The sequence below is a fragment of the Streptomyces sp. NPDC090798 genome, assembly GCF_044768965.1.
Lineage (GTDB): Bacteria > Actinomycetota > Actinomycetes > Streptomycetales > Streptomycetaceae > Streptomyces.
Genome location: NZ_JBIVXA010000015.1, coordinates 1 through 225,004 on the forward strand (window position 1 = coordinate 1; position 225,004 = coordinate 225,004).

General features: G+C 69.1%; 194 protein-coding genes, 7 tRNA genes, 2 pseudogenes and 1 riboswitch. Of the genes and pseudogenes, 102 read left to right on the forward strand and 101 right to left on the reverse strand.

All coding sequences use genetic code 11. The features are described from left to right. The first annotated feature begins 517 nt into the window (after nucleotides 1-517). Nucleotides 518-808 (forward strand): hypothetical protein, encoded by a 291-nt coding sequence (locus tag ACIQTP_RS29285; RefSeq protein WP_403405181.1) that lies wholly within the window; start codon nucleotides 518-520, stop codon nucleotides 806-808. 41 nt (nucleotides 809-849) lie between these two features. Here ACIQTP_RS29285 and ACIQTP_RS29290 read toward each other — a convergent pair whose 3' ends face one another. After that, nucleotides 850-1,047 (reverse strand): hypothetical protein, encoded by a 198-nt coding sequence (locus ACIQTP_RS29290; protein WP_054235117.1) that lies wholly within the window; start codon nucleotides 1,045-1,047, stop codon nucleotides 850-852. Nucleotides 1,048-1,625: 578 nt separating this feature from the next. Here ACIQTP_RS29290 and ACIQTP_RS29295 point away from each other — a divergent pair. From ACIQTP_RS29295 to ACIQTP_RS29310, 4 genes are all read left to right on the forward strand, one after another. Then, a complete protein-coding gene (locus tag ACIQTP_RS29295; protein ID WP_403405185.1) occupies nucleotides 1,626-2,117 on the forward strand; it encodes a MarR family winged helix-turn-helix transcriptional regulator in 492 nt (163 codons plus the stop codon). A gap of 18 nt (nucleotides 2,118-2,135) precedes the next feature. Further along, nucleotides 2,136-4,676, forward strand: a complete 2,541-nt coding sequence (locus tag ACIQTP_RS29300) for an MFS transporter (RefSeq protein ID WP_403405188.1) — start codon at nucleotides 2,136-2,138, stop codon at nucleotides 4,674-4,676. A gap of 106 nt (nucleotides 4,677-4,782) precedes the next feature. Beyond that, complete coding sequence (locus ACIQTP_RS29305) at nucleotides 4,783-5,604, forward strand: YceI family protein (RefSeq protein WP_403405191.1); 822 nt, start codon at nucleotides 4,783-4,785, stop codon at nucleotides 5,602-5,604. 41 nt (nucleotides 5,605-5,645) lie between these two features. Further along, nucleotides 5,646-6,110: a PPOX class F420-dependent oxidoreductase gene (locus ACIQTP_RS29310; RefSeq protein WP_402038836.1), complete on the forward strand. Its 465-nt coding sequence runs from the start codon at nucleotides 5,646-5,648 to the stop codon at nucleotides 6,108-6,110. Here the strand turns inward: ACIQTP_RS29310 and ACIQTP_RS29315 are convergent. The 10 genes and pseudogenes from ACIQTP_RS29315 to ACIQTP_RS29360 all read right to left on the reverse strand — a co-directional run bounded on the left by ACIQTP_RS29315 (nucleotide 6,107) and on the right by ACIQTP_RS29360 (nucleotide 17,294). Next, on the reverse strand, nucleotides 6,107-6,880 hold the full coding sequence (locus tag ACIQTP_RS29315; RefSeq protein ID WP_101398925.1) for a TetR/AcrR family transcriptional regulator: 774 nt from the start codon (nucleotides 6,878-6,880) through the stop codon (nucleotides 6,107-6,109). The genes ACIQTP_RS29310 and ACIQTP_RS29315 overlap by 4 nt on opposite strands. 111 nt (nucleotides 6,881-6,991) lie before the next feature. Further along, nucleotides 6,992-7,822 (reverse strand): annotated as a pseudogene (locus tag ACIQTP_RS29320) (MFS transporter); the annotation flags it as partial. A 187-nt stretch (nucleotides 7,823-8,009) separates the two neighbouring features. Next, on the reverse strand, nucleotides 8,010-10,259 hold the full coding sequence (locus ACIQTP_RS29325) for an ArnT family glycosyltransferase (protein WP_403405196.1): 2,250 nt from the start codon (nucleotides 10,257-10,259) through the stop codon (nucleotides 8,010-8,012). After that, nucleotides 10,256-11,830: a glycosyltransferase gene (locus ACIQTP_RS29330; RefSeq protein WP_403405199.1), complete on the reverse strand. Its 1,575-nt coding sequence runs from the start codon at nucleotides 11,828-11,830 to the stop codon at nucleotides 10,256-10,258. The genes ACIQTP_RS29325 and ACIQTP_RS29330 overlap by 4 nt, the downstream gene beginning before the upstream one ends. Before the next feature lie 14 nt (nucleotides 11,831-11,844). Further along, nucleotides 11,845-13,485, reverse strand: coding sequence for a sensor histidine kinase (locus ACIQTP_RS29335; protein WP_403405202.1), 1,641 nt, complete (start codon nucleotides 13,483-13,485; stop codon nucleotides 11,845-11,847). Next, entirely contained in the window at nucleotides 13,482-14,222 is a 741-nt protein-coding gene (locus tag ACIQTP_RS29340; RefSeq protein ID WP_054235077.1) for a response regulator transcription factor, read from the reverse strand. Before ACIQTP_RS29340 ends, ACIQTP_RS29335 begins: the two co-directional genes overlap by 4 nt. Nucleotides 14,223-14,416: 194 nt before the next feature. After that, a complete protein-coding gene (locus tag ACIQTP_RS29345; RefSeq protein WP_403405205.1) occupies nucleotides 14,417-15,331 on the reverse strand; it encodes an amidohydrolase family protein in 915 nt (304 codons plus the stop codon). 50 nt (nucleotides 15,332-15,381) lie between these two features. After that, nucleotides 15,382-15,756: an antibiotic biosynthesis monooxygenase family protein gene (locus ACIQTP_RS29350; protein WP_403405207.1), complete on the reverse strand. Its 375-nt coding sequence runs from the start codon at nucleotides 15,754-15,756 to the stop codon at nucleotides 15,382-15,384. A 161-nt stretch (nucleotides 15,757-15,917) separates the two neighbouring features. After that, on the reverse strand, nucleotides 15,918-16,787 hold the full coding sequence (locus tag ACIQTP_RS29355) for a DUF2797 domain-containing protein (protein WP_403405210.1): 870 nt from the start codon (nucleotides 16,785-16,787) through the stop codon (nucleotides 15,918-15,920). A gap of 147 nt (nucleotides 16,788-16,934) precedes the next feature. Continuing rightward, nucleotides 16,935-17,294, reverse strand: a complete 360-nt coding sequence (locus ACIQTP_RS29360) for an HGxxPAAW family protein (protein WP_403405212.1) — start codon at nucleotides 17,292-17,294, stop codon at nucleotides 16,935-16,937. Between the two features lie 111 nt (nucleotides 17,295-17,405). On the opposite strand from ACIQTP_RS29360, the gene ACIQTP_RS29365 reads away from it, so the two are divergent. Both ACIQTP_RS29365 and ACIQTP_RS29370 read left to right on the forward strand, forming a co-directional pair. Continuing rightward, entirely contained in the window at nucleotides 17,406-17,885 is a 480-nt protein-coding gene (locus ACIQTP_RS29365; RefSeq protein ID WP_403405215.1) for a MarR family winged helix-turn-helix transcriptional regulator, read from the forward strand. 179 nt (nucleotides 17,886-18,064) lie between these two features. Then, a complete protein-coding gene (locus ACIQTP_RS29370) occupies nucleotides 18,065-18,727 on the forward strand; it encodes a hypothetical protein (RefSeq protein ID WP_403405218.1) in 663 nt (220 codons plus the stop codon). 74 nt (nucleotides 18,728-18,801) lie between these two features. Here the strand turns inward: ACIQTP_RS29370 and ACIQTP_RS29375 are convergent, their stop codons facing one another. The 3 genes from ACIQTP_RS29375 to ACIQTP_RS29385 all read right to left on the reverse strand — a co-directional run bounded on the left by ACIQTP_RS29375 (nucleotide 18,802) and on the right by ACIQTP_RS29385 (nucleotide 19,649). After that, nucleotides 18,802-19,173, reverse strand: a complete 372-nt coding sequence (locus ACIQTP_RS29375; RefSeq protein WP_403405220.1) for a VOC family protein — start codon at nucleotides 19,171-19,173, stop codon at nucleotides 18,802-18,804. A 118-nt stretch (nucleotides 19,174-19,291) separates the two neighbouring features. Further along, a tRNA-Arg gene (locus ACIQTP_RS29380) sits at nucleotides 19,292-19,364 on the reverse strand. Nucleotides 19,365-19,558: 194 nt separating this feature from the next. Beyond that, a tRNA-Ser gene (locus tag ACIQTP_RS29385) sits at nucleotides 19,559-19,649 on the reverse strand. A gap of 217 nt (nucleotides 19,650-19,866) precedes the next feature. Between ACIQTP_RS29385 and ACIQTP_RS29390 the strand changes: the two genes are divergently transcribed. Together ACIQTP_RS29390 and ACIQTP_RS29395 are read left to right on the forward strand one after the other, a co-directional pair. Beyond that, nucleotides 19,867-20,364 carry an SSI family serine proteinase inhibitor gene (locus ACIQTP_RS29390; RefSeq protein WP_403405222.1) on the forward strand — a complete coding sequence of 166 codons (498 nt, stop codon included), beginning with the start codon at nucleotides 19,867-19,869 and terminating at the stop codon, nucleotides 20,362-20,364. Nucleotides 20,365-20,566: 202 nt separating this feature from the next. Next, complete coding sequence (locus ACIQTP_RS29395; RefSeq protein WP_403405225.1) at nucleotides 20,567-24,670, forward strand: PAS domain-containing protein; 4,104 nt, start codon at nucleotides 20,567-20,569, stop codon at nucleotides 24,668-24,670. Nucleotides 24,671-24,771: 101 nt separating this feature from the next. On the opposite strand, the gene ACIQTP_RS29400 is transcribed toward ACIQTP_RS29395, so the two are convergent. The 8 genes from ACIQTP_RS29400 to ACIQTP_RS29435 form a co-directional block, all read right to left on the reverse strand. Further along, entirely contained in the window at nucleotides 24,772-26,448 is a 1,677-nt protein-coding gene (locus ACIQTP_RS29400) for a long-chain fatty acid--CoA ligase (RefSeq protein ID WP_403405228.1), read from the reverse strand. Nucleotides 26,449-26,596: 148 nt separating this feature from the next. Further along, nucleotides 26,597-27,142, reverse strand: coding sequence for a SigE family RNA polymerase sigma factor (locus tag ACIQTP_RS29405; RefSeq protein WP_403405229.1), 546 nt, complete (start codon nucleotides 27,140-27,142; stop codon nucleotides 26,597-26,599). Nucleotides 27,143-27,396: 254 nt separating this feature from the next. Beyond that, on the reverse strand, nucleotides 27,397-28,566 hold the full coding sequence (locus ACIQTP_RS29410) for a lipid-transfer protein (protein ID WP_403405232.1): 1,170 nt from the start codon (nucleotides 28,564-28,566) through the stop codon (nucleotides 27,397-27,399). Then, nucleotides 28,563-28,958: a MaoC family dehydratase gene (locus ACIQTP_RS29415; RefSeq protein WP_403405612.1), complete on the reverse strand. Its 396-nt coding sequence runs from the start codon at nucleotides 28,956-28,958 to the stop codon at nucleotides 28,563-28,565. Before ACIQTP_RS29415 ends, ACIQTP_RS29410 begins: the two co-directional genes overlap by 4 nt. A 116-nt stretch (nucleotides 28,959-29,074) precedes the next feature. Then, nucleotides 29,075-30,106 (reverse strand): acyl-CoA dehydrogenase family protein, encoded by a 1,032-nt coding sequence (locus ACIQTP_RS29420; protein ID WP_403405235.1) that lies wholly within the window; start codon nucleotides 30,104-30,106, stop codon nucleotides 29,075-29,077. Between the two features lies 1 nt (nucleotide 30,107). Beyond that, complete coding sequence (locus ACIQTP_RS29425) at nucleotides 30,108-31,016, reverse strand: bifunctional MaoC family dehydratase N-terminal/OB-fold nucleic acid binding domain-containing protein (RefSeq protein ID WP_403405237.1); 909 nt, start codon at nucleotides 31,014-31,016, stop codon at nucleotides 30,108-30,110. Next, a complete protein-coding gene (locus tag ACIQTP_RS29430) occupies nucleotides 31,013-32,176 on the reverse strand; it encodes an acyl-CoA dehydrogenase family protein (protein WP_403405240.1) in 1,164 nt (387 codons plus the stop codon). The genes ACIQTP_RS29425 and ACIQTP_RS29430 overlap by 4 nt, the downstream gene beginning before the upstream one ends. A 223-nt stretch (nucleotides 32,177-32,399) precedes the next feature. Continuing rightward, nucleotides 32,400-32,705, reverse strand: coding sequence for a hypothetical protein (locus ACIQTP_RS29435; RefSeq protein ID WP_403405242.1), 306 nt, complete (start codon nucleotides 32,703-32,705; stop codon nucleotides 32,400-32,402). A gap of 361 nt (nucleotides 32,706-33,066) precedes the next feature. On the opposite strand from ACIQTP_RS29435, the gene ACIQTP_RS29440 reads away from it, so the two are divergent. After that, nucleotides 33,067-33,987, forward strand: a complete 921-nt coding sequence (locus ACIQTP_RS29440) for a bifunctional DNA primase/polymerase (RefSeq protein WP_403405245.1) — start codon at nucleotides 33,067-33,069, stop codon at nucleotides 33,985-33,987. A 10-nt stretch (nucleotides 33,988-33,997) separates the two neighbouring features. Continuing rightward, nucleotides 33,998-34,429 carry a hypothetical protein gene (locus ACIQTP_RS29445; RefSeq protein WP_403405248.1) on the forward strand — a complete coding sequence of 144 codons (432 nt, stop codon included), beginning with the start codon at nucleotides 33,998-34,000 and terminating at the stop codon, nucleotides 34,427-34,429. 136 nt (nucleotides 34,430-34,565) lie between these two features. Here the strand turns inward: ACIQTP_RS29445 and ACIQTP_RS29450 are convergent. Then, a tRNA-Ser gene (locus ACIQTP_RS29450) sits at nucleotides 34,566-34,652 on the reverse strand. Nucleotides 34,653-34,790: 138 nt separating this feature from the next. Next, the gene (locus ACIQTP_RS29455; RefSeq protein WP_403405250.1) at nucleotides 34,791-35,981 is read right to left on the reverse strand and encodes a glycosyltransferase; all 1,191 of its coding nucleotides are present in this window, start codon (nucleotides 35,979-35,981) and stop codon (nucleotides 34,791-34,793) included. Nucleotides 35,982-36,102: 121 nt separating this feature from the next. Between ACIQTP_RS29455 and ACIQTP_RS29460 the strand changes: the two genes are divergently transcribed. Continuing rightward, the gene (locus tag ACIQTP_RS29460; protein WP_403405252.1) at nucleotides 36,103-37,599 is read left to right on the forward strand and encodes a glycosyltransferase family 39 protein; all 1,497 of its coding nucleotides are present in this window, start codon (nucleotides 36,103-36,105) and stop codon (nucleotides 37,597-37,599) included. A 565-nt stretch (nucleotides 37,600-38,164) separates the two neighbouring features. Here the strand turns inward: ACIQTP_RS29460 and ACIQTP_RS29465 are convergent. Beyond that, nucleotides 38,165-38,980, reverse strand: a complete 816-nt coding sequence (locus ACIQTP_RS29465; protein ID WP_403405255.1) for a hypothetical protein — start codon at nucleotides 38,978-38,980, stop codon at nucleotides 38,165-38,167. Nucleotides 38,981-39,535: 555 nt separating this feature from the next. On the opposite strand from ACIQTP_RS29465, the gene ACIQTP_RS29470 reads away from it, so the two are divergent. Continuing rightward, nucleotides 39,536-40,036, forward strand: a complete 501-nt coding sequence (locus ACIQTP_RS29470) for a hypothetical protein (RefSeq protein WP_403405258.1) — start codon at nucleotides 39,536-39,538, stop codon at nucleotides 40,034-40,036. 235 nt (nucleotides 40,037-40,271) lie between these two features. On the opposite strand, the gene ACIQTP_RS29475 is transcribed toward ACIQTP_RS29470, so the two are convergent. After that, complete coding sequence (locus ACIQTP_RS29475) at nucleotides 40,272-40,544, reverse strand: hypothetical protein (RefSeq protein WP_403405261.1); 273 nt, start codon at nucleotides 40,542-40,544, stop codon at nucleotides 40,272-40,274. Between the two features lie 1,785 nt (nucleotides 40,545-42,329). Between ACIQTP_RS29475 and ACIQTP_RS29480 the strand changes: the two genes are divergently transcribed. Together ACIQTP_RS29480 and rph are read left to right on the forward strand one after the other, a co-directional pair. Beyond that, nucleotides 42,330-43,073: a VOC family protein gene (locus tag ACIQTP_RS29480; RefSeq protein ID WP_403405263.1), complete on the forward strand. Its 744-nt coding sequence runs from the start codon at nucleotides 42,330-42,332 to the stop codon at nucleotides 43,071-43,073. Between the two features lie 829 nt (nucleotides 43,074-43,902). Further along, nucleotides 43,903-46,548, forward strand: coding sequence for a rifamycin-inactivating phosphotransferase (rph, locus tag ACIQTP_RS29485; protein WP_403405266.1), 2,646 nt, complete (start codon nucleotides 43,903-43,905; stop codon nucleotides 46,546-46,548). Between the two features lie 274 nt (nucleotides 46,549-46,822). On the opposite strand, the gene ACIQTP_RS29490 is transcribed toward rph, so the two are convergent. Continuing rightward, the gene (locus ACIQTP_RS29490) at nucleotides 46,823-47,533 is read right to left on the reverse strand and encodes a hypothetical protein (protein ID WP_403405269.1); all 711 of its coding nucleotides are present in this window, start codon (nucleotides 47,531-47,533) and stop codon (nucleotides 46,823-46,825) included. A gap of 357 nt (nucleotides 47,534-47,890) precedes the next feature. Next, complete coding sequence (locus tag ACIQTP_RS29495) at nucleotides 47,891-49,375, reverse strand: trypsin-like peptidase domain-containing protein (protein WP_403405272.1); 1,485 nt, start codon at nucleotides 49,373-49,375, stop codon at nucleotides 47,891-47,893. A 268-nt stretch (nucleotides 49,376-49,643) separates the two neighbouring features. Here ACIQTP_RS29495 and ACIQTP_RS29500 point away from each other — a divergent pair, with 268 nt between their 5' ends. From ACIQTP_RS29500 to ACIQTP_RS29510, 3 genes are all read left to right on the forward strand, one after another. Continuing rightward, nucleotides 49,644-50,453, forward strand: coding sequence for a glycerophosphodiester phosphodiesterase (locus ACIQTP_RS29500; RefSeq protein ID WP_403405273.1), 810 nt, complete (start codon nucleotides 49,644-49,646; stop codon nucleotides 50,451-50,453). A gap of 137 nt (nucleotides 50,454-50,590) precedes the next feature. Beyond that, the gene (locus ACIQTP_RS29505) at nucleotides 50,591-51,229 is read left to right on the forward strand and encodes an ATP-binding protein (RefSeq protein WP_403405276.1); all 639 of its coding nucleotides are present in this window, start codon (nucleotides 50,591-50,593) and stop codon (nucleotides 51,227-51,229) included. A gap of 175 nt (nucleotides 51,230-51,404) precedes the next feature. Beyond that, nucleotides 51,405-52,370, forward strand: a complete 966-nt coding sequence (locus tag ACIQTP_RS29510) for a DUF5926 family protein (protein WP_402038865.1) — start codon at nucleotides 51,405-51,407, stop codon at nucleotides 52,368-52,370. A 263-nt stretch (nucleotides 52,371-52,633) separates the two neighbouring features. On the opposite strand, the gene ACIQTP_RS29515 is transcribed toward ACIQTP_RS29510, so the two are convergent. Together ACIQTP_RS29515 and ACIQTP_RS29520 are read right to left on the reverse strand one after the other, a co-directional pair. Further along, complete coding sequence (locus tag ACIQTP_RS29515; protein WP_403405279.1) at nucleotides 52,634-53,293, reverse strand: hypothetical protein; 660 nt, start codon at nucleotides 53,291-53,293, stop codon at nucleotides 52,634-52,636. Between the two features lie 55 nt (nucleotides 53,294-53,348). Beyond that, a complete protein-coding gene (locus tag ACIQTP_RS29520) occupies nucleotides 53,349-54,014 on the reverse strand; it encodes a bifunctional DNA primase/polymerase (protein WP_075031436.1) in 666 nt (221 codons plus the stop codon). A gap of 481 nt (nucleotides 54,015-54,495) precedes the next feature. Here ACIQTP_RS29520 and ACIQTP_RS29525 point away from each other — a divergent pair, with 481 nt between their 5' ends. The 4 genes from ACIQTP_RS29525 (at nucleotide 54,496) to ACIQTP_RS29540 (ending at nucleotide 60,655) form a co-directional block, all read left to right on the forward strand. Then, nucleotides 54,496-56,019 (forward strand): PP2C family protein-serine/threonine phosphatase, encoded by a 1,524-nt coding sequence (locus ACIQTP_RS29525; protein ID WP_402039381.1) that lies wholly within the window; start codon nucleotides 54,496-54,498, stop codon nucleotides 56,017-56,019. 252 nt (nucleotides 56,020-56,271) lie between these two features. Beyond that, complete coding sequence (locus ACIQTP_RS29530) at nucleotides 56,272-57,738, forward strand: aminopeptidase P family protein (RefSeq protein WP_403405615.1); 1,467 nt, start codon at nucleotides 56,272-56,274, stop codon at nucleotides 57,736-57,738. A 105-nt stretch (nucleotides 57,739-57,843) separates the two neighbouring features. After that, entirely contained in the window at nucleotides 57,844-59,280 is a 1,437-nt protein-coding gene (locus tag ACIQTP_RS29535) for a PLP-dependent aminotransferase family protein (RefSeq protein ID WP_403405618.1), read from the forward strand. Between the two features lie 46 nt (nucleotides 59,281-59,326). Continuing rightward, the gene (locus ACIQTP_RS29540) at nucleotides 59,327-60,655 is read left to right on the forward strand and encodes an MFS transporter (RefSeq protein WP_403405282.1); all 1,329 of its coding nucleotides are present in this window, start codon (nucleotides 59,327-59,329) and stop codon (nucleotides 60,653-60,655) included. Here the strand turns inward: ACIQTP_RS29540 and ACIQTP_RS29545 are convergent. From ACIQTP_RS29545 to ACIQTP_RS29555, 3 genes are all read right to left on the reverse strand, one after another. Next, nucleotides 60,627-61,469, reverse strand: a complete 843-nt coding sequence (locus ACIQTP_RS29545; protein WP_403405285.1) for a triphosphoribosyl-dephospho-CoA synthase — start codon at nucleotides 61,467-61,469, stop codon at nucleotides 60,627-60,629. The two genes, ACIQTP_RS29540 and ACIQTP_RS29545, sit on opposite strands and share 29 nt — an antisense overlap. 9 nt (nucleotides 61,470-61,478) lie before the next feature. After that, nucleotides 61,479-62,435: an intradiol ring-cleavage dioxygenase gene (locus ACIQTP_RS29550; protein ID WP_403405287.1), complete on the reverse strand. Its 957-nt coding sequence runs from the start codon at nucleotides 62,433-62,435 to the stop codon at nucleotides 61,479-61,481. A 422-nt stretch (nucleotides 62,436-62,857) separates the two neighbouring features. Next, on the reverse strand, nucleotides 62,858-63,313 hold the full coding sequence (locus ACIQTP_RS29555) for an ATP-binding protein (RefSeq protein WP_403405290.1): 456 nt from the start codon (nucleotides 63,311-63,313) through the stop codon (nucleotides 62,858-62,860). 234 nt (nucleotides 63,314-63,547) lie between these two features. Between ACIQTP_RS29555 and ACIQTP_RS29560 the strand changes: the two genes are divergently transcribed. From ACIQTP_RS29560 to ACIQTP_RS29600, 9 genes are all read left to right on the forward strand, one after another. Continuing rightward, nucleotides 63,548-64,369, forward strand: coding sequence for a hypothetical protein (locus ACIQTP_RS29560; RefSeq protein ID WP_403405293.1), 822 nt, complete (start codon nucleotides 63,548-63,550; stop codon nucleotides 64,367-64,369). A gap of 152 nt (nucleotides 64,370-64,521) precedes the next feature. Then, entirely contained in the window at nucleotides 64,522-65,259 is a 738-nt protein-coding gene (locus ACIQTP_RS29565) for a YcnI family protein (RefSeq protein WP_403405296.1), read from the forward strand. Nucleotides 65,260-65,365: 106 nt separating this feature from the next. Further along, nucleotides 65,366-66,019, forward strand: coding sequence for an SCO family protein (locus ACIQTP_RS29570; protein WP_403405299.1), 654 nt, complete (start codon nucleotides 65,366-65,368; stop codon nucleotides 66,017-66,019). After that, nucleotides 66,016-66,501 carry a copper chaperone PCu(A)C gene (locus ACIQTP_RS29575; protein WP_403405302.1) on the forward strand — a complete coding sequence of 162 codons (486 nt, stop codon included), beginning with the start codon at nucleotides 66,016-66,018 and terminating at the stop codon, nucleotides 66,499-66,501. The genes ACIQTP_RS29570 and ACIQTP_RS29575 overlap by 4 nt, the downstream gene beginning before the upstream one ends. A 13-nt stretch (nucleotides 66,502-66,514) precedes the next feature. Continuing rightward, a complete protein-coding gene (locus ACIQTP_RS29580; RefSeq protein ID WP_403405305.1) occupies nucleotides 66,515-68,731 on the forward strand; it encodes a copper resistance CopC/CopD family protein in 2,217 nt (738 codons plus the stop codon). Nucleotides 68,732-68,739: 8 nt separating this feature from the next. After that, the gene (gene efeB, locus ACIQTP_RS29585; RefSeq protein WP_403405308.1) at nucleotides 68,740-70,038 is read left to right on the forward strand and encodes an iron uptake transporter deferrochelatase/peroxidase subunit; all 1,299 of its coding nucleotides are present in this window, start codon (nucleotides 68,740-68,742) and stop codon (nucleotides 70,036-70,038) included. 34 nt (nucleotides 70,039-70,072) lie between these two features. Next, the gene (gene pheA, locus ACIQTP_RS29590; RefSeq protein WP_403405311.1) at nucleotides 70,073-71,008 is read left to right on the forward strand and encodes a prephenate dehydratase; all 936 of its coding nucleotides are present in this window, start codon (nucleotides 70,073-70,075) and stop codon (nucleotides 71,006-71,008) included. Between the two features lie 661 nt (nucleotides 71,009-71,669). After that, nucleotides 71,670-72,947 carry a serine--tRNA ligase gene (gene serS, locus ACIQTP_RS29595; protein WP_402038878.1) on the forward strand — a complete coding sequence of 426 codons (1,278 nt, stop codon included), beginning with the start codon at nucleotides 71,670-71,672 and terminating at the stop codon, nucleotides 72,945-72,947. After that, the gene (locus tag ACIQTP_RS29600) at nucleotides 72,944-73,834 is read left to right on the forward strand and encodes an HAD family hydrolase (protein WP_403405314.1); all 891 of its coding nucleotides are present in this window, start codon (nucleotides 72,944-72,946) and stop codon (nucleotides 73,832-73,834) included. The genes serS and ACIQTP_RS29600 overlap by 4 nt, the downstream gene beginning before the upstream one ends. Before the next feature lie 39 nt (nucleotides 73,835-73,873). Here ACIQTP_RS29600 and ACIQTP_RS29605 read toward each other — a convergent pair. From ACIQTP_RS29605 to ACIQTP_RS29630, 6 genes are all read right to left on the reverse strand, one after another. Next, nucleotides 73,874-73,958 (reverse strand) — tRNA-Ser (locus tag ACIQTP_RS29605). A gap of 282 nt (nucleotides 73,959-74,240) precedes the next feature. After that, nucleotides 74,241-74,474: a hypothetical protein gene (locus tag ACIQTP_RS29610; RefSeq protein WP_403405317.1), complete on the reverse strand. Its 234-nt coding sequence runs from the start codon at nucleotides 74,472-74,474 to the stop codon at nucleotides 74,241-74,243. Nucleotides 74,475-74,605: 131 nt separating this feature from the next. Then, nucleotides 74,606-75,325 (reverse strand): ABC transporter permease, encoded by a 720-nt coding sequence (locus ACIQTP_RS29615; RefSeq protein WP_054236936.1) that lies wholly within the window; start codon nucleotides 75,323-75,325, stop codon nucleotides 74,606-74,608. 9 nt (nucleotides 75,326-75,334) lie between these two features. Next, nucleotides 75,335-76,246, reverse strand: a complete 912-nt coding sequence (locus ACIQTP_RS29620) for an ABC transporter ATP-binding protein (protein ID WP_402038880.1) — start codon at nucleotides 76,244-76,246, stop codon at nucleotides 75,335-75,337. After that, nucleotides 76,243-77,148: an ABC transporter permease subunit gene (locus tag ACIQTP_RS29625; RefSeq protein ID WP_403405321.1), complete on the reverse strand. Its 906-nt coding sequence runs from the start codon at nucleotides 77,146-77,148 to the stop codon at nucleotides 76,243-76,245. Before ACIQTP_RS29625 ends, ACIQTP_RS29620 begins: the two co-directional genes overlap by 4 nt. Further along, a complete protein-coding gene (locus ACIQTP_RS29630) occupies nucleotides 77,138-78,121 on the reverse strand; it encodes an ABC transporter ATP-binding protein (RefSeq protein ID WP_403405621.1) in 984 nt (327 codons plus the stop codon). Before ACIQTP_RS29630 ends, ACIQTP_RS29625 begins: the two co-directional genes overlap by 11 nt. A 258-nt stretch (nucleotides 78,122-78,379) precedes the next feature. Between ACIQTP_RS29630 and ACIQTP_RS29635 the strand changes: the two genes are divergently transcribed. The 5 genes from ACIQTP_RS29635 to ACIQTP_RS29655 all read left to right on the forward strand — a co-directional run bounded on the left by ACIQTP_RS29635 (nucleotide 78,380) and on the right by ACIQTP_RS29655 (nucleotide 84,006). Then, nucleotides 78,380-80,140 (forward strand): SDR family oxidoreductase, encoded by a 1,761-nt coding sequence (locus ACIQTP_RS29635; RefSeq protein ID WP_403405324.1) that lies wholly within the window; start codon nucleotides 78,380-78,382, stop codon nucleotides 80,138-80,140. A gap of 167 nt (nucleotides 80,141-80,307) precedes the next feature. Continuing rightward, a complete protein-coding gene (locus tag ACIQTP_RS29640; protein WP_403405327.1) occupies nucleotides 80,308-81,252 on the forward strand; it encodes a MerR family transcriptional regulator in 945 nt (314 codons plus the stop codon). A 134-nt stretch (nucleotides 81,253-81,386) separates the two neighbouring features. Then, nucleotides 81,387-81,935, forward strand: coding sequence for an RNA 2'-phosphotransferase (locus ACIQTP_RS29645; protein ID WP_403405330.1), 549 nt, complete (start codon nucleotides 81,387-81,389; stop codon nucleotides 81,933-81,935). An 88-nt stretch (nucleotides 81,936-82,023) separates the two neighbouring features. Continuing rightward, complete coding sequence (locus tag ACIQTP_RS29650; protein WP_403405333.1) at nucleotides 82,024-82,935, forward strand: LLM class flavin-dependent oxidoreductase; 912 nt, start codon at nucleotides 82,024-82,026, stop codon at nucleotides 82,933-82,935. Between the two features lie 183 nt (nucleotides 82,936-83,118). Further along, nucleotides 83,119-84,006, forward strand: a complete 888-nt coding sequence (locus ACIQTP_RS29655) for a Cof-type HAD-IIB family hydrolase (RefSeq protein ID WP_403405336.1) — start codon at nucleotides 83,119-83,121, stop codon at nucleotides 84,004-84,006. A gap of 69 nt (nucleotides 84,007-84,075) precedes the next feature. On the opposite strand, the gene ACIQTP_RS29660 is transcribed toward ACIQTP_RS29655, so the two are convergent. The 5 genes from ACIQTP_RS29660 to hisC all read right to left on the reverse strand — a co-directional run bounded on the left by ACIQTP_RS29660 (nucleotide 84,076) and on the right by hisC (nucleotide 93,315). Next, entirely contained in the window at nucleotides 84,076-85,749 is a 1,674-nt protein-coding gene (locus ACIQTP_RS29660; protein ID WP_403405338.1) for a GAF domain-containing sensor histidine kinase, read from the reverse strand. Between the two features lie 58 nt (nucleotides 85,750-85,807). After that, nucleotides 85,808-89,311, reverse strand: coding sequence for a thiol reductant ABC exporter subunit CydD (gene cydD / locus ACIQTP_RS29665; RefSeq protein WP_403405340.1), 3,504 nt, complete (start codon nucleotides 89,309-89,311; stop codon nucleotides 85,808-85,810). Nucleotides 89,312-89,408: 97 nt separating this feature from the next. Beyond that, on the reverse strand, nucleotides 89,409-90,416 hold the full coding sequence (gene cydB / locus ACIQTP_RS29670; RefSeq protein WP_403405343.1) for a cytochrome d ubiquinol oxidase subunit II: 1,008 nt from the start codon (nucleotides 90,414-90,416) through the stop codon (nucleotides 89,409-89,411). A gap of 20 nt (nucleotides 90,417-90,436) precedes the next feature. After that, entirely contained in the window at nucleotides 90,437-91,954 is a 1,518-nt protein-coding gene (locus ACIQTP_RS29675) for a cytochrome ubiquinol oxidase subunit I (protein WP_403405346.1), read from the reverse strand. Nucleotides 91,955-92,238: 284 nt separating this feature from the next. Continuing rightward, the gene (hisC, locus tag ACIQTP_RS29680) at nucleotides 92,239-93,315 is read right to left on the reverse strand and encodes a histidinol-phosphate transaminase (protein ID WP_403405349.1); all 1,077 of its coding nucleotides are present in this window, start codon (nucleotides 93,313-93,315) and stop codon (nucleotides 92,239-92,241) included. A 491-nt stretch (nucleotides 93,316-93,806) separates the two neighbouring features. Here hisC and ACIQTP_RS29685 point away from each other — a divergent pair, with 491 nt between their 5' ends. The 3 genes from ACIQTP_RS29685 to ACIQTP_RS29695 all read left to right on the forward strand — a co-directional run bounded on the left by ACIQTP_RS29685 (nucleotide 93,807) and on the right by ACIQTP_RS29695 (nucleotide 97,300). Then, entirely contained in the window at nucleotides 93,807-94,919 is a 1,113-nt protein-coding gene (locus ACIQTP_RS29685) for a LacI family DNA-binding transcriptional regulator (protein WP_067376804.1), read from the forward strand. Between the two features lie 259 nt (nucleotides 94,920-95,178). Beyond that, entirely contained in the window at nucleotides 95,179-96,249 is a 1,071-nt protein-coding gene (locus tag ACIQTP_RS29690) for a metallophosphoesterase (protein ID WP_403405352.1), read from the forward strand. Nucleotides 96,250-96,430: 181 nt separating this feature from the next. Continuing rightward, complete coding sequence (locus ACIQTP_RS29695; protein WP_403405355.1) at nucleotides 96,431-97,300, forward strand: hypothetical protein; 870 nt, start codon at nucleotides 96,431-96,433, stop codon at nucleotides 97,298-97,300. 133 nt (nucleotides 97,301-97,433) lie between these two features. Here the strand turns inward: ACIQTP_RS29695 and ACIQTP_RS29700 are convergent, their stop codons facing one another. Together ACIQTP_RS29700 and thiC are read right to left on the reverse strand one after the other, a co-directional pair. Then, entirely contained in the window at nucleotides 97,434-98,912 is a 1,479-nt protein-coding gene (locus ACIQTP_RS29700; protein ID WP_403405358.1) for a VWA domain-containing protein, read from the reverse strand. A gap of 94 nt (nucleotides 98,913-99,006) precedes the next feature. Continuing rightward, on the reverse strand, nucleotides 99,007-100,818 hold the full coding sequence (gene thiC / locus ACIQTP_RS29705) for a phosphomethylpyrimidine synthase ThiC (protein WP_403405360.1): 1,812 nt from the start codon (nucleotides 100,816-100,818) through the stop codon (nucleotides 99,007-99,009). Continuing rightward, nucleotides 100,811-100,988: riboswitch (TPP riboswitch) on the reverse strand. Its footprint overlaps the gene before it by 8 nt. Before the next feature lie 71 nt (nucleotides 100,989-101,059). On the opposite strand from thiC, the gene ACIQTP_RS29710 reads away from it, so the two are divergent. After that, entirely contained in the window at nucleotides 101,060-102,640 is a 1,581-nt protein-coding gene (locus ACIQTP_RS29710; protein WP_403405363.1) for a YibE/F family protein, read from the forward strand. A gap of 64 nt (nucleotides 102,641-102,704) precedes the next feature. Here the strand turns inward: ACIQTP_RS29710 and ACIQTP_RS29715 are convergent, their stop codons facing one another. The 4 genes from ACIQTP_RS29715 to ACIQTP_RS29730 all read right to left on the reverse strand — a co-directional run bounded on the left by ACIQTP_RS29715 (nucleotide 102,705) and on the right by ACIQTP_RS29730 (nucleotide 105,076). Beyond that, nucleotides 102,705-103,142 (reverse strand): SsgA family sporulation/cell division regulator, encoded by a 438-nt coding sequence (locus ACIQTP_RS29715; RefSeq protein ID WP_356798107.1) that lies wholly within the window; start codon nucleotides 103,140-103,142, stop codon nucleotides 102,705-102,707. Between the two features lie 99 nt (nucleotides 103,143-103,241). Continuing rightward, nucleotides 103,242-104,006, reverse strand: coding sequence for an IclR family transcriptional regulator (locus ACIQTP_RS29720; RefSeq protein ID WP_403405367.1), 765 nt, complete (start codon nucleotides 104,004-104,006; stop codon nucleotides 103,242-103,244). Nucleotides 104,007-104,380: 374 nt separating this feature from the next. After that, entirely contained in the window at nucleotides 104,381-104,593 is a 213-nt protein-coding gene (locus ACIQTP_RS29725; protein WP_403405369.1) for a DUF5326 family protein, read from the reverse strand. A gap of 165 nt (nucleotides 104,594-104,758) precedes the next feature. Then, nucleotides 104,759-105,076, reverse strand: coding sequence for a cupin domain-containing protein (locus tag ACIQTP_RS29730; protein ID WP_099942285.1), 318 nt, complete (start codon nucleotides 105,074-105,076; stop codon nucleotides 104,759-104,761). An 81-nt stretch (nucleotides 105,077-105,157) separates the two neighbouring features. On the opposite strand from ACIQTP_RS29730, the gene ACIQTP_RS29735 reads away from it, so the two are divergent. The 5 genes from ACIQTP_RS29735 to ACIQTP_RS29755 all read left to right on the forward strand — a co-directional run bounded on the left by ACIQTP_RS29735 (nucleotide 105,158) and on the right by ACIQTP_RS29755 (nucleotide 108,935). Continuing rightward, nucleotides 105,158-105,538, forward strand: coding sequence for a phage holin family protein (locus ACIQTP_RS29735; RefSeq protein WP_388141659.1), 381 nt, complete (start codon nucleotides 105,158-105,160; stop codon nucleotides 105,536-105,538). Between the two features lie 9 nt (nucleotides 105,539-105,547). Beyond that, nucleotides 105,548-106,039 carry a low molecular weight protein-tyrosine-phosphatase gene (locus tag ACIQTP_RS29740; RefSeq protein WP_403405372.1) on the forward strand — a complete coding sequence of 164 codons (492 nt, stop codon included), beginning with the start codon at nucleotides 105,548-105,550 and terminating at the stop codon, nucleotides 106,037-106,039. Then, complete coding sequence (locus ACIQTP_RS29745) at nucleotides 106,036-107,181, forward strand: cystathionine gamma-lyase (protein ID WP_403405375.1); 1,146 nt, start codon at nucleotides 106,036-106,038, stop codon at nucleotides 107,179-107,181. Before ACIQTP_RS29740 ends, ACIQTP_RS29745 begins: the two co-directional genes overlap by 4 nt. A gap of 249 nt (nucleotides 107,182-107,430) precedes the next feature. Then, nucleotides 107,431-108,336, forward strand: a complete 906-nt coding sequence (locus ACIQTP_RS29750) for a LysR family transcriptional regulator (RefSeq protein WP_403405378.1) — start codon at nucleotides 107,431-107,433, stop codon at nucleotides 108,334-108,336. A gap of 116 nt (nucleotides 108,337-108,452) precedes the next feature. Beyond that, nucleotides 108,453-108,935, forward strand: coding sequence for an NUDIX domain-containing protein (locus ACIQTP_RS29755; RefSeq protein ID WP_054236463.1), 483 nt, complete (start codon nucleotides 108,453-108,455; stop codon nucleotides 108,933-108,935). A gap of 46 nt (nucleotides 108,936-108,981) precedes the next feature. Here ACIQTP_RS29755 and ACIQTP_RS29760 read toward each other — a convergent pair whose 3' ends face one another. Together ACIQTP_RS29760 and ACIQTP_RS29765 are read right to left on the reverse strand one after the other, a co-directional pair. Continuing rightward, the gene (locus ACIQTP_RS29760) at nucleotides 108,982-110,805 is read right to left on the reverse strand and encodes a globin domain-containing protein (protein ID WP_403405381.1); all 1,824 of its coding nucleotides are present in this window, start codon (nucleotides 110,803-110,805) and stop codon (nucleotides 108,982-108,984) included. Nucleotides 110,806-111,202: 397 nt separating this feature from the next. Next, complete coding sequence (locus ACIQTP_RS29765; RefSeq protein WP_403405384.1) at nucleotides 111,203-111,835, reverse strand: HAD family hydrolase; 633 nt, start codon at nucleotides 111,833-111,835, stop codon at nucleotides 111,203-111,205. 178 nt (nucleotides 111,836-112,013) lie between these two features. On the opposite strand from ACIQTP_RS29765, the gene ACIQTP_RS29770 reads away from it, so the two are divergent. Beyond that, entirely contained in the window at nucleotides 112,014-112,880 is an 867-nt protein-coding gene (locus tag ACIQTP_RS29770; protein WP_403405387.1) for a GNAT family N-acetyltransferase, read from the forward strand. Between the two features lie 134 nt (nucleotides 112,881-113,014). Here the strand turns inward: ACIQTP_RS29770 and ACIQTP_RS29775 are convergent, their stop codons facing one another. After that, nucleotides 113,015-113,440: a heme-binding protein gene (locus ACIQTP_RS29775; protein WP_403405390.1), complete on the reverse strand. Its 426-nt coding sequence runs from the start codon at nucleotides 113,438-113,440 to the stop codon at nucleotides 113,015-113,017. A gap of 87 nt (nucleotides 113,441-113,527) precedes the next feature. Then, nucleotides 113,528-114,733 carry an MFS transporter gene (locus ACIQTP_RS29780; protein ID WP_403405393.1) on the reverse strand — a complete coding sequence of 402 codons (1,206 nt, stop codon included), beginning with the start codon at nucleotides 114,731-114,733 and terminating at the stop codon, nucleotides 113,528-113,530. Nucleotides 114,734-114,874: 141 nt separating this feature from the next. Between ACIQTP_RS29780 and ACIQTP_RS29785 the strand changes: the two genes are divergently transcribed. Then, entirely contained in the window at nucleotides 114,875-115,333 is a 459-nt protein-coding gene (locus tag ACIQTP_RS29785; RefSeq protein WP_403405396.1) for a MarR family winged helix-turn-helix transcriptional regulator, read from the forward strand. Nucleotides 115,334-115,402: 69 nt separating this feature from the next. Then, complete coding sequence (locus ACIQTP_RS29790; protein WP_402038908.1) at nucleotides 115,403-115,855, forward strand: GNAT family N-acetyltransferase; 453 nt, start codon at nucleotides 115,403-115,405, stop codon at nucleotides 115,853-115,855. Nucleotides 115,856-115,916: 61 nt separating this feature from the next. On the opposite strand, the gene ACIQTP_RS29795 is transcribed toward ACIQTP_RS29790, so the two are convergent. Both ACIQTP_RS29795 and dnaB read right to left on the reverse strand, forming a co-directional pair. Next, on the reverse strand, nucleotides 115,917-117,302 hold the full coding sequence (locus ACIQTP_RS29795; RefSeq protein WP_403405399.1) for a serine hydrolase domain-containing protein: 1,386 nt from the start codon (nucleotides 117,300-117,302) through the stop codon (nucleotides 115,917-115,919). A 91-nt stretch (nucleotides 117,303-117,393) separates the two neighbouring features. Continuing rightward, nucleotides 117,394-118,869, reverse strand: coding sequence for a replicative DNA helicase (gene dnaB / locus ACIQTP_RS29800; protein ID WP_403405402.1), 1,476 nt, complete (start codon nucleotides 118,867-118,869; stop codon nucleotides 117,394-117,396). A gap of 459 nt (nucleotides 118,870-119,328) precedes the next feature. Here dnaB and ACIQTP_RS29805 point away from each other — a divergent pair, with 459 nt between their 5' ends. Further along, on the forward strand, nucleotides 119,329-120,666 hold the full coding sequence (locus ACIQTP_RS29805; RefSeq protein ID WP_403405405.1) for an MATE family efflux transporter: 1,338 nt from the start codon (nucleotides 119,329-119,331) through the stop codon (nucleotides 120,664-120,666). Between the two features lie 265 nt (nucleotides 120,667-120,931). On the opposite strand, the gene rplI is transcribed toward ACIQTP_RS29805, so the two are convergent. The 4 genes from rplI to rpsF all read right to left on the reverse strand — a co-directional run bounded on the left by rplI (nucleotide 120,932) and on the right by rpsF (nucleotide 122,655). After that, a complete protein-coding gene (rplI, locus tag ACIQTP_RS29810) occupies nucleotides 120,932-121,378 on the reverse strand; it encodes a 50S ribosomal protein L9 (protein WP_054236454.1) in 447 nt (148 codons plus the stop codon). An 18-nt stretch (nucleotides 121,379-121,396) separates the two neighbouring features. Continuing rightward, nucleotides 121,397-121,633 (reverse strand): 30S ribosomal protein S18, encoded by a 237-nt coding sequence (gene rpsR / locus ACIQTP_RS29815; RefSeq protein WP_003949403.1) that lies wholly within the window; start codon nucleotides 121,631-121,633, stop codon nucleotides 121,397-121,399. A gap of 57 nt (nucleotides 121,634-121,690) precedes the next feature. Beyond that, nucleotides 121,691-122,287 carry a single-stranded DNA-binding protein gene (locus ACIQTP_RS29820; RefSeq protein ID WP_403405408.1) on the reverse strand — a complete coding sequence of 199 codons (597 nt, stop codon included), beginning with the start codon at nucleotides 122,285-122,287 and terminating at the stop codon, nucleotides 121,691-121,693. A gap of 77 nt (nucleotides 122,288-122,364) precedes the next feature. Further along, a complete protein-coding gene (gene rpsF / locus ACIQTP_RS29825; RefSeq protein WP_004950685.1) occupies nucleotides 122,365-122,655 on the reverse strand; it encodes a 30S ribosomal protein S6 in 291 nt (96 codons plus the stop codon). A 312-nt stretch (nucleotides 122,656-122,967) separates the two neighbouring features. Here rpsF and ACIQTP_RS29830 point away from each other — a divergent pair, with 312 nt between their 5' ends. From ACIQTP_RS29830 to ACIQTP_RS29840, 3 genes are all read left to right on the forward strand, one after another. Further along, complete coding sequence (locus ACIQTP_RS29830) at nucleotides 122,968-123,279, forward strand: hypothetical protein (protein WP_403405411.1); 312 nt, start codon at nucleotides 122,968-122,970, stop codon at nucleotides 123,277-123,279. 237 nt (nucleotides 123,280-123,516) lie between these two features. Then, on the forward strand, nucleotides 123,517-124,638 hold the full coding sequence (gene femX / locus ACIQTP_RS29835; RefSeq protein WP_060901662.1) for a peptidoglycan bridge formation glycyltransferase FemX: 1,122 nt from the start codon (nucleotides 123,517-123,519) through the stop codon (nucleotides 124,636-124,638). 148 nt (nucleotides 124,639-124,786) lie between these two features. Next, nucleotides 124,787-125,818: an alanine racemase gene (locus ACIQTP_RS29840; RefSeq protein ID WP_402038913.1), complete on the forward strand. Its 1,032-nt coding sequence runs from the start codon at nucleotides 124,787-124,789 to the stop codon at nucleotides 125,816-125,818. A 115-nt stretch (nucleotides 125,819-125,933) separates the two neighbouring features. Here ACIQTP_RS29840 and ACIQTP_RS29845 read toward each other — a convergent pair whose 3' ends face one another. Beyond that, on the reverse strand, nucleotides 125,934-127,445 hold the full coding sequence (locus ACIQTP_RS29845) for a glycosyltransferase family 87 protein (RefSeq protein ID WP_402038914.1): 1,512 nt from the start codon (nucleotides 127,443-127,445) through the stop codon (nucleotides 125,934-125,936). Between the two features lie 200 nt (nucleotides 127,446-127,645). Beyond that, a complete protein-coding gene (locus tag ACIQTP_RS29850; protein ID WP_403405415.1) occupies nucleotides 127,646-130,261 on the reverse strand; it encodes a transglycosylase domain-containing protein in 2,616 nt (871 codons plus the stop codon). Nucleotides 130,262-130,635: 374 nt separating this feature from the next. Between ACIQTP_RS29850 and ACIQTP_RS29855 the strand changes: the two genes are divergently transcribed. The 4 genes from ACIQTP_RS29855 to ACIQTP_RS29870 all read left to right on the forward strand — a co-directional run bounded on the left by ACIQTP_RS29855 (nucleotide 130,636) and on the right by ACIQTP_RS29870 (nucleotide 134,506). Beyond that, nucleotides 130,636-131,367 carry a helix-turn-helix transcriptional regulator gene (locus ACIQTP_RS29855; protein WP_403405418.1) on the forward strand — a complete coding sequence of 244 codons (732 nt, stop codon included), beginning with the start codon at nucleotides 130,636-130,638 and terminating at the stop codon, nucleotides 131,365-131,367. 44 nt (nucleotides 131,368-131,411) lie between these two features. Then, nucleotides 131,412-132,494 (forward strand): inositol-3-phosphate synthase, encoded by a 1,083-nt coding sequence (locus ACIQTP_RS29860; RefSeq protein ID WP_403405421.1) that lies wholly within the window; start codon nucleotides 131,412-131,414, stop codon nucleotides 132,492-132,494. A gap of 124 nt (nucleotides 132,495-132,618) precedes the next feature. Next, nucleotides 132,619-133,881: an MFS transporter gene (locus ACIQTP_RS29865; RefSeq protein ID WP_403405424.1), complete on the forward strand. Its 1,263-nt coding sequence runs from the start codon at nucleotides 132,619-132,621 to the stop codon at nucleotides 133,879-133,881. Between the two features lie 112 nt (nucleotides 133,882-133,993). Further along, the gene (locus ACIQTP_RS29870) at nucleotides 133,994-134,506 is read left to right on the forward strand and encodes a hypothetical protein (protein ID WP_403405427.1); all 513 of its coding nucleotides are present in this window, start codon (nucleotides 133,994-133,996) and stop codon (nucleotides 134,504-134,506) included. Between the two features lie 125 nt (nucleotides 134,507-134,631). On the opposite strand, the gene ACIQTP_RS29875 is transcribed toward ACIQTP_RS29870, so the two are convergent. After that, nucleotides 134,632-136,098: a CCA tRNA nucleotidyltransferase gene (locus ACIQTP_RS29875; protein ID WP_403405430.1), complete on the reverse strand. Its 1,467-nt coding sequence runs from the start codon at nucleotides 136,096-136,098 to the stop codon at nucleotides 134,632-134,634. A 222-nt stretch (nucleotides 136,099-136,320) separates the two neighbouring features. Between ACIQTP_RS29875 and ACIQTP_RS29880 the strand changes: the two genes are divergently transcribed. The 7 genes from ACIQTP_RS29880 to trxA all read left to right on the forward strand — a co-directional run bounded on the left by ACIQTP_RS29880 (nucleotide 136,321) and on the right by trxA (nucleotide 146,172). After that, the gene (locus tag ACIQTP_RS29880; protein ID WP_403405433.1) at nucleotides 136,321-138,765 is read left to right on the forward strand and encodes a DUF6049 family protein; all 2,445 of its coding nucleotides are present in this window, start codon (nucleotides 136,321-136,323) and stop codon (nucleotides 138,763-138,765) included. 46 nt (nucleotides 138,766-138,811) lie between these two features. Then, complete coding sequence (murJ, locus tag ACIQTP_RS29885; protein ID WP_403405436.1) at nucleotides 138,812-141,103, forward strand: murein biosynthesis integral membrane protein MurJ; 2,292 nt, start codon at nucleotides 138,812-138,814, stop codon at nucleotides 141,101-141,103. A 118-nt stretch (nucleotides 141,104-141,221) separates the two neighbouring features. Beyond that, nucleotides 141,222-142,937 carry a serine/threonine protein kinase gene (locus tag ACIQTP_RS29890; protein WP_403405439.1) on the forward strand — a complete coding sequence of 572 codons (1,716 nt, stop codon included), beginning with the start codon at nucleotides 141,222-141,224 and terminating at the stop codon, nucleotides 142,935-142,937. 28 nt (nucleotides 142,938-142,965) lie between these two features. Continuing rightward, entirely contained in the window at nucleotides 142,966-143,694 is a 729-nt protein-coding gene (sigM, locus tag ACIQTP_RS29895; RefSeq protein WP_403405442.1) for an RNA polymerase sigma factor SigM, read from the forward strand. Beyond that, nucleotides 143,691-144,632 (forward strand): hypothetical protein, encoded by a 942-nt coding sequence (locus ACIQTP_RS29900; RefSeq protein WP_403405445.1) that lies wholly within the window; start codon nucleotides 143,691-143,693, stop codon nucleotides 144,630-144,632. Before sigM ends, ACIQTP_RS29900 begins: the two co-directional genes overlap by 4 nt. Before the next feature lie 184 nt (nucleotides 144,633-144,816). Further along, complete coding sequence (gene trxB, locus ACIQTP_RS29905) at nucleotides 144,817-145,779, forward strand: thioredoxin-disulfide reductase (RefSeq protein WP_402038925.1); 963 nt, start codon at nucleotides 144,817-144,819, stop codon at nucleotides 145,777-145,779. A gap of 42 nt (nucleotides 145,780-145,821) precedes the next feature. After that, nucleotides 145,822-146,172, forward strand: a complete 351-nt coding sequence (gene trxA / locus ACIQTP_RS29910) for a thioredoxin (RefSeq protein WP_054236436.1) — start codon at nucleotides 145,822-145,824, stop codon at nucleotides 146,170-146,172. Between the two features lie 116 nt (nucleotides 146,173-146,288). Here the strand turns inward: trxA and ACIQTP_RS29915 are convergent, their stop codons facing one another. The 9 genes from ACIQTP_RS29915 to rpmH all read right to left on the reverse strand — a co-directional run bounded on the left by ACIQTP_RS29915 (nucleotide 146,289) and on the right by rpmH (nucleotide 153,313). Then, entirely contained in the window at nucleotides 146,289-146,906 is a 618-nt protein-coding gene (locus ACIQTP_RS29915; protein ID WP_054236435.1) for a GNAT family N-acetyltransferase, read from the reverse strand. Between the two features lie 326 nt (nucleotides 146,907-147,232). Then, nucleotides 147,233-148,327: a ParB/RepB/Spo0J family partition protein gene (locus ACIQTP_RS29920; RefSeq protein ID WP_403405450.1), complete on the reverse strand. Its 1,095-nt coding sequence runs from the start codon at nucleotides 148,325-148,327 to the stop codon at nucleotides 147,233-147,235. Continuing rightward, on the reverse strand, nucleotides 148,324-149,397 hold the full coding sequence (locus ACIQTP_RS29925; protein WP_075031515.1) for a ParA family protein: 1,074 nt from the start codon (nucleotides 149,395-149,397) through the stop codon (nucleotides 148,324-148,326). Before ACIQTP_RS29925 ends, ACIQTP_RS29920 begins: the two co-directional genes overlap by 4 nt. A gap of 339 nt (nucleotides 149,398-149,736) precedes the next feature. Beyond that, entirely contained in the window at nucleotides 149,737-150,453 is a 717-nt protein-coding gene (gene rsmG / locus ACIQTP_RS29930) for a 16S rRNA (guanine(527)-N(7))-methyltransferase RsmG (protein WP_402038927.1), read from the reverse strand. 147 nt (nucleotides 150,454-150,600) lie between these two features. Next, nucleotides 150,601-151,110, reverse strand: coding sequence for a R3H domain-containing nucleic acid-binding protein (locus tag ACIQTP_RS29935; RefSeq protein ID WP_060901646.1), 510 nt, complete (start codon nucleotides 151,108-151,110; stop codon nucleotides 150,601-150,603). A 15-nt stretch (nucleotides 151,111-151,125) separates the two neighbouring features. After that, on the reverse strand, nucleotides 151,126-152,418 hold the full coding sequence (gene yidC, locus ACIQTP_RS29940; protein WP_403405454.1) for a membrane protein insertase YidC: 1,293 nt from the start codon (nucleotides 152,416-152,418) through the stop codon (nucleotides 151,126-151,128). A 3-nt stretch (nucleotides 152,419-152,421) separates the two neighbouring features. Continuing rightward, nucleotides 152,422-152,787, reverse strand: a complete 366-nt coding sequence (yidD, locus tag ACIQTP_RS29945; protein WP_054236429.1) for a membrane protein insertion efficiency factor YidD — start codon at nucleotides 152,785-152,787, stop codon at nucleotides 152,422-152,424. Next, on the reverse strand, nucleotides 152,784-153,155 hold the full coding sequence (rnpA, locus tag ACIQTP_RS29950) for a ribonuclease P protein component (RefSeq protein WP_075031495.1): 372 nt from the start codon (nucleotides 153,153-153,155) through the stop codon (nucleotides 152,784-152,786). Before rnpA ends, yidD begins: the two co-directional genes overlap by 4 nt. Nucleotides 153,156-153,175: 20 nt before the next feature. Then, nucleotides 153,176-153,313: a 50S ribosomal protein L34 gene (rpmH, locus tag ACIQTP_RS29955; protein WP_006381191.1), complete on the reverse strand. Its 138-nt coding sequence runs from the start codon at nucleotides 153,311-153,313 to the stop codon at nucleotides 153,176-153,178. 398 nt (nucleotides 153,314-153,711) lie between these two features. On the opposite strand from rpmH, the gene dnaA reads away from it, so the two are divergent. The 9 genes from dnaA to ACIQTP_RS30000 all read left to right on the forward strand — a co-directional run bounded on the left by dnaA (nucleotide 153,712) and on the right by ACIQTP_RS30000 (nucleotide 166,894). Next, nucleotides 153,712-155,838: a chromosomal replication initiator protein DnaA gene (gene dnaA / locus ACIQTP_RS29960; RefSeq protein WP_403405458.1), complete on the forward strand. Its 2,127-nt coding sequence runs from the start codon at nucleotides 153,712-153,714 to the stop codon at nucleotides 155,836-155,838. Nucleotides 155,839-156,874: 1,036 nt separating this feature from the next. Beyond that, nucleotides 156,875-158,005, forward strand: a complete 1,131-nt coding sequence (dnaN, locus tag ACIQTP_RS29965; RefSeq protein WP_168509653.1) for a DNA polymerase III subunit beta — start codon at nucleotides 156,875-156,877, stop codon at nucleotides 158,003-158,005. Between the two features lie 188 nt (nucleotides 158,006-158,193). Beyond that, nucleotides 158,194-159,069: a phosphogluconate dehydrogenase (NAD(+)-dependent, decarboxylating) gene (gene gnd / locus ACIQTP_RS29970; protein ID WP_403405462.1), complete on the forward strand. Its 876-nt coding sequence runs from the start codon at nucleotides 158,194-158,196 to the stop codon at nucleotides 159,067-159,069. Between the two features lie 63 nt (nucleotides 159,070-159,132). Beyond that, complete coding sequence (recF, locus tag ACIQTP_RS29975) at nucleotides 159,133-160,254, forward strand: DNA replication/repair protein RecF (RefSeq protein WP_402038932.1); 1,122 nt, start codon at nucleotides 159,133-159,135, stop codon at nucleotides 160,252-160,254. Further along, nucleotides 160,251-160,832 carry a DUF721 domain-containing protein gene (locus tag ACIQTP_RS29980; RefSeq protein WP_403405465.1) on the forward strand — a complete coding sequence of 194 codons (582 nt, stop codon included), beginning with the start codon at nucleotides 160,251-160,253 and terminating at the stop codon, nucleotides 160,830-160,832. Before recF ends, ACIQTP_RS29980 begins: the two co-directional genes overlap by 4 nt. Before the next feature lie 341 nt (nucleotides 160,833-161,173). Next, a complete protein-coding gene (gyrB, locus tag ACIQTP_RS29985; protein ID WP_402038934.1) occupies nucleotides 161,174-163,258 on the forward strand; it encodes a DNA topoisomerase (ATP-hydrolyzing) subunit B in 2,085 nt (694 codons plus the stop codon). A gap of 42 nt (nucleotides 163,259-163,300) precedes the next feature. Further along, a complete protein-coding gene (gyrA, locus tag ACIQTP_RS29990) occupies nucleotides 163,301-165,895 on the forward strand; it encodes a DNA gyrase subunit A (RefSeq protein WP_402038935.1) in 2,595 nt (864 codons plus the stop codon). An 18-nt stretch (nucleotides 165,896-165,913) separates the two neighbouring features. Beyond that, nucleotides 165,914-166,705, forward strand: coding sequence for a DUF3566 domain-containing protein (locus ACIQTP_RS29995; protein ID WP_403405469.1), 792 nt, complete (start codon nucleotides 165,914-165,916; stop codon nucleotides 166,703-166,705). Nucleotides 166,706-166,817: 112 nt separating this feature from the next. Continuing rightward, nucleotides 166,818-166,894, forward strand: a tRNA-Ile gene (locus tag ACIQTP_RS30000). A gap of 166 nt (nucleotides 166,895-167,060) precedes the next feature. On the opposite strand, the gene ACIQTP_RS30005 is transcribed toward ACIQTP_RS30000, so the two are convergent. Both ACIQTP_RS30005 and ACIQTP_RS30010 read right to left on the reverse strand, forming a co-directional pair. Then, nucleotides 167,061-167,633 carry a hypothetical protein gene (locus ACIQTP_RS30005; RefSeq protein WP_403405472.1) on the reverse strand — a complete coding sequence of 191 codons (573 nt, stop codon included), beginning with the start codon at nucleotides 167,631-167,633 and terminating at the stop codon, nucleotides 167,061-167,063. A gap of 280 nt (nucleotides 167,634-167,913) precedes the next feature. Further along, nucleotides 167,914-168,267, reverse strand: a complete 354-nt coding sequence (locus ACIQTP_RS30010; RefSeq protein WP_403405475.1) for a DUF6344 domain-containing protein — start codon at nucleotides 168,265-168,267, stop codon at nucleotides 167,914-167,916. A gap of 349 nt (nucleotides 168,268-168,616) precedes the next feature. On the opposite strand from ACIQTP_RS30010, the gene ACIQTP_RS30015 reads away from it, so the two are divergent. Both ACIQTP_RS30015 and ACIQTP_RS30020 read left to right on the forward strand, forming a co-directional pair. Then, nucleotides 168,617-168,745 carry a DLW-39 family protein gene (locus tag ACIQTP_RS30015; RefSeq protein WP_003999697.1) on the forward strand — a complete coding sequence of 43 codons (129 nt, stop codon included), beginning with the start codon at nucleotides 168,617-168,619 and terminating at the stop codon, nucleotides 168,743-168,745. A gap of 248 nt (nucleotides 168,746-168,993) precedes the next feature. Next, nucleotides 168,994-170,337 carry a hypothetical protein gene (locus ACIQTP_RS30020; RefSeq protein WP_403405478.1) on the forward strand — a complete coding sequence of 448 codons (1,344 nt, stop codon included), beginning with the start codon at nucleotides 168,994-168,996 and terminating at the stop codon, nucleotides 170,335-170,337. A gap of 42 nt (nucleotides 170,338-170,379) precedes the next feature. Here ACIQTP_RS30020 and ACIQTP_RS30025 read toward each other — a convergent pair whose 3' ends face one another. Then, on the reverse strand, nucleotides 170,380-171,951 hold the full coding sequence (locus tag ACIQTP_RS30025) for a protein kinase (protein WP_403405481.1): 1,572 nt from the start codon (nucleotides 171,949-171,951) through the stop codon (nucleotides 170,380-170,382). Between the two features lie 132 nt (nucleotides 171,952-172,083). Next, nucleotides 172,084-172,632 carry a helix-turn-helix domain-containing protein gene (locus tag ACIQTP_RS30030; RefSeq protein ID WP_402038939.1) on the reverse strand — a complete coding sequence of 183 codons (549 nt, stop codon included), beginning with the start codon at nucleotides 172,630-172,632 and terminating at the stop codon, nucleotides 172,084-172,086. 182 nt (nucleotides 172,633-172,814) lie between these two features. Here ACIQTP_RS30030 and ACIQTP_RS30035 point away from each other — a divergent pair. Beyond that, nucleotides 172,815-172,887, forward strand: a tRNA-Ala gene (locus tag ACIQTP_RS30035). A gap of 456 nt (nucleotides 172,888-173,343) precedes the next feature. Here the strand turns inward: ACIQTP_RS30035 and ACIQTP_RS30040 are convergent. Then, nucleotides 173,344-174,039 carry a DUF5324 family protein gene (locus ACIQTP_RS30040; RefSeq protein WP_403405484.1) on the reverse strand — a complete coding sequence of 232 codons (696 nt, stop codon included), beginning with the start codon at nucleotides 174,037-174,039 and terminating at the stop codon, nucleotides 173,344-173,346. 310 nt (nucleotides 174,040-174,349) lie between these two features. Between ACIQTP_RS30040 and ACIQTP_RS30045 the strand changes: the two genes are divergently transcribed. Further along, on the forward strand, nucleotides 174,350-174,883 hold the full coding sequence (locus ACIQTP_RS30045) for a peptidylprolyl isomerase (RefSeq protein WP_403405487.1): 534 nt from the start codon (nucleotides 174,350-174,352) through the stop codon (nucleotides 174,881-174,883). A gap of 180 nt (nucleotides 174,884-175,063) precedes the next feature. Beyond that, a complete protein-coding gene (locus ACIQTP_RS30050; protein ID WP_403405490.1) occupies nucleotides 175,064-175,975 on the forward strand; it encodes a rhomboid family intramembrane serine protease in 912 nt (303 codons plus the stop codon). A gap of 264 nt (nucleotides 175,976-176,239) precedes the next feature. On the opposite strand, the gene crgA is transcribed toward ACIQTP_RS30050, so the two are convergent. Continuing rightward, nucleotides 176,240-176,494 carry a cell division protein CrgA gene (gene crgA / locus ACIQTP_RS30055; protein ID WP_054236413.1) on the reverse strand — a complete coding sequence of 85 codons (255 nt, stop codon included), beginning with the start codon at nucleotides 176,492-176,494 and terminating at the stop codon, nucleotides 176,240-176,242. Nucleotides 176,495-176,636: 142 nt separating this feature from the next. On the opposite strand from crgA, the gene ACIQTP_RS30060 reads away from it, so the two are divergent. From ACIQTP_RS30060 to ACIQTP_RS30085, 6 genes are all read left to right on the forward strand, one after another. After that, complete coding sequence (locus tag ACIQTP_RS30060) at nucleotides 176,637-177,416, forward strand: DUF881 domain-containing protein (protein ID WP_403405493.1); 780 nt, start codon at nucleotides 176,637-176,639, stop codon at nucleotides 177,414-177,416. A 35-nt stretch (nucleotides 177,417-177,451) separates the two neighbouring features. Continuing rightward, a complete protein-coding gene (locus ACIQTP_RS30065) occupies nucleotides 177,452-178,183 on the forward strand; it encodes a class E sortase (RefSeq protein WP_402039385.1) in 732 nt (243 codons plus the stop codon). A gap of 73 nt (nucleotides 178,184-178,256) precedes the next feature. After that, nucleotides 178,257-178,418, forward strand: coding sequence for a hypothetical protein (locus ACIQTP_RS30070; RefSeq protein ID WP_165854063.1), 162 nt, complete (start codon nucleotides 178,257-178,259; stop codon nucleotides 178,416-178,418). Beyond that, nucleotides 178,415-179,053 carry an aminodeoxychorismate/anthranilate synthase component II gene (locus ACIQTP_RS30075; protein WP_403405496.1) on the forward strand — a complete coding sequence of 213 codons (639 nt, stop codon included), beginning with the start codon at nucleotides 178,415-178,417 and terminating at the stop codon, nucleotides 179,051-179,053. The genes ACIQTP_RS30070 and ACIQTP_RS30075 overlap by 4 nt, the downstream gene beginning before the upstream one ends. Then, a complete protein-coding gene (locus tag ACIQTP_RS30080) occupies nucleotides 179,050-180,411 on the forward strand; it encodes a class E sortase (protein WP_403405499.1) in 1,362 nt (453 codons plus the stop codon). The genes ACIQTP_RS30075 and ACIQTP_RS30080 overlap by 4 nt, the downstream gene beginning before the upstream one ends. A 62-nt stretch (nucleotides 180,412-180,473) precedes the next feature. Then, nucleotides 180,474-181,226, forward strand: coding sequence for a class E sortase (locus tag ACIQTP_RS30085; RefSeq protein ID WP_403405502.1), 753 nt, complete (start codon nucleotides 180,474-180,476; stop codon nucleotides 181,224-181,226). 166 nt (nucleotides 181,227-181,392) lie between these two features. Here ACIQTP_RS30085 and pknB read toward each other — a convergent pair whose 3' ends face one another. The 7 genes from pknB to ACIQTP_RS30120 all read right to left on the reverse strand — a co-directional run bounded on the left by pknB (nucleotide 181,393) and on the right by ACIQTP_RS30120 (nucleotide 189,731). Continuing rightward, nucleotides 181,393-183,393 carry a Stk1 family PASTA domain-containing Ser/Thr kinase gene (gene pknB / locus ACIQTP_RS30090; RefSeq protein WP_403405506.1) on the reverse strand — a complete coding sequence of 667 codons (2,001 nt, stop codon included), beginning with the start codon at nucleotides 183,391-183,393 and terminating at the stop codon, nucleotides 181,393-181,395. A gap of 170 nt (nucleotides 183,394-183,563) precedes the next feature. Beyond that, the gene (locus ACIQTP_RS30095; protein ID WP_403405509.1) at nucleotides 183,564-185,048 is read right to left on the reverse strand and encodes a peptidoglycan D,D-transpeptidase FtsI family protein; all 1,485 of its coding nucleotides are present in this window, start codon (nucleotides 185,046-185,048) and stop codon (nucleotides 183,564-183,566) included. Continuing rightward, complete coding sequence (locus ACIQTP_RS30100) at nucleotides 185,045-186,493, reverse strand: FtsW/RodA/SpoVE family cell cycle protein (protein WP_403405512.1); 1,449 nt, start codon at nucleotides 186,491-186,493, stop codon at nucleotides 185,045-185,047. Before ACIQTP_RS30100 ends, ACIQTP_RS30095 begins: the two co-directional genes overlap by 4 nt. A 26-nt stretch (nucleotides 186,494-186,519) precedes the next feature. Beyond that, nucleotides 186,520-188,100 (reverse strand): Stp1/IreP family PP2C-type Ser/Thr phosphatase, encoded by a 1,581-nt coding sequence (locus ACIQTP_RS30105; RefSeq protein ID WP_403405625.1) that lies wholly within the window; start codon nucleotides 188,098-188,100, stop codon nucleotides 186,520-186,522. Nucleotides 188,101-188,198: 98 nt separating this feature from the next. Next, entirely contained in the window at nucleotides 188,199-188,732 is a 534-nt protein-coding gene (locus ACIQTP_RS30110; protein WP_403405515.1) for an FHA domain-containing protein, read from the reverse strand. A gap of 10 nt (nucleotides 188,733-188,742) precedes the next feature. Next, the gene (locus tag ACIQTP_RS30115) at nucleotides 188,743-189,600 is read right to left on the reverse strand and encodes an FhaA domain-containing protein (RefSeq protein ID WP_402038950.1); all 858 of its coding nucleotides are present in this window, start codon (nucleotides 189,598-189,600) and stop codon (nucleotides 188,743-188,745) included. Beyond that, nucleotides 189,588-189,731, reverse strand: coding sequence for a hypothetical protein (locus ACIQTP_RS30120; protein ID WP_165854062.1), 144 nt, complete (start codon nucleotides 189,729-189,731; stop codon nucleotides 189,588-189,590). Before ACIQTP_RS30120 ends, ACIQTP_RS30115 begins: the two co-directional genes overlap by 13 nt. 368 nt (nucleotides 189,732-190,099) lie before the next feature. Here ACIQTP_RS30120 and ACIQTP_RS30125 point away from each other — a divergent pair. After that, a tRNA-Leu gene (locus ACIQTP_RS30125) sits at nucleotides 190,100-190,186 on the forward strand. A gap of 805 nt (nucleotides 190,187-190,991) precedes the next feature. Here ACIQTP_RS30125 and ACIQTP_RS30130 read toward each other — a convergent pair. The 13 genes from ACIQTP_RS30130 to ACIQTP_RS30190 form a co-directional block, all read right to left on the reverse strand. Next, the gene (locus tag ACIQTP_RS30130; protein WP_403405520.1) at nucleotides 190,992-191,171 is read right to left on the reverse strand and encodes a hypothetical protein; all 180 of its coding nucleotides are present in this window, start codon (nucleotides 191,169-191,171) and stop codon (nucleotides 190,992-190,994) included. 77 nt (nucleotides 191,172-191,248) lie between these two features. Beyond that, nucleotides 191,249-191,743, reverse strand: coding sequence for a hypothetical protein (locus ACIQTP_RS30135; RefSeq protein WP_403405523.1), 495 nt, complete (start codon nucleotides 191,741-191,743; stop codon nucleotides 191,249-191,251). A gap of 761 nt (nucleotides 191,744-192,504) precedes the next feature. Beyond that, nucleotides 192,505-195,066, reverse strand: coding sequence for a serine/threonine protein kinase (locus ACIQTP_RS30140; RefSeq protein ID WP_403405526.1), 2,562 nt, complete (start codon nucleotides 195,064-195,066; stop codon nucleotides 192,505-192,507). Next, on the reverse strand, nucleotides 195,044-195,781 hold the full coding sequence (locus ACIQTP_RS30145; protein ID WP_403405529.1) for a hypothetical protein: 738 nt from the start codon (nucleotides 195,779-195,781) through the stop codon (nucleotides 195,044-195,046). The genes ACIQTP_RS30140 and ACIQTP_RS30145 overlap by 23 nt, the downstream gene beginning before the upstream one ends. Nucleotides 195,782-195,891: 110 nt before the next feature. Further along, nucleotides 195,892-196,341 (reverse strand): hypothetical protein, encoded by a 450-nt coding sequence (locus ACIQTP_RS30150; protein WP_403405532.1) that lies wholly within the window; start codon nucleotides 196,339-196,341, stop codon nucleotides 195,892-195,894. 332 nt (nucleotides 196,342-196,673) lie between these two features. Then, nucleotides 196,674-196,829: a hypothetical protein gene (locus ACIQTP_RS30155; protein ID WP_403405535.1), complete on the reverse strand. Its 156-nt coding sequence runs from the start codon at nucleotides 196,827-196,829 to the stop codon at nucleotides 196,674-196,676. A gap of 465 nt (nucleotides 196,830-197,294) precedes the next feature. After that, nucleotides 197,295-197,687, reverse strand: coding sequence for a hypothetical protein (locus ACIQTP_RS30160; protein WP_403405538.1), 393 nt, complete (start codon nucleotides 197,685-197,687; stop codon nucleotides 197,295-197,297). Between the two features lie 130 nt (nucleotides 197,688-197,817). Then, nucleotides 197,818-198,024, reverse strand: a complete 207-nt coding sequence (locus ACIQTP_RS30165; protein ID WP_403405541.1) for a hypothetical protein — start codon at nucleotides 198,022-198,024, stop codon at nucleotides 197,818-197,820. Between the two features lie 4 nt (nucleotides 198,025-198,028). Beyond that, on the reverse strand, nucleotides 198,029-199,270 hold the full coding sequence (locus tag ACIQTP_RS30170) for a hypothetical protein (RefSeq protein WP_403405544.1): 1,242 nt from the start codon (nucleotides 199,268-199,270) through the stop codon (nucleotides 198,029-198,031). A 2-nt stretch (nucleotides 199,271-199,272) separates the two neighbouring features. Beyond that, entirely contained in the window at nucleotides 199,273-199,710 is a 438-nt protein-coding gene (locus tag ACIQTP_RS30175) for a hypothetical protein (RefSeq protein WP_403405547.1), read from the reverse strand. Nucleotide 199,711: 1 nt separating this feature from the next. Next, nucleotides 199,712-201,010 (reverse strand): type VII secretion-associated serine protease mycosin, encoded by a 1,299-nt coding sequence (mycP, locus tag ACIQTP_RS30180; RefSeq protein WP_403405550.1) that lies wholly within the window; start codon nucleotides 201,008-201,010, stop codon nucleotides 199,712-199,714. Between the two features lie 2 nt (nucleotides 201,011-201,012). Beyond that, the gene (locus ACIQTP_RS30185) at nucleotides 201,013-202,698 is read right to left on the reverse strand and encodes a hypothetical protein (RefSeq protein WP_403405553.1); all 1,686 of its coding nucleotides are present in this window, start codon (nucleotides 202,696-202,698) and stop codon (nucleotides 201,013-201,015) included. A gap of 60 nt (nucleotides 202,699-202,758) precedes the next feature. Next, nucleotides 202,759-203,319, reverse strand: a complete 561-nt coding sequence (locus ACIQTP_RS30190; protein WP_403405556.1) for a hypothetical protein — start codon at nucleotides 203,317-203,319, stop codon at nucleotides 202,759-202,761. A gap of 492 nt (nucleotides 203,320-203,811) precedes the next feature. On the opposite strand from ACIQTP_RS30190, the gene ACIQTP_RS30195 reads away from it, so the two are divergent. From ACIQTP_RS30195 to ACIQTP_RS30260, 14 genes and pseudogenes are all read left to right on the forward strand, one after another. Next, a complete protein-coding gene (locus tag ACIQTP_RS30195) occupies nucleotides 203,812-204,273 on the forward strand; it encodes an amino acid ABC transporter permease (protein ID WP_403405559.1) in 462 nt (153 codons plus the stop codon). Beyond that, a complete protein-coding gene (locus ACIQTP_RS30200; RefSeq protein WP_403405562.1) occupies nucleotides 204,270-206,201 on the forward strand; it encodes an alpha/beta hydrolase in 1,932 nt (643 codons plus the stop codon). Before ACIQTP_RS30195 ends, ACIQTP_RS30200 begins: the two co-directional genes overlap by 4 nt. Nucleotides 206,202-206,314: 113 nt before the next feature. Beyond that, nucleotides 206,315-206,809: a hypothetical protein gene (locus ACIQTP_RS30205; protein WP_403405565.1), complete on the forward strand. Its 495-nt coding sequence runs from the start codon at nucleotides 206,315-206,317 to the stop codon at nucleotides 206,807-206,809. Nucleotides 206,810-207,403: 594 nt separating this feature from the next. Further along, nucleotides 207,404-208,260: pseudogene (locus ACIQTP_RS30210) on the forward strand (hypothetical protein). 94 nt (nucleotides 208,261-208,354) lie between these two features. After that, nucleotides 208,355-208,726 carry a malic enzyme-like NAD(P)-binding protein gene (locus tag ACIQTP_RS30215; RefSeq protein ID WP_403405568.1) on the forward strand — a complete coding sequence of 124 codons (372 nt, stop codon included), beginning with the start codon at nucleotides 208,355-208,357 and terminating at the stop codon, nucleotides 208,724-208,726. Between the two features lie 95 nt (nucleotides 208,727-208,821). Continuing rightward, nucleotides 208,822-209,433 (forward strand): TetR-like C-terminal domain-containing protein, encoded by a 612-nt coding sequence (locus tag ACIQTP_RS30220; protein ID WP_403405571.1) that lies wholly within the window; start codon nucleotides 208,822-208,824, stop codon nucleotides 209,431-209,433. A gap of 105 nt (nucleotides 209,434-209,538) precedes the next feature. Continuing rightward, nucleotides 209,539-211,038, forward strand: a complete 1,500-nt coding sequence (locus ACIQTP_RS30225; protein ID WP_403405574.1) for an MFS transporter — start codon at nucleotides 209,539-209,541, stop codon at nucleotides 211,036-211,038. A 52-nt stretch (nucleotides 211,039-211,090) separates the two neighbouring features. Beyond that, nucleotides 211,091-211,942 (forward strand): DUF2993 domain-containing protein, encoded by an 852-nt coding sequence (locus tag ACIQTP_RS30230; protein ID WP_403405577.1) that lies wholly within the window; start codon nucleotides 211,091-211,093, stop codon nucleotides 211,940-211,942. Nucleotides 211,943-211,974: 32 nt separating this feature from the next. After that, the gene (locus ACIQTP_RS30235) at nucleotides 211,975-212,580 is read left to right on the forward strand and encodes a carboxymuconolactone decarboxylase family protein (RefSeq protein ID WP_403405580.1); all 606 of its coding nucleotides are present in this window, start codon (nucleotides 211,975-211,977) and stop codon (nucleotides 212,578-212,580) included. A 27-nt stretch (nucleotides 212,581-212,607) separates the two neighbouring features. Next, the gene (locus ACIQTP_RS30240) at nucleotides 212,608-213,528 is read left to right on the forward strand and encodes a fumarylacetoacetate hydrolase family protein (RefSeq protein ID WP_403405583.1); all 921 of its coding nucleotides are present in this window, start codon (nucleotides 212,608-212,610) and stop codon (nucleotides 213,526-213,528) included. Next, nucleotides 213,525-214,775: a VOC family protein gene (locus ACIQTP_RS30245; RefSeq protein WP_403405586.1), complete on the forward strand. Its 1,251-nt coding sequence runs from the start codon at nucleotides 213,525-213,527 to the stop codon at nucleotides 214,773-214,775. The genes ACIQTP_RS30240 and ACIQTP_RS30245 overlap by 4 nt, the downstream gene beginning before the upstream one ends. A gap of 3 nt (nucleotides 214,776-214,778) precedes the next feature. Then, on the forward strand, nucleotides 214,779-216,374 hold the full coding sequence (locus ACIQTP_RS30250) for a bifunctional 3-(3-hydroxy-phenyl)propionate/3-hydroxycinnamic acid hydroxylase (RefSeq protein ID WP_403405588.1): 1,596 nt from the start codon (nucleotides 214,779-214,781) through the stop codon (nucleotides 216,372-216,374). A gap of 92 nt (nucleotides 216,375-216,466) precedes the next feature. Beyond that, nucleotides 216,467-216,895 carry an SRPBCC family protein gene (locus ACIQTP_RS30255; protein WP_403405590.1) on the forward strand — a complete coding sequence of 143 codons (429 nt, stop codon included), beginning with the start codon at nucleotides 216,467-216,469 and terminating at the stop codon, nucleotides 216,893-216,895. A gap of 215 nt (nucleotides 216,896-217,110) precedes the next feature. Beyond that, the gene (locus tag ACIQTP_RS30260; protein WP_403405593.1) at nucleotides 217,111-217,710 is read left to right on the forward strand and encodes a TetR-like C-terminal domain-containing protein; all 600 of its coding nucleotides are present in this window, start codon (nucleotides 217,111-217,113) and stop codon (nucleotides 217,708-217,710) included. A gap of 56 nt (nucleotides 217,711-217,766) precedes the next feature. Here the strand turns inward: ACIQTP_RS30260 and ACIQTP_RS30265 are convergent, their stop codons facing one another. Further along, nucleotides 217,767-218,954 (reverse strand): sensor histidine kinase, encoded by a 1,188-nt coding sequence (locus ACIQTP_RS30265; RefSeq protein WP_403405596.1) that lies wholly within the window; start codon nucleotides 218,952-218,954, stop codon nucleotides 217,767-217,769. A 310-nt stretch (nucleotides 218,955-219,264) separates the two neighbouring features. Here ACIQTP_RS30265 and ACIQTP_RS30270 point away from each other — a divergent pair, with 310 nt between their 5' ends. Next, on the forward strand, nucleotides 219,265-219,870 hold the full coding sequence (locus ACIQTP_RS30270; protein ID WP_403405599.1) for a TetR family transcriptional regulator: 606 nt from the start codon (nucleotides 219,265-219,267) through the stop codon (nucleotides 219,868-219,870). Between the two features lie 374 nt (nucleotides 219,871-220,244). Here ACIQTP_RS30270 and ACIQTP_RS30275 read toward each other — a convergent pair whose 3' ends face one another. Both ACIQTP_RS30275 and ACIQTP_RS30280 read right to left on the reverse strand, forming a co-directional pair. After that, the gene (locus ACIQTP_RS30275; protein WP_402038965.1) at nucleotides 220,245-220,865 is read right to left on the reverse strand and encodes a ScbR family autoregulator-binding transcription factor; all 621 of its coding nucleotides are present in this window, start codon (nucleotides 220,863-220,865) and stop codon (nucleotides 220,245-220,247) included. Nucleotides 220,866-221,064: 199 nt separating this feature from the next. Next, nucleotides 221,065-221,859: a response regulator transcription factor gene (locus ACIQTP_RS30280; protein WP_403405603.1), complete on the reverse strand. Its 795-nt coding sequence runs from the start codon at nucleotides 221,857-221,859 to the stop codon at nucleotides 221,065-221,067. Between the two features lie 474 nt (nucleotides 221,860-222,333). On the opposite strand from ACIQTP_RS30280, the gene ACIQTP_RS30285 reads away from it, so the two are divergent. From ACIQTP_RS30285 to ACIQTP_RS30295, 3 genes are all read left to right on the forward strand, one after another. Beyond that, a complete protein-coding gene (locus ACIQTP_RS30285; RefSeq protein WP_403405606.1) occupies nucleotides 222,334-223,416 on the forward strand; it encodes a ScbA/BarX family gamma-butyrolactone biosynthesis protein in 1,083 nt (360 codons plus the stop codon). A 56-nt stretch (nucleotides 223,417-223,472) separates the two neighbouring features. Beyond that, nucleotides 223,473-224,504 (forward strand): NAD-dependent epimerase/dehydratase family protein, encoded by a 1,032-nt coding sequence (locus ACIQTP_RS30290; RefSeq protein WP_403405609.1) that lies wholly within the window; start codon nucleotides 223,473-223,475, stop codon nucleotides 224,502-224,504. Between the two features lie 409 nt (nucleotides 224,505-224,913). Beyond that, the coding region (locus tag ACIQTP_RS30295; protein ID WP_308427085.1) for a biotin carboxylase N-terminal domain-containing protein at nucleotides 224,914-225,004 on the forward strand (91 nt) is incomplete at its 3' end.

Below are 225,004 nucleotides of genomic sequence, written 5' to 3' on the forward strand. Positions count from 1 at the left end.
GGTGCGGGTCAACCCCGCCCCCACCCCCCCCCCCCCTCCGATAGGGGCGGCGGGGCCGCCCCCCCCCGGGGGGGGGGGGGGGGGGGCCGCGGGGCCCGGGGGGGGGGGGGCCCCCGGGGGGGCCCCCCCCACGGCTGTTGTCTGCCTGGGTGCCGTACTGGCCGTGTGCGGGGACGGTGGCAGCGGCGGCGGATACGTGGCGGTGGGAGCCCCGGCCGACTCGGGACCCGTGGTGGCCCCGACCGGGAACGTCTCGCTGGCACCGCTGCCCGCGTCCACGCCACCCGCGGAAGCCGCCAAGGGAGCCCCTCGGCAGGGCAGTTCACGCCCGCAGTCCCCACCTTCCGCACCGCCCGGCGCGGCGACGGACCGCGGCGACGACAACTCCTCCCGTACGAGCGCCGGTTCGGGCACCGCGTCGGCGTCCCCCGCTCGGCCGACCCCGGGTTCCACGGCAAGTAGCGGTCCCCCCGGTACCCCCAGTCCTCCGGGTCCCGTCGGCCCCGCCGTTCTCGACGTGAGCGAGCCCACGCGGGAGGCAACCGACAAGCGCTGGTGCGAGAAGGTGACCGTCTCCTTCCACAACACCGGTGGCAGCGCCGTGCGTTCGGGCACGGTGACCCTCGGGACGCACATCATCGGGGCGCTCGGCATCGACTGGGCGACGATCGACTCGACGCGGGATCTGCCGGCGCCGATCGCGGCCGGAGCGGGCAGCACGAAGACCTGGACGGTGTGCGTCGACGACTGGCGCGTGCCGCTCGGCATGCACATCGAGACGCGGGACGTGTCCGTCCAGTGGAAGTGACCCGCCTCCACCGGTCCTACCGGCGGAGCGGGCGGGTTGCCTTACGCCAGCGCGAGCCAGGCCACGGCGGCCACGACCGCCACGGCGACGACGATGCCGATGATCAGGCCGATACGGGGGCCCGCCGGGGCGGCCGCCTGCTGCTGCCGGGCCTGGGGGCCCTCGTCGACGAAAGCGCGGAACATCTGGGTGCTACCCGCGGGGTCGTAGTTGCCCTCGGGGCCCTGGGTGTTTGCCATGGCCCAGGACCCTAGCGAATACCCGCCCCCTACCCAAGTGCCGGGTTCCCGTTCCTCGGTTCTGGACGGCATGGACGGCGAGCTGGATGACGCACACCCACCGGCAGCGCGCCCCGCCAGGGGCACAAGGAACCACGCGCCCAGCCCCACGGGAGGGCGGTGGCTCAACCCCGCAAGGATCGGACGCGCAACCCCGCAGATGACCGGAGCTCCGCCCCCATCAAGATGCGGAGGCGCAACCCCGGCCGCCGGCAAGGTGCAACCTGCGCGGCCACGGGGCGGCCACCGCCCCGGCCCACCCCACTGCGGCCGGAGTGCAGCACCTGGGCTCCGCCCCGGCCGTGACCCGGCCGTAACCCGGCCCTGGCCCGGCCCTGGCCCGGCCCTGGCCCCGCCTCGCGAACGGCGGGCTCGGGCGGTCCACAGCGGATTCAAAGCCATACGCGCCACCCACCAGCAGGTTTACATTCGCCAATACTTGCCTTTGCCATCTTTTTAGCCCAGCGGCAGCGATATCGTTTGCCTGCAGCAACCAACTGGATTTATGGTTGCCCCAAGCAACGAATACAGGAGGTGTGATGGCCGAGCAGGCGCAGTACGAGGAATTGGCTCGTCAGCTCAGTGCCATCGGCGCCGTGAAGCGGGAGCTCGGGCGGATCCTGCCGCACGACTGCCCCGCGGGCTCCGCCGCCGTACTGACCCTCCTCGGCCGGCACGGCGACATGCGGATGAGCAAGCTCGCCGAGCTGCTCGCCGTGGACATGTCGGTGACCAGCCGCCACGTCGCCCACGTCGCCGACCGGGGCTGGATCGAACGCCTCCCCGACCCCGCCGACAAACGCTCCCGCATCCTGCGTCTCACCGACGCGGGACGCGAGCAGCTCACCGAGCTCTCCCGCCGCTCCTCGCGGCTGTTCGCCGACCGGCTGAGCGACTGGTCCGACCACGAGGTCGGCCTGCTCATCCACCTGATGGACCGGCTGCGCGAGAGCTTCGGCGACTGCCGTGCCGTACCCCGGCCGCCCTACGTGCCGGAAGCAACCGAACTGACCACCCGTACACCCGCGTAAGACAAGAAAAGGAAGCCCATGGCAACGACCACACCAGCCGGTGTGCGGGCTCACGCCAAGCACGGAGGTGGACCCTCCGACGGCGCACCGATGACGCACCGACAGATCATGGAAGCCCTCTCCGGCCTGCTGCTCGGCATGTTCGTCGCGATCCTGTCGTCGACGATCGTCACCAACGCACTCCCCGAGATCATCGGCGACCTGGGCGGCGGCCAGTCCGCCTACACCTGGGTCGTCACGGCCTCGCTGCTGGCCATGACCGCGACCACGCCTCTGTGGGGCAAGCTCTCCGACCTGTACAGCAAGAAGGCGCTCGTACAGATAGCCCTCGTCATCTACGTGCTGGGTTCGGCCGCCGCCGGTCTGTCCCAGAACCCCGGCATGCTCATCGCGTGCCGCGTGGTCCAGGGCGTCGGCGTCGGCGGTCTGTCCGCCCTCGCCCAGATCGTCATGGCGGCGATGATCTCCCCGCGTGAGCGCGGGCGTTACTCCGGCTACCTCGGCGCGACCTTCGCTGTGGCAACCGTCGGCGGCCCGCTGCTCGGCGGTGTCATCACCGACACCTCGTGGCTCGGCTGGCGCTGGTGCTTCTACGTCGGCGTGCCGTTCGCGGTCATCGCGCTGATCGTGCTGCAGAAGACCCTCCACCTGCCCACCGTGAAGCGGGACGTGAAGGTCGACTGGGGCGGCGCGTTCTTCATATCCGCCGCGGTCTCGCTGCTGCTGGTCTGGGTCACCTTCGCCGGTGACAAGTACGACTGGGTGTCGGGGCAGACGTACGCGATGGTGGGCGGCGCGATCGTCCTCGGGCTGCTGTTCGTGCTCGTCGAGTCCAAGGCGAGCGAGCCGATCATCCCGCTGCGGCTGTTCCGCAACCGCACCATCACCCTCTCCTCCCTCGCCTCGCTCTTCGTGGGCGTCGCGATGTTCACCGGCACCGTCTTCTTCAGCCAGTACTTCCAGCTGGCCCGCGACAAGTCCCCGACGATGTCGGGCGTCATGACCATCCCGATGATCGGCGGCCTGTTCATCGCCTCCACGGTCTCCGGCCAGGTCATCACCAAGACCGGCCGGTGGAAGTACTGGCTGGTCAGCGGTACCGTCCTGATCACCGCGGGCCTGGGCCTGCTGGGCACCATCCGCTACGACACGACCTACTGGCACGTCGCGATCTTCATGGCGCTGCTCGGTCTCGGCGTCGGCATGACGATGCAGAACCTGGTGCTGTCCACGCAGAACCAGGTCGCCCCGTCCGACCTCGGCTCGGCCAGCTCCACGGTGACGTTCTTCCGTTCCCTCGGTGGTGCGATCGGCGTCTCCGCGCTGGGCGCGATCATGTCCACCCGGATCACCGACTACGTCAAGGACGGCCTGGCCGGCATCGACCCCAAGTACGCGGCCGCCGCCTCCGGCTCCGGTTCCGGCACCATCCCGAACATGGACGCGGTGCCCGCCCCGCTGCGCACCGTCCTGGAGAGCGCCTACGGTCACGGCATCGCGGACGTCTTCATGATCGGCTCCGCCCTGGCGCTACTCGCCTTCTTCATCGTCCTGTTCATCAAGGAGGTCCCGCTGCGGACCTCGGGCGCGCTGGCCCAGGCCGCGGAGGCGAAGGCGGAGGCCACCGCGGCGGAGGCCTCGGAAACCGCCGAGGTACCCGCCGCGGCGCCCGCCGAGGAGAGGATCCCGAGCTGGGCGGCCGTCGCCGAGACGAGCCTCGCGGCCGGACCCGAGGGCACGCAGCGGCTCGCCGCCGTCGCCACCGCCACACGGGAGAGCGCCCCGCTGCCCGCCTCCGGCGGCGTCCCGGTCCGCGGTCACGTCCGCGGCGCCGAGAGCGCCCCCGTCCCGCAGGCCGCGGTCACGCTGATCTCGCTCGCGGGACGGCAGCTGGGCCGGTCGGTCGCGCAGACCGACGGCTCCTACGCGGTGGACGCGCCCGGCGCGGGCTCGTACGTCCTGATCGCCTCCGCCGACGGTTTCCAGCCGCAGGCCTCGACGATCATCGTGAACGACGAGCCGGTGGCGTACGACATCGTGCTGAGCGGCACGAGCGGGCTGAGCGGATTCGTCCGGGCCGCCGGGACCGGCACCCCGGTCAAGGACGCCATGGTCATCGTGACCGACGTCCGCGGCGACGTGCTGGCCACCGGGACCACCGGTGAGCAGGGCCAGTTCACCTTCGCCGAACTGGTCCCGGGTCCGGTGACCATCGCGGTGAACGCGGCCGGCCACCGCCCGCAGGCCCTCACCGTCGAGGTCGGCGGCGCCGGGGTCACCCGGGTCGAGGTCGAGCTCAGCGCGGGCGCCCAGCTCCAGGGCGTCGTACGGGCCCCCGGCGGCCCCCTGGGCGACGCCCGGGTCACGCTGGTCGACGCGGCCGGCAACGTGATCGGCACCGCCAGGACCGGCATGGACGGCGCGTACGCCTTCACCGACCTGGACGGTGGCGAGTACACCGTCATCGCGACGGGCTACCCCCCGGTGGCGACGGCTCTCACGGTCTCCGGCCGTGGCGTCGACGACCACGACATCACCCTCGCCCACCCCGGCGAGTAGTTGATACGCCGGCCCGTGGGGACGCGCGCGCTCTGAGCGGAGGTGCGCCCCCCACGGGCCGGTCTCATCGCGACCGATTTTTAGTGCTTTGCAGGGAGAAAACGGGATGGGACTGACCGCACGGATTCGCACGCGGGACGGATGGGCCGTGTCGCACGCGGTCGTCACGGTGACCGACATGACCGGGACGCAGGTGCTGCGCGCCGAGGCGGACACCGAAGGAGCCGTGCACGACCCGACCGCCCTCACGCCGGGCGCGTACACCGTGATCGTGACCGCGGTCGGGTACGCGCCCGCCGCCTCCAGCGCGATCGTCACGGCGAGCGGCCGGGCCGAGATCGGCAACGTGACCCTCGCCCGCCAGGGCGGCACCGAACTGCCGCCGCCCGGCCCCTGGACGGTCGACCCGGCGCACTCCTCCGTCGGCGCCGCCGCCCAGCACCTGGGCATCTCCAGCGTGCACGGCCGTTTCACGGAGTTCCGGGCGACGATCGAGATCGCCCCGGACGACGTGTCCAAGTCCCGCGTCGAGGCCGTGATCTCCGCCGCGTCGATCGACACCGGCAACGGCATGCGCGACGGCCATCTGAAGTCCCCCGACTTCCTCGACGTCGAGACGTACCCGCAGATCACCTACCGCTCGACCGGCCTGACCCCGGCCGGCTCCGACCGCTGGACCGTGCACGGCGAACTCACCATGCGCGGCATCGCCCGCCCGGTCGACCTGAACCTCGCCTACCTGGGCACCGGCGCGGACCCCTGGGGCGGTACACGGGCCGCCTTCCGGGCGACGGCCGACCTCCACCGCGAGGACTTCGCCATGAACTACAACCAGGTCATCCAGGCCGGCATCTCAGCGATCGGTACGACACTGAAGGTGGAACTGGACGTCCAGGCGGTACAGGGTGAGTCCCTCCCACAGGCGTAAGGCGAGCGCACCTTCCCGGCGGGCGGCCTAGGCTGGCTCACATGGCACCGAACATCGCTACGAACACCGCCGTGTCCCTGGACGAACTGCTCGACTTCGTACGCCCCCGCCACCGCGCCATCCTCCTCACCCGCCGTACCGACGGCAGCCCCCAGGGCTCTCCCCTGACCTGCGGGGTCGACGACGCCGGGCGGATCGTCGTCTCGACCTACCCCGAACGCGCGAAGACCCGTAACGCCAAGCGCGACGACCGTGTCAGCCTGATCGTGCTGAGCGACGAGTGGAACGGACCCTGGGTCCAGATCGACGGCACGGCCGAGGTCGTCGACTCCCCCGAATCCGTCGAGCCGCTCGTCGAGTACTACCGGAACATCGCGGGCGAACACCCGGACTGGGACGAGTACCGGGAGGCCATGCTCAAGCAGGGCAAGTCGATCATCCGGGTCACACCGGTGAAGTGGGGCCCGGTCGCGACGGGCGGCTTCCCGGCCCGGCTCGCGCCCTAGGCCCTCGCGACCATCGTCTCGATCCCCGCGATCAGCGTCTCCAGCGCGAACGTGAAGTCCCGCTCGCGCATCTCCTCGACCGTGTCACCGCCGCGGGCCTCCATGAGGTCCGCGGCGTTCTCGAAATTGGCGGAGAACTGCGGCTGTTCGCCGATCGTGCTCATGGCCTGACGGAAGTACTCGTCCTGGGTCATCCCCGCCGAGGCGCAGCGCTGCACGAAGTGGCCCTCGATGGTGCCGAACCCGTACACGAACTGGAAGACCGCCGAGAGCGCGCCCATCTGGCCGTGCCGGGGCAGGCCGGTGTTGCGGATCACCTGCTGGACGCAGAGCGAGAAGGCCATGGAGTGCGGGCCGATGTTCAGGAAGGTCCCGATCAGCGGGGACACCCAGGGGTGGCGGACCAGCAGCGCGCGGTAGCCGGTGGCGAGGGAGCGGAGCTGGTCGCGCCAGTCCTCGCCCGACTCCGCGTCGGGCAGCTCCAGTTCGCCGAAGACCGCGTCGAGGGCGAGCTCGAGCAGGTCGTCCTTGGTGTCGACGTACCAGTACACGGACATCGCGGTGACGTTCAGCTCGGCGGCCAGCCGGCGCATGGAGAACCTCGCCATGCCCTCGGCATCCAGCAGCCGCACCGTGACCTCGGTGATCCGGTCCCGGTCGAGCCCCGACGGCTGTCCGCCCCCGCGCGCCGCGGCGCCCCGGGGAGCCTTGCCCTCCAGCCAGACACTGGTCCGCGCCGGACGCTCGGCACGGTCGGCTGCCCTCACCATGGCGCACCTCCTCGGAACTCGGAACCCAGCGCTCGGCGCTCGGTCGGCAATCGGTACTCGGCAATCGAAAGCGGCGGCAGCGGGTCCGCCCTCCCTGATGCTAAGCGGGCGCTACGCCGATACCGCCACCGCGGAGTCTGCCCTCTCCGCACGTCGTAGCAACGCCGCGGCCAGCGGTCCACCGAGAAGGACGGCCACCGCGCCCACCAGTTGGCTGGTCTCCAGTCCCTACGAGAACGCGTCCGTGATCCGCCCGCGCTCCTCGTCCGAGCCCGCCGAGGCCAGCGCCTACGGGAGCGAGGCCGCCGCCACCGGAATCAGCGCCGCGAACCGGGAGTTGAGGATCGCCCCGAGCACCACCACGCCCAGGCCGTTGCCGAACTCGGCGAGCGAGCGTGCCGTTGATGCCCGCGCCCACGCCCGCCTTCTCGGGCGGAATCGCGCTCATGATGGCGTGTGCCACGGCCGGGTTGGCCACGGCGGCGCCCGCGCCGATCAGCGACAGCCCGAGCAGTGTGCCGCCGTACCCGTGCGCGGCGACGCCGGTGTGCCGAGTCGCGCCGTCCACTTCGCCGAGAGGCCGGAGAAGTTCAGCGCCACGACCGCGAGCGCGAGCGACGCCGTACGCAGCCCGGCTTCCAGGGCGCCGTATCCCAGGACGAATTGGAGGCGCTGGGTGAGGAGGAAGAGGGCCCCGCCCATGCCGAGGGCGATGAGGACGGCTCCCGCGACGGCTCCGGTGAAGCGCCGGTCGCGGAAGAAGTGCGGGTCGAGCACGGTGTACGGGATCCGGCTCTCCCCGTACACGAAGGCGGCCAGCACCAGCACGGCGACCGCGTCCGTGGCCAGCACCCGGCCCGACGTCCAGCCGTGCTGGGGGCCGGAGATGATCGCGTACACGAGCGCGGTCATGCCGATCGTGGAAAGCAGCGCTCCCAGGAGGCAGTCGGCGAGTCCGGCCACCACCGAGCCGAACAGTTCCCATACAGCGTACAACGTGGTTCTCCGGGCGCACGAAAAGGACGTACGGAAGGACGCACGTAAAGGGCGCACGTAAAGGGCGCACGTAAAGGGCGGTGGCCCGGAGCTGGATCGCTCCGGGCCACCGCCCCGCGTACAAGACCTGCCGTCAGCTGCTGGTCGGCTGTGTCAGGTCGTAGAAGGTGGCCGAACCGACCGTCACCTTCTTGAAGTTGGCCGTGACCCACGAGCTGATCTGGGAGGAGGTGGAGGTGGTGGAGGAGTTGCCGCCGCCCATGCCACCGCCCATGCCGCCGCCCGAGATGAAGTAGTGGATCTTGCCGTCCGTCACGTACTTCTTGAACTGGGCCAGCGTCGGGGACGGGTCGGTGCCGTTGAAGCCGCCGATCGCCATCACCGGCTTGCCGGTGGAGAGCTGGTAGCTCGCGGAGTTCTGGGAACCGATGGCCGCGGCCGCCCAGGTGTAGTCGCCCGCATTCGTCTCCAGCAGCTTCTTGGCCGCGGAGCTGACGGTCGCGCCGTTGAGCAGACCGCCCACGCCGCCACCGCCCATGCCGCCCTCGCCCACCGCGCCGCCGCCGGGCATGCCGCCCTGCTGGTTCTGGCCCTGAGTGTTGCCGTTGCCCTGCTGGTTCTGGCCGGGGAAACCACCGGTGCCGCCCGTCGGGGGCTGGCCCATGCCGCCGCCCTGCTGGGTGGTGCCGTTACCGCCCTGCTGGTTCTGGCCCTGGGAGTTGCCGCCACGGGGGAAGCCGCCCCGCATGCCACCGCCGCCGGGACCACCCCGGCCGCCCATCACGCTGGCGCCCGCCGGACCGGCCGTGACGATCGAACCGGTGTGCCCGGTGTTCACCGTGGACAGGGTGTACGCCGTCGGGCCCGCTACCGAGGCCATGAAGCTCAGCCCGACCGCCGCGAGGGCCAGTTGACGGCCCAGCCTGGCCGCGAAGACCAGGCCGAGCGCGCCGGCCAGACCGCCGATGAGGACCAGCCACTTCAGCCACGGCAGGTAGGTGGGGGTGCGATTGAGGAGGACGTATCCCCAGGCGGCGCTCGCGGTGACCACGCCGGCGAGGGTGAGCGAGGCCCAGACCTTGCTGCGCTCCTCCCACAGCACCGTCGCGCCCATGCCGACGACGGCCGCGATGTAGGGGGCCAGGGCCACCGTGTAGTACTGGTGGAAGATGCCAGCCATGTAGCTGAAGATGATCGTCGTCATCAGCAGCGCGCCGCCCCAGGCGAGGAACGAGCTGCGCGTCAGGTCGGTCCGCCCGGCCTTGCGGGTGAGCACGATCCCCGCGACGAACAGGATCAGCGCGGCGGGCAGCAGCCAGGCGATCTGGCTGCCGATCTCCGAGTTGAACATCCGGTTCCAGCCGGTCTCGCCCCACTGGCCGGTGCCACCGCCACCGCCGCCACCACCGACGCTGCCGGTCTCGTCGCCGTTGATACGGCCGAGGCCGTTGTAGCCGAAGGTCAGCTCGAGGAAGGAGTTGTTCTGCGAGCCGCCGATGTACGGGCGGGACGACGCGGGCCACAGCTCCACGATCGCCACCCACCAGCCGCCGGCGACGACCATCGCCACCGCCGAAAGACCCAGCTGGGCGAACCGCTTCCTGAGCTGCACCGGCGCGCAGACCGCGTACACGACCGCGAGCGGCGGCAGGATCAGGAAGGCCTGCAGGGTCTTCGCGAGGAACGCGAAGCCGACCGCGACACCCGCCCAGACCAGCCACTTCGTCCGGCCGTCCGCCAGAGCGCGGACCACGCAGTAGATCGTGACGGTCATCAGCAGCGCGAGCATCGCGTCCGGGTTGTTGAACCGGAACATCAGCGCGGCGACGGGAGTGAGCGCGAGCACCGCGCCCGCGAGCAGACCGGCCGCTGGGCTGAAGCGGCGGCGCAGGGCCCCGTACAGGACGCCGACCGTGGCGACGCCCATCAGCACCTCGGGGACGAGGATCGCCCACGAGTTGAGGCCGAAGATCCGTACCGACAGGGCCATCGGCCACAGGGAGGCCGGGGGCTTGTCGACGGTGATGGCGTTGGCCGAGTCGAGCGAGCCGAAGAAGAGGGCCTTCCAGCTCTGGCTGCCGGCCTGGACGGCCGCGGAGTAGAAGGAGTTGGCGTACCCGGAGGCGCTCAGGTTGTAGAGGTAGAGCAGACCGGTGGCGAGGAGCAGACCGAGGAAGGCGGGGCGCACCCAGCGCGGGTCCTCGGGCCGGCCGCGCCAGACGCGGTGGAGGAACGGCTGCTTGGGCTCACCGGACCGGGGGGCCGCGGTGGGCGGCGCCACGGGCTCCTGCAGAGCCGTCGAGCTCAGCGGTCCCCAGGAGGGCTCGGCGCCCCCGAAGGGGCTCGCGCCGCCCTGATGGCTCGTATCGGACTGAGTCGTCATCGTGCGTCCCTCGTGTCCCTCGGGTCGTGATCGTGCGGGCGCACCGCTTGCAGCTGCATGGTCGCGTCCCCCCAGGTACGGTCCGCGGCTTCACCGGCGCGGAACTCGTTGGTCTGGTTGGTCTGGTTGTGGTCGTAGTCGATGTACGGGGCTTGGGGCGCCGTCGCGTTCGGGCGCTGGGGCAGCGGCGTGTGCGGATGCTGCTGGTGTGGGAGCTGGTGCGGGTGCTGGTGCTGCTGGTGCGCCGCCGTCGTCGTGCCGTAGGTGGGCGAGGACGGGTTGTGCGAGCCCGGGTTGTGCGAGGCGACGACGGTCGAGGCCGCCGTCTCGTCGCGCCGGTCCGGGAAGACCCAGGCGCGGAAGAGCAGGAACCGCAGCACGGTCGCCGCGAGGTTGGCGGCGATGAGCACCGCGAGTTCGGTGGAGTGCGCCGGGCTGCTCGTCGCCGCGTTCAGGGCGGCGAGCGAGCCGCTGGTGAGGGCGAGGCCGATGCCGAAGACGACCAGGCCCTGCGCCTGGTGCCGGACCGCGCTGCCACGGCCACGGACGCCGAAGGTCAGACGGCGGTTGGCCGCGGTGTTGGCGACGGCCGACACGAGCAGGGCGAGCGCGTTGGCGATCTGAGAGCCCGAGAACGAGCGGAAGGCGCTGTACAGGAGCAGGTAGAAGAGGGTGGACAGGGCACCCACCACGCAGAAGCCGACGAGCTGGCGGGCCAGGCCCTTGGGTACGTCGGTCAGGTCGCGGTCGCGCGGATCGTCCCCGAAGGGGCGCGCGAGCCGGTCGAGCGGGAGCGAACCGGTGGTGAGGGCGCGCCCCACGCGCCACACGCCCTTCAGGTCGTCGGCCGCGGTCTTCACGATGTGCACGGTCGAGTTCGGGTCGTCGACCCAGTCGACCGGCACCTCGTGGATGCGCAGTCCGGCGCGCTCGGCGAGCACCAGCATCTCGGTGTCGAAGAACCAGCCGGTGTCCTCGATCAGCGGCAGCAGTACCTGGGCGACATCGCGGCGGATCGCCTTGAAGCCGCACTGCGCGTCCGAGAAGCGGGCCTGCAGCGAGCCACGCAGGATCAGGTTGTAGGTGCGGCTGATGAACTCCCGCTTGGCCCCGCGCACCACGCGCGAGCTGCGGGCGAGCCGGGAGCCGATCGCGAGGTCCGAGTGGCCCGAGATCAGCGGGGCCACCAGCGGGAGGAGCGCGTTGAGGTCGGTGGACAGGTCCACGTCCATGTAGGCGAGGATCGGAGCGTCCGAGGCCGACCACACGGTGCGCAGCGCGCGCCCGCGGCCCTTCTGCTCAAGCCGGAAGGACCTGACTTCCGGTATCTCCGACTCCAGCCGTGCGGACACCTGAGGGGTGGTGTCCGTCGAGGCGTTGTCCGCGACCGTGATGCGGAACGCGTACGGGAAGGTGCGCTTGAGATGCTCGTGCAGTCTCACCACACACGGCTGGAGATCCTTCTCCTCGTTGTAAACGGGGATCACTACGTCCAGGACAGGCGTACCGGCGGACCCGGCCGGGAGGTGCTCCCGCGCCGGCAGGTTGCCGGGAGAAGAGTCGGTTCGCATGCGAACGACTCTCGTCAAACGCCCTGTTGCACCCATGTGGTGGCGCTGTGCTGTGCCTGTGAGTACAGTTTCGCCCTTGTTTCCACGATCGCGTCGACGGCGATCGCGGGCAGATGAAGGGTGAACACGGTTCGTCCAGGCATGCTGTCCACGGTGACGGCGCCGCCGTGCGCGGCCGCGACGGCCTGCACGATGGCCAGTCCCAGGCCCGTCGAGCCGGAGGACCGGGAACGCGAGGAATCACCGCGTGCGAAGCGTTCGAAGACGCGCGGAAGCAGGTCGGGCGGGATGCCGGGCCCGTCGTCCTGGACGTCCACGCACAGCCACGGCCCGTGCCGGTGCACGCGTGCGGTGACGGTCGTACCGGGCGGGGTGTGCGTTCTGGCGTTCGCGAAGAGATTGACCATGACCTGTTGCAGCCGTGCGGCGTCCGCCAGGACGAGCGCGGGCTCGTCCGGCAGTTCGAGCCGCCAGTTGTGGTCGCGTCCGGCCGCCCGGGCGTCGCTCACGGCGTCGATGACGAGCGGTACGAGATCGGTCTGGTCGTACTGGAGCGGGCGTCCGGCGTCCAGCCGCGCGAGCAGCAGCAGGTCCTCGACGAGCAGGGTCATACGCCCGGCCTCGGACTCGATCCGGCCGAGGGCGTGCCGGGTGTCGGGCCCGGTCTCCTCGCGGCCGCGTCTGGTCAGCTCGGCATAACCCCGGATCGACGCCAGCGGTGTACGCAGCTCATGACTCGCGTCCGCGACGAACTGCCGTACGCGCATCTCGCTCTGCTGGCGTGCGTGCAGGGCGCTGTGGATGTGGTCGAGCATGCGGTTGAGCGCGGCGCCGACCTGACCGACCTCGGTGTGCGGGTCGGCCTCGGACTCCGGAACCCGCTCGTAGAGGGTGACCTCGCCGGTGTGCAGGGGGAGTTCGGAGACGCGGGTGGCGGTGTTGGCGACCTTGCGGAGGGGGCGGGTGGCCACTCCGACGAGCACGTACCCGGCGATGCCGGCGGCGACCAGGCCGGCGGCGGTGACGCTGATCTCGACGAGGATGAGGGTGTCGATGTTGTCATCGACGTCCTTGGTGGGCAGTGCGATGTAGAAGGCGTCGCTGCTGTCCCGGCTCGCCACGTACTTCACGAGGTAGTTCCCGAACCCCGGGATCTCCATGCTGTGGGCGTTGTTGTCCTTCGGTACGGCCTCCAGCGCCGTCTTCTGCGCCGCGGAGAGATTGCCGGCGAACATCCTCTTGAAGAATCCGTCGTCGTCGTTCTGCTGTTTGGCGACGGCGGCGGAGATGATCGAGCCGTTCTTCACGTACGCGGCGACGGTCTTGGGCGGCGTCGGGCCCTTGGTCAGCAGGCTGTCGACCTTCTCGCTCGGTGTGGCGGTGGCCGCCGAGGAGGAGCCCGGGGCCCCCGGAGCCGCACCGGGTCTCGTGCCGCCCGGAGCCTGCTGCATGTGACCGACCGCGCGCATGGCGATGTCGGTCACCTTGCCGTCCAACTGCTGATACAGGTGGTCGCGCAGGGCCAGCGTGGTCACGGTGCCGATCACCGCACACACCACGGCGATCAGCGACACGGACGCGACGACGAGCCGCGTCCGCAGCGTGCGCGGCTGTCGTCCTCGCCCCTGCTTACGCGGCCGTCGTCGCCCGCTCATGACGCCGCGGGCTTGATCAGGTAACCGGCCCCACGCCTGGTGTGGATCATCGGCTCACGTCCGGCGTCGATCTTGCGGCGCAGGTACGAGATGTAGAGCTCGACGACATTGGCCTGGCCGCCGAAGTCGTACGACCACACGCGGTCGAGTATCTGTGCCTTGCTGAGTACACGCCGGGGGTTACGCATGAGGAACCGCAGGAGTTCGAACTCCGTCGCGGTCAGGTGGATGTTCTCCCCGGCACGCGAGACCTCGTGGCTGTCCTCGTCGAGGGTGAGGTCGCCCACGACGAGCACGGAGTCGGAGCGCCGGTCGGCGGCACCGGAACGGCGGATCAGTCCGCGCAGCCGGGCCACGACCTCTTCGAGGCTGAAGGGCTTGGTGACGTAGTCGTCGCCGCCCGCCGTCAGCCCCGCGATGCGGTCCTCGACGGCGTCCTTGGCCGTGAGAAAGAGGACGGGCACGTCGGGCAGATCGCGGCGCAGGCGCCCCAGGACCGCGAGGCCGTCCATGTCCGGCAGCATCATGTCGAGGACAACGGCGTCGGGCCGAAACTCGCGCGCGGTCTGCACCGCACCCTGTCCGTCACCCGCGCTGCGGATCTGCCAGCCTTCGTAGCGAAGGGCCATGGAGAGCAGCTCGGTGATCGACAGCTCGTCGTCCACTACCAGCACTCGGACGGGGCTCCCGTCCGGCCTCAGCAGTTCGGTGCGCCCCTGGGGCGAGGTCGTGGTCATAGCGGACACCTTGTCGGGGTCCTCTGAGAACGCGCTTTCGGCAACCTGTGATTTTCCTGAGAAACACACAGGTGCCTCTCAGGGAACTCCTGGGAAGATCACGAAGTCCCCGAGGGGCGTTCCTGGACGTTCCTGGGCGTCCCGCCAAAGGAACTGATCGGGCGTCCCGTTCAGGGGCTGATCAGGCGCCCCGCTCAGGAATCGATCGTGAAGAGACGCGCACCGTTCCCGTAGCAGACCGCCCTCAGCCAGTCGTCCCCCAGCCCGAGCCGTTCGAGGGCGTGCAGCTGGTGGACGTACGGATAGGGGATGTTCGGGAAGTCGGTCCCCAGCAGGATCCGGTCGCCGAGGGCGGCGAGCCGGGTCCTGGCCTCCCGCGGAAACGGCGCCAACCGCTCGCTGAAGTCCGTGAACGCCATCGTCGTGTCCAGCCGCACCTCCCCGTAGCGCTCAGCCAGGGCGAGGAAGTCCTCGTACTCGGGCATCCCCATGTGCGCCACGATCAGCCGCAGTCGGGGATGCCGGGCGAGGACGCGGGCGACCGGCTCGGGCCCGGTGTGCTTGCCGGGTGCGGGGCCGGACCCGCAGTGGATCACGACGGGGACCCCGGCCTCGGCGAGCAGCCCCCAGGTGGAGTCGAGTAGTTGATCACCCGGGTCGTACGCCCCCACCTGGACGTGCGCCTTGAAGACGCGAGCCCCTTGCTCCAGGGCCTCCCGCACGTATCCCTCGACGCCCGGCTCGGGGAACAGGGTCGCGGTGTGCAGACAGTCGGGCGTCCGGCGGGCGAAGTCGACGGCCCAGGAGTTGAGCCACCGCGCCATGCCGGCCTTGTGCGGGTAGAGCATCGCGGTGAAGGCCCGTACCCCGAACTCCCGGATCACCGCGAGCCGTTCGCTCTCCTCCGCGCGGTAGGTGATGGGCCACTCGACGCCGCCGGTCAGCGGCCCGAGCGCGTCGAAGTAGTCCCACACCTTGTGCAGGACGCGCTCGGGCATGAAGTGCGTGTGGACGTCGACGAGCCCCGGAAGACCCAGCCGCTCCCAGAACCGCCGTACGTCCTCCCCGTCAGAACCGCCCTCCCCGTCAGACCCGTCAGCCGCGCGCACGCTCGCTCCTGCCACTCCGCCCTGCCTCCTTGCTCCGCCTGGTCCCTGCCCTACTCGGGCCCGATGCCCCGCTCAGTCCCCGCAGTCCGCTCGAACCCATGGCTCCGCTCGACCTTGGCAATGTGCAGCGTGTAGCGCTCGTACCACTCGGCGCGGCCACGCCGCTGCGCCGCGCGGTGCTCGGCGTGCCCGCTCCACTCCCTGATCGCGTCCGCGTCCCGGAAGTACCCGACGGTGATCGCCAGACCACCCGGCGTGCGCGCGAAGTCCATGCCGAGGTAGCCCGGGATGTCCTTCACCAGCTCCTCCATACGCTCGTTGGTCTCTGCGTATCCTCCGTCGTCCTCGGTTCTGACGGAGGTGAACACGGCGGCGTAGTAGGGGGGTTCATGGGCTGCGACAGGCGTGATGGAGTGATCGCTCATGTCAGCCACTGTCGGGCCACGTGTCCCCACTCGTCCAGGCCCTTTCCGAACGGGATCCAAGAGGGATCCATCTCTTGACCCTCGGAGAACGGCATCCGCTCGGGCACCCAGACCTGGGCACTCGGACCCGGGCACACACGCAGACACTCGGACCCGGGCACTCAGAAGAGTCCGTCCTGCCTCACGCTCCTGTCTTCCCACTCCCTTACGGGAACCGTCAGTTGCTCACCCCTGACCGCGGTCAGCTCCCACCCGGTCATGAGCCGCGTATCGACCACGACGACCCCACGCCCGGTCGCCAGATGCAGATCGGGCCCGGCCGCGGCGACCAGCTCCCCGCTCACCACACCACCCGCGACAAGCTCACGCACGACACCGACGGCGGGCGGGAGCCCTTCGAGCCCGAACACCTCGGTGTGATCGACGGCCTGGAAGGGCGCCCGCTCCAGGGACTCGGGCCAGCCTTCGAGCTCCATGACCCGCGCGTGCAGATCCCGGATCTCCTCCAGCCGCTCGCCCGGCCCCGGCAGCGCGGCCCGCACCGCCCGCTTCTCGGCGTACGGGATCCGGTCCGGCACCCGGAGCGCGGCCCGCAGCAGCTCCTCGGTCCGCCGCGCCGCCATCAACGGCCCCTGCCCCAGCCAGCTGAAGACGACGGCCCCCTGCTCCAGCAGCCGAGCCGAACCGCGCGCGACTCCGGTGATTCCGACCTTGACCATGCCGGGCCCGAACCACGCGAGGTACACGTGGTACGGCCGTGGGTCGTCGGCCATCGTGTCGGCGGCCACGGAGTGCGCGCGGTCCAGCCTCGCGCACTCCTCACAACGGGCCCCCGCACTCCGCCCCGACACCACCGCCCGCACAGGACAGGCGTTCCCCCGCGCCCCCACACACGTCCGTACGCCCTCGTCCACCACCCCAAAGGCCACCCGCTTCCCCCAGGACAGCGCACTGCCCCGCCCGCCGCCCCACATCAGCACGGGGCCGTCCGCCGACCACCGCAGACCCGAACATCTCCACGTCTGTGCCATCACTCACGAGCGTAGGCGTTGCCACCGACAACGGAGCCGGGCGGCGATCAGGCTGCCCGGCGAACGGGCAGCCGTTCAGGGGCGGAGTCGGCCACGGGTGGACCCGGTCACGGGAGGACCCGGTCAGGGGTTCACGGGTTCACGGGTTCATGCACTCACGGGTTCACCGCTCGCGGGTTCACCGCCGACAGCCACGTCCGACCTGACCGCGGGCCGCCCACGCCCCGCCAGCCGGCACCCCACACACCCGGGATGTCCCTCCCGCGCGCGGAGGTCCCTGACCCGCAGTCCCCACTCCGAGGCCGGCCGCCGCCCGGGCGCCTTGCCCCATCCGGCGAGATGGAGCACCCAGGTGACCAGCACGCTCACGGCCACGACCGCCAGGCCGCCCCACTCACCGAGGGCGTTGTCGGCGCAGACCCCCAGCCCGATACCCGCCACCCCCACGGTGGCGATCCCGAATCCGATCCAGCCCGCAAGGGTGTGCCCCTCGTCATGCTTGCTCACGTATTGCCTCCCTCTGTCCCAACAGCGGAGTTTCGTGACGTGAGGGACTAGAATCCCTCACGGGCTAAGAAATCTACTCCAGAAACATCTCACGCACTAAGGGAAATGCACATGCAGCAGGGCACGCCGCGCCCACCCGCGACTCCGGCCCAGGCGCTGAGCGCCATGGACCACCTCATCGCGACGGGCATGATCGGCCAGCAGGAGATGGCCCAGCGGCTGAACCTGAGCGTCACCGACCTCACCTGCTTCGGCTTCGTCCTGGAGGCGGGCGACACCCTGCTCACGGCCGGCGACCTCGCGGAGCGGGCCCATGTCACGACGGGCGCGGTCACAGGGATCCTCAACCGCCTCGAACGCGCCGACTACGTCACCCGCCGTCCCGACCCCGACGACCGCCGCCGCGTCCGCGTGGCCGCGAACCCGGACGCGGTCGCCCGTGTCATGGCCCTCTACGAGCCGCACTACGCCCGCCTCGCCGAACTCCTCTCCGACTACTCGCCCGCCGAAATCGCGGTCCTGTACGACTGGTTCACCCGTACGGGAAAGTTGATGAGCGAATACCTCGAGGAGCTACGGAAGGGCGACTGAGCCTGCGCGCCTTCACCTGACGTGGAGAGGGCCCGAAGCCGCGAGTATGGGATGCGACTTCGGGCCCTTCTCCTTCGTCCGACGTCCTCCAGCGGCTTCCCGCCGCAGCCGATTACCCCCAGCCATATGGGCATTGCACTCGCCGAAAGGCCGCCGCGGCTACGGCGTGCGGGCCGGCCATGACTCGTCGTTCCCGTTTCCAGCGCCTTCTGCTGCTCGCGACCTCGACCACCGTGATCGTCGGAGGCGCGGTGTTGCCCAGCAGTGCGATGGCCGCCACGGCCGCGCCGCACACGGCCGCCGTCACCACGGTCGCCTCCGATCATGACGCTCACCGTCAGGACGGCAGCCCCGCCTCCACCAAGCAATGGGTGGAGACCACCGACGCAGCGAGCGGCATCAAGTTCCGGCTCCCCGGAAAGCCCAAGGTCATACAGTTCACCCAGGCCGTGGACGGAATGAACGGTCGCCTTTACGAGGTGAGGACCGACAACGGGGTCATCGTCTTCGCGGTCTTCGACCTGCCCGGCGCCAAGGGGGAGCTCGACGACGCTCTTCGAGGCTTGGTGGACGGCTACAACGCGGGCACCCGGTCCCCCAAGCACAAGCTCTCCAGCACCGGCGTCCACAAGATCACGGTCCACGGCCAGCCGGGCCTCGACGCGCATCTCTCCGCCCCTGACGGCGCCGCGGGCTCCGCCCGCCTCGTCGCCGGCGACGCCCACTTCATCGAGATCATCTCTCTCAGCCCGAAGGGGAAGGAGAAGCCCATGAGTGAGACGCACCAGCAACTCCTCGCGAGCGTCCACGACCCGGACGCCGGCGCCACCCGTACCGGCTGACGCCCCCGATGACGACGATGCGGCAGGTGTCTTGGTAGCCGTCCGATCGGCTCCCCGGGACCATCCGACCAGGACTATCCGATGAGAGTCACCTTCGGACGGACTACGCAGAACTCGTTCCCCTCCGGATCGGCCAGCACGGTCCACGACTCGTCGCCGCCCTGTCCGACGTCCGCTCTGCGGGCGCCGAGGGCAAGGATTCGCTCGATCTCCGCCTCCCGGTCCTCCGCAGTGGAGGTCAGATCGAGGTGCAGGCGGTTCTTGACGACCTTGCGGTCGGTCACCGGCATGAAGCAGATTCCCACCGGGGCCGTCTCGTCCGGCCCGATCACGACCTCCCGCTCCCGCTCGGACAGGATCCGCCAGCCCAGCACCGCAGCCCAGAACCGGGCCAGGGCGGGCAGGTCGCGGGCGTCGATGACGATGTGATGCAGCGAGACAGGCATGCCGGACAGTGTTCCCTTCGAGCTCATGGACCGAACAGAGGCGGTTGCCGTCGAACCCTGCCGTCAAGGCAAAAGCCAGAGGCCCCGCGGATCACTCCACGGGGCCTCTGGTCTGATGTGCACTCGGCAGGATTCGAACCTGCAACCTTCTGATCCGTAGTCAGATGCTCTATCCGTTAAGCTACGAGTGCTTGTTCTGTTGTTTCCTGCTTCGTCCCGCTTCCCGGGCTTTCGGCCCGCTCGCGGCGACAGGAAGAACATTACATGACTGCCGCCGCCATGTGAAATCCGTTTGCCGCACCCCTTGTGAGCTGGGAAAACGCGCTCCGCAGGCACTCAACGCCGAAGCCCCGGTCCAGGTGGACCGGGGCTTCGGATCTTGACGCGGAGGCGGAGGGATTTGAACCCTCGATGGGCTTTAAGGCCCAAACCGCATTAGCAGTGCGGCGCCATAGACCGGACTAGGCGACGCCTCCCGCACAACCGCCCGCGCGAGCGCAAGTGGTGCGTGCAGATGATGACACAGCCGGGTGGGGTGTCACCAATCGGCTCCCACGGTACTAGGCAGTCGGGTCACAGAGCAAAGTCCCGAGGAGCCGGAGGGTCGGAGAGCTGGAGAGCCGGAACCCCTGAGACGGGGGGGCGGGCGTCGGCCGCGCGCAACCGCTCGGGGCCCCTCGCGTTAGTCAGGTCATGTTGCGTCGTCTCGTCCTCACCGCCGCCGCGTCCGTCGCGGCGCTGTCCTCCGTGCCCGCCATGCCCGCCGTCGCCCAGGCCGACGCCGGCCGCGCGGAGCCGGCCTCCCTGAGCCTGATGCCTCCGCCGGCCCGCGGCGAGGATTCCGGGGACCGGCTGACCCTGACCGTCCAGCACACGGAAGGCGGCGACGGGACGTACGAACTGCGGTGTCATCCCGATGGCGGCACTCACCCCGACGTGGGCAGGGCGTGCGCGACGCTGGACCGGCGGACCACCTGGGGCAAGGACCCCTTCGCCCCTGTGGCGCCCGACACGATGTGCACCATGATGTACGGCGGTCCAGCCACCGCCCATGTGACCGGGACCTGGGCCGGGCGGCCCGTCGACGCGCGGTTCGACCGGGCGGACGGCTGCCAGATCGCGCGCTGGGACGCCCTCGTCCCCCTGCTCCCCGGCTCCGCCCACAGCCGCGGCACGGCTCGGCCATGGTGACGCCATGGTTCGGCGAGGCAGGGAGGGAAGGGGTGAAATGCGCGGTCACAGGTTCTTCCGTTCTTCTGCGTGCGACCTCCCTCTCATCCGGCGCCGCGAGGGCAACCTCTGCCCGTAGACTCCCTCGCGTGACACGCTGCGGGCAGGTTGGCAAGATGGCCCTCGCGGTCGGCAAGGTGCGGTAACAGGGAGGAAGCGTCTCGTGAGCAGCAGGCCATCCCGAGGCGCTGCTCGCCTCGCAGCCATACTGGACGCGCTGCCCGATGCGTTGGTGCTGGTCAACGCCAATGGCACGGTCGTCAACGCCAACACCATCGCCCTGGAGGCCTTCGAGGCCCCGGGTACGGCTCTGGTGGGCCGGGGGCTGCTCGATCTGCTGCCGCAGTTCGACTCGCGGCTGATCCCCGGGTCCATGCGGCGGCCCGAGACGATCGACCAGAGCGGGCGGACCAAGCCGACCAGGATGATCGCGCGGCGGACCGACGGCAACGAGTTCCCGGTCGAGGTCACCAGCGCGAACCTGGAGAACGGCCAGCAGGCCTACGACAGTTACGGTCCCACCCCTGACGAGCTGCTCATGCTCGTCGTACGCGATCTGTCGGGCACCGTCGACACCGAGGCCGAACTCGCGCGTTCGCAACGACAGACCGAGATGATCCTGCGCGCTGCGGCCGAGGGTGTCGTGGGCACGGACACGGAGGGGCGGGTCGTCCTCGTCAATCCGGCGGCCGCTCAGATACTGGGATACCGGGCCAGTGATCTCGGCGGCCAGGACCTGCACGCCCTCATCCTTCACTCGCGCGCGGACGGCGAGCCCTTCGCGTACGAGGAGTCCCCGCTCGCCGACACCCTGCGCTCCGGGCGCAAGCACCGGGTGCGCGGGCAGGTGTTGTGGTCCAAGTCCGGGGACAAGGTGCCGGTCGACCTGACGACCGCTCCGGTGCGCGACGGAGACCAGCTCGTCGGCGCCGTGATGACCTTCACCGACCGACGGCCGTACGACAGCCTCGTCGAGGAGAGGGACGCCGAGGCCACCCTGCACGCGGAGGAGATCGAGCGGATCCGCGAGGAGCACGCGGCGGAGCTGGAGGCGCTGCGCGAGCGGCACACCACCGAGCTCGCCGAGGTGCGCGAACGCCACGAGGAGGAACTCGCCGCGGGCGACGAGCGCTACGCGGCGCTCGGCGAGCGCGAGAAGGACCGCTACGAGGCACTGGCCGCCCGGCACGATCAGCTCCTCTCGGTGCTCGGCCAGTCCCTGCGCGGGCCCCTCGACCAGCTGCGCGGTGAGCTCTCCAAGCTCGCCGCCGACGATGCCGGACAGCTGTGGCCCGAGGCCAACCAGGTGCTTCACCACCTCGCGGCGGGCTACTCGCGGATCACGACCCTCGTCGACAACGTGCTCGGCTATCAGCGGCTGGACGCGGGGGCCGAGCAGATCGTCCGTACGAACGTGATGCTGGACGCGGTCGTCGCGGCCGGTGTCGACGGGGCCGTCGAACTGATCGGGCCCGGGCGGGTGCAGTTCGCCGTGCACGCGCCGCCCATCGAGGCCGAGGTCGACCCGCAGCGGCTCGCGCAGGCGCTGGCGCACCTCATCGCGGACGTGGCCGGCGTCGACGCGACCGGCAACGCGCCGGTGTCCGCGGGCGGCTACATGGACAACACCGTCGTCGTGGCGGCGGCGCAGCGCGGCGAGGTCGTACGGATCGAGGTGCGCGGGCCGTACAGCGGGGGAGACCCGGTGCACGAGCCGATCGTGCGCGGGATCGTGCGCGCGCACGGCGGCGTGCTGCAGACGCACGAGGTGCCGGGGATGAGCGGCAGCGCGTTCGTGCTGGAGGTGCCGATCGGCGACGGGGCCGGAGCGATGGCCCCCGAGGCGCCGGTGTCGACCGGTGCCGAGATCGCCCTTCCCGAGCAGGCCTCGCACCAGAACGGCGGCAACCAGGGCGGGGGCAGGCGGCGGGCCCGGCGGTCCTCCGTGGACGCCTTCCTGGAGAGCGAGGTCGCCCCCGCGGAGCCGGTCACGACCGAGGGCGGTGCGGCCGCTCCCACCGGGCGGCGCAGGCGCCGTACGGCCGCGGTGCAGGAGGCCGCCGAGGTGTCCGTGCCCACGCAGGCCCAGGGCCCCGGTGACGGCGACGCCGTCGCCACCGGACGCCGTCGTGGGCGGCCGAGCCCGGTCGAGGGCGCGGACGGTGACGCGGCCGAGGGTGTGTCGGAGGGCGCGGTCGTCATGGCGGCCGAGCACGCGGCGGGAACCGCGGCCGTGGGTACGGGGCTGGGCGGGACGGTGCCTCCGCAGGGGGTTCCCGTGGGTTCTCCGCAAGGGCTGCCCGTGCCGTCCGGGCGGCGGGCGCGGCGTGACGGCGAACAGCACGCGCTGCCGCCCGCGTTGCCCGCGGCTCCCAGCGCCCCGAGCGCGCCCGGTGCTCCGGGTGCCCCGGAGGCCGTCCCCGCCGAAGGTGGCGACGCACAGCCGACCGGGCGGCGTCGGCGGGCGCTGGCCGCGGCGGCCGAGCGTGCCGCCGCGCAGGAAGGCGGCGCTCGGACCGTGTTCGCGCTTCCGCCCGCGGAGGCCGACCGCTCACCCGAGTACATCCAGGCCGAACAGGCCCAGCAGGCGCAACGGGCCCAGCAGCAGCTCCTGGAGCAGGCGGGCGACGCCGTCGGTGCCGTCGCCGGTCGTGCCCAGGGGGACGAGGGCCGGCACGACGGGATGCCGCACAACCCGGCCGACGATCACACTCCGCCCCAGCCGCACCCGGTTTCCGCGCCGTCGGGAGTGCGGACCCGCCAGGCCCCGGCGCGGCCGGGCACGGCGGCGGTTCCGGCCCAGGGCGTCCCCGTACCGGCCGCCCCGGCACCCGGAGCCCCGGCCCAGGCCGTCCCCGCGCAGGCCCCGGCCCCTTGGCCGGCCCCGAACGCCGACGACACCTCCGGCGCCGGCACTCCCGTACCGCCAGGCACCCCCGTACCTCCGGGAGCGCCCGTACCGCCTGGCGCACCCGCGGCAGCGGCCGGCCGCCAGGCCCAGCCGCAGGCGCAGACCCCTGCCCCCGCCAACCCCCTCCCGCCGGAGCAGCCCGCACAGCCGGTGCCCCGGCCGGGGGCTCAGCCGCGGGTCGCCCAGCCGCTGCCCGCCGAGGCCGCCGCGCCGGTCGACCCCAACTCGACGCAGGGGCGCGCGTTCAGCGTGCGGACGCTCGGGCAGGGTGTGCCGTTCAGCCGCCAGCCGGCGCCGAACCAGCCGGGGGCCGTACCGGCCCAGGCGCAGGCACAGCAGACCGCCACGCCTCCCCCGCACCAGACCAATGGCTCCGGCCGCCGCCGCAAGCTCGGCACGCCCCCCGAGCCCGCTGCCGAGCGCCCCGAAGGGACGGCGCGCCCGCACCCGCAGGCCGGGCAGACCGCCACGGCTCCCGGGCCGAGGCTGCCCGGAGCGACCGAGGGCGCCGGTCGGTCGTACGCCATAGGAGCCCCGGACAAGAACGCCGACGAGGGTCCTGAGCCGCTGGACGGTCCCGGTGGCGCGGTCGAGGTCGCCGACCAGCCGCAGCCGCGGCCCGTGGACGACGAACTGCCCCCGGAGCCGCTGGACAACCCGCGCCGTCTCCTCGTGTGGCCCGCGCCGGACGTGACGACCCAGCAAGCGCTGAGCGACCGCGGCTACCGGCCCGTCATCGTGAACTCGCGCGAAGAGGTGGACGCGCAGATCGCCGCGTTCCCGGCCGCGCTGTTCGTGGACCCGCTGACCGGTCCGATCACACGCACCGCGCTGCAGTCGCTGCGCCAGGCCGCCGTCGCCGCCGAGGTCCCGGTACTGGTGACGGCGGGACTGGGGCAGGCGACGCGGGAGGCGGCGTACGGCGCCGATCCGGCCGTACTTCTGAAGGCGCTCGCGCCGCGGGACTCCGAGCAGCACCCGCCGCGCGTGCTGCTCATCGAGGAGCACGCGGAGATCGCGCTGGCGTTGACCTCGACGCTGGAGCGGCGCGGGATGCAGGTGGCGCGGGCGTCCACGGACGCGGACGCCGTCACGCTGGCCTCTCAGATGCGGCCGAACCTGGTCGTGATGGATCTGATGCAGGTACGGCGTCGGCGCGCCGGGATCGTGGACTGGCTGCGGGCGAACGGTCAGTTGAACCGCACCCCGCTCGTCGTCTACACCGCAGCTGTGGACCAGGCCGAACTGCCGCGCCTCGCCGCGGGTGAGACGGTCCTGTTCCTCGCCGAGCGCTCGACGAGCGTCGAGGTGCAGGACCGGATCGTGGATCTGCTGGCGCGCATCGGTACGAACTGACCCGCCGCGCTCCGGGTCTCGAACCGGGTTCATACATACGACGGTTGGGGTGCTGTTTCACGTGAAACAGCACCCCAACCGTCATTCTGTCGCGGACGACCTCAGAGCTGGGTGACGTCCAGCGCGCCCTCCGCGTACTGCCTGCGGATCACCTTCTTGTCGAACTTGCCGACGCTCGTCTTCGGAACCGACTCGATGATCGTCCAGCGCTCGGGGAGCTGCCATTTGGCGATCTTGCCCTCCTCGGCGAGGAAGGTGCGCAGCGCCGCGAAGTCGGCCGTGGCGCCCTCCCTGAGGACGACCGTGGCGAGGGGGCGCTCGCCCCACTTGTCGTCGGGGACGGCGACGACGGCGGCCTCGGCGACGGCCGGGTGCGACATCAGCGCGTTCTCCAGGTCGACGGAGGAGATCCACTCACCGCCCGACTTGATGACGTCCTTGGCGCGGTCGGTGAGGGTCAGGAAGCCGTCGTGGCTGATCGTGCCGACATCGCCGGTCTTGAGCCAGCCGTCCTCGCTGAACTTGTCGGCGGGGCGGACCGGTTCGGCGCCCTGGCCGCCGTAGTACGCGCCCGCGATCCAGGGCCCGCGCACCTCCAGCTCGCCCGCGGACTCACCGTCCCAGGGGAGGCGTTCGCCGCCGGGGCCGGTGAGGCGGGCCTCCACGCCGGCCGGGAAGCGGCCCTGGGTGAGGCGGTACGCGAACTCCTCGTCCGTGCCGACGACACTGGCCGGCGGCCGGGCGATCGTGCCCAGCGGGGACGTCTCCGTCATGCCCCAGGCGTGGCAGACGCGCATGCCCAGCTTGTCGAAGGCCTCCATGAGGGAGGGCGGGCAGGCCGAGCCGCCGATGGTGACCTGGGTGAGCGAGGAGACGTCCCGGGGCTTGGCATGCAGTTCGCCGAGCAGGCCCTGCCAGATGGTGGGGACGGCCGCGGCGTGCGTCGGCCGCTCGGACTCGATCATCTCGGCGAGCGGCGCGGGCTGGAGGAAACGGTCCGGCATGAGGAGGTTGACGCCGGTCATGAACGTGGCGTGCGGCAGGCCCCAAGCGTTGACGTGGAACTGGGGGACCACGACGAGCGAGGTGTCCTGGTCGGTGAGCCCCATCGACTGGGCCATGTTGACCTGCATGGAGTGCAGGTAGATCGAACGGTGGGAATAGATGACGCCCTTGGGGTCGCCGGTGGTGCCGGAGGTGTAACACATGGCCGCGGCGGCACGCTCGTCCAGCTCCGGCCAGTCGTAGGTGGTCGGCTTTCCCGCGATCAGCTCGTCGTACTCGTGCACCTGAACGCTCGTGCCCTCGAGCAGCGAACGGTCACCGGGGCCCGAGACGACCACGTGCTCGACCGTCGGCAGATGGGGGAGCAGCGGCGCGAGCAGCGGGAGCAGCGAGCCGTTGGCGATGATCACGCGGTCGGCGGCGTGGTTGACGATGAAGACGAGTTGTTCCGCGGGGAGGCGGAGGTTGAGCGTGTGCAGGACCGCGCCCATGGAGGGAATCCCGAAGTACGCCTCGACATGCTCGGCGTTGTTCCACATCAGCGTCGCCACACGGTCGTCGTCCTCGACGCCGAGGTCCTCGCGCAGCGCGTGCGCGAGCTGGGCGGCCCGGTCGCCGATCTCGGCGTAGGAACGGCGCTGCGGCTCTCCCTCACCCGTCCAGGTGATCACCTGCGAGGTACCGTGGATGGCCGACCCGTGGGTCAGGATCCTCGAGATCAGCAGCGGTACGTCCTGCATCGTGCTCAGCACGGCGTCCTCCCGGGGCGACATTGCCTACGAGGTGGTAAGGGATGCGCTGATTCTGCGCACATACCACGCGGTATGTCACTAGCTCCGGGCGATCGATCAGGTCACAGGGGCCGTTCGGCGCGGACGGGAACTTTTCCGCGGGGGCCGTTGGGCCCGGATCCGCCGAAGGTCAGCGCACGGGTTCCAGCTCGGGGTCCTCGCGCAGCTTGCCCAGCGCCCGTGACACCGCCGACTTGACCGTGCCGACGGAGACGCCGAGCACCTCCGCGGTCTGTGCCTCGCTGAGGTCCTCGTAGTACCGCAGGACGACCATGGCCCGCTGCCGCGCCGGGAGCTTCATGATGGCGCGCCACATCGCGTCGTGCAGCGCCTGCTGCTCGGCCGGGTCCTCGGCGGGGACGTCCTCCGGCTCCGGCAGCTCGTCGCACGCGAACTCGTCGACCTTGCGCTTGCGCCACTGCGAGGTCCGGGTGTTCAGCAGCACACGCCGTACATAGCCATCGAGCGCGCGGTGGTCCTCGATCCGCTCCCACGCGACGTAGGTCTTGGTCAGCGCGGTCTGCAGCAGGTCCTCGGCGTCGCTCGGGTTCGCGGTCAGCGAGCGGGCGGTACGCAGCAGCACCGGCTGACGTGCCTTCATGTACGACGAGAACGACGGGTACGGAAGGGTCCGCGTCCCGACGCTCGAACCGCTGGTGCAGACGAGTGAGGTCATGGCTCCACGCTAGGAGTGACCCCTACCTTCTCGGATCGGCCGCAGGTCCCGAAGAGGTGTCCCCCTCAGGTTGTAGGAAGGGGGCTGGCCCCACCTCCTGAGGGTGGACGAGCGGCGCCCGCACCCTGAGGGTTCACCCCTGAGAGACCCGTACGGCAGTAGTACGGAGGCGGCCTCCCTGCTACCCGGGGTGTCCCACAGCGGCCCCGAGGGCTCCGTGACGCGGGGAGAGCGGGGCGAGCCCGACAGCGTACTCATCCCCCGTCCGCCCCCAGGATCAACCCCGACGTGGGGACTCCGGTGCCCGCGGTGACCAAAGTGCGGCCGACGCCCCGTATCTGGTTCACGGACGTGCCGCGCAGCTGGCGTACGGCCTCCGCCACCCCGTTCATCCCGTGCAGATACGCCTCCCCGAGTTGGCCCCCGTGGGTGTTCAGCGGCAACCGCTCCTCGGCGACGAAGTCGGGGGCCTCCCCCGGCTCGCAGAACCCGAACTCCTCCAGCTGCATCAGCACGAACGGCGTGAAGTGGTCGTAGAGGATGCCCACGTCGATGTCCTTGGGGGCCAGCCCCGAGGTCCGCCACAGCTGGCGCGCCACGACCCCCATCTCCGGCAGCCCGGTCAGCTCGTCCCGGTAGAAGCTCGTCATCTGTTCCTGCGCCCGGCCCGCGCCCTGGGCGGCGGCGGTGATCACCGCGGGCGGGTGCGGCAGCTCCCGGGCGCGCTCCAGGGAGGTGACGACCAGCGCCTGGCCGCCGTCCGTCTCCTGGCAGCAGTCCAACAGCCGCAGCGGCTCCACGATCCACCGCGAGGCCGCGTGTTCGGCGAGGGTGATCGGTCTGCCGTGGAAGTACGCCGCCGGGTTCGTCGCCGCGTACTTGCGGTCCACCACGGCGACGTGGCCGAACGCCTCGGGCGTCAGCCCGTAGGTGTGCAGATACCGCTGGGCCGCCATCGCCACCCAGGACGCGGGGGTGAGCAGCCCGAACGGCAGGGCCCAGCCCAGCGCGACTCCCTCGGCCGACGGCTCCCGCTGCTGCACCCCCGCTCCGAATCTCCGCCCCGACCGCTCGTTGAACGCCCGGTAGCAGACCACGACCTCGGCCACCCCGGTCGCCACCGCGAGCGCCGCCTGCTGGACGGTCGCGCAGGCCGCACCGCCCCCGTAGTGCACCCGGGAGAAGAAGGACAGCTCGCCGATCCCGGCCGCCTGGGCGACGGTGATCTCCGGGCTGGTGTCCATGGTGAACGTGACCATCCCGTCCACCTCGGCCGGTGTCAGCCCCGCGTCGTCGAGCGCCGCCCGCACCGCCTGCGCGGCGAGCGTCAGCTCACTGCGCCCGGAGTCCTTGGAGAACTCGGTGGCCCCGATCCCGACGATCGCCGCCCGGCCGCCGAGCCGGTCCCTCGTGCGTACGCTCACGAGACGCCTCCGGGCGGCAGGGTGACCGTCACGGTCCCGGTCACGTGTCTGCCGATGCCGTTCGCCCCGACGACGCGCACGGTCGTGGTGCCGCCCTCGACCTCTTCGACCCTGCCGGTCAACACCATCGTGTCGCCCGGGTAGTTGGGTGCCCCCAGCCGTATGGCCACCTTGCGGAGGACGGCGTCAGGTCCGAAGTGGTCCGTGATGTACCGCCCGACGAGGCCGTTGGTGGTCAGGATGTTCATGAAGACGTCGGGGGAGCCCCTGTGCCGCGCCAGCTCGGCGTCGTGGTGCACGTCCTGGTAGTCCCGGGACGCGATCGCCCCGGCCACGATCAGCGTGCGCGTGATCTCGATCTCCAGTGGCGGCAGCTCGTCACCGGCCCGCACGCGCTCGCCCTCTCGGATCCACACGCGCTCGCCTTCTCCGACCCGCACGCGCTGCCCTTCTCCGGCCCGCACGCGCTGTCCCTCTCCGGCCCGCACGCGCTCTCCTTCCCCGGCCCTCATGTCTCTTCCTCCCCGCTCGCGATCAGCTCCCCCAGTTCCTGGAGGACTTCGCTCCCGCACCCCAGGTACGCGTCCAGCTGCCGCCCCCACAGGAAGTACCGGTGCACCGGGTGCTCCAGGTCGGCACCCGTCCCTCCGTGCAGATGCTGGCCCGTGTGCACGACCCGCTGACCCGCCTCGGACGCCCACCAGGCGGCGGTCAGCGCGTGCGTCGCGTACGCGAGCCCCTCGTCGCGCCGCCACGCCGCCTCGTACGCCGTCACCCGTATCGCCTCGGTGTCCATGTACGCGTCGGCGGCCCGGAGTTGGACACCCTGCTTGGCGGCGAGCGGACGTCCGAACTGCTCGCGTGCGTTGGTGTGCTCCACGGCGCGTGCCAGCGACCCGGCGCACACTCCGGCCTGCAGCCCCGCGAAGGCGGTCCGGGCGGTGGCGAGCACGTCGTCGTACGCGTCCGCCCCGCCCACCGGCTCACCCGGCGTCCCGTCGAGCGTCAGCCGTCCCGCCGCCCAGGGCGCCGTCAGCTCGACCGGCGCGCACCGCGCGTCAGCGGTCCGCACGAGCCACATCCGGCGCCGGTCGTCCGCGACGAGCACATGGGTGGAGTCCCGCAGCCACGGCACGACAGGGGCGATTCCGCTCAACCGTCCCTCCGCGTCCGCCCGTACGCCTCCCGGCTCGAAGACCGCCCCGCACACCACCGCCGTCCCGTCCCCGATCCCCGGCAGCAGCCGCTCCCGCTGCTCCGGTGAACCGTGGGCGGACACCGCCAGCAGCCCGTACACACAGCTCGCCGCGAACGGCACCTGGGCCGTGGTCCGCCCCTGCTCCTCCAGGAGCAGCACCAGACCGAGGAGCCCCGTGTCCGCGACGGCCGCCACCAGCCCGGCCGCGCAGAGCGCCTTCCACGTCTCGGCGTCGCTGCCGGTGCCGGCCGCGGCGAGCCGCTCCGGGGTGGAGAGGTCTCCGAAGATCCGCGCGGCCAGGTCGCGGGCGGCCGCCTGTTCCTCGGTGGGCGTGAAGTCCATGTCAGCCTCCCCCCTCCGCACCGGCCCGGAAGACCGGCAGCACCAGCTCCTCGTCGTACCGCTCGAAGCGGAGCCGCACGGGCATCCCGATCCGCACCTTGTCGTACGGCACCCCGATGACGTTGCTGACGATCCGGACGCCCTCGGCCAGCTCGATCAGGCCCACGGCGTACGGAGGGTCGAAGGCGGGGAACGGCGGGTGGTGCATGACGACGTACGAGTAGACCGTCCCGTCTCCGCTCGCCTCGACCGTGTCCCACTCCGGGGATCCGCACGCGCCGCACCCCGGCAGCCAGGGAAACCGCAGCGTCCCGCAGCCCCCGCACCGCTGGATCAGCAGCTGGTGCCGGCCGATGCCCTCCCAGAACCCGGCGTTGTCCCGGTTGACGACCGGTCGCGGCCGGCCCGCCTTGGCCTTGGTGCGCGCCGGGGCGTACTTGAGGATCCGGAACCGGTGCGTACCCGCAAGCTCCCCGTTCGCCCGTACGTCCATCCGGGTCGTGACGAAGTGCCCGGTGCCCAGCTTGGTGGTCTTGCGCTCGGAGACCGACTCGATCACCGCGTCGAAGCTGATCTCGTCGCCGGGCCGCAGCGGACGCAGATACTCCTGCTCGCAGTCGGTGGCGACCACGGAGGTGCAGCCGGCCTCGTCGAGCAGGCCGAGCAGCTCGTCGTACGCGTCCGAGCGGCCCTCGTGCCCGGACAGGCCGCCCATCGTCCACGCCTGGAGCATGGTGGGCGGCGCCACGGCGTCCGGACCCGTGTACGCCGCGTTGGTGTCGCCCATCGCCTCGCACCAGTGCCGGATCATCGGCTCGTTGACCGGGTCCTTGCCCACGCCGGCGACGGCCGCCGCACGCCCTTCGTACGCCTTGAGCCGCGCCGCGGGCTCGGCCGCCTCGTCGCTCACCGCCGCCCCCTCGTCATCCCGAGCCGCATGGTCGCCACGATCTCCCGCTGCACCTCGCTCACCCCGCCCCCGAACGTGTTGATCTGCGCCGCCCTGTTCATCCGCTCCAGCTCGCCGTCCCCGAACACACCCGGCGAACCGGAGCGCACCAGCGCCCGCGCACCCACGACTTCCTGACACATTCGGTACGAAGCGACCGCCGATTCCGTTCCCGCGACCTTCACGCCACTCGCGTCGCCCGGGGCCAGCCGGCCCGCCCCGACATCCCCCACCAAACGCCAGTTGAGCAGGCGCGATGCCGCCAGCCGGGCATGCACCTCGGCCAGCCGAAAACGCACCCAGGGCTCGTCAACCCGACGCCGCCCCGTCACCGGATCGGGGGTGCGCACCGCCCGCAGCGCGGCCGCGTAGAAATCCTCGGCCTGCATGCCGATCGCGGCGAGCGCGACCCGCTCGTGGTTGAGCTGGTTGGTGATGAGCTCCCAGCCGCCGTTCTCCTCGCCGACGAGGTTCGAGGAGGGGACGCGGATGCCGTCGTAGTACGTGGCCGTGGTGGTCAGTCCGCCCACCGTCTCGATCGGTGTCCAGGAGAAGCCCGGCGCGTCCGTGGGCACCAGGACGATCGAGATGCCCCGGTGCTTGGACGCGTCGGGGTCGGTGCGGCAGGCGAGCCAGATCCAGTCCGCGTGCTGGGCGTTGGAGGTGAAGATCTTCTGCCCGTCGATCAGCCAGGACTCACCGTCCCGTGCGGCGCGTGTGCGCAGCGAGGCCAGGTCCGTGCCCGCCGAGGGCTCCGAGTACCCGATCGCGAAGACGAGGTCGCCCCTGAGGACGCGCGGCAGGAAGTACTCCTTCTGCGCCTCGCTCCCGTACTTCATGAGAGTCGGTCCGACGGTGTTCAGAGTGACCATCGACACCGGCGCACCGGCCCGGTACGCCTCGTCGAAGAACACGAACTGCTCGTCGGCTCCGCGTCCTTGGCCCCCGTACGCGACGGGCCAGCCGATCCCGAGCAGCCCGTCGGCACCGATGCGGCGCAGCAGCGCGCGCTGTCGCCCGGGGTCGTCGGCGGGCGGGGGACCGTTGGGCATCAGGTCCCGGAAGTACGTACGCAGTTCGGCGCGCAGTCGTTGCTGGCGCTCGGTGGGGGCGAGGTGCACGGCGGCGGCCCTCCCGGACCTCGTACGAACAAGGTTTTCTGACTGTCCGTCAGATGCCGGGAGCTGTCAAGGTCACGACGGGACCGTCGAGAACGGACACGCGAACACGCCTGCGCGACGGCACCGAAGTACCGTCGCCCAGACGCGTTACCACCCCACAGAGCACCCCACACGGTGCTTCAGGGCCGATGAGCCCGTCGAGAGCGGGCGAATCGGCCCCGGCTCACCAGAGGTTGGTGAAGTTGACGACGGCGTTCGACTGGTCGATGGCCGTGAACGCGGAGTGGTTGACCTGAGCCGTGTTGCTCTGGTTCGAGGCCCCGGAGCCGACCGCCTGCTGCTGCGTGGTGGAGGAGTTGCCGCTGTTGTTGTGTCCGACCCCGCTGCCGCTGACGGTTGCCACGCCCGCGTTCGATCCGTTGTCCGCGAAAGCGCCGTTGTCCGCCACTGCGACACCCGCGAAGAGGGCGGCGGCGAGGGGCAGGGCCGAGACGGCGGCGAGAACACGGGCGGTGCGGATGCTTGCCATGTGAATTCCTCCAAGAACCGGATGTACGGACCGGCGCGAACCGGGAAGTACTGCTCGCTCCAAGGCGGTTGGCCGACCGCCCCGGCGCTGATCACGACGTCGCGAGTCCAGAGTTGCCCACCGAATCCCCGGCGAACCACCCCGGAAGCCGTGATTCGCCCTCAAGCGTGAGTACATGTCGATAAACCCTCTTCATGACAAGAAACCCCAGCTCAGACCGGATCGGACAACTCGGGCCCGGGCACCCCAAGAGGGGAACCGTTCCGCCACTTTTTGGCCAATCCCTCCCGAATCCCCTTCCCGGCGCCCCCGCACCCGGCGAGCCCTTCCTTTTTTCGAACACTCATACGAAAATGGAGACATGGCCACCATCGACCGGCAGGCCACGACCCTGGCCCTGGCCCACGCCCTGTCCGCCGCCGAACGCGGTCTCGCGGTGATCCCGCTGTCCCGCACGAAGCTCCCGGCCCTGCGCTCCCCCCACCGCGACGACCCCGATCCCGACCCGACGACCCCTCCCTGCCACGGCGAATGCGGCCGCTTCGGACACGGCGTGTACGACGCCTCCACCGACCCCCGCCGCATCCGCGCGCTCTTCGCCGCCGCGCCCTGGGCGACCGGCTACGGCATCGCCTGCGGCCTCGACCCGCACCGCCTCATCGGCATCGACCTCGACACCAAATCCGGTACCGACTCCTCGGCCGCCCTGCGCGAACTGGCCCTGCGCCACCTGTTCACGATCCCGGAGACGGTGGTCGTGCTGACCCCGAGCGGCGGTCGCCACCTCTGGCTGACCGGACCGCCCGACGTGGTCGTCCCCAACTCGGCGAGCCGACTGGCCCCGGGCATCGACATCCGCGGTGCCGGCGGCTACCTGGTCGGCCCCGGCTCCCGCACCGAGCACGGCGTGTACGGAACGGCCCCGGGCACCGCCCAGTTGGCGCCCGCGCCCTGTCCACGCGAACTCCTGCGCCTGCTCACGCCCCCGCCCCGCACGCACCACCGCGCGCCCCCCGCGACCGGCCAACACGGCCAGGGGCTCGTCCAGTTCGTGCTCGCCGCCCACGAGGGCCAGCGCAACACCCGCCTCTTCTGGGCCGCCTGCCGCGCCTACGAGAACGGCATCGGCCCGGAACTGACCACCGCACTCGTCGACGCCGCCGTCCGCACCGGCCTCACCGAACGCGAGGCCCGCTCGACGATCGCCTCGGCGTCCCGGATGACGTTTCCACGCCCCGGGCCACCACAAAACAAAACGACACCACGCACCGCCGATCCCTAGGCTGCGCGCCATGGCACTGACCCACGTCACCCTCACCTCGGGCAGAAGCGTCGGGATATCCGACCTGCGTCTCACCTCGACCTACGGCGGAATGCTCGAGGGCTACCCCTTCAAGCGCTGGAACGACCACATCGTCAACGCCCTGGCCCGGCGGACAGCGGAGGCGTTCCCCGGCACCCCGGCGCACCTCGTCACACCCCACCGGGACCATCCGGACCTGCCCGCCCGAGGCTTCGGCCCGGTCGAAATGCTCCCCGCCGTGACCTGCGTCGGCCTCTTCCTTTCCAGCGCGGTCGACCCCTCCCTCGACCCCGTCCTCCACCGCTCGACCCTGGCGGTCGCGTGGTTCCAGGCCACCCCCGACATCCCGTCCGGCCACACCGCCGATCCGGCCCTGCGCGCCATCCCCTGGGAGGAAGCCGCAGAGGACTTCGAGCTGTGAGCCGCCGCCGGCCTACCGAGGATGTTCTGAGACTCTGCCGACAACCGAGGGCGTGTCCCAAGCCGCTGCCGACATGCCGAAGGGGTGCCCTGAAATCAGGACACCCCTTGTCGCCGGCACAGAGGCCGAACACCTGCGGTGGGTGTGGGATTTGAACCCACGGTGACATCGCTGCCACGACGGTTTTCAAGACCGTTCCCTTAGGCCGCTCGGGCAACCCACCTCTGCCCCGCCCACCAGGAGCGGAGCAGTTACAGGGTACCGGCCCCGAATGCTTGGTGGGGGCCATGGTTCACACGGGGCCCACCGGCTCCGTTCCGCCCTCCAGGAACGCCGCTCCGAGCGGCATCAGATCCGCGGATCAGGTGCCGACGAGTGTCCTCGCGTCGGCCCCTGCTCCCACGAGCAGCTTGGCCCGCGCGAGGTCCCTGTTCGCGATGACCCGTTGACGATGGCCTTCGGGCAACTTTCCACCGTCCAGCAGCTTCTCGCAGCACTCCAACGATTCCCGGTACTCGCCCATCCAGTAGGACGACACCGCCAGCTCGTCCAGCGCCCGCCACTCGTACCAGCCATGCTCCACGAACAGGATGTCCTTCGATGGCGGGAGCTCCACCGCGCGCCGCGCGAACATGTACGCGAGTGGCCAGCGCTCCCCGTTCAGACGGTACAGACGCGCGAGCTCGCCGAGCGGTTCGACCCGTGTGGGCCGGTACTCGTGCGCGTCCAGGAAGCGGGCCGTGACCTCCGGCACCCGGCGCTTGGCGTCCATGGCCAGTCGGGCCGCATAGAGCCGGGCGCAGAACGCCTCCTCGGCGAAGCCACCCATGCCCGCGCGCCGGTCGTACGCGGCGAGCGCCTTTCCGGGTTCACCGGCGTCGCGCCAGCTTTGGGCGAGGTAGAAGACGTACCGGGCGTTGTCCGGATCCTTGGCAAGCCCGTCCTTGAGGATCGCGGCATCGCGGAGGTACTTCTGTCGCTGGCTGCTCTGGAGGCGCCCACCGCCGCCCATGATGACCATGCGAGCGCCTTCGAGGGTGGCCCGGCTGAAGCGCGTGTCGCACTCCAGGTACTCGTGCAGCACACCGACGTACCGCCAAGGCAGACGGGTCGACACCATCGTCGGACGCCAGTGGACGATGGGGCCGTGGCGCACCTCGAAGTCGTAGCAGTCATGGGTCAGTTCCGGCATCGTGAAGCCGGGACCGGTCTCCATCACGTCGTCGGCGTCGATGAACAGCAGGTAGTGCGCGCGGTCCCGGGCCAGATCGATCGCCTCGCTGCGGCTCAGGTCGAAGCCCTTCCAAGGGCTCTCGTACAGCGTCCCGGGCAGGTCGGCGAGAGTTTCACGGATGACGTCCTGAGTGCCGTCGGTCGAGCCTGTATCAAGGATCACCCATGTGTCGATGAGGGGGCGCACAGATTCGAGGCAGCGCCGGATCACATGCGCCTCGTCCTTGACGATCATATTAAGGCAGACCGTTTCCATGACTTTTTCTTTTCTGTAATGAAGAGGATCGGTGGGTGAATTTACCGAGTCATAGAACCCCACACAAGGACCGCCACCAGGGACTCGACGTCCATACAGGTGATGGCCCGACCAGATTGCCGCCCCAGCCGCCCGCACCTGTGTATAAGTGAGCAGTTCCTGCTGCAGGGCATGGGAGATATTTATGGTAGTCACCGCGCAACTTCCCCTTCCGCGCGAAGAAATCCAGAGCGCCGAGGCGATCAAACACAGAAGACAGCGGACGGGGCTGTGGCTGTGGCCGCTCGTCCTTACTTTCGGCCTGACCAGCCACGGACTGACCGACTCTCTGCTGGGTCGCGACGAACTGGTCACCTGGGACATGGTGAACCGCAACACCGGTCAGATCCTCGCCACTCTCCAGAACGTCGACGCCGTGCACGGCATGTACTACCTGCTGATGCATCTGTGGGTGGGTCTCTTCGGCGATTCTGTCATTTCCTTGCGGCTCCCCACCGCATTGGCCGTGGCCGGATCGGCGTCCGTCGTAAGTCTCATCGGAGACCGGCTCTTCGGATATCGTGCCGGAATTCTCGCCGGAATTCTCTTCGCGATCGTGCCTGCGGTGAGCCGCTATGGCCAGGAAGCCCGCAGCTACGCTCTGGTGATTTTCGCCGTCGCCCTCGCGACGCTCCTGCTGCTCCGGGCACTGGACGCCCCTCGCAGCCCCTGGCGATGGGCCGCCTACTCACTCACGCTGGCCGTCGTCGGACTCCTCCACCTGATCGCACTGTCCGTCGTACTCGCCCATGCCTGCGTGCTCGCGGCCCATGCGCGGCAGAACCGCTCCCTGTGGTGGAAGTCCGGACTCGCCCTCCTGGCCGTCGCCGCCTGCGTCGCCCCGGTCGCCCTGCTCGGCCATTCCCAGGTCCAACGCCAGCTGTACTGGGTCCCGGAGCCCGACGCCTGGGCACTTCTCTCCATCATGCGTGACGTCTTCGCCTCCGCCCTGTGCGCCGGAGCGCTGATCGCCCTCGCCCTTCTGGCCCGTTCACCGCGCAAGGCCCCCCTGTTCCTCTGCGGCACCTGGGCCCTTGTACCTCCTGTCCTCGTCTGGCTCGCCTCGCACGGCGAGGTCTCGTACTTCCGCCACGTCTATGTCCTCTTCACCCTCCCGGCCTGGGCACTCCTCGCCGGTGCCGGCCTCGCCGGGGCCTCCCGCTCTCGGAAATCCACCGCGGCCCTCCTCGCGGCGCTGGCCGTCCTGACTCTGTCCGACCAGAAGCAGATGCGACAGCCGTTCGAGCATGACGCCCCAGTGCCCCTCGACTACGCGGCGGCGGCGGACGTGATCAAGCAGCGCCACCAGCCTGGAGACGCCGTCGTCTACGACCGCGAGAACACATGGAAGCTCGACAGCGGGGTTCAGTACTATCTGCCCCGCGACCTGAAGCTGCGCGACGTCTTCCTGGCCAAGGCCCCCAGCGCGATCAACGACCTTTACGCGCTCCAGTGCTCCGTCCCGATCCTGTGCCTCAAAGGCGAGCAGCGCATCTGGCTGCTGACCCAGGGCGCCGACTTCCCTTTCAACGCCATCAACCCGGGGCAGGCGATCGCCCTGCAGAGCCGGTACGAGTTGTCCAGTAGCCAATCGGTGACGGGGATGACCGTGAGCCTGCTCGTACGCAAGGAGAAGAGCTAGGCCCGGAGTGCGGGCATGCGCAAGACCTTCGGCTCAGAAGGGCAGTTGAACGGCCCGGGCGACGTCACGAGTGGGCCTGAGGATCTGCACATGCGTCGCTGAAGCGGCCTCGCGACTCATTGGGCCCACTCTGCCTGAGAGGGGCTCGGAGGTCTTGTGGGACGGCGCTGCCGCTTGAAATGCGGCGTCAGCCAACAGTTCCAGGTGGAAGCTGAGGGCCCACGTGGAGGGAGCAGGAGCGGCAAGCGCAGGCGTATCCATGACGTGCAGTTCAAAGTCACCGGGAACGCCAGCAAGTGGAGGCGAAGGGCGAGCCGGATGTTCGGGTTTCGTCCGAACAGTGACGGCCACCGCAACCGTGGACGTGAAGCGCGCATCGGCCCGACCCTCTGCGAGCGCGACGTCCATCGGTTCAGCCACCGCACCCGAGATCACCGGCCCCGCCGACCGCGGCTGCCAACGGCGTGATCAAGGAGCCCCAAGGTTGAGGGGCGCCCGGCGGTCGGCCGGACACCCCTTCATCCCTTTACCTACACTGCCTACGCAGCTTGCCCTTGGGCTCGCACTAGCTGTTGACGGCACCCGGGGTCGGGGAATTCTGCAGGACCCAGGGGTTCGTGCAGGAGAGGATGGGGTGGATCGGGGGCGGAGGCGGCGAGTTGCTCTCGGAGCAGGTCGTCTCGAAGACCTGTCCGCCCGTGGTCAGGACATCGATTTTGACGCTGTTGGCCGCGTTGCTGTGCTCATTGATGGCCACGCCACAGGCGCCGGTGGGGTAGTTGGGCAGGCCGCTGAGGTCGGTCCACAGGAAGCCGGGGACGGCACCGCTGATGTCCCTGATGCCGGCGTACGTATTGCCGCCGGTCAGGGCAGCCCTCAGTTCGTAGTTGTTGTTGAACTGGACCGCGTCGATGTCGGAGCAGGGCCCGGTGGTTCCTGTCGCCCCCGTGGCACCCGTCGCCCCCGTGGCACCCGTCGCGCCAGTGGCACCCGTCCCACCAGTACCCGTCGCGCCCGTCGCACCGGTCGCGCCCGTCGCACCGGTGTCACCCGTGGCGCCGGTAGCACCCGTGGCACCGGTCGCACCCGTGGCACCGGTCGCACCCTTGCACTCGTTCTTGCCGTCGCCCTTACCGTCCTTGTCGCCGTAGACGAGCGGGTCGGACAACGACTTGTGCTGGCCGTTCTCTTCCTTACACTTGTCGCCGCCGTGGCGGCTCATCAGGGCCGCGTGGTCGGTCACACTGTGTGCCGCCGCGACGGCGGGGTTGACCACTCCGGTCGCCATGACCAGCGCGAGGGAGGCCACCATTCCGGCCCTCTTGAACCGCTCTCGCGCCACCGGCCCGAGTAGCGAAGTCGTCCTGTACTCAGGACTCATCTGCTTGCTCCTTGAGTCAACAAGTTCGGGTGAGTTCCCGAATCCGAGTGAGATCTTGACGCTTGTGCGGCCGACCGACAGACCTATCCGGTCGAAACTCGCCCATTTATGAACATATTGGACTAATCGACGCATTCGAATGGGCCCTTTGTCGTTCCGCGGCACCCGCTTGAGCTCACATAAGGCCGATCAGACACAGTTACAGACCATCCCAAATACGTATTAACCGCAGGATCTGTCATTTACCGCATTTATAAGACTTCTTGAGCTGGTTTGATCGCTGATCGCTTCGACGGTTCGCCCGTAAGGTCCTCTCGCCGCGCGAGGCGGGCCATCGCGTGACGCTGCAGGGTGCGCCGGGTTCTACAGGCGGAGAGTCCCGCTGCTCGTCCTCGTTGCAGGTCTGGGCCGTGAGGGTGTCCGGCCGTCAGGTGATGGCGCGGTTGGTAACCGCTGCCAGCAGGTGGTGAAGGCTGTGGACCAGCGCCAGGTTCATCCGATCCGCAGCCGACAACGACGGACGATCAGCCGCATCCCCTCCGGTCAGCTCGCGCCGTGCGTGTGCGGCGGGGCTGGAAGCGGCTCGCGCCGATGCTGAAGCTGTCGGCCACGGACAAGACGCCGACCGCACTGGCGTCGCTGTCGAACACGGACAAAGAGCCGATCAAGCCCCGCGTCCTGGTCCCCGCCCTGAAGGTCACGCATGACGAGTACGGGGTGATCGCACGGGCAACCTGCTTGCCCGGCGTCGGCCTGGAACAGTTCCAGAAGACGGCCCCGCATCTTGCGGACGCTTGGAGGTGCAAGCGGGTCGCGTTGACCCAGGACAAGCCTGGACAGGTGGTCATCCGGGGTGTGCGGCACGATCCGCAGAAGTTCACCACCGAGCACCGTCCCACGGGTGAAGTACCGGACGAGATCGCCCGGTGGGACCTGGGCTCGGACGAGTACGCACAGCCGGTATCCATCGACCTCACTCAGGTGCCCGGCGTGACCGTGGCCAGCCTTCCCGGCTCCGGCAAGACGTGGCACATCAACCGGCTGATCTACGACTGAACTGCGCCGCGCCCGCGTCTCGGCCGCTGAGCGCATCCTCGGGGTGCAGAGCGTGTGGGAGGTCGGGCCGTCCGCAGCGTGGCCGCTCGTCGTCGTGATCATCAATGAAGCGCACTCCTGCTTCCGCGACCACAAGGCAGCGAAGCCAAGACGAAGAAGCTCGCCGCGCTCGCCGCCGAGAACGCCCGGCTCGTCGAGGACCTGGTGAAGATCGGCCGCAGCATGGGCAGCCTCGTCATCCTCGCCACTCGGTGAGGACATCCGAGAACGGCCCGACGCCAACCCGATCAACCTTCAGGACCGCGCCTACGTCGGCGTCGCCTCCATGAACCACCAGTCCCAGCCCGGATTCACCCGCATCCGCATGCCCTTCGTGTCCGGCAGGGACAGCGCAGCCATCGCCCAGCAGTCCGCCCACCTCATCACCGACCCGGCCGACCTGCTCACCGCCCAGCGCCCAGGCGTCGACCTCAACAAGCCCAACCGCATGCTCGGCTTTCGCGGCCACTTCTCCAGCAAATCCCGCGCCTGCCCCACCACCCTCGGCGCGCTCCGCCACGTACGCCGCGACTGCGCTCTACTCGTGGGTCTACCGGTTCGTCCTCGGCGACGACGGAACGCTGAGGCCGCGTCTCGACGTCGAAGAGCCGCCTGCCGACATCGTGGCCGCGTTGGACTGGACCGGCCGGAAGTCCGTGGACATCACCGACCTCAACACGCCCTCGGTGGTGCGGACGGCACTCGCCGCTCTGAAGCTAAAGCAGGACGGCACGGCCGCTGCCGAGAACACGGTGAATCGCAAGCGAACGGTCTTCAGCAACTGCCTCCGGTACGCGGTGGAACGGGAGTTGCTCGGGCAACCCACCTCTGCCCCGCCCACCAGGAGCGGAGCGGGTACAACGTACCGGCTCCAGGCGTTTCGCAGCGGCCGTGGTCCACACGGGGCCCACTGGCTCTGTTCCGCGCCCCATGCCCACTGCGCCGATCATCAGCGCCCGGGGCCGCGGCCCCGGGCCGACGCGGGTAAGCCTAGGGCTCGGCCGGCCTCGTCGGCCTCCCTGGAGAGACAGGCTCTGCTGGGCCTTGTGTCCGCGTCCTCCCGCGACGCCGTGGGGTGAGAGCGAAGAGAGGATCTTGCGACCTTCTGATCCGAAGGATCAGGCAGCACGTGTGAGCTTTCATCAGGACGCTCAGTCACGCATTTCCCTACCTCGTCAAGGCCGGACCTGCGCTCGGTGGTCGGAAGCAGGAGATGAAGCCAGGCTCAGCGTTGCCGGGACTCCCATCTCAAGGTTCCCTCAATTTTGCACACAGAATACTTTTTGATCCCTAGGCTCCACGATCGACGGTCTGACCAACCGTTCCACCCACAGGAAACCAGGGGAGCAAGTGCGCCTAGTTGCAGACTTAATAGTGTTCGCAAGGGCCGTGGCCTTGGGGATATCAACCCCGGCATTGGCTGCTGACCCAACCGCATCTCCCACGGCTGCCACAGCAACGGCTCAAGACGGCAATGATGACAGTGCGGGATTGCTTGACCCCGTCAAGAACGTTCCTCCGCACAAGGCTGCCCATGCGCAATACGGCGTGTGGCACCGCAAGTTCACCTGCACCGCTTACTACCAGCACCACACCTGCTACCTGACACAGAACAAGGTGACAGGCTACGGCCCTACGCATGTCGGGTGGTACACATGGGACGAATAGGGATAGTCGTTCCGGTAGTCCTCCTTGCGTTGACCGGGTGCACCAGCACAACGTCAACCGGTGGTCGAGCGACGGTGAGTGAGACGCCGGTCGAAACAGCTTCGTCCGGTACGCCCTCCGCCACCGCGGACTCTCGCATTCCACCCCAACTGCCAGACGCGCAGAAAACATTTATCAAAACCGGTAGAAATACCGGTCCTCACTCATTTCCGGCGATCTCTCAAATTCAGCAGGGAACTCTGGAAGTCGCAGTGATCTGTTCGGGTTCCGGGACCATCGAAGTCAATGTCGGCTCTCTCGTGAGCTATACCGTCGTCTGCGCAAACGGCGATCCTGGGCAGTTCAACGAAGTAGGTCTAAGCCACAGCCACAAGAACGTCGCTGTTTCGGTTACCAGCAAGACGAGTGGATCCTGGGGAATCTCGGTGGGATGGACCAAGACCATCGGCCCTCGCGGTTAGCCTCGATCTTTCGTAGCGGCCCGTCGGCTTGTCCGGCGGGCTGTTTCGGCGGCGAGGCTCGTGCCAGAGCGCTCTAGTTGGCGAGCTCGGATGTCGTCGCGGAGCGGGTGGGTACGATCGCCGGCATGGCCCTTCGACCTGTCCAGGTGAACATAAAGGCTCTTGATGGCTTGGCGGTCGGCCGGTTCTGGGCGGAGGCGCTCGGCTGGGGTGTTTCCAGCGAGGGCCCCGGCGTGACCAACGTGGAACCCGGCGGCGGCTTCGTCTGGCCGGACCCGGTCGCCGTCTGCATCGACGTCGTCACCGTCCCGGAACCCAAGACAACGACAAAGAACCGTGTGCACCTCGATCTCGCCACCACCTCCGCGGCCCATCAGGCGGAGTTGGTCGCGCGCCTCCGGGCTCTCGGTGCGACACCCGCCGACGTGGGCCAGGGCGAAGTGCCCTGGACGGTCCTCGCCGACCCCGAGGGCAACGAGTTCTGCGTGCTGGAGCCCCGGGAGATCTACCGGGACACCGGCCCGATCGCCGCGGTGGTGGTCGACTGCGCGGATCCGCGGGCCATGGCCCGGTTCTGGGGTGAGGCGACGGACTGGACCCTGCACGAGGTGACCGACGATCAGGCGACGTCGCGCTCCGCCAAGGGTGTCGGCCCCTGTCTCGAGCTCCTCCGCACACCCGGCGTGAAGACCGTGCCGGACCGCGTCCATCTCGACCTGCTGCCCTACCCCGGTGACGACACAGCAGCGGAGGTGGCCCGGCTGCGGACCCTCGGCGCCACCGACCTCGACCTCGGCCAGGGCGACGTCCCATGGACGTGCCTGACCGACCCGGAGGGCCACGAGTTCTGCGTCCTCGCCCCGTCCTGACGCGGAGCCTTGAGACGCCAAGTCACACCGCCGGCCGGTCATCCGCTGCGGTATCACCGGAGGCATTCGGTATCCACAAGGGGGCGGGTTGACCGCCGAACGCCAGGAGTTTCGCGAGGGCTTACGGCTCCAAGCGGCGGAGCGGTTCGCTCGACGCCGTTCTGTTGCGCAACGGCTGGTCGTGCCAGGTGCCGGCCCGACGCGCCATGACGCCGCCGCAGGCGTGGGGCCGTTCGCATGGGTGCCCGCCGATGTGAGCCACGGCGATCATCACACGCCCGTTGGGCGAGCTTGGCCCAGCACTCGCGTGGCGCGACGACCTCCGGGAGATGACGGCGCGCTCGACGTTCAGCCTTGCCGACATGGGAAAGAACTCTGGTTCCACGGATGCATCCGTAGGCCGACGGGCGAGAAGCTGGTCAGTCCCAGCGGACGGCAAAAGCAAAGGCAAGGAGAGCCCTCTCCTTGCCTCTCTCAACGTATAGCGCGCTGGGGGGCTTGCCGCAAGACCCGGGTCACGGCGCAGAATCGTCGGCCGATGCCACAACCTGCGGAAATGAGGGCACGACGTGCGTGTGCGGTTGTCGACGTACGGGGGACGCGGTGACGTCGAACCGGTGGTGGGACCGGCAGTGCGGTCGCGGGCGCTCAGCGCCAAGGCGCGGGGGTGCGCGCCGCCCGGGAGAGCGGAGCGGCCGGCCGGCTCGTCGAAGGGAAGGCAACCAGTGAGGAGGACGTGCCCGACAAGAGGTTCGACAGAGGCGGAGGCGCCGGTGATTCGACCGGCCACCGCGGTGCAACCGAGCACGACTGCCTCGGAGGTATCGCAATGATCGAGCAGTACGTGTTGGATCTTCAAGAGATTGACGAGACGCAGGTCGCGGTCGTCGGCGGCAAGGGCGCGCACCTGGGCGGGCTGTCGCGGATCGAAGGCGTCCGCGTGCCGGGTGGCTTTTGCGTGACGACGGAAGCCTTCCGGCGGATCATGGCGGAAGCGCCGTCGATCGACGACCGGCTCGATCAGCTGTCGCGCTTGAACCCGGACGACCGGGAGGCGATCCGCACGCTCAGCGCGCAGATTCGCCGGACCATCGAAGGGGTTGCCATCCCGGCCGATCTCGCGGCGGCGATCACCCGCGCGCTCGCCCGGCTCGGCGAGCAACCCGGCGAACCCGGCGAACAACTCGGCGAGCAAGCCGCCTACGCCGTCCGATCCAGCGCGACGGCAGAGGACCTGCCGACGGCCTCCTTCGCCGGACAGCAGGACACGTACCTGAACGTCCTGGGGCCGACGGCGATCCTCCAGCACGTCAGCCGGTGCTGGGCCTCGCTGTTCACCGAGCGGGCCGTGACCTATCGCCAGCGGAACGGCATCGACCACCGTACGGTCCACATGGCCGTGGTCGTGCAGCGGATGGTCTTCCCGCATGCGGCCGGCATCCTGTTCACGGCCGACCCCGTCACGGGCAACCGGAAGGTCGCCACCGTGGACGCCGGCTTCGGCCTCGGCGAGGCCTTGGTCTCCGGCCTGGTGAACCCGGACGTCTTCAAGGTGCGACACGGCGAAGTCGTCGCCAAGGCGATCGCCGCCAAACAGCGTGCCGTTCATGCCCTGCCGACCGGCGGTACGGGGGAAGTGGCGATCGACTCGCAACGGCAGGAGCAGCCGGCGCTGACGGATGCGCAGGTCGTGCGGCTCGTGCGGCTCGGGCGGCGGATCGAAGCGCACTTCGGCCGACCGCAGGACATCGAATGGTGCCTGGCCGATGACGGCTTCCTGATCGTTCAGAGCCGGCCGATCACGACGCTGTTCCCCATTCCCGCGGCCGGCGACCAGGAGAACCACGCCTACGTCTCCGTCGGCCATCAGCAGATGATGACCGACCCCATGAAGCCCCTGGGGCTCTCCATGTGGCAGCTGACGGCCATGGTGGCGATGCACGAGGCCGGCGGGAGGCTGTTCGTCGACGTAACCCCGAGGCTGGCCTCGCCCGCGAGCCGCGCCGCCCTCCTGGACGTCATGGGGAGAGGCGATCCGCTGGTCAGGGACGCTCTGGAGACCGTCCTCGAACGCGAGGATTTCGTCCCGTCGCTCCCGGACGCGGGTCCCGGCGGGCCGCCGGCCGGCGGTGCGTCCGCCCCGATCGAGACCGATCCGGCCATCGTCACCGGGCTGATCGAGCACAGCCAGGAGTCCGTCGCCGCCCTGGAGCGCGACATCCGGACGAAGACCGGACCGGCGCTGTTCGACTTCCTGCTGGAGGCCTTCGAGGAGCACAAGCGAGTCCTCGGAGATCCGCTGAACCTTCAGGCGATCATGGCGGGGATGGAGGCCACCTGGTGGCTCAACGACAAGCTGCAGGAGTGGCTGGGCGAGAAGAACGCGGCTGACACGCTCACGCTGTCCGCCCCCGACAACGTCACCTCCGAGATGGGACTGGCGCTGCTCGACGTCGCGGACGTGATCCGCCCGCAGCCGGAGGTGGTGGCGTTCCTGCAGGGCGTCCGGAACGAGGGCTTCCTGGACGAGGGCTTCCTGGACGAGCTGGCGAAGCTCGCGGGCGGGACCGAAGCGCGCGACGCCATAGAGGCCTACCTCGACCGGTACGGCATGCGCTGCGTCGGCGAGATCGACATCACGAGGCCGCGTTGGCGCGAGCGCCCCACCACGCTCGTGCCCGTGATCCTCGACAACGTCAGGAACTTCGAGCCGGGCACCGCCGCGCGGCGCTTCGAGCAAGGGCGGCAGAGGGCGCGGAAGAAGGAACAGGACGTGCTGTCACGCTTGCGGGCCCTGCCGGACGGGGACCGGAAAGCCGACGAGACCAAGCGGATGATCGACCGGGTCAGAACCTTCATCGGGTACCGGGAGTACCCGAAGTACGGCATCGTCAGCCGCTACTTCGTCTACAAGCAGGCTCTGCTGGAGGAGGCCGAGCGCCTCGTGCAGGCCGACGTGCTTTCCAAGAAGGAGGACGTCTTCTACCTCACGTTCCAGGAGTTCCACGAGGCCGTGCGCTCGAACCGGGTGGATGGCCGGCTCATCCAGCGGCGCAAGGACACGTTCCGGTCGTACCAGGCGCTCACACCGCCCCGGGTGCTCACATCGGACGGCGAGGCCGTCACCGGGGCGTACCGGCGCGACGACGTGCCGGCCGCAGCCCTGATCGGCCTACCGGTTTCCACCGGGACCATCGAAGGAAGGGCCCGCGTCATCCTCGACATGGCGGAGGCCGATCTCGAAGCGGGCGACATCCTGGTCACGACCTTCACGGACCCCAGCTGGTCGCCGCTGTTCGTCGCAATCGCGGGCCTGGTGACGGAGGTGGGCGGCGTGATGACCCATGGCGCGGTGATCGCCCGGGAGTACGGCTTGCCGGCCGTCGTGGGAGTGGAGCAGGCCACCCGGCTGATCCGGGACGGGCAGCGGATCCGCGTGCACGGAACCGACGGGTACGTCGAGATCCTGCCTTGACCGACCACACTGCTCGGGCTCCTGTCGGACCTGCCGCGCAGGACTGCTGAACCGTCGCGGGTCAACGAGACCGGGGATGTGAAGAAGCGCACCGCCGGGACCGGGGCCAAGGGCCATCGCTTCTACGACCGGGCATCATCGACCTCGCCGACCCCGGGCCCGGTAGTCGCCGACTCCTGCGCCGGCGCAACCGCAGCACTGGCGAACTCGCCTGCTACCGCCGTCAGACGCCGCACCGAGCCGATCAAACATGGATCACGAGCTGCGGGTCCGTTCAGCTGAAGGGAACGGCGTCCGTCGGGGCGGTGTGCCAGTTGGTGACGATCGGGTCTTCGACAGTGATGGTGCCGACCGGCAGGGAAACCGGGTTGGGGTCGTCGTCACCGACGCCGACGATGATGAAGTCGAGTTCCTTGCCACCGTTTCCGCCGGTGCTCTTCGGGTTCACCCCGGCGTAGGCGGTGGTGCTCCCACTCAGCTTGATCTGCTTGCCGACGGCCTGCTCCGCGGGACCCGCCTGGGTGCCGTCGGAACCGAACGCCACGGTCGGAAGCGCGGCCGGCAGGTAGCAGGTTATCCCCGACTTCGCCTTCGCGATGATCAGGATGTATCCACCGGCCTGGGTCTCGGACCTCGTGCTCCAGGAGATGTCGTTGGCGCCGCAGCTCTGCCCGACCGGCTCCCGCTCGCCGTTGCCGGTGTCGGCGCCGGAGCCGGCCCCGTCCTCGGTTCCCTTGCCCGTCGCGCCGGAGCCCGTGCCTGCTCCCTTGCCCGTCGCGTCGGACCCCTTGCCGGTGCTCTGCCCGCTGCCCGCGGTCGACGAGCCGGACGGGGTGGCCGCGTTGCCGACCGGAGTGGCGGACGACGAGCCCTGCGGGGCGCCGGTGTCCGTGGCCTTGTCCGTGCCCTGGCACGCGGTCATCAGCATGGCGCCGCCCACGAGGGCCACGGAGACGAGGAGGGCCTTGCGACGGTTGCCGGACATGAAATCCCCTTGGTGATCAGTGGTCGAGGCCGAAGCGGTTTCGGCTTCTCGGTGCTCGCTTGATCACTATGAGGGGGTTGTGAGCCGGAGCGATCCCGGCGTCTGCGTTCCAGGACAACGCTGTCACCGGCCGGTGACATGATCACGAAGTGGAGACAGCTCCCATGTGGAAAGGGTGCCCCTCAACGCGAGGCACCCCTTCTGACCTGCAACGTCCAAGACCTGCAGATGGTGGGATGCGAAGTCACGGAGGCGCTTTCACGCCCTCACGTATTCAAGACCGTTCCCCTGGGCCGCTCGGGCAACCTACCCCGCGCCACCGGCGATCGCCGGTGGCGCGGGGACGAGGCCAACCGGTCAGCTGTCGCCGTCGCGCTGTCCGAGGGTGACCTCGGCGGTGTGGGTCTTTCCGTCGCGCGTGTACGTGAGCTTGACGACGTCGCCGGGCTGGTGGGTCCAGATCTCCCCGATGAGGGTCGGGCCGCTGTCGATCACCTGGTCGTCGAGCTTGGTGATGACGTCACCGGGCTTGAGGCCGGCCTTGTCGGCGGGGCCGCCGGAGGTGACCGCCGCGGAGCCGCTCGCCCCCTGCTCGGTGATCTTCGCGCCGCCGGTGCCGTCCTCGAGGGAGACCGAGGCGCCGATCACCGGGTAGACCGGCTTGCCGGTCTTGATCAGCTGCTGGGCTACGTGCTTCGCCTGGTTGATCGGGATCGCGAAGCCGAGGCCGATGGAGCCGGACTGGCTGGTGCCGCCCAGACCGCCGCTGCTCGAGGACTGGATCGCCGAGTTAATGCCGATGACCGCGCCCTGGGCGTCCAGGAGAGGGCCACCGGAGTTGCCCGGGTTGATCGAGGCGTCCGTCTGCAGGGCGCTCATGTAGGAGGCCTTGCTGCTGGCGCTGCCGTCGCTGGAGGCCACGGGGCGGTTCTTGGCACTGATGATGCCCGTGGTCACCGTGTTCGAGAGGCCGAAGGGCGCGCCGATCGCGATCGTGGAGTCGCCGACCGCCACCGAGTCGGAGTCACCCAGGGTGAGCGGCTTCAGGTCCGACGGCGCGTTCTTGAGCTTGATGACCGCCACGTCGTAGCCCTGCGCGTGGCCGACGACCTCGGCGTCGTACTTCTTGCCGTTGGGGAAGGTCGCGGTGAGCTTGCCGCCGTCGACCGCGTCCGCCACGACGTGGTTGTTGGTGAGGATGTGGCCCTGGGTGTCGAAGACGAACCCGGTGCCGGTGCCGCCCGAGCCGTTGCTGCTCTCGGCCTCGATGGTGACGGTGCTCGGCAGCGCCCGGGCGGCCACGTTCGCGACCGTGCCCGAGGCCCGCTTCACGTCACCGCTGCTGCTCGGCGCGGAGACCGTCGTCGAGTCGGTGGAGTTGTCGTTGTTCTTGGCCAGCGAGTAGCCGATGCCGCCGCCGACACCACCCGCGACCAGGGCGGCCACCAGGATCGCCGCGACGAGGCCGCCGCGCCCGTTCTTGGGCTTCGGCGTGGGCTGCCCGTAGGAGGAGCCCCAGCCGCCCGCTCCCGAGCCGCCACCGTCCGCGTACGAGGGAACGGCGGGCGGCGGGGGCGGCCAGCCCGCCTCGGCGGCGGAGACCGGCGCTCCGGGCGCCCCGGAGTCGTGTCCCTGCGCCCCGGGAGCCGCGGCGCCGAACGACGCGTACGCCGGTGTCTGCTCCGGTGCGCCGGGGGCGCTCGGAGGCACCGCCGGGATCTGGGCAGTCGGCGCGCCCCCTTCGGGCGCAGCGCCCTGCGCGGAAGCAGCGGGAGTTTCCACCGGCACAGGAGGTGCGGACGGGGCCGGGGGTACTGCAGTGCCCTCGTTCTCGGTGCTCACAGCTCTTCTCCTCGGTCCACGGCTGTTGTTCTCGGTCGCACTCGGTCACGCTCACTCACGCTCGTCAGACGGTCCGGCGCGATGCAACTGTGCTGGTGTGCATGTGCTTTTTTGTACGCCGTCAGCTTTTCCCACGGGACGTCAGAGCACCATAAGCGGTGGCTGTGGGTCCAGGACCATCCTTTATACCGGGCTTTTTATACTAAAAAGAAACATTCCTGGTGTCTCGACCCCCACGTCGGCCCTGTGACGGTGGCACCATGACGCGGTGACCCACGCACGACAGCACCCGATTCAGGTCGTCGCCCACCGCGGAGCCTCCGAAGAGGCTCCCGAGCACACCCTGGCCGCGTACAAGAAGGCGATCGAGGACGGTGCGGACGCCCTCGAGTGCGATGTACGGCTGACCGCGGACGGACATCTCGTCTGTGTGCACGACCGCCGCGTCAACCGTACGTCCAACGGCCGCGGAGCCGTCTCCGCCCTGGAGCTCGCCGAGCTCGCCGCCCTGGACTTCGGCTCCTGGAAGAACCGCGACGAGTCCCCCGACTGGGAGTACGGCCCCGGGGACCCGCAGGACACCTCCGTCCTCACCCTGGAGCGACTGCTCGAACTCGTCGCCGACGCGGGCCGCCGCGTGGAGCTGGCCATCGAGACCAAGCACCCCACGCGCTGGGCGGGCCAGGTCGAGGACCGGCTGCTGCTGCTCCTGAAGCGCTTCGGTCTGGACGCGCCGGCGAGCGCCGCCACCTCTCCGGTGCGCGTCATGAGCTTCTCGGCGCGCTCCCTGCACCGCGTCCGGTCCGCGTCCCCGATGCTGCCGACGGTCTATCTTCTGCAGTTCATCTCACCCCGGCTGCGTGACGGACGGCTGCCGGCCGGTGTCCGGATCGCGGGCCCCTCGATGCGGATCGTACGCAGTCACCCCGGATACATCGAACGGCTGAAAAGAGCCGGTCATCAGGTCCACGTCTGGACGGTGAACGAACCCGAGGACGTAGATCTCTGCGTTGAACTGGGCATCGACGCCATCATCACCAACCGCCCTCGCGCGGTGCTGCATCAACTCGGCCGCTGACCTCGCGGCTCACCGTCCGGAAACCACCGCCCGAAGTGCCGCCAACGACCGTCTGACCACGTCAATCAGCGTCGAAATCCAGCCACACGGTTACAGGGAGTGCACCGGCGCGTTCGTTCCGTATTCGATCGTTACGAGTGCGTCAGCAGACGTGGGTTGGCCGGTTTCCGGTCCAGTCCCAAGGGGCATCCACTCCGTGGCGTGGGGCAAAGGAGGTCTCGGGGGTGGCGTTGGTGGTGGCACAGGAGGTGCCCACGTCGTCGAGCATGGCCGTTCCCCATGGCCCTGCGGGCGTGGGGAAAGCAAGACATCGGATGCGCGACCAGCTACGCATCGGTGGAGTGACGGAATCGGTCATCGACGACGCCGTACTGATCCTTTCCGAACTTTTGAGCAATGCGTGCCGGCACGGCAGGCCCCTCGGCGACGCCCTGGCCGGGGACGGCGACGTCCGGGCCGCGTGGCGCGTGGACGCGTCCGGGAGGCTCACCGTCGAGGTGACGGACGGCGGTGGTCCGACCCGCCCGGTTCCCGCCACGCCCTCGGTCACCGCACACGGCGGCCGCGGGCTGAACATCATCACGGCGCTGGCCAAGGACTGGGGTGTACGGGACGACACTCACGGAGAGGTCACCGTGTGGGTCATCGTCCAGGACGACGTGACGGACACAGCCGCCGCACGCCGGCGGGAAGATTTCGCTACGCGCGTCGCGTCACCGGGTGTGGCGGGGCTGCCCGGCCTGGACTTCGCGGACGCCTTCAACGACCTGGACTGACGACCGCGCACCCACCGACCACCGCGCACAGCAGGACGGGTCGGGGAGGGCACCCCGGACGGAAGGCTCTGTTCCGGGACGACTCGGTGCGTTGTCCACAGGGTCCCGTCGGCCGACGTACGAGCGGCTAGGCTCGCGCCAGTACGAGACGAGCCGTGATCGGGAGACACCCACGATGGCCAAGAAGCGACCCCAGACGAAGGCCAAGCAGCCTCAGCTCAAGGACGGGGAGATCCCGGTGGTCGGCGCTCGCGAGCCCTGCCCCTGCGGCAGCGGCCGCCGCTACAAGGCCTGCCACGGCCGGGCGGCCGCACACGCGGTGACGGAGCTGGTCCAGCGCCCCTTCGAGGGCCTGCCGAGCGAGGGCGACTGGGTCGCCCTGCGCGAGCTGGTGCCCGCCGCGACGGTCGAGCTGAAGCTCAAGGAGAGCCTGCCCGAGGGGGTTCCCTCGGTGACGCTCGCCACCGTCCTGCCCATGGCCTGGCCCGCGCTGCGCCGCGACGACGGCTCCGTCCTGATCGGCCTGCAGAACGACACGGCGTCCGGCGACATCAGCCGCGACCTCGCCGACACCCTCCAGCGCGCGCTCACGGCGCAGCCCGGCACCCCGATCCAGGGCCGCCGCGCCCCGGCCGACGGGCCGCGACTGCAGGAACTGCTCGACCCCGAAGGCGCGTTCGAGCCAGTTGTGCACTCGGGCTTCGAGTTCTGGGTCCCGGACGCGGAGCACTCGACGCCGGAGGTCACCGCCTCCCTGGAGCGGGCCAACGCGGCGGCGATCCCGACCGTGAAGCTCTCCGGCGTGGACGCGGCCTACTGGTGCGAGACCCCCGACAAGAACCACCTGCGCTGGGTGATGCCGTACCCCGAGGAGCAGCTTCTGGACGCGCTCGCGCGGCTGCACGCGGCCGGTCGCTCGAGCCTCGGCGAGGGCACCCGGCTGGTCGGTTCCTTCCGTGCGCACGGGCTCACAGTGCCGGTCTGGGACCTGCCGACGGGCGTCACGGCCGACGATGTGGAAAAGCCGGCGGCCGAGTTCGCCGAGCGCCTCGCGACCGCCCTGGCCTCGGACGCACCGCTCACCGTGGACGAGCGGCGGGCACGCGGCGGCCTCACGAACCGACAGGTCACGCTCAGCTGACACACAGCTGGGACACTGACCGACCGGTCAGCTGGTCGGTGCTTCGCGAAACGGGTGACTCCTGTCACAACTCCCGGCGGTGACAGGTAAATCCGTGTCCGAATAGCCGAGATCGAATTTGCGAACCGCCGATCTCTTGTTACCGTTCGAGTAGCCCGGTTGCTGGTGCATCCCCCGTCGCCAGCAACCGGGTCTTTCCATGTCCGGAATTTCCCGCGGCGTCAACCGCCTTGCTACGGGGCCGAGTTGCTCCCTGAGGCGCTCTACGGTCCGCTTTCCGAGGTGCTCTCGGAGTCGCTCCCCGCGGCGCTCTCCGCCTCGCTTCCCGACCGCAGCAGCATCGGCCCGCTCCCGGCGCTCCTCGCGAACTCCGCGACCGCCGTGTACGCCCCCACACCCCCCGCCGTACGCCCTCTGGGCGTCTCGCACACCCCCGGGTCGTCCTCGGCGCCCACCACGCAGTTCATCTGCACGGTGCGGCCGCCGGGGCCCATGAGGCTCAGTGCGGAGCTCAGCTCATCGCCGGTCGCGTTGCGGTAGTAGGTGCGCGCCCAGGTGTCCTCCCCCTGGGTCATGACGCAGGTCTGCGCCTCGATGCCGTCGGGGGAGGAGAGCTCGGGGCCGCAGCGGGCGGCGGTGGCCCGGCCGAGTCCCAGAAGCCGGGGCACGGGGGCGGAAGCGGGAGGGGTCGCGGAAGCGGAACGGGGCGCGGCGGGGGCGGCCGTTGCCTTGTCGTCGATCCTCCGGGACGCGCGTACGGCCTCGGAGCTCCCGTCACCGACGGGTCCTGCGGAGGCCACGGTCAGTGGCAGGGCGACCGTGAACACCACGAGGCCCGCCAGCGCCACCAGGCGAACCCTTTGGGGGTCCGGCCCGGCACGTAGAGACGATGGGGCCCTGTGTCCCCCGGAATGACGCTGCATAGTGCGGAACATAACGAGCGCGGGTGGGCGCGCGGCTCACCGCGCGCCGGGCACCCTACAACTCGGGCGCGCTCACACCCGTACGAGTGAGCGCCTCCACCACCGCGTCCACCACGGCCTCCACATCGGGCACCCAGGGCGCGGCCGAGCCGGGCAGTGGTGCGCGCTCCCAGCGGATCTGGCCCTGGCCGGTCTCGGACGGGGGCAGCGCGATGTAGCCGCCCTCGCCGTGGAAGCGCAGGGACCCCGGCACGAAGTCCTTGGCGTAGAGGAGCTCGCCGAGCTGCTCCATGGAGTAGGGCGCGACGAGGATCGCCCAGCGCGTGGGCGCCGCGACGACCGGGCCGAGGCGCATGCCCGTGCGGTCGAGCGCGTCGAGTGCGCGGGCCGCCGCGAGGGCGGGCAGGCTCACCGCGCAGGGGGCCCTGCCCCCGGTGGCCAGCACGATGGGTGCGGACGGGCGGTTGGTCCACCACCAGCGCACCATGCGCTCGTCGGTGGTGGCCGCGAGGAGGCCGGGGTCGAAGGGGTGAGCACCGGGCACCGTGCACTCCGGGTCCGGGCACCCGCAGCGGGCACGCCCCTGCGGGTCCGGTGCCACACCCGGGAGTACGGGCCACTGCCAATCGGTCGCGAAGGTCAGGGCCGCGCTGAGCATCTCAGGCCTGCCGTTGTTCCGCCTGGACAGGAGCCTGCGTCGCCTTCCGAGGATCTCGCGCATGAGCGCTCGTTCCTTTCCGTTGCACGCCTGGCAACACCGTGGATCACATCACACCATGTGTCGATCACTTCACTGTGCGTACCTGCTGGCGCATCACACCCTCGCGTAGGGCAAGGGGAACCCATCTGGGCCGAGCATTGGCTGCGTCCGCGTCCATACTGCGTCTGTCTGAAGCATGGGCATGGCGTGGGGTGGCGGCGCCTGGCGTTTTGCCGTCCCGCTGTTTCTTGCCGCCTCCGCCACGGGAGGATGGGGCACGGTCGTCGGTGGTTAAGACGCCCGGGTCCGTCGCCAGGTTCCGGGCGGATCCCAACCACCCCTGGCCTTCACCGAGTACGTACCCATCACGACCGCTGTGACGCTCCGTCGAACGAGGCCAGTCGACCTCAATAACCCGTTACCCGAGTCAGTTTTAAGCCAACTTTGCTTTCCCGCAAGGGTTACCGAGGGTCTCATGGACACCAGGAATCCCAGCAGGACAATGCTGGACATCCCCTCACGAGTGCGTGTACATGTGGAGACACTGCTAGCGGCGCAGAACGACATGGGGGTTTGCGATGCTATCGAGCAATACGCACCGGTCGGAAAGCCGGACGCCATGAACGCCCCTCACGTTCCGAAAGTGGCCGGAATCGATTCAACGGTTCCCGCGCCCGCACACACTGTCGCGCCGACAACCTCCGTCACGGGTTCCGCAACGGGCTCCTCTTCGGCCACCTCGTCCACCGGCCCCGGAGCCGTTCTCCAAGATCGGCTCGCCGGCTGGGTGTCCGACCTCACCACCCTCCACGAACTCACCGAGCGCCTGGTGCGCACCGCGACACTGAACGACGCGCTGCAGGAGCTGCTGCGCGCCGGAGCCGCCCTCGTGGGTGCCCGGCGCGGTCTCGTCGTCATGGAACCGCGCGACGGACTCGGCCCCGACACCACCATCGGCCTGGGCCTCGCCCGCGCCGACCTCGGCCACATCGAGACCGTCCCGCGCAGCGCCATGTCGTACGGCAGGATCCTGGACGGACTGCCCGGCGGCGAGGGCGAGATCTCCCAGCCGGACCTGCTCTCCGAGGACGGGCTCGACCCCCGCCACCGCGAGGTGGCCGCCCGGCTCGGCTACGCCGCGAGCTACGCGCTGCCGCTGTCCACCAAGGCGGCGGGCCGGCTGGGCGCCGCCGTATGGCTCTACGACGAACCCGCCGAACCGGTGGAGCGCCAGCGCCACCTCGTCGGCCTCTACGCCCGCTACGCGACCGAACACCTGGCACGGCTGCTGGAACTGGACCGCACGCGCGCGTGCATGAAGACGATCTCCCAGGAGCTGCTTCCGCCGCGGCTGCCCCGGGTCTCCGGTGTCCAGCTCGCCGCCCGGCACCGCACGGGCCCGCGCGGCGGCGGCGACTGGTACGACGCGCTGCCGCTGCCCGACGCCGCACTCGGCCTCGCCGTGGGCTCCGTCACCGGGGCCGGGCCCAGCGCGGTCGCCGCCATGGGCCGGCTGAGGGCCTCCCTGCGGGCGTACGCCGTGATGGAGGGCGAGGACCCCGTCGCCGTCCTGTCCGACCTCGAGCTGCTGCTGCGCCTGACCGAGCCCGCCCGCTCCGCGACCGCCCTCTTCGCGTACTGCGAGCCCGCCCTGCGCAAGGTCACGCTCGCCGGTGCCGGACACAGCCCGCCCCTGGTGATCGGCGCGCGGCGCACCGAGTTCGTGGAGACCTCCCTGTCCGCGCCCCTGGGCATGCTCGCCTGCTGGGAGGCGCCCAGCGTCGAACTGACGGCCGAGCCCGGCGAGACTGTGCTGCTCTACACCGACGGCCTGCTGCACCGCACCGGCGACCCCATGGACCGCGCCTTCGCCCGGCTGCACGCGGCGGCCGCCAGCGTCCCCAGGACGCTGCGTGAGGACCCCGGCGCGCTCGCCGACCATGTTCTGCGGTCCGTGCTGCCGGACGGGCTGGACGAGGCGGACAGCGCGGAGGACGTCGTACTCCTGGCGGCGCGCTTCGAGTGAGGTCCTCGGGCCGCGCGTTGCTGAGCTCCGCGCGTAACGGGACTTCCGGCCCTGGGCCCGCTCCCGTACGACCGTACGATGATGGGTGTCCCCCTGCTCGAGCACAGCGGAGAGCTGGGGGGAAGGTCCACAGTCGTATCTAGGAGGCAGACCGTGTCGGAGGCGCTCAACCCGGAGACCCCGGAAGCCGTGCTCGACGATGCCGCTGACGAAGCGGGATCGGAGGCGCTCAACCCGGAGACCCCGGAAGCCGTGCTCGACGATGCCGCTGACGAAGCGGGCGAAGAAGAGCCGATCAAGCAGCGCAAGAACGGCCTGTATCCGGGCGTGTCCGACGAGCTCGCCGAGAACATGAAGTCCGGATGGGCCGACACCGAGCTGCGCGGCCTCACCCCGATCGCGCAGGCCGAGTACACCGCCGCCCGCCGCGCCGCGCTCTCCGCGCGCTTCCCGGGCGAGCGCCTGGTGATCCCGGCGGGCAACCTGAAGACGCGCTCGAACGACACGGACTACGCCTTCCGCGCCTCGGTCGAGTACGCGTACCTCACCGGCAACCTGACCGAGGACGGCGTCCTGGTCCTGGAGCCCGCCGTCTCCCCGGACGGGACCGGCAGCCACAAGGCGACGATCTACCTGCTGCCGCGCTCCGACCGCGAGAACGGCGAGTTCTGGCTGTCCGGGCAGGGCGAGCTGTGGGTCGGCCGCCGCCACTCCCTCACCGAGGCCGAACAGCTGTACGGCATCCCCGCCTCCGACGTGCGCGAGCTGGCCGACCAGCTGCGCGAGGCCACCGGCCCGGTCCGCGTCGTGCGCGGCTACGACGCCGGCATCGAGGCGGCCCTGACCGACAAGGTCACCGCCGAGCGCGACGAGGAGCTGCGGGTCTTCCTCTCCGAGGCACGGCTGATCAAGGACGACTTCGAGGCCGGCGAGCTGCAGAAGGCCGTCGACTCGACGGTGCGCGGCTTCGAGGACGTCGTGAAGGTCCTGGACAAGGCCGAGGCGACCAGCGAGCGCTACATCGAGGGCACGTTCTTCCTGCGCGCCCGGGTCGAGGGCAACGACATCGGCTACGGCTCGATCTGCGCCGCCGGCCCGCACGCCTGCACGCTGCACTGGGTGCGCAACGACGGGCCCGTGCGCTCCGGAGACCTGCTGCTGCTCGACGCGGGCGTGGAGACACACACGCTCTACACCGCCGACGTCACGCGCACGCTGCCGGTCAACGGCCGCTACAGCGAGATCCAGAAGAAGATCTACGACGCCGTGTACGAGGCCCAGGAGGCCGGTATCGCGGCGGTGCAGCCCGGTGCCAAGTACCGCGACTTCCACGACGCCGCGCAGCGCGTGCTGGCCGAGAAGCTCGTCGAGTGGGGTCTGGTCGAGGGCCCGGTCGAGCGCGTCCTGGAGCTAGGTCTGCAGCGCCGCTGGACCCTGCACGGCACCGGCCACATGCTCGGCATGGACGTCCACGACTGCGCCGCCGCGCGGACCGAGACGTACGTGGACAGCACGCTGGAGCCGGGCATGTGCCTGACCGTCGAGCCGGGCCTCTACTTCCAGGCGGACGACCTGACCGTCCCCGAGGAGTACCGGGGCATCGGCGTGCGCATCGAGGACGACATCCTGGTGACCGAGGACGGCAACCGGAACCTCTCGGCGGGGCTCCCGCGCCGCGCCGACGAGGTCGAGTCGTGGATGGCGGCGCTGAAGAGCTGACACAGCGACTGTCTGAGGCTGATACGACACTGATGGCCGGGTACCTGTGAGGTGCCCGGCCATTGGTCTGTCTAGGGGGAACGGCTTTTCGTGAACAACGGTGTGGTGGACGACTTCTGGTCCGGTGTCGGGGTGGATCTGCATCTGGAGCCGGACGTGGCCGCGGGGCGCAGGACCGGGCTCGAACGGGCTCTACGGGACGCGGTGCGCGACGGACGACTCGCTCCGGGCACACGGTTGCCCCCGACCCGACGGCTCGCGGCCGAACTCGGCATCTCGCGCGGGACGGCCAAGGGGGCGTACGACCAACTGGTCGCCGAGGGGTATCTGACGGCCCGGCAGGGCTCGGGCACCGAGGTCGCGGTGCTTCCCGCGGACGCCGTGTCGGAGGCCGTCGGGGCTCCCCGCGCGCGTGCGCCCCGTTTCGATCTGCGGCCCGGCAGCCCGGACGTCGGTACGTTCCCGGCGGCGGCGTGGCTGCGGGCGCTGCGCCGCGCGATCGCGACGGCGCCCTCCCTGGCGTACGACTACGGGGACCCGCGCGGCCGGATCGAACTGCGGACGGCGCTCTCGGGCTACCTGGGACGGGCCCGGGGCGTGATCGCGCCGCCCGAGCGGATCGTGATCACCTCGGGGTACGTGCAGGGGCTCGCGCTCCTCACGCGTGTGCTGGACGGCGGGGTGGTCGCGATGGAGGACCCCGGGCTGCCGTTCCACCGGGACGTGGTGCGGCGGGGCGGGGGCACGGTGGTGCCGCTGAGGGTGGACGAACGAGGCGCCCGCGCCGGGGAGTTGGCTTCCTCGCAGGCGGACGCGGTCGTCGTCACGCCCGCCCATCAGTACCCGACCGGGGTGACCCTGCACCCCGAGCGGCGGCGGGCGCTCACCGACTGGGCACGCGCGCGGGGCGGGCTGATCGTGGAGGACGACTACGACGGTGAGTTCCGCTACGACCGGCAACCCGTCGGCGCCCTCCAGGGCATGGCACCGGGGCAGGTCGCCTACCTGGGTACGGCGTCCAAGACACTCGGGCCCGCGCTGCGGCTCGGCTGGATGGTGCTGCCGCCGCACCTGGTCGACGCGGTGGCCGACGTGAAGCTGCACAGCGACCATCACACCGAGTCCATCGGCCAGTTGGCGCTGGCCGAGATGATCACCAGCCACGCGTACGACCGTCATGTGCGCGCCTGCCGCCTGCGGTACCGGCGGCGCCGGGACCAGCTGCTCGACCGGCTGGGGGCGCGCAGGAGCGTACGCGGTATCGCGGCCGGCCTGCACGCACTGGTGGACGTGGCGGACGAGGCGGAGGTGCTGGCGCGGGCGGAGGAGGAGGGGCTCGCGGTCGGGCATCTCGGCGAGCACTGGCACGAGCGCGGCGAGGGGCGGCCGCAGGGCCTGGTCGTGGGCTACGGGACTCCCCGGGAGCGGATCTATCCGGAAGCGCTGGAGGCGTTGGGGCGGGTGCTGGACGGGCGCCAGGGGGCGTCGGGCGGAAGCCAGGGGGCGTCGAGCAGGAGCCAATTGGGTCGCAAAAATGCGTGAGGATTGGGCCTGTTGACGGGTCCACCGGGTCCGTAGCGTCGAAGCCATGACGAATCCGGCAGCATCCGCGCAGTCGAGCCGCCTCGTCCCGCCCGCGGGACCGCAACGCGTCCTGGCCCTCGCCCAGCTGGCCAACTCCGTGGGGGACGGCGCCTATTACGTGACCTCCGCTCTGTACTTCACCCACGTCGTGGGGCTGGCCCCCGCGCGCGTGGGGCTCGGGCTGACCGTCGCCTGGGCGATCGGCTCTCTCGTGGGCGTACCGCTGGGGCGGCTCGCCGACCGGCGCGGGCCGCGTGGCACGGCGGTACTGCTGGCCCTTGCGACCGGAGCGGCGGTGGCGTCCTTCCTGGTCGTCCGCGGCTTCCTGCCCTTCGTCCTCGCGGCCTGCGCCTACGCCTCCGCGCAGTCGGGGCTCGGGGCGGCCCGGCAGGCGCTGCTCGCCGGGCTGATACCGGCCGGGGAGCGGACCTGGCTGCTCGCCCATCTTCAGTCGACCCTCAACGCCGGACTGGCGGTGGGGGCGGGCCTCGGCGGGCTCGCACTGCACGCCGGAACACGGGAGGCGTATCTCGGGGTTTTCGCGCTGGACGCGGTGAGCTTCCTGCTCTGCGCGGGAGTGCTGCTGAGGCTGCCGTCCGTGCCACCAGTGACCGTACGGCGCGAACACGGGACCGGTGTCCTGCGCGACCGCCCGTACGTGCTCGTCACGTTCCTCAACACCGTGCTGCTGCTGCGGATGCCGCTGCTCAGTCTGGGCATCCCGCTGTGGATCACCGAGCGCACCCAGGCGCCCGCCTGGCTGGTCTCCGCGCTGTTCGTGCTCAACACCGGTGCGGTGATGGTCTTCCAGGTGCGGATGGCACGCGGTGTGACGGGCCTCGTGTCGGCCACGCGCGTGATACGCCGTTCCGGGCTGGTGATGCTGGTGTCCTGCGCGGTCTTCGCGCTGTCGGCCGGTGCCTCGCCGTGGGTCGCGGCCGGGGTCCTGGTGGCGGGCGCGCTGCTCCAGGTCGTCGCCGAGATGCAGCAGTCGGCGGGTTCCTGGCAGGTGGGCTTCGACCTCGCCCCGGCCGACCGCATGGGCGAGTACCAGGGCTTCTTCGGCACGGGCGTCACGGTGGCGCGCACCGCGGGCCCGCTGGTCCTGACCGCGCTGCTGGTGGGCTGGGGCACGCCGGGATGGCTGCTGCTGGGGGGACTGATGCTGGGGGCGTCGTACGGGATGGGACCGGCGGTGCGGTGGGCCGCCACGCGCGAGGTGACAGCCCACCGCCGGAACCAGGACCGGGACCGGAACCAGGACCGGGACCGGAATCAAGACCAGAACCAGAACCAGGACCGGGTCAGGCAGCAACCCGTACCCGTGAACTGACCACCACCGGAAGCGAGTCCACGAACAGGGCGCCCGCGAGCAGTCCCCCCGTGCCACGGGGGCTCCACGCGCGCGTGTGGAGGTCGTCGTCGAAGGCGGCCAGGGCCGCGCGGCCGGCCTCCGTCGCCGTACCGCCCGCCTCCAGCACGCCCCGGGCACCCGCCTGGACGTGCCGGAGCCCGTGCGGGCCCGCCGTGTACAGCAACTCGGTGTCCTGGAGGGTGGATATGACGGTGAGGAGGGCGTCGAGCCGGGCGTACGACTCGGACGCGCCGGCGGAGCGCGAGGCGGCGAGCGCGTCCCACGCCCGCCGTACGTGCGGGAATCCGGCGCGCGCCTCGCCCCGCGCCCCGGCCGCGCCGTACTTCGCGGACACGGACGACCCTCGGGAGGGCCGCCGCGGCGCCCGCCGGTCGGGGTGCGCCGCGATCCGCTTTGCGGTGGCGGCGACCTCGGAACCCTTGGCCCCCGGGTCCAGGGCCGCCGCCGCGACCAGGAAGCCCAGGACCCACAGCGCCCCGCGATGGCCACCGCCCGCCAGCGTCACCGAGTGTTCGGTGGACCGGCCGATCGCGCCCAGTTCCGTGCGGAGTTCGGGCGTGGGCCGGCCGATGCGGCGGGCGGCGGCCGCCATGGCCGTGAGGCCGGGCGTCAGCGCCTTGGCCGACCAGCGCAGGGAACACAGGTCCCGGCCGGTCGCCCGGGCGCCGAGGTCGCGCGGATCGGGCAGGCCGGGCTTGGGGGTGAGCTCCAGTTGCCCTGTCAGCGCGGCCACGGCGGCCCGCGCCAGCGTCTCGTCCTCGCGGCTGCTCATGCGCGAGCCCTACGAGGACGCCGAGGCGGACGGACTGGCACTGTCGCTCGGGGCGTCGCTCGGCGGCGTGCCGGTCGGGGCGCCGCTCGGGGCGCCGCTCGGGGGCATACCACCGCCACCGCTGCCCGCACCGGTGTTCTCGGCGTCGGGGTCGATGCCCAGGACGATGGACCCCTTGAAGCCCTTGGACGGGTCCTTCTTGTGGACCGGTTTCAGGGTGAGCAGCCCGCTGGAGGTGCCGCCGCCGTCGTAGACCATGTCGTCGGTGAGCTTGGTGTAGCTGCCGGTGTGCTTGGAGTACGGCTCCAGGGCCTGGACCTCGGCGGCGATGTCGTCGTCGAAGAAGAGCTGGCCGGTGAAGTTGACCTTGCCGCCCTCGTAGGTGCCGTCCGCCTTCTCGCCGCCGGTGTGCACCTTGACGTGGATGTGCGTGGTGCGGGGCGTGTACCAGCCGGGGAAGATCGTCTCGAACTTGACGACCCCGTTGGCGTCGGCGACCTGGTAACCGCGCAGGTACGTCTGGTCGTCGGCGGTCGAGCCGTCCTCGCTCTCGGCGGGCGCGGAGCCGCCGGGGTTGGCGGTGGTGTAGCCGGAGTAGTAGCCCCAGGCGTCGCAGTGCCAGATCTCCACGGCCGCGCCCGCGACCGGGCCGCAGGAGTCGGTGGTGTCCCGCACCGTGACGCGCAGCGTCAACGGGACGCCACCCTTGCCCTCGGTGATGTCCTTGCGCACCAGAGCACCGTCGAGGTAGTACGGCCCCTGCGTGACGCTGGACATCAGCACGCACTGGCCGCTGCTGGTGGACGTCGCCGAGGCCGTCGCCTCGGCGTCGGCGGCGGTGGTCGTCCCGTCGGCGAACGCCGATTGGTAGCCCGCGACCGCGAGCCCGCCCGCGGCGACCGTGCCGCCCGTCACCGCGAGCGCGCGGCGCCGGGTGACCGAAGTGTCCTTGTGGCTTCTCGTCATGATCGGAAAGCTAGGTAGGGCAGCCGTCAGGGGCATGGGGTGGAACTGTGAGGAGGGTAAGAATTCTGAGAAAGCTGAAGTCGACGGAAAATCGCCCTCTCCAGGGAGCACGAAAGGCCGTCGTCGGCCTGCTGCGGCACGAGGACACCGCGGGCATGTCCTCGCCGACCGCTCCCGGCCCCGCCCGCGCCGACCGCTCCCGGACCCGCCCGCGCCGACCGCTCCCGGACGCGCCCGCCTGGCCGGCCTGACCGCCTCCTTCCGGTGCGCCGGTCTCAACGTCACCGTCAGCACCATGCCCGAAGGCGCCCAGTCCGTGGGCGGCCGCCTCCTGGCCGGGCCCCGTCCCGGGGGAGGCTTCGAGGTCAGGACCGAACTCCCGCTGGGCGAGACCGCCTTGGCGATCCGTCCCTGCCCGGACGCTAAACAGCCATCAGGGGCGCGTCCTTCTTCCACTTGAGGATCTTGTCGAAACTGACCACCGCGCCGCCCCGCCCCGGCTCGTTGCCGATCTGGACGTGATCGGCGAGTTCCCGGATCAGGCACAGCCCCCGGCCGTGCTCGGCGTCGCTGCGGACCGGGCGGAGCGTGGGACGCGCACGGCCCGGGGCGAAACCCGGGCCGGAGTCGGAGACCTCGATGCGGCACTTCTCGCCGTCGAGGTAGGCGGTGACCCGATAGGCCTCGGACGCGGTACCGGGAGCGGCGTCGCCGCCGTGCTCCACGGCGTTGGCGCAGGCCTCGCTGAGGGCCACGGAGAGGTCGTACGAGACGTCCGGATCGACGCCCGCCGTCTCCATCGTGCCGAGCAGCAGACGTCTGGCGAGCGGAACGCTCGCAGCCTCACGCCGCAAATGGAGTGACCACCAGATGCTCATGCTCCAGCCTCCCGGCCGCGGCTCGACATACCGTTACGTATTGCCGCAACCGCCTGTGCGCAATCGCCTGCAGGACGTGATGCCGCCCATATGGCGGATGCGCACGCGACAACGATCGGTGTATGTGCGGGTGGTTCGGCCCAGATCGTGATCTTCCGGACCAGGGCTCGCGGACCCTCATCTTGCGGACCTGCCTCAGGAAGCGGGTGACTCCAGTGCGATGATGGGCCCGCCATGACTGCCCCCCACCAGCGCAGGGCGCGCTCCGGACACGGGCTCCGGATTCTGCGGGCCGCGGTGTTCGCCGCGGTCTGTGTCGTGCTGGCCGCGGCCGGTCATGGGCTCGCCTCCTGTGCCACCGTCCCGCTGTGGACGCTCGGCGCCGGATTCCTCGCGGTCTTCGCCGTCGCCGCCGCGCTGGCGGGACGGGAGCGTTCGCTGCCGGGCATCGCCGCGCTGCTCGCGGGCGGTCAGACCGCCCTGCACACGCTCTTCGGGCTCGCCGGGACCGCTACGGCGGGCTCGGGCTCCATGTCGATGGCCGACACCTCACTCGTGGAACGTGCCGCACGCCTCGTGTGCGGCACGACCGCGGCGGCGATCAGCCCGGCTCAGGCCATGAAGATCCTCGCCGACGCACGGCTCGACACGGGCACGACTCCGTCCATGTCCATGCCCATGCCCCACTCCGCGGACGCGATGTCGGCCGCCACAGGGGCCTCGATGTCCGTGTGGCCGTCCCTGCCGATGCTGCTCGGCCACGTCCTCGCGGCCGTCGCCGCCGGTTGGGTGCTGCGCCATGGTGATCTGGCGCTGCTGCGGCTGATACGGCTGTCCGCGCACGGGGTCGCGGAAGGGGCGCTCGTACGGTCCCTGCGCGGGGCGCTCGCGCTCGTACGCGCCCTGCGGGCCGGGCTTCCGGGTACGCCCGACGCGGCACCGCGCGGCCGGCGCACCGCCCCTGTGACGCCGCCCAAGCCCCGTACCGCCGAGCTCCAGCACAGCGTCGTCCGCCGCGGACCGCCCCACTCCACCGCTCTCGTCCTCGCCGCCTGACACGACGCGCCACTCCACCGGACCGATCCGAAGGGGATGCCGTCGTGCGGCACGGGCGCGTGCACGCGAAAAACCTCCAGGGGCCCATCGCACCTTTCGCACGCGCACCCCTCTTCTCTTCTCATCGGACTGAAAGTGGAGTGCTCTCTTCCATGAAGGCTTCCCGTATCGCCGCCGCCGGTGCCGTCGCCGTCTCGGCCGTTCTCGCCGTCTCCGCCCCCGCCTTCGCGCACGTCAGCGTGCAGCCGGAGGGCGAGGCCGCCAAGGGCGGTTACGCCGTCGTCGACTTCAAGGTCCCCAACGAGCGCGACGACGCCTCGACCAACAAGGTCGAGGTGAACTTCCCGACCGACCACCCGCTCGCCTCCGTCATGCCGCAGCCCCTCGACGGCTGGTCCGTGAAGGTCACCAAGAGCAAGCTGGCCAAGCCGCTCACGATGCACGGCGAGAAGATCTCCGAGGCCGTCACCAAGGTCACCTGGACCGCCACCGGCAAGGGCATCGAGCCGGGCTTCTTCCAGAAGTTCCCGCTCTCCGTCGGCGCGCTTCCCGAGGACACCGACGAGCTCGTCTTCAAGGCGATCCAGACGTACGACAACAAGGAGGTCGTGCGCTGGATCGAGCCGCAGCAGGAGGGCCAGGAGGAGCCCGAGAACCCGGCTCCGGTGCTCACGCTCTCCGACGCGTCCGCGGACGGACACCATGGGTCCTCCGGGACCGCCAAGGACGCCTCCGACACCTCCACGGCGGCCCCCGCCTCGTCCACCTCCGCCTCCTCCACGGACAGCAGTGACACCACCGCGCGCGTCCTCGGTGTCGTCGGCATCGTCGTCGGCGCGGCGGGCGTGGCGTACGGCGTTCTGGCCGGCCGTCGGCGCACCGAGGCCTGAGGCCCACCGCACCTCTCCTTTGTGCACCGGTAGGTCGTACGCCCTCGTCAAAGAGGTCGTACGACCCCGGTGCACACCGGAGCCCTCACATCTGGGACATTTTTCTATGCGCAAGAAGACGTATGCCGTGGCCGCCCTGTTCGCCGCCGCCGCACTGACCCTTTCCGCCTGCGGCAGCGGCGACGACAGCAACAAGCCGATCGCCGACGTGTCCGCCGAGGCCGACACGGGCAAGGCAGCCACGGTCCTCGACAAGGCGTTCGAGAAGCCCGATCTGGTCCTCACCGACACGAACGGCAAGAAGTACGACTTCCGGGCCGAGACCAAGGGCGTCCCGACGCTGATCTACTTCGGCTACACCCACTGCCCCGACGTCTGCCCGACGACGATGAGCAACCTCGCCGTCGCCAAGAAGCAGCTGCCCAAGGCCGAACAGGACAAGCTCAAGGTCGTGTTCGTCACCACCGACCCGGCCCGCGACACCCCCGCGGCGCTCGGCAAGTGGCTCAAGGGGATCGACCCCGCCTTCGTCGGCCTCACCGGCGACTTCCCCACCATCCAGGCGGGCGCCCGCACCCTGGGCATCTCCATCGAGCCGACGGCGAAGAACAAGAACGGCAAGCTCGTCTCCGTGCACGGCACCCAGGTCATCGCGTTCTCGCCGAAGACCGACGGGGGCTATGTGGTCTACAGCGACAACGCCACCGTCGACGACTACATCAAGGACCTCCCCAAGCTCATCAAGGGAGAGAATCCGTGAGCCGGCCCGGAGCCCCTTCGAGGCGTCTCGCGGGATGTGCGGCGCTGACGGCCACGGTGCTGGCGCTGGCGGGCTGCGGCTCCCACGACTCCTCCGCGGACAACGCGGGCAAGCCCGAGCTGAAGATCACCGGCGCCTACATGCCCGCCCCCGTCATGGACACCATGGCGGCCGGTTTCTTCACCGTCACCAACTCCGGCGGCGCCGACACCCTGACCTCCGTCACCAGCGACCTCGCCTCCGACATCACGCTGCACTCCACCAAGGGCGGCGCGATGGAGGAGCAGAAGTCGTTCGCCGTGCCCGCCGACGGGTCACTCGACTTCGCGAGCGGCGGCAACCACGTCATGTTCGAAAAGCTCACCCACAAGCCCCTGGAGGGCGAGAAGGTGTCGGTGACGCTGCACTTCACCAAGGCGGGCGCGGTGAAGGTCTCCATGCCGGTGAAGTCCGCGACGTACAACCCGAAGACCGGGCACTGAGGGAGGGATCACCGTGACACAGACCATCGCTCCCCGTGCGGCTGCCACCACCACTGGAGGGGTCGCCTTTCGGGTACGGGCACCGCTGTTGCTGCTCCTCGCCGTGATCGGCGCGGTCCTGGCCGGCGCCACGCCCGCCTCCGCGCACGCCGCGCTCACCGGCAGCGACCCCCAGCAGGGAGCGGTGGTCAGCCAGGCACCCGCCCAGATCTCGCTGACGTTCTCCGAGAAGGTCGCGATGTCCGACGACTCGGTGCGCGTGCTCGACCCCAGAGGCAAGCGCGTCGACACCGGCAAAGCGGCCGACCTGGGCGGCACCACCTACGGCATGAAGCTCCACTCGGGGCTGCCCGACGGCACGTTCACCGTCACCTACCAGGTGGTGTCGGCGGACAGCCACCCCGTCTCGGGCGCGTTCACCTTCTCCATCGGCGCGCCCTCGCAGACCTCCGTCGCACTCTCCGACCCGGCCGTGGGCGGCGGAGTCGTCGGCGCGCTCTACGGGTTCGGGCGTTATGTCTCGTACGCCGGATTCATCCTTCTGGTGGGTGGCGCGGCCTTCGTACTGGCCTGCTGGCAGCGCGGCGCCGGGGTCCGTCCGGTGCAACGGCTCGTGGTCTCCGGGTGGCTCACGCTGACCGGCGCCACCCTCGCGCTGCTGCTCCTGCGCGGTTCCTACGTCGGCTCCGGCAAGGTCGGCGACATCTTCGACCTGACACTGCTCGGGCAGGTGCTGCAGACCAAGGCGGGCGCGGCACTGGTCTCGCGGCTGCTGCTGCTCGCCGCGGGCGCGCTGTTCATCGCGGTGCTCTTCGGGGCGTACGCGCGGCGGGACGAGGCCTACGCGTCGGATGAGGCCGACGTGACCGGCGGCTCCGGCGGCTCCGGCGGCTCCGGCGGCTCCGGCGGCTCCGGCGGCTCCGGCGGCTCCGGCAAGGGCGATGCGTCCGGCAAGGTCAGCGCGTCCGACGAGGGCCGCGTCGATGCCGATGCCGAGAAGAAGGACCTCACCTTCGGGCTCGCGATCGGCGGCGTCGTCGTCGCGGCGGGCCTGGCGGCGAGCTGGGCGATGGCCGAGCACGCCTCCACCGGTATCCAGGCGGGCCTCGCGATGCCCGTCGACGTGCTGCACCTGCTGGCGGTCGCCGTCTGGCTGGGCGGTCTGTCGACGCTGCTCGTGGCGCTGTTCCGGGCGCCCGCCGAGACACAGATCGACGCGGTGGCCGTACGGCGGTTCTCACGCGTCGCGTTCGGCAGCGTGACCGTGCTGGCCGCGACCGGGATCTACCAGTCCTGGCGCCAGGTCGGCTCCTGGTCCGCGCTGACCGGAACGTGGTACGGGCAGTTGCTGCTCATCAAGATCGGCCTGGTGGCCGTCCTCGTCGGCATCGGGTGGATCTCGCGGCGGTGGACGGCGCAGCTCTCCGAGGCGCCGCGGGCGAAGGTCCTGGCGAAGGGCGGGGCGAAGGGCGGGGCGAAGGGCGGAGCGAAAGCCGGGGCCACAGTCGGGGCGACAGCCGGAGCGACGGCTCTCGCCGGACGGCGGACCAAGCAGCCGACGAAGGTGCCCGCGAATTCCAGGGACTCGAACTCCGGGGACTCGAACTCCGGGGACTCGGATTCCGGGGGCTCGAGCTCCGGGGGCTCGACCTCCGGGGACTCCCGGCGCGCCGCTCAACTCGCCCGGCAACAGGCCGCCGTGGCCACCACGCGTCAGAAGCGCCTCCGCGACGCCGACCCGGCCCGGGCCGGCCTGCGCCGCTCGGTGCTCGCCGAGGCGGGCGTCGCCGTCGTCCTGCTGGCCGTGACGACCGTGCTGACGTCCACCGAGCCGGGGCGCACGGAGGAGGCGGCCCAGCAGGCCACCACGTCCTCCTCACAGCGGTCCGGGCCGCTCTCCCTGAAGCTCCCGTTCGACACGGGCGGCCAGGACGGCAAGGGCACCGCGGAGGTCACCCTCGACCCGGCCCGCGTCGGCGGCAACGAGATGCACGTCTTCGTCGAACGGCCGAACGGCAAGGCCTTCGACGTCCCCGAGGTGAAGGTCGCCTTCACCCTGGAGGCCAAGAAGATCGGCCCGCTGCCCGTGACCCCCGACCGCATCGCCACCGGCCACTGGTCGGCGATCGGAGTGCAGATCCCCATGGCGGGCGAATGGGAGATCGCGGTGACCGTGCGCACCTCCGACATCGACCAGACGACCGTCACCAAGAACGCGAAGATCGGCTGAACCTCACCATGGCTGACCAGCCCACTCCGGAAGCCACCACGGAAAAGAACCCTCCAGGAGAGGCCGTTTCCCAGCAGCCCTCTTCTGGCGGGGTCTTTTCCCGGCGCCGGCTGCTCGGCACCGCCGGTGCCACCGGTCTCGCCCTGGGCGCGGCCGGAGGTGCCGCCGGGTACGCGGCAGCGCCCGCCGCCGGCAAGACCGCGCCCCTGACCTCGCTCGGCGCGAACACGGTGATGTTTCACGGGAAACATCAGCCCGGCATCACCACCGCGCTCCAGGCCCGAGGCCACCTGGTCGCATTCGACCTGGCCGCGGGCGCGGGCCGCAAGGAGGCCGCCGCACTGCTGCGCCGCTGGTCGACGACGGCCCAGCGGCTGATGGCGGGCGAGGCGGCCACGCAGGACGACACGGACGTCGCCCGTGACGCCGGACCGTCCTCCCTGACGGTCACCTTCGGCTTCGGAAACAGCTTCTTCGCGCGGACGGGCCTGGAGAAGCAGCGCCCGGTCGCCCTCGACCCACTGCCCGACTTCTCCTCCGATCACCTCGACAAGACACGCAGCAACGGCGACCTGTGGGTGCAGATCGGCGCCGACGACGCTCTGGTCGCCTTCCATGCCCTGCGCACGCTCCAGAAGGACGCGGGCAGCGCGGCCCGGGTGCGCTGGCAGATGAACGGCTTCAACCGTTCGCCCGGCGCCACGGCCCAGCCGATGACGGCCCGCAACCTGATGGGCCAGATCGACGGCACCCGCAATCCGAAGCCGTCCGAGTCCGACTTCGACCGGCGCATCTTCGTGCCGGCCGTCGGCGACCCAGCGTGGATGGCGAACGGCTCGTACGCCGTCGTACGCCGGATCCGGATGCTCCTCGACGACTGGGAGAAGCTGTCGCTCAAGGCCCAGGAGGACGTCATCGGGCGGAAGAAGTCCACCGGGGCACCGCTGACCGGTGGCACCGAGACGACCGCGATGAACCTCGACAAGACCGACGCCGACGGCAACCTGGTCGTCCCCCTCAACGCGCACGCCCGGATCACCCGGCCCGACCAGAACGGCGGCGCCGCCATGTTGCGCCGCCCGTTCTCCTTCCACGACGGCTTCGACACGGACGGGGTGCCCGACGCGGGCCTGCTCTTCGTCTGCTGGCAGGCGGATCCGCTGCGCGGCTTCGTCCCGGTGCAGCGCAAGCTCGACCGCGGCGACGCCATGTCGACGTTCATCCGCCACGAGGCGAGCGGGCTGTTCGCGGTGCCGGGCGGGGCGGCGGAGGGGGAGTACGTGGGTCAGCGGCTGCTGGAAGGGTGATCCGTGCGGGACGGGGCCCATTAGGGTGACGGGTATGTCGGCGACGCGCTACACCTATCTCGGCCCCGAGGGAACGTTCACCGAGGCCGCCCTCCGCACGCTCCCGGAAGCCGCGACACGGGAGCTGGTACCCATGGTGTCCGTGCCGGCCGCGCTCGACGCGGTGCGCGCGAGCGAAGCCGCGGGCGCACTCGTCCCGATCGAGAACTCGGTCGAGGGCGGTGTCACCGCCACCCTCGACGAGCTCGCCAAGGGCGAGCCGCTGATGATCTACCGTGAGGTCGTCCTGCCGATCGCCTTCGCCCTGCTGGTGAGGCCCGGCACGGCCCTGAAGGACATCAAGACGGTCACCGGCCACCCGGTCGCCCAGCCGCAGGTACGCAACTGGCTCGGCGCCCACCTGCCGAACACCGTGTGGGAGTCGGCGGCCTCCAACGCGGACGGCGCCCGCCTGGTCCAGGAGGGCCGGTACGACGCGGCCTTCGCGGGCGAGTTCGCGGCGGCGACCTACGGGCTCGAGCCGCTGGTCACCGAGATCCACGACGCGGCGAACGCCGAGACCCGCTTCGTGCTGGTCGGCCGTCCGGCCCGGCCCGCGGCCCCGACCGGCGCCGACAAGACGTCCGTGGTCATCTGGCTCGGCGACGACCACCCGGGTGCGCTGCTCGAACTGCTCCAGGAGTTCGCCGTGCGCGGCGTCAACCTGATGCGGATCGAATCACGGCCGACCGGCCAAGGCATCGGCAACTACTGCTTCTCCGTGGACGCCGAGGGCCACATCACCGACCGCCGTGTGGGCGAGGCGCTGATGGGCCTCAAGCGGATCACCCCCCAGGTGCGCTTCCTCGGGTCCTATCCGCGGGCCGGGGTCGCCCTGGAGGACGTACGGCCGCTGCGGCCCGGGACGTCGGACAGTGCGTTCTCGGCGGCGTCGGACTGGCTGGCGCGCTGCCAGGACGGACGGTTCTAGGCCGGTCTCCAGGCCGGACCCAGGCCAGATCCCGGCCTGCTCGTGTTCCCGCGTCGGTGGCTCGTCGGCACGGACTTTTCCACTGTCCTCCTCCGCCTTCCACCAGTCCTACCTGCCGATTTTCGTCATCCACAGATGTTATCCACAGGTGTGCTTCTCGACCTGGGGACAAGTCGACAACGAAGCGCTACATCGTCGACAAATCGGCCTACAGGGCCCAAGTTCGTCCACAGCCCCGCACGTCACCCCTCGTCCACTCTTTTCCCTTGATCAATCCTTTGGAGCGAAGCATTTCCACTCGAACGTGGGTGTACGGATGGTTTGACCCGGGAATTCTTCGTCCGGCATGCGGCTTTCGGAACGATCACCTCCGAAGTCCACAGATCTTCCGCACAGCCTGTGGATAACTCTCCGGAGGCGTGGATCCCTGTGGACAACCCTCCTCAAGTCCCGCCCAGCACAAGGGAATCCGGTCAACCCACTGACTACCGTCTGCCCCGTTTCAGGGAGTAGCGTCCCTTTTATTGACGCGAACCGACACTCATCGGCGATCATTGGCGATCAAGAAATACCGGTCCGGCATTTCACTCATGACGTCACAGAAGTGACGGAGCGGAATATCGGGTCGATGGCCGGAAGCGCGCACCGGTAGCCTTGAGGGGTGATTGACCTTCGCCTGCTCCGTGAGGACCCCGACCGTGTTCGCGCCTCCCAGCGCGCCCGTGGAGAGGACGTCGCCCTCGTCGACTCCCTCCTCTCTGCCGACGAGCGGCGCAGGTCGTCCGGCGTCCGCTTCGACGAGCTCCGATCCGAGCAGAAGGCGCTCGGCAAGCTGATCCCCAAGGCATCCGGCGACGAGAAGGCCGAGCTGCTGAAGAAGGCCGGGGAGCTCGCCGCCGCCGTCAAGACCGCCGACGCCGAACAGCACGAGGCGGACGAGGAGACCAAGCGTCTGCTCCTCCAGCTCGGCAACCTGGTCCACCCGGACGTCCCGGTCGGCGGCGAGGAGGACTTCGTCGTCCTGGAGACGCACGGCACGATCCGCGACTTCGGCGCCGAGGGCTTCGAGCCCAAGGACCACCTGGAGCTGGGCGAGGCGCTCGGCGCCATCGACGTCGAGCGGGGCGCCAAGGTCTCCGGCTCGCGCTTCTACTACCTGACGGGTGTCGGCGCGCTCCTGGAGCTCGCCCTCGTCAACGCGGCGATCGCGCAGGCCACCGAGGCCGGCTTCACCCCGATGCTGACCCCGGCCCTGGTCCGCCCGCGCGCCATGGAGGGCACCGGCTTCCTCGGCCAGGCCGCGGAGAACGTGTACCACCTGGAGAAGGACGACTACTACCTGGTCGGCACCTCCGAGGTCCCCCTCGCGGCCTACCACATGGACGAGATCCTCGACGCCGACCAGCTGCCCATGCGCTACGCCGGCTTCTCGCCGTGCTTCCGCCGCGAGGCCGGCACCTACGGCAAGGACACCCGCGGCATCTTCCGCGTACACCAGTTCGACAAGGTCGAGATGTTCTCGTACGTCGACCCCGAGGACGCGGAGAACGAGCACAGGCGACTTCTGGACTGGGAGAAGCAGTGGCTGACCGGCCTCGAGCTGCCCTTCCAGGTCATCGACGTGGCCTCGGGCGACCTCGGTTCCTCCGCGTCCCGCAAGTTCGACTGCGAGGCGTGGATCCCGACCCAGGGCAAGTACCGCGAGCTCACCTCGGCCTCGAACTGTGACGGCTTCCAGGCACGCCGCCTGTCCGTGCGCATGCGCGACGGCAAGAAGGTCCAGCCGCTCGCCACGCTGAACGGCACGCTGTGCGCCGTCCCGCGCACGATCGTGGCGATCCTGGAGAACCACCAGCTGGCCGACGGCTCCGTGCGAGTGCCCGAGGTGCTGCGTCCGTACCTGGGCGGCCGAGAGGTCCTGGAGCCGATCTCCAAGTGACCGCCGCCGCCGGGTCGACCGGTCCGACCGGATCCACGGGTCCGAGCGGATCGTTCCCGTACAAGCTCGTCGCGACCGATCTCGACGGCACGCTGCTGCGTTCCGACGAGACGGTCTCGGAGCGCACACGTGAGGCACTCGCCGCGGTGACCGCGGCGGGCGCCGCGCACATCGTCGTCACCGGGCGCGCGGTGCCCTGGACCCGGCACATCCTCGACGACCTCGGCTACGAGGGTCTCGCGGTGTGCGGCCAGGGCGCGCAGCTGTACGACGCGGGGGTGCACCGGCTGCTCACCTCGGTGACGCTGGACCGGCAGCTGGCCGGGCTCGCACTCGCCAAGATCGAGGCGGAGGTCGGCCCGCCGCTGCTGGCCGCGAGCCGCGACGGGCTCGACGGCGAGGTGCTGGTCGGCCCCGGCTACCGAAGGCAGGACGGCCCGCTCCCGGTCGTCCCGATCAGGGACGCGGCAGACCTCTGGTCGGCTCCCCTGAACAAGCTGTACGTGCAGCACCCGACGCTCTCCGACGACGAACTGGCCGCGGTGGCGGCCAAGGTCGCGGGCGGCCTGGTCGGCGTCACCATGGCGGGCGCGGGGATAGTGGAACTCCTCCCCCTCGGCCTCTCCAAGGCCACGGGGCTGTCCCTGGCCGCCCGCCGCCTCGGGGTGAAGGCCGCGGACACGATCGCCTTCGGTGACATGCCCAACGACATCCCGATGTTCGCCTGGGCGGCCCACAGCGTGGCCATGGCGAACGCCCACGACGAGCTCAAGGCCGTCGCGGACGAGGTGACGTCCTCGAACGAGGAGGACGGCATCGCGGTGGTGCTGGAGCGGTTGCTGGGTCAGCGGGTGAGGGCACAGCCCGCGGCGCCGGATGCCCGGTGAGGCACCCCAGCCCGGCCAGTTCCCGGTGACAACGTCTCGCGGAGGATGCGCGGATCGAACGCGCGCGGGGTTGACCCCGACCACGGCTTAGCAAGCCGGTGCCTTACCTCTCGGCCAATCCTCCGGGTGGGCGGCCCGCGCGACGTACGCGCGCTCGAAGCGGCCGCCCCGGGCAGCCCCCCGTGCGGGCGGGCTCCACGGAGGGGTAACTACTCCGGAGCCTGCCGCGGGCTGCCCTGTAGGGAGCTCGACGGACTGCTACTCATGGGCATCGTCGCGCTCCTCTCCCAGAACGTGGCGCCGGCTTGATGCGGCGGCGTGGACATAACTACTGTGCCCGTACGCCGACTTGGGCGCCACTGAATAAAGCCGCCCCTCAAGGGGGGTACCAACGGGTGAAAGAGGGTTACCGGCGGCGCCACCTGCGCCGACGTGCCTTGCTGAAGAACCACCCCGCGGGCGGCTCGTCGGAGCGCCAGGGCTGCGGATCCGGTCCCCCCTCGCGCCAGCGGGCGGCGAGCATACGGGCACGGGCGGACGGCTCGGTCGTCTCCGCCGATCGTATGAAGCCCTCGTCCAGTACGAGGCCGTCCCAGACGTCCTCGGTCTCCCTCTGTTCCTCGCCCTGCGGTTCCGCCATCCCCGTTCCTCCTAGCCGCGCATCCTCTCCGCCCAGTGTGCCGGGACAGAGGTGAAGCCACTGTCAAGAAAAAAGGGGCGCCACGCGCGCGTACGTGGCGACAACCGGTACACGCGCGTGGAACCCCTGGCTCACTCCTCGCCGGCCAGCGTCAGCGACCGCAGCCGCTGCCCGGCGTACCAGGTGGCGAGCACGGTGACCACGACCAGGAGCACCGTCGCGGTGGGCAGGCCCACGTCCGAGGTGACGAGGTCGCCGCCGGTGACCTTGTGGCCCACGGCGAGCGCCCACTGCTGGACGCTGAGCGTGCGCGCGCCGGACACCAGCGACCCGAACAGGGCCTCCCAGACCAGCGCGTAGACGAGCCCGAAGACCACCGCGTGCCGGGTGACCGTCCCGAGCAGCAGGAACAGCGCGGCGTACGCGATCGAGGCGACCAGCGCCGCCACGGTGTAGGCGACGGCGACCTGCTGGCCGTTGCCGTTGAGGATCATGCCCGCGATGAACGTCGGCAGGGCGGAGAACGCCATGGTGACGGCAATCGCGACGATCAGCTTGGTGAAGATGATCGTCGGCCGCTTCAGGGGCTTGGCCAGCAGATACACCACCGAGCCGTCGTCGATCTCGGGGCCGATCGCGCCGGTGCCGGCGATGACGCCGATGATCGGCACCATGGTGGCGAGCGCGAACCCGCCGAGCAGGTCCGATGCCACCTGGTCGTCGGCTCCGGCGAAGCTGCGTACGGCCGCGGAGATCACGATGAGCAGGACGGGCAGCGCGCAGAGGATGAGGGCCCGGCGGCGGCCGAGCAGGGCTCGATAGGTGAGCCGGGCGACTGTGGGGTCGTACATCTTGGCCTCCTACGCCGCGACGAGATACGAGAAGACGGACTCGAGGGACTCGTCGGACGGCGAGACCGTGAGCAGCCGGATGCCGTGCTCGCGCGCGACGCGCGGCAGCAGCGCCGTGAACCGGCCGAAGTCGACCGCCTGGATGCGCAACGCGCCCTCGGCCAGGTCCACTTCGATGCCGGACGTCGACGGATCGGCGATCAGCGCGGCGGCCAGTACCCGGTCGTCGCTGGAGCGCACCAGGTAGCGGTGCGGGCGGTCGGTCATCAGGCGCCGGATGCGGCGGAAGTCGCCGCTGGCCGCGTGCCGTCCGGCGACGATCACCTCGATGTGGGCGGCGAGCTGTTCGACCTCTTCGAGGATGTGGGACGAGAACAGCACCGTGCGGCCCTCGTCGCCCATGCGGCGCAGCAGGTCCATGAGCTGCATGCGCTGGCGCGGGTCCATGCCGTTGAAGGGCTCGTCGAGCAGCAGCAGGGACGGGTCGTGGACGAGCGCGGAGGCCATCTTCACGCGCTGCCGCATGCCCTTGGAGTACGTCGAGATCTTGCGGTCCTGCGCGTACTCCATCTCGACCGTGGCGAGCGCCCGCTGGGCGGCCTTCGCTCCGAGGCCGTGCAACTCGGCGTTGGCGACGACGAATTCCTGGCCCGTGAGGAAGTCGTACATCGCCTCGCGCTCCGGGACGATGCCGATGTGCTTGTAGATCTGTTCGTTGCGCCAGACCTCACGGCCGTCGAGGGTGACGGTGCCGGTGGAGGGGGCGAGGAAGCCGCCCATCATGTTGATGAGGGTGGACTTCCCGGCGCCGTTCGGGCCGAGCAGGCCGGTGACGCCGGGGCCGATCGTCATCGTGATGTCGTTGACCGCCACCACGTTGCCGAACCAGCGCGAGACATGGTCGATGTTGAGCGTGGTCACAGCCCGACCTTTCGGTAGCGGCGCATCAGAAGGCCGTAGGAGCCCGCGATGAGCCCCAGGACGACGACGAGGTAGACGACTCCCTGTCCGGACGAGGGGCCCTCCCCTCCGGGGAAGGCGGAGGTGGCGCCGAGGAAGGCCGTCTGCACCCCGTCGATGAGCGTGATGGGGGAGAAGAGGCCGAGCCAGGGCACGGCCGAGGTGCTGGACTGCTCGAAGGCGATGGCCTGGACCGTCGACACGGCTCCGTAGGAGATCGTCAGCGCCGCGATGACGGCCGCGATACCGAAGCCGCGGCGTGGGGTGATCGACGAGATGACCAGGCCGATCCCGGCGAAGAGCAGCGACAGCAGTGCCACGGAGACCAGCCCCTGTCCGAAGCCCTTCGTCTGGTCGGCGAAGTCGAGCTTCGCCAGAAGCGCCCCTACGTAGAGCACGATCAGCGGCGCGGCCGTCAGGATGAACAGCGCCGAGGCCAGCGCCGCGTACTTGGCGCGTACGTAGTCGACGGTCTCGATGGGGCGTGAGAAGTACAGCGGCACGGTCTTGAAACGCAGGTCGCGCGAGACGGACTGCGGTCCCTGGGAGGCGACGTACAGACCGATGACGGCCTGCATGATGACCGCGTAGCGCGTGTAGTCGACCGGCAGGGCCTTCGCCTTGGTGGCGACCGCGACGGCCACCATGATGAGTGCGGGGACGCACATCACCACGAAGAGCAGCATCGGCAGCACCTTGGACTTGACCGAGCGGCCCAGGCCGTAGGAGCCGCGCAGGGACTGCGAGTACAGCGAGCGGCGGGCGTAGGCGCGGCCCAGGCGTGGGCCGTCGTAGTGGCGGTAGCCGATGTCGTGGATCCGGGTCTGCTCACCGCGGGGGGTGAGGGACTGCTCAACTGCCATGGCCCACTGCCTCCTTCCGTACGCCCTGCACGTCGGTCCCGTCCGTCTGTTCCTCGCGGAAGACCTCCGCGATGTGGTGCCGGCGCTGTTCCATCCGGATCAGGCCGAGGCCGAGGTCGGCGACGACGTCGCGGACGAGGTCGTAGGTCTCCTCGCCCTCGGCGGTCAGCAGCAGGATGTGGCCGGCGCCCGGCAGCCCGCTGCCGTCATGGGTCTCGACCCCGCGCGCGTGGAGCGCCTCACGGACCGCGTCGGTGCCGTCCGGGTGCTCGTCGGTGTCGGTGACCTCGATGGCGAGGGTCGTCGTGGTCTGGGTGAAGTCCCTGGTGGAGCTGGACCGCAGCAGCTTGCCGCCGTCGACGACCACGACGTGGTCGCAGGTGCGCTCCAGCTCGCCCAGCAGGTGCGAGGTGACCAGGACCGAGATCCCGAACTCGGTGTGGATACGGCGGATCAGGCCGAGCATCTCGTCGCGGCCGACCGGGTCGAGGCCGTTGGTCGGCTCGTCGAGGAAGACCAGCTGGGGGTCGTGGACGAGGGCCTGCGCGAGCTTGACGCGCTGCTTCATGCCCGTCGAGTAGCCGCCGATGGGGCGGTAGCGCTCCTCGTACAGTCCGACGTGGCGCAGGGTGTCCGCGGTGCGCTCGCGGGCCGCGGCCGGCGGGAGCCCGGACATGCGCGCCATGTGCACGACGAACTCGGTGGCCGAGACGTCGGGGGGCAGGCAGTCGTGCTCGGGCATGTACCCGACCCGCTCGCGGATGGCGCCGCCCTGGGTGGCGACATCCAGTCCGAGCACTTCGGCGCGGCCCTCGGTGGCGGGGGAGAGACCCAGCAGGATCTTGATAAGTGTGGACTTGCCGGCTCCGTTGGCTCCGACGAGTCCGGTCACACCGGGCCCGACGTCCACGGAGAGCCGGTCAAGAGCGGTCACCCGGGGGTACCGCTTGCTCAGGCTTTCGGTCGCGATCACAGTCACGTTGTCGAAGGTAGTGGCGCACACCACAGCGGTCGTCAACCCACGGAGCTGGATCCACGTCAGACTCCAGTCGTACGGGCCCGTAGGGGTCCCCCTGAAGTCGAACATCCGGCGGGGGTTTATCCACATCGGACCGGTTGTCCACAGGTGCCACGCAGGACTATTGACGCAGCCTCTAACCACTGTCACATTCGCCAGTGTCAAGTTACGGACACGTACCGTGCGGCGCTGGGCGAAGGAGAAGTGACTCTCGTGACTCTCGAAGGCGCGCGCGAGCGCCGGGTGCGAACGGGCGGGATCGAGCTGTGCGTCGCCGAGCTGGGCGATCCGGCGGAGCCCACGGTGGTGCTCGTGCACGGCTATCCGGACTCGAAAGAGGTGTGGTCCGAGGTCGCGACGCGCCTGGCCGAGCGTTTCCACGTGGTGCTGTACGACGTCCGTGGCCACGGACGGTCGACGGCCCCGCAGCCACTGCGGGGCGGGTTCACCCTGGAGAAGCTGACGGACGACTTCCTGGCCGTCGTCGACGCGGTGAGCCCCGACCGCCCGGTGCACCTGGTGGGGCACGACTGGGGTTCGGTGCAGTCCTGGGAGTTCGTCACGATCGCGCGCACCCAGGGCCGGATCGCCTCCTTCACCTCCATGTCCGGGCCGTCCCTCGACCACTTCGGCCACTGGATCAAGCGGCGTGTGCGCCGGCCCACCCCGCGCCGGGTCGGCCAGCTCCTCGGCCAGGGCGCCAAGTCCTGGTACGTGTACCTGCTGCACACGCCCGTGCTGCCTGAGCTCGCCTGGCGCGGCCCCCTCGGCAAGCAGTGGCCGAAGATCCTGCGGCGGGTCGAGAAGGTGCCCGCGGGCGACTATCCGACCTCCTCGCTGCCGACGGACGCGGCGCACGGCGCGTGGCTGTACCGCGACAACGTACGGGCCCGGCTGAGCAGGCCGCGCCCGGACGCCTACGCGCACGCGCCCGTGCAACTCGTCACGCCCCTGGGGGACGGGTTCCTCTCCGAGCGGCTCTACGACGACCTGGAGGAGTGGGCCCCGCAGCTGGTGCGTCGCACCCTCCCGGACAAGCACTGGATCCCGCGTACACGGCCCGACCAACTGGCGTCCTGGATCACGGACTTCGTGCACGCCAACGAGGACGGCGTGCCGGTGCGGGACGCCATCGCCACGGGCAGGTACGCCGACCGGTTCGGCGGGCAGCTCGTGCTGGTCACCGGCGCGGGCAGCGGCATCGGGCGGGCCACCGCCCTGGCGTTCGCCGAGGCCGGCGCGCGCGTGGTGGCCGTCGACCGGGACGCGGAGAGTGCGGCCCGCACGGCGGAGATGTCCCGGCTGATCGGCTCCCCCGAAGCGTGGGCCGAGACGGTCGACGTCTCCGACGAGCAGGCCATGGAGAAGCTCGCCGAAAGGGTCGCGGGCGAGTACGGCGTGGTGGACGTGCTGGTGAACAACGCCGGGATCGGACTGTCCGGGTCCTTCTTCGACACGACTCCGGAGGACTGGAGGAAGGTACTCGACGTCAACCTGTGGGGCGTGATCCACGGCTGCCGGCTCTTCGGCAGGCAGATGGCCGAGCGGGGACAGGGCGGCCACATCGTCAACACCGCGTCGGCGGCGGCGTACCTGCCCTCGAAGGCGCTGCCCGCCTACAGCACCTCGAAGGCGGCCGTGCTGATGCTCAGCGAGTGCCTGCGCGCGGAGCTGGCCGGGCAGGGCATCGGTGTCTCGGCGATCTGTCCGGGTTTCGTCAACACGAACATCACCTCGACCGCGCACTTCGCCGGGGTGGACGCGAGCGAGGAGAAGCGCCGCCAGAAGAAGTCGGCGCGGTTGTACGGGCTGCGCAACTACCCGCCGGAGAAGGTGGCCGACGCGATCCTGCGCGCGGTCGTCCGCAACCAGGCGGTGGTGCCCGTCACTCCCGAGGCGCGCGGTGCCCGCCTGATGTCCCGGCTGGCACCGAGGGCGCTGCGCGCGATCGCGCGGATGGAGCCACCACTGTGAGGTTCGTGACCGCCCTCAACGGGGCTGTACGCGCGGACTCGTTGCCCACCCGGGAGGAGCTCGGCACGGCCATGTCCCGTTGTCCGTGGCGGTCGTACCATCCCTCGCGGGAGGGCTCGCCGCGCGGGACCGTCGCGTAGTACCCAGGGGGTCGGGAGGCAGACAGCGTGAACGACGAGCCGGTCCGGGTCGCGTACCGCATCGAGGATCTGGCGCACCACAGCGGCGCCACGGTCCGGACGATCCGCGCCTACCAGGACCGCGGGCTGCTCCCCCGTCCCGAGCGGCGTGGTCGCGCCAATGTGTACGCGGACGCGCATCTGGCCCGGCTGCGGCAGATCGCCGACCTCCTGGACCGCGGTTACACCCTGGCCTCCATCAAGGAACTCCTGGAGGCCTGGGACACGGGCCGGGGGCTGGGCGGGATCCTCGGGCTGGTCGCGGAGGTCGACGGACCGTGGACCGACGAGGAGGCCGTGCGCATGTCGCGGGCCGAGCTGGACGAGCGGTTCGGTGGCAGTCCGGACGACGCGGCGGTGGCGGAGGCGGTGGAGCTCGGAGTGCTGGAGCGCGTCCCCGGCGACGGCGAGGTGTATCTGGTCCCGAGTCCCCAAGAGCTCGCCGTGGCAGTGGAGTTGTTCGCGGCGGGCGTTCCGCTGTCCGCGATCTCGGGCCATCTGCGGGAGTTGAGGGGCAAGGTCGAGCATATCGCCGCGCGTTTCCTGGAGTTCACGACCGAGCACGTCTTCGCGCGCTATCTCGGTGAGCATCCGCCGAGCGACTCGGAAGCGGCCGAGGCGGCCTCCCTCGTACGTCGACTGCGACCGCTCGCACAGCAGACGGTGGACGCGGAACTGGCGCGCGCCATGCGGCTGTTCGCGACCCGGCACCTGCGTGCGCGCCTTGGGGCGGGGCGGTCCCAGGATCCTGCGGACGAGACGCGTTCCGTTCAGCTCCCCGTGGCCACAATGCGGGCCGTGGAAACCCTGGTTGGTGCCGGGCGGGTGGCCGCCTTCGTCGCGGCTGCCGTCGAACGGGAGGTCCAGGCCAGGACCTTGGACCATCTCACCTCAAATTACCACAATCACCATGCTGTTGACGAAATGCCCTGAATCTCCTGCCCGTTGTCCACAGATTCGTCAATTCACCTGTGGATAACCGGACTTGCTTGTGGATCAAACCTCCGAACCAAAATCAAATGCGTGATCCGCCTCTCGCCCGGCACGCTGGCAGGATGAACGAACCGATGGATGAAAGACGCACCGTGAAGGTGTCGAAGTACCTCTCGAAGCATCTGCGGCATCAGCCCGAGCGGATCGGGCTCACGCTCGGCGAGGGAGGCTGGGTCGAGATCGACACGCTGATCGCGGCAGCGGCGGCACACGGCTTCCGGATCGCCCGCGAGGAGCTGGACCATGTGGTGGCCACGAACGACAAGCGGCGCTTCGCCGTGGAGGGCACCCGCATCCGCGCCAGCCAGGGCCACTCCGTCGAGGTCGACCTCGGACTGCCCCCGGCGACTCCGCCGACGTACCTGTACCACGGGACCGTGGCCCGCAATCTGGACGCGATCCGGGCCGAGGGGCTGCGGCCCATGAACCGGCACGACGTGCATCTCTCGCCCGACCGCGAGACCGCGACCCGCGTCGGCGCCCGCCGGGGCCGGCCTGTGGTGCTCGGCGTGGACGCCGCCGCCATGCACCGCGACGGCCATGTCTTCCGGGTCAGCGCGAACGGGGTGTGGCTCACCGAGGCCGTACCGCCGAAGTACCTGCGCTTCCCCGGTCCGCACTGATCGTCCGCCGACCGGCCGGTCAAGGGGCGCCGGTGGAGCGATCACGCGGTGGCCACGACCACCCCGCGGCTCCGCTTACGCTCGATGCATGAGTCTGCGTCTGAGCACTGTGATCCTGCCGTACCTCCGCTGGCACGAGGGCGGGCGTGCCGCCTGGCAGCGTGCGGAGCAGCTCGGCTTCCACACCGCGTTCACGTACGACCACCTGGCGTGGCGGACCTTCCGGGACGGCCCCTGGTTCGGTGCCGTGCCCACCCTCACCGCCGCGGCCGCCGCCACCGACCGGCTCCGCCTGGGCACGCTCGTGACCTCGCCGAACTTCCGGCACCCGGTGACCCTCGCCAAGGAACTGATCTCCCTCGACGACATCTCGAACGGCCGGATCACCCTGGGCATCGGCGCGGGCGGCAACGGATTCGACGCCACGACTCTTCTGAAGAGCGGCCAGGAGCCCTGGACCCCGCGCGAGCGCGCCGACCGCTTCGGCGAGTTCGTGCCGCTGCTCGACCGCCTCCTCACCGAGGACTCGGTCTCCCACGACGGCGACTTCTACTCGGCACACGAGGCGCGCAACATCCCGGGCTGTGTCCAGCGGCCCCGATTGCCCTTCGCGGTGGCCGCCACCGGCCCGCGCGGCATGAAGCTCGCCGCCCGCCACGGGCAGGCCTGGGTGACGACCGGCGACCCCAAGTTGTACGAAACGGGCACCCCTGAACAGTCGGTTCAGGCCATTCGCGGACAGGTGGAGAAGCTCGCCGCCGCCTGCGTCACGGTCGGCCGTGACGTGTCCGAACTCGACAAGGTCCTGCTCACCGGCTTCACCCCCGACCGTGGCCGTCCACTGGAGTCCCTCGACGCGTTCGTCGACTTCGCGGGCCGGCACGCGGAGCTGGGCGTCACCGACATCGTGATCCACTGGCCCATCCCCGACTCGGACTTCGCCGCGGACGAGAAGGTCTTCGAACGCATCGCCATGGAGGCCCCGGCGCAGCTGGCCTGACGGCCGGAGCCACCACGGGTGGCGACAGCGGGGTGGAACGGTACTGATGGCGACAGCAGGGTGGAACGGTACTGATGGCGACAGCAGGGTGGAACGGTACTGATGGCGACAGCGGGGTGTAACGGTACTGGTGAGGGCGGTAACCACTCACATGTGCGGGCTCCCGCACGGCCGTGCGGGCATATGCGCGAGAATGGCCCGGTGACCTCAGCGACTCGACAGCCAGAGACCCCGGCAGCCACCCTTCCGCCGCGCCTGATCGCCACGGATCTCGACGGCACCCTCCTGCGCGACGACAAGTCCGTATCCGAGCGCACGGTCGCCGCCCTGGCCGCCGCCGAGGAGGCCGGCATCGAGGTCTTCTTCGTGACCGGCCGCCCGGCCCGCTGGATGGACGTCGTCAGCGACCACGTCCACGGCCACGGCCTGGCGATCTGCGGCAACGGCGCCGCCGTGGTCGACCTGCACGGCGGCCCCGGCGCCCACCGGTTCGTCAAGGTCCGGGAGCTGGCGCGGGAGAACGCGCTCGACGCCGTACGACTGCTGCGGGAGGCCGCGCCGGGCACCGTGTTCGCCGTCGAGCAGACGTACGGCTTCTACCAGGAGCCCGCGTACCCCAAGCTGCACATGGAGACCCCCGACACCCTCGCGCCCGCCGAGCAGCTCCTGGCCCCGGACGCCCCCGGCGCCGGCGAACCGGTGCTCAAGATCCTCGCCTTCCACCATGAACTCGACCCCGACGCCTTCCTCACCGTGGCCCGTCGTGCCGTCGGCGACCACGCCACCATCACCCGCTCCAGCCCCAGCGCCCTGCTGGAGATCAGCGGCCCCGGCGTCTCCAAGGCCAGCACGCTCGAACTGTGCTGCGCCGAGCGCGGTATCTCCCCCGAGGAGGTCGTCGCCTTCGGAGACATGCCGAACGACGTCGAGATGCTGACCTGGGCGGGCACCTCGTACGCGATGGGGAACGCACACCCCGCCGTGATCGCCGCGGCCTCCGGTCGCACGGTCGCCAACAACGAGGACGGGGTGGCGGTCGTCATCGAGAAGATCCTCGCCGAACGGCTGTAGGAGCGGCTGGGCAGCACCGGCGGTTCCACGGCGGCCCGGAGTTCCGAACCGGTCCCGCGCCCGGGGTTGTTAAACCGGTTCCGCCTGCGGCGCCTGCCACACCACCGTCGTACCGCCGCCGTCGGCTCCGGGCCCCGGTCCGTACCAGCTGTCGCCGCCCAGCGACTCGGCGCGCCGCCCGAGGTTCCGCAGGCCGCTGCGCCGGCCGCCCTCGGGGATGCCGACGCCGTTGTCCGCGACGGTCAGCCGGACACCCTGCCGGCCGTCCGGCAGGACGACGCTCGCGTCGACGACGACATCGATGCGGGAGGCCCCGGCATGCCGGAACGCGTTGGAGAGGGCCTCGCGCAGGGCCGCGATGAGGTTCTTGCCCGTGAGTTCACCGACCGCCGTGTCGACGGGCCCGACAAAGCGGTGCGTGGGCTTGAAGCCGAGCGGCACGGCTGCCATGTTGATCTCCCGCAGCACCCGGGTGCGCAGCCCGGACGGCACTTCGGCGGGTCCCTGTTGGAGCGCGAAGACGGCGCTGCGGATCTCCTGGATGGTGACGTCGAGTTCGTCGACCGCCTTTTCGACGCCCTCCCTCACCTCGGGCACGGCCGAGTTCCGCTGTGCGCTCTCCAACATCATTCCGGTGGCGAACAGCCGCTGGATGACGAGGTCGTGCAGGTCACGGGCGATCCGGTCACGGTCCTCGTAGACCGCGAGCCGCTCCCGGTCGCGCTGTGCCTCGGCCATCATCAGCGCGAGCGCGGCCTGCGAGGCGAAGTGCGCGGCGAGGGTGCGCTCGGTCGCGGTGAAAGGACGCCCGCCCCGTTCCCGGGGAGTGACGAGGGCTCCCAGGAGACGGCCGCCGCACTGCAGAGGAAGCATCATCGTCGGCCCGTACTCGCGGGCGAAGTCGGTGACCATGCGCGGGTCGGTGGCCGCGTCGTCGAGGAACACGGCCTCTCCGTCGAGGAGTTCGGCGACCAGTTCGCTCTCCGGCGGGACGACGGCTCCCAGCACCTTGGACGGGCGGTCCTTGGCGACCGCGCTGATCTCCAGACCGCCCTCCGCGGCGGGCAGCAGCACGATCCCGGCCACCGATCCGGAGAGCCTGCGGGCCTGTTCCGCGACGACCTGGAGCGCGTCCTCGGCGTCGTCGACCGACAGGAGTGCCCGGGTCACGGCCACCGAGCCGTCGATCCACCGTTCGCGCTGCTGGGCGGCCTCGTACAGCCGGGCGTTGCCGACCGCGATACCCGCTTCCGCGGCCAATACGCGGACCATGTCGAGGTCGTCGTCCGTGAACGGGCCGCCGCCGCGCTTCTCAGTCAGGTACAGATTCCCGAAGATCTCCCCCTGCACCCGGATCGGAACCCCCAGGAAGCTGCGCATCGCCGGATGGTGCTCGGGAAATCCGCACGCGCGCGCGTCCTCGTCCAACTGCGCGAGCCGTACCGGCGCCGGGTCGTGGATGAGCGCCCCGAGCAGCCCCTTGTGTCCGTCGGGCAGCTGCCCGATCCGCCGGGCGGTCTCCTCGTCGACACCGCGGAAGACGAAGTCCACGAGTCCCTCACCGTCTTCCGCCACGACCCCGATGGCGGCGTAGCGCGCATCCGTCAGCTCGGCCGCCTTCTCGCAGATCCGGTCCAGCGTCGAGTGCAGCTCCAGCCCCGACCCGATCGACCGCACCGCCTCCAGCAGCCGCGGCACGTCCGGGCCGCCGTCCGGACGGGGGGAGGCGGGCACCACTGACATGCCTCGAGAGTAGTTAGTCCCCTTTGGGTAGGAAAGTCAGAATGTTGCCCAGGGGTCGCTACCGCGCCGCCGCCCCGACCAGCAGATCCCCCGCCGCCTCCCGCTCCAGCATCCCCCGCAACGGCCCCTCCACCATCGACAGCTCCGCGTACGCACCCCGCTGCGCCACCCGTCCCGCCACCAGCACGATCACCTCGTCCACCGCCGCGAGACCGGCCAGCCGATGCGTGATCAGCAGCGTCGTACGGCCCTCGGTCGCCGCCAGCAGGTCCGCGGTGAGCGCGTCGGCCGTCGGCAGGTCGAGGTGTTCGGCGGGCTCGTCGAGGACGAGCACGGGGAAGTCGGCCAGCAGCGCGCGAGCGAGCGCCAGCCGCTGGCGCTGACCACCGGACAGCCGCGCTCCGTGTTCGCCGATCAGCGTGTCGAGCCCGTCGGGCAGTGCGTCCGCCCACTCCAGGAGCCGGGCCCGCGCGAGCGCGTCGCGCAGCTCGGCCTCGGTGGCGTTCTTCCGGGCCAGCAGGAGGTTCTCGCGCACCGTGCTGTCGAAGAGGTGCGCGTCCTGGGCGCAGAGCCCGACGAGTCGGCGTACGTCGTCCCCGTCCATCCCGCGGGCGTCCGTGCCGCCCAGCGTGTACGTCCCCGCCTCCGTGTCCAGGAACCGCAGCAGCACCTGTGCGAGCGTGGTCTTGCCGGAGCCGGAGGGGCCGACGACGGCGACCCTGCGGCCCTGTTCGAGGGTCAGGTCGAGGCCGGCGAGCGCGTCCCGGTCCTGTCCGTCATGGCGCGCCCGGAGCCCCTGTACGCGCAGCGGGAACGGCGACGCGGGCGCCGGCTGCGGCAGCTCCGGTTCGCGTACGGGATCGGGGGCGTCCAGCACCTCGTACACACGCTCCGCGCTCCTGCGCACCCGCTGCCGGTACTGGACGGCGAGCGGCAGCCCCAGGACGGCCTCGAACGCGGCCAGCGGGGTGAGGACGACCACGGCCATCGCCACGCCGCTCAGTCGCCCGCCGGCGACCGCCTGGGCGCCCACGAGGGCGGTTGCGGCGACGGTCAGTCCGGTCGCCAGCGCGGTGAGCCCGTCGCCGAGCGCGGTCGCGGTGGCGGCCCGGGAGGCGATGCGGGTCAACACGGTGTCGGCCCGTCGCGCCTCGGCCGTACGGGTGGGCAGCGCGCCCGCGACCGTCAACTCGGCCGTGCCGGTGAGGAGGTCGGTCACCCGGGTCGCCAGGGCGCCGCGGGCGGGGGACAGCCGGTGCTCCGCACGGCGCGCCACGGTGCCGGTCAGGAGCGGGACACCGACCCCGGCCGCCAGCAATCCGGCGGCGAGCGCGGCCCCTGCCTCGGGGAGCAGCCAGGCGGTGAAGCCGACGGAGGCGGCGGACACGAGGAGCGCCGCCCCGGCGGGCAGCAGCCACCGCAGCCAGTAGTCCTGCAGGGCGTCCACGTCGGCCACGAGCCGCGACAGCAGGTCGCCCCGCCGGGCCGTCCGCAGTCCGGCGGGGGCCAGGCGCTCAAGGCGCCGGTAGACGGCGACCCGGGTGTCGGCCAGCATCCGCAGCACCGCGTCGTGCGACACGAGCCGCTCCGCGTAGCGGAAGACGGCCCGGCCGATCCCGAACGCCCGCGTGGCGGTCACGGCCAGCATCAGATACATCACGGGCGGCTGCTGCGACGCCCGCGAGATCAGCCACCCGGAGGTGGCCATCAGCCCGACGGCACTTCCGAGGGCGAGGCTCCCGAGAAGAAGGGCGAGCGCGAAACGACCGCTACGGGGGCCGGCCGTCGCGCGGACCCGGGCGAGCACGCCTCCGTGCCGCGGAGGGGTCGCGTGGTCCTCTTCCGTAGCGGCCGCGGGCACGTCCTCCGGCTCGACCGGCCGGAGCTCCTTCGCGCCCTCGCCGTGGAGGGAACCGGTCGCGGCGACCGACGCCGCGGCCTCGAGCCGCACCACCCGGTCGGCCACCTCCAGCAGCGCGGGCCGGTGCACCACCAGCAGCACCGTCCGGCCGACGGCGAGCCGGCGCACCGCCGCGACGACCTCCGCCTCCGTCGCCCCGTCCAGTGAAGCCGTCGGCTCGTCGAGGAGCAGCACGGGCCGGTCCGCGAGAAACGCCCGGGCCAGCGCGAGACGTTGACGCTGCCCGGCGGAGAGGCCGCTGCCGTCCTCACCCAGCACCGTCCCGATCCCGTCGGGCAGGGCGTCCACGAACTCCAGCGCGCCCGCGTCGGCCAGCGCCCGGCGCAGCGCCGCGTCGTCGGCGTCGGGCCGGGCGAGCTGTACGTTCTCGGCGATCGAGCCGGCGTAGAGGTGCGGCCGCTGAGGCACCCACGCCACCCGGGACCGCCATTCCTCAACATCGGCCTCGGCGAGATCGACTCCCCCGATCCGCACCCGCCCCGCGCCGGGCTCCACAAACCCCAGCAGCACGTTCAGCAGCGTCGACTTGCCCACACCGCTCGGTCCGACGAGCGCCACCGTCTCACCGGGCCCGACCACGAAGGAGACATCGGAGACCGCGTCCCCGGAGCGCCCCGGATACCGGACCGTCACTCCCTCGAAGCCGATCTCCCCCTCCGGCGCGACGAGCGAACCGGTGGCCGGCACCGGGGTCTCCAGCACCGAGAAGATCTCCTCCGCCGCCGCGAGCCCCTCGGCGGCGGCGTGGTACTGCGCCCCCACCTGCCGCAGCGGCAGATACGCCTCGGGGGCGAGGACGAGGACAACGAGCCCGACGTACAGATCCATGTCGCCGTGGACGAGCCGCATCCCGATGGTCACCGCGACCAGGGCGACCGAGATCGTGGCGAGCAGTTCCAGCGCGAACGAGGACAGGAAGGCGATCCGCAGCGTCCGCATGGTCGCCTGGCGGTACTCGCCGGTGATCCGCCGGATCGACTCGGCCTGCGCCTTGGCCCGCCCGAAGACCTTGAGCGTGGGCAGACCGGCGACCACATCCAGGAAGTGCCCCGAGAGCCGGGACAGCAGTCGCCACTGATGGTCCATCTGGGACCGGGTCGCCCAGCCGATCAGCGCCATGAAGACGGGAATGAGCGGCAGGGTGACGACGATGATCGCCGCCGACACCCAGTCCTCGGTGATGATCCGCGTGAGCACGGCCACGGGCACCACGACCGCGAGTCCCAACTGGGGGAGGTAGCGCGAGAAGTAGTCGTCGAGCGCGTCCACTCCCCGCGTGGCGAGGGCGACCAGCGACCCGGTCCGCTGCTCGCTCAGCCACCCGGGGCCGAGCGCGGCGGCCCGCTCCAGCAACCGCCCCCGCAACTCCGACTTGACCGCCGCACTCGCCCGGTGCGCGGCGAGTTCGGTGAGCCAGGAGACAACCCCCCGCCCGACGGCGACCGCGACCAGCAGGACCAGGGGCGTCCGGAGTTCGGAAGCCGAGTGACCGTGCTGGAAAGCGCCGACGACCACTTCGGCGATGAGCATCGCTTGGGCAATGACCAGCGCCGCCCCGGCCGCACCCAGCCCCACGACCGCCACCAGGAAGAAGCGAGTGGCACGGGCGTACCGCAGCAGACGCGGATCGATTGGTTTCACGTGAAACACACCCTTCGCCGTCCGGCATGTTTCACGTGAAACATGCCCTTGGGTCGGACTTGGTCCATGAGGTCGGATTCAGCCCATAAGGCCGGACTCAGTGCGCACCTTCCGTGGCGATGTGATGCGTACCGATCCTCTTGCGGAACACCCAGTACGTCCAAGACTGGTAGAGCAGGACCATCGGTGTGGCGATTCCCGCGCACCAGGTCATGATCCTCAGGGTGTACGGAGACGACGAGGCGTTGGTGACCGTCAGGCTCCAGTCCGGGTTGAGCGAGGACGGCATGACGTTCGGGAAGAGCGTCAGGAAGAGCATCGCGACAGCCGCCACGATGGTGAGCCCCGACAGCGCGAACGCCCAGCCCTCGCGCCCCGTCTGGGCCACCGCGATCGCGGCGACGAGGGCGACCACGGCCACGATCAACGCGGCCAGGGACTTCGTGTCGCCGTTGTCGGCCTGGGTCCAGATCAGGAAGACGAGTGCCACCACGGCGGCCACCAGGCCGACCCCGAGCGAGAGCTTGCGCGCCCGCTCCCGGATGTCCCCGACGGTCTTGAGCCCCACGAACACGGTCCCGTGGAAGGTGAACAGCGTCAGCGTGACCAGACCGCCCAGGAGCGCGTACGGGTTGAGCAAGTCACCGAAGTTGCCCACGTACTCGAAGTTCTTGTCGATCTTCACTCCGTGCACGATGTTGCCGAAGGCCACGCCCCACATGAACGCGGGGATGAGCGAGGTCCAGAAGATCGCCGTCTCCCAATTGCGCTGCCAGTTCTCCTCGGGTCGCTTCACCCGGTACTCGAAGGCGACTCCGCGCACGATCAGGCAGACCAGGATGAGCAGCAGCGGCAGATAGAAGCCGGAGAAGAGCGTGGCGTACCACTCCGGGAAGGCGGCGAAGGTCGCGCCGGCCGCCGAGAGCAGCCACACCTCGTTGCCGTCCCAGACGGGTCCGATGGTGTTGATGAGGACCCGCTTCTCGGTGCGGTCGCGGGCCAGCAGCTTGGTGAGGACGCCGACCCCGAAGTCGAAGCCCTCCAGGAAGAAGTAGCCGGTCCACAGGACCGCGATGATGACGAACCAGACGTCGTGGAGTTCCATGACTCAGCAGCTCCCTGGGCCTAGTAGGAGAAGGCCATCGGCTTGTCGGCGTCATGGGGGTCGCCGCCGATCTTGGTGGGCGGGTTGAGGTCGGCCTCGGTGAGCTCCGGCGGACCCTGCTTCACGTACTTGCGCATCAGCTTCACCTCGATGACGGCGAGGATCGCGTAGATGAGGGTGAACACGATCAGCGAGGTCAGCACCTCCCCCTGGGAGACCCCGGGCGAGACCGCGTCCCTGGTCCTCAACAGTCCGTACACCACCCAGGGCTGACGCCCCGTCTCGGTGAAGATCCAGCCCCAGGAGATGCCGATGAGCGGGAAGATCAACGTCCACTGGGACAGCCGCCACCACCAGATCCCGAGCTTGGGCGTCAGCTCCATGTTCTTGGTGAGCATGAGCTTCGGGACGTCCTCGTCCCCGGTCCGGTGTTCCGGCGCCAGCCAGAACTTCCGCCTGGTCAGCCAGAGGCCGGCGGTGCACAGGGCCATCGAGACCCCACCGAAGCCGATCATCCAGCGGTACGCCCAGTAGGCGGTGGGGATGTTGGGCCGGTAGTCACCGGGCCCGAACTTCTCTTGTTCGGACTTGTTGATGTCGTTGATGCCGGGGATCTTGGCGTTGAAGTCGTTCTTGGCGAGGAACGAGAGTATTCCCGGGATCTCGATGGCGACCGTGTTGTGGCCCTTGGCGACATCGCCGTACGCGAAGAGCGAGAAGGGCGCGGGCTGCTGCGAGTCCCACAGGGCTTCGGCGGCCGACATCTTCATCGGCTGCTGCTCGTACATCACCTTGCCGAGGGTGTCGGCGCTGACGACGGTGAGGAGCGTGCCGACCAGCGCGGTGACCAGGCCGAGCCGCAGCGACATCCGCATGGTGCGGACGTGCCGCTTCTTGCGCAGGTGGAAGACGGCGATGCCCGTCATGAAGGCGCCGCCGACCAGGATGGACGCGCTGATCACATGCCAGAAGTTGACGAGCGCCGTCTCCTGGAAGAGCACCTTGGGGAAGTCGGTCAGCTCGGCACGCATCGTGCCGTCCGCCTTCTTCACCAGCCGGTAGCCGACCGGATGCTGCATGAAGGAGTTGGCCGCCATGATGAAGTACGCCGACAGGACCGTGCCGATGGAGACCACCCAGATACAGGCGAGGTGCACCTTCTTCGGCAGCTTGTCCCAGCCGAAGATCCACAGCCCGATGAAGGTGGACTCGAAGAAGAAGGCGATCAGGGCCTCGAAGGCCAGCGGAGCACCGAACACATCACCGACGAAGCGCGAGTAGTCGGACCAGTTCATACCGAACTGGAACTCCTGCACGATGCCGGTCACGACACCCATGGCGATGTTGATCAGGAACAGCTTTCCCCAGAACTTGGTCGCCCTGAGGTAGTGCTCCTTGCCCGTCCGCACCCAGGCGGTCTCCAGAATCGCCGTGAGTGCGGCGAGGGAGATCGTCAGCGGGACGAAGAGGAAGTGGTAGACGGTGGTGATGCCGAACTGCCACCGAGCCAGAGTCTCCGGTGCCAAAGCCAGTTCCACGTCGTCAGTCTCCTTACGCCGCCATGGTCAACAGCGGCAGTTTGCCCCTTTTGTTACATACATCACGGGACAAGCGGGACACGCTTGTGAACGCGTTCACATTCACAAGCAATTATGACGCACCTGCTTTCGACCTTCGAAGGGGGGTCCCCCTTTACGTCAACCCCTCGGAAGGTCTCGAACACACCAAGGTGTCCTCCGGACCGACGACGACCACCCCGGCGCTCCGGCGCCGCGAGGCACCGGAGCAGCGGGGTTGCGGGGTTGCGCGCAGGGATGTGACGTCAGAGCTCCTTGCGGAACCCCTCGGTCGCCTTGAGGAAGATGTCGTTCGCCTCGGTCTCGCCGATCGTCACGCGCACCCCTTCCCCGGCGAAGGGCCGCACGACGACACCGGCCTGCTCGCAGTGGGCGGCGAAGTCGAGCGTGCGCTCCCCCAGCCTGAGCCACACGAAGTTGGCCTGCGTCTCGGGCACCGTCCAGCCCTGACCGCGCAACGCCTCGACCACACGGTTGCGCTCGCACACCAGAGTGCCGACCCGGCCGAGCAGCTCGTCCTCGGCGCGCAGCGAGGCGACCGCCGCGTCCTGCGCGAGCTGGCTCACCCCGAAGGGCACCGCCGTCTTGCGCAGCGCCGCGGCCACCGGCTCGTGCGCGATCGCGAAACCGACCCTCAGGCCCGCGAGCCCGTACGCCTTGGAGAAGGTGCGCAGCACACAGACATTGGGCCGGTCACGGTAGATCGAGACGCCGTCCGGCACCTCGACGTCCCTGATGAACTCGCGGTACGCCTCGTCCAGGACCACCAGGACATCGCTGGGCACCCGGTCGAGGAATCGCTCCAGCTCGGCCCGGCGCACCACGGTGCCGGTCGGGTTGTTCGGGTTGCAGACGAAAATCAGCCGCGTCCTGTCGGTGATCGCGTCGGCCATGGCGTCCAGGTCGTGCACCTCGTCCGAGGTCAGCGGCACCCGTACCGAGGTCGCCCCGCTGATCTGCGTGATGATCGGGTACGCCTCGAAGGACCGCCAGGCGTAGATGACCTCGTCGCCGGGTCCGCTGGTCGCCTGCAGCAGCTGCTGGGCCACCCCGACCGAGCCGGTGCCGGTCGCCAGGTGCGAGAGGGGGACCCCGAAGCGGTCCGACAGCTCGCTCATCAGACCCGTGCACGCCATGTCCGGGTAGCGGTTGAACGCACCGCTCGCGGCGATCACGCTCTCCATCACCCCGGGCAGCGGCGGGTAGGGGTTCTCGTTGGAGGACAGCTTGTACGCCACCGCGCCGGCCGCGGCGGGCTTGCCCGGCTTGTAGGTGGGGATACCCTCCAGCTCGGCACGCAGCTTGGGGCTCGTCTCGCTCACCGCAGTCCTCCTCGTGACCACCGCTGGCTCATGACCACCAGCGGCTACCAATGCTTCTCACCTTATGAGGATTCGGCGCCGCTGCGAATGGGCCGGGGACAACCACCCGACGCCCCTGGCCGGGGCCGACGACCCGCCGCGTACGCCCTGGTGATCATCGTCATACTCCCCGGCGGCCGTCGCCGTGCCGGGTCTGCGGTCATCCTCGTACGAAGGCGTACGAATTGGGGGGGGCGCGTTGCCTTCAAGGCTGTGCGCTGGTGGCTCACGCCGTAGCGCGCATCACCCGTGCAGGTGAGTTGAGACCTCTTCGAAACATGACCCACTTGGCAGGCCCATGCGCGCCGACGCGTCACGTACTGCCATTGGATCGTTTAACTGACTTGATTTCAAAGGCAGTAGGGCATTGTTGATCATGCAGAAACGTGCCTGTCAACGCGTGCATATGCGTCCGCACTACCCCACCGCATGAGCCCTACTATCGGCTCGCCATGACAGCAGCAGGGAAGCACCAGGTGAGCCGGGCGGAGACTACCCGCCGAGGCGGTCGACCGGGCCGGGCGGGAATCAGAGACGTCGCCGCGGCCGCAGGCGTCTCCATCACAACCGTCTCCGACGCCCTCAACGGAAAGGGCCGGCTCCCGGACGCCACCCGACGCCACGTCCGTGAAGTCGCCGACCGGCTGGGCTATCGCCCGTCGGCCGCCGCCCGCACCCTCCGTACCGGCAAGTCCGGCCTCATCGGCCTGACCGTGACCACCTACGGGGATGAACCTTTCACCTTCACCGAATTCGCCTACTTCGCCGAGATGGCCAGAGCCGCCACCTCCGCCGCACTCGCCCGCGGCTACGCCCTGGTCATCCTCCCCGCCACCTCACGCCACGACGTCTGGTCCAACGTCGCCCTCGACGGAACCGTCGTCATCGACCCCTCCGACCAGGACCCCGTGGTCAGCGAACTCGTCCGTCAGGGCTTACCCGTCGTCTCCGACGGCCGCCCCGCCGGCACCCTGCCCGTCACCGCCTGGGTCGACAACGACCACGAAGCCGCCGTCCTGGACATCCTCGACCACCTCGCCGACGCCGGCGCCCGCCGCATCGGCCTCCTCACCGGCACCTCCACCGACACCTATACCCACCTCTCCACCACCGCGTATCTGCACTGGTGCGAGCGGGTCGGACAAGATCCGGTGTACGAGGCCTACCCGGCCCACGACCCGTGTGCGGGCGCCGTCGCCGCGGACCGGCTGCTGGCCCGGCCCGACCGCCCCGACGCGGTCTACGGGCTCTTCGACCCCAACGGCACCGATCTGCTGGCCGCGGCCCGGCGCTACGGGCTGCGCGTCCCGGACGACCTGCTGCTGGTCTGCTGCAGCGAGTCCACCGTCTACGCCAGCACCGAGCCGCCCATCACCACCCTCTCGCTCAAACCCCGCCGTATCGGCACCGCCGTCGTCCAGCTCCTCATCGACGCCATCGAGGGGGCAGAAACCGACCAACCCGTCGAACAGGTCATACCGACGGAGTTGATCGTGCGGACCTCCTCCGAGCGGCGTCCACCCCGTACGACGGTCAGCCCGCCCCGGTCACCCGAGAAGGGGTAGTCCGGGTCCGCCGGGGAGGAGTGGCCCGGCGTAGGCTGAGGTTGACGTCCGTCATATCGGCGGCGGGGCATCCACCAGGGAAAGCCCCGCCCAATTCGGGCGAAAACCGTGGTGAAGAGGGTTCCTGTTCCGATTCACCACCCCTGGGTCATCACATGGCGCGATCCGCATTCCTATGATGGGCCCACGACACCGCGGGCCGCTGCGACCAGGCAGTCCGATCCGGTGCAGATGCGGCGCGATGGTGGTGGAGGGGTCGATGACTCAGGGGGCCGGTCAGGGACCCGAGGCGGGGCGTACGGAGACGTTGCGCGACTTCCGGGTGCCCGCGTACATCCACGAGACCGGTCCGTACACGCCGAGCGCAGCTCCCGGCGAGACGGCCGGAGTCGGCGAGGAGCCCGAGGGCTACACGCCCACCCGGCGCGACCTGCCCGTCATCAACCGGGGCGACACGGTGCAGGTCGTCGTGGACCCCGCCGCCGTGGCGGCCCCCCGGCCCGTCGACGGGCCGGGTCCGCTGTACGTCGTCGGCGACGTGCACGGCTACCTCGACCAGCTGGTCGCCGCGCTCCAGGAGCAGGGCCTCCTCGACGCCGCGGGCAACTGGTCCGCCGGGACCGCGCGCCTGTGGTTCCTCGGCGACTTCACCGACCGCGGCCCCGACGGCATCGGCGTGATCGACCTCGTGATGCGGCTGTCCGCCGAGGCGGCCGCCGCCGGCGGCTACTGCAAGGCGCTCATGGGCAACCACGAGCTGCTGCTGCTCGGCGCCAAGCGGTTCGGCGACACCCCCGTCAACTCCGGCGCGGGCACCGCCACCTTCCAGGCCGCCTGGCTGCTCAACGGCGGCCAGAAGACCGACATGGACCGCCTCCAGGACCACCACCTGCAGTGGATGGCCCGCCTGGACGCCATGGAACAGGTCGACGGGCACCTCCTCGTGCACTCCGACACCACCGCCTACCTCGACTACGGCGACTCGATCGAGGCGGTCAACGACACCATCCGCGAAACCCTCACGCGCAACGACGCGGACGAGTGCTGGGACCTCTTCCGGAAGTTCACCAGACGATTCGCCTTCCGCGACGACGGGGGCGCCGAGGCGGCGCTGTCCCTGCTGGACACCTACGGCGGCACCCGCGTCGTCCATGGCCACAGCCCCATCCCGTACCTCCTGGGCGAGGTCGGCTCGGAGGAGGGCGAGGACGCCGCGGGCCCCGTGGTCGAGGGACCACATCTTTACGCCGACGGACTGGCCATCGCGATGGACGGCGGAGTGACCATGGCCGGAAAACTGCTGGTCCAGCAACTGCCCCTGGATAGCTGAGGGTTCTTCGGGCAGGCGTCCCCCACGGAGGACAGCGCTGGCCAGGGGGCAATTTCTGGAAACCCCCTGTCACGGCGTGCCGTCACCGCTCTACCATCGGCTTATCCGTAGCAGGCTCCCCTCCGTTTCTGCCCGACGGCTCGTCAGCGTGCGAGCCACCAGCCCTACGGAGCATCGGGGGATGCACATGAACAGCGTTCCGCAGCACCTGCTGAGCGAGGACCGCCAGGAATACGAGCGGATCCTCGATGAGGCGCTGCGCTCCGCCCCATACCGCCCGGAACTCGCCGCTGTCGGCCAGCGGCTCAACGCCGAACAGCTGCGCACCATGGCGCTCAACGCCACCACACTCATCACGGCGGCCGCCGCGACCGAGTACGCGCACTACGTGAAGGTCCGCGAGGAACTGCGCCGCCCGGCGCCGTCCACCCCAATCGTGAGCGAAGGAGCCGGCTCCGCGGAGCCCGGCGCGACCGCGATGGGGCTCGCCGCCACCATGGGCGAGGTCACCGAGACCGCCGGAGCCGGCGCCATTGCCGTCGTCGCGGTGCTCGCCCCCGTCCTCGCCGGAACAGCCGCGGCGATCTTCCTGCTCGTGGGGTTCATCCTGAAGGTCCTCACCCCCGAGCTGGCGTTCGCCCAGACCCTCCTGACCACCGGGTGGGTCTTCGGCGCGGTCACGGCGGCCGCGATCCTGGTCGCCGGGGCCGGGCTTTTGCTGACCGCCCTGCGCAACGGCTCGTCCTCGCTCCAGGCCGGAGCGCCCGGCGAGCTCAACGCGGAGGTGGCCCGGGCCAGGGAAGCCTGGCGCGAGGCCCTGCTGGAACGCGGCATCATGCCGTTCCTCCGGGAGGCCCTCGCCGATCCTGGCTCGGCGGCACTGACCCGTCCGTCACCGACGCCGACCACCGGCCGCATGCCGCACCTCGGCTACAACCGGCCGGGCTTCAGCAGCCCCGACGGCGGCCCCGCTGCGGGTCCGCGCCCGAGCTTCACCAGCCCGGACTTCACGAGCCCGGACTTCGGGGGGCCCGAGCACCAGCCGGAGTGACACCCGGCGGGCCGACACCGGGGTGACGGGAACGAGGGCCTGCGCCGATACGGCGCGGGCCCTTTGCCGCTGGCCGCCCCTTCACCGGAGCCCGCCCCGCTCGTCCCGCTCGTCCGGTCCCCGGCGCGCACCGTCAGATGATGCCGAGCCCCCGGGCCGCCGTCATCCAGGCCGGGAACTGCGAAAGCAGCCGGTCGTACAACTCCGGGTCCGGTACGCCGCTGATGTCGTCCACCGCGAAGAACCCCACGTTGTCGACGCGCCGACCGGGCAGCGTGTCGAACCGCTCCAGCACGCCGTAGTTCGACCGCCCCAGGCCCACGAACTGCCAGAAGATCGGCTCCTCCACCGCGTCCCTCAGCTCCTGCTCGATCTCCTTGTTCCGATAGACACCTCCGTCGGAGAAGAACAACACCAGCGTGGGATCGACAGCCGGGTTCTCTCGTACATACGTACGCACCTCGGCGATCGCCTTCTGCTCCTCGTTCTGGATACCGACCGCCCGCATGTCCACCTGCCCCGGCAGCAGACCCTTGCGCTGCTTCTTGCTCCGCCGGAACAGGCTCAGCTCACCGACCCGGACATGGAGTTCCAGCCACTCGGGCAGCTCGCCGAGACTCAGGTCCGGCAACCGGGCGGCTTGGGAGGCGAACGTCCACGCCTGCATCACCCCGTCGTCGTCCAGCTGCGCCGCCACCGCGGCCATCCGCTCCACCACATCGGCCACGACGCCCTTCGAGTAAAGGAACGACATGGAACCGGAGGCGTCGAGGATCAGCACGACGCGCGCCGTGACCCCTTCCGCACCGTGCTTCCGCAGGCTGACCGCCACCTGCTCCTTGCGCAACGAGAGCCGCTTGCGCATGTCCACGGGCAATCGTTCCTCGCCCTTGCTGAGACGCGAGGAGGAAGCCGGGGGCGTCGGGGGTGTTGGGGGTGCCGGGGGTGCCGGGGGTGTTGGCGGGGCGACCGCAGCGGAGGAAGCAGCCGTCCTCGAGCCCGTCGGCGGGAGCACGGGCGACACCGCCGCCGTGCCCCCGGGCGAAACCGCCGGCTCCGCCCCGGACGCACCGGCCGCGTCGGACTCCACGCTGATACCGAAATCGGTGGCGAGACCGGCCAGCCCGGACGCATACCCCTGTCCGACCGCCCGGAACTTCCACTGGCCTCCCCGCAGGTACAGCTCACCCCCGATGAATGCCGTCTCCGTCGTGGCCTCCATCTCGAAGCGCGCGAACTCCCGCTGGGTCTCGGCATCGAGCAGCCGCAGCGTCAGTCCGGACAGCTCACCGAAGGTGCCGCCGTCGGCCGAGGCGCACAGGACGACCCGCTCGATCTCCGGTTCCAGGGCACGCAGATCCACCTCGACGGTGTCCGTCGTGGCAGCGCCGTCCCGCTGCTTCCCGAGATGCCGTACGGCGCCTGAGGCGTGCTGCGGCTGGTTGTAGAAGACGAAGTCCCCGTCGTCCCGCACGCGTCCGCCCGGGCCGAGCAGCAGCGCCGAGGCATCGGCGTCCGGCGCACCGGTCCCTCCTCTCCAGCCGAGCACGGCCCGCACCGCCCCGGCGGCGACGGGAAGGTTGGCGCCCTTGCTCATGGATGTCGATGTCATGCGCCCAGTCTGCCGAGAGAACCCGGCCCGGGAGCCGTTCGTTGCCTGATGTACGCCGCGAACGGCTCCGGGCACGACCGCGCGTGCGTGCGGCTCAGTCCGCGAGCGGCAGATAGACCCGGTTGCCCGCGGCGGCGAACTCCTTGGACTTCTGCGCCATGCCCTCCTCGATCTCGGCCTTCGTGCCCCCGTGCTCACGGCGGATGTCCTGCGAGATCTTCATGGAGCAGAACTTCGGGCCGCACATGGAACAGAAGTGCGCCGTCTTGGCGGGTTCGGCCGGCAGGGTCTCGTCGTGGAACTCCCGTGCCGTGTCCGGGTCGAGGGCCAGGTTGAACTGGTCCTCCCACCGGAACTCGAAGCGGGCGTCGGACAGCGCGTCGTCCCATTCCTGCGCACCTGGGTGCCCCTTGGCGAGGTCGGCTGCGTGGGCGGCGATCTTGTAGGTGATGACACCGGTCTTGACGTCGTCACGATTGGGCAGGCCCAAGTGCTCCTTGGGCGTGACGTAGCAGAGCATGGCCGTGCCCCACCAGGCGATCATCGCGGCACCGATGCCTGAGGTGATGTGGTCGTACGCCGGCGCGACGTCCGTCGTCAGCGGGCCGAGCGTATAGAACGGAGCTTCATCACAGATCTCCTGCTGAAGGTCGATGTTCTCCTTGATCTTGTGCATCGGGACATGTCCCGGGCCCTCGATCATCGTCTGTACATGAAAACGCTTCGCGATCGTGTTGAGTTCCCCGAGCGTCCTCAACTCCGCGAACTGAGCCGCGTCGTTGGCGTCCGCGATCGACCCGGGCCTCAGCCCGTCGCCGAGCGAGTACGTGACGTCGTACGCCGCGAGGATCTCGCAGAGTTCCTCGAAGTTCTCGTAGAGGAACGATTCCTTGTGGTGCGCGAGGCACCAGGCCGCCATGATCGAGCCGCCGCGCGAGACGATGCCGGTCTTGCGGTTGGCGGTGAGCGGCACGTACGGCAGTCGCACGCCCGCGTGGACCGTCATGTAGTCCACGCCCTGCTCGGCCTGCTCGATGACCGTGTCCTTGTAGATCTCCCAGGTCAGCTCCTCGGCGCGGCCGTCCACCTTCTCCAGAGCCTGGTAGAGCGGCACCGTGCCGATGGGGACGGGGGAGTTGCGCAGGACCCATTCCCGCGTGGTGTGGATATTGCGGCCGGTGGACAGGTCCATGACCGTGTCCGCGCCCCAGCGGGTCGCCCAGGTCATCTTCTCGACCTCCTCCTCGATGGAGGAGGTGACGGCGGAGTTGCCGATGTTGGCGTTGACCTTCACCAGGAACCGCTTGCCGATGATCATCGGCTCGATCTCCGGGTGGTTGACGTTCGCGGGCAGCACGGCGCGACCGGCGGCGATCTCCTCGCGTACAACCTCGGGGTCGACGTTCTCGCGGACCGCCACGAACTCCATCTCGGGCGTGATCTCGCCCCGCCGGGCGTACGCGAGCTGCGTGACCGCCTCTCCGGGACGACCTCGGCGCGGCTGGCGCGGCCGACCCGGGAAGACCGCGTCGAGGTTGCGCAGGCCCCCTCGCGGCGAGGTGTGCTTGATTCCGTCGTCCTCGGGACGGACGGGACGGCCCGCGTACTCCTCGGTGTCACCGCGGGCGATGATCCAGTTCTCGCGCAGTGGCGCGAGGCCCCTGCGTACGTCGGTGTCGACGATCGGATCGGTGTACGGGCCGGAGGTGTCGTACAGCGTGACCGACTGCCCGTTGGTGAGGTGCACTTGACGGACCGGCACCCGCAGATCGGGGCGCGAACCCCCGACGTATCCCTTGTGCCAGCCGATGGACTTCCCGGCCTCCCGCGGCTGTTCGCCCTCGGGCGCGGCAGGCGCCCCGTCCATCTGGCTGGAGGCAGGCGTGCGTACGTCCTTGTTGGTCATGAGACCTACTCCCTACGCCGGCATTACCCGGTAACAGGTTCGGCGGTCGACGCAGCGGATTCCGTCTGCCGACGTCCCTCGTGAAACATCACTCGTTCCACGTGAAACATCGCTAAGACGGAGGTCAGCGCCCTCTCAGCCCGGTGCTCCGAGCTCCCGCGTGTGCAAAGGTGACTCCACGCTAGCGTCATATCTGGCGCGGTGAACAGAGGGCCCTCGCCGTTCTTGCGATGATCGGTCGGTGACCACAACGCAGCAGCCCCCGTTCCCGCCGTCCGAGCCGCCGCGCCGACGCGGTCCCGGAGACGGCTATGGACCGCGCTCCGGAGACGGCCGCGGATACGGGCCGGGCGGTGGCCCCGGTCCCGGTCCAGGGGGCGGGCACGGGCACGGGCCGGGCGAGGGACACGGGCACGGCCCCGGGGACGGACACGGACATGGGTCTGGGTCTGGGGACGGCCCTGGGAATGGAGGTGGGCCGGGGAATGGGCACGGCCCTGGGGACGGGCACGGATCTGGGCACTCGCACAGTCACAGCCATGGGCCCGCCACACCCGTCTCCAAGCATCTGCGCAAGGTCATCGCGGCCATTCTGATCCCCTTCGCCGCCGCGGTCGTTGTGGGTCTCGCGGTGCTCTGGCCCGGTGGCGCCCCTTCCCACGAGCGCACCGGCGTCGGCTTCGACCGGCAGACCCAGCAGGCCACGGTCACCAAGGTCGACAAGGTCAGCTGCAAGTCCGTGAACGCGTCGGGGGAGACCCCGACCGGCGACACGTCCACCGCCGAGGGCTCCTCCGCGCAGCAACAGGCGACGGGCGACTGCAAAAAGGCGACGATCCGGATCGACACCGGCAAGGACAAGGGCCGTACGTTCACGGAGATCATCCAGCCTGACCAGTCACGGCAGTTGCACGAGGGCGAGAAGGTCGTGGCCGCGTACGAGCCCTCCGCGCCCAGGGACCTGCAGTACTCGGTAACCGATGTGAACCGGAAGTTCCCGATGGCGCTGCTCGCCGGGATCTTCGCACTGGCCGTCGTGGTGGTGGGCCGGATGCGCGGTGTCATGGCGCTGGTCGCACTGGCCATCAGCTTCCTGATCCTGACCTTCTTCATCCTGCCCGCGATCCTGCAGGGCTCGAATCCACTGGTCGTGGCCGTGGTCGGGGCGAGCGCCATCATGCTGATCGCGCTCTACATGTGCCACGGCCTCTCGGCCCGTACCTCGGTGGCGGTGCTCGGCACCCTGCTCTCCCTGGTACTGATCGGCATCCTCGGCTCGGAGTTCATCGGCTGGGCGGCGCTGACCGGCAACACGGACGACAACACCGGTCTGATCCACGGCCTGTATCCGTCCATCGACATGAGCGGTCTGCTGCTCGCGGGCGTCATCATCGGTTCGCTCGGTGTGCTCGACGACGTGACGGTGACGCAGACATCGGCGGTCTGGGAGCTGCACGAGGCCAGCCCGACCATGGGCTGGCGCGATCTGTACCGCGCGGGCATCCGGATCGGCCGTGACCACATCGCATCGGTCGTCAACACGCTCGTCCTGGCGTACGCGGGTGCCGCGCTGCCCCTGCTGCTGCTCTTCTCGATCGCGCAGAGCAGTGTGGGTACGGTCGCCAACAGCGAACTGGTCGCCGAAGAGATCGTGCGCACCCTGGTCGGCTCGATCGGCCTGGTCGCCTCGGTGCCGGTGACCACGCTGCTGGCCGCCCTGGTCGTCTCCGCGGACCGCCCGGCAGCCCCGGCCGCCGCCATGGAGCCTGTCGAGAGCAGGACGCCGGCACGCGGCGGGAAAGGCCGTCGCCGCAAGCGCTGAAGCCTCCCCACGCCCGCGTCACCGGTGAGGAAGCGTTACTCCACTTGAGGGGTGCTGGGGGGCTTCAGCCCGCGCTCTGCTCCTCCGCCAGGATGCGGTCCAGCGCCTCGTCGAGATGGGTGTCGAAGTCCGCGAGGGAGCGCTCCTGCCCCAGCGGCACCAGTTTGTCCGTGCGGTCGAGGAAGGCCACGAGCGGCGCGGCCCCGGACCGGAACAGCGCGTGGTCGCCACCCACCTGGAGCCGGATCAGCACCTCGCCGAACGCCTCCGGGTCGGCGGGCGCGATGTGCACATCCCCGTCACCGCACGGCCGTCCCACGCCGTCGATCAGCAACTCCCGCCCGAACGCCCAGGTCACGGGCGCGTCGCCGGGCAAGTGGAAGGTCAGCCGCACGGCGTAGGGATCACAGGTCTCGTATCGCAGCTCCACCGGAATGCGGAAAGAGAGCTCCTCCGAAACGAGGAAGCTCATCATGACCTCTGCCTGTACCGACTCGCGCATCGCCTACCCCGTCGTTTGCCGTCGACTGGCCAGGAATCATCCCCCTGACTCTGCTGAAATATTGCTCAACGTACACAAGAGATCACAAGGAGTGAGTTTTCAGATGCTGATAGAGATCGACAGTGTCCCCAGTAGTCTGCCGATCTCACCTTGCAATTGTCGTGCCGCAGGCAGCAGTCGATCGGCCTGGTGAAGAGGGAGGGAAATGGCCATCGCCGCGGCAGTTGTGCCGACCGTGATGGGAAGTGCCGCGCAGACCGTGCCCAGCGCGTACTCCTGGCGCTCGATGACGGGCTCCATCCGCCCCGTCCGTTCCAGTCGCCGCAGCAGACTGGCGTTGTCGCGCACCGTGTAGGGAGTGATCGACTGCACGGGGTAGCGGTCGAGATGATCCCGGCGGGCCTTCTCGTCGAGCTGGGACAGCAGACACTGGCCGATCGCATGGGCGTGTCCGGTCTCCCGGAAGTCCGCCCACTCCTCCACCGCCGGATTCCCTGGGGTGTCGGCGACGCTCATGACCTCGATCTCGCCGTCACGGTAGACCGCGTAGTACACGGGCGCACCAATCGAATCGCACCACTGGGCGAGCGTCTCGCTCACCGTGCTGCGACGTTTCTGCTGCGCTCCGCTGCTGCCCAACCGCTCGGCGGCCTCACCGAGGAAGAACAGCCCCTTGTCACGGCACAGATAGCCCTCGTGGACCAGGGTCCGCAGCAGATGGTAGGCCGTCGGCAGCGCGAGCCCGGCCTCCCGGGCGAGCTGCTTCGCAGGTGCCCCGTGCTCGCGTGCGGCAACGGCCTCCAGCAGACGCATCGCCCGCTGCACGGAGCCGATCAGGGTCGTGGGATGCGGCTCCGGCGACACGGCTCCCAGGGGAGGAGTGCGCGCATCCGGCAGGGGGGTACGCGCCTCGGCGGGCGAGGTGCGCGGTTGGGTGGGCGGGAGACATGTCCCCGCGGAAGCGCTGGACCGCTGGAGGGGTGGGGCGGGTGATTGTGCGGGTGCGGTGTCAACCGTGGCCAAGGGGCACTCCCGAAGCGCGAGGGGAACCGCCCGTGCGGGGGAACACGGGAGGGGGCTGTGCGCTGCCCGCGGGGGGTCGGCCCCGCGTCGAATTCCGGACTGTAACCGTCCATCACCGCATGCAGACGGCCTCGCCGGAAAACTTCCCTCGGCCGAGGGAACCTTGAGTTCCCTTTCCCGACCTGCCCGTTACCCCTTGCTCACCCGGTTGTGTCTCACCAGTCGCTGCGCGACGACGAACTCGACATGAACTTCCGTACTACGTAGATCAATCCGCCGACGAGGGCGACGAAGATCAGGACCTTGAAAAGCAGGCCGATCAACACACTGAGCACGCTGACTATCACCGTGCCGAACACGACCAGAGCGATGACCGGCACCGCGATCCACTTCACCCACCACGGCATCCCGCTGAAGATCTCTCGCATCGCCCTTGTCCTTAGCCTCTCTACGCCCGTCGCCCCAAGTCCGGGACTCTGATTCCGGGTTCTGTGATGTCCTGCATTCGATGCTAGGGCCGCGAAGGGGCCGGCGGGGGCCTCGCACCCCTTGTCCTCCCCTGACCGTTCCCCTAGGGAACCCTGAGGCTCCCGTCAGCTCTCGGGCGGAGAGAACACCACCAGAACCCGCAGGTCCTCGGTGATGTGGTGGAACTTGTGGGCCACCCCCGCGGGTACGTAGACGACGCTGCCGCGCGCGACCTGGGTGGTCTCCAGGCCGACCGTGATCGAGGCGCGGCCGCTCACGACGAAGTACACCTCGTCCTGCTGGTGCGGCTTCTGCGGGTCGGGCTCGCCCGCGTCGAGCGCGTACAGACCGACCGACATGTTCCGTTCACGCAGAAACTGCAGGTATGCGCCGTCGTTGGCGGCGCGTTCCGCTTCCAGTTCGTCCAGCCGGAATGCCTTCATCGCCCTCGTCCGCTCCCGTGCTCCGAAAGCTGTGTCCACAGCCTTGCTCACCAGTCGATCTCTTCTGCCACGATCAGACACATGAAGAATTTCGTAGTCAAGACGATCGCCAACGCGGGGGCCCTGGCCGTCGCGGTGTGGCTGCTCGACAAGATCACCCTGACAGGGACCAGCACCGGCAAGAAGGTCGGCACGCTGCTGGTGGTCGCCCTGGTCTTCGGTCTGGTGAACTTCCTGGTCAAGCCGGTCGTGAAGGTGCTGACCTTCCCGCTCTTCATTCTGACGCTCGGCCTGATCACTCTCGTGGTCAACGCCCTGATGCTGCTGCTCACCTCGTGGCTGGCCGGCAAGCTCGACCTCAGTTTCCATGTGGAGGGTTTCTGGACCGCCGTGCTGGGCGGCCTGATCATCTCGGTCGTGTCCTGGGCGCTCAATGTCGTGCTGCCCGACGGCGAGGACTGAGAGCGTCCGATGTCCTATCGCGTCTGTTTCGTCTGTACCGGCAACATCTGCCGCTCGCCGATGGCCGAGTCCGTCTTCCGTGCCCGCATAGAAGAGGCCGGACTCGACGGCCTGGTAGAGGTCGACAGCGCGGGCACGGGCGGCTGGCACGAGGGCGACGGTGCGGACTCGCGCACCGTCGCCGTCCTGGAGGCGGCCGGCTACGAGAGCGGTCATGAGGCCCGCCAGTTCCACGCCGCGTGGTTCTCCCGCCTCGACCTCGTGATCGCCCTCGACTCCGGCCACCTCAAAGCCCTGCGCCGGCTCGCGCCCACTCCCGCGGACGCGGCGAAGGTCCGGCTGCTGCGGTCGTACGACCCCGACGCGGGCGATGACCTGGACGTTCCCGATCCGTATTACGGACTCGTGGACGGCTTCGAGGAGTGTCTTGAGATGGTGGAGGCGGCGAGCCCCGGACTGCTCGCCGCTGTACAGCAGGAACTGGAGGGACGGGCAGCATGACGTCAGGGGATTTCGTCACGGGAAGCGGCGACGGCACGCGAGCGGTACGGGCGGGGCTGCCCGACCCCGTCAAACACGAGCCGACGCTTCCGGGCCCGGTCTTCGCCGCGCACTTCCATCTGCCGGGCGATCCGACCGGCCCGTACACCTACGGTCGTGACGAGAACCCGACCTGGACGCTCCTGGAGCGCGCCATCGGCGAGTTGGAGGCACCCGGGCAGGACGGTGTGACGACGCTCGCCTTCCCCTCCGGTATGGCCGCGATCTCGGCGGTGCTGTTCTCCCAGCTGAAGGCCGGAGACGTGGTGGTCCTGCCCGTCGACGGCTACCAGGTGCTGCCACTGGTGCGCGAGCAGCTCACCGCGTACGGCATCGAGGTACGCACCGCCCCGACCGGCGGCGACGCCCAGCTCGAGGTGCTCGACGGCGCGAAGCTGCTGTGGATCGAGACCCCGTCGAACCCGGGGCTCGACGTCTGCGACGTACGACGGCTCGTCGCGGCGGCCCACGCGCAGGGCACCCTCGTCGCGGTCGACAACACCCTGGCGACCCCGCTCGGGCAGCGCCCGCTGGAGTTGGGCGCCGACTTCTCGGTCGCCAGCGGCACCAAGATGCTCACCGGGCACGGTGACATCCTCCTCGGATACGTCACCGCGCTCGACGCCGACCTGATGGCGCCCGTGCGGCGCTGGCGGAAGATTGTCGGAGCGATCCCCGGGCCCATGGAGGCCTGGCTGGCCCATCGCTCCCTCGCCACGCTCCAGCTGCGCGCCGACCGGCAGAACGCCAACGCACTGGTGATCGCCGAGGCGCTGCGCGGCAGGCCCGAGGTGACCGGGCTGCGTTATCCGGGGCTGCCCGATGATCCCTCGCACAAGATCGCCTCGCAGCAGATGCGGCGCTTCGGATGCGTGGTGTCCTTCACCCTGCCCACACGCGCGCGTGCCGACCGTTTCCTCGACGCGCTGCGTCTGGTGGACGACGCGACGAGTTTCGGCGGGGTGCGGTCCACCGCCGAGCGGCGCGGCCGGTGGGGTGGCGACGCGGTGCCGGAGGGCTTCATCCGTTTCTCGGCCGGCGCCGAGGACCCCGAGGACCTGGTGGCGGACGTACTGCGTGCGCTCGACGAATCCGCGGAGTGACCCGTCTCTGAACGACCGGTGAGTACGCTGCGGCACACATCCAGGCTGTCGGCCCAGTGCCTCGCTACGGACAACGGACGGTCCGAGCCTCCCCCCTCGTGGCTCGGACCGTCCCGGTTCCGCGCGCGAAGAACCGCGCGAACAAGGCTAGTTGACTCTGTGTCAGTGTCCAATCACAGTAGCGACAGAGACCTATCGACTTATTTATAGTTGGGGTTCGGTCGGGGGTGCTGGGAGGGGAGGGGCACCATGGATTTGGCCCTGCTGCGCACATTTGTGACCGTGCACCGGGCCGGTTCCTTCACTCGCGCCGCCGCGCTGCTGGGTCTCTCGCAGCCTGCCGTCACCTCACAGATCCGCACGTTGGAGCGGCAGTTGGGGCGGCCGCTCTTTCTTCGCCAGGCGCGCGGAGTGACCCCCACGACGATCGGTGACGAGCTCGCCCACAAGGCCGCGCCACATCTGGACGCCCTGGTGGAGATCGCCGAGACCGGACTCGACGAGGACTCGTCACTGCGCACCCTGCATCTGGCCGGGCCACCCGAGTTCACCGCCGAGCGGGCACTGCCCGCGCTCACGGAGCTGACGGGCGAGGACGGCCAGGGTTTCGCACTGCGCGCCTCCTTCGGCAATGCCGAGGAGACACTGGAAGGGCTCGCCGCCGGACATCATGATCTGGCCATCACCACGGCCCGTCCCCGTGGCACCCTGCTCACCGCGACTCCGCTCTGCGACGAGGAGCACGTGCTGGTCGCCGCCCCGCGCTGGGCCGCCCGCATAGGTGCCGGGAAGCTCCGCCGAAAGGGCTCGCCGGCCCTGGAGAACTTCCCCGTCGTCGAAGTGCACGAGTCGCTGCCGCTCGTCGCCCGCTACTGGGCGTCCGTCTTCGACTCCCACCCGGCCGCCTCGGGCACCGTCGTCGTCCCCGATCTGCGCGCCGTGCTCGCCTGCGCCGCCACGGGAGCGGGCCTCGCTGTGCTGCCCCGGTATCTGTGCGCCGAAGCCCTGGAGCGAGGTGACGTGGTCGCGCTTCTCGACCCGGCGGTGCCTCCACTGCGTACGTACTTCCTGGTGGTCCGCACCGGCACGCTGGCCATGCCGCACATCGCACGGGCGCACGACTGGCTGCTCCACGCCGCGGCCGACTGGTCCTGATGCCCCCTGAGCCTTCCCGGGCTCCCTGAGCCGCCCAGGGGGCTTTCTGAGCCCTTCCTGAGTCCCTCGGGGCTCCGCGATGTTTCACGTGGAACCAGCCGGGCCACATTCCTCCCATGACCGTCCGACCCGTGGTCAAGCGCACCGCCCGCGCCATCCTGCTCGATGGCAACGACCTGATCTTGATCAAGCGCACAAAACCCGGCGTCGATCCCTACTGGCTCACACCGGGTGGCGGGGTCGAACCGGAAGACACGACTGTCGTCGACGCACTCCATCGTGAGGTGCACGAGGAACTCGGCGCCAAGATCACCGATGTGGTGCCCTGCTTCGTCGACACCGTCGAGCACATCGGTGATGACGGCGGCGCGACCGGCGTGAAAGTGCAGCACTTCTTCGTCTGCCGTCTGGAGTCCATGGATCCGTCCCAGCGGCACGGCCCCGAGGTGGACGAGCCCTGCGGCGAGTACGAGATCGTGCGGGTGCCGTTCACCCGGGTCGGCATCGCCTCCGTCCACCTCGTACCGCTGTCTCTGCGGCACTATCTCGACGGGAACATCGAAGGCGTACGGGCGATGCACGCACCAGACCTGGGCTGAGGTTCTTCGGGCCGGGGTCGTGACCCCGTCTGCCGGGTGGGCCCGGTCAGTCCCCGGCCGCGACGAGTTCCTCGACCGAGTCGTGGCGTATGCGGTTCGACGGGATGCCCGCTTCTCTCAGAGCGTCCACCCCGCTGCGGATCATGCCGGGTGGCCCCGAGAGATAGGCGTCGTACTCGTTCCACGGCCCGTACTCGCGTACGGCGTCGGGAAGATGGAGATGCGCCTGCTGGTCGACGACCGGGCGCACGGCAAGCCATGGGTGGCTCTGCTGCAGCCGCAGCATCGTGTCGATGTCGTACAGGTCGTGATCGGTGCGGGCACCGTAGAAGACCTCGACCGGCCGCCGCTCCCCGTGCTCGGCGACGTCCTCGACCAGCGCCTTGATGGGCGCGATGCCGGTGCCACCGCCGAGACAGAGCAGGCCGTTGTCGGTGGTGTGGTCGACGGTCATCGATCCGGCCGGCGGCCCGAGCCGGATGATGTCGCCCGGCCTGGCGCGGTGCACCAGTGCGTTGGAAACCCAGCCCGCCGGAACCGCCTTCACATGGAACGACAGCAGCCCGTCGGACCTGGGCGCCGAAGCGAAGGAGTAGTGCCGCCATATACGCGGCCACCACGGCGTCTCCAGGCTCGTGTACTGCCCGGCGAGGAAGGGGTACGGCTGGTCGGGGCGGACCGTGATGACAGCGATGTCCGGCGTCCTGAGGTCGTGCGCGACGACCTCGGCGTACCACCAGGCCGGCGCGCGCAGCTCGTCCGCGGCCGCCGCGTCGATCATCACCTGGGAGATCGTCGTGTACGCGCGCACCCAGGCCGCCTCGGTCTCGGCGTCCCAGATCGCCGAGGCGAACCGGCTGAGCGAGCCGATGAGGCACTCACCGACGGCCGGGTAGTGCTCGGGCCGGGTGCCGTACTTGCGGTGGCCACGGCCGAGGTTCTGCAGGTAGTCGACGAGCACCGGGGTGTTGTCGATGTGTTCGGCGGCGGTCAGCAGCGCCTTGAGCAGTCGGTCTCGCTGGGTGTCCATCGCCGCGGGGAACAGCGACCGCAGATCAGGGTGGCGCACGAAGAGCAGTGCGTAGAAGTAAGAAGTGACCTTGTCGGCGACGGGGCCGACCTCGGCCATGGTCCGGCGGATGAGCACGGCGTCCGGAGACGGCTGCGGAGTGGGGGCGGACCTCTGGGCGGGCAACCGCGGCTCCGGGCCGGACGGTCCTGGCGCGGGCAGCGGAGGCGTCTGAAGGGACGCGGGCGGCTCGGGCGACAGCGGCTTCTGAAAGGGCTCAGGAGGCTCGGGCAACCGCGACCGGTCAAAGGGGGCGGGAGGCTCAGGCAACCGCGACCTGTCGTAGGGCGCGGGAGGCTCGCGGAACCGCTGCTCCTGGACCGGGACCCGAGGCTCGGCCAAGCGCTGCTCCTGGGCGGGTCCACGCGGCTGCGGGCCGGGGCCGGACTGCACACGCCCGGGATCCGTCCGCTCCCGTCCGAACACGGACTGCTCCGGGCCGGCATCGGACTGCGCAGAGCCGTGTTCGGGCCCGGCCTGACCTGACAACGGCCGAGCGGATACGTGGGCGGGCTCCGGCTCGGGGCGTGGGGCCCCAGTGGGCGCGGCCTGCTGGGAAGTCGGCTCTGCCTCCACGGCGGAGGATATTCGTTCCTGCTCTGTCGTTCCCCGACCCGCGGCGGGTCGGCCGACCGGGCGCATCGCTGCCAGACGGCGGCCGTCGGCGGGTTCCCTCTCCCCACCTGACGGCAGTGGTTCCTTGCGCGGCGTGAACCAGCCGCCCCCGCCATTGCCTCCGGAAGTGCCGTTGTCGGCCGACGTGGTGGTCGGAGCGTCCATGGTGTGCCTCGCCTCGAACATCTTTCGGTCGGTCTGCGCACTTCCGCGGTCGGAAGATGCCTACTTTCCCCCGTAGACGACTTGCTTTCCTGCCCCGTTCAGTCCCTACCGGCCAATGCGGCCACATTCAACCCGAATTCTCACTCTGTACGGACAAGTAAGGCGAGAGTGTGACATTGGCCGCACTACTGTCACTGCAGCATCCCACTCCGAGTCAACACCCGGCCGCATAACGGGAAATACGGGTCTTCGATCTCTCCATCCCGTTACGCTGCATTGGCCTGCGTTCGTGCCCCCACGAGACATGCGTACATCAGGTGGACGCGAACCGGAGTCGACCATACCGGCAGCGGCCCCACACACAAGTACCCCCTTCCTTCCGCCCGAAGAGGCGGCACCCCACTCGCAACCGCCGTAATTACAAGGCGCGTCGGACCAATTCATAGGCATCCCACAGGTCCCGTCCCATGTAGGAGTGCGTGGCAAGGCCCGCCAGATGCCGATCCGCATTGACCGCGACGGATACCGGCACCGTCTCGAACAGGTCCTTGTCGGACAGCGAGTCGCCATAGGCGACGCAGTCGGCCCGCATCACCCCGAACTCTTCACAGAGCCGGTCCGCGATCTGCACCTTCGCCGCGGCGCTGAGAATGCCCGCGAGGTCAACGGGCTCGCTGAACGGCAGAGCGGGAAAACGCGAACCGTATGCCGCATGCGCACCCCACGTCGTCAGTCGCTCGACGAAGAACGAGGGCGAGAGGGAGACGACAGCGCAGTAGTCGCCGTTGTCTCTGATCTCCGCCCAGACGTCCTCGATGCCGGACAGCCACGGCGCGCCCTCGAAGGCCGCCGCCACATGTTCCTCCCTGAGATCCGCCCACAAGGCGCGCACCTGTGTGGCGTACTCCGGCGGACCGATCCGTCCTGCCGAGATCGCTTGGTCAAGCGCGACCGTCTCGGCCTCCAGACCGATCTGCCGTGAGATCTCCTGAGGCGCGGAACTCCCGTACAGCAGCGTTCCATCAAGGTCGAAGAGATGAAGGCGTGGCATGGAAGCCGAGGTTAGCGGTCCGGGCACACATCGCTGTTTCACGTGAAACATCTGTCCGTGTGCTGTGAGAAGCGTCGCTGTCTCCATGCCGCACCTGGGGCATGACATGGCCAAAAGCGCATAGGTCCCTGGGTAAACAGGTGGACGTCAGGGGTGCATGTCAGACAGCCTGACCTGCGTGTCGACACCTTCCCCCGCCGTTCTGCCCATCCGCCGACTGACGCCTCGCGATCTCACCGCCTGCGCCGATCTGTCAGAGAACCGGGGGTGGCCCCGTGAGGAACACAAGTGGGGTCTGCTCCTCGCCGCCGGGACGGGTTACGGCATCGACGACCCCGACGGCGGCCTTGTCACCGCCTGTGTCGTGACCGAGTACGGAACGCCGGAGAGGCTCGAACTGGGGGCGATCGGAATGGTGCTGGTCGCCGAGCGGCATGCCCGCCAGGGTGTTGGCCGGCGCCTGATGCGGCACGTCGTGGCAGAGATGGGCACCACCCCGCTGACCCTGCACGCGACTCCTTATGGCCGACCGCTCTACGAAGAGCTGGGCTTCAAGGTCACGGGCCGCGCCGAGATGGTCCGTGGACACTTCGTCCCTGGCGGGCCGGACCCGAAGGTGGCCACACGCCCAGCCACCGCCGAGGACCTCACCCCGATTCTTCGGCTCGACGCGGAGGTCTTCGGCTCCGACCGCACCCATGTGATCACGCGGCTGCCCGCCTTCTCCGACCAGTTGCGCGTCGCCGTGGAGAACGGCCGGATCATCGGCTACGCGGCCGCCTGGCCCAACACGGACACCCATGTGGTGGGTCCGCTGATCGCCCGTGACACCGAGACGGCGAAGTCACTCATCACCTCGCTCGCCGCCCACACCGACCGCCCGCTGCGCACCGACATCGACGTACGGCACGAAGAGCTGCTGTCCTGGGCGAAGGAACACGGCCTGGAGCCCACGAGCTTCAACGCGGTGATGACGTACGGGATCTCGGAGTTGCCCGGGGACTGGACACGACGTTTCGCTCCGCTCACGGTGGCAGCGGGCTGAGAGCCGCCGGGGTGTAGTCGCATCCACCGCGCAGAGAGTCGCTCACCGCGTAGAGAAGCGCCGGTCCCCGACGTCTGTGGGGGACCGGCGCTTGTCTACGGGGGTGCGGTCGAACAATGTCTACCGTGGTGCGGTCAGACGAGCGTCTCCACCGCCGCCGCGGCGAAGCCGTGGTCCTGGTCGGGCGCTCCGCCGCCGACCCCGATCGCCCCGATCAGACGACCGTCGCGACGGACCGGAACACCGCCCGCGATGAACAGGAGCGGACGGTCGAGCGCGGTGGGCAGGGTGTGGAAGAGGCCGCCGGGCTGCACCGCGTCGACCAGTTCCCTGGTGGCGGAGTCCAGCTGGAGGGCCGTGTAGGCCTTGCGCGTGCTGGTCTCGCCGGAAATCAGTACGGCGCGGTCGTCGCGCCGGAAGGCGAGCAGATGGCCGCCCGCGTCGAGGACGGTGACGCTGACCGTGACCCCGGCGGCCTCGGCGGCCCGGCGGGCCGCCGAGACGAGAGCCTCGGCGTCCTGGATGGTCAGCGGAGCAACGGCGACGGTGGTGGTGGTCATGAGGGACTTTCTCCTTGAGGTGCTGTTCGGCCGTGGCCGATCAGGGTGCTGGGCTCAGCCGTGAGGGGCCGGCTGCTCTTCGGTGACTCAGTGGTGGACGGCGGTCCGCTGCTCGATGGGCACGCTTGCGGCGACGGTGCCGGCGGCATCGGCCCGGCGTTCCAGGGCTGCCGACACGACGGCGAGGACCAGGGCTCCCGCGGCCAGCGCCGCGCCGACCCAGTTGGGGGCGGTGTAACCGAGGCCGGCTGCGATGACGAGGCCACCGAGCCAGGCCGAGAGGGCGTTGCCGAGGTTGAAGGCACCGATGTTCACGGCCGAGGCCAGGGTGGGAGCACCGTGCGCCTGGTCGAGGACGCGCTTCTGCAGCGGCGGCACGGTCGCGAAGCCGAGGGCGCCGATCAGCGCGATCGTGAGGGCCGCCAGGATCTTGTTGTGTGCGGTCACGGTGAACAGGGCGAGCACGATGGCAAGGCCACCCAGGGACACGTACAGCATCGGCATCAGGGCGCGGTCGGCGAACCTGCCACCGATGAGGTTTCCGCCGACCATGCCGAGGCCGAAGAGGACCAGCAGCCAGGTGACGGAGGTGTCGGCGAAGCCGGCGACGTGCGTCATCATCGGCGCGATGTAGGTGATGGCCGCGAAGACGCCTCCGAAGCCGAGCACGGTCATCGCCATGGCGAGCAGGACCTGGACGTTCTTGAAGGCGGCGAGCTCGTGGCGGAGATGTACGCCCTCGGGCTTCGGCATCTCGGGGACCAGCTTGGCGATACCGAGCAGACCGATCACTCCGAGCGCGGCGACTCCGGCGAAGGTGACCCGCCAGCCCGCGGACTGCCCGATGAGCGTACCCAGGGGGACACCGACCACATTGGCGATGGTGAGTCCGCTGAACATCATGGCGATCGCACCGGCCTTCTTCTCCGGCGCGACAAGCTCGGCGGCGACGACCGATCCGATACCGAAGAAGGCGCCGTGGGCGAGCGAGGCGACGACTCGGCCAGCCAGCATCAGCCCGAAGGCCGGGGCCACGGCGGAGAGCAGGTTGCCGACGACGAACAGCCCCATCAGCAGCATCAGCATCCGCTTGCGGGACACCTTCGTGCCGAGTGCGGTCATGATCGGGGCGCCGATCACCACGCCGAGGGCATAGCCGGTCACCAGTAGTCCGGCCGTGGGGATGGAGACACCGAAGTCACCGGCGACCTCGGGCAGCACACCCATGATCACGAACTCGGTGGTGCCGATTCCGAAGGCCCCGATCGCGAGGGCCAGAAGCGCGAGAGGCATGGTGGGGACACCTTCCCAAACGATTGCAGGAGCGCTTTGCGTGCGTTCACAATAGTTGCACACGCGGGTTAAATGCAAGGGCGGACTATTGCGTTCGTGCTCTACCCTGGTGTCAGCTGCTCCGGGATGGAGGAACACGCCATGACAGCCACGGACCCCGCACTCACCGCCCTTGCCCAGGGGTGGTGCGCCCTCTCCCTGCTGCACGGGAGGATCGAGGCCCACATCGAGCGCGCCCTGCAGGCCAGGCACGACCTCAGCGTGCGGGAGTACTCCCTGCTCGACGTGCTCAGCCGACAGCACGACGGCGAGGGTGGTCACTTGCAGATGAAGCAGGTCGCGGACGCGGTCGTGCTCAGTCAGAGCGCCACCACACGGCTCGTCACCCGGCTCGAGGACCGTGGTCTGCTTGCCCGCTATCTGTGCCCGACCGACCGCCGCGGCATCTACACGAACGTCAGCGAGGCCGGCCTCAAGCTCCTCGAAGAGGCACGGCCCACCAATGACACCGCCCTGCGCGAGGCGCTCGACGAAGCAGCCAAGTCCCCCCAACTGGCCCCACTGGTCCGCGTCGTGGAATCGGCGAGCGTGTCCGCCTAGGCAGGGACGTGCTCCCGTCCCCTGCCGGGCACCCACGCAGCCCGCACAGGGCCTGGATACGCTGTGGCCATGGGAGATCTTGAGATTCGACCGGCCGCTTCGGACGATGTCCCCGCCATTGTCGCGATGCTCGCCGATGATCCGCTCGGCGCCCAGCGGGAGTCACCCGACGACCTGACCCCCTACCTGGCCGCACTCGAGCGGCTGAGCGCCGACCCGAATCAGCACCTGGTGGTCGCGGTGCGCGAGGGACGCGTCGTCGGCACCCTGCAGCTCACGGTCATACCCGGGCTGTCCCGCAAGGGCTCGACCCGCTCCCTCATCGAGGGCGTGCGCATCCACTCCGACGAGCGCGGCAGCGGCCTCGGCTCCCGGTTCATCGAGTGGGCGATCGATGAATCCCGGCGCCAGGGATGCCAGTTGGTCGAGCTGACCTCCGACGCCACCCGCACTGACGCCCACCGCTTCTACGAGCGGCTCGGCTTCACGGCCTCACACGTGGGCTTCAAGCTGGCGCTCTGAGCCACCTGTGTACGCCGGGGGTCTGTTTCACGTGAAACAGACCCCCGCAGCATGACGGCGGCTACTGAATCCCTCGCCAGCCCTCGGGGTCCACTCCACCCGGCACAGGAGCGCCCTCGTCGTACGGCTGACGCGTGAAGACGAACGAACCGAGGTCGAGGTGGCTCAAGGACCCGTCAGGGCGCCGTACGGCCCGTAGCCGCTCCCCCGTGTAGTACCCGTCGAGCCCCGTCCAGGTCCCGTCCCCGTTCACCCGGAAGCGCGAACCGCGGCCACCTCCGGCCAGCGGGCCCATCTCGACCATGCCGTCGGCCCTCAGACGAAGCGCGCACGCCTGGGTACCCCAGTACCAGGGACCGGCCAACTCCAGGACGGACTGATCGACTTCGGCGGCCGGACGCCATGGCTCGGGGATCCGCGGCTCGGCCTCGGCGACGATCCGTACGAGATCGGTGGCCACGGTCAGCGTCCGCGGACCGGAGGTGCAGTTGGACAGCACCACCGCCGCCACGTCGTCCTCCACACCGATCGCGAGTGCCGCAAGGAAGCCGGGCAGAGACCCTGAGTGCCCCACCAGGATCCGGCCCGACCGATGCAACACCTGGAGTCCCAAGCCGTAGGAGTCTCCCGAGGCGAGCTGATCGGCTTCCAGGGGGGCCGCAGGCGTACGCATCTCCCGCAGGGACTCCGCGCTGAGCACCGCCGCGTGCCCCGTGGCCAGGAAGGCAGCGAAGCGCGCCAAGTCCCCTGTGGTGGACCACAGTTGCCCGGCCGGAGCCATCCGGCCGAGGTCCTCGGCGGGCTCCGGCATCATGACATCCGCCCACGGATGCACGGCCCAGCCGCCCGCATGAGGTGCCTGCGGCTGCCCACTCGTGCGGTGCAGGCCCAGCGGCTCGAGCACCTCGCGCCGCAGCGCCTCTTCCCAGGGGACTCCCCGCAGTTCCTCGATCAGTGCGCCCAGCAGGGTGTAGCCGGGGTTCGAGTAGTGATGCAGCCGCCCGGCCGGATGCAGGAAGGGCTGCTCACCGAGCACGTCGGAGAGCTCGGGGCGCAGCGAACCGGGTGTGCGTTCCCACCAGGGTCCGGGGGTCTCGGCCGCCAGCCCGGCGGTGTGCGCGAGGAGCTGGGCGATGGTGGCCTCCCCCGCACCGGTGCCCGGCAGATGCTTCTCCAGCGGGTCGCCCAGGTCGAGCAGTCCCTCGTCGCGCAGCCGCAGCACCAGCACGGCCGTGAAGGTCTTGGTGATCGAACCGATCCGGTACTGCACGTTCTCGTCCGGTCCGTGCCCGTCCACCGAGGTGCGTGACCCATGCCACACCGCCTCCCCGCCCCGGACCACCGCCGCGACCAGCGACGGCGCCCGCCCTTCGGCCTGAGCGGCGGCGATGCGGTGCAACAGAGCCCGGCGCGTGCCGGGAAGGAGCTTTTCCTGGGGTGTCGTCATGCCCTCAGTCCACCCGGCCCGGCACCGCACGTCGAGTGCATTTCCCCGAAGACCGGGCGCATGTCCTCCGCACCGCGCCCAGGAGGGTGGATCAGGTCTGTGCCATGTCCACGAAGCGCGAGTAGTGGCCCTGGAAGGCCACGGTGATCGTGGCGGTCGGGCCGTTACGGTGCTTGCCGACGATGATGTCCGCCTCGCCGGCGCGCGGTGACTCCTTCTCGTAGGCGTCCTCGCGGTGCAGCAGGATCACCATGTCCGCGTCCTGCTCGATCGATCCGGATTCACGCAGGTCGGAGACCATGGGCTTCTTGTCCGTGCGCTGTTCGGGACCACGGTTGAGCTGCGAGAGCGCGATCACCGGCAGCTCCAGCTCCTTGGCCAGCAGCTTCAGGTTTCGCGACATGTCGGAGACCTCCTGCTGTCGGCTCTCGGACCGCTTGCCGCCCGACTGCATCAGTTGCAGATAGTCGATGACGACGAGCTTCAGATCGGCGCGCTGCTTGAGGCGGCGGCACTTGGCGCGGATCTCCATCATGGACAGGTTCGGGGAGTCGTCGATGTAGAGCGGCGCGGCCGAGACGTCGGGCATCCGGCGCGCGAGCCGCGTCCAGTCCTCGTCGGTCATCGTGCCGGATCGCATGTGGTGCAGGGCCACTCGGGCTTCGGCTGACAGCAGGCGCATCGCGATCTCGTTGCGCCCCATTTCGAGCGAGAAGATCACGCTGGGCATGTTGTGCTTGATCGAACAGGCCCGCGCGAAGTCCAGCGCCAGCGTCGACTTACCCATGGCGGGACGAGCCGCGATGATGATCATCTGGCCCGGGTGCAGACCGTTGGTGAGGGAGTCGAGGTCGGTGAAGCCTGTCGGCACGCCGGTCATCTCCCCCGACCGTGAACCGATCGCCTCGATCTCGTCGAGCGCACCCTCCATGATGTCGCCGAGCGGCAGGTAGTCCTCGGTGGTGCGCTGCTCGGTGACCGCGTAGATCTCGGCCTGGGCGGTGTTGACGATCTCGTCCACGTCGCCGTCGGCCGCGTATCCCATCTGTGTGATGCGCGTGCCGGCCTCGACCAGGCGGCGCAGGACCGCGCGCTCATGGACGATCTCCGCGTAGTACTCGGCGTTCGCCGCCGTGGGGACCGTCTGGACGAGGGTGTGCAGATACGAGGCACCACCGACCTTGGTGATCTCACCCCGCTTGGTGAGCTCGGCTGCGACCGTGATCGGGTCGGCCGGCTCGCCCTTCGCGTACAGATCGAGGATCGCGGTGTAGATGGTCTCGTGCGCGGGCCGGTAGAAGTCGTGGCCCTTGATGACCTCGACGACATCGGCGATGGCGTCCTTGGACAGGAGCATGCCACCGAGAACGGACTGCTCGGCGTCGAGGTCCTGGGGAGGTACGCGCTCGAAGGACGAACCTGCGCCTTCCCACGGCCCGTTGTCCCGATCGCGGTCGTGCTGTTCGTCGCGGCCCCGGCCACCCTCGCGGCCCCGGCGGGAAGCGGGCAGACGATCACTGGGACCGCTGTCGGCCCACGGGTCGTCCAAGGGCTCGGAAATACTCACCGAGCCACCTCCTCCCGTCCGCCGAGCGGACCTAACCGTGCCCCACATTTCTACGGCACGGCACTGACAAATAAGAGGCCCAACTCCGGTTCTGATGCGTCGGTTTTGCGAGGTTTCCGAGGGCAGAACAGAGAGCGGGCGCCGCACCACGTTAGGCCCGCGGGCACCGTCAGCCAATCTGGTTATCCACAGGCCATGTGGACGACGGCCCGGATGCTGTGGAGAACTCCACAAAACCTGTGCACGACCCGGTGGACAGGCCTGTGAACAAGCCCTCAACCACTCGAAAGAAACCGCTCTGACCTGCTCGTTTACCGTCCACCGGCTGTGCAGAAGAAAAACTTTCCCGGTCGGACCAAGATCGCTTCAAACGGTACACGGCGACACGCCCGACGGGAGCGCTGGTAATGGTCACTATCACGTTGCATCTCTTACCTGTGGAAGATTAGATTGGTGCCCATGACACAGGCTCCCCCGGCACCCGAGGCCGCCCGACGCCGGCACGACCGAGAGATCGTCGCGCTGGCCGTCCCGGCCTTCGGCGCACTCGTCGCCGAGCCTCTTTTCGTGATGGCCGACAGCGCCATCGTCGGACGCCTCGGCACCGCGCAACTGGCCGGCCTCGGTGTCGCTTCCGCCCTTCTCACGACCGCCGTCAGTGTTTTCGTCTTCCTCGCGTACGCCACCACCGCCGCCGTCGCCCGACGGGTCGGCGCCGGTGATCTGCGGGCCGCGATACGCCAGGGCATGGACGGCATCTGGCTCGCGCTGCTGCTCGGCGCGCTCGTCATAGCCGCTGTCCTGCCCACGGCACCCGCCCTCGTGGAACTCTTCGGCGCCTCGCACACCGCGGCCCCGTATGCGACGACCTATCTGCGCATCTCCTCACTCGGCATCCCCGCGATGCTCATCGTGCTCGCGTCCACCGGGGTCCTGCGCGGCCTGCAGGACACGAAGACCCCCCTTTACGTCGCCGTCGGGGGCTTCGTCGCCAACGCCGCCCTCAACGCGGGCCTCGTCTACTGCGCCGGACTGGGTATCGCCGGCTCCGCCTGGGGCACCGTCATCGCCCAGTTCGGTATGGCCGCTGTGTATCTCTTCGTCGTCGTCCGCGGAGCCCGGAAGCACGGGGCCTCGCTACGACCGGACGCCGCCGGGATACGGGCCTGCGCTCAGGCCGGTGCGCCCCTGCTCGTGCGCACGCTGTCGCTGAGGACGATCCTCATGATCGCCACGGCTGTCGCCGCACGGCTCGGGGACGCCGACATGGCCGCGCACCAGATCATCCTGTCCCTGTGGAGTCTGCTCGCCTTCGCGCTCGACGCGATCGCCATCGCCGGACAGGCCATCATCGGACGCTATCTCGGCGCGAACGACGCTCAGGGTGCTCGCGAGGCCTGCCGTCGCATGGTGCAGTGGGGCATCGCTTCCGGCGTCGTCCTCGGCCTGCTGGTCATCGCCGCCCGCCCGGTCTTCCTTCCGCTGTTCACCAGCGACTCGGCCGTCCAGAACACGGCGCTTCCCGCCCTGGTTCTGGTGGCCGTCTCACAACCGATCAGCGGGGTCGTCTTCATCCTGGACGGAGTCCTGATGGGCGCGGGAGACGGCCCCTACCTGGCGTGGGCCATGCTGCTCACCCTGGTGCTCTTCACTCCTGTCGCGCTGCTGGTACCCACGCTCGGGGGCGGGCTCACCGCGCTCTGGGGAGCGATGACGCTGATGATGACGGTGAGGATGCTGACCCTGTGGCTGCGCTCCCGCTCGGGGCGCTGGATCGTCACGGGCGCGACACGCTAAACCAACGCACCGGCCGTTTCACGTGAAACGGCCGGTGCGGCCGGCCAACCCGACCTGGCCATCGCCCGGCCGCCACCGTTGCCCTTGCGCTGGCCCTCGCGCCGGCCCAGACCCTCGCCCTGGCCGTCGGCGCCCCCGTCCTCAGACCTGTTTCACGTGAAACCCCCGTTTCACGTGAAACACAGAACAACTCGCCCCTACCGAACGAAGAAGGGCCGTACCCCAGCGGGTACGGCCCTTCTCTCAGCTATGCCGAGCGCAGCGGTCAGGCCGCGACGACCTCGATGTTGACCTTGGCGGCAACCTCGGGGTGCAGACGCACGGACGTCTCGTGGGCGCCCAGGGTCTTGATCGGCGAGCCCAGCTCGATGCGGCGCTTGTCGACCTCGGGGCCACCGGAAGCCTTGATCGCCGAAGCGATGTCGGCCGGGGTGACGGAACCGAAGAGACGACCGGCGTCGCCGGAGCGGACAGCCAGACGGACCTTCACGCCTTCGAGGCGGGCCTTGATCTCGTTGGCCTGCTCGATGGTCGCGATCTCGTGGATCTTGCGAGCACGACGGATCTGCTCGACGTCCTTCTCGCCACCCTTGGTCCAGCGGATCGCAAAGTTCCGCGGGATCAGGTAGTTGCGAGCGTAACCGTCCTTGACGTCGACGACGTCGCCCGCGGCACCGAGGCCGGAGACCTCGTGGGTGAGGATGATCTTCATTAGTCGGTCACCCTTCCCTTATCGCGCGGTGGAGGTGTAGGGCAGCAGCGCCATCTCACGGCTGTTCTTCACGGCCGTGGCGACGTCACGCTGGTGCTGCGTGCAGTTGCCGGTCACGCGGCGGGCACGGATCTTGCCGCGGTCGGAAATGAACTTCCGCAGCATGTTCGTGTCCTTGTAGTCCACGTACGTGACCTTGTCCTTGCAGAATGCGCAGACCTTCTTCTTCGGCTTGCGCACAGGCGGCTTCGCCATGGTGTATCTCCTGTGTGATCAAGAAGTGGGGGTACGGCCCACCCTCGGCCCTGGGGCCTAGAAGGGGGGCTCGTCCGAGTAGCCGCCGCCAGAGCCGCCGGAGCCGCCGGAGTTTCCACCCCAGCCGCCACCGCCGCCGCCCTGGTTGCCACCCGCGGGAGCGCTGGTCGCCCAGGGGTCGTCCGCGGGAGCTCCGCCGCCGCCCTGCTGGCCGCCGCCGGAGCCTCCGCCCCAGCTGCCGCCCTGCTGACCGCCGCCACCGCCGCCGTAACCGCCCTGGCCACCTCGACCGGTGGTCTTGGTGACCTTGGCCGTGGCGTTCTTCAGGCTGGCGCCGACTTCCTCGACGTCCAGCTCGTAGACCGTGCGCTTGACGCCCTCACGGTCCTCGTAGGACCGCTGCTTCAGCCGGCCCTGCACGATGACGCGCATGCCTCGCTGGAGCGACTCGGCGACGTTCTCCGCCGCCTGACGCCAGACCGAGCAGGTCAGGAACAGGCTCTCGCCGTCCTTCCACTCATTGGTCTGACGGTCGAAGGTGCGGGGGGTGGACGCGACACGGAACTTCGCGACCGCCGCACCGGAAGGGGTGAAGCGCAGCTCGGGGTCGTCGACAAGATTGCCGACGACCGTGATGACGGTCTCGCCTGCCATGGGGGAACCTCTCGGCGGGTTTGCTGCTGGCTGCTAGTGCTGCTACTCGATGCCCGAGATCAGCTGAGCTGCAGAGCTCAGTGGGTCTCGGGACGGAGGACCTTGGTCCGGAGGACCGACTCGTTCAGGTTCATCTGGCGGTCGAGCTCCTTGACGACCGCAGGCTCGGCCTGCAGGTCGATGACCGAGTAGATGCCCTCGGGCTTCTTCTTGATCTCGTACGCGAGACGACGACGGCCCCAGGTGTCGACCTTCTCGACCTTTCCGTTGCCCTCACGGACGACGGAGAGGAAGTTCTCGATCAGCGGGGAGACTGCGCGCTCCTCGAGATCGGGGTCGAGGATGACCATCACCTCGTAGTGACGCATGTGGAACCCACCTCCTTTGGACTCAACGGCCACGGCGGTTCCGTGGCAGGAGGGTTGTGATGCGTTCGCAACGGTATCCGCCGCCACTGACAACGCCACTGACAAGAGGACTCCGTCGATGTACCGAGTGATCGGTGAACCGAAGGGGAATCCTTGTCGTGACCTGGCCATGGCTTGGGCAGACACCGGTGCAGAGGGTACAGAGTACCCGCACACCTGCTTCCGGTTGAAATCCGGCCGGGGTCACCGTCAATCTGTACACATCGGGTGTGTATGGCGCTACGATGCGCCGCCTTCCGCAGGAGGTGCCCTATGGCACAGACGCGACCCACCGTTGCCGGCTCTCTGTTCGCGACGGACCACAAGCCCCACCCCCTCCAAGACACGCTGCTCGCGGTGACTCTGGTCCTCGGAGTCACCGCTCTCATCACGTCAGCCTTCAACAGCCTGCATCTGGTCAGCTCATGGGCAGGCCTGATCGGGATCATCACCGGCGCCTCCGGGCAGTTCATCTCGGAGACGACCCGGGAGCGCTTCGGTCTGGTCCTGGGTCTCGGCGCCTCGGCCGTCGGCTTCTTCCTCGGCATGGCGCACGGCGGCCTCTTCGGCGGCATCATCGGCTGAGGCGACCGGACCCGTTCCGCGGGCCGGGCAGCCGGACACAACCTCGTCCGGACGGCCGGAGACGCCACCTCCTGCCGGCACAGCCGGACACATCACCTCAGAACGCCCTGACCACGCTTCGGTCAGGACGCAGGTTCAGTGCGGCCAGTCGGGGCGCTCCCAGGGCGCAGTAGGCTTCGGCGCGAGAGCCGGAGCCCCTGTACCCATGGGGACACACCAGCCCGAGGAGCGCCCCGAATGAGCCTGACCCTGAGGACCATCAGCCGAGAGCAGCATCTGGCGTACATCCAGAGCCTGCCCGCGGCGAGCCACATGCAGGTTCCGGCATGGGCCGATGTCAAGGCGGAGTGGCGCTCCGAGAGCCTCGGCTGGTTCGACGAGCGGACCGGCGAGATGGTGGGCGCCGGGCTGGTGCTGTACCGCCAGCTGCCCAAGATCAAGCGCTACCTCGCCTATCTCCCCGAGGGTCCGGTCATCAACTGGTACGCGCCGAACCTCGACGAGTGGCTGCAGCCGATGCTCGCGCACCTCAAGCAACAGGGCGCCTTCTCCGTGAAGATGGGCCCGCCGGTGATCATCCGGCGCTGGGAGGCCACGTCCATCAAGGGCGGCATCCAGAACCCGGACGTGAAGCGCCTGCGCGACATCGAGGCTGACTTCATCGAGCCACGCGCCTTCGAGGTCGCCGACAAGCTGCGCCGCATGGGCTGGCAGCAGGGTGAGGACGGGGGGGCCGGCTTCGGCGACGTACAGCCCCGCTACGTCTTCCAGGTGCCGCTGGCCAACCGCTCCCTGGAAGAGGTCCACAAGAACTTCAACCAGCTGTGGCGGCGCAACATCAAGAAGGCCGAGAAGGAGGGCGTCGAGGTCGTCCAGGGCGGCTACCACGACCTCGAGGAGTGGCAGCGGCTGTACGAGATCACGGCGATCCGCGACCACTTCCGGCCGCGCCCGCTGTCGTACTTCCAGCGCATGTGGTCGGCCCTCAACACCGAGGACCCCAACCGGATGCGGCTCTACTTCGCCCGGCGCGGCGGCGTGAACCTGTCCGCGGCCACGATGCTGGTCGTCGGCGGGCACGTCTGGTACTCGTACGGCGCATCGGACAACATCGGGCGTGAGTTCCGGCCGTCGAACGCGATGCAGTGGCGGATGCTGCGCGACTCGTACGCCCTGGGCGCGACCGTCTACGACCTGCGCGGCATCTCCGACTCGCTGGACGAGACGGACCACCTCTTCGGCCTGATCCAGTTCAAGGTGGGCACGGGCGGGCAGGCCGCCGAGTACCTCGGCGAGTGGGACTTCCCGCTCAACAAGCTGCTCCACAAGGCGCTCGACATCTACATGTCGCGTCGCTGAACCCACTGCGTGTCGCGCCGCTGAGCCGGCCCGGAGCGCATGCGGAGCCGCCCATCCGGCCCGGCGTCGCCCCGTTGGTCCAGCGGATCCGCCACAATTTCCCTACCTCTGATTCACCGCAGCCACGAGAAAGGTTCCGGGACCGGCCATGGCGCTCACGCTCTACGTCGACACCGCGCGCTGGCGGGCACACCACAAGCAGGTGTCCGAGCAGTTTCCGGGGCTCGTCCCCGTCTGCAAGGGCAACGGCTACGGCTTCGGCCACGAGCGGCTCGCCGACGAGGCCACCCGCCTCGGCTCGGACATCCTGGCCGTCGGCACCACGTATGAGGCCGCCCGGATCAAGGACTGGTTCGGCGGCGATCTGCTGGTCCTGACGCCGTTCAGGCGGGGCGAGGAGCCCGTACCGCTGCCCGACCGTGTCATCCGCTCGGTGTCGTCCATCGACGGCGTGTACGGCCTCGTGGGCGCCCGTGTCGTCATCGAGGTGATGTCCTCGATGAAGCGGCACGGTGTCAGCGAACAGGATCTGCCGCATCTGCACCAAGCCATAGAGAACGTCCGGCTGGAGGGCTTCGCCATCCACCTGCCGCTGGACCGCACCGACGGCTCGGACGCCGTCGAGGAGGTCATCGGCTGGATGGACCGTCTGCGCGCGGCCCGTCTGCCGCTGCACACGATGTTCGTCAGCCACCTCAAGGCCGATGAGCTCGCGCGGCTGCAGCAGCAGTTCCCACAGACCCGCTTCCGCGCCCGCATCGGCACCCGGCTGTGGCTGGGGGACCACGAGGCGACCGAGTACCGCGGAGCCGTCCTGGACGTCACCCGTGTCTCCAAGGGCGACCGCTTCGGCTACCGGCAGCAGAAGACGGCCTCCGACGGCTGGCTGGTCGTCGTGGCGGGCGGTACGTCGCACGGAGTGGGCCTGGAGGCCCCGAAGGCTCTGCACGGCGTCATGCCGCGCGCCAAGGGCGTCGCCCGGGCCGGCCTGGCGACGGTCAACCGGAACCTTTCTCCGTTCGTCTGGGCCGGCAAGCAGCGCTGGTTCGCCGAGCCGCCGCACATGCAGGTGTCGATCCTCTTCGTGCCGTCGGACGCCACAGAGCCGCAGGTCGGCGATGAGCTGGTGGCCCATCTGCGGCACACCACCACGCAGTTCGACCGCATCGTGGAGCGCTGATCCCGGGACAGGAACACCTGCCCCTGCCCTTGGGGGCACAGCCGAAAGGCCGTACACGCATACCGTGTACGGCCTTTCGCGTTGCCCATCGGAGCCGGGCCCGAGCCCTGTTCGCTCAGAGCGAACTGTCCTCCGGGGCCGGCCCCCCGCCGTTGCCGCCCCATTCCACCTGAGGCCCCTCGAAGTGGGCCGCGTGCCGCGGTGGATGGGCCGCCGCGCCGAGCACGAAGACGTCCTCCGCGCCGTCCAGGACGCCTCCTGAGGGATCGTCCTCGCCCGCCCTGCGCACGACGTCGCGCTCCGGCATGAGGATGTCGCGCACGACCACGGCGCACAGGTACAGGGTGCCCAGGAGGTGGGCGGCGATCGCGAACTGGTACCCGTGGGAGGAGAGGCCCTTGTGGGCCTCCCCGCTGGTCGTGTACGCGAGGTACATCCAGATCCCCAGGAAGTACGCGACCTCGCACGCCTGCCAGATCAGGAAGTCCCGCCACTTCGGCCGGGCCAGCGCGGCCAGGGGGATCAGCCACAGCACGTACTGGGGCGAGTAGACCTTGTTGGTGAGGATGAAGGCCGCGACGATCAGGAAGGCCAGCTGGGCGAAGCGGGGGCGGCGCGGGGCGGTGAGCGCGAGCGCGGCCATGGCCACGCAGACGAGCACCATCAGGACCAGCGCCCACGCGTTCGCCGTCTGGTAGCTGATCGGGATCTTCCACCAGGTGGAGATGAACAGGAAGACCGAGCCGAAGTCGATCCCCCTGGTCTGGCTGAAGCTGTAGAACTTCGCCCAGCCCTCCGGCGCGAGGTACATCACGGGAAGGTTCACCACGAGCCAGGCTCCGACCGCGCCCATGAGCGCGTTCCCGAACTCCCGCCACTTGCCCGCCCGCCAGCACAGCACGAGCAGCGGTCCCAAGAGCAGGAACGGGTAGAACTTGGCGGCCGTGGCGAGCCCGAGCAGGATGCCGAAGGCGAGGGAGCGGCCACGCGACCACATGAGCATCGCGGCGGCCAGCAGGGCCACCGCGAGGAGGTCCCAGTTGATGGTGGCCGTGAGCGCGAAGGCGGGCGCGAGGGCGACCAGGAGGCCGTCCCAGGGGCGCCGGCGGTGGGTGCGCGCGGTGCATACGGCGATGACCGCCGCGCACACCATGAGCATCCCGGCGTTGACCATCCAGTAGATCTGCTCCTGGTGCTGGATGCTGCCGCCGCCCGGCGTGAGCCAGGCCGCGACCTCCATGAACAGACCGGTCAGGACCGGATACTCGAGGTAGTCCATGTCGCCGGGGAGCTTGTCGAAGTACGGCACGAGCCCGTCGGCGAAACCGCGTCCCTGGTAGAGGTGCGGGATGTCCGAGTAGCACGCGTGCGTGTACTGCGTGCTGGCCCCGAAGAACCAGCCGCTGTCGTAGCAGGGCAGTTTCTGCACCATACCGAGGGCGAACATGCCGATCGCGACGAGCGCGATCACCCGCACCGGGGTCCACCAGGACGCCCCCAGCAGCGCTCTCCGTCCGATGGGGCCGCCGATCAGCTCACTTCCGGCCGCGGCGATCTCGTCGTCCTTGGTCGGCCGCACCGGATCCGGCTCGCGCACGCTCGTTCGCGTCGTCTCTGCACTGGGCATGGCGCACATCCTGCCGTACGCGTCTGAGAATGGCCGCAGGGGCAGTGAAGCTCTTACCGTCCGGCGCCCACGATGCCGCCGGGTGAGCGAGGCGCGGCTGCGCGTTTCGGCCCGCACGCGCAGAACGTTCTCCCCGCACGCACAGAACAGGGGCCGTCAGCCACAGCTGACGGCCCCTGTTCCTCGGGTTACGCGTCTATCTATCCGCCGTTCTGCCCGGCGAAGATGCCGCCGTTGGCATTACCTCTGGTGTTCCCGTTGGTATTGGTAGCCGTCGCTGTGGGTGAGGTGGTTCCGGTCGGACCGCCGGTGCCCCCGGCGTCCGTCCCCCCGTTGTTCCCACAGTTCCAGCTGAAGTTGCCGCAGGTGTCGGTCGGCGAGGCCGTGGGAGAGCTGCTGAGGGACGGGCTGGGCGAGGTACTCGGCGTCGGGCTCGCCGACGGCGACGGTGTGGTCGACGGGGTCGGGCTCGGGCTGGGGCTGGCGTTGAGGATCTCGCCGAGCGGTTCGGCCGCCGGGAAGTCCTCGTGCTTGGAGTTCTTCAGGGCCACGGCCATGTAGTCCTTCCAGACCTGGGCCGGGATGTCACCACCGTGAACGGACGCCACACCGCCGGTGCCGTTCATCGATTCCAGCTTGCTCGTCTTCGGGTCGGACCTGAACAGGGTGACGGCCGTGGACAGCTCCCTGGTGTAGCCGACGAACCACGCCGACTTGTTCTTGTCGGTCGTACCCGTCTTGCCGGCCACGGGGAAGCCCATGTCGGCGACCTTCTTGCCGGTTCCGTTCTGGACCACGTTCTGCAGGACGTCGGTGACGTTGTTCGCCACGTTCTCGGGCATCGCGGTCTGCTCGGCGGGCGGCTTGAACTGGGCGAGCGGCTTGCCGTCCCTGAGGACCTGGGTGACCGAGTACGGCTCGTAGTGCGAGCCCGACGCGGCGAAGGTGCCGTACGCGTCGGCCATGCGAATGGCGCTCGGGGTCGACGTACCGAGGGAGAAGGAGACGTTGTTCAGGTTTCCCTGGTCGAAGGAGTCCGGCAGGATGCCCATGGACTCCGCGACCTTCCGGGTCTTGGAAAGGCCGACGTCGACGCCCAGCTGCGCGAACGGGGAGTTGATGGACTGCTCCATGGCCTTCTTGAGCGTCACCATCCCCCAGGCCTTGGTGCCCTCGTTCTTCTGCCGGAACGGCTTCCCGTCGTTACCCATGATCGGGTCGCCGTTCTGGTCCTTGATCACCAGAAGGTCGTCGCCGTTGTAGCGGGCCATCGGCGAGAGGACCTGTGGAGCGGTCTTGTACGTTCCGTACTGCATCGCGGTGGCCAGCACAAACGGCTTCCAGGTCGATCCGACCGGCACGCCTGTCGTATTGGCGTTGTTGGAGTAGTGGCCCTTGTCGAAGCCGTCGCCCCCGTAGATCGCCACGATCTTGCCGGTCTTCGGATCGACCGACGCCGCGCCGAACTGCACGTCCTTGTCGGTCGTGGGTCGCGCCTTGGTGTCGAGGAAGCTCTTCTTCGTCGCCTTGACGGCCTTCTCCAGCTCGCTGACCTTCTTCTTGTCGAAGGTCGTGGTGATCCGGTAGCCGCCCTTCTCCAACTGCTCCGGCGTGATGCCGGCCTGCTTCGCCACATACTCCTTGGCGATGTCGACGAGATAACCGGTCTGGCCGGACAGGGACGAGGTCTGCTTCTTCGGCATGGGGAACTTGGTGATCTTGTCCCGATCGGCCTGGGTCATGTTCCCGACCTTGACCTCACGGTCCAGGATCCATGTCCATCGGTCCTGGACGCGCTTGGTGTTGGCCTCGGGCGAGGCCAGCGCCCCGACACCCCCGTCGGGGTTGTACAGGTTCGGGCCCTTGAGGACGGACGCGAGGAAGACGCACTGCTCGGTGCTGAGGTCCTTGGCATTCACGCCGAAGTAGGCCTGGGCCGCCGCCTGGATCCCGTAGGCGTTGCGCCCGTAGTACGCGGTGTTGAGGTAGCCGGCGAGGATCTCGTCCTTGCTCAGCTTCGAGTTCACCTTGATGGAGATGAAGAGCTCTTTGAACTTACGCGTGATGGTCTGGTCCTGGCTCAGGTACGTGTTCTTCACGTACTGCTGAGTGATGGTCGAACCACCCTGCGTCTGGCCGCCCTTGGCCATGTTGACGAAGGCGCGCGCGATGCCCATCGGGTCGACGCCCGAGTCCTTGTAGAAGGTCGCGTTCTCGGCGGAGACCACCGCGTTCTTGATGGCCTTCGGGATCTCCTCCGGCCCCACGATCTGCCGGTTCGTCTGACCGCCGGTGGCTGCCATCTGGGTCCCGTCGGACCAGTAGAAGACGTTGTTCTGGGCCAGGGCCGTGTCGTTCGGGTTCGGGACGCCCACCATGGCGTACCCGATGCCTGCCGCGACCAGCAGCCCTCCTATGAAGGTGAGGAACGTGCCCGTCACCAGCTTCCAGGACGGCATCCAGCGCCCGGCTCCCGACTTGCCCGCGCGCGGGTAGTCGATGAAACGCTTCTTTACAGGCCCAGAGGCCCGCGCGCGCCCGGGTCCGTCAGGACCGCCGCGGCGACCGCCGGGCCCGGTGGCGTCGGCGCCTCGGCGCCGGCCGCCACCGCTGCTTCTCTGGGCTGCACGCCGGGCCTCGGCGCGGCCGGTGTACGGGCGCTCCTCCTCACCTCCCGACTCATAGGAGTCGGAAGGGGACCCGGTGGCGCCTCGCGGTGCCGCACGGCGGCCGGAGGACGGGCCGGTCTGGCCGCGTCGGGCCGCGGCACGTCCGCCGCCCTGTGGCTGCGACGGTTTGCGACGGTGCTCGCTCATCGAACGATTACTCCTCGGGCAGGCGCACCCGTGCGCGCCTGGAAACGGCAGCTGGTTTCCGGTCCCCCCGAAGTACGGATGCGGTCGATTGCGCATTCACCCGTACTGCACCAGGGACGAGGACGCCCTCAGGCGTCACTCGGTTCCCGGTGGTTTTGCATGGCGCACAGACTACGCACCGTCAAAACCCCCCTTTCCCTGAAGTTCACCCCAAATCAGGCAACTTGCTTCGTATGAATCGGTGATGTGACGCCGTTCACCATGGTCCCCCTTGTCGCAGACGGACGGCCGATCTATCGTGCTGATGTATCGAGTCGATACATCAGCTCGGCATAAAGAACGTGCCGGGGAGGCCGCGACAGCGAGGAGGCGATATGAGCCGGCGTTCCGGGATCCTTGAGTTCGCCGTCCTCGGCCTGCTTCGCGAGTCCCCGATGCACGGCTATGAGCTGCGCAAACGACTCAATACGTCACTGGGTGTGTTCCGCGCGTTCAGCTACGGGACGCTCTACCCCTGCCTCAAGACGCTGGTCGCGAGCGGCTGGTTGATCGAGGAATCGGGGAGCACCACCGAGGACGCCCTCGCCGCTCCGCTCGCGGGGCGGCGCGCCAAGATCGTCTATCGGTTGACGGCAGAAGGTAAAGAGCACTTCGAGGAGTTGCTCTCGCAGACCGGACCCGACGCGTACGAGGACGAGCACTTCGCTGCCCGTTTCGCGTTCTTCGGGCAGACGTCACGCGACGTGCGCATGCGCGTACTGGAGGGCCGCCGCAGTCGGCTCGAGGAGCGACTGGAGAAGATGCGTGCCTCTCTGGCACGCACCAGGGAGCGCCTCGACGACTACACCCTTGAGCTCCAGCGCCACGGAATGGAGTCCGTGGAGCGCGAAGTGCGCTGGCTGAACGAGCTCATCGAGAGCGAGCGAGCGGGACGGGACGTCAAGGATTCCGCCTCCGAAGGCACCCCCCAAGGTGCCTCCGAAGGCAGCTCCCCGGGCGCCTTCGAAGGCTCCGCTCAGCAGAACAGCACATCTGGAGAGACGGGCGGCCTGCCCCGGCACCGGGACCAGTCCCGGCCGGATCCGTCCGACGACACCACCACGTGAGGTCCAGTCGGGGCTTCACCTCGTACACACAGGGAGCAACCGGAATGGGTTCGGTTCGCGTAGCCATCGTCGGCGTGGGCAACTGCGCCGCCTCGCTGGTGCAGGGCGTCGAGTACTACAAGGACGCCGACCCGGCGGCCAAGGTCCCGGGTCTGATGCACGTCCAGTTCGGCGACTACCACGTCGGTGACGTCGAGTTCGTCGCCGCCTTCGACGTCGACGCGAAGAAGGTCGGCCTCGACCTCTCCGACGCCATCGGTGCCAGCGAGAACAACACCATCAAGATCTGCGACGTCCCGAACAAGGGCGTCACGGTCCAGCGCGGCCACACCCTCGACGGTCTCGGCAAGTACTACCGCATGACCATCGAGGAGTCCGCCGAGGAGCCGGTCGACGTCGTCCAGATCCTCAAGGACAGGCAGGTCGACGTCCTCATCTGCTACCTGCCCGTCGGTTCCGAGGACGCGGCGAAGTTCTACGCCCAGTGCGCCATCGACGCCAAGGTCGCCTTCGTCAACGCTCTCCCGGTCTTCATCGCCGGCACCAAGGAGTGGGCGGACAAGTTCACCGAGGCGGGCGTCCCGATCGTCGGCGACGACATCAAGTCGCAGGTCGGCGCCACCATCACGCACCGTGTGATGGCGAAGCTGTTCGAGGACCGCGGTGTCCGCCTTGAGCGCACGATGCAGCTCAACGTGGGCGGCAACATGGACTTCAAGAACATGCTGGAGCGCGACCGCCTCGAGTCCAAGAAGATCTCGAAGACGCAGGCCGTCACCTCGCAGATCCCCGACCGCGACCTGGGCGAGAAGAACGTCCACATCGGTCCCTCGGACTACGTGGCGTGGCTCGACGACCGCAAGTGGGCGTACGTCCGTCTCGAGGGTCGCGCCTTCGGCGACGTCCCGCTGAACCTGGAGTACAAGCTCGAGGTCTGGGACTCCCCGAACTCCGCGGGTGTCATCATCGACGCCCTGCGCGCCGCGAAGATCGCCAAGGACCGCGGCATCGGTGGCCCGATCCTGTCGGCGTCCTCGTACTTCATGAAGTCCCCGCCGGTCCAGTACTTCGACGACGAGGCCTTCGCCAACGTCGAGAAGTTCATCAAGGGCGAGGTCGAGCGCTAGCAAGACAGGCCTCCGAGCGCCGGCGAGACACGGCGCGGAGCGCCGAGGGGCTTTTCGCTCCTGCCCGTCGAGGGTCCCTGGGTCTTTGACCCGGGGACCCTCCTCGTATGTGAGGCTGTGCCCCATGGCTGTCGTGCGTGACCTGCGCGTCCTCCTGCGCTTCCAGGGCTTCAGACACCTGCTCGGTGTCCGGTTGCTGTCCCAGGGCGCCGACGGCGTCTACCAGGTCGCGCTCGCCACGTACGTCGTCTTCTCGCCGGAGAAGCAGACCTCCGCGGCGTCGATCGCCTCCGCGATGGCGGTACTGCTCCTGCCGTACTCCCTGGTCGGCCCCTTCGCCGGCGTCCTGCTGGACCGCTGGCGGCGCCGCCAGGTCCTCCTGTACGGCAATCTGCTGCGGACCGCGCTGGCCTGCGTGACGGCCGTGCTGATGCTGAGCCATGTTCCCGACTGGCTCTTCTACGCCTCCGCCCTGTGCGTCACCGCGGTCAACCGGTTCGTCCTCGCGGGGCTTTCGGCCGCCCTGCCCCGTGTCGTCGACTCCCACCGGCTGGTCATGGCCAACGCTCTGTCGCCCACCGCCGGAACACTCGCCGCGACCGCGGGCGGCGGTCTCGCGTTCGTCGTACGACTGGTCGCCTCGGACTCGGACGCGGCGGTCGTCCTCCTCGGTGCGACCCTCTACTTGTGCGCGGCGCTCGCCTCACTGCGCATCGCAGCGGAACTGCTCGGCCCTGATCAGGAGTTGGTGCAGCCGAGCTTGCGCACGGCGCTCACCGGGACCGCGCGCGGCCTTGCGGCCGGTGTGCGCCATCTTGCCCAGCCCGCGCGGCGGGAGGCGGCCTGGGCGCTCCTGTCGATGACCCTGATGCGCTTCTGCTACGGCGCTCTGACCGTCATGGTGCTGATGCTGTGCCGGTACGCCTGGTCGTCCGGCTCCGACGGCGGACTCGCCCTGCTGGGCCTGGCGGTGGGCATCTCCGGGGCGGGCTTCTTCGTCGCGGCCGTGGTGACGCCGTGGGCGGTGGGACGGCTGAGCCCCGGCGGCTGGATCGCCGCGTGCGCGGCCACGGCAGCCGTCCTGGAACCCGCGCTCGGTCTCCCTTTCGAGGCGGCGCCCATGCTCGCCGCCGCCTTCGTTCTCGGCCTGACCACACAGGGCGCGAAGATCGCCACCGACACGATCGTGCAGTCCTCGGTCGACGACGGCTACCGCGGCCGGATCTTCTCCGTCTACGACGTTCTGTTCAACGTCGCCTTCGTCGGCGCGGCCGCAGTAGCCGCCCTGATACTGCCCCCTGACGGCCGCTCAGCTTCCCTCGTCGTCACGCTGGCCGCGGTCTACACAGCAATTGCTGTTGCTATGGCCCGCTTTGAGATGCAGTAAGTGTCACATCAGGGCCACAGAGCCTCTCTGGGCTACTGCGTTGTCAGTCGGTCCCGATAACTTACGTGCGTCTTATTCGCGCCACGCGCTTACGTTCTAGGGGGACCCCTAAGTGACCACTCCGCCGCCCCAGGGCCAGAACCCGTTCGCCCAGGGCCAGCAGCCCTACGGACAGCCGCCCCAGGGCCAGGCTCCGTACGGTCCGCCGCCGCAGGGGTATCCCCAGCAGCCGGGTTACCCCCAGCAGCCCGGCCAGCCGGGCTTCCCGCAGCAGGGACCGATTCCCTACGCTCCGGTCGCACCGCAGCGCCCGAAGCGCGGCGTCAAGTGGTACCTGCGTATCGTCGTCGTGGTCTGTGCGCTCATAGCTGCCGGCGTCGGCTACATATCGAGCCGCCACGACCCCGACACCGCCAAGGTCGGCGACTGCATGAGTATCAGCGACCCGAACAGCGCCACCGACCCTGGCCTCAAGGTCGTGGACTGCACCAGCTCCAAGGCCAAGTACAAGGTCGCAGAAAAGAAGAGCGACAACTCCGGCTGCGACCGTACCAAGTACGCCGAGTACACCCAGACCGGTAAGAGCGACTTCACCCTCTGCCTGTCGGAGTACTCCGCCAAGTAAGGGCCTCGCCCACGATCGAAGGGGCGGTGTTTCACGTGAAACACCGCCCCTTGCCGTTCTCCGGCACAGACCCCAGGGTCATGTTTCACGTGAAACATGACCCCACACGGTCCGTTCCGTGAGCCTCAGCCCTGCTCGGCCCACCACTCCTTGAGTGCCGTCACCGCCGCGTCATGCTCCATCGGCCCGTTCTCCAGCCTCAGCTCCAGCATGAACTTGTACGCCTGGCCGATCGCCGGGCCAGGGCCGATGCCCAGGATCTCCATGATCTGGTTGCCGTCGAGGTCGGGACGGATCGCGTCCAGCTCCTCCTGCTCCTGGAGCTCGGCGATGCGTTCCTCCAGGCCGTCGTACGCCTGCGAGAGCGTCGTCGCCTTGCGCTTGTTGCGCGTAGTGCAGTCGGAGCGGGTCAGCTTGTGGAGACGGTCGAGGAGCGGCCCCGCGTCACGTACATAGCGACGGACCGCGGAGTCCGTCCACTCGCCGGTGCCGTATCCGTGAAAGCGCAGATGAAGTTCGACCAGACGCGAGACGTCCTTCACGAGGTCGTTGGAGTACTTGAGCGCCGTCATCCGCTTCTTGGTCATCTTCGCTCCCACCATTTCGTGGTGGTGGAAGGAGACCCGCCCGTCCGTCTCGAAGCGCCGCGTCCTCGGCTTGCCGATGTCGTGCAGCAGCGCGGCGAGCCGGAGCGTCAGGTCCGGACCATTCTCTTCGAGCGCCATGGCCTGTTCCAGGACGATCAGCGTGTGGTCATAGACGTCCTTGTGCCGGTGATGCTCATCACGCTCCAGTCGCAGCGCGGGAAGCTCCGGCAGCACATGGTCGGCGAGGCCGGTGTCCACGAGCAGCGTCAGACCCTTGCGCGGGTGAGCGGAGAGGACCAGCTTGTTCAGCTCGTCCCGCACCCGCTCCGCCGAGACGATCTCGATGCGCCCGGCCATGTCCGTCATCGCGGCGACGACGTCGGGGGCCACCTCGAAGTCGAGCTGCGCGGCGAACCGCGCGGCCCGCATCATCCGCAGCGGATCGTCGGAGAAGGACTCCTGGGGCGTACCCGGAGTGCGCAGCATCCGCGCGGACAGGTCGTCCAGACCACCGTACGGATCGATGAACGCCTTCTCCGGCAGCGCCACGGCCATCGCGTTCACGGTGAAGTCACGGCGCACGAGGTCTTCCTCGATCGAGTCGCCGTAGGACACCTCGGGCTTGCGCGAGGTCCGGTCGTACGCCTCGGAGCGGTACGTCGTGATCTCGATCTGGAAGGACTGCTGCACGTCGTCCACGCGGGCGTCCTTCTGCGCGCCGACGGTGCCGAAGGCGATCCCGACCTCCCAGACGGCGTCCGCCCAGGGCCGCACGATCTTCAGCACGTCATCCGGGCGAGCGTCGGTCGTGAAGTCCAGATCATTGCCGAGCCGGCCAAGGAGCGCGTCCCGGACCGAGCCGCCGACCAGGGCGAGTGAGAACCCCGCCTCCTGGAAACGGCGGGCGAGCTCGTCGGCGACAGGGGACACCCGCAACAGTTCACTCACCGCGCGGCGCTGCACCTGACTCAGGGCACTGGGGTTGTCTTCGTTGGCGTTCGGCACAACAGAAAAGGGTACGTGGCCGAGGCACTCGGGGGCGCCTCCATAAAACGTGCACAGCCATCCCCTTCTCATAGGGGGATCAATACTTACGCATACAGGACACTCGACCCTGTCTCCTGATCTTGTGGAGCGGTCCGCGGCACTTACCCTCAGCGCGCATCGTTACCATGCGTGGACGCACATTCCGACGACCACTGACGATGACGAGGGACGGGCGAGCGCGTGGCCGAGGCGGCAGACTTCCAGGGGATGAGTCCCTCACCTGCCCGCCGGTGGCTGCGGCGCACCGGCACACTGCTGGCCGGTGCGCCCCTGCTGGCCGGCGTGCTCCAGCTGCCCGCTTCCCCGGCCGCACACGCCGCTCAGACGGCCGCTGTGGCCGACGCCACCGGGTCCGGCACGGTGGACGTCTCCCTCGACTCGCTGACCCCCAGCGCGCCCACGGACGGCGACACGATCACCGTCTCCGGTTCGGTCACCAACAAGGGCAAGCAGACGGTCACGGGCGCGCACGTGGGCCTGCGCGTGGGCCCGACGCTCCAGGGCCGGGTCGCCATCGACGACGCGGAGAAGCGCACCGGGTTCCAGCTGGGCCCGGACCCCCTGGAGGTCGGCGGCAAGTACGTCGAGAAGTTCTCCAAGCTCGCCGCGGGCGTCTCGCAGCACTTCAGCATCTCGGTGCCCGTCAAGGACCTGAACCTCGACTCCGACGGTGTGTACCAGCTCGGCGTCTCCCTCACCGGCCAGACCGCCGCGCAGCCATGGGACCAGGTGCTCGGCATCGAGCGGACGTTCCTGCCCTGGCAGCCCGCCGGCGCCGACACGAAGACGAAGACGACGTATCTCTGGCCGCTGATCTCGACGGTCCACCTGCGGGCGGAGACCGGCTCGGACGCGCAGCAGACGCCGGTCTTCCAGAACGACGACCTGGCCAAGGAGATCTCTCCCGGCGGCCGCCTGGACCAGCTCCTGTCCCTGGGCAGCGACCTTGATGTCACCTGGGTCCTCGACCCGGACCTGCTGGCCTCCGTCGACGCCATGACGCGCAGCTACCAGATCAAGAACGGCGACACCACGACGGCAGGCAAGAACCAGGCCGTCGCCAAGGCGTGGCTCGACAAGCTCGAGAAGACCGTCGCGGACAAGGACAAGGAAGTCGTCGCTCTCCCCTTCGCCGACCCCGACCTCGCGTCGCTCGCGCACAACGGCAAGGACGTCCCGGGCTCCCTCAGCCACCTCAAGGACGCCACGGACGTGGCCTCCAGCACGGTCCAGACGATCCTCCATGTGAAGCCGGACACGGACTTCGCCTGGCCCACCGAGGGTGCCGTCGATCCGTCGATCGTCAAGGTCGCCACCTCCGCCGGCGCCGACAAGGTCATCGCCCGCAGCGACAGCCTGCGCGAGACCGGCGGGCTGACCTACACGCCCTCCGCCGCCCGTCCCATCGGGGGCGGCACCACTGCGGTGGTCGCGGACTCCAGGCTGTCGACCGCGTTCGAGGGCGACATGGCGAAGGCCGACAACTCGACGCTCGCCGTGCAGGAATTCCTGGCCCAGAGCCTGATGGTCAATCTGCAGGAGCCGAACAAGCAGCGAAGCATCGTCGTCGCCCCGCAGCGCACGCCCTCCGTGAGCCAGGCCCAGACCATGGCGACGGCGGTGAGGGCCCTCCAGGACGGAAACTGGTCCGACTCCCAGAACCTCTCCGCGGCCGCCAAGGCCAAGCCGGACCCGAGCGCCACGACGAAGGTGCTCTCGTCCTCCTCGTACCCCTCCTCGCTGCGCAAGCAGGAGCTGCCGAGGTCGGCCTTCGAGCAGATCCAGCGCACACAGAGCATGCTCGACAACTTCAAGGTCATCCTCACCGACAAGTCCCGCGTGGTCACTCCCTTCGGCCGGGCCATAGACCGGGGGATGTCGACGTCCTGGCGTGGCCGTGCCGACCAGGCGGAGATCTTCCGCGAGGGCGTCGAGTCGTACCTCGGCGACCTGACCGGTCTCGTCAGGCTGATCGACAAGTCCGACGCGAAGCTGTCGGGCCGCAGTGCCACGATCCCGGTGACGGTGCAGAACAACCTCGTGCAGGGCGTCCACCACCTGGTGCTGCGTCTCACCTCACAGCAGCCGACCCGACTCAAGATCGGCAACGACGCCTTCGACGAGCGGCCGATCCAGGTCGCGGGCGAGCACAGCCAGTCGGTGAAGTTCACCACCTCCGCCAAGGCCAACGGTCCGGTGACGGTCGTCGCGCAGTTGTTCACGGACGACGGCCAGGCGTACGGTCCCCCCGTCAAGTTCGAGGTGAAGGTCACCGAGATCACTCCCACGGTGATGCTGGTCATCGGTGGTGGCGTCCTGCTCCTCGTGCTCGCCGGATTCCGGATGTACACCCAGCGCAAGCGTGCGGCGGCCCGCCAGGCCGAGGAGGAGCAGGAGGACACCCCCGACACCGAGGGCGGGGCCGAGGCCCCGAACGGCGTGAACAAGGACGCCGAGGGCACCGTAGACACTACTGACGACACCGAGCGCTCCAAGGACGGTCCCGACGGGGAGTCCACGACGGAGTCCGGGGCAGACGACCCGGAGCACCCGAGTGACCCGACACCGGACACCGCACCGGAAAGCACCGACCCGTCCGGCACGGGTGAGAGAGTGGACCGTTGAGCGATGTCGTGGCCGGTGGGCCCGGGGACGATGAGGTGGGGTAACCATGAACGCGCCGTACGACGGTGACCGCGGCCAGGGCGCGGGCAACTCGGGCTACCCCGAGGGCCACCCGGACCAGGCCGCGGGCGGCTCGGGCTACCCGGACCAGGGCATGGCCAACGCCGGTTACCCCGAGGGGTACCCGGAGGGGCCACCGGCCGACCCCGCGCAGCAGCCGCAGGGGCAGTACCAGGACATGTACTTCCAGGACACCTACACCCAGGACCCGTACCGGGCGCAGGACCTCGCCGCCCAGGATCCGGTGACCGAGGCGCTCTACGACCGTGCGGCACACCCCCCGCCGCCCCCGGGCTCCTACTACCCGCAGCAACCGCTCTACGCCCAGCCGCCCACCTCGCAGTACACCCCCGACCCCCGTGTGTGGGCCCAGACGCCCCCGCCGGAGCCCGCGGGCCCGACGCGGCACCTGCCCTACGGCGAGGACGCCCGCACGACCCAGTTCGTCGGTGTGGACGACCTCGTGACCCAGGCCGGCGAGCAGCAGCACGAGCCCGACGCCTTCGCGCATCTCTTCCGCGACCAGGGCCAGGCAGGCACCCGTACCTCCGTCGCCCCGCCCGGCGTACCGTCGCCGACCCAGGAACCGGCTCCGGCCGCCCCGCACGCCCCCGCACCCGAACCGGCGCCCGCCGCGAAGAAGTCCGGCGGCCGCGCCTCGGGCCTGCTGAAGTCCAGCGCGGTGATGGCGGCGGGCACGCTGGTGTCCCGGCTCACCGGCTTCATCCGCTCCGCGCTGATCGTCTCGGCCCTGGGCATCGGCTTCCTCGGCGACTCCTTCCAGGTCGCGTACCAGCTGCCGACCATGATCTACATCCTCACCGTGGGCGGCGGCCTCAACTCGGTCTTCGTGCCGCAGCTGGTACGCGCCATGAAGGACGACGAGGACGGCGGCGAGGCCTTCGCCAACCGGCTGCTGACCCTCGTCATGGTGGCGCTCGGCGTACTCACCGCACTCGCGGTCTTCGCCGCTCCGCTGCTCGTCCGAATGCTGTCGACGTCGGTCGCGGACAACCCCGCGGCCAATGAGGTCGCCGTCACCTTCACCCGCTACTTCCTGCCCACGATCTTCTTCATGGGCATCCACGTGGTGATGGGCCAGATCCTCAACGCCCGCGGAAAATTCGGCGCGATGATGTGGACCCCGGTCCTGAACAACATCGTCATCATCGTGACGCTCGGCATGTTCATCTGGGTGTACGGCACCGCGGCGAACTCCGGCATGGAGGTCACGAACATCCCGCCGGACGGCCAGCGGCTCCTCGGTGTCGGCGTCCTCCTCGGCCTCGTCGTGCAGGCCCTCGCGATGATCCCGTATCTGCGCGAGACCGGATTCCGGATGCGGCTGCGCTTCGACTGGAAGGGCCACGGCCTCGGCAAGGCCGCGATGCTCGCCAAGTGGACCGTGCTCTTCGTCCTCGCCAACCAGGCGGGCGCCCTCGTCGTCACCCAGCTGGCCACCGCCGCCACCAATGACAGCAAGGTCACGGGCGTCGGCTTCTCCGCCTACGCCAACGCCCAGCTCGTGTGGGGCCTGCCGCAGGCCATCATCACGGTCTCGTTGATGGCGGCGCTGCTTCCGCGCATCGCCCGTTCGGCCCATGAGGGAGACAGCGGAGCCGTCCGTGACGACATCTCTCAGGGACTGCGCACGACTGCCGTGGCCATCGTGCCGATCGCCTTCGGCTTCGTCGCCCTCGGCATCCCGATGTGCACCCTGATCTTCGGTTCCTCGGGCACCAGCGAGGCCACCAACATGGGCTTCATGCTCATGGCCTTCGGCCTCGGCCTGATCCCGTACTCCGTGCAGTACGTCGTCCTGCGTGCCTTCTACGCGTACGAGGACACCCGCACCCCCTTCTACAACACGGTCATCGTCGCCGCCGTCAACGCCGTGGCCTCCGCAGCGTGCTACCTCGTCCTTCCGGCCCGCTGGGCCGTGGTCGGCATGGCCGCCTCCTACGGTCTCGCCTACGCGATCGGCGTCGGTGTCGCCTGGAACCGGCTGCGCAAGCGGCTCAGCGGTGACCTGGACGGCACCCGCGTCCTGCGGACGTACGCCCGTCTCGGCATCGCCTCGGTGCCCGCGGCCCTGCTGAGCGGCGCGGCCTGCTACGGCATCGGCCACACCCTCGGACAGGGCGTCGGGGGCTCCCTGGCAGCCCTCCTCGCGGGCGGCATCGCCCTGCTCGGTGTCTTCTACGTCGCCGCGCGGAAGATGCGCATCGAAGAACTCAACTCAATGGTCGGAATGGTCCGCGGGCGCCTGGGGCGCTGAGTCGGGGGTACGCGCACAACCATCGTCCGTCGCCGTGTGTCGTGCATAGCGCCGGACTGTGGGCACAATTGGTTTCTGCGTCGGACAGCGCGCAATGAATGGGGAGGCGGGAACGACGGTGGCGGAACGGAGCACGGCTGCCGTCGACGTGGCAGACAACAGCGGTGACGAGCCGCTGACCGCGAAGGCGGACCAGTCCACGTCCGACGGGGTGGCCCAGAACCGGGAGCGGGAGACGGACAGCGAAGAGGCACAGGGGAGCGGCGGGACCGACAGTCCCGGAAAGGCCTCACCGCCCGAACTGCACAGTGGTCACAAACTCGCCGGGCGTTACCGCCTCGAGGAGTGTGTCACCCGTCTGGACGGTTTCAGCAGTTGGCGTGCGGTGGACGAGAAACTCCGCCGCGCCGTCGGTGTGCATCTCCTGCCCGCCGACCATCCACGGGCCCGCTCCGTACTGGCGGCGGCCCGTTCCTCGGCCCTGCTGGGCGATCCCCGGTTCGTCCAGGTCCTGGACGCGGTCGAGGAGAACGACCTCGTCTATGTGGTGCACGAGTGGCTGCCGGACGCCACAGAGCTGACCGCGCTGCTCGCCTCGGGCCCGCTGGAGGAGCACGAGGCCTACCAGATGGCCAGCCAGGTCTCCCAGGCCATGGCCGCCGCGCACCGTGAGGGCCTCGCGCATCTGCGGCTGACGCCCAGCGCCGTGCTGCGCACCTCGACCGGCCAGTGGCGCATCCGTGGGCTCGCCGTGAACGCCGCGCTGCGCGGCATCAGCTCGGACACCCCGCAGCGCACCGACACCGAGGCGATCGGGGCGCTCCTGTACGCCACGCTCACCCAGCGCTGGCCCTACGACAACCACGCCTACGGTCTGTCCGGGCTGCCCAAGGGGGTCGGCCTGATCGCCCCCGACCAGGTACGCGCAGGCGTCCACCGCGGCCTGTCGGAGCTCGCCATGCGCGCGCTCGCCAACGACGGCGCGACCGCCTCCCGCCACGAGACTCCGTGCACCACGCCGGAGGAACTGGTGAAGGCGATCGCCGAGATGCCCCGCATCCGCCCGCCGGAGCCCGCGTTCACGGCCCCGCCGGAGTACCAGCGCACCTCGTACCAGCAGGGCTACGGCCGCCCCGCGCCCCACATGGGCGCCACGCAGCCCGTGACGGCCCCGCCGCCCCCGCTGCAGAGCCGTACCGGCAAGGCCCTCAAGTGGGCCGTGTCGGCCCTCCTGATCGCCGCCTTGGGCCTCGGCAGCTGGCAGCTCGCGGACGCCCTGATGGAACACCGCAAGTCCGACGACACACAGAAGACCAAGACGACGGACGGCAACGGCAAGGGCACCGACAAGACCAAGCCGCTCAAGCCGATCGCCATCGCCGGCGCGCAGGAGTACGTCGCGAAGGGTGACGCCCAGGCGCCCGGGGACGTGGGCAAGACGTACGACGGCGACAGCTCGACGTATTGGCGGAGCAAGAGCTTCGTGGACGGTCCGGAGATGAAGCCGGCCTTCAAGCCCGGCGTCGGCATCGTCTACGACCTCGGTTCGCAGCAGACCGTCACGGCGGCTTCGATAGGGCTCCGGTACCCCGGTGATCACACGACGATCACCCTCTACGGAACGGACTCGATGAGTTCCTCGAAATCGGTGGATTCGATGACGAAGATCGGGACCGTCACGACGAGCGGCACCAGCGCGAAGATCACGGTCAGCAAGAAGGCGAAGACCCGGTACGTGCTGCTCTGGATCACGGCAATGCCCTACGCGTCCGGTGATCAGTACAGCGGCGCCGGCTACAAGCAAGCCATCACGGACGTGAAGTTCACCGGCTGACGTTCGTCGACGAGGGGGAGGGGGTCCGATGGCCGATGAAACCGGATACGGCGATGCAAGCGATCAGGACCTCCTCGCCCGCCACGTAGAGGGCGACCCTGACGCCTTCGGCGAGATCGTGCGGCGCCATCGCGACCGGCTCTGGGCGGTCGCCCTGCGGACGCTGGGAGACCGCGAGGAGGCCGCTGACGCCGTCCAGGACGCGCTGGTCTCCGCTTATCGGGCCGCTCACACCTTCCGCGGCCAGTCGGCCGTCACGACCTGGCTGCATCGCATCACGGTGAACGCCTGTCTGGACCGCGCCCGCAAAGCCGCGTCCAGGAAGACGTCTCCCGTCGATGACACCGAACGCCTGGAACAGCTCCTCGAACCGCACGAGTCCGCCTCCGCCCCGGCCGAGCGCAACGACCTGCACCGCGAGCTGCTGGCGGCACTGAGTACGCTCCCGGCCGACCAGCGCGCAGCTCTCGTCCTGGTGGACATGCAGGGCTACCCCGTGGCGGAGGCGGCCCGCGTCCTCGACGTACCCGTCGGCACCGTGAAGAGCCGTTGTGCACGGGGCAGAGCCAGACTGCTCCCGCTGCTCACCCATCTCCGTGCGGACAACGGAAGCGGCGGCGGCAACAAGTCGGGCGGCGGAAGGAACCGGACGCAGGGGGCATCCGTCCCACCGGCAGCGGGACCGCACGATGCAGGTCCACGCGATGCAGGACCAAGCGATTCAGCTGCTGTGAAGGGCGGAGGTGGGCGAGCGTGACATCCACGACGGATACGGCCGGGCACCCGGATGTCGCGGAGATCTCCGACCTCTCCGAGGGGCTGCTTCCGCCTTCCCGCACCGCGGACGTACGGCGACACCTCGACGAGTGCATGCTCTGCGCCGACGTGTACGACTCCCTGGAGGAGATCCGGGGGCTGCTCGGCACTCTGCCGGGACCTACGCGCATGCCCGATGATGTGGCCGGCCGTATCGACGCCGCCCTTGCCGCAGAGGCTCTGCTGAGTGCCACGGCGCCCGACCGCGACGCGGCCGAGGACGAACGAGCGAGTGTTTCACGTGAAACATCGGTCGCCGTTTCACACACGTCGGGCGAACCGAGCCCTGCTTCCCTCATGGACCGTCCCTCGGGACATCCTCACGCTGCCACCGGCCCCGGCCGCTCGCGTCGGGGCCGCCGTGGGCGCCGCAGGGTGGTCGTTCTCGGCACGGTGTTCACGGCCGCCGCTCTCGGGCTGGGCGCGATCCTCGTGCAATCGCTGGGCGACGGCTCCGGCAAGAGCCCGCAGTCGGTGACGCAGCAGGGGGCGAAGGACACTTTTTCCGAGGGGGAGCTGAAGACTCAGGTCGCGGGTCTCCTCGCGAAGAACAAGAGCGCGAGCACCCGCTCCGCCAGCCCGAAGCGTCCCTGGGGAGTCGAGTCCAACGACGCGGGCAACGGGTCCGCCGGGGTCGACACCTTGATCACACCCACCGTGCAGGTCCCCGAGTGCATTCAGAAGGGGACCGGGAGCAGCGCGACGATCCTCGCGGCGCAGCAGGGCACATACAAGGGGACGACGGTGTATCTCGTCGTAGTGCCCGACGCCTCCGACAGCACGAAGGTCACGGCGTACATCGTCGAAGCCGCGTGCGTAAAGCAGGCTTCGGCGTCCCCTGGCAAGCTCCTGGTGACGCACTCGTACGCCCGCTCCTGAGCGCCTCCGCGTCGACCGGCCGACTCCCCAGTAACCCCATGGCATCTCTGTGCGGTGTCTCGTCTCCGTGTGCCCGGGCACACGGGGAATGCAAGCCCCTTAGGATCCGTTGGGTGGGGTGAGAGTTCTGAGAGAGGCTCCCACCGGCAGTACGCAGCAGTCTCCAGAGACGAGGAATCAACCCGTGAGCGACGTCCGTAACGTGATCATCATCGGATCCGGGCCTGCCGGCTATACGGCAGCGCTCTACACCGCGCGCGCGTCGCTGAAGCCGTTGGTCTTCGAAGGCGCCGTCACCGCCGGTGGTGCGCTGATGAACACCACCGAGGTGGAGAACTTCCCCGGTTTCCAGGACGGCATCATGGGCCCCGAGCTCATGGACAACATGCGCGCCCAGGCCGAGCGCTTCGGTGCCGAGCTGATCCCGGACGACATCGTCGCCGTCGACCTGACGGGCGAGATCAAGACCGTCACGGACACCGCGGGCACCGTGCACCGCGCCAAGGCCGTGATCGTCACGACGGGCTCGCAGCACCGCAAGCTCGGTCTGCCCAACGAGGACGCGCTCTCCGGACGCGGCGTCTCGTGGTGCGCGACCTGTGACGGCTTCTTCTTCAAGGACCAGGACATCGCCGTGATCGGCGGCGGCGACACCGCGATGGAGGAAGCCACCTTCCTCTCCCGCTTCGCCAAGTCCGTGACGATCGTGCACCGTCGTGACACTCTGCGCGCCTCCAAGGCGATGCAGGAGCGTGCCTTCGCCGACCCGAAGATCAACTTCGTCTGGGACAGCGAGATCGCTTCGATCGAGGGCGCCCCCAAGCTTGCCGGCCTGAAGCTGCGCAACCTCAAGACCGGTGAGATCTCCGACCTGGCGGTGACCGGCCTGTTCATCGCGATCGGCCACGACCCGCGCACTGAGCTCTTCAAGGGCCAGCTCGACCTGGACGAGGAGGGCTACCTCAAGGTCGAGGCGCCTTCGACCCGGACGAACCTGACCGGTGTCTTCGGCGCCGGTGATGTCGTCGACCACACGTACCGCCAGGCGATCACCGCGGCCGGTACCGGCTGCTCCGCCGCCCTCGACGCCGAGCGTTATCTCGCTGCCCTCGCGGACAGCGAGACCGCCGCGGCTGCCACCGTCTGACCCCCGTCCGCCCCACCGCACCAACCAGTTAAGGAGCCCGCTGTGGCCGGCACCCTGAAGAATGTGACCGACGACTCCTTCGAGCAGGACGTCCTCAAGAGCGACAAGCCCGTCCTGGTGGACTTCTGGGCCGCCTGGTGCGGTCCTTGCCGCCAGATCGCGCCGTCCCTCGAGGCGATCGCCGCGGAGTACGGCGACCAGATCGAGGTCGTCAAGCTCAACATCGATGAGAACCCGGGTACGGCCGCCAAGTACGGCGTCATGTCCATCCCGACCCTGAACGTCTACCAGGGTGGCGAGGTCGCCAAGACCATCGTGGGTGCGAAGCCGAAGGCCGCGATCGTCCGCGACCTGGAGGACTTCATCACCGAGGGCGCCGAGAAGACCGTCTGACCGGAAGCACCGTCCTGCGAAGGCGGCGATGTTTCACGTGAAACACGAATGGGCCAGCCCGGAAGGGCTGGCCCATTCGTGTGACGGAGGGGTTGCCCCGGCGCGGGGCATCACGGCTACAGAGGACGAAGCGCCGGTTCCTTCTGTACCGCCCCCAGAAGGCGGTCCAGAGCCAACTCCACGTCTTCCTTCCAGGAGAGCGTCGTCCGCAGCTCCAGCCTCAGACGGGGGTATCTGGGGTGCGGGCGTACCGTCTTGAAGCCGACCGCGAGGAGATGGTCGGCGGGGAGCACACAGGCCGGTTCCTTCCACCGTGCGTCCCCGAAAGCCTCGATCGCCTTGAAGCCTCGCCGCAGCAGATCCTTGGCGACCGTCTGGACCATCACCCGGCCGAGTCCCTGTCCCTGATAGCCCGGCATGATGAAGGCAGTCATCAGCTGGACGGCGTCCGGTGAGACCGGGCTCGTGGGGAACGCCGTGGAGCGGGGTACATAGGCAGGGGGTGCGTACAGCACGAAGCCCACCGGTACGTCGTCCACGTAGACGACGCGGCCGCACGATCCCCACTCAAGCAGGACGGCGGAGATCCACGCCTCCTTCTCGAGTTCGGGCCTTCCCGCCTTTACCGCGGCTTCCCCACTGACGGGATCCAGTTCCCAGAAGACACACGCGCGACAGCGCTTGGGAAGGTCCGGAAGGTTGTCCAGCGTGAGCGGTACGAGCCGGCGCCCCATGAAGGATGTTCCTCGCTTCCCTCGCCCGCAGCGTCGCGAGCGGCTGTCAGAGCGCTTCGCTCCCTGAGCAGACTGCCGATGAACCCACCGACCGCCCCCAGTCCCAGGCCCGCGGTCACCAGTCCGGTACGGCTCACGGTTTGCATGGCCCCCGCCTCCCCGATGAAGGTGCCGCCAGGTGGATGCGCCATACCCAATCGCATCGTATCCACGATGCGATTGCATCAATACTGCCTGAAAGCAAAGAGCAGGCCGTGTTCCGGTACACACCGGACACGGCCCGCTCTAGCGGCCGGCCGACGGGGACCACCCCGTCGCCGGGCGGCTCAGGCCTCCGTGTCCTCGGAGTCGTCGTCCAGGAGGCTCCTCTGGAGAACGCCTCCCTCACCCGGGGCGAGAGAGCTGAGGATCCGCTCGAGGTCGTCCATCGAGGCGAACTCGACCGTGATCTTTCCCTTCTTCTGCCCCAGGTCGACCTTCACGCGGGTCTCGAAACGGTCCGAGAGGCGGGTGGCGAGGTCGCTCAGCGCCGGGGAGAGCCGGGCACCGGCCCGCGGTCCCTTGGAGCGCGGAGCGGTCTGGGGGCGCGATCCCATGAGGGTGACGATCTCCTCGACAGCCCGCACCGACAGTCCCTCGGCTACGATGCGGTGGGCCAGCCGGTCCTGCTCCTCCGAGTCCGCGACGGAGAGCAGGGCGCGGGCGTGGCCCGCGGAGAGCACTCCGGCGGCGACACGACGCTGAACCGCCGGCGAGAGCTTCAGCAGCCGCAGGGTGTTGGAGACCTGCGGGCGCGAGCGGCCGATACGGTCCGCCAGCTGATCGTGCGTGCAGTTGAAGTCCTGCAGCAGCTGGTCGTAGGCGGCCGCCTCTTCCAGCGGGTTCAGCTGGGCGCGATGCAGGTTCTCCAGCAGCGCGTCCAGGAGAAGCTTCTCGTCCTCCGTGGCCCGCACGATCGCGGGAATGGCCTCAAGCCCCGCCTCACGGCAGGCACGGAAGCGCCGCTCGCCCATGATGAGCTCGTAGCGCGTCGGCCCCACCTGCCGCACGACGACCGGCTGGAGAAGTCCGACCTCCTTGATGGAGGTGACCAGCTCGGCAAGAGCGTCCTCGTCAAACACCTCACGGGGCTGACGCGGGTTGGGGGTGATGTAGTCGAGGGGCAGTTCAGCGAAGTGAGCACCGACAGGCGCGGAAGGCACCTCCGGGCTTCCGATCGTCGGCGGTTCCTCTGTTTCATGTGAAACAGGCGGCAGTGTGGTCACCTTCGCCGCAGCCACCCCGCGCTCTGCCGTGAGCACGGGTACGGCAGCCGAGGAGGCGGAGGATCCACCTGCCGGCGAGGGAACCGTCTTCTCTGTCGGAGCCGCGGGGATCAGTGCGCCGAGGCCCCGCCCCAGCCCTCGTCGTCGCTCACTCACTGGATCCCCTCCACCATGTTCTGACTGTTCTGTACGCCCACGTGGGCGTTCTGCGCGTCGTACGCCACTCCGACTCCGCGGAGGGCGATTTCTCGTGCAGCCTCAAGATACGAGAGAGCGCCGCTAGACCCTGGATCGTAGGTCAGCACCGTCTGACCGTAGCTCGGGGCCTCGGAGATACGGACCGAGCGAGGAATGCTCGTCCGCAACACCTCGTCACCGAAGTGGCTACGCACCTCGTCCGCGACCTGGGACGCAAGGCGCGTCCGGCCGTCGTACATGGTGAGCAGGATCGTCGAGACATGGAGGTTGGGGTTGAGATGCCCCCGTACCAGGTCGACGTTACGCAGGAGCTGGCCCAGGCCTTCCAGCGCGTAGTACTCGCACTGGATAGGGATGAGGACCTCCGCACCGGCGACCAGCGCGTTGACCGTGAGGAGGCCGAGCGAGGGTGGGCAGTCGATGAGGATGTAGTCCAGTGGCTGCTCATACGCCTGGATCGCTCGCTCCAGCCGGCTCTCCCGTGCCACCAGGGACACCAGCTCGATCTCCGCACCGGCGAGATCGATCGTGGCAGGCGCACAGAAGAGACCCTCGACATCGGGGACCGGCTGGACGACTTCGGAGAGCGGCTTGCTGTCAATCAGCACGTCGTAGATGGAAGGCACTTCGGCGTGATGGTCGATACCCAGCGCGGTGGAGGCGTTGCCCTGAGGGTCGAGGTCGATCACCAGGACACGGCCGCCATGCAGGGCAAGCGAGGCAGCAAGGTTGACCGTAGTCGTGGTCTTGCCCACCCCACCCTTCTGGTTGGCGACCACCATGACGCGTGTCTGTTCGGGCCGTGGCAGGCCCTCACCGGCGCGACCCAGCGCCTCCACCGCCAGTTGGGCAGCACGACCAATAGGAGTGTCGTCCATTGGGGGCGGTGTTTCACGTGAAACATCCTCCCCCATCGACTCGGTACGGGGACCGGGGACCGGATCGGTCATCGGTCCCGCGATGTTGGCGTCGGACCGCAAGGATTCACTCTCCTCGACTTCAGGCTCGCAATGAACAGAGCCTCCCATGTCTTCGGGGTCGTGAACCAGCGAGGCCCGTTGTTCTGTGGAGAAATCCACCTCTGTGGACAACTCCGCACCCTCCGCGAGTGAACCAAGAGGCTTCCGGTCGCGGGGTTCGGCCGCGGCGCGGCCGCGACTGATGATGCCGTGCAGCAGTGAGCGACGTTTCACGTGAAACACGATGCCTAGCGGTCAGGGTCATCGCGGCGCGACACTCCGAGATGCGTAGGTTTGGCAGCTTGTGTGGAGTACGGCTCGCCGTCAGGACGGATGAGTCGGAGTGACAAAGAACTCCCGGCTCCGCCCTGCGGAACCGGGAGTCCACGATTCATTGCGCGCTCAGGATCAGCGCCGTCGGCGCGTCCGCCCCGTCCGGGCCGCCTTCGCCCTTTTCGCGGCGAAGCGCACGCCACCCGGGCTCTCCCCGACCTCCACCCGCACCACGGTCGACAGCGGGTCCACAATGCCCTCGCCGACGTGCAGGATGGACGTCTCCACGGCGCCGAGCTTGCTGAGGGCCGTCGCGGCGCTCTTCAGCTCCTCCTCGGCGGTGTCGCCCTTGAGAGCCAGCATCTCGCCGTACGGGCGGAGAAGAGGGATGCCCCACGTCGCCAGCCGGTCCAGTGGAGCGACAGCCCGGGCCGTCACCACGTGGACCGCCGGCAGCTTGCCCATGACCTCCTCGGCGCGGCCGCGCACGACGGTCACATGGTCGAGGCCGAGGAGCTCGACGACCTCGGTGAGGAAGTTGGTCCGCCGCAGCAGCGGCTCCAGCAGAGTGATCTTGATGTCTTCCCGGACCAGGGCCAGCGGGATGCCGGGCAGCCCCGCGCCGGAGCCGACGTCGCACACGGTCACACCCTCGGGCACGACCTCGGAGAGCACCGCGCAGTTCAGGATGTGCCGCTCCCACAGCCGGGGTACTTCGCGGGGGCCGATCAGCCCTCGCTGCACTCCCGCCTCGGCCAGCAGCTCCGCGTACCGGACCGCGTCTGCGAAGCGATCGCCGAATACCTCGCGCGCCTGCTCGGGCGCAGGGGGAAGCTCCGCTGCCTCCGTCACGGGGACCGTCCTTCCGTACCGCATAAGCGCGCTGGGCGCTGACCACCAGGGCTATCAGGGATTACCAGGAACTACGAGGGACTATCAGGCTGACAAAGTTCGGCCCCGCCTGCTCAACAGACGGGGCCGAAGGAACCTTCGTACCGATCAGGCGGGAAGCACGACGACGAAGCGCTGCGGCTCCTCGCCCTCGGACTCACTGCGCAGACCCGCGGCCTTGACCGCGTCGTGGACGACCTTGCGCTCGAAGGGCGTCATCGGCTTCATCTTCACCGGCTCGCCGGAGCTCTTCACCTCGGCCGCGGCCTTGGCGCCCAGCTCGGAGAGCTCCTCGCGCTTCTTGGCCCGGTAGCCGGCGATGTCCAGCATCAGCCGGCTGCGGTCCCCGGTCTCCCGGTGAACGGCCAGGCGCGTGAGCTCCTGGAGGGCCTCGAGCACCTCGCCGTCGCGACCGACCAGCTTCTGCAGGTCACGGCTGCTGGCGTCGCTGATGATCGAGACAGCGGCGCGGTCGGCCTCGACGTCCATGTCGATGTCGCCGTCGAGATCGGCGATGTCCAGCAGACCCTCGAGGTAGTCCGCCGCGATCTCGCCTTCCTGCTCAAGGCGGGTCAGGGTGTCGCCCTCAGCGGCGGCGGAGGTGGTGCCTTCCGTCACGGGATGGACTCCTTCTTACTTCTTGGACGGGGACTTGGGCCGCTGCGGACCCTTGCGCTGTCCGGACTGGGCTTTGCTGCGGGTACCGGTGCCCGGCTTGTTGCCGCCGCCGGCCGGCTTGGCGGCGGTCTTGGCGTCCTGGGGCTCGTCGGACTTGGTCAACGAGGTCTTCGGCTCGGGCTCACCCGCCGCCTTCGCCCCGCCGGCAGCCGTGCCCGACTGGCGCTGGGACTTGGACTGGCGCTTCGGCTGCTGACGCTTGGGAGCGCCGCCGGCGGTGGTCGTGGTGCCGTCCTCGCCCTCGACAGCCGCCTCGGCCTGACCCTTCACGACAGTGCCGTCGGCCTGGGCCACCAGGCCCACCTTGGTCAGGCTGTTGATGAACTTGCGCTCGAACTCGTTGCGGTCGCGACCCTTGGCGACGATCGCCTTGACGATGGCCTTCTCGCCACGGCTGCGCGTCTTCTCGTGGTGCGTGACGTGCTTCTGCAGGCGCTCGAGGTACGCGGCCTGAGCCTTGGAACCCGGGGTCGGGTTGTTGCGGATGACGTACATCTGCTGGCCCATGGTCCACACGTTGGTGGTCAGCCAGTAGACGAGGACACCGACCGGGAAGTTGATGCCGAAGACGGCGAACATGACCGGGAAGACGTACATCAGCATCTTCTGCTGCTGCATGAAGGGCGTCTTCACCGTGGTGTCGACGTTCTTCGTCATCAGCTGGCGCTGCGTGTAGAACTGCGACGCCGACATCATCACGATCATGATCGCGGTGACGACCCGGACATCGGTCAGCGAGGCACCGAGTGCCTCGACCTTGCTCTGGCCGTCCGTGAACTTCGCGGCCAGCGGGGCGCCGAAGATGTGCGCCTTACGAGCGCTGGCCAGCAGCGACTCGTTGATGACGCCGATCGTCGTGCCGGTCGCGATGCCGTTGAGCACGTGGTACAGAGCGAAGAAGAACGGCGACTGCGCCAGGATGGGAAGGCACGAGGAGAGCGGGTTGGTACCCGACTCCTTGTACAGCTTCATCATCTCTTCGGACTGGCGCTGCTTGTCGTTCTTGTAGCGCTCCTGGATCTTCTTCATCTCGGGCTGCAGCGTCTGCATGGCCCGGGTGGCCTTGATCTGCTTCACGAAGAGCGGGATCAGGCAGATACGGATCAGGATCACCAGGGACACGATGGACAGGCCCCAGGCCCAGCCCGTATCGGGACCGAAGATCTTCCCGTACACAGAGTGGAACTGGACGATGACCCAGGAAACGGGTGTCGTGATGAAGCTGAACAGACTGGCAATCGTGTCCACTAATCAGGCTCCTTGAGCATGGGACGGGGTCTCGGCGGCCGGGCTCGAGGGATGGTCGGACATTCCATGACCCTCAATGGCCGGTTCGGCGGCGGAGTTCCCGCCCTTGCGTGCGCGCCAGGCGTTACGCAGCATTTCGTGCCACCGCGGACGCTTGCGCGGCGGAACATGGTCCACGCCGCCCAGCGACCACGGATTGCACCGGAGGATGCGCCAGGCGGTGAGTGCCGTTCCCTTGATCGCACCGTGCCGGTCGATGGCCTGGTAGCCGTAGTGGGAGCACGACGGGTAGTACTTGCACACCGGCCCGAGCAGCGGGCTGATCGTCCACTGGTACAGCTTGATAAGAGCCAGCAGCGGGTACTTCATCGCGCGCCCCCTCCCAGCAGCCGCTGAAGGGCGGCATCCAGGTCTCGGGCCAGCTGTTCATGGTCGGCGTCGCCCGCACCGGGCAGCGCTCGTACGACTACCAGGCTACCGGGGGGCAACTGGGCGACTCGGTCACGCATCAGATGGCGAAGTCTGCGCTTCACCTTGTTGCGGACAACCGCTCCACCCACGGCCTTGCTCACGACGAAACCCGCACGCGTCGGGGGAGCGCTCTCCCCAGGCGCGTGCGGGTCCGTTGCACCGCTACGTAGATGGACGACGAGGAGCGGGCGTCCGGCCCGGCGTCCTCGGCGTACCGCGGTCGCGAAGTCCTCGCGCCGCCTCAGCCGATGCTCGGTAGGCAGCACGACATCATGACCTGTTGTTATCAGGCGGACAGGCTGGCGCGACCCTTGCCACGGCGGTTCGCGAGAATCGCGCGGCCGGCACGGGTGCGCATCCGCAGGCGGAAGCCGTGGGTCTTGGCGCGACGACGGTTGTTCGGCTGGAAGGTGCGCTTGCTCACTCGGGGGCTCCAGAAAGAATCGGTGGTGGCGGGGTGCCGCCTTGGCTGTCACCGTGCGCCCACGAGGTAGCTCGTATTACGCCCGAGTGCACCGCTTCCCGATCACTCTTCGCGATCTGTGCCCATCGGAGGCAGGCGGCAGCAGCCATCGACAACTCGACCTGGTTACGGTACGCGCGGCTACGCCATCCGGTCAAACCAGCTCCTGGCGGGAGACACTATCCACAGGCTGGGGACAACAACTTGAACCGCAGCGGTCGCCCTGACTACCGTGGCTGAACTCCGATTCGTTCCCTTCCCACCGCCCCAGCGGATTTGTTCCCACCGCCCCACCCGACTGACTTCCCAACCTGTTCCCAGAACCACACGTTCGTGGGACCCGTGAGAGAGCGTGCCCTGTGGCTGACGTACCTGCCGATCTTGCCGCAGTGTGGCCACGAGTACTGGAACAGCTCCTCGGTGAGGGCCGCGGTCAGGGTGTGGAGGCGAAGGACGAGCACTGGATCAAGCGCTGCCAGCCGCTGGCGCTGGTCGCGGACACCGCGCTGCTCGCGGTTCCGAACGAATTCGCGAAGGGCGTCCTCGAAGGACGTCTCGCGCCGATCGTCAGTGACACGCTGAGCCGCGAGTGCGGCCGCCCCATCCGCATCGCGATCACCGTCGACGACTCGGCCGGGGAACCCCAGCCTCCGACGCCCCCAGCCCCCCAGCCCCGGTACGAGGAGCCCGAGCTCCCCTCCGGCTCGGGCCAGGGCCGTGACACGTACGACGGTCAGGGCGGCGACGAGCGGAACCCCTACGGCGGCCAGAGCGGCGAGGACCGGAGCGCCTACGGCGGCGCTCAGGGCGGCGAGGACCGCAACGGCTACGGCGGCCAGAGCCGTGACGAGCGCCACGGTTACGACTCCCAGGGCCGCGAAGACCGGGGCGGCTACGACTCCCCGGGCCGTGACGAGCGCAACCCCTATGACGCACAGCGTCGCGACGGATACGAGGGGTACGGTCGCCACCGCGCCGACGACCACCGGGGTGATCACCGAGGCGGTCGCTCCGACCAGCTCCCGGGCGCCCCTGGCGACCAGCTGCCGTCAGGCCGCTCCGACCAGGTGCCCTCGTCGCGCGCGGACCACCTGCCGACCGCCCGCCCCGCCTATCCGGACTACCAGCGCCCCGAACCCGGCGCCTGGCCGCGGCACGCCCAGGACGACTACGGCTGGCAGCAGCAGCGTCTCGGCTTCCCCGACCGCGACCCGTACGCCTCGCCCTCGCAGGACTACCGGCCGCAGTCGATGGAGCGCCCGCCCTACGAGCAGCAGCGCCAGGACTACGACCAGCCGCGCTCCGAATACGAGCGCCCCGACCGCCGCGACCTTCAGGAACCGTCCTCGGGCGGTGCGCCGCTGCATCGCGGCGGCCCCTCGCTGCCGTCCTCGAGCGGCGCGCCCGGCCCGCTGGGCGCGAAGCCCGCGCCGGCGTCCGGTCCGGGCGAGCCCACCGCGCGCCTCAACCCGAAGTACCTCTTCGACACGTTCGTCATCGGCGCGTCGAACCGTTTCGCGCACGCGGCCGCGGTCGCCGTCGCCGAGGCGCCCGCGAAGGCGTACAACCCGCTCTTCATCTACGGGGAGTCGGGTCTCGGCAAGACGCACCTGCTGCACGCGATCGGGCACTACGCGCGCAGCCTCTACCCGGGCACCCGTGTGCGGTACGTGAGCTCCGAGGAGTTCACCAACGAGTTCATCAACTCCATCCGCGACGGCAAGGGCGACAGCTTCCGCAAGCGGTACCGCGAGATGGACATCCTGCTGGTCGACGACATCCAGTTCCTGGCGGACAAGGAGTCGACGCAGGAGGAGTTCTTCCACACCTTCAACACGCTCCACAACGCGAACAAGCAGATCGTGCTCTCCAGCGACCGGCCGCCCAAGCAGCTGGTGACCCTGGAGGACCGGCTGCGGAACCGTTTCGAGTGGGGTCTGATCACGGACGTCCAGCCGCCCGAGCTGGAGACCCGTATCGCCATCCTTCGTAAGAAGGCGGTGCAGGAGCAGCTCAACGCTCCGCCGGAGGTGCTCGAGTTCATCGCGTCCCGGATCTCGCGCAACATCCGTGAGCTGGAGGGCGCGCTGATCCGGGTGACGGCGTTCGCGTCGCTCAACCGGCAGCCGGTGGATCTCGGGCTGACGGAGATCGTCCTGAAGGACCTGATCCCGGGCGGCGAGGACTCCGCCCCGGAGATCACCGCGACCGCGATCATGGCGGCCACCGCGGACTACTTCGGCCTCACGGTGGACGACCTGTGCGGGTCCTCACGCAGTCGCGTCCTGGTGACCGCGCGGCAGATCGCCATGTACCTGTGCCGCGAGCTCACCGATCTCTCGCTGCCGAAGATCGGCGCGCAGTTCGGCGGCCGCGACCACACGACCGTCATGCACGCCGACCGCAAGATCCGCGCGCTGATGGCAGAGCGCCGCTCCATCTACAACCAGGTCACCGAGCTCACCAACCGCATCAAGAACGGCTGACAGGAGCGGCGGTACGCCGCCGAGGGCGCCCCGGGACACGTTCCCGAGGGCGCCTTTCGCTGTTCTGGCCCGCGGATCTCGCATGCGCGCCGGGACGGATTCCGGCAGCAGTCCCAGCGCTTCCGGCACCCGCTCCGCGAGGACTCCGGGAGGTTCTGGACCTCGCTCCGAGGGGGCCTCCGAGAACTTCTGAGAGCTTCTGAGGCCCGTCCCCAGGCCGTCGGCTCTCTTTTCACCGCTACCGGAACGACATCAGCTGTTCGATTACGGGCCTGGTTACGGCCACTCTCCACAGATTCGGTGACTTTCTGGCGTCCACACCCTGGGGACCGCGAAGTTGTCCCGAACGTGTCCACAGGGGCCGCTGTTGAAAGACCATCAGACCAGGTCAGTCCCCTGTGGATTCGTGGACGAAGACTCTCCACACCCTGTGGACGAAGAAAACATCCACAGGGTGTGCGCGAAGTTGTCCACCGGCGACCCACAGGCTGGAGCCGGTTGTCCCCAGCCAACCCCAGCTTCTCCACATCCCTGTCCACTGTTCGGCAACGTGACGCGCCCGATCACCGTGTCGAGTGAAAGCCGTCACACCAGGGTGCCGGATTGGCCTGTGGGGAACGTGGGTAAAGCTGGGGACGGATCTGGGGAGAAGTGGCCCGAGGCTGTGCATCGAGTGTGCAGAACTTTTCGTCGTCCACAGAGACCCCCGGTTGTCCACCGCCTCCACCCACAGGGTCAGTGGACAAAAAATCCCGTCTGACCTGCGAAAACGCGGTTATCCACGGTTTCCACAGGCCCTACTACTAAGACCAACTAGATAGAGGCTGGGAATCGTTTCGAAGACGGGGCTGTGCACAACTCGCTCTCGGAGGCTCAGGTGCCGCTCGGCACGACTTGACCCCGAGAGGCACCGACTGTCAGTGCGGTGCGTCAGACTGGTCCCCGGTGTCCTGCCCGCCACAGGGCTGAACGACACCGAGTCAGACGACGAAGGCCAGCAGGGCGAGAGCGCCGGCAACAGACGGAGGCGGCAACGGTGAAGATCCGGGTGGAACGCGACGTACTCGCGGAGGCAGTGGCCTGGGCGGCACGCAGCCTCCCGGCCCGTCCGCCGGCGCCTGTGCTCGCCGGCCTCCTTCTGAAGGCCGAGGAGGGCTCCCTGAGCCTCTCCAGCTTCGACTACGAGGTCTCGGCACGCGTCTCGGTGGACGCGGAGGTCGACGAGGAGGGCACGGTCCTCGTCTCCGGCCGCCTGCTCGCGGACATCTGCCGCGCCCTCCCCAACCGGCCGGTGGAGATTTCCACAGACGGTGTACGGGCCACCGTGGTCTGCGGCTCCTCGCGATTCACACTCCACACCCTGCCTGTGGAGGAGTACCCCGCGCTGCCGCAGATGCCGTCGGCGACCGGCACCGTCCCCGGTGAGGTCTTCGCCTCGGCGGCCGCCCAGGTGGCCATCGCGGCGGGCCGTGACGACACGCTGCCCGTGCTCACCGGTGTGCGCATCGAGATCGAGGGCGACACGGTCACGCTGGCCTCCACCGACCGCTACCGCTTCGCGGTCCGCGAGTTCCTGTGGAAGCCGGAGAACCCCGAGGCGTCCGCGGTGGCCCTGGTGCCCGCCAAGACGCTCCTGGACACCGCCAAGGCCCTCACGAGCGGCGACAGCGTGATCCTCGCGCTGTCCGGCTCGGGCGCGGGCGAGGGTCTGATCGGCTTCGAGGGCGCGGGCCGGCGTACGACCACCCGCCTGCTGGAGGGCGACCTGCCGAAGTACCGCTCGCTGTTCCCGACGGAGTTCAACTCCATCGCCGTGATCGAGACCGCCCCCTTCGTGGAGGCCGTCAAGCGTGTGGCCCTGGTCGCCGAGCGCAACACCCCGGTGCGTCTGAGCTTCGAGCAGGGCGTGCTGATCCTGGAGGCGGGCTCCAGCGACGACGCACAGGCTGTGGAAAGGGTCGACGCGCAGTTGGAGGGCGACGACGTCTCGATCGCCTTCAACCCGACGTTCCTGCTCGACGGCCTGAGCGCCATCGACTCGCCGGTGGCCCAGCTCTCCTTCACGACGTCCACGAAGCCCGCGCTGCTGAGCGGCAGGCCCGCGGTGGACGCCGAGGCGGACGAGGCCTACAAGTACCTGATCATGCCGGTGCGTCTGAGCGGCTGAGCGATGTGAGCCCACCGGGCCCGCCGGACGGCCGGTCCGATCGGCCCGGCCGTCCGGCGGGCGCATCCGCACGTGGCGTGAACGCCTGAGCGGCTATGCCCACAGGTGTGCGTGAGCGTCCGGGTTTAGGCTCAGACACAGGTACGAAAGTGCCCTCACGCCACGTCGCAAACCTAAGGAACAACCTGATGGAGCTCGGTCTCGTCGGCCTCGGCAAGATGGGCGGCAACATGCGCGAGCGGATCCGCCGCGCAGGCCACACCGTCATCGGATACGACCGCAACCCGGACCTCGCCGATGTCCACAGCCTGGAAGAGCTTGTGGGCAAGCTCAAGGGGCCGCGCGTGGTGTGGGTGATGGTCCCGGCCGGTGCCGCCACGCAGTCCACCGTCGACCAGCTCGGCGAGCTCCTGGAGCCCGGCGACACCGTCGTCGACGGCGGCAACTCCCGCTGGACGGACGACGAGAAGCACGCGGAGGAACTGGCCGCCAAGGGCATCGGATTCGTCGACTGCGGCGTCTCCGGCGGCGTCTGGGGCCTGGAGAACGGCTATGCGCTGATGTACGGCGGCGACGCCGAGAACATCGCCAAGGTGCAGCCGGTCTTCGACGCACTCAAGCCGGAGGGCGACTTCGGCGCGGTGCACGCCGGCAAGGTCGGCGCGGGCCACTTCTCCAAGATGGTCCACAACGGCATCGAGTACGCCATGATGCAGGCCTACGCCGAGGGCTGGGAGCTCCTGGAGAAGGTCCACTCCGTCACCGACGTGCGCGAGGTCTTCCGCTCCTGGCAGGAAGGCACGGTCATCCGTTCCTGGCTGCTGGACCTGGCGGTGAACGCCCTGGACGAGGACGAGCACCTGGAGAAGCTGCGCGGTTACGCACAGGACTCCGGCGAGGGCCGCTGGACTGTGGAAGCCGCCATCGACCACGCGGTGCCGCTGCCCGCGATCACCGCGTCGCTGTTCGCGCGGTTCGCCTCGCGGCAGGAGGACTCGCCGCAGATGAAGATGGTCGCTGCGCTGCGCAACCAGTTCGGCGGCCACGCGGTCGAGACGAAGTAATCCACAGATCCACAGGCCGTGTGGCGGTGGATCCACAACCCTGGGGGAGGTCGGCGAACGACCATGCACGTCACGCATCTGTCGCTGGCCGACTTCCGCTCGTACGCCCGGGTCGAGGTTCCGCTCGACCCGGGCGTCACCGCGTTCGTGGGCCCCAACGGACAGGGCAAGACGAATCTGGTCGAGGCGGTGGGCTATCTCGCGACCCTCGGCAGCCACCGCGTCTCCTCCGACGCGCCGCTGGTGCGCATGGGCGCCGACCGGGCGATCATCCGGGCCAATGTCCGCCAGGGCGAACGCCAGCAGCTCGTCGAGCTCGAGCTGAACCCCGGCAAGGCCAACCGCGCCCGCATCAACAGGTCCTCGCAGGTCAGACCCCGTGACGTGCTCGGCATCGTGCGGACCGTGCTGTTCGCGCCCGAGGATCTCGCGCTGGTCAAGGGCGACCCCGGTGAGCGGCGCCGTTTCCTCGACGAGCTGATCACCGCCCGCTCCCCGCGGATGGCGGGCGTCCGCTCCGACTACGAGCGGGTCCTCAAGCAGCGCAACACCCTCCTGAAGTCGGCCGCGCTGGCCCGCCGGCACGGCGGCCGCACCATGGACCTCTCCACGCTCGACGTGTGGGACCAGCACCTCGCGCGCGTGGGCGCCGAGCTGCTCGCCCAGCGGCTCGACCTGGTCGCCGCGATCCAGCCGTTGGCCGACAAGGCGTACGAGCAGCTGGCCCCCGGCGGCGGACCCGTCGCCCTGGAGTACAAGCCGTCCGCGCCCGGCGAGGCGCACACCCGCGAGGACCTGTACGAGCAGGTGATGGCGGCGCTCGCCGAGGTCCGCAAGCAGGAGATCGAGCGGGGCGTGACCCTCGTGGGACCCCATCGGGACGATGTGGTCCTCAAGCTCGGTCAGCTGCCCGCCAAGGGATACGCCTCCCACGGCGAGTCCTGGTCGTACGCGCTGGCGCTGCGCCTGGCCTCGTACGACCTCCTGAGGGCCGAGGGCAATGAACCGGTGCTGGTCCTCGACGACGTCTTCGCCGAGCTGGACAGCCGCAGAAGAGAGCGCCTCGCGGAACTCGTCGCTCCCGGCGAGCAGGTCCTCGTGACGGCCGCGGTCGACGACGACGTACCGGACGTACTGACGGGGACGCGGTACGTCGTCTCCGAGGGCACGGTGGAGCGGGTATGACGGAGAACACACCCGGCGAATCGGCCGCCTCCGAGGGAGCTTCGGAGAAGGGCCGGGAAACGGCCTCCAAGAAGGCCCCCGAGCACTCCGGCGTAGACCTCGCGCGCGTGGCGTTGCGCGCCGCGAAGGAGCAGGCACGCGCGCGGGGGGACGCGGCACAGCAGAAGAAGCAGGCGCGGCGCGGCGGCCTGCGCTCCGGCGCGCGCGCCGACGGGCGTGATCCGATGGCGCTCGGCGCCGCGATCAACCGGCTGCTCACCGAGCGCGGCTGGGAGACCCCGGCCGCGGTGGGCGGTGTGATGGGCCGCTGGCCGCAGATCGTCGGCGAGGATCTGGCCAAGCACTGCGTCCCGCAGAAGTACGACGAGGACGAGCGGGTGCTGACCGTGCAGTGCGACTCGACCGCCTGGGCCACCCAGTTGAGGCTGCTCGCCCCGCAGGTGGTCGCGCGGCTGAACCAGGACCTCGGGCACGGCACGGTGCGGCTGATCAAGGTGCAGGGCCCCGGTGGTCCCACGCGCCGCTTCGGCCCCCTGCGCGCCCCTGGAAGCACGGGTCCCGGCGACACCTACGGGTGACAGAGGCCACATCGAGTGGCCCCTGCGCGGGAGTGCACGCGGTTGCGAACACCGACCTGACTCCGCGGTAGCCAAGGGTTGACACCCGGAAGCGCTGAGTGCCGCTGTGAGCCTCTTTGAGCCCGGGTCCACATATGGGGAGTCGGGAGAGACCGGTTCAGGGCGGCACATGCGGACTCAGGTACCGGCAAACCCCCATCACTGTCGGCGCTACCGGTAGACTGGAAGCTAATCCCGCCCCGCTTGCGGGGACCGTCCGGGAAAAGCTGAGCAACGCTGATCAAGGCTTACCAACGCAACGTGCCGCAGCCGCTCCGGCAACCCGCCGACGAGCTTGGCTTGTGCTGTGCCAGAAAGGGCGCTTCGTGGCCGATTCCGGCAACCCCAACGAGAACATCCCGTCCACCGACGCCGGCGACAACGCCGAGGCCACGACCTCGAACGGCGAGGTCACAGCCTCGTACGACGCCAGCGCCATCACCGTCCTCGAGGGTCTGGACGCGGTTCGCAAGCGACCCGGTATGTACATCGGCTCGACCGGCGAGCGCGGACTGCACCACCTTGTGTACGAGGTCGTCGACAACTCCGTCGACGAGGCGCTGGCCGGCCACGCGGACACGATCGACATCACGATCCTCGCCGACGGCGGCGTGCGTGTCGTGGACAACGGCCGCGGCATCCCCGTGGGCATCGTTCCCTCCGAAGGGAAGCCGGCCCTCGAGGTCGTGCTGACGGTCCTGCACGCGGGCGGCAAGTTCGGCGGCGGCGGTTACGCGGTCTCCGGTGGTCTGCACGGCGTCGGCGTCTCCGTGGTGAACGCCCTGTCGAGCAAGGTCTCCGTCGAGGTCAAGACCGACGGACGCCGCTGGACGCAGGACTACAAGATGGGCGTCCCGACCGCCCCTCTCGTCGAGCACGAGGCCACCGACGAGACCGGCACCTCGGTCACCTTCTGGGCCGACAGCGACATCTTCGAGACGACCGAGTACTCCTTCGAGACGCTCTCGCGGCGCTTCCAGGAGATGGCGTTCCTCAACAAGGGTTTGACGATCAAACTCACTGATGAGCGCGAGTCGGCGAAGGCCACGGCCGGTGCGGACGAGGCGGGTGCGGATGAGAAGGCCGAGGTCAAGACCGTCACGTACCACTACGAGGGCGGCATCGTCGACTTCGTGAAGTACCTCAACTCCCGCAAGGGAGACGTGGTGCACCCCACCGTCATCGATCTCGAGGCCGAGGACAAGGACAAGAGCCTGTCCCTCGAGGTCGCGATGCAGTGGAACAGCGGCTACAGCGAGGGCGTGTACTCCTTCGCCAACATCATCCACACCCACGAGGGCGGTACGCACGAGGAGGGCTTCCGTGCGGCGCTGACCTCGCTGATCAACAAGTACGCGCGCGACAAGAAGCTGCTGCGTGAGAAGGACGACAACCTCACCGGTGACGACATCCGCGAGGGTCTGACCGCGATCATCTCGGTCAAGCTGAGCGAGCCCCAGTTCGAGGGCCAGACCAAGACCAAGCTGGGCAACACGGAGGCGAAGACCTTCGTCCAGAAGGCCGTCTACGAGCACCTCAACGACTGGCTGGACCGCAACCCGAACGAGGCCGCGGACATCGTCCGCAAGTCCATCCAGGCGGCCACCGCGCGCGTGGCGGCCCGCAAGGCGCGCGACCTCACCCGCCGCAAGGGCCTCCTGGAGACGGCGTCGCTGCCGGGCAAGCTGTCCGACTGCCAGTCGAACGACCCCACCAAGTGCGAGATCTTCATCGTCGAGGGTGACTCCGCCGGCGGCTCGGCCAAGTCCGGCCGCAACCCGCAGTACCAGGCGATCCTCCCGATCCGAGGCAAGATCCTCAACGTCGAGAAGGCGCGGATCGACAAGATCCTGCAGAACCAGGAGATCCAGGCGCTGATCTCGGCCTTCGGTACCGGGGTCCACGAGGACTTCGACATCGAGAAGCTCCGCTATCACAAGATCATCCTGATGGCGGACGCCGACGTCGACGGCCAGCACATCAACACACTGCTGCTGACCTTCCTCTTCCGCTTCATGCGGCCGTTGGTCGAGGCCGGGCACGTGTTCCTGTCGCGCCCCCCGCTGTACAAGATCAAGTGGGGCCGGGACGACTTCGAGTACGCGTACTCGGACCGTGAGCGCGACGCGCTGATCGAGCTGGGCAAGCAGGCCGGCAAGCGCATCCGTGACGACTCGGTCCAGCGCTTCAAGGGCCTTGGCGAGATGAACGCCGAGGAGCTGCGCATCACGACCATGGACCAGGAGCACCGGGTCCTCGGTCAGGTCACGCTCGACGACGCCGCCCAGGCCGACGACCTGTTCTCGGTCCTCATGGGCGAGGACGTCGAGGCCCGCCGCGCGTTCATCCAGCGCAATGCCAAGGACGTCCGCTTCCTCGACATCTGAGTCGGTCTCAGCTGACCGCAGCAGAAAGGATCTTCACCAGCAATGGCCGACGAGAACACTCCGAGCACGCCTGAAGAAGGCGGCGAGATCACCCTGCGCGTCGAGCCCGTCGGGCTCGAGACGGAGATGCAGCGTTCGTATCTCGACTACGCGATGTCCGTCATCGTGTCGCGCGCGCTGCCCGACGTCCGGGACGGCCTCAAGCCCGTCCACCGCCGTGTCCTGTACGCCATGTACGACGGCGGCTACCGGCCCGAGAAGGGCTTCTACAAGTGCGCCCGCGTCGTCGGCGACGTCATGGGCACCTACCACCCGCACGGCGACTCCTCGATCTACGACGCGCTGGTCCGCCTCGCGCAGCCGTGGTCGATGCGGATGCCGCTGGTGGACTCCAACGGCAACTTCGGCTCTCCGGGCAACGACCCCGCGGCCGCCATGCGCTACACCGAGTGCAAGATGGCGCCGCTGTCCATGGAGATGGTCCGTGACATCGACGAGGAGACCGTCGACTTCACGGACAACTACGACGGCCGCAACCAGGAGCCGACGGTTCTGCCGGCCCGGTTCCCGAACCTGCTGATCAACGGCTCGGCGGGCATCGCGGTCGGCATGGCCACCAACATCCCGCCGCACAACCTCCGTGAGGTCGCGGCCGGCGCCCAGTGGTACCTCGAGAACCCCGAAGCCAGCCACGAGGAGCTGCTCGACGCCCTGATCGAGCGCATCAAGGGCCCCGATTTCCCGACCGGCGCCCTTGTAGTGGGCCGCAAGGGCATCGAGGAGGCGTACCGCACGGGCCGTGGCTCCATCACGATGCGCGCGGTCGTCGAGGTCGAGGAGATCCAGAACCGCCAGTGCCTGGTGGTCACCGAGCTCCCCTACCAGACCAACCCCGACAACCTCGCGCAGAAGATCGCCGACCTGGTCAAGGACGGCAAGGTCGGCGGCATCGCGGACGTCCGCGACGAGACCTCGTCCCGTACGGGACAGCGGCTGGTCATCGTCCTGAAGCGCGACGCGGTCGCCAAGGTCGTCCTGAACAACCTCTACAAGCACACCGATCTGCAGTCGAACTTCGGCGCCAACATGCTGGCGCTGGTGGACGGCGTTCCGCGCACGCTGTCGCTCGACGCGTTCATCCGCCACTGGGTGACGCACCAGATCGAGGTCATCGTCCGCCGTACGCGCTTCAGGCTGCGCAAGGCCGAGGAGCGCGCGCACATCCTGCGTGGCCTCCTGAAGGCCCTGGACGCCATCGACGAGGTCATCGCGCTGATCCGGCGCAGTGACACCGTCGAGATCGCGCGTGAGGGCCTGATGGGCCTCCTGGAGATCGACGAGATCCAGGCGAACGCCATCCTCGAGATGCAGCTGCGCCGACTGGCCGCTCTGGAGCGCCAGAAGATCATCCAGGAGCACGACGAGCTCCAGGCGAAGATCACCGAGTACAACGCGATCCTCGCCTCACCGGAGCGCCAGCGCACCATCATCAGCGAGGAACTCGCGGCGATCGTCGACAAGTTCGGCGAGGACCGTCGCTCCAAGCTGGTGCCCTTCGACGGTGACATGTCCATCGAGGACCTGATCGCCGAAGAGGACATCGTCGTCACCATCACGCGCGGTGGCTACATCAAGCGGACCAAGACCGAGGACTACCGCTCGCAGAAGCGGGGCGGCAAGGGCGTACGCGGCGCGAAGCTGAAGCAGGACGACATCGTCGACCACTTCTTCGTGTCGACCACGCACCACTGGCTGCTGTTCTTCACCAACAAGGGACGCGTCTACCGCGCGAAGGCGTACGAGCTCCCGGACGCCGGGCGGGACGCGCGTGGACAGCACGTCGCCAACCTGCTGGCCTTCCAGCCGGACGAGGCGATCGCCGAGATCCTCGCGATCCGTGACTACGAGGCGGTGCCTTATCTGGTGCTGGCCACCAAGGGCGGCCTCGTGAAGAAGACGCCTCTGAAGGATTACGATTCCCCGCGCTCCGGCGGTGTCATCGCGATCAATCTCCGCGAGACGGAGGACGGTTCCGACGACGAACTGATCGGAGCCGAACTCGTATCGGCCGAGGACGATCTGCTGCTGATCAGCAAGAAGGCACAGTCGATCAGGTTCACCGCGACGGACGACGCCCTGCGGCCCATGGGCCGTGCGACCTCGGGCGTCAAGGGGATGAGTTTCCGCGAGGGCGACGAGCTGCTCTCGATGAATGTTGTTCGACCCGGTACGTTCGTGTTCACTGCTACGGACGGCGGGTACGCGAAGCGGACCGCCGTTGACGAGTACCGCGTTCAGGGTCGTGGTGGCCTCGGTATCAAGGCCGCCAAGATCGTAGAGGACCGCGGGTCTCTCGTCGGCGCGCTGGTGGTCGAGGAGACGGATGAGATCCTCGCCATCACCCTGTCCGGCGGTGTGATTCGCACGCGAGTCAACGAGGTCAGGGAGACGGGCCGTGACACCATGGGTGTCCAACTGATCAACCTGGGCAAGCGCGATGCCGTGGTCGGCATCGCTCGTAACGCCGAGGCCGGTCGCGAGGCGGAGGAAGTCGACGGCGAGATCGCCGAGGACGAGACCGCCGAGGGCGTCGAGGCCGTCGGTACGGACGAGGGCGAGCAGTCCTCGCCCGAGTAGCGCGAGGAGTGAGTCATCGTGAGCGGAGCCACGGGCGCCGGATCGACCGGTACGGATACGGACGGCGGCCGTGGCTCCGCCGCGGAGACGACTGACTCCCATGACTCTCATGGATCCCAGGGGGGAACTGTGACGGACACCCGAGGCCCGCAGGCCCAGCAGTACGCGGCCGGAGCGGGCCCGGCGGCGGCCGGTCCGGCGAAGACCAAGCCCGCGCCCGGCGCGGCGCCCGCTTCGACGCCCCCACCGGGGGCTCCTTCGGCCGCTTCAGCCGCTTCGGCGGCCCCTGCCGGGGCCGCTCCCGAGGCCGGCTCCGCGCTGCCGGGGGAACGGCAGCCGCAGCAGCCCGCGCAGCCGTACCACCCGCCGCAGGCGTACCCGGCTCAGACACCGTCGGGCGCCGTACGCCGGCCGCGGACCGGAGCGCGCACCGCGCCCCGCACCCGCAAGGCGCGGCTGCGGGTGGCCAAGACCGACCCCTGGTCGGTGATGAAGGTCAGCTTCCTGCTCTCCATCGCGCTGGGCATCTGCACGATCGTGGCGGCGGCGGTGCTGTGGATGGTCCTGGACGCGATGGGCGTCTTCTCGACGGTCGGCGGCACGATTTCCGAGGCGACGGGTTCGAACGAGTCGAACGGATTCGACCTGCAGTCGTTCCTCTCCCTGCCGCACGTCCTGATGTTCACGTCGATCATCGCGGTCATCGACGTCGTGCTGGCCACGGCGCTCGCGACGCTCGGCTCGTTCATCTACAACCTCTCCGCGGGCTTCGTCGGCGGTATTGAGCTGACCCTCGCCGAAGACGAGTAACAGCAGCTCGTCGGGCCCGGCCAGGAGGCCTGGGATACCGATTTTGGGACTGGCCGCGTCGTGCGCTAATCTTCAGAGGTCGGCGCGCGGGACACACTCCGCAAAGCGCGGCGGGGCTATAGCTCAGTTGGTTAGAGCGCATCCCTGATAAGGATGAGGCCACAGGTTCAAATCCTGTTAGCCCCACCAGTCAAAAGACCCCCAGGTGATCCACCTGGGGGTCTTTTGCGTCTGGGCAGGACGGCATCGGCGACTGATGTCAGGTGGAGAAACCTGAAACAACTCCCACGCTTCCCGGCCCCGTTCGAGGTGCATGCCTCTTCATCCCAGGGGAGACCCCCCGCGGACGATTCGGTCAGCCGCCCAGCAGTGGGCTCAGGAACGCGATGATTACGCAGAGCCCCGCACCCAGCAGCAGGATGATCCCTGCCTGACCGAGTCGGAGCCCTGCGCGGCCGACGAGGCCGGCGCGGAGTTCGGGGCGGCCGGTGGAGTTCGCCCGGGAGGCGAATCCGGCCCCCGCGAAGACGAACAGCGCCATGCCGAACAGTGACAACGCCGCGTACTCCTCGGTGCGGGCCGGGCTGATCCGCATGTAGGAGCCGGCGTCGACCCGGTCCAGGCGGGTGATCTGCCCTGAGGCCAAGGCCGGGTTCACGGTGAAGCGTGCCGCTGGGTCCGTCGAGCGGCCGTCGTCCGACCGGAAGGTGCCGGTGCACCGGATCTCGGGCTTCGGCTGACCGGCCCGTGCGCAGGAGGCGACGGTGAGCGTGCCGGGCTCGCCCAGCAGGCCGACGGCGTGGCCTGCCTGGTAGAGCCCGAACGTAGTCAGCCCGGCCCCGGTCAGCGCGAACAGGACAGAGAACGCCAGCCGCTGGGCGGGGTTCGCCGACCGCGACGGCCCGCGGTTCGGGATCACTGGCGCCATGCACTGCCTCCCGACCTGGTGGTCCCGTGAAGACGACACGGGACGCTACCGGACGGCCCTGGATCCGGGGCCACCGGAGGCACTCCTGACGATGTGCTGTGCGTGCCTGGACGATGAGGTGCCGGACAGGGCGAGGCGCGGGACGGGGCGAGGTGCCGGACATGGCGAAGGCCCGGCAGCTCTTTCGAGGTGCCGGGCCTTCGGATCTGTGGGTGGCGGTGTACGCAAGTTCGCCGCTACGTCAGGGGAGGGGCTGGGGGATGGGGCGGAGCCGCGCTGGTCAGCGCTGGAGGCGGATCTCGGGCTCGGTGTGGGCCTCAGGGGCGCAGAGCGACGCGAGGTCGGCCGGGTCGGCCTCGGTGGCCTCGGTCGGCGGGCGGTGCCGGCAACTCGGTGAGGAGCCGTGGGCCTCGGCGCGGATGCGTTGCTTCATCGTGGGGGGCAGGGCCCGGCTGTATGGACCGGCCCAGGGAGAGATCGTCGGCACGGTCGCGGAGACTGTGCTGTTGCGCGTCGCTTCGGCCTGCGGTACGGCCGCGGCCGCGGTGGTCGTGATGAAACCGAGCGCCGTGCAGAGCGCGACGAAGGCGGTGACGATGGCGGTCCACAGCTTCATGACCTTGTTCTGGGTCATGGCCCCTCACTTTCGGGTCAGGCGATTTGCGTACTTTCCTCATGATGTGTATGTGGGCCGCGAAGTGGTGGACCGACGCCCGTGGCGCGTCGATGTTCAGATCAACACCACTCGGATGGGTGCAAGAGGTCAGAAAAGCCCCTAAAAAGGTGCGAGAGGGTGCAGAAAGTCACCGTGTGTGAGATGTGATCACCTTGCGATACGACCGTGGCCGGAGCGGCCGGATCCGCTCGTACTGCTCTCCGCCGGGCGGCAGTTGGGGGTCGATGCAGGTCACCGATCGATATCGGTCGGTGTGTATAGTCGGGCGCCAGAGGTCCCCTACGTCAACGAAAGACGAGGTCGCGCGGTGAAGAAGCTTCTCCTGGTCGCACTGGCCGCCATCGGCGGGCTCCTCGTGTACCGCCAGATCCAGGCGGATCGCGCCGAGCAGGATCTGTGGACGGAGGCGACTGACTCCGTGCCCACGGGTTCGTGAGAATCGACACCAGTCTCAGATCAGACCCCGGCCGCCCTCGCGGTCGGGGTTTTGTATTGCCTGGACCCATTTTGATTCGCTTCGGCAAACGAATTGATTGCTCAAGTGAAGATTTCGGGCCTCTGGGCAGGCGGTTTCGGCCGCTTGTGCGGATAGCGGGGGTGGCCCAGTGACCGGCGGGGCAGGATGGGCCACGGTCCGGGGCTAGTCCGGGGCTAGTCCGGGGCTACGACGAGGGGTGGCGCGTGATGGGGCGGCGCACGGCATGGCGGCACGGCGGTCGGCCGTTCGCGATCGTGGCAACGGTCTTGTGCGCGACCGCGGCTCTGACCGGGCGGGCCGTCGCGGCAGCCGAGACCGGTACACCGAAGCCCTACGCCTTCGCCCAGGACGCGACGCCGGTCCAGGGCGCCACGGGCACCACGGACGCCGTACGGCTGGAGCCCGGCCGGACGTACCGCAGTTCCCTCGGCAAGGACGGCAAGCTCTACTACCGCCTGGAGCTCGACGCCACCTCCAACGCGTACATCGCCGCCACCGCCGTCCCCAGGCCCGGCGCCACGGTCGCCTACTCCGACGGCGTCAAGGTCTCCGTACAGGACGGCAACAGCGGCAGCTGCTCCTCCTCCACGACCGCCCACTTCGGCGCCTCCCAGAGCCCGCACCCCGTCGCCGCCTGGGCGTCACGCGAGATAGGCCCCGGCAAGTACGGCTGCCAGACGGCCGGAACGTACTACGTGGTCGTCGAGCGCACCGCGGCACCCGCCTCCTCGGTCTCCCCGCCGTCCTCCCCCGACGCCTGGGACCTCGAACTGAGCTATGTGTCGGAACCCCGCTTGGAGAAGGCGGGTTCGACCAGTGCTCCCGAGGTCTGGAACTCCGCCTCGCCCGAGGCCCTCCAGGGCGACGCGCGGCCGCGCAGGGGCGGCGCGGGGTTCACCACGGCCGGCGCCCTCGGACAGGGAGTCTGGAAGGACGGGATCAGCCCCGGACAGACGCTCTTCTACAAGGTGCCGGTCGACTGGGGACAGCAGTTCTCCGCCACCGCCGAACTCGGCAGTTCGAGCGGCGGCGAGGGATTCATGGGCACGGCTCTCGTCATGTCCCTCTACAACCCCGTGCGCGGACTCGTCGCCGACGTGGGCGCGGGATACGACGGCAGCCAGCGGTCCGCCGCTCTGGATCCGCTGCCGCCCGTCGAGTACGACAACCGCTACGCCTTCAACGACCGGATCAGCGGCATGCGGTTCGCCGGTTCGTACTACCTCGTCGTACATCTCGCGGCGCAGGTCGCCGACAAGTTCGGCGACGGGCCGTTCGGACTGACCTTGCGCGTACGGGTGGACGGCGCCGCGCGGACCGGCCCGGCGTACGCGGGGCGGGCCGTACCGCGTGACGTGTTCGACCCCGCGACCGGTGACTCCGTGCCGGTCAGGGGTGGGATGGTGCCTGCCGGAAGCGGCGGGAGCGACGACGGCACCACCATGAAGCTGGTCGCCGTGGGCGGTATCGGCACCGGGACCGTCCTGGTGCTGGCGCTCGGGGTGTGGACGGTGGCCGCGCGGCGACGGGCGACGCCGCGCGGCTGGTAGGCCCGCCCAACAAGGAGATACAGGGCTTACGGGCGCCGGAGTTCAGATCTGGGTCAGCGCCCAGAAGCCCACCGCGAAACAGGCCAGCGCGAGGAGCAGCACCGGGACGGCCACCTTCGCGGGCGGTCCGGGGCGGGGCTGCGCGTGCTGACGCGTCGCGGCGGTCGGATCCGTGGGCCGCACGGGGGAGGGCGATCGCGCGGTCGTGTGGTCGAACGGCAGGGCATGGGTGGGGGTCGGCACCGGCAGCACGACCGAGGTGGGGGGAGTGGGGGGCTGATCGTGCTGCCAGAAGGACTGGGGCCGCGGCTGCGGTGGCGGCAGGTGGAAGCTGCCGGTGTCCGACATCGAGGACGGCTGCGGGGGTGTGGCGTCGGGCGCGGGGTGCGGTGGTACGGCACCGGGCGTGGGCTCGTGTCGTACGGCACCGGAGGTGGGCTCGTGCCGTACGGCGCTCGGGGCGGGCTCCGGTCGTACGCCACCCGAGTCGGACGCGGGCCATACGCCCCCGGAAGAACGATCCGACCACGCGGCCCCGGAGACGGGCTCCCGGGACAACGCCCCGGAATCGTGACGCCAGGGCCCCGAGTCGTGCGGGCCAGAGCCGGTGCCGGTGCCGGTGCCAGAAGTGGTGCCGGTGCTGGTGCCGGAGCCGGTCGCGGACTCGGAGCCGGTGTCGGAGGCGGAACCGGACCACGAAGCCGCGTTCTCCGCGGGGCGTGACGTGGTCGCCCTCAGTGGCCCTTCCGGGCCGAACCCCGGGGGAAGCGGACCGAGTTGGTCGAAGACCTCGACCAGCTCGTCGTCGGGGCCGGGCTCGGGCAGCAGCTCGGTGGCCGAGGCCAGCGCCTTGCGTGCCCCGGTCGCGGTGCGGAACCGTGCCCGCGGATCCGGCTGCAGCAGCGTGGCCACGACCTGCCACAGCGGCTCGGGGATGCTCTGGGGAGCGGCCGGTGTGCCGTTCTCCGCGAAGTACTCGATCAGGGCCTTGGCATCGGGTCTCGCCCCTTCGAGCAGGTAGAGGGCGACCAGCCCGACGGCGAACAGATCGGCGGGGAAGTCCGGCTCGGCGCCCATCATCTGCTCGGGAGCGAAGTAACTGGGCGTCCCTACCACGTAGTTGGTCTCCGTCAGCCGTGGCTCACCCAGCCGCATCGCGATGCCGAAGTCGGACAGCCGCAGCCGTGGCCGGGCCGTACCGGTCGCTTCGAGCAGGATGTTGGCGGGCTTGATGTCACGGTGCACGACCCCCTCCGCGTGCACGGCGGCGACTCCCGAGAGGAGCTGGTCGAGCAGGGTGCAGACGAACGGGGGCGGCAGCGGGCCGTAGTCGTTGACCAGGTGGACCAGGGAGCCCCCGGCCACCAGGTCCATGGTGAACAGGACCTTGTCGTCGTCGGCGGCCCAGCTGGCGGGCGCGAGCACATGGGGGTGATCGATCCGCAGCGCCTGCTCCCGCACGAAGCGCAGCAGCGCGTGCGCGTCGCTCTGCTGGAGCACCTTGGCGGCCACATAACGGCGCCGCCGCTGGTCCCAGGCGCGCCAGACCGCACCGACTCCCCCGTGGCCGATCGGGTCGACCAGTTCGTAGCGTCCGGCGAAGACCTCACCCATGGTCGTGCGTCGCTCCCCTTCGGCGGTCGGTCCGGCGCAGGCCCCCCGTGGAGACGCCCGGCGGCCCGAGGTGCGGAGCCTGACGGCGTCCTGAGCCCCCGGCGCCGGGTGTGCGGCGGCCGGGCCGCCGGCTCAGCTCTGGTGCGACTGGTAGTGCGCGACCGCGTCGGAGGTGCGGCCGGCGCCGTACACCCGGAGGAACTCTGCCAGTTCCGGGTGGGTCGGGGCGAGGGTGTCGGCCGCGTCGATGATGTCCCCCGCGGCTGCCACGGAGCGCAGCAGCGACTGGATCTCGCGGACCACCCGCTTGACCGTGGGCGCACCTGAACTGCTCGTCGACTGTGTGGTGTTGCTGAGCACCGAGCCCCCTTGCGACTTCTTGATCTCGTCCATGCGCTCGGTCGCCTCGGCGGCGCTGACGCTGCCGTCCGCGACCTGCCCCGCCAGGTCCTGCAACAGCTGCACGCGCTGGACCACCGCAGGATTGCCGATCTTGGCACGCTGACCGCTCATCAGCTGCGACAGCATGGGCGCGGAAAGTCCCAGCACCCCGGCAAGACGCGCCTGGTTGAGGCCCAGATCCTCGATGAGCCTACGGAAGAGCGTCCCCAACGGCTCTCCGTACCAGTTCCGCTGCAGCTCTTGAGCTCTCGCGGTTGCTTCCTGCTGTGCGGCGTCCATTGCGTCTCCCCATCGCTTCCCCAAATACTGCGGTTCGCTGTCGCGAACCACGTCGAGCATCTTACGGAGAGTGGTCGCCCACGGGGACCCCCAATCTTTTTGCGAGATCCCGGGGGTGACCCGGTACTCTGGTCTGCGGCGCCCTCCGGTACCCGATTCCACCGGCCGGACGCCTGTCTTCCGGGGCCTTAGCTCAGTTGGTAGAGCGCTGTCTTTGCATGGCAGATGTCAGGGGTTCGACTCCCCTAGGCTCCACATCCCGGACCGGTCAGACGCCCCTCGCGGCGGCTGGCCGGTTCTTGTTTTTCGGTGACCTGGGTCACGCATCAGGCTTCGCAGCCGTTGCAGTTGTTTGCGCAAATGGTCTGCCTGCGCAGGGGTGCCGATGGCGCCCCGCCGGTGGCGGACGTGGCGCGGGAGCGGTCTGCGTCGACGTCGGATCCTCGCGTGAGCTGCTGTAAGCAGATATGCGTAATCATGGCAACGCACACGGTGAAGAGGGTCTGTGCGGATGTTGTGAGCATCGGTCGTTGCAAACGTCATCGCGGCGGAAGGCGTAAATCGGCTCGATTCCGTGCCGCGCGCCCGCTGCCCGTCGTTCGGTTCTGCCGGTTCCACGTGAAACATCGCCGTGGGGCAGGAGACTCTCAAGTCTCCTGCCCCACGGCGATGTTGTTGCCCTTGCTCAGGGCTCGTTTCCCTGGTCCCGGGTCAGCGGCGGTCGTCGCCGTCCGCCGCCTCCTCCTCCTCGGCCTGCTTGGCCTGGACCTCGGGGTCGAGGCCGTCGGCCCGGTCGGTGCCGTCGATCGAGGAAAGACGGCCCGTCTCGGACACCTCCGTCGCGGCGGGCGGCTCGACCAGCCAGTCGGGGTTGGCCTGCTTGTCCCACCACTTCCAGGCGGCGAAGGCGCCGCCCGCGAGAATCCCCAGAACGAGCAGCCCCTTGGCGACGCGGCCGGCCTTCGCGCGCCGCTCGTGCTTGCGGACCAGTTTCTGGATTTCCCGGGGCGAGACCTGTCCGCGCAGCGCGGCGAGCGCCGCCGCACCGCGTGACGCGGCCTCCTCACGGACAGGCTGAGCCGCGGCCACCACCTGCTCGATCCTCGGCTTGGTGTAGTCGGCGGCCTGCACGGCTGCCTGGCGGGTACGGACGGCGGCCTGGTCGACCTTCGGCGGCACATGGGTACGGGCCTGCTCAAGGCGCGGCGCGAGATGGGCGCCGTACTGGACGCGGGCCTGTTCGGCGGCCAGCGACACCTTGGGCGCGAGCCGTACGCGTGCCTCGTTCGCGTAGTGCGAGGCCCGGTCCTTGGCCGTGTCGGCGTAGGGCGCCACCACTTCCGCGGCGTGCAGCACGCTGTCCTTCGCCGAGCCGGTCGCGGCGCGCACGCTGTCAATGCGGGTCACGGGTTTTCCTCCTCCTCGGTGGCGTACGTGGGCGTTCGGGTACCCCAAAAAGGCGCAGTTCACCTTCCACCCTGTTCGAGATCATGCCCCCCGAGGGACCGCGAGGCATGCGAGATAGGGCATACGGGGCAACAGGAGCTTCTCGCCGACAATGCCACGGATCGCCGCTCCGCGCCCTGTGCACGCAAGGACTCGAGGGGATTTCTGCAAGCGCGCCCCCGGATATTCGCTGGGAGGTGGCGGCCGGGCGACGCGTGGCCCTGTCCGTGCGAGGATCGGGGGGTCAAAAGAAGGCAACGGAAGGCAGATCGTGGCCGAGCAGCTTTACGCCACCCTGAAGACCAACCAAGGCGACATCGAAGTCCGGCTCCTGCCGAACCACGCGCCCAAGACGGTCCGGAACTTCGTCGAGCTTGCCACGGGCGAGCGTGAGTGGATCAACCCGGAGACGGGTGAGAAGTCCACCGACAAGCTCTACGACGGCACGGTCTTCCACCGGGTGATCAGCGGATTCATGATCCAGGGTGGTGACCCGCTGGGCAACGGCACCGGCGGCCCCGGTTACCAGTTCGAGGACGAATTCCACCCGGAGCTCGCCTTCGACAAGCCGTATCTGCTGGCCATGGCCAACGCCGGCCCCGCTACCAACGGCTCGCAGTTCTTCATCACCGTCTCCCCGACGGCGTGGCTGACGCGCAAGCACACCATCTTCGGCGAGGTCACCAACGCGGCCAGCCAGAAGGTCGTGGACGCCATCGCGAGCGCCCCGACCAACCCGCGCACCGACCGCCCGGTCAACGACGTCGTCATCGAGTCGGTCGTCGTCGAGACCCGCAAGGGCTGAGCCCCGCCCCGCGAGGGCTGAGACCCGCGAGGGCTGAGAACCCGCGAAGGCTGAACCCCGCGAAGGCTGAGACCCAAGGACCCGAAGGTCCCGAGGACTCCCGCAGGGAACCAAACGCCCCGCTCATCCGTAAGGATGGGCGGGGCGGTTCAGTGCGTACGACCGGATTGAGGGGACCCCATGGACCAGGCGCCAGGCAATCCGCAGGGCCCGCAGGACCAGGGACATCAGGACGCCCAGGCCCTGCCCACCTGCTACCGGCATCCGGATCGTGAAACCGGCGTGCGCTGCACCCGCTGCGAGCGCCCCATCTGCCCCGAATGCATGATCAGTGCCTCCGTGGGCTTCCAGTGCCCCGAGTGCGTCCGCGCCGGCTCCGGTACGGGCCACGCGCCGTCGGCCTCGCAGCCCCGCACCCTCGCGGGCGGCACCGTCACGGCGGACCCCCGGCTCCTCACCAAGGTCCTGATCGGGCTCAACCTCGCCGTCTTCCTGGTCCAGCTGGCGGTGGGCGACCGCTTCACCGACCGCTTCGACCTCATCGGCCGCGCGTACGTCCCGCTGCTCGGCTCGGTCGAGGGTGTCGCGGAGGGCCAGTGGTACCGAATGCTGACGGCGATGTTCCTGCACGGCGGCTATGTCCACATCCTGTTCAACATGCTCAGCCTGTGGTGGATCGGCGGCCCCCTGGAGGCGGCCCTCGGCCGTGCCCGCTATCTCACCCTCTACTTCGTCTCGGGCCTCGCGGGCAGCGCGCTCACCTACCTCGTCGCCGCGCCGAACCAGCCCTCGCTGGGCGCCTCCGGCGCGATCTTCGGCCTCTTCGGCGCGACCGCCGTCCTGATGCGCCGGCTCAACTACGACATGCGCCCCGTGATCGCCCTGCTGGTGATCAACCTGATCTTCACCTTCGGGTGGAGCAACATCGCCTGGCAGGCCCATATCGGCGGCCTCGTCGCCGGTGTCGTCGTCGGCTACGCCATGGTCCACGCCCCGCGCGAGCGGCGGGCCCTGATTCAGTACGGGGTGTGTGCCGTGGTCCTGGCCGCGGTGGTCGTCGCGACGCTGGTCAGGACGGCCCAGCTCACCTGAGGTACCGCTCGGCTCACCTGAGAAGCCCTGGGGAGCGGTGTTGTCCACAGATCGTGGCGGATCTTGTGCACGCTGTGTGGGAACAGCTGTGCCCCCTGTCGCTGACCCGAGTTTTCGCAGGTCGGACAGGGGGCGAACAGGCTTGCGGATCCCGGTAGGTCAGTCACACCGGCGTCAACCCCGGATGAGTTATCCACAGATCGTCGTTTCTTTTCCACCTGTGGAAACTGCTGTGGATAACTCAGTGGATAACCCTGGGCAGAGCTACTTCCACTGGGTGGAGACGCCGAATCCCGCCGCGATGAAGCCGAAGCCGACCACGATGTTCCAGTTGCCGAGGGCGTCGATGGGCAGCGAGCCGTCCGTCACGTAGAAGATGACGATCCAGGCGAGGCCGATGAGGAACATGGCCAGCATGACCGGTGCGACCCAGCCGCGGCTGGTCAGCTTGATGTTGGTCGCCTGCTTCGCCGGGGGCGGCGTGTAGTCGGCCTTCTTGCGGATACGTGACTTCGGCACGAGGGTCTCTCCTGTCGATGCGCTGCGTGGCCGCGCAGGGAACTGGGGCGGGCTCCGGGGCAGCGTACAAGGGGACACTGAGCGCTCCCCCGGGCGTCCGTTAGCGTAGTGCTTCCGCGGCGCCGAAGGAGATAAGGGTACGTTGAGCAATTCTGCCGACTCCCCCGGGACGGGTTCCAGTCCTGCCGTTACGCGTCGTTTCCGGCCCGTACGTGTACTCACCGTCGCCGTCTTCGCGCTCGCCGGGCTGATTTTCTTCACCAGCTTCAACACGGCCAAGGGCACCAATATCCGCACGGACGCGTCCTTGCTGAAGCTCTCCGACCTCATTCAGGAGCGCAGCCACAAGAACGCGTCGCTGGACGAGTCCAACGGTGTCCTGCGTCACGAGGTCGACACGCTCGCCGGGCGGGAGAACGGCGGCAGCAAGGCCGACACCGCCAAGGTCGCCGCGCTGGAGAAGAACACCGGCACCCAGAAGCTCAAGGGCAAGGCCGTCACGGTCACTCTCAACGACGCCCCGCCGAACGCCACGGCCAAGCTGCCCGGCTACCCCGAGCCGCAGCCCGATTACCTGGTGATCCACCAGCAGGATCTGCAGGCCGTGGTGAACGCCCTGTGGCTGGGTGGCGCCCAGGGCATCAAGGTGATGGACCAGCGGCTGATCTCCACCAGCGCCGTGCGCTGTGTCGGCAACACCCTGATCCTCCAGGGCCGGGTCTACTCGCCCCCGTACAAGATCACCGCGATCGGTGACCCCCAGAAGCTCCAGAAGGCCCTCGCCGACTCTCCGGCGATCCAGAACTACATGGTGTACGTCAACGTCTACGGGCTCGGCTGGAAAGTAGAGGAGGACGGGACGGTGACTCTTCCCGGCTACTCGGGCACAGTGGATCTCCACTACGCAAAACCTGTGGAGTAGTGGCTGAAGCAGCTGCCGCTGGGGGTCCCGTGTCGGTGCGAGTGCTCGTCCGGACAGTGAGCGAACTGTGCATCACCGTCGGCACGGTCATCGTGCTCTTCGTGGTCTACGTCCTGTTCTGGACGGGTGTGAAGGCCGACAGCGAGATGAACCACCAGATCGACCAGCTCCAGAAGCAGTGGTCGAAGGGATCGGTCGCGCAGCAGTCGAAGGCGCCCCCGACCACCCCGGCGACCGGGAACGCGAAGACGCCGACGGCGCAGGCGACCGAGAGCCCGAAGGCCCCGGGCCCCTACGCCTACGGCAAGCCCTTCGCGGTGATGTACATCCCGCGTCTTGGTTTCACGTGGAACAAGCCCGTGCTCGAAGGCACCGGCACGAGCGTCCTGCAGAAGGGGCTCGGGCACTACCGGGGGACGGCCCAGCTCGGGCAGGTGGGGAACTTCGCCGTCGCGGGGCACCGGCGCACGTACGGCGACCCGTTCAAGGACTTTCCCCAGCTGCGCAGGGGGGACGCGGTGGTGCTGACCGACGGGACGACCTGGTTCACGTATCGGATCGACAAAGGCCCCTACAAAACAGTGCCCACGGACGTTGAGGTGATCGATCCTGTGCCACGTAAGTCCGGGTACACGGCTCCGGGCCGCTATCTCACGCTGACCACGTGCGATCCGGAGTGGGGACACAGCCATCGGCTGATCGTCTGGGCACACCTGGATTCCACACAGCCTGTGGAGGCCGGGAAACCTCAGGCGCTACGCCGTTAGTCTGGTCCCGTACGGCGTGGGTCCGATGGTGTAGGGCGTGGCTCTGGTGCCGTGATGCGACGGAAGGGACAGCATGTACGGCTTCATCTGGCGGCATCTGCCGGGTAACGCATGGGTGAAGGCGCTGATCTCACTCGTGCTCGTCCTCGCGGTGGTCTACGTACTCTTCCAGTACGTCTTCCCGTGGGCCGAACCGCTGCTCCCCTTCAACGATGTGACGGTGAACAACCAGTGAGCCCGCGGATTCTCGTCGTCGACAACTACGACAGCTTCGTCTTCAACCTGGTCCAGTACCTGTACCAGCTCGGCGCCGAGTGCGAGGTGCTGCGCAACGACGAGGTCTCGACCGCGCACGCCCAGGACGGATTCGACGGCGTACTGCTGTCACCCGGCCCCGGCGCTCCCGAGCAGGCCGGCGTCTGCGTCGACATGGTCCGGCACTGCGCGGACACGGGCGTCCCCGTCTTCGGCGTCTGCCTCGGCATGCAGTCGATGCAGGTGGCGTACGGCGGTGTGGTGGACCGGGCGCCCGAGCTGCTGCACGGCAAGACGTCGTTGGTGGAGCACGAGGGCAGAGGCGTCTTCGCCGGACTGCCGTCCCCCTTCACGGCGACCCGCTACCACTCGCTGGCCGCCGAGCCGGAGACCGTGCCGGCCGAGCTGGAGGTCACCGCCCGTACCCACGACGGGATCATCATGGGGCTGCGCCACCGTGAACTCCCGGTCGAGGGTGTGCAGTTCCATCCCGAGTCGGTGCTGACCGAGCACGGGCACCGGATGCTCGCCAACTGGCTGGTGGAGTGCGGCGACCAGGGTGCCGTGGCGAGGTCGGTGGGGCTCGCCCCGGTGGTGGGCAGGGCCACGGCGTGACCGCCCTGCGCCCCGAGCGCGAGTCCGGCGCCGCCTACGGCGACACCGGAGACAACGGGTCCTCGTACGGGCAGCAGCCGTACGGGGGACCCGGCGCGTTCGAGGCCGCGGTCGAGCAGCTCGCGGATCCGCTCACCGATCCGCTGCCGGGCTCAAGGGCCGCCGCGCGGCCCGGCGGCTGGCACGCGGCCCCGCCGGCGGCCCACGTACCGCCTGCCGCAGTGTCGGAGGGCGGGCTCGGGCAGGAGTGGTCCGGGCAGGGCCAGCACCAGTACGCCGTGGACGGTCCCGAGGGGTACGCGCGGGACTGGCAGGGGGCGCCGGGGGGTGCGCAGGATCCTGCTCCCGCCTACGGTGAACCGCTCACCAGACCCATGCCCCTCTACGCCGAACCGGTCGGCGCGGCTCCGAAGCTGGACGACGAGACCGTGGCGCTGCGCGCCTCGGAGGTCTCCGAGGCGCGGCGCAGGACCGAGCAGTTGGCGGGCGGGGCCAGGAACGAGGGGGCACCCGCGCCCGGGGGCCGTGCGGCGCGACGCAAGGCGGCGCGGCGTCACGGGCGCCACGGAGGGGCTCAGGAGCCCCAGGAGCTCCAGGGTGCCCAGGAGTCGGTGGAATCGGCGGAGAGGGCCGCTGAGGCGCCGCTGAGCCGTATGGAGGCCCGACGGGCGGCGCGTGCGCAGAAGCCCGGTGCGGCCGTCCTCGTCAGCCGGCTGATCGGCGAGGCGTTCATCACCACCGGCGTCCTGATGCTGTTGTTCGTGACCTACCAGTTGTGGTGGTCGAACGTGCGGGCGCACCAGCAGGCGGGCAGTGCCGCACACCACCTCCAGGAGGACTGGGCGAGCGGCAAGCGGAGTCCGGGGACGTTCCAGCCGGGACAGGGGTTCGCCATCCTGCACATCCCGAAGCTGGACGTGGTCGCCCCGATCGCCGAGGGCACCAGCAAGACGAAGGTGCTCGACCGCGGGATGGTGGGTCACTACGGCGAGGGAGCCCTGAAGACGGCGATGCCGGACGCCAAGACGGGCAACTTCGGGCTCGCCGGGCACCGCAACACGCACGGAGAACCGTTCCGGTACATCAACCGGCTCAAGCCCGGCGACTCCATCGTGGTCGAGACCCAGGACGACTACTTCGTCTACAAGATGACGTCGATCCTGCCGGTGACGTCCCCGGCGAACACGAAGGTGCTGGATCCGATCCCCCAGGGGTCCGGTTTCACGGCGCCGGGCCGCTACATCACACTGACCACCTGCACGCCGGAATTCACCAGCAAGTACCGCATGATCGTGTGGGGCAAGATGGTCGAGGAACGCCCGCGCAGCAAGGGCAAGCCGGACGCGCTCCTCGGGTAGGAGCCCCGTCGGGCACCAGCACGTGAGACAACCTGAGACAGACCAGACGGGGCAGATGCACAGTGGCAGCGAGGACCGACCACGACGAGCGCGCCGAGGCCGACGCCGACGCCGAAAAGGCCGCTCCGAAGCGTCGAGGAGCGAGCCGGATCGCGATGGCGGTCAGCATCCTGGGTGAACTCCTCATCACCGCGGGCCTGGTGCTCGGCCTGTTCGTCGTCTACTCGCTGTGGTGGACGAACGTCGTCGCGGACCGCAAGGCCGACAAGCAGGGCGACAAGGTCCGCGACCACTGGGCCCAGGACAAGGGCGGCCCGGGTGCGCTGGACACCAAGGACGGCATCGGCTTCCTGCACGTCCCGTCGATGAAGAACGGCGAGGTGCTGGTCGAGAAGGACACCTCCACGAAGGTCCTCAACGACGGCGTCGCCGGCTACTACACCGACCCCGTCAAGGCGACGCTGCCGATGACCGGCAAGACGGGCAACTTCACGCTCGCCGCCCACCGCGACGGCCATGGCGCCAAGTTCCACAACATCGACAAGATCAAGAAGGGCGACCCGATCGTCTTCGAGACCAAGGACGACTGGTACGTCTACAAGGTCTTCTCGATCCTCCCGGAGACCTCGAAGTACAACGTCAAGGTCCTCCAGACGGTCCCCAAGCAGTCCGGCAAGACGAAGCCGGGCCACTACATCACCCTGACGACCTGCACGCCGGTCTACACGTCGGAGTACCGCTACATCGTGTGGGGCGAGCTGGAGCGCGTGCAGAAGGTGGACAGCGCGCGCACGCCGCCGGCGGAGCTGCGCTGAGGTGACTCAGTGACTCGCGGAAACTCGGTCACCCGCTCGGATCGGCGATTGCTTGTGTCTCGCGCAAGCCGCTGATCCTTCGGTGGCGCCAACGAAAAACTGTGCCCCGCCCGGGAGTCGTCCCGGGCGGGGCACAGTTCCTTCGACCGCTGGTTCAACCGCCGCGTCAGCCTCCGGTGAGACCGCCGAAGAAGCCGTTGCCGCCATTGTTGTTACCGTTTCCGCCGTTCTGCCCGGAATCGGCCGCGATGAGGTTGACCTTCTGGCCCGCCGTCACCTGCGAGCCCTGCGGCGGATCGCTGGTGATCACGATGGCGTTGTCGTTCTGCGAGCCTGCGACGTTGCCGAGCTGGAGATTGTTCTGCCCAAGGATCTGTTTGGCCTGGGCAAGGGTCATCTGGGTCACCTGCGGCATCTGGAAGGTCTGGTTCTGCAGCTTGCCGATCTGGATGTTCACGCTGGAGTTCTTGTCGACCGGGTTGCCGATCGCCGGAACGGTCGAGACGACCTTGTCGGCCTGGTTCGGGTCGGTCACGTCGATCTGGGTGCAGTTGCCGACGAGGTTGTTGGCCGTCATCGCGGCCTTGGCCTCCTCACACGACTTGCCCCCGACGTCCGGGACCGTGGCCTTCTCCGCGGCCTTGGCGATGGTGAGGGTGATCGTCGACCCCTTCTGCACCTCCGCGCCGAGCTTCGGATCTTGGTCCAGGACGGTGTTCGGGTCCTCCGTGGACACCTGGGTCTGCGTCTTGACCGTGAAGTTGTAGTCGCCGCCCTCGAGCTTCGCCTTCGCGTCGTCGAGGCTCTGGCCCGTGACGCCGGGCACGACGACCTTCGGCGCACCCGTGGACACCACCAGGCTGATGGTGTCGCCCTTGGTGGCCTTCACACCCGCCTTCGGGTCCTGGGAGCAGACGTTGCCCGTCTTCTCGGTCTCGCAGGGTTTCTTGGTGACCGAAACCTTCAGCTCGGCGTTGGTGGCCAGCTGGGTGGCGTCCTTCACTGTCTGGCTGACGAGGTTGGGAACAGCGACGGTGTTGTTGCTCACCCCGTCGCCACCGAAGATCCACTTCCCGATCAGGATCGCGCCGACCAGGACCAGCACACCCGCCACGACCAGCAAGATCGTCGAGGTGTTCGACTTCTTCTGCTGGCGGCGGCGGTCCGGGCGGTCGTCGTAGTTGTTGTAGCCGTAGCCGCCGTCGTCCGGGTTCATCGGAGGCAGCATGGACGTGGCCTGGTCCGTGGAGCGCAGCGCCGTGGTGGCCTGGTCGTCCGGGTAGCCGCCGTAGCCGACGGAGCCCATGGCGGCCGTGGCGGCGACAGGCTGGCCGTCGAGGCAGGCCTCGATGTCCTGGCGCATCTCGTCGGCGGACTGATAGCGGTAGTCCGGGTCCTTGACCAGTGCCTTCAGGACGATCGCGTCCATCTCGGGCGTGATCTCGGGGTCGAAGACCGACGGCGGCTGCGGCTCCTCGCGTACGTGCTGGTACGCGACCGCGACCGGGGAGTCGCCCACGAAGGGGGGACGCACGGTCAGCAGCTCGTAGAGGAGGCAGCCGGTCGAGTAGAGGTCCGAGCGGGCGTCGACCTGCTCGCCCTTCGCCTGCTCCGGGGAGAGGTACTGGGCGGTGCCGATGACCGCGGCGGTCTGCGTCATCGTCATGCCGGAGTCGCCCATGGCGCGGGCGATGCCGAAGTCCATGACCTTGACCTGGCCGTTGCGCGTCAGCATGACGTTGGCCGGCTTGATGTCGCGGTGGACGATTCCGGCGCGGTGGGAGTACTCGAGGGCCTGGAGGATGCCGATGGTCATCTCCATGGACCGCTCGGGGAGCAGTCTGCGGCCCGAGTGCAGCAGCTCGCGCAGCGTGGACCCGTCGACGTACTCCATCACGATGTACGGGATGGAGATGCCCTCGATGTAGTCCTCACCCGTGTCGTACACGGCGACGATCGCGGGATGGTTGAGCGAGGCGGCCGACTGGGCCTCCCGGCGGAACCGGGCCTGGAACGACGGATCGCGTGCGAGGTCGGCTCGCAGCGTCTTCACCGCCACGGTGCGACCGAGCCGGGTGTCATGGGCGAGATGTACCTCCGCCATGCCACCACGACCGAGCACCTGGCCCAGCTCGTACCGGCCGCCGAGGCGACGCGGCTCTTCCATAGCTACCTACCAGCCCTCTCCGTCGGTCCCGACCGCACGCTTGTGTGGTCCGGCGGTGTGCCGTCCGGGCATACCGTACCCGGCTCGGCTTCTGTGACCTGGCCAAGCCCGTCACCCGATACAGGACCGGTATCGCAACGTGCACCGATGTGAAGGGGACGTGACAGGGGTCACTTCTTGCTGTCGATGACTGCCTTCATCACGCTCCTCGCGATGGGGGCGGCGAGACCACCGCCCGTGATGTCGTCACGGTTGGCGCTGCCGTCCTCGACCACCACGGCCACGGCGACCGGCGAGCTGCCGTCGGGGAGCTTGGCGTACGAGATGAACCACGCGTACGGCTTCTCGCTGTTCGCGACACCGTGCTGGGCCGTACCGGTCTTGCCGCCCACGGTGACGCCGGGGATCTGCGCCTTGGTACCCGTGCCCTCCTTGACGACCGTCTCCATCATCGACTGCAGGATCTGGGCGTTCGACTGGGAGAGCGGCTGGCTCATCTTCTGCGGATCGGTCTGCGAGATGACGTCCAGGTTCGGGGCCTGCAGCTTGTCGACCATGTACGGCTTCATGAGCGTGCCGTTGTTGGCGACGGCGGAGGCGACCATGGCCATCTGCAGCGGGGTCGCGGCGGTCTCGAACTGGCCGATGGAGCTGAGCGCGGTCTGCGGCTTGTCCATCGTCTTGGGGAAGTTCGAGGCGTTGGACCGTACCGGCGTGAACTGCTCGGAGTTGAAGCCGAACTTCTCGGCCTCCGCGAGCATCTTGTCCTTGCCGAGGTCGGCGCCGATCTTGCCGAAGACCGTGTTGCAGGACACCTTGAGCGCCACGCGCATGGTGGCGTTCTTGCAGGGGATGTTCCCCTCGTTCTTCAGCTCGGTCGAGGTGTTCGGCAGGGTGTACGGCAGCGGCGAGTCCGTGTTCTCGTCCGCGGACTTGTACAGACCGTTCTCCAGCGCCGCCGCCGCGGTGACCACCTTGAAGGTGGAGCCCGGCGGGTAGGTCTCGCGCAGCGCCCGGTTGAGCGTCGGGTCGTCGGGGTTGTTCTTCTTCTGCAGCTTCGTCCAGGCCTTGCCGTCGACGGTCGTCGAGTTCCCGGCGAAGGTCGACGGGTCGTACGACGGGGTGGAGGCCAGCGCCAGGATCGCGCCGGTCTGGGGGTCGATCGCGGCGACGGCGCCCTTGCCCCGGCTCAGCAGGCCCTGGTAGGCGGCCTTCTGCGCGGCGGCGTTGAGGGTGGTGACGACATTGCCGCCCTGCTTCTTCTTACCCGTGATCATGTCGAGGGTGTTGCGGAAGAAGAGCCGGTCGTCGTTGCCGGTGAGGATACCGTCGTCGATGCTCTCCAGCTGGGTGGCGCCGAAGGCCTGGGAGGCGTACCCGGTGACGGGGGCCCACATCGCGCCGTCCTTGTAGGTGCGCTTGTACTCGAAGTCGTTGATGCCGTTCTTGGTCGACTTGGCGGCCCCGGTGATCGGGTTGCCGTCGACGATGATGTCGCCGCGCGGGGTGGCGTACCGCTCGATGGCGACGCGGCGGTTGAGCGTGTCGGTCCGCAGGCTGTCGGCCTGGACGTACTGGATGTAGTTGTCGCGGATGAGCAGGGCGAGGACGAGGAGCCCGCAGAAGAGCGCGATCCGGCGCAGGGGCTTGTTCACGGGCGGACCACCTGGGTCATCTCGGCATCGGGGCTGGGGGCGGGTGCGGGTGCCGGGCGGCGGGCGGTGTCGCTGATTCTGATGAGGATGCCCATGAGCGCCCAGTTGGCGATGACGGAGGAGCCTCCGTAGGCCACGAACGGCATCGTCATACCGGTGAGCGGGATCAGGCCCATGACGCCGCCCGCGACGACGAAGACCTGGAGCGCGAAGCCGCCGGAGAGGCCGACGGCGAGGAGCTTGCCGAACGGGTCGCGGGCCGCGAGCGCCGTACGGATGCCGCGCTCCACGATCAGGCCGTAGATGACCAGGATCGCCATGATCCCCGCCAGGCCCAGTTCCTCGCCGAAGCTGGCGAGGATGAAGTCGGAGTTGGCGGCGAACCGGATGAGTTCGGAGTGGCCCTGTCCCCATCCGGTGCCGAGCGTGCCGCCGGAGCCGAAGGCCCACAGGGCCTGCATGGCCTGCTCGGAGTGGAGGATGCCGTCGTGGGTGCCGGCCTGGCTGAGCTTGTACTCGTGCAACGGGTTGAGCCAGGCCTGGACACGCGTCTGGATGTGCGGTTCGAAGCTCGCCACGCCCACGGCGCCGACCGCCGACATCAGCAGACCGAAGACGATCCAGCTGGTCCGCTCCGTGGCGACGTACAGCATGATCACGAACATGCCGAAGAACAGCAGCGAGGTACCGAGGTCGGTCTCGAAGACCAGGATCAGGATGGAGACGAACCAGACCACCAGGATCGGGCCGAGGTCGCGGCCGCGCGGCAGGTAGAGGCCCATGAAGCGGCGGCTGGCGAGGGCCAGCGCGTCGCGCTTCACCATGAGGTAGCCGGCGAAGAAGACCGCGAGAATGATCTTCGCGAACTCGCCGGGCTGGAGGGTGCCCAGACCGGGGATCGAGATCCAGATCTTGGCGCCGTAGATGTTGGCGCCGAGGCCCGGGACCAGCGGCAGCAGGAGCAGCACCAGGGCGCCGAACATGGAGATGTAGGTGTAGCGCTGCAGGACGCGGTGGTCCTTCAGGAAGACCAGCACGGCGACGAACAGACCGATGCCCAGCGCGGTGTACATCAGCTGGCGGGGCGCTGCCGGGGCGAAGTTGGGCAGCGACTGGAGCAGCTTGGACTGGTCGAGGCGCCAGATCATCACCAGGCCGAGGCCGTTGAGCAGCGTCGCCAGTGGCAGCAGCAGCGGGTCGGCGTACGGCGCGAACTTGCGGACGCCGAGATGGCCGACGCCTGCGATCAGGCCGAGGCCGAGGCCGTAGCTCAGCAGGCCGGACGGCACCTTCTCGTCGATGGCGAGGCCCACGTTGGCGTACGCGAAGACCGGGATGAGGACGGCGAACACCAGCAGCGCCAACTCGGTGTTGCGGCGGCTCGGTGTGCCGATCGATCCGATGGTCGACGTGTGGTGCGTCGGCGTGTTCGTACTACTGCTCATGGTGTGACAGGGCCCCTCACGGCTTCTTACTGCTTACCGCACAGCGAGACCAGCTTCTGCTCCTCGTCGGAGAGGCTGGGGCCGGGTGTGGGAGTGGGTGCGGCGGAGGTGGACGGTTTCGAAGACGGTGCCGAGCCCGATGGGTTCGGCGTCGCGGACGGGCTGGACGTGGCCTTGGACGTCAGAGAGGTGGTTGTGGTTCCCGTTGTTCCACCTGCCTGGCCGGTGCCGGTCTTCGCGCTGTTCTGGCTGTCGGCGGCGCGGCGCTCGGCGTCCTTCTTGCACGCGGAGGCCTGTGTGGCGAGCTCGCTGATCTTCTTCTGGGCGTTCTGGAGGCCGCCCTCCGCGATCGTCGCCGTGACCTGCTTCTGCTGGTACGGCGGCAGGTACTTGAGTTCGATCTCGGGGTGATCCTTCTCCACCTTCGACAGCGAGACCCAGGCCAGGTCCTGGCTGATCCCGCGGTACAGCGCGACGTGCTGGTCCTGGGTGCCGACGTAGTACTGCGTCTGCGTCCACTGGTAGCCGCCGTACAGACCGCCGCCGATGACGGCGAGGGCCAGCGCGGTGTAGAGGGATCTCTTCAGCCACTTGCGTCCGGCGCTCGGCTTGACGAAGTCCTCGTCGGAGTAGTCGCCGTAGCCGCCCGTGGAGACGTAACCGGTGGTGTCGCCGCTGCCGGGCGGGCCGAACTCGCCGCCACCGCCCTGTCCGGGCACCGGACGGCCGAGGCTGGAGGCGCGGCCCGCGGGGGTCTGCATGGCGCCGTTGTCGTGCAGCTGGTGCTGGTTCTCGGCGACCGCGCCGACCACGACCGGGGTGTCGGAGAGCTGGGCGGCGAGGGTGTCGCCGGAGTCGATGTCGAGGACGTCGGCGATGATCACGGTGATGTTGTCGGGACCGCCGCCGCGCAGCGCGAGCTCGATGAGGTTCTGGACGGTCTCCTGCGGGCCCTGGTAGCTGGCGAGCGTGTCTTCCATCGTCTGGTGGGAGACGACGCCGGACAGGCCGTCGGAGCAGATCAAGTAGCGGTCGCCGGCGCGGACTTCGCGGATGGAGAGGTCCGGCTCGACGTGGTCGCCGCTGCCCAGCGCGCGCATCAGGAGGGAGCGCTGCGGGTGGGTGGTGGCTTCCTCTTCGGTGATGCGGCCCTCGTCGACGAGGCGCTGCACCCAGGTGTGGTCCTGGGTGATCTGCGTGAGGACGCCGTCACGCAGGAGGTACGCGCGGGAGTCGCCGACGTGCACCAGGCCGAGGCGCTGACCGGTCCACAGGAGCGCGGTGAGGGTGGTCCCCATGCCCTCCAGCTGGGGGTCCTCCTCGACCATCATCCGCAGCTGGTCGTTGGCACGCTGTACGGCGGTGCCCAGCGAGGTGAGGATGTCGGAGCCCGGGACGTCGTCGTCGAGCGCGACGATGGTGGAGATCACCTCGGATGAGGCGACCTCACCGGCGGCCTGGCCGCCCATTCCGTCGGCGATCGCGAGCAGGCGGGGACCGGCGTAGCCGGAGTCCTCGTTGCCCTCGCGGATCATGCCTTTGTGCGATCCGGCGGCGAAGCGCAGTGACAGACTCATGCGCACCTCGCCCGTCGGCTCCGGGTACATCCGCACGGTGCCCACCCTCCGGTCGGGAGCGCGCCGGGGTCCGTCGTGTGGACCGCCGCTGCGTGCTCGCTCCGCTCGCGCTCATTCATGATGTAGCACTACTTCCGCAGCTCGATGACGGTCTTGCCGATGCGGATCGGCGCGCCCAGCGGAACGGGCGTGGGAGTCGTCAGTCGGCTCCGGTCGAGATAGGTGCCATTGGTGGAGCCGAGGTCCTCGACGATCCACTGGCCGTCCCGGTCCGGGTAGATCCTGGCATGACGGCTGGACGCGTAGTCGTCGTCCAGCACGATGGTGCTGTCGTGCGCGCGGCCCAGGGTGATGGTCTGCCCCTGCAGCGCGACGGTCGTGCCCGTAAGGGTGCCCTCGGAGACGACCAGCTTGGTGGGGGCGCCGCGGCGCTGTCGGCCACCGCCGCCGCCGCTCGGCGGCGCCGCCTGCTGCTGGCGCTGCGGAGGTGGTGTGGCCTGGCGCGCGGCTTGCTGCGGCCTGGAGGCGTCCCTGCGCGAGCCGCGCTGTGTGACGCGCGTCCCGAACAGGTCGCTGCGGATGACCTGCACGGCCACGATCACGAACAGCCACAGTACGGCCAGGAAACCTAGCCGCATGACCGTGAGGGTCAGCTCTGACATTGCCCCCGCTTCACCCTTCGGCTTGCCGGTAAATGATGGTGGTGCTGCCCACGACGATCCGCGAGCCGTCGCGGAGCGTAGCGCGGGTGGTGTGCTGCCCGTCCACCACGATGCCGTTGGTGGACCCGAGATCCTGGATCGTCGAGGGCGTTCCGGTCCGGATCTCACAGTGCCGGCGGGATACGCCGGGGTCGTCGATCCGCACGTCGGCTTCGGTGCTGCGGCCCAGCACCAGCGTCGGGCGGGAGATCTGGTGGCGGGCGCCATTGATCTCGATCCAGTGCCGCATGCGGCCGCCGGCCGCCGGGCCCGGAGCCGCGCCGGGCCGGGAGCCCATCGGCGAGGGGCCGGGGCGCGCGCCGGGCGGCGGCGCGGACGGCATCGGGGGAGCGCCTGCGGGAGCCGCGCCCGGGGCGGCAGCCGGATAGCCGTAGCCACCGGGCCGGCCGGGGGGCGGGCCCGCGGGGGCGCGCTCGGGGGCCTGCTGGTCGGTGGAGGAGGCGAGCGTACGGCTGCGCACCCGGTAGAGACCGGTGTCGAGGTCGTCCGCCTTCTCCAGGTGGACCTTGATGGGGCCCATGAAGGTGTAGCGCTGCTGCTTGGCGTAGTCGCGCACCATCCCGGCGAGCTCGTCGCCGAGCTGGCCGGAGTAGGGGCTGAGGCGCTCGAAGTCGGGCGCGCTCAGCTCCACGATGAAGTCGTTGGGTACGACGGTCCGGTCGCGGTTCCAGATCGTGGCGTTGTTGTCGCACTCGCGCTGCAGCGCTCCGGCGATCTCCACGGGCTGGACCTCGGACTTGAACACCTTGGCGAAGGTGCCGTTGACCAGACCTTCGAGACGCTGCTCGAACTTCTTCAGGACTCCCATGGGGCACCTCCTCCTTCGTAGCCGTCCTGGTTCTGCCTGCTGTCCACGTCGTACTGCGTACGGCCCGCCGTGTCGTACGGCCTGCCGTGGTCGTCCTGGTCCTGCTGGTACTGCTTACTGATCGTATCCACGCGTCGGGAAATCGGCTGGTTCCCCCTGTCGGCCCTGTCGACGGGTGTCGACGCCTTCCGAAGTCCCTTCCCGGAGTTCCCTCCGAGGCTCCTCTTCGAACACTTCCCGGCACTACTCCTGCCAAGGATCGTAGAGGCGGCCCGAGACCAGTGTCCCGCACCTGACTGTGCACCCTGCCCTGCTCCTGGAGAGATGGCCTGGACCGGTACGAGGTTGATACGTGAACTGGTTAGGCCTGAGACGTGCGGTGCCGGCGGGGCCCGTGGCCGTGGGAAAGGGATGTGATTCCACCCCGGGCACCGTGCTAATCTTCTGCATGTCGACAGGCGCTCGCACCACTCGGTGAGAGACCAAAGACACACCCAATGCGCGGGTGGCGGAATAGGCAGACGCGCTGGATTCAGGTTCCAGTGCCCGCAAGGGCGTGGGGGTTCAACTCCCCCCTCGCGCACCAGGAGAAACCGACGAAACGGGTTCTCGCCAGTGACGAAAGTCATGGTGAGGGCCCGTTTCTCGTTGTTGCGGCGGGCCCGGGCCCGGACGTGCGGTGGGCCCCGGCCCGGACGGTGACGCGGCAGGGCTCCGACGGTGAGGTATCTCACGGTCGGGGCCCTGCTTTTCGTTCTGGTTGTTCTCCGGTCGGTGCTGGGGTGTGGCGCTGGTCCCCGGGTCAGGCGGCCGGCATCAAGTGGCCGGTGGGTGTCCAGGCTCCGCGATCTTTGTGTCTTCCGCCGGTGGTGGGTGCGGCGGCAGGGGCGGTCGCGGTGGTGGGAGCGGCGGCGGGGGCGGTCGCCGCCGAGCGCCAGCGTCTCGAGCCATTTCTTGATCTTGCGGGGGTTGGCGTGGGCGAGTTGGAAGGCCAGGAGGATCGTCTGGGCCTCGATGCCGCGGATGCGGCGTGAGCCCGCTGCTTCGATGCCCTCGGCCAGTGGGTTCTTCGCGTAGCCGTTGTAGCCCTCGACGCTGTTGCGGAGCCGGAAGTAGATCTTCTGCCATTCCGGGCCGCCGTACTCCAAGGACTGCCAGTGCTTGGCGCCGGTTTCGGGGCTGACGGTGATCGTGCGCTGGCGGGCAGACCTTGAGGGGGCCCGCTGGGCTGGGCTCCGGGTCGACGAGGGGGAGGTGGATGCCGCGGCCGAGCGTGTGCGGTTTGAGGGGGCACTGGGCCTTGCCTGCTTCGGCGGGGCACATCATCCGCTGGTAGCCGTCGGTGTCCGCGTTCTCTTTGGGCATGGCGCGGTAGCCGCGGCGGGCCCCGATCAGCCTGGTCCAGGTCTCCTGGTCGATGCGTTCGGCGTGCAGGTCGATGGTGGCGTTGATGCGGGGTTCGGCATGGACGGGCAGTACCAGCGGCCCTCGACGAGGATCGCGCCGGCCGTCTCGGCCTGCTTGCCGAGCTGGTCTGCCCGGTAGTCGTAGACGGGCTTGTAGCAGCCCATGGCCCGGATGGGGAGCTGCCACTCGTCGGGCTCGGAGTTGTTGTAGGCGCGGTCGCCCGCGAGGAAGCCGGGTTTGTTCAGCCACGATTTCGCATGCGGTTGAGGATCTTCACGCCGTTGTAGGCAGGCCGGTGGCCGTGCTTGTCGAGAGCGACGCCGAGGTACTTCTTCTTGAGCGAGGTCTTCTTCTGGCGTTGGGGAGCTTTGGCGTGGCTCTTCTTGGCGGGCGGCGGGGGTGGGCGCAGGGTGCCGGAGGCGGGCGTGTCGGGGTCTCGGTGGTCGCCTTCGCGAACGTGCCAGCCGGCGGCGGGGTCCGTGGCGAGCTCGGGGCCGTTCGTGCGGCGGCCGCGGGAGAAGGAGCGGACCGGTGTGGCGCCCACGCCCAGGGAGATCTCCGCCAGCTCGCTCAGCAGGCTGTGGAGAGGGCGTACGGAGGCGTCCAGGATGAACTCGGTGAAGAGGGCGAGCCGTTGCTCGCGTTCGGCGAGGTCGTCGGAGGCGGCGTTCGCTGCGAGTTCTCGGGCCTCTTTACGCGAGAGGTTCTTGCTGCACGGGAGCGGGGACGGGTTCATGGCGTCCTTCATCGCGTGGAAGAGCCGTCGGACGACGGCGTAGGCCGCCTCGAACCCCGGGTCGTGGGTCCGGGAATTCGGGTATGTCGAGCAGGGCGCGCGTCCGCGGTGTGGTGCGGAAGTACCGGATGTCGGTGACGCGTTCCAGCACGATCTTGCCGCCGGTGGCCTGAGTGCACAGGTGGAGGCCGATCAGCAGGCTGCGGAGGTGCGCGTGCGGCGGCGGTTGGCGTGGACCAGGTGGAAGGCCAGCAGAAGTGTCTGGGCGGCGATGCGGCGGGTGCCGGCATCTTCGGAGGCGTTCGTAGAGGGGGTCCTTGGCGTAGCCGTTGATGCCTTCGACGCTGCTGTGGAGCCGGAAGCCCGACAAACTCTGGGAGGAGTACTTCCAGGAGACCATCGCCCAGGCACTCGAGCGCCACCGCGCTACGTGACGGGCGCACTGGCCTGTGCGCTGAGCGCGCTGTTGCGCAAGTTCACGCCCGAGGAAGTCACCACTGGGGCGGCATGGCGGATCGGTAGAGATTGACCGCACGATGGCTGGCTACCGACTGGTCACACGGCGGCCGTCGACCGGATGTGCCGTGGTGCCAGACGGCCGGGAACCGGGGCTGACAAGTGACGGCCACCCAGGAGTCGCGTTCCAGTCCGAGTCGAGTGATCGGCCTGAGGTTCCCCTTGTGGCGGCTGCGCCGCCTGGAGCAGCGCCGCGGCAGGAAGTAAGTGCCGGGCATCCGAGCGCCGGTGTCGGTTGCCGCATGTCACGGTGAGGCGTGGCGGGGTACATCGCACTGGCGGCGGGCAGCGGTGTAGTCGAGGGCGCCACCGTTCAGGAGGTATGTAGGGTCGTATTCGCTGACTATGGCCAGGCATTCGGGCTCCGTACTGGTTTGCACGGTGCCAGGGTCGAGCGCGGCGGATTGATCGCTGCCTTCGGTCGCGTTCACGGTCAGGTCGAGACAGCTCTGCGAGGGATCGTCCCCGTCCGGAGTGGAGCCGCGCGCCGCGGCGTCCAGGTAGAGGACGGCGTCGGCGCAGTCCAGTGGCATGGAGACCGGAGTGGAACGCAGCGAAGCGATGACATCGTCGACCTGGGCATTCTGCGCTTCGGTCAGTTTTCCGTAGGTGTACAGCACATAGTGGGGCCGGGGCAGGAACCAGACCCTGTGTACGGCGGCGCGGGTGCGGTTGTAGTCGGGCAGGACATCCGTGTGCACGGTGTACGACTGCGCCTGTGTGCCTCCGATCCTCATGAGCTTGACGGGGTCGACGCTCGTGACGGTCTGCTCACGCACATCCGTGCCGATCACGGCTGTGCCGCCGGCGGCGGGGTCGGCTCCGCCGGTGGAGAAGCGCTTGGTGAACATGCCGAAGTCGGAGTTCTCCGTGTCGTTGGCGCCACCTTTGACGGAGGTCATCCCCGGCGCCCATTCGATGGCGAGCCCGGCGTTATCCGCCGCGTCGACCGGCGAGAGGTTCATCGCGTATTTACTGTCCATGCCGTCGTCGGAGTTGAGGCTGTCCTGGGGCACTGCGGTCGCGTCCCAAGAAGCAGGCGTGGTGACCCGCAGTCCGCCGAACAGGGTGGTGATCGTCGGTGTCGGGGTGGGCGTGGCCGTGGGGCTTGGCGACGGGCTCGCACTCGGGCTCGTGGGCGATGAACCGACAGCCGTCGGTGGGTCGGCTGCGCGAGTGGCGGCCGGTGAGGAAGTGGCCGGCTTCGCCGTCGGCTTGTCGTGGCCGTTCGCGGCGAGGGCGACCGCACACGTCGTCACCGCGCCCCCGAGCAGTGCCACCATCAGGATCCTGCCCTTGTGCGGGCGCCGTCGACCGGTCGTGGTCCGAGACTCAGGCTGACCGGTGCCAGCCGCGGCCTGCGGTCGGTCCAACGACCGGCCGACAGGGGGGACGGGACCGGGAGAGGCGCCACTCGGTACTCCACCGCCGACTCCTGGCTCCGGTTTGCGCTGGCCCCAGCCCGCGCCGGGGGCCGACGGCTGAGCCGAGCCCCTGACGAGGTCGTCGACTTTTTCCGTGGCCGCGTCGACCGCTCGTGTCAGGTCAGCGCGATCGAGCCATCCACCCCGGGTGAACTCGGCTCGGATGTCGCCCAGTTCGGTACGGGTCACATGCAACGCCGTGTGAGCATGCCGCCGTTCGTTGGCGTGCGCCTGGGACTCGGTGATCGCCGCGTGCAGGGATTCGAGCGCGGCTTCGCTCTCTGCCAGCGCTTCGTGGGCTGACTGGCCACTGCGCCAGTCTCCGCACGCGACGAATGGAACGATCTCTGCCAGGTCGGCCTCGGCGGCCGGAACGTCCCACTCAGAGTCCTGAAGGTTCACGGTGGGCCACTCGTCGGGATCCCCGTCCGGTCGTGTGAGGGCGACCGTCGGGAATGCCACCGTGCCCTTCACTCCCAACAGCCGAGCGACCTGCTCGGCGATCTGCCCGGCCGATGGGCGCAGTTCGGCAGTGTGGTGCAACGCGGCGATGACCGGTTCACGCAGCAGCTCAGGCACGGACGACAGGTCCGGCCGGCCGTGGAGGATGCGGCTGTCACGCCCGATGGAGGGCCCGTACGGATGGGTGCCCGCAGCCGCGTAGGCGACCAGGATGCCCCAGGTGAAGATGTCGCACTCGGGACCGCTGCTGCCGTGGAGAAGCTGCTCGGGCGCCATCCAGCCCTCGGTGCCGGGCTGCCGGAGCCTGGTGATGGCGGTGGAGTCGGGGTGGTGTGCGATACCGAAATCGACGACGCGTGGGCCGTCAGCGGCAAGGATGACGTTCTGCGGTTTGAGATCGCGGTGAGCCACGCCCGCAGCGTGGATACATGCGAGGGCGTGCGCGACCGCGGCGGCGAAGGTGAGCAGGTTGCTGCCCTGCAGCGGGCCATCGACCTGTACCTGCCGTTGCAGGGTGTTGCCGGGCACGTAGGGCATCGCCAGCCAAGGAAGATCCGCGTCCGGGTCGGCGTCGATCAACCGGACCAGGTAGGGGCCCGACACCTTGCGCAGGAGGTCGACTTCGCGGGCGAACCGGGCACGATGGGGAGCATCGGAGGCGAACTCGGGTCTGATCGTCTTCACTGCTGTCGGCTCGCCGGTGCCGGGGTGGTAGGCGAAGTGGATCGTGCCCATACCTCCTTCACCAATGGGGCGCAGGGGCGTGTAGGGACCGATGCGCGACGGCAGGCTCACCGCGTGCTCCTTGCTGATCGACGAGGCTTCCGAGGGCTTCGGGGTGCCTACGGTGGGACGGGCGTCGGCGGGAAAGAGGAATGGGGCCCGGTTCCAGCGCTGGTCAGTGGACCGGCGTCCAGACACCGCAGTTGTCCGACGTGAACGTGCTGTCGGATTCCCTGATGTGCACAGTGATCGCTCGCGCCGCTGTGGCCCACCCGTTGTCGATCACATCGCCGTTCACGGCGGTGCGCTCCCAGTAGCAGTCGGATAGGTCGCCTGCCGTGCGGTACGTGCCCGCGGGTATCTGTCCCGGCTTGCTGCCGATGTCGTATGTGTCGTCCGTGATCCAACGGTCGTAGCGGCCGGAGAGACTTGCCGCCAGGGTCCTGGTCCATTTCGGGCAGAGCGCCGGTATGCCCGCCCTCAGTGCGGCCGCGCCGGATTCCGCGGACGTCGCGCGCATCGCAAGGGCCTGCGCCACGGACTCGCCCGCCTGGTCAGGGGCGCTGTCGGTCTCGCCCGCCATGTCGCACGCATCCTGGGTGAACTCGGACGCCGACGATCCCGACAGGTCCCATTTCTTCGCATGCCCGAGGGTGTCGAGCCGCTGTGCCGGCGTCTGTGCGGCAGTCTCCCGCGCCGTGGAGGGAACGGACCGCGGCATCGCGGAGAGCGAGGGCTTCGGCGCCGCGGAGGACGGGGCGACGGACGCCGAGTCAGCCGATGCCTGCGCGGCCTGGGGGCCTTCATCGGACGGCTCACCGAAGGCGATCACCAGCGTGCTGACGCATGCGACGGCGAGCAGGGTGCCTACTCGACGCATACGGCGTGCCGGCAGGAAGGATGGGTGGAACACGTGAGCTCCAGAGGTGCACGGGGACCAGGGCGGTCAGGCTCGCCGAGCCCGGAGTTCGGAGTTTGGGTGAATGGACTCGCTGGGGAGGGAAGGGCGTTGCGGGAGAGCCGTCACTCCGTCGGAGACGCCGCTACGGCCGGCAGCGCGTCGTCGTCATCGGACACAGGGAACGTCTTCGGAAACCCGCCGGCCCACCAAGGCGCGTACGCGACCGCCGACCCACTGCCGACGGCGATCAGCAGCGCGACGACTGCGGTCGTCCATCCCTTCGTCAGCACGATGATTGGCGCGGCCGCGGCGAGAGACGTGGCAACCGCCGTGGCCCACGCCTCGAGCTGACGGGACGGAACGAAGGGGCGCTGCTCGCCCCAGGCATGCACGATCGCATACGCAAGGCAGGGAATCGCCAAGGCGAATCCGGCGAACCAGGCCCAACGCCACTCGGCCAGGACCCACATGACGGCCGTCCACACCAGCCAGCAGACCGCACCGACGACGAGGAGGCCGAGCAGGACAGCGCAACCAAGCGCTGTGTCATCCCGGTTGTCAGATCGAGCCATGTTCCCTCATGTTTCAGACATCTGCGCCACCTGTCCTTGCGCGCTTGGAGTATAGATGTGATGAGCATGTAAAGGAACGTTGGTCGTGTCGTGGATTGAAGCGGGCGAAGAGCCCACGCTCGCCTCAGGGCTTAGGTCACTGAGCCGCCTCCCGGCACCCAACCCTGAGCATCCGCTGGGGTGTCGTTCGAACGCCGCGGCCCGACCATGCGCTCATGCCAGCGGCGGAAGGCCTCAACACGCCTTGAGGGCGTCCAGCCTGGTGCTGGAGGTTATGCCTGACCAGGGATTCGTTGCCGAGACCGCCGTACGAACGCCGCCCGCTCCTCGACTTAGATCCGGTTGGCGACGCTGTCCTTGCCGCTGGCGGAGGCCGAGGCGACCGAACCCCCGGTAAGTTCAGCCAGTCGCGCGGCACAGCAGTCATACGCGTGGTCCACCGCCTTCTGCTCGACGGCGATGATCTCGTCACGTGCGGTGGTGCCCATGTGCATCCCTCCCTTGCGACGCCCCGAATGAAGGACGCCGCTACGGGCCCCGTACCCCGGCGAAAGAATCATCAGAGATCGGTTGATGACACCCAGTCAGGGGTCCAATTCTCGGACCAGCTCGCCGACCTCCGTCCGCCAGGCGAGGACCTGGTCGTGCGTGGGGGCCGATCTCGTACTGGTGGTAGTGGCACCCCAGACACAGGTGAGACCAGACGGCCTTGGCCCGGCGGGCGGTCTCCGCCGCGGTGTAGCAGCGCAGGCAGAGCATTCGGGCCTGCCCCGTGGTCCTGGACAGCCCTGGCACCGCGGCGTCCAGTACCTGGCCGACCGCGATCTCCAGGGCGGTCCGCCGTGCCAGGGCCGCTCCGCGGTGACGGCCGGAGGCCGTGGCGCCGAGGTCGCCGGTGAGGAGCCGGTCGGCCGTCAGCAGGAGGTCTTCGACGGAGGTGGCAGGACCGATCATCACGCGGTCACCTCCGGCTTGCGCACCTTCTGCGCCAGGAACTCGATGTCCTTCACGAATCGGCGCGCGTCAGCGATCTGTGCGCCTCCGGAATGGGCACCCATCTGGCACTGCTTGATGAGGTACGCGGCCTGCGCTCCGTAGCGGGTGCGCAGCTCCTGGTCGACGTCGGCGGTGCGCCCGATGTCGCGGAACAGGGCCAGCGCCGCGATCTTCCTGAACTTGTCGGCGTCGCCGACGGCGGCGTGCAGTGCGTGCTCGGAACCGTGGGAGCGTTGGTGCCGGACCCAGGCGGCTTCGAGAAAGGCGTTTTCCAGGGCGATACGGCACAGGCTGGGCAGCACATGGGTCCGCGCCGCCGACGGAAGGCCCGGGGTGCTGACGATGGCCATGGAGTCGGCGAGCGCCGGGCGTCGTCCGACACTGGGTCTACTCCGCCATCGCAAACCTGGTCAGGTCTCGCGAACGGATTGGTCCTTCGGCCGCCGACCCCAAGTCACCCCCGACGTCGGCCAAGGCATCTCATCTGAAGAAGCCGACCGCGATGAAGAATGCCCCCAGAGGGATCCAGAAACCGCCCACGAGACGCAGTGTTTTCGGTGTGGCGGTTCCAACCGTTGGGTTCGTTTGAGCGAAGACACGAAAGGCGCGTTCAGCCGCCCCGCCGAGATTTGTAGCGAAGAGAATCCCAACTACGAAGAAGATGATTCCAATCATCCCGAAGAACATGGATTTATTTTCCCTTCCCGCTTTCCCACAGGGTCCATCCGTCTGCGTTACTAAACCCCGTGGAAGCTTCGTTGCCCAAGCCTGCACCTATACCGTACGAGGCTGTGCCGACGGGGTCGCCTTTCGAGTTGGTTGTCCCGATTGCGTTCTGATGGGCCCCCCAAAAACCAAGACCGGCGTGGAGTGATCCCGACTTGTCCCAACCCGCACCCTTCAGTTGACTGATGTCGTCGGCGTTGCTCTTTACGACTCCGACATTTGCAGCGGCGCCGAAGTCCCAACCTGCGGTAGTGCTCCCTCCGGAATACATCAAGTTAAGTTGGTTGCGGCCGTCCGGAGTGCGGGTTTCGACGAGAGAAATCGATCCGGAAATGCCCACACCGAACCCGAGAGAGCCGCCGATCGTAATCCCTTGGGTGTTGTTGTAGCCGGTAGCGTCTGCGGCGCCTTCAATCACCGTGCCCACGAGCTTCGTACCCAGACCGCCGGGCTGCTGTGAAAATATCTGAGCGCCATTCCCGATACCCCTGAGGATGGTCTTAAGGGTACTGTCGCTGGACTCCTTCTCCTTTTTCCTACGCTCGGCTTCGGCTTTCTGCTCCGCTTCTTCCAGTTTGGCCTCCTGTTCGTATGTCTCGATGTCGCCGGCTGCGGCCCCGTTGAAGTTGTGGCCCTGGCCCAGGGGGTCCAACGCGCGCTCGTACCAGCTCTTGACCCCGGCTGCCTCGCGCAGAGCGCTTTCGACGATCTGGTCCTCGTCGTCGACCGCTTGCACAGCATCCTTGATCTTCTTCGTCCAGTCGGCCTCGGCCTCTTTCACCTGCGACACGTACGTGGGGTAGTCCGGTTCGTGCCTGAAGGGGGCGAGTTTAGTGAAGTCGTAGACCGCCTCGCCTTTGCTGTTGACGGTCATGTCGTCCTTCTTCGCCTGCTCGACCAAGCCCTTCACGCGGCCGATCAGCTGGGAGAACCGCTCGTAGGCGTCCCGGAGAAGCGAGGCCATGGCGCGGGCCTCCGTCTGCGCATCGGTGAACTGCTTGCGTGTGACCGCAAACCGCGAGGCGGCCGCGTCGGCGCTGACGCCGACCCATCTACCGTCGCTCGCAAAGGACTCCACCTTCGCCCCGTACAGGCGCCCCAGGTCGTCAAAACCGCCGGCCATGTCGTCCCAGTCCTTGGCCGCCGTGATCAACACACCCAGGTTGATGGTGACCACGTCCTGATAGGTGAGCTTGCCCGTGGCCATCTCTAGCCCTCCCGACGGGTCTCGTGCCCCGTGTCGATCTGCACTATCTGGCCGCCGATGCCGAAGTCGAGGTACTGGAAGTCCTGATGGGTCTTCTCCAGCGCCGTCTGGTCTTCCCCCAGGCGCCCTTTCAGGCTCTTGACCTGCAGGTCCCATTCCTCATGCGCGGCCTTGAGCCCGGAGCCGGTAGCCCAGCCGCTGAATTCCCGGACGGTCGCCGACGAGGATTCATCGGCATGGCTGCCGGCAGTGTCCGTGTCGGGCCGAATCTCATTCCGTAGCGACTTGACCGCAGCTTTCTTCCCCGATTTGTTCGTCTTGAGGTCGGCCGATTCTCCGGTGCCGCCCCCGCCTGCGGCAGCAGCGCTGTCCAGTCGCATGCCTTCCTGCCTGCGGACCAGTGCATCGGCCTTCAACTGCTCCCACTCGTCCCACGCCATGTCAGGTCCTCCCCCCGTGGTTGCTGTCTCCGTACGGCCAGCCAGTCGGCCCGGGGCCCGGCGGCACGGCCGCCTGCGCAAGGCCCGCCGCCGCAACGCGTCGGCGCCTGCGCACCGCACCGGCGACAAGCACCGCACCGGTAAGGAAGGCGGCTCCAACGCCCGTGAGAATCCAGGGCGTTGCGCTGGTGGTTCCGGAAGCCGCAGCCGCCGGTTTCCCCTCAGGCTGTGCGGAAGCGGAGGCCGCCCCGTCGGACGCCTCGGACGCCGCCTGTTTGAAGTCGGGCAGCGGGTACACGTCGGCTGGGCCGGGACTGCCAGGGTTCGTCAGCGCGATGCGGGGCCGTACGGTGCCGTAGCCGAGATAGTCGGTGCGCTTCTTGCCGTTCTTGGGTTTGCTCGCGGTGTTGAGCATGACCCGCAGGACCTGGTTGTTCGTCCAGTCGGGGTGCTTGGACCAGATCAGGGCGGCGGATGCGGAGGCGATGGCGGTGGCGTCGCTGGTGCCGTGCGTCTTGCACAGTTCCGTACCGCCGAGGCAGGCGGCGACCATGTCCTCGCCCGGTGCGGCCAGATCGACCTGGGGACCGTGCTGGGACTCCTGCGTCGCCTTGACGTTTCTGCCGATCGCTCCGACGCCGGCCACGCCGGGAGTTGCCGCCGGGTACTCCAGCTCGTTGAGGCCGGCGCCGTCGTTGCCTACGCCCGCGAAGATCAGCTTGTCCTTGGACAGCGCGTAGGCGACGGACTCGTTCAGCTGCTGTGAATGCGCTTTGCTCGCCTGTGAGATGTTGATGACCTGGGCATCCGAGTCGGCCGCGTACCGGATGGCCTTCGCCATATAGGCGGGGTAGTCGTCCGGGTTGCCGTCACTACGGCTCTGCTCGATGAAGTCCGGAATGCGGATCGGGAGGATCTTCGCCCCCGGGGCCAGGCCGTAGGAACCTGTCACTCGGCCTTTGGCGCCGGTTCCGGCGATAAGGACGGCCATGCTGGTGCCGTGGCCGTCGTAGTCCGAGTGTTCGTCCCCGGGGTGCCTGGAGTAGTCCTTGCCCGACAGGACCTGGCCGCGCAGGTCGGGGATGTCGCCCTGGACACCGGTGTCGATCACGGCGACCGTGATGCCCTTGCCCGTGCTGGTCTTCCACATCTGCTCGGCCCGCATGGCATCCAGGTACCACTGCCGGTCGCGGACGGTGTCGGCGTACGCGGGCGTCACGGCGACGCCCGCCAACAGGACGCCGGCGACGGCCGCTACGACCTGGCCGTGCCGTGCGGCCTGCTTGCTGCGGGTGCGCATGGTCATCCTTCTCGTCGTGCGTGTCCGTCGGGACCGCCGGGCAGGCGGGGCGTGCTCGGCCGGCCGTCTTCGTCCTCTGCCCTCTGATTCGCGCGGTTGCGCGACCGCTCGTCACGGGCGGAGCGGTCACCACCGTATGGGGCAGGGGCGATGGCGGAGGCACCGCGGGCTGCTCCGCCGCTCTGCGGCCGGACGCCGTCTGCGTCCGATCCCCGTACGAGTTCGGCGCGCCCTGAGGTGAGCCCCGCCCGTCCACGCTGTCGGGATGTCTTGGGCTGCCCGCCGACGATCCCATTGGACTGTGCAAGCGGGCGGGCGCTCTTCGCCGCGCTTTCGGGGTTTGTCGTGCGGTCGTTGCCGCGGGGCGGCGAGGTGCCAGGGCCGGATCCTCTTGGTGCGGTGCCACGGCCCATGGGAGGCTGCTGCTGACTCGGAGTGCCGCCGACAACGGTGCCGCGTGGAATCGCACCAGCAGGTCGTCCGTTCGTTGGCGATGCGGGGCGGCCACCGGTGATGCCGTCGGCGCCTCTGGCCGCACCAGGGACGGCCGGTCCACGCCCAGGGGCCTGCGGCTGGCTACCGGACATGTCGGGGCCGAAGGGGCCGGTGAGTCCGCGCCCCGGCACGCGTGAAGCTCCCGACGTGGCCGAGCCGGAAGGCGTGGGCACAGGGCCCCGGCCTCCGTACACGGCTCGTCCCTCGCTTCCCCGAACGCTGGGCGGAATCGTCGTACCCGCCCCGAAGGCGGGTGGTAGAAGTCCGGTCGGCGACGACGTCCTGACGCTCACATCGCCTGCGCCCGAGGAGGGAGCCGAAGCGGACGGTGGAACCGTGGGGGCGGACGGGAGCGTGCTGACGCTGTCGATCGCCGTGTTTGTCGTTTCCGGCAGGCGGCCTGGCGTCGTGTCCGGCACTACTGGCAAGACCGCCATGTGGTGGCTCGCGGCTACCCGTGGAGTCGGGCTCGTTCCGCTTGAACTGATGCCGATGGCAGCCTTGTGAACGGACGTCTGAGCTTGTGTCATCGTCCCCTGGCCTGCCGCGCCGCCGGAAGACGGGGCAGAAATGTGGGTGCCGCCATGAATCCCGGGGGGCACGAACTGCTTCGGCAGCTCCGGAAACTCGGGCGCCTCCAGCGCGTCGATCTGCTCCGTCGAGGCGGTGTACGACTGGGCCAGCTTCATCATCTGCCCGGCCGCCTCGGCGCTGTGGTTGGCGTACTGGGTCTTGGCCTTCGTCACCTCGGAGTCCGTGGGGCCGCCATCGTGGTTACCGACGTCGGTCGCCTTTGCCGCGTGCGCGTCGAGCACCGACCGTGCGGTGGCACTCTGCCTGCGCAGGATCTCCAGCTGGGGCTTGACCTCGTGGAGCGTGTCCGCGGCGTGGCCCAGCCACTTGCCTGCGGTTTCGCTGTAGTCGCCCAGGCCCAGAGTGGCCAGCGCGGCCTGGTGGCACCAGGTCCGGAACGCCTCGCCGCCCTCGCCGTCCCACTCGACCGCCAGGCTGTGCGTGCGCAGGTCGCTGCCGATGTCCTTGATCGTCTTGGCGGCCTGGGTCAGCAGGTCGCCGAGGTCCGTGGCTGTCGCACCGTCCGCGGGTTCGACCATGGCCCACAGTTGTTCGGGGTCGTGGGCCAGGAACCGGGTCTGCTTGACCATCTCCCAAGCCCGGCTGCCCAGATCAGACATGGAGCCGCCCTGCCTTCCCAACCTCGGGCACCGTGTTGCCGCTTTTCTCCGACACGGACATCACAGGCCACCGGCTTCCGCGTCCGTCGGCGGGGAGCCCTGCTGGTCACGACCCGACTCTTTCGACCCGTTGCCGGTGTGTGCCCTCGCCCCCGGACCCGCCTTGTCGACGAGCAACTTGTCTGCCTCGATCCGGATCCGGCTCAGGCGGTCGCGGATGTGGTCATCCAGGTTGTGGTAGTTGCTCTTCGACGCGTCGACCGTGACGACCAGTCCCTCGATCTGAAGCGCCAGCATCTTGGACAGGTTCTCCAGGCGGGAGTGCACGCGGGTGTAGGCGGTGTGCAGCGCGTCGGCCTCGTCGAAGTTCCCCAGCCGTCCCGTCGGCAGGGCACCGTCCGCGATCCTGCGCGGGGCGGCCTTCGACTCCTCCAGCTGGGTCAGGAGGTCATCGACCCGCTTTTTGAAGGTCGTCAGCGTTTCACCCTCGACGCGCAGCGCCTGGGCCACGGCGGCACCGACACCCACGAAGGGCCCTATGCCCGCCGCTGCGATCACCCCGGCAGCCGCTTCCAGTCCAGCGGCAGTTGCCTGCGGATCCCCCGTGCTGTCAACCACCATGTCCTCCCCGTACGGCTGACTTCGCAGCGAGTACCTTCGGCCTCTCACCGGCAATGCCTCTGACATTCCCGTTCGTAACAGGAGCAACTCCCGCAAGATAGTGGTGATCTTGCGTCTCCGCGGAATCCCATTGCCACCACGGAGTGAGGCTGGCTCAAAGCCGACCCATCACGCGTCGGAACCACTCCACTGCTGCCGTGTCCGACCTGCTGCCGGGCGGCAGCAGGTCGAGAGCGGGCAATCGCCCGGCGCGGAGATCGTGCTGTGAATGGCCGATGCGAGACGGTGGTTCGACTGTCCGCTCAACAGCGTTGCGCGGAAGCCTCACCACGTTGTGGCCACTGTGGCAGCAGGTCACCTCCGTGGACATGAGTACACGTACTCAGTCGCTGTGGCGGATCGCACGGATACAGTGCGTTGCGGCCGCCGGGTAACGTCCCCACCAGCAGGCTCAGGCAGCGCCGTGGAGGCGTACAGGGGGAGGGACCACTGGTGGCGTGGGACGAGTGGGAACAGATCAAGGCCGCGGCGGCCGAGCGCCACTCCACCCAGATGCAGCTCAATCAGCTGCCGGCCGATCCCGGCGGCAGTACTCCCACGAGCGGGTCGACGACCGGGACGGGCGGCGGCTCGGGCACTCTGCGGCACTCGAACGGGCCGTGGAGCCGTGCTGCGGGCACGGCGGACGACCTGAGAATCAGCACCCAGTCCACGAAGAACGGCTTGCAGTCCAGCCACACGGGTGTGCCGAACGGCGCCGCGGGCCTGGCAAGCCTGAGTGCGTTGACGACCGTACTTACCTCCTGGGAGAAGCGACTGGAGTCGGTGCGGGACGAGTGCGAGTCCCTGGAACCCAAGCTGCGCGCTGTCGCCCGGGACCTGGGTGAGGTGGACGGTGCCGTGGCCGCCAAGGCCCGCGCTGTGCATGTGTCGGAGGGGGGCAAGGACCGGTGACGTCGGTGCTGACCTGGCAGCAGCTGCGGGACCTGAAGCTGTCGGAACTGGATGACGCGGCCGATGGCTGGGCGAAGGTCTCGTACCACGCCGATGCCGCGGCCGAACGCGTCGATGCCGAGATGGCCGGCAGCCTGGCAAAGACGCAGGAGAGTGAGTCGGCGAAGGCCGCCGTCCGGCGCCTGAACCGCCTGAGCCGCAACTTCCACTACATCCGCACCGAGTGCGGGCTGATCCGCACCTCGGTGAACGGTCTCTCCACCGAACTTGCCGCTCCTCAGCGACGGTTGAAGGAAGCGCTGGACGACGCCACCGCCCTGTCGTACACGGTGCACGAGGACGGAAGCATTGGGTACCCGGCCGACGGCAAGAACGACCTGACCGGCGAGAAAATCCCCGGCGGAACGGTAGTCGGCAACAACGGCACGCTCACCTCGGGGAACAAAGGGCTGTACACGCCGGACGACAAGGGGCTGTACACGCCGGGCAGTGGCCCGGGGGGACCCGGCTTGATCAACCCCAACCCCAACAACGCCAAAGCGCAGGACATCGCAGACCGCATCGCCCACGCCCTGCGCGAGGCCCGGGAGATCGACGAACGCTACCGCCCGGCGCTGAGCAAGCTGAAGGCAGGATCGGGGCTGACGGTCGACGCGAAGACCTGGGTCGACGCCGCTGCCGACGCCCAGGCCGTACGGTCGGCAGCGGATTACCTGACAGACGACATCCCGCTCGACAAGTCCGCTGCCGCACGCAAGGAATGGTGGGACCACCTCACGCAGGAACAGCGGGAGGAGTACCTGGCGACATACCCAAACGTGATCGGGAACCTGGACGGCATCCCGGCCATGGCGAGGGACAAGGCGAACCGGGAGAATCTTCAGCTGCTCATCGGAAAACTCTCGGGGCAGCACGACGAGGGCTCGAAGACGATGCTGGACGGGCTGAAGTCGATTGACTACCAATTAAAGCACCCGGATCCGAAGTTCCCGCCGATTTACCTACTCGGAATCGGAGACGAGGGCAACGGTCGGGCCATTGTCAGTTACGGAAACCCTGACACATCGAAGAACGTGTCGGCTTATGTTCCGGGTCTGGGCACGGCTCTTGATGCAGAATTTGCCAAGAACGATCTCAAGAGGGCGCGTGACACGGCCAAAGATGCTCAATTCTACGATCCCTCAAGCGCTTCCATCGTTTGGCTGGGATATGATGCCCCGCAAATGCCGGCCTCAGAGTTGGTACGCAACGCGGACGTCGTGTCCATGGACGATGCCAAGGCCGGAGCGAATACCTACAACGATTTCATGGCTGGTATCTCGGCCACGAACGAGCATGCCGACCCCCACATCACCGCCATTGGTCACTCCTACGGCTCACTCACCGTTGGACAGGCAGCACAGCACGATGGCGGCATCCCGGGCGCCGATGACATCATCCTTGTGGGCAGCCCTGGCACAGGTGCAGACCATGCCGAGGAACTCAACGTCGGCAAGAACCACGTCTTCGTAGGTGCTGCCAACAACGACCCCGTGACAATGCTTCCCAACCACAGGGAAGCGGGTGGCATGGTCGTCGGCGCGGGGATCGGTGCTGTTGCGGGAAGCATCTTGGGGCATGAGTCGGGAAGTTATCTCGGGGACCTGGTCGGTGGAGCAGCTGGCGTAGCTGTGGGCGGAGTCGTCGGTCACGAGGTCGGGGGCGGTGCGACTGATCCCGACGAGATCTGGTTCGGAACCGACCCGGCGAGCCGGGACTTCGGTGCCCACCGCTTCCTCGTGGACGACGGGCCAAGACCGACGACCCACGATCCGGCGCCAGCTCACTCAAATTACTTCGACCCAGAAAAAGATAAAGAGTCCGCCAATAACATCACTCTGATTGTGGCGGGGCAGTCCGATAATATTGGAGTGGAACGACCTCGATGAAGAAACTATGGAGGACGCTTCCGACCGTTGCGGCGGCTGCTGTCATGCTGGCCGGTTGCGGTGCCGCGCAGAATACCGCAAAGCAGGTTTCAGGTGAAAGGCGGGGACCGACCATGAATATCACCATGCAGCAAGCAGCGGAACGCGCGGATGCCATGCTCGATGCGACTTTGGGTGCCATCGAGCCCGAAGTGCACTGGACTCACAGCGGGACTTCCACGGGTAGCTGTGATGTGTCTCGCTCGCGCACGGTGATGACCATCATCTCCAAGGAGCGCCGAGGAAACTTCCTTGGAGTCGTGCAGCGGTTCTGGGAAAAGAGCGGATACCAAATCAAATCCGTTAACAAGAGCGAGAAATTTCCCGCCATCTTCGCTCAGTCACCTGACGGATTCGGGATTTCCCTAGTTGTGGGCGGAGCGGGGCAGGTCGCCTTCGAGGTGGATTCCCCATGTGCCAAGCCGTCCAAGGTGGCAGACCCGACCGCTTCCCCCAACGGGCCCGACTACAACTATCCCATCCCCCGCCCCAACGTCCGATCCGACTTCTGGTCGGCGACCAGCCCGATTTCATCCTCCTCGCCGACGGCGTCGGCGAGTGAGCACTGAGCCAGGGCAGTGTGTCTCTCGGAGCAGTCTCGAATGGCGAGAGTCCGCCAAATCGACGAGTTCATCCTTTTCTATGGCAAACCACTCTTCGCCTATCTGCGCAGGGGCAGCCGCGACTCACTCTGAGCCTCGGCGCAGTCGGTCTTCGCAACCTCGGCCCTGGCCGGATACGCCTGCTGTCCTCAGATCACCTGCAGCGCGAAGATCTTTACGGGACAGTTTTCAGTCCTCTCCGGCCACGTATGGCCGGGCTTTGCTCCGCAATGGAGAGGTCTTGTCCCACACGTGCCAGCGTCCCCCGCAAACCGGATCAGTTCCGTAGGTTGCCTCTGCGGGAAAGTCGGGAACAGTTACCAGCCTGTCGGTGTCGCGCCTCCGCGGGAGACCAACCGGTTCGCCGGAGCATGCATGGATTGCTCAGTCGAGGTCGCAGCGGGTGCTGGGGCCTCCGCCAGTTCGCTCGGCAGGCTATGGACAGGGTGCGCTGACGGGCAGTGGGCCCGGCTGGAGCCGTCGTTGCTGGTGGGCAGGGAGTCGGGCCGGCCGCCGGCGCAGTCGCGGCGGAAGCTGAGCGACGGAATGCGGCGGCGGATCATGGCGCCGGAATGCGCAGGCTTCCCCGGTGGCACTGCCTGGAGAACGGGTCAAGCATGGAAACAGGGGCTGGACAGCTGGAATCATGTCCATAGATGGGTTTTCGTGCCGATACACGCGCATTCTGTCCTATTGGATCCGTTGACCGATCGGGGTACCGCTTTCACGACGGAGGAGCGGGAGCGCCTCGGGCTCGCGGGTCGGTTGCCGGACGCCGTGCTCACCCTTGACCAGCAGGCGATTCGTGCCTACGAGCAGTTGCAGCAGGAGCCGACCTATCTGGCGAAGTTCATCAATCTTGAGCAGGTGCACGGCCGCAACGAGGTGTTGTACTACCGGCTGCTGCAAGATCACCTCGCCGAGTTGCTGCCGGTCGTCTACGACCCGACGGTGGGTGAGGCGATCAAGCGGTACAGCCACGAGTACCGGGGCCCGCGCGGGGTGTTCTTGTCCATCGACCGGCTGGAGGATGTGCGCCGCTCGTTCGAGGCACTTCAGCTCCACCGGGATGAGGTCGATCTGGTGGTGGTCACCGAGGCAGAGGAGATCCTGGGTATCGGCGACTGGGGTGTGCGGGGCATCCAGATCTCGGTGGGCAAGTTCGCCGTCTACACCGCAGCGGCGGGGCTGCATCCCGCCCGCTGCCTACCGGTGGTCATGGACCGTACGACGCGTTCATCGAGAACTACCTGGAGACGGTCTCGGAGCTGTATCCGAATGCGCTGCTGCATTTCGAGGACTTCGGGCCGGGCGATGCCCGAGGCATCCTGGAGACGTACGGGCACCACTATCGGATGTTCAACGACGACATGCAGGGCACGGGGCGATCACCTCGGCCGCTGCGGTGTCGGCCTTGAAGATCATCGGCGAGTCCTTCGGTGACCAGCGCGTCGTGGTCTTCGGCGCCGGCACGGCCGGGGTGGGCATTGCCGACCAGCTGCGACGCACGCGATGGTCCGCGACGGACTGGAGCCCAAGGAGGCCACCCGCCGGGTGTGGCTGGTCGACAAGCTGGGGCTGCTGGTCGAGGGCATGCCGGACCTACGTGACTACCAGGCCCCCTACGCACGGCCGGCCTCGGAGGTGCAGGGCTGGGCGGACGGGAACATCGACCTGCTGACCACCGCCCGGCACGTCCGTCCCACCATGCTGATCGGCACCTCGACCACGCCAGGTGCCTTCGACAAAGAGGTCGTCACCGCCATGGCCGAGCACGTCGAGCGGCCGATCATCTTCCCGCTGTCCTACCCCACGGAGAAGGTCGAGGCCATGCCCGCCGACCTGCTGGCCAGGCGCCACAGGGCCGATCGGCAAGCACCGTGACCCGGCGCCCAAGGGCGCGGATAGAACGGTTGCGTTTCTCCCGGGCGCGGAGCTACACTGAGTACAGAACAGTTCTGTACTCAACGGAGGACCTGATGTCCGGCACCACAGGCGAGCCGTCGATCCGCCGCTCGCGCATTTCCCGGGCCAGGGAGATGGAGCTGCTCAACGCGGCCCTGGAGGTGCTGGGCGAGGTCAGCTACGAGGAACTGTCGATGGACCTGGTCGCGGCGCGGGGGCGGTGCAGCAAGGCCACGCTCTACAAGCTGTGGCCGACCAAGGCGCACCTTGTCGTTGCCGCGCTCTACGCCACGCGCCCGATGAGACCGGAAGGGGTCGACACGGGCACGCTCCGCGGCGATCTGCTGGCCATGGCCGCGCTGCTGGCGGCCGCTGGGGAGACGATGACGGCGCTGTTCGCCGCGCTGGGGCACGCCGTGCTCACGGACGAGGAACTCGCCCGAGCGGTGCGGACATCTCTGCTGGAGCCCTGGTTCGCCGGTCTCATCGGGTTCGTCGACCGGGCGGTCGAGCGGGGCGAGCTGGCCGCCCGGCCGCCCGGCGCGCACTTCCTGCCCGAAGTGCTGCTCAGCGTGGCAGCCACCCGTCCGTTGTTCGGGCGCGGAGTCGCCGATATCGACTACCTCACCAGATGCGTCGACCAGGTGCTGCTCCCGCTGCTCCTGCCCACGGCGCTACAGCCCTGATCGCGCCTTCCCTGCCTTCCCGATCCGGCCCCCCTGCCCCCCTTCCCCGGCCTCGCCATGGCCTCATGCCCGGCCTCCGCCCGCGGCCCTCTCTGGAGATCCACCATGCCCCTCACTTCCCCCGACGCAAGCGATGTCGGCACCGCATCCCCTCCGTCCGGCCAAGCCCGCCACCGGTGGTGGATCCTCGCTGTCGTCTGCATCGCCCAGTTGATGGTGGTGCTCGACGCATCCATCGTGAACATCGCCCTGCCGTCGGCCCAGCAGGACCTGGGCTTCAGCAACGGCAACCGGCAGTGGGTCATCACCGCCTACGCGCTGGCCTTCGGCAGCCTGCTGCTGCTCGGCGGCCGTATCGCGGACCTGTTCGGCCGCAAGATCACCTTCCTGGTGGGCCTGGCCGGCTTCGCGGGCGCCTCCGCTCTGGGCGGCGCGGCCGACAGCTTCGGCATGCTGGTCGGCGCCCGCGCCGGCCAAGGGCTGTTCGGTGCGCTCCTGGCACCGGCCGCACTGTCGCTGCTGACCACCACGTTCACGGACACCAGGGAACGCGCGAAGGCTTTCAGCGTCTACGGCGGCATCGCGGGTGCCGGCGCGGCCATCGGCCTGCTCCTGGGCGGTGTCCTCACCGAATACCTCGACTGGCGCTGGACGCTGTACGTCAACCTGGGCTTCGCCGTCATCGCCTTCGTCGGCGGAGTCCTGCTGCTGACCCGCACCGCCCGCGACAGGACCGCCACCTTGGACGTGCCCGGCACGATCCTCGTGTCGTCCGGGCTGTTCTGCGTGGTCTACGGATTCTCCAACGCCGAGACGCACGGCTGGAGTTCGCCGGCCACCTGGGGTCTGCTGGGGGCCGGCACCGTCCTGCTGGCGGCGTTCGCGGGGTGGCAGACCAGGGCCGCCAACCCCCTGCTGCCCCTGCGGCTCCTGCTGGACCGCAACCGCGGTGCCTCCTTCATCGCCGTGCTGATCTGCGGCGCGGGCATGTTCGGCGTCTTCCTCTTCCTGACCTACTACATGCAGGAGAGCCTGGGCTACAGCCCGGTCAAGACCGGTCTGGCCTTCATGCCGATGGTCGTCGGACTCATGGTCACCACCCCGCTCGCCACCAACGTCCTCATCCGGCAACTCGGCCCCAAGCCGGTCGTGCCGGTGGGCATGGGTGTGTCCGCCGTCGGCCTGGCATGGCTGACCACCCTTGACCTGAACAGCGTTTACGTCGCGAACGTGATGCCCCCGCTGATCGTGATCGGGCTCGGGATCGGCCTGGTGATGGCTCCGGCGATGAGCGTGGCCACCTCCGGGGTGGCGACCGAGGACGCCGGTGTCGCCTCCGCGGCCGTCAACACCATGCAGCAGGTCGGCGGTTCCATCAGTACGGCGCTGCTCACCACGCTGTCGGCCACCGCCGCCACCCATTACCTCGAGAGTAGAAATCCCAAGAACCCCGCCCTCCTCGCGGAGGCCGCCCTGCACGGCTATGCCACCGCCTACTGGTGGGCCGCGGGCTTCTTCGCCGCGGGCATGGTCGTCTGCGGGGTCCTCTACCGCCGTGGCGTGCCCAAGCCGGACGCCGACGCCGCACCGGTCGTCCACATGTGACACCGCCGCCCGTACGCGACGCACCGAACGTGACAGGCCGAAGGGTCCCCCAATGCCCGAGAGATCAGAGTTGTCCGCGCCGGCCGCCGGTATGCCGCACGGAACAGCGCAGTCCGCCCGCCGTCCGCGGGGCGCACGGCGCATTCGCCGCCGGTACCGCGTGCTCATCGCAGCCGTCGCAGCCCTTTTGCCGGCGGCGCTCGGTACCGACTACGACGTACGCGTCCACGCGGAAGCGCAGACCGCGCACGCCTTCCAGCGGGCCACCGGGACCGCGACGGCACCAGAGGTGCACATCCGGGGATTCCCGTTCCTGACCCAGGCGGCCCGGGGAACCCTGGACCGGGTGGATGTCTCGGCCGAACAGATTCCGGCCGGGACGGACAGCCCGGTGCCGGTCTCCAGGCTGGACGCCCGTATGACCCACCTCAAGCGGAGCTCGGACGCGGACACCGCCCGGGCCGGCTCCGCCAAAGCCACCGCGTTCGTCTCATACGAGGACCTGTCCGCAACGCTGGGCCTGGACGTCCGGGCCGGATCGGCGCCGGGGCGGCTCACCGCCTCGCTGAGTGTGCCGATAGCCGGGAACATCACGGTGAACGCCCAGGTCACCAAGGACGGGCCCACCACCATCGCCTTCAAGGTGCTGGGCATCTCCTCGGACCAACTGCCGCAGTCCGTCCTGGACTCGGTCGGCAGGACCTTCGAGAAGAAGATCCCGCTGCGGAACCTCCCGCACGGGATGACCCTGCAGTCGATCTCCACCGATTCCTCCGCTGTCGCCGTCACGCTCTCGGGCCACGACGTGACCTTCAAGACGTCCGAGAAATCCACGAATTCCGGTACCTCCACGAATTCAGGTACCTCCACGAATTCCGGTAGTTCCGGTACATCGGCCGCATAGCTGAATTCCCGATTACGTTCGAAGGGAGAACCATGCCCAAATCACAGCCGGTCAGGCCCCTGTCGCAGTCCCCGGCGCGGCGGCGCCTGACCCCGATCGCGGGAGCGCAACGCACGGACGAGCAGCGCGAGCTGCTGTCCGGCGTCCTGGGCGAGGACGCGCCCAATGTCTTCAGCACCTTGGTGCGGCATCCCGCGCTCTACCGGAAGTGGCTGCCGTTCTGTCTGCACCTGCTGACGGACTCGGCATTCCCGGCCCGGGAGCGGGAGTTGGTGATCATCAGGACCGCGTCGCTCTGCGAATGCGCGTACGAGCTGCATCACCACGTCGGGCTCGGTTCCGAGGTCGGGCTGACCGACCACGAACTCGCCGCGCTCACCGGTGAGACCACCGTCGACTGGTCGACACGCGACCGGCTGCTGCTGGCCGCGATCGATCAGCTGCACGCGAGCCACACCATCCGCGAGACCACCTGGCATGCGTTGAGCGCGCTGCTGAACACCGAGCAGCTCATCGAACTGCCCGTGCTGGTGGGCCACTACGTCCTGCTCGCCGGAACGCTCAACTCACTCGGCGTACCGCTCGACAGCGCGCGGGCAGAACCGCACACCGTCCAGTACCCGGACGCAGTCAAGTAACCGATCCATCCTGAGGAGGGCGCCGTCATGCGCCTCGGAGTCATCGCCAACCGGCTGGTCCTTGTCGACGGAAACTCGGCCGTCGACATCGAACGGGCCAGCAACGGCCGCTTCCCGGCCGATCCCGCACAGCTCTTCGACCACTGGGAGCCCCTGGTCGAGTGGGCCGCCACGGCCGAACCCGACGGGGAGCGGCTGCCGCTGGACGGCCTGCAGAACCCGGTCCCGGCACCGCGCCAGGTCTTCGGCATCGGCGCCAACTACCTCGACCATGTACAGGAGGCCGCCGCCGCCCGCGGCCACACCGGGGACGTCAAGGCAATGCTGCCCAAGGACCCGATGATCTTCACCAAGTTCCGTACCAGCTTGTCCGGTCCCCAGGACCCGATCCCGGTGCCCAGCGGGAACGTCGACTGGGAGGTCGAACTCGTCGTCGTGGTCGGCCGGTACGGCGAGCGCGTCGCGAAGAAGGACGCCTGGGATCACGTCGCCGCCCTCACCGTCGGGCAGGACGTCTCCGAACGTGTCATCCAGCTGGCCGGCCCCGCCCCGCAGTTGTCCATGGGGAAGTCCTTCCCCGGTTTCGCCCCGCTGGGTCCGGTGCTGGTCACGCCCGACGAGTTCGACGACCCGGACGACCTGGAGCTCGGCTGCGCGCTGAACGACCGGATCGTGCAGAAGGCCCGCACCTCCGAAATGATCTTCTCGGTGGCCGAGCTGATCGCGTACATCTCCTCCATCGTCCCGCTGCTGCCCGGTGACCTGATCTTCACCGGTACGGGCGCGGGCGTCGGTCTCTTCCGTACTCCGCCGCTCTTCCTCAAGCCCGGCGACAGGCTCGTCAGCTGGGTCAAGGGCATCGGCGAACTCCACAACCCCGTGACGGCGGCCCCTGGACACCCCGCCGCCGACGACAAGGACAACGACCGGACGGGAGCCCAGTCATGACCACCACCCCGGAGCAGAGCCCGCAGCAGTACGACGTCGGCGGCCTGATGCTGCCGCGCCCGTTCAAGATCCGCCGCCTCGGCCACCTCGGGCTGAACATGGAGCGGCTCGACGAGGCGATCACCTTCTACTGCGACGCGCTCGGATTCCGCATCACCGACCAGCTCGACGTGCTGAGCCAGGTGCCCGAAGAGGCGCGCCCGTTCGTGAAGGACATCCTGACCGACCCGCGTTTGACCTTCACCACCCACAACAGTGACCACCACGCACTGGTGCTCGCGCACAAGACCTTCGGAACCCTGTGGGGCAACAACCGCAAGGTGCAGGACATCACCTTCAGCCAGCTCACCTTCCAGGTCGGCAGCCTGCAGGAGGTCGTCGAGGCCGAGGCGTACCTCAAGGAGCGGGGCGTCGAGATCGGCCACTACGGCCGCGACATGCCCGGCAGCAACTGGGAGATCTACGCCTACGACCCCGACGACAACATGATCGAGCTGTACTACGGCATCGAGCAGATCGGCTGGCAGCGCAAGTCGAAGCCGTACGGCATGCACTACCGCGGCCTCATGGACGTGATGCCGTCACTGCCACAGATGTCGGAGGCCGCCGAGGTCCGCGAGGCGCTGGCCAAGGGCATCGACATCGACTCCGGCTACCACCCGTCCGAGGAGCACCTGGAGGAGACGTACGTCGTCGGCGGCGTCCTGCTCCCGCGGCCCTTCAAGGTCACCGGGATCGGCCCGGTCTCGCTGTTCACCGAGCGCATGGACGAGATGATCGCCTTCTACACCGGCATGCTCGGCTTCGAGGTGGTCGAGGAGGTCGAGCTGCACGGCAGGCGGATTGTGTACTTCCGCACTGGCACCGAGCACCACACCTTCGCCCTCGCCGACAAGGCGCTGCGCGGCATCCTCGGCCTCAGCGAGCACACCTCGTGCCTGAGCATCGGTCTCCAGGTCGGCAGTTTCACCCAACTGCGGAACGCGGCCGCGTACTTGATGGACCGCGGCTACACCCTCGTGCATGGACTCCCGCAGGAGATCTACGTCGGCATCGACTACGCCGTCCACCTGAAGGACCCCGACGGCCACCTGGTCTGTCTCTACTACTACATGGAGCAGATCGGCTGGGACGGCAGGCCCAGGCCGGGGAGCGAGCGCCGCGACATGGTCCTCCCGTGGTCGGAGACGCTTGAGCCGCTCTCCGACACCTACGGGGGCACGGCCTACCTGGGACCCCTGGGCTGAGTCATGACTGACAACGAACGACACGAGGCCGAACGACACGACTGCGACGTCCTCGTCGTGGGCGCCGGCCCGATCGGCCAGGTACTCGCCCTGCTACTGGCCCAGCAGGGAATACGGGTGATCGTGGTGGAGCGCTGGGCACAGCCGTATCCGCTGCCCCGCGCCGTGGCTCTCAGCCATGACACCCTGCGGATCCTGTACCAGCTCGGTCTGCGCGAGGAGTTGGCCCCGCTGCTGGAGCCCTGGGGGCAGGACGGGCACACGTTCAAGCTCACGGACGCCTCGGGGGAGACCCTGGCCGAATCGCGGTTCGACCTGGATTCCGATTCCGGCTTCGCCCACATGACGGGTTTCTCGCAGCCGGATCTGGAGGGTTTGCTCGAACAGCGGGTCCAGGAACACCCGTTGATCGACCAGCGCCGGGGTTTCTCGCTGGAGGCGCTGTCCGACGACGGGCCGTCCGGGTCTGGGGTCAGCGCCGTCATCCGCCCCCACGACGGCCTCGAACCGATCCCCGCCGGCGAACCGGAGACCGTACGGGCGGGTTACGTCGTCGGCTGCGACGGAGCCAACAGCGCGGTCCGCACCCTGCTCGGAACGGAGATGACCGACCTCGACTTCAGCCATGACTGGCTGGTGGTCGACGTCGTCCCGCACACGCCGCCGGCCTGGCTGCCGTACGCGTGCCAGCATCTGGATCCCGCCCGGTCGACCACCCTGGTGCCGTCCGGACCCGGTCGCCGGCGCTGGGAGTTCATGATCATGCCGGACGACGACCAGGACAACGTCGACACCGACGAGAACGCCTGGCGGCTGCTGAAGGCCTGGGACATCCACCCCGGCAACGCCGACCTGGTGCGGCACGCCCGGTACACCTTCCGAGGACGCTGGGCCAACGAGTGGCGCAAGGGCCGTGTGCTGCTGGCCGGTGACGCGGCCCATCTGATGCCGCCGTTCATGGGCCAGGGCATCAACTCCGGCCTCCGCGACGCGGCGAATCTCGCCTGGCGCCTGGCCCTGCTGGTCAGGGGCAAGGGCAAGGACTCGCTGCTGGACGACTACAGCACCGAACGCTCCGCGCAGGTCGCGCAGATCATCGAGCAGACCGTCTTCATCGGCCGGATGTTCTGCGCGACCGACCCGAAGGAGTGCGCCGAGCGGGATGCCATGATCAAGTCCATGGGCACCCTGGATCTCCAGGACGCGTCCAGGAACTGGAACGTGCAGGGCGGGACGCTGCAGGACGACGGGATCGGCGGCACGCTGGGCGTCCAGGCCCACGTGGGCACCGGGGCCCGCACGGCTCTCCTGGACGAGGTGCTCCCGCCCCGCGGCTTCCTCCTGCTGGGCCGCGACCGTGACCCGGCCGAACTGCTCTCCCCGGACCGGCGCACCGCCTGGCAGCAACTCGGCGGCCGCAGCGCCCACTTCGGGCCCGGCGGCCTCACCGACCCCGAGGGCAAGTACGCGGCCTGGTTCGAGCGGCTGAACGCCTCGGTCGTCCTGATCCGGCCGGACTTCCAGCTGTTCGGCGGAGTACGCGCCCCGCACGCCACGGACGCCCTGGTCCACAACCTGATCCAGCGCGTGAAGGCTTGACCGAAGTGTGGTCCCCACTCCACGAACTCCGCCCGCACCGTGGGCGGCATGTCAAAGCACGGCCCGCAGGGCCCATCAGAAGAGGAGCAATCATGCCCGAGGTTTCCGTCAGCGCGTCCGTAGCCGCCCCCGCCGACAAGGTGTGGGCGGTCATCACCGACTTCGACCGCTTCGGTGAGTGGAACACCATCCACACCGAGTTCCCCAACGGCGGCCCGGCCGAATTCGTCGTGGGCGCCGAGTACAGCGAGAAGATGACCCTGATCGGCATGGCCGCCGAGGTGGCCTGGACCGTCACCGAGGTCGAGGCCGGACGGTCCTACCGGCTGCGGGGCAACGGACCGATGGGTGTCTCGGTGGGCCAGCACTACCTGCTCGCCGACGCGGGCGAGGGCACCCTGGTCACGGTGGAGAACGAGTTCAAGGGCGCGGCCGTGAACATGATGGCGGCCAAGGTGAAGGACGCCACCACCACGGCGCTCACCGAGTCGCTGAGCAAGCTCGCCGTCCTGGTGGCCTAGCCCCGAGTGACCCTGACCCGGGTGTGGTCCTTGCAGGCGGCCGACCGTCTGCAAGGACCACGTAGCCGGCCGAGTCCTGTGGTTCCTGCGTCGAGCCCGGCTCGCCACGCTTCGGCCTTCCGTCGCCGCGTCACCGCCAGATAGTACAGTTGCGTTTCTCCCGAGGTCGCCCTACAGTCGCGGTCCGAAACCGTTCTGTACCAAATGGAGTGCTGATGTCACGCGACAAGGGCGATGAGGCGATCCGTCGCCCTCGGATGACCCCCGAACGGGAGGTCGAGTTGCTGGTCGCGACGATCGATGTGTTGCACGAGGTCAGCTATGACGAGCTGTCGATGGACCTGGTCGCGGCCCGGGCGCGCTGCAGCAAGGCCACGCTCTATCGTCTGTGGCCGGGGAAGCCGCAGATCGTGGCGGCTGCGCTCTACGCCACGCGGCCGATGAAGCCGGAGGAAATCGACACCGGTACGCTCCGCGGCGATCTGCTGGCCATGGCCGAGCTGTTGGGTCCCCATGGGCAGAAGGACGTGCCGCTGTTCGCCGCGCTCGCGCACGCTGTGCTGACCGACGAGAACCTCGCCGACGCGGTGCGCGAAACGCTGTTGGAGTCCTGGTTTGCGGATCTTATAGAGGTCGTTGACCGAGCTGTTGAGCGTGGCGAGCTGTCCCGCCGGCCGTCTGCCACCGACTTCCTGCCGCAGATCCTGCTCAGTGTGATGCTCACTCGTCCGATGTTCGAGGGCAAGCCCGCCGACGCCGACTACCTGACCAGGTGTGTCGACCACGCGCTGCTGCCCGCGCTGCTCCACAGCTGATCGGGCCGTCCACAGCGGGCGGTCCATCCCTCAGCTTTCCTCGGGCGGGGCGGGGCTCAGGGGTGTCCGCGCAGGGGCAGATGGATCTCCAGCAGGGTGCCGGTGGGGGTGCCCGGGGTGATGCCGGTCCGGCCGCCGAGGTCCTCGACGCGGCCGGTGAGGGAGAGCAGGGCCCGCGCGGAATCGGCGGAGCCGGCGGAACCTGCCGCGGGGCCGTGGCCGTCGTCGCTCACCTTCGCGTACAGCCAGCGCCTGGTGATGCGTACGACGGTGTCCACGCGGCGCGCGCCCGAGCGGGCCAGGCGGTCGCGCAGGGCCTCGCGCAGGGCGAGAAAGGTCTCCTCCCGGTGCCGCTCGGAGAGGGTCCACTCGTCACCGATGACGTCGACGGAGGTACGGACACGGCGGCCGTCGCGGGGGCGGGGGCCCGCGAGGAAGGCCTCCAGGGCCTCGCGCAGGGGCGGCAGGTCGGCGCGATGGCGCACGCCGTCGATGAGCGCCTGGTTCTCCCTGACCGCGGCGGCCAGTGCCCTTTGGGCGGTGGCGAGGTGGGCCGCGACGGCGCCGGGAGCGCCAGGGGTGGGTGAGTCGGTCCTGCCGGGGGCGCCAGGCGTGGGTGAGTCGGTCCTGCCGGGGGCGCAGGTCGCCGCGGCGTCGAGGCTGAGCCGGGCGAGGGACAGGGCGCCGCCCAGCTCGTCGTGCAGTTGCCGGGCCAGCCTGCGGCGCTCGCCGCGGCCGTCGTCGCCGGCCCACATGCCCTCCCCGGCCTCCCGGACGACCTCGCCCAGGCGCCGGACGACCGCGACCGCGCGGGGCAGCGCGCTCTCGTGGTGCGCGATGCCGTTCTCCAGGACGTGCAGCAGGGCGCACTCGAGGAGCAGGGCGACCGCGGCGGCCACCTGGTGCGGGGCAGCGGCGGGCGGGGCGATGGGAGTGGGCGTGGGAGTGGGCGTGGTGTCCGCGGCACGGGCCAGGGCGGTGCGGGCGAACTCCGTCAGCGTGGTGCGCAGCGCGGGCACCTCCGCCTCGGCCGGGGCGAGTGCGGCGGGGAGGCGGGCGGCGAAACGGTCCAGGACGGCGCCGGTCTCCCAGGACCCCAGGGTGGTGGCGGACGACACGAGGGGGGAGTGGCCCGGGCGGGGCGACATCCGGGCCGCCGCGCGGACCAGACCCTCGTGCAGGGCTTCGCCGAATCCGCTGCCGACCAGGGGGATGGTCGCGGTGGGGGTGGTCGTGCCGCTCATCGGACTCCTCAACGCTCGGGTGACGCTTGGGTGCCGGGGCAACGTGGCCATCGCCAACGTAACAAACAGACTTGTCTGATTGTCAAGAGTGGGCGGGCGTTCCGGATGGGGTGTGTTCACGGGATCGCCCGGCCGTCAAGAGCCTATGCATGGGCAAGAGCTGCAGGATTTATGGGGATTGGATGGAGGTCTGGGGTCACGGGGCTGTCGACTAAAACAGGCATGGTTGTATGATTCCGGTTGTTGCCGACGCCTTCGGGCGCCCGCGCGCTCCTTCATGCCAAGAGCAGGAATAGGCAGGTGCAGCCTGATGCAGACCCGGTCCGAACAGACCCGTCAGGCTCTCGTCCGTGCCGCGGCGGAACTGATAGCGAACGGCCGGCTCTCCGATGCGGGACTGGTCAACATCTGCCGCCGGGCCGGGGTGAGCCGAGGGGCTCTCTACCATCACTTCTCCTCCACCGCGGAGTTGACGGCCGCGGTGTACGAGCAGGCGCACGACCGGGTCGTCGCGCTGATGGACGAGGCCTTCGAAGGGCCCGTGGAGGATGCCCCGGAGCGCCTCCTGGTCGCCCTGTGCGAGGCGTTGCGTACGGAGGAACTGGTCCGGGCGGGCATACAGCTGGCGGTGGACGGGTCGGCGGGGCCGCCGCGGTTGCGTGACGACGTACTGGCGTTGGTACGCAGGCGGGTGGTCGAGGCGCACCGGGACGTCGCGTCGGCGCCGGAGGATCTGGCCGAGCTGGCGGTGGTGGTGGCCGCGGGGCTGGAGTCGCTCGGGCACACGGACGCGGAGTGGTGGGACCCCAAGACGTCCAAGCGGTTGTGGGTGCTGTTGCGCCCGTTGTTCTCGTTGGCCGGGGAGGGGCGCGCGGAGGAGGAACGGCGGGTGGGCAGCGGGTCCGAGGGGATCTGAGGTCTTGAGGCGGGGACGGGGCTCGGGGCCTGTCCCCGGGGTCTGTGCGGGAGTGAGGGCGTACCCGTGTTCGCGGCGGCGCGAGAAGGCGCCCGCGGTGGGGGCTTGGTCCGGGGCGGGGCGGTGGCCGTGAACCGGACGGCATGCGAAGGGGACCCGCGGTGGGGGCTCGGCCCGGGGTGGGGGTCGGGCTCGGTCCGTCACGGGTGAAGTGGGCCCTGCCCGGAGTTCGCGTTCGGGGCGCCGTGTTCTGTTCGGCGGGCGGTGCGGGGGCTTCTGTTCGGCGGGCGGTGCGGGGACGCGGGGCGCGGGGCGCGGGGCTTGGTGGTGAGGTTGTCGGGTTCGGGGGTGGGGCCGGGCGGGCCGGATGGAGGTCAGGCGGTCTCGTGGGCCGGCGGCGGGATGGTGCGGAGGCGGCCGAGCATCCCTGGTGTGGCCAGGCCGGGCAGCACGAAGCGCCAGAACGCACCGATGCGTTCCGGCAGATCCTCGCGGTTGCTGTAGACCTGGGACATCAACTGCAGGCCGGTGAAGGCGCCGACGATGGTCGACGTGGCTTCCTGGATGTCCACGCCGGGCAGGATCTCGCCCTGCTCCTCGGCCTGCCGCAGCAGGGCGAGTATGGCGGCGCCGGACTGCTCGTACGCCGTCTGCGGCGGCCGCGAGAACGACGTCTGCTCGACGGCGAGCCGCACGCTGGCCCGTAGCACCGGATCGCGCTGGAGACGCTGGGCGAACTCCAGGGTGAGGTCGATGACGGCCTGGAGCTTCACCGCCTGGTCCGGCACCACCAGTGCCTCGCTGTGCGCGGTCACGAGGGCCACGGCGATCGCTTCCTTGGAAGGGAAGTGGTGGTACAGCGCGCCTCGAGTGAGGCCCGTGCGCGCCAGGATGTCGTTGGTGCTCGCCGCGTCGTAGCCGCGCTCGTCGAACACGCGGGCCGCGGACTCCAGGATCGAGTGCCTCGACCTCGTCCCGCGCTCTTGTGTGGCCATACCAGGTCCTTGCTCTCGCCCACCGGAATTTTACCGACTGGTCTGTATTGTATCGGCAAGGCGGCACGCCGCCAGTAGGCGGGAGTATTTGCTTCCGGTTTGGCTCGATTTTCGGTCGGACCTCGGCCGTTCATCGAATGCTTCTCAAGTGGTCTTCAAGGGGCCTTCACGTGGTCCTCGTACGGCCTGCGGGTGCCGCTCACGGGTGGCCGAGCCGAAAACCGACACCGCGTACGGTGATGATCCAACTGCTCGAACCGAGCTTGCCGCGCAGGCTGCTGACGTGGGTGTCGATGGTGCGCCCGCGGTGGGACCAGGTGTCGTCCCAGACCTGCGCCATGAGCTGGCGTCGCGGCATGACGGTGCCGGGCTGCGAGGCCAGCAGATGCAGCAGGTCGAACTCCTTGCGGGTCAGGTCCACCGGCTTCCCGTTCAGCGTGGCCACCCGGGTGCCGACGTCGATGCGCAGCGGCCCGTGGGTGATGACCTGGGCGGCGGCGGGCTGTTGGCGCACCCGGCGCATCACGGCCTCCATCCGGGCCAGTAACTCGCGGAAGCCGTACGGCTTGACCAGGTAGTCGTCCGAGCCGGCCTGCAGTCCGAGCACCCGGTCGAGTTCGGAGCCGCGCGCGGTGACGGCGATGACCGGGGTGTCGCAGACCGCCCGGATGCCCCGGCACACCTCGAGCCCGTCCAGGTCGGGCAGGTCCAGGTCGAGCAGGAGGAGATCGGCGTCGCGGTGCGCCTGGAGCGCCTTGGTGCCGGTGGCCACGCTCTGCGCGGCGTACCCCTGCCGCAGCAGGCCCTGGACAAGGGAGTCGGCGGCCCTGACATCGTTCTCCACGACCAGGACGCGCAGTGCTCCGGCCGGGGGGCTGGGGTGGTCGGCGGCCGTCAGTGGGGCAACGGCCCGCCCGGGCTGGGGAATCGTGGGGCGGTGCGGAAGATTGCGCTGCGATCGGGCGTCGAGTAGATCCACGGCTTGCCGATTCATCTGCTCCTCCTGAGGCACAGTCTCGTCATCACGGAACGGACTGCTGAACTCTCACAATGAGGACGATAGCAAACAGACTTGTCTGATTGTCAACGTGTTCGAAATCCCCCGCGCGTCGGTCCGTACCTTTTCCAATCTACCCACGTTGACCTGCGTATATGTGCAGAGATCCGGCGCTTCAAGGTCATGTTTCCGGCAGGTTGCGGTCGAGGTGGACCCCCTCGTCCCAGGGGTGTCCTTGGCGCTAACCATGCAGGTCTGCACGGTTTGAAAGATCGGGTGCCTCGGGTGGCGCAATCGTGCTGTACCGGCCGGTAGCGGCGGCTCATCGCTCGAAGGATGCTAAAGCTTTACTTGAAAAACCGAACAGACATGTCTGTATCTTGTGTGAGCGAGAGAACGTCGGCCACGGGGGGTGGCTGCCGGCGGTACGGATTGCTGCCCCCTGCTCGGAACCAGACAGGAGTGCCGTACATGTCGTACACCACCTCCACCCGTGTGTCCGTCGAAGACGACGTCGCGACGGTGGGCACCAGCGCCTCACGAACCGCCTCACGGCCCGCTGCCCGCAACGCTGTTCAACCCGCCGTTCAGGCCTCCGCCCAAGCCTCCGTCCAGACCGCCGCGCGCACTCTGACGCCGCGGCTGACCACGACGGTTCCGCGCGAGTACGTCCATCGCGCCGCCGTCTCGGAGGTGTTGCTGACCGGCTGGGAGGCCGCCGCCGAACCAGCCGGACCCGACCCGGACGAATTCGCGGTCAGCGCCCAATGGCCGCGCAGCCACTCCTTCTTCACCCAGTCCGGCGGCTACCAGGACCCGATGCTCCTGATCGAGTCCGTCCGCCAGATCGGTTCCCTGCTCGCGCACGCCGAGTTCGGCGTCCCCTTCGGGCACCAGTTCCTGATGTGGGACATGTTCTTCAGCACCTCCCCCGAACTCCTCGTCGCGGACGCCGTCCCCACGGAGGTCGAACTGCGCACGGTCTGCCGCGACATCGTCCGCAGGGGCCGGGTGCTCGGCGGTATGCGCTACGACGTCACCGTGCTGCGCGACGGAAGGGCGCTGGCCACCGCCGGCGCCGCGTTCAGCTGTACCAGTCCCGCCGTCCACCGCAGGCTGCGCGCCGGCCGGCCCACCACCACCGACCGCGTCGTGCCGCCCGCGATCGACCCGGCCGCGGTGGGCCACTCCGACGACCGGCACGTGCTGCTCGCCGAGCCCGCGTCGGCCTCCGGCACCGGCGACCGCTGGGAACTGCGCGTCGACACCGCCCACCCCACGTTCTTCGACCACCCCGTCGATCACATACCAGGCATGGTCCTGCTGGAAGCCGCCCGGCAGGCCGCCCTCGTCTCGACCGGGATGCCGGACGCACTCCTGCTGGGCCTCAAGAGCAACTTCGCGCGCTACGCCGAGTTCGACGCGCCCTGCTGGATCGAGCCGCAGGCCGAACCGCACGGTACGGAGGGGGGCGTACTGGTGCGGGTGCGCGGTACGCAGCACGCTGAGACCGTCTTCACCGCCGAGCTCGTCCTGAGCCCGCGCGGCCGCTGAACCCGCGCATCCTCCGTACGCCTGGGAGAGCGTGCCCGTCCCGAGGAGACAGACCCGTGCCCACCATCCTGATCACCGGCGCCGCCGGCTTCGTCGGCGGACACGTCACCCGTGAAGCGGCCCGGTACCGGGCCGACTTGCGGCTCATGTCCCATCGCAGTCCCCTGCTCGGCTCCGGTCCCCCGCTTCACAAGGACTCCCCGCTTCACAAGGGCTCCCCGGTCCAGGAGGGTCCTGCGACTCAGGAGGGTCCTCCGGCCCAGGAGGGTCCTCCGGCCCATGCCGGTGCTCGCGTCGTACGGGCCGATCTGACCGACCCCGCGTCCTTGCGCGGGGTGTGCGACGGCGTCGACGTCCTCATCCACTGCGCCTCGCAGATCGGCGGCGGCGTCGAGGCCAACGAGGCCGTCAACGCCCGTGGTACGGCGGCGCTCATCGAGGAAGCGCGCCGCGCGGGGGTTGCGCGCATCGTCCAGCTGAGCACCGCGTCCGTCTACGGCCGTGGCACCTTCCGGGGCGACCGGCCCGAAGAGCTGTTCCGCAACCCGGGCTCGCCCACGTCCCTCACCCGCGCCACGGCCGAGGACACCGTACTCGCGGCCGGCGGTGTCGTCCTGCGCCCGCATCTGGTGTACGGGGAGGGCGACAGGTGGGTGGTGCCCGGCCTGACCCGGATGCTGCGCGTGCTGCGCGGCACGGTGGAGGGCTGGCCCGCCCGGAGCTCCGTGATCGCCGTACCCGAACTGGCCGCGCTGCTGGTGGCCACCGCGCTCGCCCCCGCCGCCGACCTGACCGCCTCCGTCTACCACGCCACTCACCCGGAACCCCTCCCCGTGGACACCCTCCTGCGCACGGTCGCCGAGTGCACGGGGACCGACTGGCCGGACCGGGAACTGACCGCCGACCGAGCCCGGGCGGTCCTGGCCGAGAAGGGCGTACCCCCGTCCGGACTCGACATGTTCACCACCGACCACGTCTTCGACAGCACCCGGCTCTGGTCCGACCTGCGGCGCACACCCGGCGCCGGTTTCGACACCGACTTCCCCCTCGCGGCGCCCTGGTACCGCAAGACCCTGCGGGACGGTTGACCGACCACGGGCCCGCGAGCCTGCCCTGCCAAGCGGTCGATCGGCCAAGTGGTCGACCGGGCAAGTGGTCGACCGGCCAAGTGGTCGACCGGCCCGCGAAACCCTGCGGGGCGGCGGGAAGTGCCTCCCGGGCGTCGCCCCGGAACGCCTCCCGAACGCTGCCCCTGAACGCCTCCCGAACGCCCTCGAAATTCTCCACGGAATGGCGCATTCCTTTTCTTTCCGGACCCGGCGGATCCATCCGCCGGGTCCGGCAATTTGACGGAGGCCTGACCTTCTTCTTTCCTCTTCCGGTAAATGCTGCCCCGGGTCTGCGGATTCTGACCCAGTTCTGCAACGGACCGTATTGAAGGGGAAGTGCGCACTCGAACAGTCTTGTGGCTCCGAGCGGAGTCTGGGGAGGTTCATCGTGCGCAAGGTGCTCATCGCCAACCGTGGCGAAATCGCTGTCCGCGTGGCCCGGGCGTGCCGGGATGCCGGGATCGCGAGCGTTGCCGTGT

What these genes read in the sequence shown, in the direction of transcription:
- ACIQTP_RS29790 (WP_402038908.1), top strand. Translation starts at nt 115,403, where the DNA reads ATGGGAGATCTTGAGATTCGACCGGCCGCTTCGGACGATGTCCCCGCC.
- ACIQTP_RS29515 (WP_403405279.1), bottom strand. Translation starts at nt 53,293, where the DNA reads ATGCAGCGTCATTCCGGGGGACACAGGGCCCCATCGTCTCTACGTGCC.
- ACIQTP_RS30160 (WP_403405538.1), bottom strand. Translation starts at nt 197,687, where the DNA reads ATGGCCATCGTCAGCACCCCGGGCCTTCCGTCGGCGGCGCGGACCCAT.
- ACIQTP_RS29805 (WP_403405405.1), top strand. Translation starts at nt 119,329, where the DNA reads ATGACACAGGCTCCCCCGGCACCCGAGGCCGCCCGACGCCGGCACGAC.
- ACIQTP_RS30025 (WP_403405481.1), bottom strand. Translation starts at nt 171,951, where the DNA reads ATGGGTGAGGTCTTCGCCGGACGCTACGAACTGGTCGACCCGATCGGC.
- ACIQTP_RS29760 (WP_403405381.1), bottom strand. Translation starts at nt 110,805, where the DNA reads ATGTTCGAGGCGAGGCACACCATGGACGCTCCGACCACCACGTCGGCC.
- efeB (WP_403405308.1), top strand. Translation starts at nt 68,740, where the DNA reads ATGGCTGACCAGCCCACTCCGGAAGCCACCACGGAAAAGAACCCTCCA.
- ACIQTP_RS29655 (WP_403405336.1), top strand. Translation starts at nt 83,119, where the DNA reads ATGCGCGAGAATGGCCCGGTGACCTCAGCGACTCGACAGCCAGAGACC.
- yidD (WP_054236429.1), bottom strand. Translation starts at nt 152,787, where the DNA reads ATGAAGTACCCGCTGCTGGCTCTTATCAAGCTGTACCAGTGGACGATC.
- mycP (WP_403405550.1), bottom strand. Translation starts at nt 201,010, where the DNA reads ATGCGCACCCGCAGCAAGCAGGCCGCACGGCACGGCCAGGTCGTAGCG.
- ACIQTP_RS30260 (WP_403405593.1), top strand. Translation starts at nt 217,111, where the DNA reads ATGTCACGCGACAAGGGCGATGAGGCGATCCGTCGCCCTCGGATGACC.
- ACIQTP_RS30135 (WP_403405523.1), bottom strand. Translation starts at nt 191,743, where the DNA reads ATGAACCCGTCCCCGCTCCCGTGCAGCAAGAACCTCTCGCGTAAAGAG.
- ACIQTP_RS29300 (WP_403405188.1), top strand. Translation starts at nt 2,136, where the DNA reads ATGGCAACGACCACACCAGCCGGTGTGCGGGCTCACGCCAAGCACGGA.
- thiC (WP_403405360.1), bottom strand. Translation starts at nt 100,818, where the DNA reads ATGACCAACAAGGACGTACGCACGCCTGCCTCCAGCCAGATGGACGGG.
- ACIQTP_RS29725 (WP_403405369.1), bottom strand. Translation starts at nt 104,593, where the DNA reads ATGCGAGAGATCTTCAGCGGGATGCCGTGGTGGGTGAAGTGGATCGCG.
- pknB (WP_403405506.1), bottom strand. Translation starts at nt 183,393, where the DNA reads ATGGAAGAGCCGCGTCGCCTCGGCGGCCGGTACGAGCTGGGCCAGGTG.
- ACIQTP_RS30235 (WP_403405580.1), top strand. Translation starts at nt 211,975, where the DNA reads ATGCCCAAATCACAGCCGGTCAGGCCCCTGTCGCAGTCCCCGGCGCGG.
- ACIQTP_RS30100 (WP_403405512.1), bottom strand. Translation starts at nt 186,493, where the DNA reads ATGAGCAGTAGTACGAACACGCCGACGCACCACACGTCGACCATCGGA.
- ACIQTP_RS29340 (WP_054235077.1), bottom strand. Translation starts at nt 14,222, where the DNA reads ATGACCACGACCTCGCCCCAGGGGCGCACCGAACTGCTGAGGCCGGAC.
- ACIQTP_RS29460 (WP_403405252.1), top strand. Translation starts at nt 36,103, where the DNA reads ATGGTAGTCACCGCGCAACTTCCCCTTCCGCGCGAAGAAATCCAGAGC.
- ACIQTP_RS29390 (WP_403405222.1), top strand. Translation starts at nt 19,867, where the DNA reads ATGTTGCGTCGTCTCGTCCTCACCGCCGCCGCGTCCGTCGCGGCGCTG.
- sigM (WP_403405442.1), top strand. Translation starts at nt 142,966, where the DNA reads ATGGCCGATGAAACCGGATACGGCGATGCAAGCGATCAGGACCTCCTC.
- cydB (WP_403405343.1), bottom strand. Translation starts at nt 90,416, where the DNA reads ATGGAACTCCACGACGTCTGGTTCGTCATCATCGCGGTCCTGTGGACC.
- ACIQTP_RS29295 (WP_403405185.1), top strand. Translation starts at nt 1,626, where the DNA reads ATGGCCGAGCAGGCGCAGTACGAGGAATTGGCTCGTCAGCTCAGTGCC.
- ACIQTP_RS30165 (WP_403405541.1), bottom strand. Translation starts at nt 198,024, where the DNA reads ATGTTCTTCGGGATGATTGGAATCATCTTCTTCGTAGTTGGGATTCTC.
- ACIQTP_RS29550 (WP_403405287.1), bottom strand. Translation starts at nt 62,435, where the DNA reads ATGACGAGAAGCCACAAGGACACTTCGGTCACCCGGCGCCGCGCGCTC.
- ACIQTP_RS29830 (WP_403405411.1), top strand. Translation starts at nt 122,968, where the DNA reads ATGGCACAGACGCGACCCACCGTTGCCGGCTCTCTGTTCGCGACGGAC.
- ACIQTP_RS30010 (WP_403405475.1), bottom strand. Translation starts at nt 168,267, where the DNA reads ATGACCCAGAACAAGGTCATGAAGCTGTGGACCGCCATCGTCACCGCC.
- ACIQTP_RS30170 (WP_403405544.1), bottom strand. Translation starts at nt 199,270, where the DNA reads ATGGCCACGGGCAAGCTCACCTATCAGGACGTGGTCACCATCAACCTG.
- ACIQTP_RS29735 (WP_388141659.1), top strand. Translation starts at nt 105,158, where the DNA reads ATGAAGAATTTCGTAGTCAAGACGATCGCCAACGCGGGGGCCCTGGCC.
- ACIQTP_RS29795 (WP_403405399.1), bottom strand. Translation starts at nt 117,302, where the DNA reads ATGACGACACCCCAGGAAAAGCTCCTTCCCGGCACGCGCCGGGCTCTG.
- ACIQTP_RS30185 (WP_403405553.1), bottom strand. Translation starts at nt 202,698, where the DNA reads ATGTCTGATCTGGGCAGCCGGGCTTGGGAGATGGTCAAGCAGACCCGG.
- ACIQTP_RS30030 (WP_402038939.1), bottom strand. Translation starts at nt 172,632, where the DNA reads ATGGACGCCGCACAGCAGGAAGCAACCGCGAGAGCTCAAGAGCTGCAG.
- ACIQTP_RS29560 (WP_403405293.1), top strand. Translation starts at nt 63,548, where the DNA reads ATGACTGCCCCCCACCAGCGCAGGGCGCGCTCCGGACACGGGCTCCGG.
- ACIQTP_RS29915 (WP_054236435.1), bottom strand. Translation starts at nt 146,906, where the DNA reads ATGGGGCGCCGGCTCGTACCGCTCACGCTGGACAACCTTCCGGACCTT.
- ACIQTP_RS30265 (WP_403405596.1), bottom strand. Translation starts at nt 218,954, where the DNA reads ATGAGCGGCACGACCACCCCCACCGCGACCATCCCCCTGGTCGGCAGC.
- ACIQTP_RS29845 (WP_402038914.1), bottom strand. Translation starts at nt 127,445, where the DNA reads ATGCCCAGTGCAGAGACGACGCGAACGAGCGTGCGCGAGCCGGATCCG.
- ACIQTP_RS29715 (WP_356798107.1), bottom strand. Translation starts at nt 103,142, where the DNA reads ATGCGCGAGTCGGTACAGGCAGAGGTCATGATGAGCTTCCTCGTTTCG.
- ACIQTP_RS30285 (WP_403405606.1), top strand. Translation starts at nt 222,334, where the DNA reads ATGTCGTACACCACCTCCACCCGTGTGTCCGTCGAAGACGACGTCGCG.
- ACIQTP_RS29775 (WP_403405390.1), bottom strand. Translation starts at nt 113,440, where the DNA reads ATGACCACCACCACCGTCGCCGTTGCTCCGCTGACCATCCAGGACGCC.
- ACIQTP_RS29525 (WP_402039381.1), top strand. Translation starts at nt 54,496, where the DNA reads ATGCTGGACATCCCCTCACGAGTGCGTGTACATGTGGAGACACTGCTA.
- ACIQTP_RS30115 (WP_402038950.1), bottom strand. Translation starts at nt 189,600, where the DNA reads ATGGGAGTCCTGAAGAAGTTCGAGCAGCGTCTCGAAGGTCTGGTCAAC.
- rplI (WP_054236454.1), bottom strand. Translation starts at nt 121,378, where the DNA reads ATGAAGATCATCCTCACCCACGAGGTCTCCGGCCTCGGTGCCGCGGGC.
- ACIQTP_RS29540 (WP_403405282.1), top strand. Translation starts at nt 59,327, where the DNA reads ATGACGAATCCGGCAGCATCCGCGCAGTCGAGCCGCCTCGTCCCGCCC.
- murJ (WP_403405436.1), top strand. Translation starts at nt 138,812, where the DNA reads ATGAACGCGCCGTACGACGGTGACCGCGGCCAGGGCGCGGGCAACTCG.
- ACIQTP_RS30280 (WP_403405603.1), bottom strand. Translation starts at nt 221,859, where the DNA reads ATGAATCGGCAAGCCGTGGATCTACTCGACGCCCGATCGCAGCGCAAT.
- ACIQTP_RS29490 (WP_403405269.1), bottom strand. Translation starts at nt 47,533, where the DNA reads ATGTCCGGCAACCGTCGCAAGGCCCTCCTCGTCTCCGTGGCCCTCGTG.
- ACIQTP_RS30270 (WP_403405599.1), top strand. Translation starts at nt 219,265, where the DNA reads ATGCAGACCCGGTCCGAACAGACCCGTCAGGCTCTCGTCCGTGCCGCG.
- ACIQTP_RS30215 (WP_403405568.1), top strand. Translation starts at nt 208,355, where the DNA reads ATGGTCCGCGACGGACTGGAGCCCAAGGAGGCCACCCGCCGGGTGTGG.
- ACIQTP_RS29645 (WP_403405330.1), top strand. Translation starts at nt 81,387, where the DNA reads ATGGATGAAAGACGCACCGTGAAGGTGTCGAAGTACCTCTCGAAGCAT.
- ACIQTP_RS30225 (WP_403405574.1), top strand. Translation starts at nt 209,539, where the DNA reads ATGCCCCTCACTTCCCCCGACGCAAGCGATGTCGGCACCGCATCCCCT.
- ACIQTP_RS30150 (WP_403405532.1), bottom strand. Translation starts at nt 196,341, where the DNA reads ATGGCTCGATCTGACAACCGGGATGACACAGCGCTTGGTTGCGCTGTC.
- ACIQTP_RS29855 (WP_403405418.1), top strand. Translation starts at nt 130,636, where the DNA reads ATGAGCCGGCGTTCCGGGATCCTTGAGTTCGCCGTCCTCGGCCTGCTT.
- ACIQTP_RS29610 (WP_403405317.1), bottom strand. Translation starts at nt 74,474, where the DNA reads ATGGCGGAACCGCAGGGCGAGGAACAGAGGGAGACCGAGGACGTCTGG.
- pheA (WP_403405311.1), top strand. Translation starts at nt 70,073, where the DNA reads ATGTCGGCGACGCGCTACACCTATCTCGGCCCCGAGGGAACGTTCACC.
- ACIQTP_RS29980 (WP_403405465.1), top strand. Translation starts at nt 160,251, where the DNA reads ATGACGGAGAACACACCCGGCGAATCGGCCGCCTCCGAGGGAGCTTCG.
- rpsR (WP_003949403.1), bottom strand. Translation starts at nt 121,633, where the DNA reads ATGGCGAAGCCGCCTGTGCGCAAGCCGAAGAAGAAGGTCTGCGCATTC.
- ACIQTP_RS29445 (WP_403405248.1), top strand. Translation starts at nt 33,998, where the DNA reads ATGGCACTGACCCACGTCACCCTCACCTCGGGCAGAAGCGTCGGGATA.
- ACIQTP_RS29420 (WP_403405235.1), bottom strand. Translation starts at nt 30,106, where the DNA reads ATGGACTTCACGCCCACCGAGGAACAGGCGGCCGCCCGCGACCTGGCC.
- ACIQTP_RS29325 (WP_403405196.1), bottom strand. Translation starts at nt 10,259, where the DNA reads ATGACGACTCAGTCCGATACGAGCCATCAGGGCGGCGCGAGCCCCTTC.
- ACIQTP_RS30240 (WP_403405583.1), top strand. Translation starts at nt 212,608, where the DNA reads ATGCGCCTCGGAGTCATCGCCAACCGGCTGGTCCTTGTCGACGGAAAC.
- ACIQTP_RS30175 (WP_403405547.1), bottom strand. Translation starts at nt 199,710, where the DNA reads ATGGCGTGGGACGAGTGGGAGCAGTTGAAGGCCGATGCACTGGTCCGC.
- ACIQTP_RS29440 (WP_403405245.1), top strand. Translation starts at nt 33,067, where the DNA reads ATGGCCACCATCGACCGGCAGGCCACGACCCTGGCCCTGGCCCACGCC.
- ACIQTP_RS30130 (WP_403405520.1), bottom strand. Translation starts at nt 191,171, where the DNA reads ATGGGCTGCTACAAGCCCGTCTACGACTACCGGGCAGACCAGCTCGGC.
- ACIQTP_RS29435 (WP_403405242.1), bottom strand. Translation starts at nt 32,705, where the DNA reads ATGGCAAGCATCCGCACCGCCCGTGTTCTCGCCGCCGTCTCGGCCCTG.
- ACIQTP_RS29570 (WP_403405299.1), top strand. Translation starts at nt 65,366, where the DNA reads ATGCGCAAGAAGACGTATGCCGTGGCCGCCCTGTTCGCCGCCGCCGCA.
- ACIQTP_RS29745 (WP_403405375.1), top strand. Translation starts at nt 106,036, where the DNA reads ATGACGTCAGGGGATTTCGTCACGGGAAGCGGCGACGGCACGCGAGCG.
- ACIQTP_RS29740 (WP_403405372.1), top strand. Translation starts at nt 105,548, where the DNA reads ATGTCCTATCGCGTCTGTTTCGTCTGTACCGGCAACATCTGCCGCTCG.
- ACIQTP_RS29730 (WP_099942285.1), bottom strand. Translation starts at nt 105,076, where the DNA reads ATGAAGGCATTCCGGCTGGACGAACTGGAAGCGGAACGCGCCGCCAAC.
- ACIQTP_RS29315 (WP_101398925.1), bottom strand. Translation starts at nt 6,880, where the DNA reads ATGGTGAGGGCAGCCGACCGTGCCGAGCGTCCGGCGCGGACCAGTGTC.
- ACIQTP_RS30275 (WP_402038965.1), bottom strand. Translation starts at nt 220,865, where the DNA reads ATGGCCACACAAGAGCGCGGGACGAGGTCGAGGCACTCGATCCTGGAG.
- ACIQTP_RS29465 (WP_403405255.1), bottom strand. Translation starts at nt 38,980, where the DNA reads ATGAGTCCTGAGTACAGGACGACTTCGCTACTCGGGCCGGTGGCGCGA.
- ACIQTP_RS29695 (WP_403405355.1), top strand. Translation starts at nt 96,431, where the DNA reads ATGCACATGAACAGCGTTCCGCAGCACCTGCTGAGCGAGGACCGCCAG.
- ACIQTP_RS30050 (WP_403405490.1), top strand. Translation starts at nt 175,064, where the DNA reads ATGGACCAGGCGCCAGGCAATCCGCAGGGCCCGCAGGACCAGGGACAT.
- ACIQTP_RS30245 (WP_403405586.1), top strand. Translation starts at nt 213,525, where the DNA reads ATGACCACCACCCCGGAGCAGAGCCCGCAGCAGTACGACGTCGGCGGC.
- ACIQTP_RS29310 (WP_402038836.1), top strand. Translation starts at nt 5,646, where the DNA reads ATGGCACCGAACATCGCTACGAACACCGCCGTGTCCCTGGACGAACTG.
- ACIQTP_RS30105 (WP_403405625.1), bottom strand. Translation starts at nt 188,100, where the DNA reads ATGTACCCGGAGCCGACGGGCGAGGTGCGCATGAGTCTGTCACTGCGC.
- ACIQTP_RS29290 (WP_054235117.1), bottom strand. Translation starts at nt 1,047, where the DNA reads ATGGCAAACACCCAGGGCCCCGAGGGCAACTACGACCCCGCGGGTAGC.
- ACIQTP_RS29510 (WP_402038865.1), top strand. Translation starts at nt 51,405, where the DNA reads ATGGCCAAGAAGCGACCCCAGACGAAGGCCAAGCAGCCTCAGCTCAAG.
- ACIQTP_RS30110 (WP_403405515.1), bottom strand. Translation starts at nt 188,732, where the DNA reads ATGTCAGAGCTGACCCTCACGGTCATGCGGCTAGGTTTCCTGGCCGTA.
- ACIQTP_RS30250 (WP_403405588.1), top strand. Translation starts at nt 214,779, where the DNA reads ATGACTGACAACGAACGACACGAGGCCGAACGACACGACTGCGACGTC.
- ACIQTP_RS29755 (WP_054236463.1), top strand. Translation starts at nt 108,453, where the DNA reads ATGACCGTCCGACCCGTGGTCAAGCGCACCGCCCGCGCCATCCTGCTC.
- ACIQTP_RS29860 (WP_403405421.1), top strand. Translation starts at nt 131,412, where the DNA reads ATGGGTTCGGTTCGCGTAGCCATCGTCGGCGTGGGCAACTGCGCCGCC.
- recF (WP_402038932.1), top strand. Translation starts at nt 159,133, where the DNA reads ATGCACGTCACGCATCTGTCGCTGGCCGACTTCCGCTCGTACGCCCGG.
- ACIQTP_RS30155 (WP_403405535.1), bottom strand. Translation starts at nt 196,829, where the DNA reads ATGGGCACCACCGCACGTGACGAGATCATCGCCGTCGAGCAGAAGGCG.
- femX (WP_060901662.1), top strand. Translation starts at nt 123,517, where the DNA reads ATGAGCCTGACCCTGAGGACCATCAGCCGAGAGCAGCATCTGGCGTAC.
- ACIQTP_RS29840 (WP_402038913.1), top strand. Translation starts at nt 124,787, where the DNA reads ATGGCGCTCACGCTCTACGTCGACACCGCGCGCTGGCGGGCACACCAC.
- ACIQTP_RS29925 (WP_075031515.1), bottom strand. Translation starts at nt 149,397, where the DNA reads ATGGGAGGCTCTGTTCATTGCGAGCCTGAAGTCGAGGAGAGTGAATCC.
- ACIQTP_RS29370 (WP_403405218.1), top strand. Translation starts at nt 18,065, where the DNA reads ATGACTCGTCGTTCCCGTTTCCAGCGCCTTCTGCTGCTCGCGACCTCG.
- ACIQTP_RS29750 (WP_403405378.1), top strand. Translation starts at nt 107,431, where the DNA reads ATGGATTTGGCCCTGCTGCGCACATTTGTGACCGTGCACCGGGCCGGT.
- ACIQTP_RS29625 (WP_403405321.1), bottom strand. Translation starts at nt 77,148, where the DNA reads ATGGCAGTTGAGCAGTCCCTCACCCCCCGCGGTGAGCAGACCCGGATC.
- ACIQTP_RS29305 (WP_403405191.1), top strand. Translation starts at nt 4,783, where the DNA reads ATGGGACTGACCGCACGGATTCGCACGCGGGACGGATGGGCCGTGTCG.
- ACIQTP_RS30070 (WP_165854063.1), top strand. Translation starts at nt 178,257, where the DNA reads ATGTACGGCTTCATCTGGCGGCATCTGCCGGGTAACGCATGGGTGAAG.
- ACIQTP_RS29565 (WP_403405296.1), top strand. Translation starts at nt 64,522, where the DNA reads ATGAAGGCTTCCCGTATCGCCGCCGCCGGTGCCGTCGCCGTCTCGGCC.
- ACIQTP_RS29335 (WP_403405202.1), bottom strand. Translation starts at nt 13,485, where the DNA reads ATGAGCGGGCGACGACGGCCGCGTAAGCAGGGGCGAGGACGACAGCCG.
- ACIQTP_RS29650 (WP_403405333.1), top strand. Translation starts at nt 82,024, where the DNA reads ATGAGTCTGCGTCTGAGCACTGTGATCCTGCCGTACCTCCGCTGGCAC.
- ACIQTP_RS29780 (WP_403405393.1), bottom strand. Translation starts at nt 114,733, where the DNA reads ATGCCTCTCGCGCTTCTGGCCCTCGCGATCGGGGCCTTCGGAATCGGC.
- rph (WP_403405266.1), top strand. Translation starts at nt 43,903, where the DNA reads ATGATCGAGCAGTACGTGTTGGATCTTCAAGAGATTGACGAGACGCAG.
- ACIQTP_RS29765 (WP_403405384.1), bottom strand. Translation starts at nt 111,835, where the DNA reads ATGCCACGCCTTCATCTCTTCGACCTTGATGGAACGCTGCTGTACGGG.
- ACIQTP_RS30020 (WP_403405478.1), top strand. Translation starts at nt 168,994, where the DNA reads ATGGGGCGGCGCACGGCATGGCGGCACGGCGGTCGGCCGTTCGCGATC.
- ACIQTP_RS29350 (WP_403405207.1), bottom strand. Translation starts at nt 15,756, where the DNA reads ATGAGCGATCACTCCATCACGCCTGTCGCAGCCCATGAACCCCCCTAC.
- ACIQTP_RS29545 (WP_403405285.1), bottom strand. Translation starts at nt 61,469, where the DNA reads ATGAGCAGCCGCGAGGACGAGACGCTGGCGCGGGCCGCCGTGGCCGCG.
- gyrA (WP_402038935.1), top strand. Translation starts at nt 163,301, where the DNA reads ATGGCCGACGAGAACACTCCGAGCACGCCTGAAGAAGGCGGCGAGATC.
- ACIQTP_RS29375 (WP_403405220.1), bottom strand. Translation starts at nt 19,173, where the DNA reads ATGCCTGTCTCGCTGCATCACATCGTCATCGACGCCCGCGACCTGCCC.
- ACIQTP_RS30220 (WP_403405571.1), top strand. Translation starts at nt 208,822, where the DNA reads ATGTCCGGCACCACAGGCGAGCCGTCGATCCGCCGCTCGCGCATTTCC.
- ACIQTP_RS29365 (WP_403405215.1), top strand. Translation starts at nt 17,406, where the DNA reads ATGCAGCAGGGCACGCCGCGCCCACCCGCGACTCCGGCCCAGGCGCTG.
- ACIQTP_RS29330 (WP_403405199.1), bottom strand. Translation starts at nt 11,830, where the DNA reads ATGCGAACCGACTCTTCTCCCGGCAACCTGCCGGCGCGGGAGCACCTC.
- ACIQTP_RS29555 (WP_403405290.1), bottom strand. Translation starts at nt 63,313, where the DNA reads ATGAGCATCTGGTGGTCACTCCATTTGCGGCGTGAGGCTGCGAGCGTT.
- ACIQTP_RS30205 (WP_403405565.1), top strand. Translation starts at nt 206,315, where the DNA reads ATGAATATCACCATGCAGCAAGCAGCGGAACGCGCGGATGCCATGCTC.
- ACIQTP_RS30230 (WP_403405577.1), top strand. Translation starts at nt 211,091, where the DNA reads ATGCCCGAGAGATCAGAGTTGTCCGCGCCGGCCGCCGGTATGCCGCAC.
- ACIQTP_RS29700 (WP_403405358.1), bottom strand. Translation starts at nt 98,912, where the DNA reads ATGACATCGACATCCATGAGCAAGGGCGCCAACCTTCCCGTCGCCGCC.
- ACIQTP_RS29820 (WP_403405408.1), bottom strand. Translation starts at nt 122,287, where the DNA reads ATGGCAGGCGAGACCGTCATCACGGTCGTCGGCAATCTTGTCGACGAC.
- ACIQTP_RS30005 (WP_403405472.1), bottom strand. Translation starts at nt 167,633, where the DNA reads ATGGCGCCAGTGATCCCGAACCGCGGGCCGTCGCGGTCGGCGAACCCC.
- ACIQTP_RS29520 (WP_075031436.1), bottom strand. Translation starts at nt 54,014, where the DNA reads ATGCGCGAGATCCTCGGAAGGCGACGCAGGCTCCTGTCCAGGCGGAAC.
- ACIQTP_RS29405 (WP_403405229.1), bottom strand. Translation starts at nt 27,142, where the DNA reads ATGACCTCACTCGTCTGCACCAGCGGTTCGAGCGTCGGGACGCGGACC.
- ACIQTP_RS30190 (WP_403405556.1), bottom strand. Translation starts at nt 203,319, where the DNA reads ATGGTGGTTGACAGCACGGGGGATCCGCAGGCAACTGCCGCTGGACTG.
- ACIQTP_RS29685 (WP_067376804.1), top strand. Translation starts at nt 93,807, where the DNA reads ATGACAGCAGCAGGGAAGCACCAGGTGAGCCGGGCGGAGACTACCCGC.
- ACIQTP_RS29865 (WP_403405424.1), top strand. Translation starts at nt 132,619, where the DNA reads ATGGCTGTCGTGCGTGACCTGCGCGTCCTCCTGCGCTTCCAGGGCTTC.
- rpsF (WP_004950685.1), bottom strand. Translation starts at nt 122,655, where the DNA reads ATGCGTCACTACGAGGTGATGGTCATCCTCGACCCCGATCTCGAGGAG.
- ACIQTP_RS29400 (WP_403405228.1), bottom strand. Translation starts at nt 26,448, where the DNA reads ATGTCGCCCCGGGAGGACGCCGTGCTGAGCACGATGCAGGACGTACCG.
- ACIQTP_RS29850 (WP_403405415.1), bottom strand. Translation starts at nt 130,261, where the DNA reads ATGAGCGAGCACCGTCGCAAACCGTCGCAGCCACAGGGCGGCGGACGT.
- ACIQTP_RS29615 (WP_054236936.1), bottom strand. Translation starts at nt 75,325, where the DNA reads ATGTACGACCCCACAGTCGCCCGGCTCACCTATCGAGCCCTGCTCGGC.
- ACIQTP_RS29480 (WP_403405263.1), top strand. Translation starts at nt 42,330, where the DNA reads ATGGCCCTTCGACCTGTCCAGGTGAACATAAAGGCTCTTGATGGCTTG.
- ACIQTP_RS29660 (WP_403405338.1), bottom strand. Translation starts at nt 85,749, where the DNA reads ATGTCAGTGGTGCCCGCCTCCCCCCGTCCGGACGGCGGCCCGGACGTG.
- ACIQTP_RS29690 (WP_403405352.1), top strand. Translation starts at nt 95,179, where the DNA reads ATGACTCAGGGGGCCGGTCAGGGACCCGAGGCGGGGCGTACGGAGACG.
- ACIQTP_RS29355 (WP_403405210.1), bottom strand. Translation starts at nt 16,787, where the DNA reads ATGGCACAGACGTGGAGATGTTCGGGTCTGCGGTGGTCGGCGGACGGC.
- ACIQTP_RS30255 (WP_403405590.1), top strand. Translation starts at nt 216,467, where the DNA reads ATGCCCGAGGTTTCCGTCAGCGCGTCCGTAGCCGCCCCCGCCGACAAG.
- ACIQTP_RS29785 (WP_403405396.1), top strand. Translation starts at nt 114,875, where the DNA reads ATGACAGCCACGGACCCCGCACTCACCGCCCTTGCCCAGGGGTGGTGC.
- gnd (WP_403405462.1), top strand. Translation starts at nt 158,194, where the DNA reads ATGGAGCTCGGTCTCGTCGGCCTCGGCAAGATGGGCGGCAACATGCGC.